Origin of the sequence: Streptomyces tritici (assembly GCF_048500665.1) — a bacterium.
Classification (GTDB): Bacteria; Actinomycetota; Actinomycetes; order Streptomycetales; family Streptomycetaceae; genus Streptomyces; species Streptomyces tritici.
This window is the reverse complement of the sequence record NZ_CP183183.1, coordinates 7,040,066-7,259,800: the sequence shown is the minus strand read 5'-3', so window position 1 is coordinate 7,259,800 and position 219,735 is coordinate 7,040,066. Positions and strand designations below refer to the sequence as shown.

Here is a 219,735-nt window from a genome sequence, read left to right as displayed (position 1 = left end):
CGTCCGGGCGGTACACCTTCACCGTGGTGTAGGAGGTGAATCCGGTGGAGGTCATGCCGAGCTGGAAGCGCTCGCCGGCCTGCCCGGTGAAACGCGCCAGGCCGTTCTGGCCCGCACGGGACAGATTCATCGTCACCGCCGGCCCGACCGGGTCCAGCGTGCCAGCGTCCAGATGGCGCGAGCCGGTCACCTTCACGGTGCCCGTGCCGGCGTCGACCGGGTCGATCCGCAGCGTGTACGTACCCGACTTCGCCAGCGCGTCGACGTCCACGTCAACCGTGCCGCCCGCGCTCGCGTACTGCGTGTCCACCTCGGCGCCATCCGGGCCGAACAGCCGCACGTTCGCCGACTTCGCCAGGGCAGCGGCGTCGACCGCCAGGCTCACCGCCTGGCCCAGCGACGCGTCGAACGTCAGCTTCCCGTCCTGACCCGCCCGAGACATCGCCACGTCCACGGCCGCCCCGGCCAGATCCAGCGCCGACGAAACCGGGTTCGACACGGTCACCGTCATCGCGCCGATGTTGCTGCTGCCCGGGTCCAGGATCAGCGAGTACCGGCCGCCCAGCGGCAGACCGTTCACCTCACCGTCCTCCGCGGCGTCCGTGATGTAGAACGAGCTGCCGACCTGGTTGCCCTCAGGGTCGTACAGCCGGCCCGTCACGCCGCTGTTGAACGTCGAACCGGTGAACCCGAAGTCGATGTCGTCGCCCTGGTTCGCGTCGAACAGCACCTGCGCCTTGTTGCCCGGCGTCGTCACCGACACCGACGGCGGGGTGGTGTCCGTCACCGAGGTCGTCTCGGAGGTCTCGATCTGCCCCTCACCAGACCCGTACAGCACCCGGTAGTTCACCGGCGACACCGCCCGGCCGTCCCGGGTCACCACCTCCACCTCGCCGTTGGACGCGCCCTGAGGCACCGTCACCGTCAACGACGAAGCGGTGACCGCCTTCACCTGGGCCACCAGCCCGCCGCCGAACCGCACGACATTGTCGGCGGCACCGGACGCGAAGCCCGAACCGGTCAGCACCACATCCGAACCGGCGTAGCCGGAGTCCGGCTCGATCTTCGTGATCACCGGGGCCGGCGCGGCCGGAGTGAACGTTTCCGCCGACTCGACAGTCGACGCCCCCACGGTCACCGACACCTTGCCCGCCGGAGCCCCCGCGGGGACCTTCACCACCAGGCGATGCGCGGTCGCCGAAACGACCTCGGCGGACACCGTGCCGAACTTCACCGAGTTCGACGCAGCAGTCGTGGAGAACCCGGTGCCCGACAGCGTCACCGTCGCACCCTCCGCCGCACGCACCGGCACCAGCGACAGCACCGACAACGACGACGACACGAACCGGTCGATCGCCAGCCGGTTCCCCGCCGCGTCATACCGGTAACGGGCCGTCTCACCATCAGGGTCGGTGACCCCCACCATGCGGCCGGCCGCGTCGTACGCGTACACCGCATCGTCGGTCGTCGGCGCAGCAGCAGCCTCGGCCGCCGTCTTGGCCAACTGCTTGCTTGGACCCGCCTTCGGCTTCGGCACAGCCGACGGCGACACCGACGGCGAGGGAGAAGACGACGAAGACGCAGACACCGACGGGCCAGGCGACGGCGAAGCCTCCGCCGACACCGTCCCCGCAGCCAACGCCACCGCCACCACGCCGACGGTCAACGACCGCCAACGCCTCGACACACGAAGACCCAACCGCTCGCCGTGCATACGCACTGCGCCCTCCCCAGAGCAGCAACATCAGGCCCGAACAGCCCACAGCCCGCACTCCCCGCACAGGCCGTCACAACCTACACACACACCGTCACTCGCTCACCCGAATCGAACACCCCACCCCCCACATCCGTCACATCCCAGCCACCCCACCACCCCACCTACACCCCACAACACCCCCCAAACCCCACCCACCACCCCGCCGCACACCCACCCCAACCACCCCACCCCCACACGACCAAAACCCACCCAACCCCCAACCCCACACCCAACAACACCAGCCCGACCCACACCCCCGAATCAGCCCGCACACCAAACCAGCCACCAGCTGGCCGGAACTGATGCGATGCCACATTGCGAGCCACTAGGACGCTCGAGCCGCCAAGCTCACGATCTAGAGTGACCGCGACTAGGCGCGCGGACTCGGCGGTCGCGCCTGCGTGCCCGGAACGGACCAGGAGGGGCTGTTGAGATCCGCATCAGAGGAATCCGACCAGCTGAGCACGTCTCGCTCCCGCCTGAGCCGCCGCTCGATGCTCGTCGCGGGCTCCGTCACCGCCGGCCTTGTCGCGGGATCGGCCGGAGCAGCCGCACTGATGCGGTCATCTGAGACCGACGAGCAGACGGATACGGGCTCTCAAGCCCCCGCGGTCCTCCTGGGCGCTGAGCCGCCCCGGCATGTGGCCCTCATCGCACTCGATGCGCCAGAAGGCTGGGAAAAGGGGCCGACCGCGGCCGTTGGAAACTTAACTGCCACCCTCCGCGATGTCAGCCCTGGTAAAGGCCATGCCACCCTCGCGCTGGGCCACCGCCTGTTCACAAGGTCGGGGAGCTCGGGAAGAACCCCCCGTCTACTCAAGCCCATGCCGTCCTTCCCCGGCGACGTCCTCGATCCGAGCCACTCGCACGGGGATGTTCTCGTCCAACTGGCAGCTGACTCGCGAGCTGCTGTCACCCGTGCGGAGCAGGACCTCACCACGCGCCTGGCCGGATGGACTCCACGCTGGCGGATCAGCGGATTCCGCGCGGACAGCCGTGCGCAGGACGGACGCGGACTGGCCAAGAACCCCTTCCACTTCACCGAAGGATTCGGCAACCCGGGCGACCAGCGCTCCGTCGACGAACGCGCCCTGGTCCGGCGGGACCAAGGCGAGCCAGCGTGGGCAGTCGGGGGCACCTACCAGGTTGTACGCATCATCCGCCTCGCCACCGAGCTGTGGGACAAGGACACCGTCGAGGAACAGGAACACATCATCGGACGGCGCCGCGACGGCCGCTGGCTCGACGGAACGCCCGTCCAGGAACGGGCAAACTTCGCCGCCGACCCGCGCGGCCGGCGCACCCCGCTCGACTCCCATGTCCGCCTCGCTGCCCCCGACCCGCGCAACCCGCCACCCCTCGTGCGTCGCAGCTATAGCTACGACCGCGGCGACGGCGATGTGGGCCTGGTGTTCTCGTGCTTTCAGCGGGACCTGGAAGCTGGCTTCGAGACGGTGCAGCGACGCCTGGCCGGGGAGTCGATGGCGAAGTACCTGCTCACGACCGGTGGTGGCTACTACTTCGTGCCGCCGCGCGGTGGCGAGTGGGTCAGGGCAGCGTTCTAACTGATCGTTTCAGAATGACGCGCTTGGTCAGACAGATATGCGCTGCGAAGATGCGACTTCGACCGGACGCTGGAGGACGGGGGCACCAGATGACGCAGTGGCGGCTCTTGCGAGGAGATGTCCTGGTCGGTGAGCTCCGTGAGTACGGCTGTGACCAGCCGTTCTTCCTGGCGCGTTTCACCCCAGGTCCGGGCTGGGAGGGCGTGAGGGCGTTGTTCGATGCCTGGGCGGCCTTCAGAGGCCCGGATCCGGATGGGGCCAGGTTTGTCGCCCTGGCCAAGCCGTTGCAGGACCTGGAGCTCACCCTGGCTCCGGTTGACGGTCGGCAACCTCCGTTGCAGCCCTTCAAAAACTGCATGGTGCGTATCAATGGGGCCGAGGCTCTCCTCCGTTACTGATCTCGCGTCTGGGTTCGCTGGAGCCGGCGGAGGCATATCAGGCTGCAGGCCAGTTCGAGCAGCCCGTGGTGGAGATCGGCGCGTCGTTCGTAGCGGGTGCGGAGTCGTTTGAACTGGTGCAGCCAGACGAAGGCGCGCCCGACCACCCAGCGCACCTTGCCCAGTCCGGAGCCGTGGGTGTCGGCGTTCGCGTGAATGTGCACACTCGTGCGGTGCAATGCAGAGTCCCAGTGGCCGTCCGACAGCTGAGTCATCCGCCTGCGGACGGCTTGCCGGCGGGCCGTAGACTCGCGCGCCATGGAAGAGACGTTCGAGCTGGGGGCCATCGTGTGCCCGTCCGGCACCTTGGTGCTCATTGACGGTGGTCACCTGGGGCTGTGGAGCGGGGACCGGTCGCCGGCGGACGTCGATCCGGCTTCCTTGGGTATCGAGGACGCTGCCATGGCCGCCGACGTCACGGGCGCCATTGACTTCGTGGTCACCGGGCCGGACGCTTCCGAAGCCGTCCGGACTTTTGGCCGGCAGCCGGGCTCCAGGCTCCATGACATCCCGGCTTCGAAGGCTGTCGAGTTCGAGGCGGCGTTCAACAGTCACCGCCGGTCTGCCGGCCTCGACGCACGGCTGGAGTCCCTGCCGGTTCGGGAGTCCCATGCCCAAAGGGCCCGACGGACGGGGGAAGAGGGCGGTGGCAGCTTCTTGATGTTCGGGGTTCCCGTCGTTGCCGTAGGCGGCGTACCCCGAGGCCGGCACCTGCCCGTGCTGGCTACACGGGTCGACCACGGCGACGGTGTCGGGGAACGCTGGTCCGAGATCTCGATCCGGATGGGTGAGGGCCGGGTGACGTCATCGGTCCCCCTGGTGACATCGGCGTGGACTGGGCCCGTGTGCTGTTCGGTGATGTCGACGCTTTGAACATCTGGCAGCACGATGAGCCGGTGGACGGCCTGGCCGATGTGGCGTTCTGGGGTGCCGCGGCAGACGAGGCGGCCGCGACGTTTGCCGCACCTGAACTGGGCGAGCCCGGCGAGGATGGTGTTCGCGGGTGGACGGGCCTGCCCGTCTCCGAGGCCATGGACAGAGCTCGCGCTCTATTGAGATGGAAGGACGAGACCGGACGGCGCATGGCGGTGGACTTCCGGCCGCACTCCCACCACTGGCAGATCATGCGCGAGGTACGCGCTTCGCACGTCGAGGCCGGATCCGTGGACCTCGGTGATGCCCGAGTACTGTGCGCGATGACGACCTGGGGCGACGGCTACTTCCCGGTGATCGCCGACCTGGATCCGTCGGGTGACCTCCTCGCAGTGCGCGTGCGATTCTCCGACGGGCCCTGAAGAGCCAGCCCGGAGTGCGCGGGATGGGTACGAAGCGCGGCTCTGTCGCTGATCTTGTGACGCTCCGGGTCCTACCTGGACCAGGTTCTAGTTCCGCGTGTGGGCACGCTGACCACCGTCCGCCTCTGACAGTACGCCGAGGCGGCTGGTGCTCAGTCGGTCTGCCCCTCGCGCAACAGTGAGCGAAGTAGGAACACCGCCTGGACGTCGTCTGCCATCCCGGCGAAGCGTTCGAGGAGAATCTCCAGCCGGGCGTCGTCGCCGTGGCGTACCGCCGCCACAATCTCGCCCATCACCTGTCGTAGCTCAAACGACACGCCCTGTTCGGAAATCTCCGCCACGCCCAGCTGCTACCCCGAACAAACATCGCGAGTCTCACACGATCGAGTGGCGTACCCCGGGCTGCTGCTTCGACTCGTCATGGGATACCTAAGGCCCGTCTTCGGGTCGCGTGCGCGGCGGTGATCGTGGCCAGGACGTCGGCGAGCTCGGGGCTCACGAGCAGGACGCGCTCGGCGTCGTTCTTGGAAGGGGCGATCTGCAGGAGGGGGACGATCTCGCCGGTGGTGGGCAGCCGGTACTGGATCACCGCGTGGTGGGTGATCTCCAGCATCTCCTCCACCCGGGCGCCGGTGGGGCGCAGGAACTCGACCGTCGCCCAGGGCCAGAACGCCCGGTGCTCCGCGCGATCAAGGTGCAGCAGGCGGCCGTCGGCGTCGCGGGCGGCGGCGCCGGCCGGGTTCGCGCCCCGGAAGCAGGGGGCGCCGTCGAGGTGAAGCGGGCGCCGGGCGGCGTGGCGCGAACGATCTCCAGGTGGGCCGTACGCAGGCGATGATGCTCGGCGACCTCCCGGGCGAACACCTCCAGTAGTGGCAGGCGTTCGGGGGTGCGCTGGTCCATGCGGGCCTTGGTCCGGGTGACGCGCTTGCTGTTGGCGGTCTCGGCGGCCTTGAACGGGTCGTCGGCGACGTCATGGTCATCGACACCATGCACTGGGACGACGAGATCCGCTCCCCCGAGGCCCTTCTCCCGCCGCCGGCGGACCTCACTGCGGAGGAGATCGACGGGGCGCTCCCCTGATGGAGACGATGAGCGCCGACAGCCTCGACCAGCTGGAGCTGGTCGACCACTACCGCGACGCGGTCGTGGAAATCATCGAGGCCAAGGCCGAGCACCACGAACCGCACGCCGTCACCGAGGAACCGGAGCCGGCCGGGCGCGTGCGTGGTCGACCTGATGGCAGCCCTGGAGCAGACCGTCCAGGCCGCATGGGAGCGCCGCGGCGAGACGGCCGGCAAGGCGACGGTGCACGAGATGCCCGCCCCGAAGACGCGGGCGAAGAAAACGGCCGCGAAAAAGGCCGCGGCCAAGAAGGCGACGACGAAGAAGTCAGCCCCGCGCCGTAAGAAGTCGGCCTAGCGCCCGGGGAATCAGGGCCGGTGCCGCCAGGGGTGCGCCCCGGCACCTGGTCATGGTGCCGGGGGCGCGGGGCTGCATGTGCTCAGGGCTGGCCGAAGATCAGGGATCCGGGGGCGGCGGGGTCGTTGGAGTAGACGGCTCTGGTGTTCCTCGGCCTCCTGCGCCTCCAGGTCCTGGATCGTCCGCTCAGCCACCCTCAGCATGTACCAGAGCCAGTCCCGTACGGCCCGATGCTTGGCGAGCCGCTCGGGTATCGGCTGCATCGACGCCATGCTCGCCCGCCTCCCTATCCGGTCGCAGTGGCGTCGCCGGCGACGACGTCGGGGTAGTACTGGAGCGCCACGTGCGCCGCTCTAACCGCGCTGCACAACGCGGGCCTGGTCGGCGCCCACCGCTCCAGCCGCTCCGTCCTCTACACCCGCACCACCACCGCCGAGCCTCCTTCGCACTGCCTCGCGTGAGGATCCGAGAGTCACCCCCCGAAGGACCTCCAGAACCGACCACTAAGGCAACTGCATTGGTCTGGTCCGGTCCCTCGCCCCCCCTTGGGCTGACGGGCCGTCGTGTCGATATCCGGCCAGGTGCCGCTGCGGGCCGTCGGCGTACAGGTCACTCCTCGCGTCCGGTCGGCGGCGCGTCGCCGATGACGGCGCACAGGCCCTGGCACGCATCTGAGAACGTCGATCACCGCCTCGGCCACGCCGCTGAAGACGGGTCTCTCCCTCACGTTGCGGGTGGGCGGGCCAGAGCAGGTAGGTGCAGCGAGCCGTGCACTAGGCCATATTGACTGCATGGTTCACGAGGTGGGCCGCCGGCTCGGGATGCAGAGCCTCCCCGGACTCACCGTGTGGGGTGTTCGGCCGGTCGCTCTGCCGAGTGGGGGTGACCGCGTGCCCGGACCGATGAATTGGGGGATTCATGGCTACGACTCCACCTGCACCGCGTCCGGCGCCCGGCTCGGAGGAACCAAACCGGGACGAGGCTGTTCCAGCGCCTGCCCAGGCATCGCCGGAACCGAGCGCGGCTGCTCCGGCATCAGCTCCGACGTCGTCACAGGAACCAGGCATGACTGCTCCTGTACGGGTCCCGACGTCTTCTCCGGTCCACAACGGCGCGCCTCGGCCTGCTCCGGAGACGTCCGACGTCCGCCTCAGACTGCGTGGGACGTTCTGGCTGACGAGCGCCTGCCAGGGTTTCGTCGGTTGTCTGCGAGGCATCGGGCGCTTTACATGGCGGGCGCGGTCGTAGTCGTCCTGGGCGGCCTTCTGTTCGCCTACTATGCGAACTACATCCTGGACCGAGCCACGGTGGACGACCGGGCGCGCGCAGACAGGAAGGCCGCCAGTACCGCTGACCGCGAACAGCCTGCCTTCGTCTCCGTTGTCACTCCCCGTGACATCGAGCAGGACCCGCCGGAGAACTTCATCGTCCTGCTGGACCGGAAGCTGACCGCGGGTGAACAGGCAGGGCTCACCGCCATCAAGGTCGAAGGTGACGGCCTGAATGTGTGGCGGTTCTTGACACCGCTTGGTGGACGGCTCGTGGAGTACGCGGCACCCGCGGCCTTCCCGAACGATGGTTTGGAGGATGGCCGTTACACAGCAGACTGGCGGTGGGCCCAGTCGTTCAACCTGAACCTCAACAGCGACCGCACCGCCGGACTCACGATCAACAGCATGACTGCTGTCAAAGACTCATGTCGACCGTCGACCGCACAGACCGTCGTCGACCTGCCGCCGGCCGGCGCTGAGGGCCGGCAGGGTCTGATGTGGGATCTGACCGGGGACACGAAGGAACGAACGCATGGGCCCTATGTCCTGGATGAGGGCGAGGACCAGGGACAGCTGTTCTTCCGCCACAACGTCATCGAGCTGGGCAACGGTCAATCGAACATGGCCATGCACATCCAGCCCCGTGTGTCCGACCGCATGTGCACATGGCATATCGACGCTTCGTACACGGACACCTCCGGCGCTCACACCCAACGCATCCCCAAGGGCACCGCAACTTTCACCACGGAGGCTGCACCGAAGAGGCCCGCTCAGTACTTCGCCCATGTCATCGGCGCAGGATGGGGTTGCACGGGCCAGGTGATCCGCAAGAACTGCCCGGCAGCCGAAACAGTCGAGCAGCTGCCTCCCGAGTGGTTCGGATAGGCACGTCAATGCCGGTGTCGCCGGCGCAGCAGCGGGGTGGCGTTAACGGTCTGAGTTGGCCCCACTTTTCCGGTCTGAACTGGCCCCGGTTTGCTGCGACGGACCCCTTGTGTTCCGGCCCGGAGTGGCCCCGCTTCCGGTCTGTAGTGGCCTTGCTTCGATGGGGGTGGTGTCAGTCGTCGCTGGGCGCCATGTCGTATTCGCCGACATCCAGATCTGCGCCGGTTGCGACGAGGAAGTCCACCACCGCGCGGTCCAGGCGCCAGCCGAAGAGGTTCGCGTCGTCCGGCGAGTCGGAGGTCTGCTCGTCATGCCGGCTGAAGTAGCGATGGACCTGCAGAATCGTGCCCCCGGGGCCTTCCTCGGTTGCAAGACGGATTGTCAAATTGGTGAGCGCCTCCATGCGGGGCCGGAGCCTGCCGATGACCTGGTCAATCTGCACGTCGACTGGCAGGCCGGGCTCGCGGCAGACAACCTTCCAGCAGTGACAGAACGGGATGGTGTGAGGTGAGGTTGTCAGGCTCCCCCGCACCGTGACCTCGTCCGGTTCCACGCCAAGCAGCTGGGTAATCTCGTCGGCAGTGGTGCCCACGCTGGAGATCGCAAAGTAGACGTACTGAGTCAACGACACCCGCGGAGACTACCGACGCGGCCGCACGGCCGCCTGACTATTTCCTCGCCTGCTGCTTGGCTTTGGTCTGGGCGAGCCGGTAGGACTCGGTGCCGGTCTCGATGATGGTGCCGTTGAAGGTGAGGCGGTCGACGATGGCCGCGCAGAGCCGGGGGTCGGTAAAGGTCTTGGTCCAGCCCCCAAACGATTCGTTCGATGCGATCGCGACCCTGTTCTTTTCCTCCCGCTCGGTCAGAACTTGGAACAGCATCTCGGCGCCACGCGGTCCAGTTCGAGGTTGCCAAGTTCATCAATGCAGAGGAGATCGACGCGGCCGTAGCGGGCGATGGTCTTGGTCAGCTGTTTCTCGTCTGCGGCTTCGACGAGCTTGTTGACCAGGCGGGCGGCAAGTGCGTAGCGGACCCGGAAGCCGGCCATTGGGGCGGCGGAGCCGAGGCCGATCAGCAGGTGGGTCTTGCCGGTGCCGGAGTCGCCGATCAGGCAGAGTGGCTCGCCTTTCTTGACCCATTCGCAGGTGGCGAGGTTGTTGACCAGGGCGGGTGTGACGTTGGGGTTGGCCGTGTAGTCGAAGTCGGACAGCCACTTCGAGCGCGGGAAGCCGGCCGCGCGGATGCGCCGTTCGGAGCGGCGGCGGTCGCGGTCCTCGCACTCGGCCATCAGCAGTTCGGCGAGGAAGCTGCGGTAGGAAAGGTGCTCGCGCTCGGCCCGGGTGACGGTGTCGGCGAACTGGGCCCGCATGGTCGGCAGCCGCAGGACTCGGCAGGCGGTGTCGATGGCGGCGTCGGAGGCGGGCTCGGTCAGGGTATGGTGCGGGCCGGTCATCGAGGGTCCCTTCCGGGTCGGTGGTGCAGGAGCTGGTCCCAGCGCTCAAGCGCTGGAAGGGGACGCTGGTCGGGTGGCAGGCGGGCGGTTCTTCGTTCGGTCAGGCTCGGCAGCGGCAACTCGGGTGGGGCGACAGGTTCGGGCGGCGGGACGGTGACCGTGACCGTCGGTGAGCGGCCCTCGGTCTCGGCGGCCTTGCGCGCCTCCAGCGCGACGACGTCGGCGGTGCAGGCCCCGGCCGCGAGGGCGGCCTGGATGCCGGCAACGACGTCGCGGTGTTGCAGGTGCCGGTGCAGCAGCAGGACATGGACCAGGGCTTTCGTGCCGTCGCTCTCGCCGAGGGCGTGCTTGGCCGCGGACCAGAACGCCTCGTGAGCGGGGGTGAAGGTGCCCGCGCGGCGGGCCTGGTCGAGTGCCTCGAAGCCGGCCAAGGCCCCCGGCTTGGCCAGCAGGACCTCCAAGAAGTGGTCCGGCGCGGGTGGCGAGCGATCTCAGTGTGGCCGTGAAAGACGACGACCTCGTTCGAGCGGAGCAGGACGTGCACTTGGCGGCCGACGTAGCGGACCGGGACCGAGTAGCGGCAGACGACGCGGACGGCGACCATGCCGTAGCGGTCGACGCGCGGGTCGAAGGCGAGCCCGGTCTCGAACTCCTCGCCGGGGAGGGGCAGCAGGAGCGGGGCCTCGTGGGCGAAGTCCTGGCCGATGGTCCTGATCCGCATCCCGATCCGCCGGTTTCTTCGGCCTGTTCGAACGCGGCGAAGGCGTCGTTGAGCTCGTCGAGGGAGTCGACTCGCGGAACTGGGGTGACGTAGTTCCGGCGCCAGTAGCCGACCTGGCCCTCAACCCCACCCTTCTCGTGGGCGCCGCGCAGTCCCGGCTCGCAATAGAAAGGGGTGATCGAGTAGTGCTGGCGGAAGTCGTGCCAGCGCGGATGCTCCTCGCGCGACCTGCTCTTGCGGATCACCCTGGACACGGCGGGTGAGAGGTTGTCATACCGTTCTGGCCTCCGGGTATGCCGCCCAGGGTGTGGAACGCGTGGACGTGACCGTCGAGGAAGGCCTCCTGCCGCAGGAGGCAGTGATCCGGTGGACGGCCTTGCCGGAGTAGCGAGCCGGAACGCGAACAGGTAGCACTTGGTGCGCTCGCCGGCCAGATCGACCCAGGCCTCGCCGAAGTCGACCTCCGCGTCCATGCCTGGCTGATTGTGCCGGATCACGAACCCCGCCGCGGGTGCCGCCCCGGCGGCCTCCGCGATCTCCTGCCGGCGCCGGTGGACGTAGTCCCACACGGTTGAGTAGGCAATCTCCGCCCCGAGCTCCTGCTGAAGCCTAGCCAGGATCCGCTTCACTGTGTGCCGCTGTTTCGGCGGAGCCTCCAGGTCGTCCAGCAGCCACTGGTCGATCGTCTTCTTGAAAGGCTCCAGCCTCGGGGAATGCCTCCTCGGTGTCCGCCGCGGCAGCGGCACCGCCGAACACAGGGCCTCGCGCACCAGCCGCCGGTGGACGCCGTACTTTCGCGCGAGGACGCGGACAGACAGCCCGTCCCGCCACGAGTCCCGGCGGATCAGCAGGAACAGCTCTTCCTTCGAGCACACCACCCGGCATCGCCCCCTCACGGAGACCTACACCGAGCGTCCCAACCCCACGCCGGGGGTGGGGCCAACTCAAGCCGGAACAACCCCCGAACGCTCCCGCGCGCCCCCCCTGGCGGGGCCAACTCGGGCCGGAAAGGTGGGGCCAACTCAGACCGTTAACGCCAGCGGGGCACGCGACATCGGCTACTGCCCGCCTGTAGATTCCCGGTGCGTTCCCGGGGCAGGTAGAGCCGGCCCTCACGACGTTCACGTAATTCGGCTCTGTCGGGGGATCTTGTGACGTTGAAATGGCCGAAGGCCTACTGTTTCGCTTCGACGTGAGCGGCGGCACCGGCTGCGCGGAGTTCGGCCATCATGGCGGTGGCGACTTCTTCCGGCACGTTCTCGAGGATGGTCGCAGGGGGTTCGCTGACGAGGGACTTGCAGTGCCGCAGACTCAGCCCGGTTCGCGTACGAAGTAGTTTCACGATTTCAATGGCCCGAGGGCCGCAGTCAGTCAGAACTACGGTGTGCGGCACGTCGTCGCAGACCAGCAAGAACGATTCGCTCACCGTGTCCGATCCCTCCATCAGCAAGCAGATGGCCCGCAGCATATGGCGAGATGCGGCGATCACGCCCTGAGCGAGCTGGACGAAGCGCTGGGACGAGGGCTGCACCAACGCCTGGAAGCTCTGGGAGGAGATCGTTCCCTTGAGCTGGCGAGGCAGCTGCGGCCGGGTCAGCGCCTACCTGCGACAGAAGCGGCAACGCACCACGGTCAGTCACCGAGCAACCCGAGGCATCCCGTGTGGTGACGAGATGGATCCTCAGCCGACCCGAGACGCTGACCGGGATCGAACAACTCCGGCTCAAGACCATCTGGCCACCTGCCCCGAACTCGAGGCCCTGAGACGAGCGGCGGCGCAACCGGCACCTCGAGGGCGTCGTCTCCGCGCTCCAAGGGGACGAGGTGGTGCACGGCGGCCATGCCCACCCAGGGCACGCTGCCACCGCCGATGCCCGCTGCCGGCCTCTCCGTGCACGGCGGCGTTCCTGGCGATGCCAAGGGCCGCAAGGAGGTCCCACTCGACGCCGGTGAGCTCGACCGGATTCGGCGGCCGGCCGCCCTTGCTCCCCTTGCCCGTCCCAGCGATGACCGAACGCCTCCACCTGCTCAAGGAGGAACACCGGGGTCGCCTTCAGCGTGGCGACGGCCGGCGGGAAGTCGTCGCTGAGCTGGCTCGCGCGCTGACGGATGACGCCGAACATCTCGGCGATCTGGCGGTGCCGACGAGGGCGGGGCCGGTCGGCTCGTCATTGCGGCGGTCGAGTTCGTCCTCCATCAGGACCTCGAAGCCGACGAGGGGCGCGGTGATCCCCTGAGCGGGGGCGGCGGCGGTCACGGCCTTCAGTGCGGCTTCGTCGGCCTGGCGGGCGGTTGCGGTGTCGACGAAGATCCAGACGCTGAAGTTGCCGTTCGGGGCGGTCCCGACGGCGGGGGACGCCTCGGCCAGGTTCTCGTGCAGCCCGTCCATCGCGTCGTCGGACACGTCGCGAGAGTCCAGTTCCACGTAGACGCTCCACGCCTGGGACATGAGGGCCAACGCTGCCCGGGAAGGTGCAGGTTGAGGAGCAGGCCGGGATTCACCCTGCAGCACGGAATCGACCCGAACGGCAGCGGCATGTACGACTTCGGCAAGGGCAGGAGCGAACTCGCCCCCAAGCTGCCCCAGGAAGCCACCGCCCCCGCCAGCTGCGGCACCATCGAACGCCATAGCGGCGGCTCCATGGGCAAGAACTACTAGCCCAGAGCAAGAAGGTGAGGCTTGCAAGCCATGAGGGCCGTAGCCGTTTCGCCCTCGTGCCGGCCTCGGCGACCACTCGATGCCGAGGCCGTCACCACGCTTCACCGAAGACTGCAACCGCACCCGGTCTGCGCACCGAATCGGTTGTCCGGGGACCCATGCGGCTTCTGTGGCAGTCGGGCATCCCACCCAGCGCACCCAGGAGAGTCCCATGCTTGTCTGTCGCCGCCCCCGTAGTCCGCACGTGGTCTTGACGTTCGCCGGGCTGTGCCTGCTGATCGCCCTCGCAGGCTGCTCATCCTCCGGCGGGCCCGCGCTCACCTCCCCGTCGCCCTCGACGCCGTCCTCCACGTCGGTCAACGGGGCGCGCATCGTCATCAAGGACTTCCGCTTCGAGCCGACCGACCTCACCGCCGCACCAGGAGCCAAGGTGTCCGTGGTCAACGAGGACTCCGCCCCCCACACCGTGACAGCCGAGGCCGCCAACGCCTTCGACACCAGCACCATCGAAGGCGGCAGGACAGCCACATTCATCGCACCGCCCACCGTTGGCACCTACCGCTACCTCTGTGACATCCACCCGTCCATGACCGGCACACTCACCGTCCGCTGACCCGCACAGGCCGCGCGGCGTCTCACCATGGGACCATCCCGTGCACCTCGATCCGATGCGGCCGGACAGCACACACCGGAAACTGCACACCGTCGCTCGTCTCCTAGCCGCGGTCCGTGTTGCAGCCGACGCCCACCACCACGCGCGTCTCGCCGAACGCCACGACGCCGTCAGCGCCACCCTCAGCCAGGGCACCCTCTTCAGGATCGAAGCCGCCACCGCCGCACTCGCGGCGCTGCTGGTCCTCGTCGTCTGGCGCCGCCCGCTGGCCGACACCTTGGCCTTGATCGTCGCCGCCGGCGGACTTGCGGCTCTACCGCTACGTCGTCGACGTCGGCGAACTCGGCCCCCTGCCCGACATGTAGGAACCGGCCTGGTTCACCGACAAGAATCTTGTCGTCATCGCCCAAGTGCTCTCACTGCTCGCCACCTCATTGCTCCTCGTCGCTCGCGGACGCCGGGGGCGGTGCCTGACGTCCTGCATACCAGCGTGGCGGGCCCAGAGGATCAGCGGGACCTGAAGGGGAAGCCTCGCGCAGGCGACGGCTCTCGCCGTCCTCGAACGGTGACGCCAGTCATAGGCCATCTTGACGTTCGCCGGGAACACTCCGGCGAAGAACAGGGCGGTTGCGTGGGCGCTCGCCTTTCGCGTCGCCGGTAGCGCGAGTCCGGCGGCCAAGGCCAGCTCGGCCACGCCGCTGGCCGTGGTCCAGGCCCGGGGGCTGCCTGGCAGAGAACGCGGCACGATGGAGTCGAACTGCCTGGGTGCGGCAAAGTGAGCGAAGCCCGCCGAGGCCATCAGCCCGGCGAGCAGAAGCGCGGAACGAGCAGGGGTCATAAGTTCCTTCGATCGAGAGGGCGCAGGGCCAAGTGTCCGGGAACGCATCAGTTGCGGCGGCGCGGGCGGATCGTTTGACGCTCACCGGCGGACGGGATGAACAGGGCGGCGTCCAGCGGCCCGGCCCCCCACATCGTCTCCGGGTTGGAGGCGCAAGGTGGGGATGGCAGGCCGAGGACTTCGGCTGTGCTGCGGGTGGCGAGGCTGTGCCAGAGGCGTGAGCGGCTGATCATGGTGTGGCGGCCGCCGGGCATGCGGATGCCTCGGACGCGGGCCCCGGCCGCCTCGGCGCGGTGGAGGTAGGCCCAGCTGTCGGTGGCGGCCGTGATCGGGTCGGCTGGGTCGTGGAGGGCGATAACGGTGCGCTGGGCGAGGTGGGTGACCGGCTCACCGGGAGGGCACCAGGGGGCGAGAGCGACGACGCCACGGACGTGCGGATCGTCGGCGGCGCGCAGCGCGGCCCGGGCGCCCATGGAGTGCCCGAGCAGCACCACGGGCAGAGGGCCGGCCACGTCCGCAAGTTCGGCCAGGGCACGGCGTGTGTCGTGGACGGGGTCGGCTCGCTCTCCGTTCCAGCCGCGCGTCCGGTAGCGCACGTAGCCGATGAGGACGTCGGCGTGGCGGGGGTCTTGGCCGAGCGCCCGGGCGAAAGCTCTCATCCTCAGGTCGGGCAGGTTGAGGGGTGGCGGGGGTGCGAGGGAGTCGGCACGTCCGCCGTGCAGCAGCAGTACCGCGCCGACCGCGGGCAGGAACCGGCGCTCGGGCATGTGGAGGTTGCGGAAGGCGCCGCTTCGCTCGGATCCGCTCATTTCGTGCTCTCCGGCTTGCCACGAGCGGTTCTACGGGGTGGCAGGGGAAGGAAGCCGCTGGTGCGGGCGGCGTAGGCGGCGTAGCCGGGGCGGTGGGCCATGTGCTTCTCCAGGAGGCGCTTGCCGCTGCCGGCGGTGAGGAGCAGGGTCATCAGGACCGGGGAGACGAGGACGGCGAGGGCCGGCTGCCAGGCGGTGCAGGCGAGCAGGTACAGGCCCCACCAGACGAGGCTGTCCCCGAAGTAGTCGGGGTGCCGGGTCCAGGCCCACAGGCCCCGGTCCATGATCCGTCCCTGGTTGGCGGGGCCCGCCTTGAAGCGGGCCAGTTGGTGGTCGCCGACGGCCTCGACGGCGAGACCGGTCGCCCACACCGCGAGCCCGGCGTACGCCAGGGCGTCCAGGGGCGCGGAGCTGTAGGAGGCGGCCTGGACGGGGAGGGAGATCAGCCAGACGAGGGCGGCCTGGCCGAGGTGGACGGTGCGGAGCGCGTAGAGGGTCCGGCTGCCGGGCGCCTTGTCGAGGAGGGCGATATAGCGAGGGTCTTCGCCGTGTCCGCGGGAGCGGTGGGCGATGTGGGCCGCCAGGCGCAGTCCCCAGACGGCGGTCGCAGCGGCGACGAGCAGGCGGCGGCCGTCGTCGCCGTGTCCGGCGGACAGCAGCCAGGTCACGGCGGCGACGGCGCCGAACGCGAGGCCCCAGGCGATGTCGACGATACGGTGCAGACCGCGGCGTAGGCCGACGGCGAAGGTGGCGAGCAGCACCGTCAGCGCCGCGCCCGCCGCGGCGGCGAGGTTGACGCCGAGGGCGCCCCAGTCGGTGGCGCTCACGCCGGGCTCGTGGGGGCGTACCAGGCGGCGGGGGTGGCGGGCATGTCCGACGCTCCTTCGCGGGTGGGCCGTACGGCGAGGATCTGGTCGACGCCCATGCGGCGTTCGGAGAAGGCGAGCGAGGCGCCGGCAAGGTACAGGCGCCACACCCGGGCGGTCGTCCTCCCGACGAGGGCCTCGATGTCGGGCAGGCGCTCCTCGAGGGTGGCGCGCCAGGCGTCGATGGTGGTGGCGTAGTGCTCGCGGAGGGATTCCACGGAACGCGTCTCCAGGCCCGCGTCCTCCAGCAGGTCCACGGTGCGGCCGACCGGGCGCATGTGCATGTCGGGGGCGATGTAGGTCTCGATGAACGCGCCTCCGCCGGGCGCGTGGGCGCCGCGGGACATCTGCTGGATCAGGAGGCGGCCCTCGGGGCCCAGCGTGTCGTGCAGCTTGGTGGCGAAGGCGGGGTATTCGGCGTCGCCAACGTGCTCGCCCATCTCGACGGCGGCCGCCGCGTCGTAGCCGCCGCCGTCGATGTCCCGCCAGTGCCGCAGCTGGACGTCCACGAGATCGGCCACCCCCTCACGGACGGCCCGCGCGGTGACGAATTCGTGCTGGGCGCGGGACAGGGTGACCGCGGTGACGCGGACCTTGTACGCGCGGGCCGCGTGGACGGTGAGGGAGCCCCAGCCGCAGCCGACGTCGAGCAGCCGGTCGCCGGGGCCGAGGCCCAGTTTGCGGCAGATCAGGTCGAGTTTGTCGCGCTGCGCGTCGGCCAGGGTGTAGGTCGGGTCGCCGGGCCGGGTCCAGTAGGCGCAGGAGTACGCCATCGTCTCGTCGAGGAGGAGGGAGTAGAAGTCGTTGGAGAGGTCGTAGTGGTGGCTGATGCCCACGCGGTCGCGCGCGACGCTGTGCAGGCCGCCGGTCAGGCGGGCCCGCCCGTCGGGGCGCTTCGGGGGCGGGCCGACGGCACCGAGGCGTACCGCGAGGGCGGTGGCCGCGGCCATGCCCGCCGGCCCGGGGCGTGCCGAGCGCCGGTCGCGGACGCTCCGGCCGGCGCGGGCAAGGGCGTCGGCGAGGTCGCCGTCGACGTCGAGGTCCCCGGTGACGTACGCCTCGGCGAGGCCGAGTTCGCCCGGCTGCCACAGCAGGCGGCGCAGGGCCACGGGCGAGCGGAGCACCACCAGGGGTGCGTCCGGGGGCCCCGCCTGACTGCCGTCCCACGCGCGGACGCGCACGGGAAGGGGGCCGGGGACGACGTGGCCGAGGAGCTGGGCGAGCCGGTCGGCGGCGGGCTTCATCGGTGGGTTCCTTCGATGAGGAGGAGCTGGCGGGCGTCGAGGTAGCGGGAGCGGAATCCGGCTTCCGAGTAGGCGAGGTAGAACTCCCACATGCGCTGGAAGACCGGGTCGAAACCGAGGCCGGTGACGACCGGGCGGTGGGCGGTGAACCGTTCGCGCCACAGGCGCAGCGTCTCGGCGTAGTGCTCGCCGAAGCCGTCGTCGGCGACCGTGCTCAGACCGGCTGCAGCGGAGTGTTCGGCGATGGCCTCGCGGGAGGGGATCAGGCCGCCGGGGAAGACGTACTTGCTGATGAAGGTGTGGGTGGCGGCGGTGTGGAGCATCTGCCTGTGGCCCATGGTGATGGCCTGGAGGGCGATCCTGCCGCCGGGGGCCAGCGCGCGGCGCAGGGCCGTGAAGTAGGCGGGCCAGTACTCGGCGCCGACAGCTTCGATCATCTCGACGCTGATCACGGCGTCGTACCTGCCTTCGACGTCGCGGTAGTCGCGCAGCTGGACGTCCACCCGGTCGGCGAGCCCGGCGGCCGCGATGCGCTCGCGGGCCAGGGCGGCCTGTTCGGTGGAGAGGGTCAGGGTGGTGACCTGGGCTCCGCGGGCGGCGGCCCGCAGGGCGAGTTCGCCCCAGCCGGTGCCGATCTCCAGCAGGCGTGTGCCTTCACCGACGGCGGCGAGGTCCAGGAGCCGGTCGATCTTGCGGTGCTGGGCGGCGGTGAGGGACTCGAAGCGGGCGGGGAATGCGGTGAAGAGGGCGGAGGAGTAGGTGAGGGTGGGGTCGAGGAACGTGGCGAAGAGGTCGTTGGACAGGTCGTAGTGACGCTGGATGTTGTCGCGGGCCCCGGCGCGGGTGTTGCGGTCGGCGACGGGGCGGGCGGACACCCACAGACCGCGCAGCCGGCGCAGCGGGGCGGGGACCAGCTCGTCGGCGTGGGCGGCGAGGACGGTCAGGACGCCGGCCAGGTCGTCACTGTCCCACTCGCCGGCCAGGTAGGACTCTCCGAAGCCGATCAGCCCGTCGCGGCCGATGCGGCGGTGGAAAGCATGGGGGTCGTGAACGGTCATCCGCGTGCCGGCCGTGTTCACCCGGGCGCCTCCGGTGGGCACGCTCAGGCTCAGCCGGTTCAGGGCGCGGCTCACCAGGTGCCTGGCGATGGCGGTACGGACGGGTGCCGCCGACGGCAGCCGGGCCACGTCGGGCCACCGGCCCGCGTCGACGTCCGCCCGCCTGACGGTCGGCGCGGCTGCGGGCCCGCTGCTCGGGATCGGCTGGGGAGGGATCCCGACGGTGCGGCCGGCGGGCTGGGAGCGGGCCTGCGAGGTGGGGGCGGAGCGGGTCACGGCAGCATGCCTTTCTGCGGGGCGGTACGGGGGCGTGGGTGCACGGGGAGTCCGCGCAGCAGCAGGTGGATGCCGTGGCGGCGGATTCCGGCCCAGACCGCGGCGGTGGACCAGGGCCTGCGCACGGCCGCGGACAGCAGGGCGGGCACGCTCGCGGGGCGACGGACGCCCCGGACCACGGCGGTGAACCCCCGGTCGCCGTCGTGCTCCAGGTGGACCGTCAGACCGAGCCGTTCGCCGGGCAGCGGCAAGCGCATCCGGTAGCGGCCCTCGACCGCGAAGAACGGCGAGACGTAGAACTCCTTGTCCACCTCCGCCTCAGCGGCCTCGTCGGTGCGCAGCAGGTAGCAGTGGCGCTGCCCGTACGTGTTGTGGACCTCCGCGACCACGCACACCAGGGAACCGGAGGAGTCGTGGCACCAGAACACGGTCAGCGGGTTGAAGACGAACCCGAACACCCGGGCGTGCGCCAGCATCACCACCCGCCCGCCCTCCAGGTCGATGCCGTGCGCGGCGAGGTAGGCGTCGAGTCCGGCGCGCAGGGACCCCGCAGTGCCGGCGAAGTGGTCCCGGGCGTCGAAGCGGGCCAGCGGGCGCAGCGGTCGGGGCAGCACCGGCAACCGGTCCAGATCCACGCACCACAGGTACGTGCGGTGCCGCAGAGTGTGGCGCAGGGGTACGCGACGCACGTGGGTGATCACGGACTCGTACAGCGCCGGCGTCCCGGCCGCCGTGGGCGCGGCGGTGGTGTCGGTCCGGGTCACCAGCTCACCCCCAACGAGCGGGCGGCCTCCACGCCGGAACGGCAGCCGTCCTCGTGAAAGCCCCAGCCGTGCCAGGCCCCGGCGTACGCGGTCATGCCCGTGTTGAGTCGGGGCAGCTCCCGCTGCGCGGCGACCGAGGTCGGGGTGTACACCGGGTGCTCGTACACCATCCGCTCCACCACCCGGTCCGCCGCGATGCCGTCCTCACCGCCGAGGGTGACGACGTAGTCGGCGCCGGCGGGCAGCTGCTGGAGCCGGCGCATGTCGTAGCTGACGCGGACGGGCTCGGTCGTGGGATCGCAGCCGGTCATGCGGTAGTTCCAGCAGGCGCGGGCGCGCGGCGATCGGGGCAGGACGGTGGTGTCGGTGTGCAGGACGGTGGGGTTGCGGGAGTAGGTGAAGGCGCCCAGAAGCCGTTTCTCGTCCGTGGTGGGGTCGGCGAGCATGCGCAGTGCCTGGTCGGGATGGGCGGCGATCACGACGGCGTCGTGGGCGTCGGTGGTTCCGTCCCCGGTGGTGATCAGGACACCTCGGCTGGTGCGCCGCACGGTGTTGACGGGACTGGAGGTCCGGACGCGCTGGATGTGTTTGGCGGCGGCGTCGACGTAGGCGGACGAGCCGCCGGTGACGGTCTTCCACTGCGGGGAGCCGGTGATGGAGAGCAGGCCGTGGTGGTCGAGGAAGGCGAAGAGATAGGCGGCGGGGTAGGACAGGGCGGTGTGTGCCGGGCAGGACCACACCGCGGAGACCAGCGGGAGGGCGAAGTGACTGACGAAGTAGGCGGAGAACCCGCCGTCGCGCCGGAAGTCCCCGAAGGTGACGCCCGAGTGTGCGGTGCGGGCCAGCAGGCGGCGGGCGGCGCGGTGGAAGACCGGAACCTCCGCCAGCAGTCGCAGGTAGCGGCCCCGCAAGGTGGGACGGGAGGCGAACAGCCCCGCCGGGCCGCGGGCGCCCGCATACTCGAGGCCGCAGCCGTCGCACCGCACCGACATGCTCATCTCGGCGTCCTGCGTACCGATCCCCAGCTCCCGGAGCAGACGGAGCAGTGTGGGGTAGGTGCGTTCGTTGTGGACGATGAAGCCGGAGTCCACGGCCACGGCCCTGCCACCAGCGGCTTCCAGTTCGCGGGTGTGGGCGTGGCCGCCGAGCCGTCCGTCCGCCTCGTACAGGGTGACCTCGGACGAAGACGCCAGGACATATGCGGCCGTCAGCCCCGCCACCCCGGAGCCCACTACCGCCACCTTCCGGTGCTTCACCACATCCGCTCCCGCCACTCGACACGCCGCTCGGCTGCTGCGTTTCACCTGTACTTCGCAGCAGCCGGGCCATCGGATTGGAAGCGATGTCCGACAGCGAGGTGGAACGACCGGACGAAGCGGCGTACCGGTTCAGCCGGCGAGACCGGCTTGCCATGAGGTGCCTCGATCGCTGATCGATGCGGAGCGCCGGTCAGGCAGGCAGGGCCATCAGAAGCAGGGGGGCGGTGGTGGGCCGGGACGATCCTCCTGTGGGTTCGAGGGTGAGGCCGACGGCGCCCGCGTCGGCGGGGTCGCCAGTGAGGATCACGGTGCCGTCGTGGTCGAGCAGTCCGGCCGGGCGCATGGTGCCGTCGTGGTCGAGCCACAACTGGTAGGTCTTGCCTCTTCCGGGTGCGGGCAGGTTGGCGGCGGTGAAGACGGCCTTGTTCTGCTGGTCGGAGGCGACGACGGTGGTCAGGGCTCCGTTGGCGGCCTTGCCGTGGACGGTGCGTGCGTCCGGCGCCGCCAGTACCGCGCTGACCGCGTCGAGCTGCTGCTGGGCCTGGCGCGCCTGCTGTTCGAGCTCCTGTCCGTTCTGCGTCTGCCACACCGCGACGCCGCCCAGTGCGGCCGCGGCCACACTGGCGGCAAGGGCCAGGGGAACGGCCCGGCGGCGCAGGATGCCGCCGAGTACGGGCGCCGCACTGGCGGCGGGGATGCGCGGGGGCAGCTGGCGCACGCCGTCGATGGCGGCCATGACCTGTGCCTTGGCTGCCGGAGGCGGCGGCTGGGCGACCGCTGCCGCCAGGCGTGCCGTGGTCGCCTGGAACTCGGCGGCTTCCTGCCGGCATGCCTCGCACGTCTGGAGGTGGGCGTCGAAGTCCTTGCGTTCGGCGTCGTCGAGGGCGCCCAGGGCGTAGGCGGCGACGAGGGTGTGGGCGTCGGTGGCGTGGTGTTTCATGCGGTCACCCCCATGCAGTCGCGGAGCCGGATGAGCCCGTCGCGCATGCGTGTCTTGATGGTGGGAAGAGGCGTGCGCAGGGCTTCGGCGACTTCACGGTAGGTCAGCCCCCGGTAGTAGGCCAGGGTCACGGCCTGGCGTTGCAGTTCCGTCAGGCCGCGCAGACAGCGGCGTACCTGCTCGGACTCCAGGCGGGTCTCGACCTGTTCGGTGACCTCGTCGAAGGCGGGGGTGTGCTCGCGGGCGGCCTGGGCCTGCTCGCGGTCGGTGGCGGCCTGCGCGGAGCGGACCCGGTCCACGGCACGCCGGTGGGCGATCGTCGCAGCCCATGCCGTCACCGCGCCGGTCTCGGGCCGGTAGCGCGCCGCCTGCCGCCACAGGTCGATCATGACCTCCTGGGTGACCTCCTCGGACTGCGCCCGGTCGCGCACCACTTTGACCACGATGCCGAAGACCAGGGGTGCCAGGGCGTCGTAGAGCTCGGAGAAGGCCCGCTTGTCGCCGCGCGCCACTTTGCCCATGATCTCGGTGAGGTCGGCGGCGGCGGGGCGGCCGTTGCGGCCGGCGCCGAAGGGAAGGGGCTGGTTCACCTGCGCAGCTCCGGTCGTGGTGAGAAGGCGAAGGGGCGGCCTGGGCCGGCCGTCGGGGGGCGGGGTGTCCATCGCATGCCGGTCCTCTGTCGTCGCTCGATCGGGCCGGACCGCCTGGGGCGCTCCGGTCACCGAAACCCGTGGGTGGGTCGTCCGTTCTTCGTAGCGGACGGGCGGCTGGATGGGTGGCGCTTCGTCACCCGCACCCTCCCTGAGTAATCCGTTCGAGGGAAGCCGGGCGCAGCGGCCAAGCCGGAGGGCGCACGACGGCGAAGACGGTGCGTGAGGGGAGCGGAGCGACGTTCCGCGCCTCCTTCACCGGCCGCGCGGGCTGCGCGGCCGAGGCACCCTCTGGGAGGTAGTTCACATGGTTCGTGTACGACACGGTCTGGCGGTGGCTCTGGCGGCCGGCGCGGTGGTCGGCGGCGCGTCGATGGCATCGGCCGATGCCGGTGCGCAGGGAGTGGGCGCGTACTCGCCGGGAGTGGGCTCGGGCAACGTCGTCCAGGTTCCCGTCCACATCCCGGTCAACGCGTGCGGCAACACCCTCAGCGTGATCGGGCTGCTGAACCCGTCCTTCGGCAACACCTGCGTCAACGCCTGATCGCGCACCGCTAAAAGGGCTCCGGTCCGCCGCCGACAAGGCGGGGTGGCGCGGACCCGGTGATCCGCCCGGAAGGCAGCGTGCTCCGGGCGGGTCGGCCGTGGGCGGCTGTCGTCACAGCCGCCCACGGCACCACGTCCTTTCCGCCTGGGCTACCAGGTGAGGACCACGATGACCTGCTTGCCCCAGCCGGAGGGGCTGACGAAGACGTCCGCCCCCAGCGCCCGGACGATCTTCAGTCCCCGGCCCCCGGACCTTGCGCTGTGCGTCGCCGAGCCTCCCGGACAGTTCCGTCGCTGACGGCGATACCCCCCGTCCCCGCTCCAGGCTCAAGGTGAGCGCGTAGGGACCGACCGCGTGGAGCACCGCGTTGCCGACCAGCTCAGACACGATCAGTACGAGATCCTCGGCAACCTCGCGGGGACAGGCGTCCGCCTCCTGGGCCAGGAGTCGTGCCGCAGTCTGACGAGCCTGGCGGGCCGCACGTTCGGCGCGCCAGCAGCAGGCCGCGCGTCAGGTGTTTCCTCTCCCGGGACCGCCGGGCCCTCACGGCGGTGGTCGCCGCCGAACCGGACGGCGGCTCCGCCCGCCTTGCCGCCGTCGCAAAGGCGGCGGCCTCGGTAGGCGGCACGAACGTGCACCTGGCAGAGCCCGCGGCCGCTCAAGCAGACCTTGATGCAGCCTTCTCGCACACCGACGGCGACCTTTTGGCCGTCGCCCTCAGCGGCGTCCTGCTGATCCTGCTGATCCTGCTGCCGGCCTCCCGCAGCGTGATCATGCCCCTGCTGGTGATCACGGGCTCGCTCCTGGCCCTCGCGGTGGCCTGCGCGGTCTTGTACGCACTGCCGCCGGCCTCATCCTGGCCGCCACCTTCGCCGCACTGACCGTGATGCCGTTGCTCTAGCTCGCCCAGATCGGCTGCATCGTCGCCCTCGGCGTCCTCATCGACACCCTTCTCGTACGCCTCTTCCTCATCCTTGACACCGGCCCCCGCACCTGGTGGCCCGCCCCCCTTCCCGGGCGACCGGTGCTCCGGCGCCGGCCCTGCTTCGCGCGCCGGTGCCCCTGAGCGCCCCACCGCCTCCACGCCTCATCGTGTAAGGCAACACCGGCGAGGGATTTCAGTCTTTCGGGGGTCGGACCAATCCGCCGGGCGGCGGCTGCCGAATGCCGGGTGTGAGCAGCTTCCGCAGCAAACTCGTCCGCGCCGCGATGGGCGCGCCGGCCGGACTCCTGGCCGCTTTCACGGCCCTGGCCGTGGCCGAGCTGGTGGCCGGACTGGTGCGGCCGGCGGCCGGGCCTGTGACCGTGGTGGGTGGAGCGGTGATCGACAGGACGCCTGCCGCGGTGAAGGACTTCGCGATCCGCACGTTCGGAGAGAACGACAAGATCGTTCTCCAGCTGGGGATCCTCGTGATTCTCGCCCTCATCGCCGTCGGTCTCGGCATCCTCGCCCTGTCCCATCGGCGCGCCGGTGCCGCGGGGGTGCTGCTCTTCGGGATCGTCGGCGCTGCCGCGGCCCTCAGCCGTCCTGACTCCACCGGCACCGGTGACGGACTGCCCTCGATCGCCGGGGCGGTCGCGGGAGCCCTCGCCCTGTACCTGCTGGCGGCCAGAGCCGCCCCCGTTCCAGGCCCGGAAGGTCAGGCAGGCGCTGGGGCGTGGAGCAGGCGCGGGTTCCTCAGCGCAGCCGGTGTCACCGCCGTCGCCGCGACCTCGGCCGGCGTACTGGGCCGGTACTTCACCGGCCGCCAAGGCCAGGGCGCCGTCGCCTCCCGGCAAACCCTGATGCTTCCCCAGCCCGCCTCCCCGGCGCCAGCGGTACCGGCCGGTGTCCAGCTGAAGGTACCCGGCATCACGGTCTTCACCACCCCCAACTCCGACTTCTACCGCGTCGACACCGCCTTGACCGTGCCCAAGGTCGACGCAGGCACCTGGCGGCTGCGCATCCACGGAAAGGGTGTCACCCGCCCCCGCACGTACACCCTCGACCAGCTCCTGGCCCGCCCGCTCATCGAACGTGACATCACCCTGACCTGCGTCTCGAACGAGGTCGGCGGCCCCTACATCGGCAACGCCCGCTGGCTCGGCGTACCCCTCGCCGACCTTCTGGAAGAAGCCGGCGTCCGGCCGCCTTCGAAGGGCGGGCGGGCGGATCAGCTGGTGGCCCGCTCCGTGGACGGCATGACGCTCGGCTCCCCCGTCGAGGACGTGATGGACGGCCGCGACGCCATCCTGGCGGTCGGCATGAACGGCGAGCCCCTCCCCTTCGAGCACGGCTTCCCCGTCCGCATGCTCGTCCCCGGCCTCTACGGCTACGTCTCGGCCTGCAAGTGGATCGAGGACATCGAACTCACCACCTTCGACGCCTACGACCCCTACTGGGTCAAGCGCAAGTGGGCACCCCGCGCGCCCATCAAGACCCAGTCCCGCATCGACACCCCCAAACCCTTCGCCCGCCCCGCCGTCGGCACCGTCACCGTCGCGGGCGTCGCCTGGGCCCAGCGCCGCGGCATCACCCGCGTTCAGATCCAGGTCGACGACGGGCCCTGGCAGGACGCCGACCTCGCCGCCCAGGCAGGCGTCGACACCTGGCGCCAGTGGTCCTACCGCTGGAACGCCACCCCGGGCGGACACAACATCACCGTCCGCGCCACCGACGGCACCGGCCAGGTGCAGACAGAAGAGCGCACCCGGACCATCCCCGACGGGGCGAGCGGCAGGCACAGCGTCTTCGTCACCGTCTCCTAGACCACCCGGACGGCCGCAAGGCCCGCACCGGGTAGCACAACCAACCACCTCAACACCCAGAGACACGTCACCGAGGAGCAACTGGTCATGAACAGCATGAAGATCCGCCGTACCGCGATCGCCGTCGCCGCAGCCGCTCTGCTGCCCTTCTCCCTGGCCGCGTGCTCCGACTCCGGCAGCGACACCAAGGCCACCCCGAGCACGGCCGCCGAGGACGCCGCGAAGACCGGCGAGAGCACCCCGGCGGGCGACACCACGACCGGCGACCAGCCGTTCGGCCCCGCCTGCGCCGGCGTGCCCGAGGAAGGCGCGGGCTCCTTCGACGGCATGGCCAAGGACCCGGTCGCCACCGCCGCGTCCAACAACCCCGCCCTGTCGACCCTCGTGACGGCGGTCAAGCAGGCCGGCCTGGTGGACACCCTGAACAACGCCAAGGACATCACCGTCTTCGCCCCGACGAACGACGCCTTCGCCAAGATCCCGAAGGCCGACCTCGACAAGGTCCTCGCCGACAAGGCCACCCTCACCAAGATCCTCACGTACCATGTCGTGGGTCAGAAGCTGACTCCGAAGCAGCTGGAGAGCGGCAGCTTCGAGACCCTGCAGAAGGGCATGGTCACCACGACCGGCTCGGGCGAGTCCTACAAGGTCAACGACACCGCCAACGTGGTCTGCGGCAACGTCAGGACCGCCAACGCCAACGTCTACATCATCGACACCGTCCTCATGCCCAAGTAGGGCTTGGCGCACGGTCCGCAAGCCACGGTGGCCCTGCACCCGTCCTCCTCGGAAGGGTGCAGGGCCACCGGCACGACCACGGCCCGTAGCCAGATCAGGGGACTGGGCGCAGCGGGGGTGCCGCGCCCGGGCCGGCCACGGACGGGCGGGGTCTACTTCTGGTTGACGGGCAGAGCCAGGTCGGTCACCTGGTACTTGGTCGGGTAGGTGCCCGTGCTGGTGGCCTTTCCGGTCAGCACGTCGACCGCGTAGAGGCGGTAAGACCCACCGTTGCCGATGGTTGCAAAGCCGTGGTTCGTGCCGGCGACCGGGTTGTAGTAGATGTCGAGGCCGGCGTCGAGAGCGGCGTCCACGCCGAGGTTGCCGGTGGGGGCCAGGGTGCCGGCGTTGGCGGGAGACTGCAGGGAGATGCGGTCGGCCATCGTGTCGAGGTCGAACAGCGTCGTCGCGGTGGCGGCGTTCAGGTCGTTGTTGGTGTAGGCGGCTCCGGTCACGCCCATCGCGGTCGACGGCGGCATGGTCGGGTTGGTCAGGGTTCCGTCGACGGTGGTGGTGAGAGGGGCGGCTGCGTCGTCGATGTTGTGGCGCAGGTTCTGTCCGGTGTTGGAGATGACCCGCAGCCGGTTGGCGGCGGGGTTGAAGTCCACGCCGAACGTGCTGCCGGCCAGGGCCACCGTCAGCTGGGAGACCTTCATGGCCATGGCGTTGGCGGTGTTCAGGGTGTAGATGCCGCCCCGGTCGCCGACGCCGTACAGCCTCTCGTTCTGGACGCGGAAGTCGATCCCGACCAGCTTGGTGTCCCCGGACAGACCCGAGATCTTGCCCAGCGACCAGGTCTTGGAGGGCTTGTGGACGTCGAACTCGACGAGACGCTGGTCGGCGGTCAGACCGATGGCGTGCAGGGCCTTGTGGTCGTGGGCGGGCACCGTCTTCGAGCCCAGGTCGGGCGCCGCCAGCGCGGGCGCCGCGCACAGGGCGGCCAAGACGAGCGCGGAAGCCGCTGTCACGGTCCGGTTGCGCATCATCACTCCTTCATCGAGGCCTGGGCCACGGTGGCCCAGGAGTCGTGGTGAATTCGTCACCGGCACCGAAGGGGATCGGTGCCCGGGGCGGATGCCACTCGCATGGCCCAAGAGCGCCGCCCCGGGCTGCGCCATCCAGGTCGGGCCCACCGCACGCCGCGAGTCTCGCGGCCAGCCCCAGGGGAAGGCCGGGACCAGGCTGCTGGCGCGTCGCTGCAGCGCCAGTCGAACAACAGTGGGCCCGTCGTCACTGCAGGCTGAGCACCTCGGCCACCGGGAACCGCAACGACTGCCTGGAGATCGCGCTGACTCCGCCACAATGCGGAATGCTCGGCGTGGGCCTGAAAGGTCGCTCAGGTCGGGAACGGCTCCCGGATGGGCCCCGGCCGTACTGCGTCCCGCCGTCACGCGGGGACCGGGGCCTCACCCGAGCACCCCATTCCGGCGCGGGCCGGGACGGAGCGTGGTCCGTCGGGCGCTGGGCGGGGGTCAGTTGTGGCAGTCGACGTCTTCGGGATGCGACCACCCCGCCCGCGATTCCTCGGCAAGTGCGGTCCAGCCGAGCCCACTCCTCGTCCGAAAGACCTCCCCGGACCATGCCCCACGGAACGAGTCCCCAGCGACAGAGTCACGCGACCCATCGGACACGACCCAAGGCTCCAACCGTGATCCGCCGTTCAGGATCTACCACTTGACCTGATGGAAGTCCATCGTGCCGAAGGTCGCGATGTCCATCGCGTAGCTCCACAATGCGTATAGCTGCTGATCGGCACGGCGATAGGTCTTGCCGAAACCGTTGTCGAGAATCTCGCTCCAGCCGTCGCCCTGTCCGTAGTGCGCGAACAGTCGGTCATTGCGCCGCGCCGCGTCCTCTCCGGACTCCGCCGGGATCTGGTAGATCACCTCATGCAGCCGGCCGCGCCAAAGAGTGAGAAGGAGCCGGCCGCCGTCGACCGCGTATGTGTCCACTACCGCGTCGGGAGCGTTCTCGTGAGGGAGCGACGACTCCAGTTCGCCAGGGACCCGCACTTCGTCAGCAGCGCACAGCAACTCCAGCAACGGCACGTCATCGGTGAGGCAGCTCATGGGCGCCCATCCTAGGCCTGCCCGAAGGATCAGAGCGGATCCGGTCGACGCCCTTTGTACGCCGCAGACGCGTGTACCGCGACCCGGCCAGATCCGCCGGACAGGCCCGGCCGTGCATCTGGCCGCACACGGCCAGTGTCCGGTGATGGTGGTGCGGGACCTGCCGGATGCCGACGGACGTATCGTGGTTGGGGTCGACGGCTCCAGGGGGTGTGAAGGCAGTCGACTTCGCATTCACCGAGGCCGCGCTGCGCGAGGTCAAAGTCGTCGCCCTCCACGCCTGGACCCATGGAACGCTCCGGCCCCTACGCCGCAGGACCCCGGGTTGCCGTATGCGAACCAGCCAGGTGAGCGCCTGCTGTCCGAAGCTCTCGCCGGCCGCCAGGAGAGGTACCCGGGCATCGCGGTCGAGCGCAGAGTGGTGCGCGGAGGTTCCCGCGAGGCCCTGATCGAGGCGAGCAGAACCGCCCAGCTCCTGGTCATCGGTGCCCGGGGCGCAGCGGCTTCGCCGGCCTGCTGCTCGGCTCGGCCAGCCAGGCCCTGCTGCACCACGCGCATTGCCCGGTCGCCGTGGTGCGGGGCCCCGGCGACCGTCGCTGACCCTCCCAGGGGTCGGTCCCGTTCGAGCGAGGGTCGTCTCCGCTACGGGCGCGGGCCTTCCCAGCCCCGGCGTCGCACCCGCGCCGCGCCGCCGGCGGAATGGGAGCGGTAGACGATGTAGGGCCGGAAGAGGTAGCCGACGGGCGCGGTGAAGGCGTGGACGAGCCGGGTGAACGGCCAGACGGCGAACAGCAGCATGCCGATGAGCGTGTGCAGCTGAAACGACAGCGGCGCTGCCGTCATGGCGTCGGTGTCCGGCTGCAGTGTGAAGACGGAGCGGAACCAGGGGGAGACCGTTTCCCGGTAGTTGTGCTCCTCTCCGACGACGCCCGCGCCCAGCAGGGTGGTGGCGAGCCCGGCGGCGATGGCCGCGACGAGGACGACGTACATCGTCTTGTCGTTGCGGGTGGTCGCCATGAATACCGGGCCGGTGGTGCGCCGGCGGTAGATGAGGATCGCCGCTCCGGCGAGCGTGGCGATGCCTGCGATGCTGCCGAGGACGAGTGCCTGCACGTGGTAGGCCGTCTCGGACACGCCGATCGCCGTGGTCCAGCTCTGCGGAATGAGCAGTCCGATCACGTGGCCGATGATCACGACGAGGATGCCGAAGTGGAAGAGCGGGCTGCCGATGCGCAGCAGCCGCGACTCGTACAGTTCGGAGGAGCGGGTGGTCCAGCCGAACTGGTCGTACCGGTAGCGCCACAGGGTGCCGCCGACAAGGACAACGATCGTGACGTACGGCAGGACGCCCCACAGGAGGACATCGAGAGCTCTCAACGCCGGGCACCTCCCGATTGCATCGGTCCGAAGGGCTCCAGGCCGACGGTCTCCTCGGGCGGTCCGGTCCGGGCCAGGCGCTGGGCTGCTGCCCGGTCCTGCGGTGAGGGGCCGGGCAGCAGTGTGCACACGGCTTCGATGACGGCGGTGTAGGGCGAGCCCGCGTCTTGCAGGGCCAGTCTCAGCAGCTCGATCCCGGCGCGGTGCTCCTGGAGGAGGGCTAGTCCGTCGGCCAGGCCGCCGGTCGCGGTGTACTCGAGGACGACCGGCAGGTAGTCGGGGAGCTCGTTGCCGCCGAGTTCGAGTCCGTGGCGGCGGTAGCGGCCCTTCAGGGCGGCCAGGGACTGGCCGCGGCGGCGGGTTTCGCCGTCGGTCCACCAGGTCAGGTAGAGGCAGCAGCGTCGTCGGCGGTCGAAGATGGCGACGTAGTGCTCGGCGAGATCGCGCGGCGGCGTGTCCTCGAGGTGGCGCAGGAAGTACGCAAGCGTGGATTGTGCGGTGCCGGGGGGCAGGTCAGCGATGGCCTCGGCGACCAGAGGAATCCGGTCGAGGACGGCTTCGTCGGGATACTGCAGCAGGACCGCGGCTGCCTGGCAGATCACTGCGGCGTCGCGCTGGGCAGTCACGGCTTCTCCTCCGGCTGCGGGTGCTCGGGTGGGAACAGGCCCTCGGGTCGTCCTTTGCCGTCCCAGTTCAGCAGGTTGATCCGGGCGCCCCGTTGCTCAGGATCAGCGATACCACCGGTGGTCTGCCGCTCCTTGAGAGCGTGGAACGTTTCGACAGACACGGGTACGGGCCGGCCGGAGGCTTCACCGAAGGGACCACTGTCGTACATCCCGGGGCCGCCCTCGAAGTCGAGACTGCAGGCGGTCTCCTCGAGCCGCCGGCCGTCCGCCTCGTACGCGGTGGGGATCACGTAGCGGTCGTGATACTTGGCGACGGCGAGCAGCCGGTAGAGCGAGGTCACTTCCTGCCCGGTCATTCCGGCCGCCGTGGCGATCCGCTCGTCAGGCGGGTCGCCGAGGTTGACGGCCCGCATGTAGGACCGCATGGCCGAGAGGCGTTCCAACACGCGGCGCACGGGTTCGCTGTCGCCTGCGGTGAACAGCTCGGCGAGGTACTCGATCGGGATCCGCAGGGTGTCGATGGCGCCGAAGAGGTTGTCGACGTCCTCGCCGTCGTGGCCCGTCTCGGTCAGCGCGTCGACGACCGGGGACAGCGGCGGCACGTACCAGACCATCGGCATCGTGCGGAACTCCGGGTGGAGGGGTAGCGCCACCCGGTAGTCCTTGGCCAGGGCGTAGACCGGGGAGCGGCAGGCGGCTTCCAGCCAGTCGTCGGGGATGCCGTCCCGGCGCGCCGCCGTGATCACCTGCGGGTCGGACGGGTCGAGCATGAGACCCAGTTGCGCCTCGTACAGGTCCTTCTCGTCAGCGACTGCTGCCGCCTCACCGACTCGGTCGGCGTCGTAGAGGATCAGGCCGATGTAGCGCAGGCGGCCGACGCAGGTCTCGGAGCACACGGTGGGCAGGCCGACCTCGACACGGGGGTAACAGAAGGTGCACTTCTCGGCCTTGCCCGTGCGGTGGTTGAAGTAGACCTTCTTGTACGGGCAGCCGGTCACGCACATCCGCCAACCTCGGCAGCGGTCCTGGTCGACGAGCACGATGCCGTCCTCGGACCGCTTGTACAGCGCCCCGGAGGGGCAGGAGGCGACGCACGAGGGGTTCAGGCAGTGCTCGCAGATCCGCGGCAGGTAGAACATGTACGCCTGCTCGTAGGCGAAGCGCACCTTCTCCTCGGCCTCGCGCCGGATGCGCTCGATGACCGGGTCGCGGTCGGCGATCTGGGCGCCGCCGCCGAGGCTGTCGTCCCAGTTGGCGCTCCACTCCACGCGCATCGGCTCGCCGGAGATCAGGGACTTGGGCTGTGCGACGGGGAAGTCGTCACCCAGCGGCGCGGTGGTGAGGTTCTCGTAGTCGTAGGTCCAGGGCTCGTAATAGTCGCGGATGTTGGGGAGAACCGGGTTGGCGAAGATGGTCAGCAGCTTGCGCAGGCGTCCGCCTGCTTTGAGCCTGAGGCGGCCGGAACGGGTGCGGACCCAGCCGCCCTGCCACCTGTCCTGGTCTTCGTAGCGCCGCGGGTAGCCTTGGCCGGGCCGGGTCTCGACGTTGTTGAACCAGACGTACTCGACGCCGCTGCGGTTGGTCCACGCCTGTTTGCAGGTGACCGAGCAGGTGTGGCAGCCGATGCACTTGTCGAGGTTCATCACCATCGCCAGCTGCGCCATCACCTTCATCAGTACGTCACCTCCTGAGCGCGGCGGCGGATGACGGTCACTTCGTCGCGCTGGTTGCCGGTCGGGCCGAGGTAGTTGAAGGCGAACGACAGCTGGGCGTAGCCGCCGATGAGGTGGGTGGGTTTGATGAGGATGCGGGTGAGGGAGTTGTGGATGCCGCCGCGCCGCCCGCTCGTCTCGGCGATGGGGACGTTGACCACGCGTTCTTGGGCGTGATGGACGTACACGGTGCCGGTCGGCATGCGGTGCGAGACGATCGCGCGCGCCACCATGACGCCGTTGCGGTTGACCGCCTCGACCCAGTCGTTGTCGCGCGCGCCGATCGCTTCGGCGTCGGCGGGGCTCATCCACACGGTGGGGCCGCCGCGGGAGAGGGAGAGCATGAAGAGGTTGTCCTGGTACTCGGAGTGGATCGACCACTTCGAGTGCGGGGTGAGATAGCGGACGACGACCTGTTTCTCGCCGTCCGGGCCGATCTCGGGCTCTCCGAAGAGCCGGTGCATGTCCAGCGGCGGCCGGTAGACCGGGAGTGTCTCGCCGAACTCGTGCATCCAGTCGTGGTCGAGGAGGAAGTGCATACGCCCGGTGAGGGTGTGCCAGGGTTTGAGTTCCTCGACGTTGGTGGTGAATGCGGCGTAGCGCCGGCCGCCGGTCTCGCTGCCCGACCACTCGGGGCTGGTGATGACGGGGACGGGCTGGGCCTGGGTGTCGGCGAAGGTGATCCGCCTCTCTTCGCTGCCTTCGGCGAGGTGGGCGAGCGGTCGCCCGACGCGCTGTTCGGCGGTGCGGAAGCCCTGGACGGCGAGCCGGCCGTTGGTGGTGCCTGACAGGGCGAGGATGGCCTCGGCCATCTTGGCGTCGGTGTCCAGGGCGGGACGGCCCTCGCCCGCGCCGCCGATCATCACGCCGTTGACGCGGGCGAGGTGCTGCACCTCTTCGTCGGGGCGAAGCGTGAGCCCTTTGACACTCACGCCCAGCTGTTCGGTGAGCGGGCCCAGCGCGGTGAGTTTGTCCGCGACCGCCCCGTAGTCCCGCTCCACCACGGTCAGGGCCGGCATCGTCCGGCCGGGGACGGGAGTGACGGCGCCGCCTCGCCAGTCGCGGACGTTGCCCATGGCCTGGGCGGTCTCGCCGGGGGTGTCGTGCTGCAGCGCGGTGGCGACGATGTCACGCCGCACGCCGAGGTGCTCGCGCGCCATCGCGCTGAAACCCCGGGCGATAGCGGTGAACGCGGCGAAGTCGGAGCGGGTCTCCCAGGGCGGGTCGATCGCCGGGGTGAAGGCGTGGACGAAGGGATGCATGTCCGTCGAGGACAGATCGTGCTTCTCGTACCAGGTCGCGGCGGGCAGCACGATGTCCGCGAGCAGCGTGGAGCTGGTCATCCTGAAGTCCAGCGCCAGCAGCAGGTCCAGCTTCCCTTGCGGTGCCTCGTTGCGCCAGGTGATGTCCCGGGGGCGGAGGTGGGCGGGTGTTTCCTGTGCGCGCAGGCTGGAATGCGTCCCCAGCAGGTGCTTGAGGAAGTACTCGTTGCCTTTGCCGGAGGAACCGAACAGGTTGGCCCGCCACAGGGTCAGGCACCGGGGCCAGTTCTCCTCGGCGTCCGGGTCCTCGCATGCCCACCCCAGCTCGCCCGAGGCCAGCTTGCGGGCGACATGCTCCGCGGGAGCCACGCCCGCTGCGGCGGCCTCGTCGGCCAGGTCGAGCGGATTGCGGTCGAACTGCGGGTAGGAGGGCATCCAGCCCAGCCGAGCGGACAGCGCGATGGTGTCCGCGGTGTGCATGCCGGCCAGGTCTCCGCGGGCCAGCGGTGAGGCGAGCGCGTCGGCCCGGTTGCCGTCGTAGCGCCACTGGTCGGTGTGGGTGTACCAGTACGCGGTGCCGATCATCTGCCGGGGCGGACGCTGCCAGTCCGTCGCCATCGCCAGCGTGGACCAGCCGGTGAACGGCCGGCACTTCTCCTGTCCGACGTAGTGGGCCCAGCCACCACCGTTGCGGCCCATCGCGCCGGTCAGCATCAGCAGCGCGAGGATCGCCCGATATGTGGCGTCCCCGTGGAACCACTGGCAGATCCCCGCCCCCATGATGATCATCGTGCGGCCGCCCGACCGCTCGGAACTGCGGGCCATCTCCCGGGCCACGCGGATCGCGGTCGCGGCCGGCACGGAGGTGTGCGCCTCCTGCCAGGCCGGCGTATACGGGTGGGCGGCGTCGCCGTAGCCCGCCGGCCAGTCGCCCGGCAGGCCGTCGCGCCGGACCCCGTACTGCGCGAGCATCAGGTCGAACACCGTCGTCACCAGCCGACCCTCGATACGCCGCGCCGGGACACCACGGCGCAGAACACTGCTGGTCGCCTCGGTCGTGTCGAAGCGTGGCAGCAGCACCTCGACGGGCTCTGCCCTCTCCCCCAGCAGCGTCAACTGCGGGCTGACATCGCCAAGGTCCAGATTCCAGCGCCCCACGCCGGATTCCGTCCACCGCTCGCCCAGCGTGCCGCCGGGCACGACCGGCTCACCCGTACGGCTGTCGACCAGGACGGTCTTCCACTCCGCTCCGTCGGACGTCTCGCCGAGGTCACACGCGCGCAGGAACTTCGCCGGTACGAGGGAACCCTCGCGCTCCTCCAGGGTCACCAGGAACGGCAGGTCGGTGTAGCGCCGCACGTAGTCGACGAAGAACGGCACCCGCCGCTCGACGAAACACTCCTTGAGGATCACGTGGCCCATGGCCATGGCCAGGGCGCCGTCCGTGCCTGGCTGGGCGTGAAGCCACTGGTCGGCGAACTTGGTGTTGTCGGCGTAGTCGGGCGAGACCACGACCACCTTCTGGCCGCGGTAGCGGGCCTCGGCCATCCAGTGCGCGTCCGGGGTCCGCGTGACGGGCACGTTCGAGCCCCACATGATCAAGTAGGCGGCGTTCCACCAGTCGCCGGACTCCGGGACATCGGTCTGGTCCCCGAACACCTGCGGGGAAGCCACCGGCAGGTCGGCGTACCAGTCGTAGAAGGAGGTCATGCAGCCGCCGATCAGCTCGATGAACCTCGCCCCGATCGCGTGCGAGACCATCGACATCGCCGGGATCGGCGAGAAGCCGGCGATGCGGTCCGGGCCCCATCGAACAATCGTGTGCACGTGAGCGGCGGCCACCATCTCGACCGCCTCGTCCCATGAGACCCGCACATGGCCGCCCTTGCCGCGGGCCTGCTGGTAGCGGCGGCGCCGTTCCGAGTCGCCCACGACGTCGGCCCACGCGAGCACCGGGTCACCCAGGCGCGCCTTGGCCTTGCGGTACATCTCGACCAGCACCCCGCGCGCGTAGGGAAAACGAACCCGCGTGGGCGAGTAGGTGTACCAGGAGAACGCCGCACCCCGAGGGCAGCCGCGCGGCTCGTACTCGGGGGAGTCCGGGCCGACCGAGGGGTAGTCGGTCTGCTGACTCTCCCAGGTGATGATCCCGTCCTTGACGTAGACCTTCCACGAGCACGAACCCGTGCAGTTCACCCCGTGCGTCGATCGCACGACCTTGTCGTGACTCCACCGGTCCCGGTAGAAGACATCGCCCTGCCGGCCGCCCTCCAGGAAGACCGCCCGCCGGTCGGAGGAGACCTCGCGCCGGGTGAAGAAGCGGCCGGCACGCAGCAGGGCGTCAGCAGCCGCGCCGTCGTAGGCATCCCCGTCACCGCCGTCGGGGACGCGAGAGGCACTGCTGTCCGCCACGATCGTCACCTCTCGCTTGGATGCGGGGCAGGAGACACCTGACACGACAACTTACCCACACATACCTGGGCATTCGCACCATTTGGGCTGAAAGGGGGCTTCGCATTCGTTTCCCCATCGATCCGCATTCCAGCTGGGCAGCGAGTTCGCGACAAGGGGCTGAACGGTCCACGTCTCACCCGCATGGTCCCTGCCGGTCCGCGAGTGTGCTGGGCAAGCATCACCGTGCGGCAACCGGCGTGGTGCGGACGCCCGGGCGGGTGCCGGCACGGTGTGCATGGAAACGGCGGGACATCCCGTCCTGGGCAAGGAGGAGTTCCCCCTTGAGTCGTGCTTCTTCTCCGCAGACAGACCGGGCGGCGCTCGCCGGGCAGCCGGCGCGGATGCTCGTCCTGGCAACGGCCGGATTCATGCTCTGCTTCTGGGCATGGGCCCTGCTGGCCCCTCTCGGCCCGAGCCTGCGCGACGATCTGGCCCTGACGTCGTTTCAGCAGTCTCTGGTCGTCGCGGTACCGGTGATCGTCGGCTCGCTCGGCCGGATCCCCGTGGGCGCTCTCACCGACCGCGTCGGCGCCCGCCGGATGTTCCCCCTCGTCGCCGCCCTCACCATCCTGCCGGTGCTCTACCTCGGCCATCTGGCCGACTCCCTTCCCGAGGTGCTCGTGGGCGGCTTCTTCCTCGGCCTGGGCGGCACGACGTTCGCCATCGGCGTGCCCTTCGTCAACGCCTGGTACCCGCCCGAACGGCGCGGACTGGCGCTGGGAATCTTCGGCATCGGCACGGGCGGTACCGCTTTGTCGTCCTTCACCACCGTGCAGCTGGGCGACGCCGCCGGGTACGCGTTTCCCTTCGACCTGGTCGCCGGCCTCTTGGCCGCATACGCCGTGGCGGCACACCTGCTGCTGCGCGACAAGCCCGGCCGAGCCGTAGCGGCCGGCTCGCTCCTGGCGCGCACCGCGACAACCCTGCGCCTGCCCGCCACCGTGCAGCTGGCCTTCCTCTACGCCGTGGCCTTCGGCGGATTCGTCGCCTTCAGCGTCTACCTGCCCACCTACCTCACCACCGCCTACGGCCTCGGACGCTCCGACGCCGCACTGCGCACCGCGGGCTTCGTCGTCCTCGCCGTCGCGATGCGACCGGTCGGCGGATGGCTCTCGGACCGGCTGCACCCCGTGCCCGTCCTCGTCGCCTCGTACACCGCCGTGGCTGCTCTTGCCCTCCTCGCCTCCTTCGAGCTGCCACTGATCCCGATCGGCACACTGGCCTTCCTCGGCATGGCGGCCGCCCTGGGCGCGGGATCGGGAGCCGTATTCGCGCTGGTCGCCCGCCTCGTGCCCCCGGAGCGGGTCGGCTCGGTCACCGGCGTCGTCGGCGCCGCCGGAGGACTGGGCGGATTCTTCCCGCCCCTGGTCATGGGCGCCATCTACGGAACCGCCGACGACTACACCTGGGGATACGTGCTGCTGGCGGCCACCGCAGGCGCCACCGCCGCGTTCACCGCCACCGCCGTACGACGTCAGGCACGGAAGGTGCCACGACCGGCATAGCCTCGTGCCCTCCCGGTCTCGCCCGCTCCGGCAGTGATCCGCAACCCTGAACAGCCCGGCCGGCGGCAGGCCACCGCACCGCCGAGCCCGACGCCCTTGCTGGCTGGGCTCGTCCCGGAATGAAGCCGGTGGTGGTTCGGCCGTCGATGGTGACCGTGCCGACGTCGGGGGTGATCAGTGTGGCGGCGGCCGCGAGGAGGCTGGACCTGCCGGAGCCGGAGGGCCCACCACGGCAATCAAGCTGCCCTGGGGGACCTCCAGGCTGACCTGGTCGAGGGCGGTCAGCGGGTGTCGCCGTCGGGGTAAGTGAGGGTGATGTCGGTCAGGGTCAGGCGCTCCCCAGGGCGGTCAGCGGGTCGACGGAGGTGATGCGGCGGATGGACAGGGCGGGACCGAGCGCGCCGAGGAGGGTGATCACGACGGCCGGGATCGGGAGGGTGGCGACTCGGCGGTCACCGCTGCCGCGGTGCGGTCAGCAGGCACCGGTCTGCGTCATCCCCGCGCGGCTCGGCCGCGCGAGCCATTCCGACGCCCGTGGGACCAGAACGGTCAGTCCTGCGTGACCGCTTCGAGGACCGTGACGTGGTGGTCGTCGGCGAGCGAGTCGGCGGGATCGGCGTGCGCAGCGCGGAACGCCTCCGACGAGGTGTAGGCGGTGAATGCGGGCGTCGTCCTCGAAGTCGAGGACGGCCAGATACCCGTGTGCGCCCTTGCGGGGACGCAGCAGCCGTGCGTTACGCAGCCCCCGGCACGTCGGTAAGGGTGGCTCGCATGCTGGCAGTGAAGCGGTGACGGCGATGATCATTCCTGTCTTCTCTCGGTTCTTGGTGTGATGTCGGTGGCTGTCCCGCCCGGCAGAGGCCCGCCACGGCAATGGCGATGATGTGCACCGCGTGTCCGATCGAGTCCCTCTGCGGGCTGCGGTTACAGGGCTGGAGTCGGGCTCGAGGCCACGGCCGTCCGAGGGCGCCTGCCTGTGCGGCGGGCCCAGATTTCGAACGCGACAGTCGTGAACGGGGGTACGGCGGCCAGCAGGGCGAAGATTGTGGATGATGAAGGCGGCACCGTGGAGGGTGCCGAAGATGCGCACGCCGAGTTCGTGGGTTCGGGGAACGTACTTGAGGTACATCCCGACCAGCAGACCTGTCCACGTGCACGCTTCGATGACCGCGATCCAGGTGAACGCGCGCAGCAGACGGCCGGAGCCGGTCCGGCAGCCCGTGCGGCCGGCACGTCGGCGGAAGGCAGTTCGGAGATGGGCCGGTTGCCACGCGAGCCGGGATCGCCCGCAACAGCATCTACCGCTACTTCAACTCCACCGACGACCTGCTCGAACTCGTCGTCACCCGCGAATTCGCCGCTTGGATCGACGCAGTGGAGCAGGCCATCGCGGCCGAGACCACGCCCGCCGCCCAGGCTGCTGCCTACGTCAGGGCCAACCTCCAACAGGCGGCTCGCGGCACCCACGGGTGGCGGGCCGCGCTCTCGCGCGACTCGCTCCCCGTCGGCGCGGGAGCGGGTGAAGAATCTGCACATCTCGCTACATGAGGCGCTCGCCCGGGTCGTGCGCGAACTGGGGCAGCCACAGCCCGAGCTGACCGTGGCGGTGATCCAGGCAGTTGTCGATGCATGCATCCGCAGAATCGACCAGGGTGACGATCTGACGACCGTGTCCGACTTCGCGGCGGGAGCGACGCGACGACTGCTCTCGGACGACGACTTGCCGCATCACCGTGACGCACCCCGCCCGGGCAGCTCGCAGGCCCGTCGAAGCGAAGCCCCGGAAGAACGGGCCTGATCTTGAGCCGCCCCGGACCGTGACGCAGACCGCTGACTGGCACCGACCCCGGCGTAAGTGGCCCGTGATCACTGGCCCTGTGGGTGGAGATGTCGGCGCCGTAGGCCGAGCTGAAGCCTCTGGCCTCGGCGTCCCACTTGTCGGCCGTCGACTGGCTGAAGCGCAGCCTGATTGCTGCGATGGAGGCTAGCGCCTGCGGCGCGCTGGACGTGTACGGGCTGGGCTCAGGAGCCCCCCTTTCCGCTGCTGATTTCGCTAGCAGTGAGCGCAACCGCCCATGCGGAGGTTGCACGGGTCACGATGGCGTTGATATTCGTTGAGAGCAAACTGCTGCTGGCCTCGGCGGAAAGGCCGTCGTATGCGCCTCTTTCTTCGGCCCAGTCAACGTACTCGTGTTGCATGGCCACGAAGGTGGTGGCGGCCCTGGCCCATCCGTGACGCCAGTCGAAAATGTTCCTCAGGCCTGTGATGACCACAACGGCGGCACCCATGATGCCAAGCACCGCAGCGGAGGCTCCGCCGGCCGTGGCAGCGGGAATCGATGCGAGGCCGTGAGCAGGAGGGCCTCGGCGCAGCGGTACTGGCGCCGGTCGATCAGCATCCGGGCGTAGTAGTAGTTAATGCACTCCCGGACGAGCGGCGGCGCGTTCTTTCCGTCCTTCTCCAGCCACTGGGGGACCCAGGCACTGTAGTCTTCCGGCTTCAGCCGAAGCGAGAAATGCGTGGGCCTTTTGCGTCGCACCGGCTCAGGTTGCGATTTGCTCATTCCTCATCATAGGAGGCGAGTTCGCAATCCTTGCTGATTGCACAGAAACCGACAGCGTGTTTCTGCCGACGTCGCACCCGACATCCGGTGCGCACCTCCACCGCTCCCGCGACGAGCCAGCCCCTCCTCTCGAACAGGGACCGCGACCAAGTGCAGGTCATCCGGGCCTGCCGCCGTCGGGACCTGAACTCCGCCCCGGCGACCAACTGCCGATCAACCTGTCCGCCGCCGCCGGCACCGCGCTCGCCGCGGGCAGCCACGGGAGCGGACCGCGCAGCACCTGGTCGAGGCGCGGCGGAACGGCTACTGGCCGAGCGGTTCTACTGTGCTGACCATGTGGTTGGCACAGCTCAGCTCTGTCGATCCGGATCGGAAGCCCTGACCTGCCCCATGGGGCCGTGTACGTTGCCCGAACGACAAGCGCACGGGGCAGACGTGACGGCTCGTGACACATAGAGCGGGCGGCCCCTCCCCCAGGATCGAGCCCGCACGGCGTCTCCGGCGTGCACCGCGTCGACGACGCCCGCGATGGCCTCGCGCGCCCCGGACGACAGCGGCTCCCCGCTCACGCCCTCGCGGCCGCCTCCGGCTCGGCAGGCTCGGCATCGGGGGTGTCCTCACGGTGAAGGAAGGCGCCCAGGAGGTCTCCGACGGGATGGTCAGCCTCGGCGGGGTGGCGCAGGGCGACGCTGTCGTCGATGGTGTAGCGGTTGCGCCGGCCCACTCGGGTCCTGGTCAGGTATCCGGCCGCTTCCAGGTCCGCGACGATGATCTGCACCGCCCTCTCCGTGATGCCGATCCCGGCGGCGATGTCACGCAGGCGCACCTCGGGGTCGCGGGCGATCCACAGCAGCACCCGTGCGTGATTGGTGAGGAACGTCCACTGGTCGCCGCGTGCCGATGAGCTAGCCATGCCCTCCATCATACGAATCCCGCTTCGCATATACACCCACTCACGCGAACCTGCATTAGCGAAAATATTTTCGCGTAACTGTTGACGGGTATCGGTGTCACGGGTGACGCTTGAGGGGATTCCTCCCGTTAAGGAAGGCGGTAAGTACCATGACCCGACTGCTCTCCCACCCCCACCGCGACGGTGCTCCCCGCCTCGCACGGGCGGGTCTGGTCCAGCCGGTGGCGGCGGTACTGACCGACCGCATCGACGATGTGGCGGTGGCCGAGGCGGCCGCCCGGATGGCCCTGGCCCGCCGTGTTCCGCTCCTGCTCATCGCCGTGATGCCCCCGCACGTACGCCGTTCCTCCCTCGGTCCGGCCTCCGCGGCGGTGCGGGCGGTACTGGCCCGGGTCATGCCCAAGGTCGGACCACACGCCACAGGCCACATACCCGAGGTCTTCCACCTGCCTCCGGGCAACGGCCCACGGCTGGCGGCGGCCAAGGAGCTGCTTGCCCTGACGACCCGGCACCGGGCCCCCGACGTGGTGGCCGCCCGCCGCGGCCCGCACGGGCTCGACGCGTTCGCCCTGATCGAGGCCTCGGCCCTGCGCGGCGGCCCGTACGTCCACGCGGTCGCCCCCACCTCCTGGGCGCCCCTGCGCTCGCCCGTGCCGCTCGCAGGTGACCTGCCGACCGGCTCTTGGAGAGGAGACGTTCAGCGATGAATGACCTGTCGTTCGCCGTCCCGCTGTGGGTGTGGGCCGCGGTCACGCTCGGCATCTGCGTGATGCTCGCCGTCGACCTGATCGCCCACCGCGACAACCACGTCATCGGCTTCAAGGAGGCCGCGATCTGGAGCGGTGTCTGGATCGCTATCGGCCTGGGCTTCGGCCTGATCCTGCTGGCGTGGCAGGGCGGGGAGGTGTCCTCCACGTACTATGCCGGCTACCTGATCGAGAAGGCTCTGTCGATCGACAACGTCTTCGTCTTCGCGCTGGTCTTCTCGTTCTTCGCGGTCCCCGACGCCTACCAGCACAAGGTCCTGTTCTGGGGCGTGCTCGGCGCCCTGGCCGCCCGGCTGGTGTTCATCTTCGTCGGCGCCGAGCTGCTGCAGGTGTTCTTCTGGACGGCGTACGTGTTCGGCGCGTTCCTGATCTGGACCGGCTGGAAGATGGCCGTCTCCAAGGACGAGGAGGTCCACCCCGACCGCAACCCCATCGTCCGCCTGGTCAAGAAGCTCATCCCCACCGACCCGAAGTTCCACGGCGACAAGTTCTTCATCCGCATCAGCGGCAAGCGGGTCGCGACGCTGCTGTTCGTGGTCCTGGTCGCCGTGGAAGCCACCGACCTGATCTTTGCGATCGACTCCGTCGCCGCCGTCCTGGCGATCACCACCAACACCTTCCTGGTGTGGACCGCCAACGCCTTCGCCGTCCTCGGACTTCGCAGCCTGTACTTCTGCCTGGCCGGACTGCTGCGCCGCTTCGCCTACCTCCACTACGGCCTGGCGGTCCTGCTGGCCTTCGCCGGCGTCAAGCTCATCCTCTCCGAGACCCCCGTCGGCAAGCTCCCCATCCCCCTCACCCTCGGCGTCATCACCGTCACCATCACCGTCTCCATCGCCTGGTCCCTCATTGCCACCCGCAACCAGTCCAAGAACCGCGACCAGCAGCCGGTCGGGTCCGGTGCAGGCAGCGGCAGCACCGAAGAAGCCGGCGGGCCGACCGCCGCTCCCGCACGCCAGCAGCCCGCTGCCAGCCGCCGCCCGCACACCAAGGACTCACCATGACCACGGCCCAGACACCCCGGCCGGCCGTCCCCCCGCTGGAGGCCCACGTTCACCCCTTCTCCCTGGACACCGGCGGCCACGTGCTGGCGCTGTTCACCGGCTCCCGCGCCGACCGGGCCGTGGCCGCCCCCTCGGCCGACCTCGCCGCCCGCACCGGACACCGCGTCATCGCCGCGGCCGTCGTACGCAGCACCGGCTCCAGCATCAACGCCCTGCTGCGCCACGCCCGCTCCCGCCGGATCCAGGCCGAGAACCACGCCATCCTCACGCACCTCATGCCGGCCATCACCCGCGCCGGCCCGTCCAGACCACCACCCTGGTCGTGCCCGCCCGCATCAACCCAACCCCTACCGGGCCCGGCCCGCCGAACGCATCCAGCGCCTCGCCGAACGCACCGGCACCACGACGGCCATCAGCCCGGTCCCCCTGACCGGACACACCTCACCCCTCCGACCCCTGCAGCGAACCGCCCCCGACCCGCTCACCACCCCGTACCGGCAGCCTCGGGGCCACCGCATCGCCCGGCCGGGCGACTCCGCACAACCGAGGAAGTCTTGATGACTGCCCGAGCCGTAGTCGGCATCGACGGGTCGGCGTCGAGTCTCACCGCGGTCGAGACCGCGGCACGAGAAGCCCAAGGGCGCGGCGCCGAGCTGCACCTGGTCCACGCCTTCATCTGACCGGCGATGCACGTGCCACTGGGACCGTCAGAACCGGGCCCGCCCGACGGCGGCCTGAGAAACATGGCCCAGCGCCTGGTGGCCGAGGCCGAGAAGCACGCCAGGACAGCGGCCCCCGACGTGACGGTCACCTCCGCGGTCGTCACGGGCGAGCCTTTGACGGTCCTTGAGGCACAGTCCCGCACCGCGCAGCTCATGGTGGTCGGCTCCCGGAACATGGGCGGCCTCGTCGGCCTGCTCGTGGGCTCGACCGCGGTACACCTGGCCGGCCGCGGCCACTGCCCGCCCTCGTGGTACGGGCCCCAGGGAACGCCGAGGGGCCCATCGTCCTCGGCGTCGACGGATCGCCGGCCGGGAAACGCGCGATCGAGTTCGCCTTCGCCGAAGCGGCGCTGCGCGGAGCCGACCTGCTCGCCCTGTACGCCTTCGCCCCCTTGAACACACAGCTGCCCGCACCGGCCGACCCGGCCCTGCCGTACGCGGGCTCGCCCGGTGCGCTGGCCGAACGCGAAGCGTCGTTGCCGTCCGCAGCCCTCGCAGGCCAACAGAAAAACCACCCGGACGTGCACATTGAACGCCGGACGGTGCGACAGGGCACCCGTGAGGCATTGATCGAAGCCAGTCGCACCGCCCAGCTGCTGGTGGTCGGCGCCCGTGGGCGCGGGCTTCACCGGCCTGCTGCTCGGTTCGGTGAGCCAGGCGGTGCTCAACCACGCCCTCTGCCCGTCGCCGTGGCCCCAGCAGCCAGCACGCTCTGGTGAACAACCGCCCCGGTACAGGCGCGTCGTACCTGCTCACCTCTTCTCGGCGACAGCATCGCGTACGGCCCGACGCGGCCGTTCCACATCAGCGGGCCCTCGTCGCGCTTCACCACGCACAGGGCTCCGATGACGCATCCCGATATGGCGATCATCAAGATCGACCAGACCGGGTGGCAGGGCAGGGACAGGAAGTTGGCGATGATGACGAGTGCGGCGATACCGACGCCGGCAACGCGTGCCCATGTGGCGGTGCGGTACAGCCCGAGACTCACAATGAGTGCGATGACGCCAAGGGCGAGGTGCATCCAGCCCCACGAAACCGGTGAGTCCGAGCATGACGGCGGCGAAGACGTCAGTCCACCGGCCCACGTCTGTCGGGTGGTACTGGTCGGCCGTGTGGTGGCCATCGAGATCCCTCGCTTCGCGGTCGGTCAGGAGGAAGGGTCGGCGACGGCGGTGCGGAGGGCCCGGAACTCGGGGCGGGCCGGGCGTCGGCCAGCACCAGTGCCTTGGCTCTGTCGAACTCCTCGGCGGTAATGTCCCCTCGCGAACGGAGTTCGGAAAGCCTGGCGAGTTCGTCGCGCTGCTGGGGCGGCGCGTGCCGCCGGCCGCGGTCTCGCGGATGTACGCGTCGAACTCCTTCTGCTGAGCCCGCGCCTGGGCGATCTCGCGCCGACCCATGTGCTTCCCCCGGGCGATCACGTAGACGAGGACGCCCAGGAATGGCAGCAGGATGACGAACACCAGCCAGCCTGCCTTGCCCCCTCCATTCAGATCGTAGTCGCGGAAGATGTCGGTGATGATCCGGAAGAGCAGGATGAACCACAGAATCCAGAGGAAGAACCAGAACATCGTCCAGAAGACGTGGAGCAGCGGGTAGTCGTAGGCGAGGTACATGACTGCTCCGGTGCAGGTGTTCAGCGGGCCGGACCGGACACGTTGGGGCCTGTGATGCTGGTCCTGCGCAAAGCGGACCGCCAGGCCAGGGCGGCCGCAGTCTCCGCCAGGCCAAGGAGGACGAGCCACAGGCCGAGCAACCTGGTCAGGGCCCGGGCCGACTCCGCCGGCAGGGCCAGGACGACGATGCCCGCGATGATGCCGAGAGTCGCCACGGCCATGACGATGCCGCGGTGTGGCATGTTCTTGGTCGCGACGGCCGTGTAGAGGGTGACGATGCCGGACACCAGCCACACGGCGCCGACGATCAGGGAGAGCGCGGTGATCGTCTGGAGTGGGTTCTTCAGGCACAGCACCCCGCCCAGGACGAACAGGACGGCCACGATCAGGCCGGGCATGCGGTCGCTGTCACGTCCGAACACGGACACGAACCGGAAGCCGCCGATCACCAGCAGGTACACCCCGATGAGCACTGCCAGGACGTGCAGGGTGGCATCCGGCCAGACAAGCATCAGAATGCCCGGGACGAGCGTGGCCATCGCGGCGCCGACCAGCCAGGCCCAGGACTGGCCGAGACGTGCCAGCTGGTCCGCCGGATCGATCGCAGGTGGCAGGGACGAGCCGGCAGCGTTGGTCTCCTGTCCGGCGAGGGGTTCGGAGCTGTGAGACATCGACATGTGTCCTCCTCCCGCTCGCGTCTGTGGATCGGATCGTCCCGGAACCTCACGGCTCGCGGCACGCCTTGACGGGGGCAAGTCGATGGCTGGAGGCGGCCCTCGGTTCGTGCACCCAGAGGGGCTGTGGCGGCATTCAGCTTTGCCGGCCGGTGCTCCGGTCGATTCCTCAAGGGCTCCAGTCGTGCAGCAGGCGCCTCTCGCAGGGCCAGTTCGTGGGGCACGCGGTGCTCCAGAACCAGTGTGCACCCATCACCGATTCGCCGCCTCCCCTCATGCGGGACAGAAGGGTCGGCACCGTGCGAGGGCGCAGACGCAGACCTGCGGCGCACGCGGGAGAGCCGCAATCGCTTCCTCCACTCAGTCGGCCGTTGGCGAGTCACCTTGGGGATGGATCTGCCAGACTCTGGGGGCTACCCACGCGGCACGGGCAGGAACACCGAGCTCCCCACCCGCTCGAGACGGGTGCGGGCCCGCCTGGTGCCCATCGCGGAAGAGCGGAAGGTCCAGGGAGAGCTGCTGCAGCCCGAGGTCGAAGTCGTCACCCGTGTGTGCACGAGCCCGCGGAGGTGCGAGGCGATCTGCTGTACGTGATCCTTTCCTTTGCCCCAGAGGGCGCGACTCGGTCCGGTCCGTTACACCTTCGAGGCACCGGCATGACGAGCAGCCCGGACGTTCGAAAAGCAGTGGTGGTCACCGATCAGCACCCGGTCCTCGACCCGGACTGACCGTGGCGTGGATCACCCACCGTGTGGAGGACGTGACCGGCTTCGTCCACTCCGCCCAGTCCCGCGTCGATCACGGCGGTTGGGTTCCCGGTCACCCGGTAGCGGCTTCGGGCAGCCCGACGGCCGTAACAGAGCGCGGCCCGGGCTCCCGCGACCTGTCGCCACCGCGTCGGTGGTCCGGCTCGGCATCATGGCCACGTGACAACCGTCGAAGAGTTCTTCGGAGGTACCGGCCTCGGACTGGCGGTTTTCGAGCGAGTGCGCTCCCTGCTCGACGAGCCGTTCGACGTCCGGGTCTCCAAGAGTCAGGTGTCCTTCCGCCGGCACCGCGGCTTCGCCTATCTCTGGACACCAAGCCGCTACCTTCACGCGCCGACCGCCGAGGTCGTGCTGTCCATCGCCCTCGACAGACACGACCCCTCACCCCGCTTCAAGCAGGTGTCCCACCCCGCACCCCGACACTGGATGCACCACCTGGAAGTGCAATCACTCGACGACCTGGACGACCAGGTCGCCGCATGGCTCATCGAGACCGCCGACCGCGCGACCTGATCACCTCGAGGAACGGAGTGCCCTCCGGCGTCCGCCCGGACGCGGCCCGCCTCTGCGGCTGGGAGTGGATGCGTACGAGGTCAGCTGTTGTCGGGGCTGGGGGTGATGCGGACGGCGAGGAGTGCGACATCGTCCTCGAAGGTGCCTGCGCGGGCTTCGACAAGGGCGTCGACGAGGTCCGGGAGAGGTTTGCCAGCGTAAGTGGCGGCAATGCCCGCCGCTTCCTCCATGCCGGCATCGAGGGATTCTCCGCGTTGTTCGACCAGGCCGTCGGTGTGCAGCAGGACGGTGCTTCCCGCCGGGACATGTTCTTCGTGGTCGGCGCGGGGGACGTCGGGGTCGACGCCCAGGGGCAGACCGGTGTCGGCGTGCAGATAGCGAGCCTCGTGGCCCGGGGTGACAAGAAGCGGGGGCAGGTGGCCGGCGCTGGCCCACTGCAGGCGGCGGCCGGTGCCTTCGGTCTCGAGGCGGGCGATGATGACAGTGGCCATGGGCGCGCCGTGCAGTTCGTGCAGGACGGCGTCCAGGCGGTGCAGGATCCGGCTGGGCGGTTCCTGCTCGTCGAACGCGATGACCCGGAGCATGTTGCTGATCTGACTCATCACAGCCGCCGCTGGGATGCCATGGCCCATAACATCGCCGAGCATCAGACACGGCACGTGGTCGGGCAGGCGGATGAAGTCGCACCAGTCCCCGCCGATCCGCGGCGCCTCGGTCGAGGGCTGGTAGTGCGCGTGCAGCTCCAGACCGTCCAGCTGCGGTATGTCGGGCAGCAGGCGCCGCTGGAACTCCTCCGTGGCCCGGCGCAGCTGCTCGTACAGGCGGGCGTTCTCGATCGCCACGCCCGCCGCGCTGGCCAGGGCGGTGACAACGGCTTCGTCGTCGTCCGTGAACGCCTCGCCTCCCTTCTTGTCCGCCAGGTACAGGTTCCCGTAGATCGTGCTGCGGACCCGGATCGGCACGCTGAGCAGGGTGCTCATCGGCGGATGGCCCTCGGGGAAGCCGGCAGCCTGGGGGTGGTGGGCCAGGTCCTCCACGCGCAGCGGCCGGGGATCGCGTACCAGAGCGCCGAGCAGGCCGGTGCCGTGCGGGAGGGTGCCGCCGAGCCGGGCGGTCAGGTCCGCGCCGAACCCGGAGGTGATCAGGTCGGTGAACCCCCCGTCCCGCCCGAGGACGCCCAGAGCGGCGTAGCGGGCGTCGACCAGCTGCCGAGCCGTATCGATGATCTTGTGGAGGACCAGATTGAGATCCAGCTCCCGGCTGATGATCAGGACGGCGTCCAGCAGGTCCTGCATCCGGCCGTGCGTACGGGCGATCTGCCGAAGCCCCTGCCCCAGCCGGTCCAGGTTCTGCGTGCCGAGACTCTTCGCCGGGATGCCGAAGTCGGCGTGCGGACCGTGATCGGACAGCCCCATCGGCGCCTTCCCGGGCCGGCCCGGACATGCCCGCGCGGCAGCCCCGTGCCGGATCGCCGCGGTAGCCCGTCTCACCCGGAATGTCCCTGTGACCGTGTGCCGGCGTCCCTCATGCGGCCGCACCGCTCGTCGCGAGAGGGCGACCGGGGGTCCCTGCCGCACCGACACGGCAAAGACGCCGCGCCGCCTTGCGCCCCCACGGGGGATGCGAGGGCACAACGCACCAACGAAGGTCCCTTACGCGTCACCTTGCCGCAAGCACCGAGCCCAAACACCTCGCAACTCGGGCCCTTCACGGGCCATGAAACGTTCAGGTCTTCCGGTGTCAGCTCACCTGAAGGGCAAGGCCCTCCGGCCAGCGGGCCTGGTCGAGGTGCCGGGTGAGGAGGTGCGGCCAGTCTTGCCCGGTCACACCCTGAATCCATGACCGACCGCAGCACCCCGTCAGGTCCGCCCCGGGGCCCGTACTCGGTGCCACCGGCCGGCCGGGCCGTAGCAGGTGAGCCGGGCGTCCCAGGTCGGGTCGGGCTGGCTGGCTGGCTGGCTGCGTATGGACGGGCCAACACCTGCTCTTGTCCCCGTCCTGGACGTCGCTGACGTCGGTCGGTGGGGCAGCACAGTCCTGCCCTTCCCGTGCCGACCGGGCACGCCTGCGCTCGCGGTCCAGTCCCCAAACCCTCATCGGACGCTCTTGTCGAACGTCCTGGCCGCCAGGCGGTGGGCCTGCCGCACGAGTGCGCTGAACACCAGAAACACAGGCAGGGCGACGCCCGTGCTCAGCGCTTCGCCCCGGAACTCCTCGTCCATGACGAACAGCCAGACACATACTGCGACCGGCATCAGCACCGACAGCGCGGTCCACATGATGTTCAGCAACCCCCAGCCGAACTGAGCCATATCCGCGTGAACCGGGTTCCCTCCGGGAGCAAGCTGCCTGAAACCGGCCGCCGCTGCCAGCGCGAGGACCGCGCTCAGCCCAGCAATCACAGCGAAAGCAGTTCTGAACGGCCCGCCCCACAGGACGCACACCATGCTCAGGCCGACGAAGCCCACACCGAGACCTGCGTAGGCCCGTGCCACCGATCGCCAGCCTTCCCTATCGAAGCCCCCCATACGGCCCCCTTCCCGCGCCCCGTGTGCCACGCTACGACCCACCTTGCGTCCTGACCAGGCTCCCGCTCCTGCTCAAAACTGGCCCGGGGAGCGTCGCCGCCCTCCTGCACATGCTGCTCAAGTAGCGTCACATGGCTGCGAAGAAGGCGACGTTGCCTGCCCAGCCGCCGGCGGCCAGGCAGGCCCTACGGCCCCCACAGAGCTGGCGTGTAGTGGACGACGGTGGTCTCGCACACCTCCGCGTACACGGTCAGCGCGTCGAGTTCGGCCCGGTCCGCCGACAGGCCCCAGCGGAGCTTGGTGCCGACCCGCTCAGAGACGTACCGGCAGTGCGCATCCGGGAGCGGCGGTATTTACTCGCGCGGGTCCTGGTCCGCCTTGCTGCGGTTCGACCGGGCCGTGACGGCGACGTGCTGGCGTCCTGGTCGTTCGCGTACGCCTCACGCCGCGCCGGCGTTTACGCCGAGGCTCCGGCTGGCAGGGGAGCGTCATTCCAACCGGGCGGTATTCCCCAGTGACGGGACTTCTGGGGCGCGGACGGTGGTGCCGAGGGCGATGAGCGCCGCGGTGGCTCCGAGGCCGGCGAGCAGGCCGAAGAGCTGGGGTGTGCCGCCAAGGGGCGGGGCGAGGAGGGCGGCGGCGAAGGGGGCGAGGGCGGACGCGGTCTGGGCGGGTGCGCTGAGGGTGCCGGAGAGGCGGCCGTAGTGGGTGGTGCCCCAGCGGTCGGTGATGGCGGTGGCCTGGAGGAGGGTGAGGTTGCCGCGGACCACACCAGCAAGAACCGCGACCACGATCAGCAGCCCGTATGGCCCGGGGACGACGGCGAACGCGGCGGTGGTCGCGGCGCCGAGGACGAGGAGGGCGACCGTGCGGGTGGTGACGTGGGTGTGGCGGGCGAGGGCGGCGTAGAGGGTGCGGCCGAGGGTCTGCCCGGCGCCGCCCAGGCCGAGGGCCCACGCGGCCTGGGTGGTGGTGTAGCCGCGTTCGAGCAGGAGCGGGACGAGGGTGACGACGACGGCGTACATGGCGAACGCCGAGAGCAGGAACGCCAGGGCCAGCAGCAGGAACGGGCGGCTGCGCACCACCTGGTACGGCGTCGAGGCCATGTCGGTCGGTGCGGGATGCGCCGGTGGCCAGGGGGCTCGCAGGGCGAGGGCATGGGCGGGGATGGTGACGGCGGCGAGGATCGCGGCGAGTACCAGGTAGGTGGTGCGCCAGGTGAAGTGGGTGACGAGGGCGGCGGTGAGGGGTGCGAAGACGGTGGAGGCCAGTCCGCCGGCGAGGGTGACGATCGTGAGGGCGCGGACGTGGTCGGGGGCGAAGTAGCGGGTGAGGGCGGCGAACGCGGGCTGGTAGAACGTGGCCGCCATGGCGAAGCCGGCCAGCAGCCAGCCGGTGAAGAAGACCGGCAGGTTCGGCGCTATCGCGACGACGACGAGACTCATTGCGCCCGCGACGGAGCCTGCGGTCATCACGGTGCGGGGCCCTCGGCGGTCGATGGCCTTGCCGACCTGGATTCCGGTGATGCCGGAGACGATCAGGGCGAGGGAGAACGCGGCCATCGTCATGGCGCTTGACCAGCCGGTGGCGGCGGTGATCTGGGGGTTCAGCACGGGAAAGGCGTAGTAGACGATGCCCCAGCTGGTGATCTGCGTGGCACAGAGTGCGGGCAGCACGGCGCGGGGCCGCGACCGGACCCCCGTCCCGGTCGCGACCCCGCTCGTGCGGGTATTCAGTTCGGTCACGAGCCGCAGGACGGTGCGGGGGCCGCGGTGCCGAGCTGGATCAGCGCGGGGGCCGGGGCACAGCAGCCTCCGCCACCGTCGGTCGCCTCGTCGGCCTGGGGCTGGTCGAACAGGCCGGCGCCGCCGCACACCCCGGTCTCGGGCAGGACGAGTTCGACGCGCTCGGCGGACTCGCGGTCGCCGGCGATCGCGGCGACGACGGAGCGGACCTGCTCGTAGCCGGTGAGGGCGAGGAAGGTCGGGGCGCGGCCGTAGGACTTCATGCCGACCAGGTAGACGCCCTGCTCCGGGTGGGACAGCTCCTTGACGCCGTGCGGGTAGACGGTTCCGCAGGAGTGCTGGTTGGGGTCGATCAGCGGGGCGAGCGCGAGCGGGGCCTGGAGGCGCTCGTCGAGGCCGAGGCGGAGCTCGTCGAGGAAGGAGAGGTCGGGGCGGAAGCCGGTGAGGACGATGGCTTCGTCGACCGGGTCGAGCCGTCGGCCGTCCTCGGCGACCAGGACCAGGCGGCCGTCGGCGGCGCGCTCGATGGCCTCGGTACGGAAGCCGGTGAGGGCGTCCGCGTGGCCTTCGTCGACGGCGGCCTTGGCTGCCAGGCCGAGGGCGCCGCGGGCGGGCAGCTGGTCGGCGGTACCGCCACCGAAGGTCGAACCGGAGATGCCCCGGCGCAGGATCCATACCGCCTTCGTCCCTTCGCCGTCCTCGCTCTTGGCCAGGTCGGCGAGCGAGGCGAGGGCGGTGAACGCGGAGGCTCCGGAGCCGATCACGGCGGTGCGCTTGCCCGCGTGCCGGGCCCGGACGGCCGGGTCCTGGATGTCGGGGACGCGGTAGGTGATGCGGTCGGCGGCGGCCTTCTCGCCGAGGGCCGGCAGGCCGGAGGCGCCGGCCGGGCTCGGGGTGGTCCAGGTGCCGGACGCGTCGATCACCGCGCGGGCGAACAGCCGCTCCTCGCGGCCGTCGGCGTAGGTGACGTGGACGACGAAGGGCTGGGTCTCGCGGTCGGCGTCGACGATCCGGTCCCGGCCCGCACGGGAGACGCCGGTGACCGTGACGCCGAGGCGGACCTGGTCGCCGAGGACGTCGGCGAGCGGCTTCAGGTACTTCTGCGCCCAGTCGCCGCCGGTCGGGTAGGTCTTCGCGTCGGGCTTCACCCAGCCGGTCGGGGCGAGGAGCTTCTCGGCAGCCGGGTCGGTGACCTCGCCCCAGGTCGAGAACAGCCGGACGTGCGCCCACTCGCGCACCGCCGCGCCCGCCTGCTCTCCGGCCTCCAGGACCAGCGGCTCCAGCCCACGGTCGACCAGGTGGGCGGCGGCGGCCAGACCGGCCGGGCCGGCTCCGATGACCACGACGGGCAGCTGCTCGGTGGCGGTGGCGTTCATGACGAGTCCCCTTGTGTTTCGACGTCTGTCGATCTCTTGCGTCTTCAGCATGGCACCAGATATCGATAGACGTCAACATAGACATTCATCGAAACGGAGGGGTGGTTCACATGGAACACGTCGACGTCGCCGTCATCGGAGGCGGCCAGTCCGGCCTCGCCGCGGCACACAGCCTGGCGCGCGAAGGGCTCCGGCCGGTGGTCCTGGAGGCGTCCGAACAGGCCGCCGGATCGTGGCCGCGGTACTACGACAGCCTCACCCTCTTCTCGCCCGCCCGGTACAGCGCGCTACCGGGGCTGCCGTTCGCGGGCGAGCCGGACCGCCACCCGCACCGGGACGAGGTGGTGGCCTGCCTGCTCCGGTACGCCGAGCACCTGAACGCCGACATCCGCACCCGCAGCAGGGTCACGGCCGTACGCACGGCAGGGAACGGCTTCGCGCTGGACCTCGAAGGCGGCCGACGGTTGGCGGCTCGGGCGGTGGTCACCGCCAGTGGCGGGCTTCGGCCGGCCGAACCGGCCCGCCCTGCCCGGGCTCGGCACCTTCACCGGCACGCTGCTGCACGTCTCGGAGTACCGTGCCCCGACCCCGTTCACGGGGCGGCGCGTCGTGGTCGTCGCGGGGAATTCGGCGGTGCGGGTCGCCGTCGAGCTCGCGGAGGCGGCGCGGGTCAGTCTGGCGTCCCGGGCGCCGGTGCGTTGATGCCCTCAGCGGCCCCTGGGACGGGACCTGCACTTCTGGCTGACGGTCACGGGCATGGATTTCTGGCTGACGGTCACGGGCCTGGCTTCCGCCCCGCTCGGCCGCTTCCAGCGGGGTCCGGCCACGATGGCGGTCATCGACGACGGCCGCTACCGCGCCGCCCTCGCCGCCGGCCGGCCGGACCGGCGCCCGATGTTCACCCGCGTCGACGGCCCCGTCGTCACGTGGGCCGACGGGACGACGGAGCAGGTGGACGCGATCATCCTGGCTACCGGATACCAGCCGGACCTCGGCTACCTCGCCCCACTGACCGGAGCCCTCGACGGTGCGGGCCGACCCCGGCATCGGGGCGGCGCCTCCCTCGCCCACCCGCGCCTCGCGCACGTCGGGCTGGAGTGGCAGCGCAGCCTGTCGTCCGCCTCCCTGCGCGGCGTCGGCCGTGACGCCGCGCGGGCGGCCCGCAGAATCGCTCGCCAACTGCGCCACTCGTAGCCCCTGCCCTCTTGGTTCGACATGTGTCAACATAGACGTATGTCGAATGCAAAGGTGTTGCCGCTGCTCCAGCCCCAGGTCGAGCCGTGCTGCCCGCCGCTGACCGAGCGCCCGCTGACCGCGGAGGAGGCCGAGCGGACCGCCATGATGTTCAAGGCGCTCGGCGACCCGGTCCGACTGCGGCTGTTCTCGGCGGTCGCCTCGCACGAGGGCGGCGAGGCGTGCGTCTGCGACATCTCCGACGTCGGCGTCTCCCAGCCCACGGTCTCCCACCACCTGAAGAAGCTGAAGGAGGCCGGGCTGCTGTCCTCCGAGCGGCGCGGCACCTGGGTCTACTACCGCGTCGAGCCCGCCGTTCTCGCCGCCATGGGGCAGCTGCTGACCAAGGCGGCCGCCGCGTGACCGCCTCCGCCCTGGTGGTGCCGCTCACAGCGGCGCATGCCGAAGAGGTGATCGCGATCTACCAGGCCGGCATCGACGAGGGCAACGCCACCTTCGAGACCACCGCCCCCACCTGGGAACAGTTCGACGCGGCCAAGCTGCCCGAGCACCGCTACGCTGCCGTCGACGAGACCGGCCGCGTCCTGGGCTGGGTCGCCGCGTCGAAGGTGTCCCACCGGTGCGCGTACGCCGGAGTCGTCGAGCACTCCGTCTACGTCCACCCCGACGCCCGGGGCCGGGGCGTCGCCTCCGCCCTGCTCAAGGCGCTCATCGACTCCACCGAGGCGGCCGGTATCTGGACCGTCCAGTCCGGCATCTTCCCGGAGAACCCCGCCAGTCTCACCGTCCACGAGCGGGCCGGCTTCCGGGTCATCGGCATCCGTGAGCGCATCGGGCTGCATCACGGCCGCTGGCGCGACACGGTCCTGGTCGAACGCCGCAGCCCTCACATCGACTGACAGGCCTCAACCGCCGGCATCGGGCATGAGCTGATCGCGGTGGAAGTCGAAGTGCTGCGTGGGGTACCGATAGAGGTCCGCCAGGGACATGAAGTCCTGGAAGAACGGGTCCCACCGCACCGGAAAGTGCATCCCGCGCGCCAGATCGTCCTCGGATTCCCTCGCGAGCCGCCTCTCCAGCGAACCGATGACCCGGTCGAACGCGACACCCACCCTTCGCGGCCCGAAGACCTTCAACGCGCCGCACGGCCCGAGGTAGTTGATCACGTCGAACGGTCGCGTCCCCGCGTCGAGCACGCGAGCGAACGCCTTGCTCACCCTCCGGGGCAGACGGCTGAAGCCGCGTGCGAGACCCAGCAGGACCCGGGTGACGAGGTAGCCGAAGAACATGTGCCACAACAGCTGACCGTTCGTCCATCGCGTGCCGCTCGTCGGGCGGGCGAGGAAGTCCGGCGTGGCATCGTCCAGGAGAGCGTGAAAGGTCCGTCGGGCCCGGTCGTACTCGTCGAGGACCGCCCGCCGGTCCAGCACAGGACGACCGTCCGCCATCACGCCGCCGCTCCCGTTCCCGGCCGTGGTCGCCGTGTGGGGATGATTCCCGCCCGAATACACCCTGGAACGCGGGACCTTCCACCCGTCTCACGGGGTCATGCGGCTCCGAGCCGTTCGCCGATCGCCCGCGCCGCTTCGCGGGCCGGGCGGCCGACCCCGATGAGGGTGGCGGAGGCGGGGCCGGTCCAGTCGCCGTAGCCGAGCAGGTGGAGGCGGGGCTCACCCAGGGCCTGGGTGCCTGCCGTGGGGATGCGGCCGCGGGCGCCGCGCAAGGCGAGCGGGGCCAGGTGGGCGAGGGCGGGGCGGAAGCCGGTGCACCAGATGATGACGTCGGCGTCGGCAGCCGTGCCGTCGGACCATTCGACGCCGCTCGCGCCGAGGCGGGTGAACATCGGCTGCGCCTTGAGCAGGCCGGCGTCGCGAGCTTCGCGGACGGTCGGGACGGCGACGATGTCGCCGAGGGAGGCGACGCCGCCGGTGTCGGCGCGGCCTTCGTCGAGGGCGCGGCGGCGGGCGGTGGCGTGGTCGAAGAGGACGCGGCCGTCGATGTCGTCGGCGAGGTAGCGGGGCTCGCGCAGCGTGACCCATGTCAGGTCGGTGTCGTGGGCGAGGTCGGCGGCGATCTGCGCGCCGGAGTTGCCGCCACCCACGACGATGACCCGCTGTCCGGCGAAGTCGCGCGGGCCGCGGTACTCGACCGTGTGCAGCTGGGCGCCCCGGAACTCCGCACGACCCGGCACGGCGGGCACGAAGGGACGCGACCAGGTGCCGGTGGCGCTGATGACCGCCCGCGCCCGCCAGGTGCCGGAGTCGGTCTCCACGCGCAGGAGTTCGCCGTCGCGGTGGACGCCGGCGACGCGCACGGGGCGGTGGACGGGAAGTTCGTAGCGCTGCTCGTAGTCGGTCAGGTACGAGACCACGTGGGCCGCGTCCGGGTAGGTCTCGCCCGGCTGCGGGGGCATGAGGCGGCCGGGCAGGGAGGAGTACGCGGCGGGCGAGAAGAGGTGCAGGGAGTCCCAGGTGTGCTGCCAGGCACCGCCCGGCGTGGGCTGGGCGTCGAGGATGGTGAAGTCCAGGCCGAGGCGGCGTAGGTGGTAGCCGGCCGCGAGTCCGGACTGGCCGCCGCCGATCACCACCACGTCCACGACCTGCGTCACGCGCTGGCCGCCCTGCCGCGCACGAAGATCACGGCGACCAGAACCAGGCCCACGGCCGCGCCGATCAGCTGCATGCCGATGAACGCGGGCACCGAGCCGGGAGCGATGCCGGCGAACGTGTCGGTGAAGGCGCGGCCGACCGTCACCGCCGGGTTGGCGAAGGACGTGGACGACGTGAACCAGTAGGCCGCGCCGATGTAGGAGGCGACCGCCACCGGCGCGAAGCGGAGCCGGTCGGTGCGGGCCAGACCGAAGATCAACAGGATCAGACCGGCCGTGGCCACCACCTCGCCGAGGAGGAGGTTCCCGGCCGAGCGGTCGTGCGTGGACCACTGCACCAGCGGTTCGCCGAACATCGCGTCCGCCAGGATCGCGCCGAGGATCGCTCCGGTGATCTGGGCGGGGACGTAGACGGCGAGCTCGCGGGCGTTCACGCCGGCACCGCCGCGGCGGGCGGTCCACCACTCGGCCAGGGTGACGGCTGGGTTGAAGTGCGCGCCGGAGACCGGTCCGAGCAGGGCGATGAGCACGCCGAGCCCGAAGACGGTGGCGGTGGAGTTGGCAAGGAGCTGCAGCGCGACGTCGTCGGTGAGCTGCGTGGCCTGGATGCCCGAGCCGACCACGATCGCGACCAGGGCGGCGGTGCCGACGAGTTCGGCGGCCGCCCGGGCGGTGAGCGGGGTGCGGGGTGGGGTGGCGCCGGGCGCGGGCTGCGGCGACGTGTCTGTGGCTATGGCGTCGCTCGCAGCGGGCTCGGTGGCGGTCACGGGCTGGTTCTCCTCGGCAGGTGAGGCGAGAGGCTACGGGCAGGCTCTCTTGGTGTCGGCGTTGGCGCGGGCGGCTGCGGCCAGGTCAGCGAACTGCCCGGCGAGCGTTTCGATGACGTCCGGCTTGAGCCGGTAGTAGGTGAACCGGCCGCACGGCTCCGTCTCGACGACCCCGGCCTCGCGCAGCACTCTCAGGTGGTTGGAGAGGTTGGTCTGCTTGGCACCGGTCTCCTCCACGAGGTGGGTGGTGCACAGCGTCTCGCGGGCGAGCAGGGTCACGATCTGGAGGCGCAGAGGGTCACCCAGCACCCGGATCAGATCAGTATCGACTGACGTCATCATGGGCTGATACTCTCACATCACCCGAGGCTGATGCCAGCCTGGGCTGATCTCCATGAGTGCGCAGTCGGCGTCTTTCGCCATGACCGCGCCGTCCCCCGAGGATGAACCGATGACTGCTCCGCTCGCTTCCGTGCTCTTCGTCTGCATCCACAACGCCGGCCGCTCCCAGATGGCCGCCGGCTTCCTGCGCCACCTCGCCGGCGACCGCGTCGAGGTCCGCTCCGCGGGCTCCCTCCCCGGCGACCGGATCAACCCCTCGGCTGTCGCCGCGATGGCCGAGCTGGGCATCGACATCTCCGACCAGAAGCCCAAGGTCCTCACCACCGAGGCCGCCCAGGCGTCCGACTACATCATCACCATGGGCTGCGGCGACGCCTGCCCGTACTTCCCCGGCAAGACCTACCTCGACTGGCAGCTCGAGGACCCCGCAGGCCAGGGCGTCGAGGCCGTGCGCCCCATCCGCGACGAGATCAAGACCCTCGTCGAGGGCCTCATCGCCGACATCGACGCCAAGAAGGCGTGAAGGGCGTGAGCGACATCCACCAGAGAGACGGCATACGCGACGTCGTCATCATCGGCTCCGGCCCCGCCGGATACACCGCAGCCCTCTACGCCGCCCGCGCCCAGCTGAGGCCCCTGCTCTTCGGCAGCTCGATCTTCGTCGGCGGCTCCCTCACCACGACCACCGAGGTCGAGAACTTCCCCGGCTTCCCCACCGGCGTCGACGGCCCGGACCTCATGGACAACATGCGGGCCCAGGCCGAACGCTTCGGCGCCGAGATGATCGACGACGACATCGTCGAGGTCGACCTCACCGGCGACATCAAGCTCCTGACCGACTCCGCCGGTACCGTCCACCGCGCGAGGACGGTGATCATCGCGACTGGCTCCGGCTACCGCAAGCTCGGTCTGCCGAACGAGGAGGAGCTGTCCGGCCGCGGAGTGTCCTGGTGCGCGACCTGCGACGGGTTCTTCTTCCGCGATCGCGACATCGTCGTGGTCGGCGGCGGCGACACCGCCATGGAGGAAGCCACTTTCCTCACCCGTTTCGCCCGCTCCGTGACCATCGTGCACCGGCGCTCCACACTGCGAGCTTCGAAGGTGATGCAGAACCGGGCGTTCGCCGACGACAAGATCACCTTCGCCTTCGACAGTGAGATCGCCGAGATCGAGTCCGACAACGGAATGCTGTCCGGCGTCGTGCTGCGAGACACCCTCACCGGCAAGACCCGCGACCTCGACGTCACCGGCCTGTTCATCGCGATCGGCCATGACCCGCGCACCGAACTCTTCACCGGGCAGGTCGACCTGGACGACGAGGGCCACATCAAGGCGGCCTCGCCCTCGACGCGCACGAACATCTCCGGCGTCTTCGCGGCCGGAGACGTCGTCGACCACACCTACCGCCAGGCCATCACCGCCGCCGGCACCGGCGCCGCAGCGGCCCTGGACGCCGAGCGGTACCTCGCCGCCCTGGCCGACCGGCACACGGCGGCAAGCGCTCCCGCCACAGCCTGAAGCGAGAACCGACGTCACCCACGTCGACGGCCCCGGCTCCCAGACTCCTCCCTGCCCGCCGAAACGGCGGGCAGGGAACCAGGCCAGGCCCGGCAGCGACTCGGCGGCGCCCTTGATCCGATGCCGTCACCGGGCCAGGCCAGGAAGTACGACAAATCCTCGAAGCCCTCGAAGCACCCGCCGAACACTGAGCGTGACCGCTTCACGGAAGGCGTGCAGAACCCGACATGAGCAGTAGTTGTTCAGCACTTCCGACAGCACCCCTTCGAGACCCCGAACTGGCCCCGTGGCTCAGCGATCGCGGCCAGTGTCCGCCCGGCCTGCGGCGAGCTCCGGCTTGGCCGTCACGCCCGCTCGCTCGGCACGCCGCCTCGACAGCCGGCGCCACGCCCCCGCACCGGCCAAGAGCGCCAGCCCGTCCACCACCGCCGCGGACAGCCCCATCGCCGCGACCGTCTGCCACGAGTGCTCGTCCAGCTCCCCACCCTCCGGAGACGCCCACAGCCGGATCCGGTGCCCGTCCGGGTGCACCTTGTCCGCCGGGCGCACCTCGTCGAAGGTGCGTCTGCCGACCGACCAGATGTACCGGCACTCGACCTCGTCCTCCGGCCCAGCGCCCTCGTCCCAGCGCTGGCCGGTCACCCGGCAACCGCTGAGCTCAACCGTTACCGGTTCCGTCGTCCGCCCCCGGAGCTGGACCTGCTCCACCGTGCCGACCGTGGTCACGGCCCCGGCCAGCACCAACACCGTCAGCCCGCCAGCGGCCAGAGCGTCGGCCCACCGGTCCAGACCCGGCCGGAGCCTGAGCCCGACCAGCGCCGCTACCAGGCCTGCCCCGAGCAGAACGAGCGGCCAGGCCGTCCACGGCGTCCCGTCCAACCAGTCCCACAGCATCATGGCCGCCCCGGCAGCCGCGGCCACCGACCCCCCGACCGCGACGTACCCGCCTATCTTCTGCGCCACTTCGCACCCCCTGTCCCACAGCTACCCGCCCGTTCGATCCCGCAACCACACCGCCACCGCCAGATGGTCGTCCGCCGCCAGCCCAATCCGGGCGGATGACTGCGATGTCTCGGAGTGCTGTCGGAAGTGCGGTTCTGACTCAGCTTCTGTGACGCGGCCACTCTGAGTGACATCCGAGCCCCTTGAGCTGTACGTGAAGTCGCCCGAAAAATGATCCCTGGGCAACGCGGTCGGTCTGACAGTTCGGGTTCATGGAAGCTCCCGTCGATCGCAGACGTCGCGGTGCTGTCGGTGGACGTCAACGCCGAGACACTGCGCGTTGATGCGCAATGCATCGCGGATGGCGCCGTGTGCCCCGTCTGCGGGGCCTGGTCGAACCGGATTCATGGTTCCTACCTGCAGTTTCCCGCTGATGTGCCGAGCGGTGGCCGAAGCGTTGTTCTCCAGCTGAAGGTCCGTCGGTTCGCCTGCGGGAACCCCGGCATCGAGTGCCGTCACCGCCGTAGACGCCTACGTCCGCCCCGTCGGCTCGCATCCACTCATTGCTCGGCTGCCTCCTCGGTCCAGACTCCGGTCGGGTGCTCGTCGACCGCAAGGCACAGACTGGGCTGCACGCGGCAGCCCGGGCTGGCCTGCTCGTCCGAGGGCCAGCGGTGATCCCGGTCGGGCCAGACGAGCTGGACGACGGGGACCGGGTCTGGCGGTAGAAGCCGACGGCCGTGCCCAGCAGAGGACGGTGCCAGCTGACGTCCACCGGTTGGACCTGGACCTCGTACCCCTCGATGACACCTGAGAGCAGCGTGCCGGGCTCTGCTGCAGCCCCATCACGCAGCTCGGCGGCCCTGGCATTGACCCAGTGCATCAGCCCTTGAAGCTCAAGACCGAACATGGCGACCTCTGGGATCCGATAGGAATGCCACAAGCCCACGGTGAAGGACCAGTCCGGGATGTCCCCACCTTCGACACCCACGACGTGCCAGCCATGCTCACGAACGTTCGCCATCTCTCGGGACCAGTACTTCTCCCGCTGTCGGCGTTCCCGGAGGGTCGCCGAGGCGGCGGGGTCGCACAGCACACAAAGGCACGACGAGGACACGGTTTGGTCAGTCGCATCCAAGCAGATCAGGATCGAGACCCCGCTGGTCGGCGTGTCACGTGGGCCACGGCTGAGGCAACGCATTGGCCTTCGCCGGCCCCCAGACCCCGCTCCCCCGGTGTCCTGCAGCGCGATCCGGTCTCGCCGTGGCGGAGCTCCGTGCGCGCTTGGGCGCTGTCCACGGAGGACGGCCGGCGGCAGGTCGCCGTGGCGAACAACCTGATGCAGTACCAGCGCTTTGAGGAGGACGGGAAGCCGAAGCCGGACCCGGTCACGGACGCGCTCGTGTCGTACATGGACAAGGCGCTGGGCGGGACGCCGGGCAAGGCGCGGAAGGGCGCGCCGAAGGCCCCGTTCGCGCACTCGCTCGCGTCGCCGGCCCAGATCGACGCCCTGGCCGCGACGGCCCGCTGAGCCCGACGGCGGCCCTCACCGTCCCCCATCCAGCGGGGCCGGCCGACCCGCGCCGCGCATCAGCGGCCAGGCGGCCGGCCCCGTTGCTCCGCGTCGCCGCGGCGCAGAGCGCCGAGGTAGACGCCGAGCAGGATCAGCGGGGTGCCGAGTAGCAGGGAGGCCGTCAGGGGCTCGTCGTCCAGCCGGGCCGACAGGAGGATGGTGACGACGGGGACGCAGACGAAGAGGTAGGCCGCGCGCGACGCGCCCCAGCGCTGGATCACCATGAGGTAGAGCACGAAGGTGAGCACCGACCCGGCGACGACCACATAGGCCAGCGCCCACCACGTGGCCGCGCGTTCGGGCAGCTTCCAGGTGTCCCCGGCGGCCGCGGAGCCGGCGAAGAGCAGCACGGCCGCGGCGGTCATCCCGATCGCGTTCATCGTCACGGGATGCACCTTGGGCAGCTTGCGGACGAGCACGATCGACTCGGCGAACGACACCACGCTGCCCAGCATCGCCAGCAGCGAGAGCGTCGGCACGGAGCCCTGGAACGGGGCACGGGACACCACCGCCACGCCTGCCGTCGCGCACAGCGTGCCGATGCCGGCGAGCAGCCGGAAGCGTTCCAGCCGCTGGGCGACGGCCAGCAGCAGCGTGGCGAGCGGGACGAGGGACAGCAGGGTCTGGCCGAGGCCGGCGTGGATGCGGACCAGCGCGTAGTAGGCGAGCGCGAAGGTGACCCCGAAGTTGAGCACGCCGAACAGGACGGCGCCGGCGAGCGCCCGGCCGCGCGGGAGTTCCCGCCGCTGGAGCGCCATAACGGCGAGCAGGACGAGCGAGGCCGCGCCGAAGCGCAGTGCCGCGCCCCACAGCGGGTCGAGCTCGCGGTTGCTGAAGCGGACGGCGACCGCATTGCCGCCGGCCAGCACCACGCAGGCGGCGAACAGGGCCAAGGCCCTCCTGTCGTGGACTTCCTGCACCCGGTCACCGTAACCGCGGCCGTCCGCCGCCCCGTCCCGGGACACGGCCGCCCGCTCCGGCTTGGACTGTTCAGGCTCCGGTGTGGACGCGGGCGGCCCAGCGGGTGGCCGTGGCGGGAGTCGATGGCCACGCACCGCTCCTGTCCCGTCGTCGGCCGGTATCTGCCATTCTCTGCCGTGACGACCGTGGACGGGAGGGCGCATGCACGACGGTGGCGGACCCGCTCGACCGGTTGTGCCGTCTGCTGGGCGGAGGTGAACTCGCCCGCCGGGCCTGGGAGTACGGGGTGGCGGAGCAGTTGGAGCGGGTGCTCAGGGCGGTGCGCGCCGGGACGGACCAGCGCCGCCCACCGTCGCGAGATCGGCCTCGGGGAACATCGGTACAGCCATTGGCGCTGAGATTGATCATGGCGTGAGCTGAGGGTTCTCTTCCGGGGACCGGGGCGCCCTCGGTTCAGTGGTAGTCGTAGATCATGCGCTGATGCTCCCCGCCATCTGACCCGGGATGCTCCCGGCGTTCTGAAGTGCGGCGAAGTCGGCGTGGGCCGCCGCGACCGCGTCCGGGTACGCCTGCCGCTTCTCGTGCCCGGCGAGGGCCCGGTAAATGCTGGACAGGCTCGGGTTCTGTCCCTTGCGGCGCCCGGTGGGGATGATCGAGGATGCGAGCAGCGCAGGTGGTGTGGCCACGGTGCGTGCCGACAGCGACGGCGCTGGTGCTGGCGGCAGTCATCGGCTTGACTTGGGCGGCGCCGGCCGCCGCGCTGCCAACGGCGACCACCGCACCGCGTATGCCCGCTACGAGCGGCGTATGTGCCCCTTCGTCGCCCTCAACGAAGCACTGGCCACCGAGAATCCCGGCGGACCCGCCTCGGAGGAATCCGTCACGCACGCCAACAGCGCACTCTCACTGGACGGCTGATCCCCTGCCCCGCCCTGGCGGTGCTCGCGACTGCCTCCCCACACCCCACAAAGGCGGCCGACTCGACCAGCCGGCGTCCGACTGGGACTGATCAGCAGAACTCGCCCCCGGTCAGTCGAGAAACGACCATGATGGTGTGACGACGGGTCGAACGTCTGGGCGGGGAAGCTGTGACGCTCGCGAAGGGGAAACAAATGGCCGTCGACAGCCGGTGGCACCGGCCAGTCGGGCGGGACCGGCAGGGGCGCCGGAGCCCGCCCCGAACGCGGCCGCCTCGTCGAACGCCCCCAGAGGACTCGCGCCATGACAGGCGCGCCGACCGCAGGTCTCCTCCCGCAGGCCGCTGATCCGGATTCAGGCGTAGCGGTCGAAAAGGGCCTGGAGGTATCCCTCCAGCCGGCTGGCCAGCATGGTGGGGGTCAGATCGGTACGGCCCAGCTCGCGCCAGGGGACGGCGACCTTCTCGGCGTCCGGAGCGAAGGCCAACGCGTCCAGCAGCCGCCAATAGAGATGAGCGGCGCGGTCTTCGGCCAGCGTCCCTCCCGCCGCACGGTAGTGGTCGGCGAAGCGCATGCCCGCGGGAACCCCATGCAGCAGGGCCAGGGCCGTCGAGCAGTGGGCCACGTCCAGGTCGGACGGCCCCCAGGAGGTCTCCACCCAGTCGACGATGCCGCTGATCCGCATACCGTCGCCGTCGCCCGTGAAGAGGACATTGCCGGGATGGAAGTCCCGGTGCAGGAAGCAGGCCCGGTAGTCCGGGGGCTCGCGGCGGATCACGTCCACGGCCCGTTGCCACAGCTCGGGCCGCTCGGTGTCTTCTGGCGGGCTCACCCGCTCGGGAGAGGTCCACGCCTGATAGGTGCGAGGCCGTGCCTCTGCAGTCACCGGCAGCCGGTGGATACGCAGCAACTGACGGGCCAACAGCTCCGCACGCCGATCGGCCCCTTCATCGCCCAGGCGCACGGTCCCGGGGAGCAGGGACATCAGCAGGGAGGGATGGTCGCAGTACTGCGCCGTTGGGTCCGCCGCCACAAGCGTGGCTGTGGGCACGTCCATGTCGCCGAGCAGGCGCAGAACGGCTGCCTCGCGGGTCAGCAGGCCCTCCGCGTGCCGAACGTAGAAGGGTTTGACAAAGGACCGCAGGACCAGTGAGCGGCGACCGTGCGGCCCGCAGATGCCCAGACGGCGCATCTCCGACGTCCAGCCGCCGCGCAACCGCATCACTTCTTCGATGCGCTCTGCCTCGGACAGCCCCTTCTCCACCCAGGCACGCGTCGCACCCCAGCCCTGGCCCTCAAGATCGGCACCCATGTGCTCGGGCCCCCCTTGCCCGTAACCATGACGGCAGGCTATCCACCTCACCGACGGCTCATCCCATGGTCGGGCACCTGATCCGTGGCCGGCAGGTGCACCGCCTTCTCAGCAGCTTGCAGGTATGTCTTCCGGATCGCATCAGTCATGCGGCCATGGTTCTCGACTCATCGTCACATCTGTCGACAGGCCCAGGTGGTGGACCGACCCGACCGCTCAGGCCACGGCCTCTTGGTGGACCTGGTGGGTCCGGGCGGCCAGATCCGCCGCCCGCCGGACCGAATCGACGGAGGCGGCCAGCAGCGGCAGCCGGACGGCCGGGCTGGGGATACGGCCCTGGGCGTGCAGCACCCCCTTGATCACGGTCGGGTTCGGCTCGGCGAAGAGTGCGGCGGACAACCGGGCCAGCTCGGCCCCCAGCCTGCGGGCCGGTTCGGTGGCGTCGCGCTGCCAGAGTGAGATCAGCTCGGCGAAGTCAGCGGTCCGGAGGTTGGCCGACGCCAGGATGCCGCCGTGGGCACCCGCCGCGAGGAGCGGCGAGATGACGGCGTCATCGCCGCCGAGCACTGTGAAGCCCGGGGCCGACGAGCCGAGCAGTTCCATCGCGGCCGCGTCGATCGCGCCGGTCGCGTACTTGATCCCGACGACCTCGGGCAGGTGCCCGAGCGCGTTCAGCGTGCTGGTGCTGAGAGACTGTCCGGTGCGGTACGGGATGTCGTAGACGACCAGCGGCAGGCCCCCGTATTCGGCGAGTGCCGTGAAGTGCGCCAGGGTTCCCGCCTCGCCGGGCCGAGTGTAAGGCGGAGCGGGAACCAGCGCCGCGGTGACGTCACCGCTCTGAGCGAGCTCCCGCAGTGTCGTGATGGCGGCGGCGGTGTCGTTGGTGCCAACGCCGACGATCAGCGGAGCACCGTGTGCCCGGCAGGCGGCCGCGCAGATGCGGACCACGGCCTGCTTCTCCTCGGTGGTCAGCGTGGCGGCCTCCCCGGTGGTGCCCAGGGCGACGAGTCCACGAGCGCCGGCCGACAGGGCCTCGTGGGCGAGGCAGGCGAGCGCGTCCGGGTCGAGGCGCAGGTCGTCGGTGAACGGAGTCACCAACGGGACGAACAGGCCGGTGAGGTTCGCTTCAGGCTTCATGCACCCAGCCTGACCGACCCGAACCCAGTAGATCCAGCTCATGTTTCTACGCTCATCCGTAAGATCAACTTATGCTCGATGTCCGACGTCTCCACCTGCTGCGCGAACTGGACCGACGCGGCACCATCGCGGCCGTGGCCGAGGCCCTGTCCTTCACCGCCTCGGCCGTCTCCCAGCAGCTGGGCGTGCTCGAGCGCGAGGCCGGCGTGCCCCTGCTGGAACGAAGCGGCAGATGGGTGGTGCTCACGCCCGCCGGCCGCACGCTCGTCACCCACGCCGACGCCGTCCTCGAACGTCTCGAACTGGCGGTTTCCCAGCTGGCCGGGGCGCGCGAGGGCGTCAGCGGGCCACTGCGGATCGGGACGTTTCCCTCTGGCGGCCCCGCGATCGTGCCTGCCACGCTGGCCGAACTGGCCCTGCAGCACCCCGCACTGGAACCGATGCTGCAGGAGATCGACTCGGCACGAGTCTCCGACGGTCTGCGCGCCGGCGAGCTCGACGTGGCTCTCGTCCACGACTACGACTTCGTGCCCGCCCCGCCGGACGCCACGATGGACCACGTGCCCCTCCTGGAGGAGCCGATGTACCTGGCCACCAGCGGCGCCGACACCGCTCCCGCCACCCGTCCCGTCAAAGGCGACACGCTGGCGGAGCTGCTCGGACCGTGGGCTGCGTCCCCCTGGATCACCGCCCGGAGGGGCACGACCGGTCACGCGATGGCCGTACGCGCCTGCCAGGCAGCCGGTTTCCAGCCGCGCATCCGCCACCAGGTCAACGACTTCCGTACGGTCCTGGCGCTGGCCGCCATCGGGCAGGGCGCCGGACTTGTACCGGAGATGGCCACCACACATGCCCCCGAGGGCGTGGTCCTGACCCGGCTGCCCCTCTTTCGCCGCTCGAAGATCGCCTTCCGCGCGGGCGGCGGCACCCACCCGGCGATCGCAGCCTTCGTAGCGGCGGCGCGAACGGCCATGAGCGCCACGGCCGGTGACTCCCCAGCCATATGAGGACCCGTACGGCACGCAGATGGCACGCCGGCTCCGAGAGGTCTAGGGCCTGTCCGGCGGATCTCGGTGACGTGCCCTGCCTCATGGCGCATCGTTCTGTTGGTGGGGCGGGGAGATCTGGCGGACGACGAGTGGGCTCGGTTGGTACGGCATCTGCTGAAGCCGGGTGGCAGGGGTGGGCGGTGGTGTGATCACCGGACGGTGATCAACGGGGTCTTGTTCCGGATCCGCACCGGCGTCCCTTGGTGGTATCTGCCGAAGGTGTTCGGCAGTTGGAAGAGCGTGTACGAGCGGCACCGCCGCTGGTCTGCGGACGGTACTTGGGAGCGGATTCTCCAGGCGGTCCTGGCGGATGCCGACGCCACCGGGAGGATCGACTGGAGCATGGTGAGCGTGGACTCCACCTCGTGCCGGGCCCATCAGCACGCAGCCGGGGCGCCGCACAGAACGCCACGGGTTCCCGGGCGGAGAGCGATGCCTCGCCGGCATCGGGCTGACGAGGGACTGGGCCGATCGCGGGGCGGTCTGACCTGCAAGACTCACCTGGCCGGGGAGGGCGGCTGCCGACCGCTGGCCGTATTGGTCACGCCGGGGCTGTGGGGCGACAGCCCACAGCTGATCCCATGATGGAAGGCAGCAAGGTCAAGCGTGCCAGGGGCGGACGTCCGCGTACCTGTCCCGACCACCTTGGCGGGGACAAGGCGTACAGCTCGCACCGTAACCGCCGCTATCTGCGTCGGCAGCAGATCAAGCACACGATCCCCGAGCGGAGGGACCAGCGCGACCACCGTCGGCGCCGCGGCAGTACGGGAGGCCGGCCGGTCGGCTTCGACCGGCAGCCGTACCGGCGTCGCAACGAGGTCGAGCGGACGATCAACTGCCTCAAGCACTCACGCGCTTTGGCCACGCGCTACGACACGCGCGCCCACGTCTTCCACGGCACGGTCGTCGTGGCTTCGACCCGCCTCTGGCTCAGGTCGTAATCAGCCGATGAGCAGGGCATCGCGTCCACTTGCCTGGGACGCATGCGGTCACCATCACTTGCTGTCATCGCGCTGCCCAACCGCAGCGCGGACCGGCGATCCCGGCAGAAAAGCAGTCGCCCTGCACGTGGTCCTCCTGCTTACGATCGGGACGTGACCACGCTGTTCCTGACGATCGGCCTGCCCGGCGCCGGCAAGACCACGAGGGCTCGGCAACTCGCCGAGGAGCACGGCGCCCTGCGGCTGACGCCGGATGAATGGATGATTCCGCTGTTCGGCGAGCCGGAGGCGGACGGGAAGCGCGACGTGCTGGAAGGCCGGCTGCTCTGGCTCGGTCTGGAGGCGCTCCGACTTGGAACCAACGTGGTCCTGGACTTCGGATGCTGGTCCCGTGACGAGAGATCCGCGATCCGCTGGTTGGTCGAGTCTGCGGGCGCAGACTGCCGCCTTGTGTACGTGCCGGTGGACCATGAGACCCAACGTGCTCGAATCGCTCATCGCCAGTCGGCTACCCCGGATCAGACCTTCCCGATGAGCGAAGCGGACCTCGTGCACTGGAGGACGCTGTTCGAGGAGCCCGACGCCGCCGAACTCGCAGGGCATGAAATCGGAGGTCCGCCTCCTGGATGGTCGGGGTGGCTGGAGTGGGCTACCGATCGGTGGCCGTCGCTCGCGTAAAACCCAACCATGACGCAGCCCGACGTCGGCAGCGGCAGCCTTGGGCGCACTCGGGGATCAGTCCGCGAAGTCGTGCCAGGCGTGCCGAGTCGAAGGATCCGCCGGACAGGCCCTAGTGACCTGAGTCAGAGATTCCCTCCCTGTTCCAGTAACAATGAACCCTATGGACCGTCTGCTGCACCTCGACCGCACGCTCAATGAGCTGGACCCGCCTCGCTGGGCGCCTGCTGGCTCTGATGCAACCCGTCTGGTGCGCAGGGTCCATGAGCTACGCCAGATTCCGCTGGGCGAACTTGAGCCGGCGGATCTACGCACGCTCATTTCCCAGCAGGTGGCACTGCCCTACGTTCTTCCCCTCGCAGTGCGCTGGCTGCTCGATGAGCCGATGCTTGACGCCTACTTCTACGAGGGAGACCTGTTGCTTGCCGCTGTGAACGTTCCGGCGTCGGCCTGGGCCTTGTTCCCTGACCTCGCGACACGGTTGCGCACCGTGATCATGGCCCTGCCGGAGGCCTCGGCGGCCAGCCTGCCTCGCGGCGCCGCCGAAGAGCTCGCCCGCTTCGTCGCCCGGACTGAATTGCTTCGCTGACCGGGGGAAGAGCCCGCAGTGAGCTAACGATCCGAACCAGAGATTCGGTGGCAGTAGGCCGCGACTTTGTCGAGGATCTCGTCTGCGCTCTTCGTCCAGACGAACGGTCTCGGGTGCTCGTTCCAGTCGGCCGGCCAGGTCCGGATGTCGCGTTCGAGGGCCTGGACAGAGCGGTGGACGCCGCGCTTGAGCGTTCTGCGTGAGTTCGGCGAACCAGGGCTCGACCAGGTTCAGTCAGGACGCGCTGGTCGGCGTGAAGTGCAGGTGAAATTGCGGGTGGCCCAGCAGCCACTTCTTGATGTCGGGCGTCTTGTGGGTCGCGTAGTTGTCCAGGATCAGATGAACCTGTTCGGCAGGGACCTCCTTGTCCAGCTTCGCGAGAAACCTTTCGAACTCCGCCGCCCGGTGGCGGCGATGGAGGGAACCGATGACCTTGCCGGTGGCGACTTCGAGGGCGGCGAAGAGAGTGGTGGTGCCGGCCCCGACGTAGTCATGGCTGCGGCGTTCGGGAACACCGGGCAGCACCGGCTGGGACCGGTCCAGGGCCTGGTCTGCGACTTCTAGTCCACGCAGAGCACCAGGGCCTTCTCCGGCGGGTGGAGATACAGACCGACGACGTCACGAACCTTGTCGATGAACAACGGATCAGCGGACAGCAGAGACGTCTGCGACCGGTGCGGCGCCAGCGCGAACGCCCGCCAGATCCGCGAGACCGTCGACTGCGACATCCCGTGGCCGCGGCCATCGACCTCGTCGACCAGTGGGTCGCGTTCTTCGGCCTCTCCTCGAGCGTCTTGACGATCACCCGCTCGACGTCAGCGTCCGCGGTGATCTTCCGTGGGACGCGGGCCTGGGGTCGTCGCACAGGCCGTCCAGGCCCCGTTCGATAAAGCGGCGCCGCCAGGTGCGGACCGTGTCCGGAGCGATCCACAGCCGCGGCGGCACCGTCGGCGCGGCGCGCGGACGAAGCCGGGCACAGGGAGACCTCCCTGGCCCCAGGGACTTTGGCGTCAGTCTCTCCTCGCCCCGGCGCCGCGCCGCCCGGCCGACGCCTAACGAGTCGCGGAGGGACGGGTTTTGGAGGCGGACTCGCGGTAACCCGAGGGGTATGACCTCCGGACGAAGTAACACCACGCAAGCGGCAAGGGTGATCGTCGTCCTCGCCGATGTCATGGCCGCGATCATCGGGCTCTGGATCCTGATGTACCTGCTGGGCGCCAACCGGGCCAACGAACTCGTGGAGTTCATCCAGACCGTGGCCCGCTGGCTGGCCGGCTGGTCGCACGACCTCTTCACGTTCGACGAGACATGGGCGCGGGTCGTCGCGGGCTACGGCCTCGCCGCCGTCGTCTACCTCGTCGTCGGGCACCTGGTGGCGGGGCGGCTGCTGCGCCGTCACTGACCCGGACTCGGGCTTCCCGCCTCCCGTGGGGCCCGGGCGCGCGCGGGTGCCCCAGCCGTGGGAGGGCCGCTGTTGGAACAGGCCGAGGGAGTCGCGGTCGCCGCCTTCGCCGGCGAGAGCTCCCTGGTCGACCCGAGGGAATGGATTGCCGAACGGCTCGCCGAGTGGCTCGCCGAATGGAGCAAGGGCCCAGTGACGGACCTCCTGGTCACGGCCCCGGACACGGCGACCCTGCGGGTGCTGGCGGAACTGGGCGCCTGACCGTTCCTCCGGTCTCCGGCAGGCGACTTCAGCCCCACGTCGGCTCGATCCGCCAAGAGCCGCGTGACCACACGGACAGCAGGCACTCCTTCTTCGGCGCGGTGACGGCGACGACGTCGATCGCCTTGGCCGTCGGCAGCGGCATCGGCATCGGCATCGCGGCATAGTTCTGGTCCATGATCGGGACTTCGGCGGCGGCCGACGCCGCGTGCACCGTGGCCGGTCGAACGGTGAGCGGGAGCTGGGTGAGGGAGAGCGCGGTCACCCGCGGCACAGGTTCTTGATCACGCCGAACAGAAACCGGCCGCCGAGGGTCGGCGTGGCGCAGATGGGTGCCAGGCTCTACCGGGTGGGTGAACGGGTTCACCGGAGAAACCTTCAGGCACCATCTGTTCTGCGGCCCCGACCAGCAGGGCCAGGGGCGCAGGGTGTTGTGCAGAAGTGCCGTCTACGGCTTACCGCATGTCATCACGGTGCGCAGTAGACGACGGCCTGGACACCTCCCGACCGCGGCCCGGGGGGCGGAGCCGCGGGCGTCCCACGTGTTGGCCGTCCCTGCGTCGGATGCGGTCACGAACGTCGAACCGTCGTTGAAGGTGACGAAGCCGCCAGAGATTGCCCGCCGGCCTTCCGGGCATGTCAACGGTGCTCGTTCTGGTCTGGCCTGCGGGGATCGTCACGAGCGGGTCCGGACACCCCCTGACCGCCATCTGCCTCACGCCGATAGACGGCTCCTGCTCACTGCCAGCAGGGGCCGCGACGAGGGCGACACCTGCGTCACCTATTCCGGCGGCGAGCAGACCGACAGCAAGAACCTGGACGAGCAGACCACCAGCAATTCGACCAGCTCGACCGTCTGCTACGTCATCGGAGGGCTCATCATCCTCGCCAGCACCGGCGGCATCATCGGGTCCATCGGCAGCATGAGCTCAAGGCTCGCTGACTGTCCCCTCACCTCAGCGCCTCGACGGTCACCGGGACCTCTCCGGGTACGCGTCCGGGGTGACCGGTCCGGCCGGGCGTAGCGCCTCGGGCTCGGCCGTCGGCCGCAGCGGCGGTGAACGCAATGCCGCTCAGGCCGCAGATGGCGTCCGGGCCGTCCACTTGCGGTCGACGATGTCCTGCAGGCCGAAGCTGGGTGCGACGGCGAGGACGCAGCGGGCGTCGGGGCGGGGCAGGGTTCCCGGCTTGTCCCTGAACGCCTGGATCATCGCCGGAAGTACTCCCTGAGCAGGGACCGCAGCTGATCGGCGACCTGCTGCCGGTTCCAGACCGCTTCCTGCTTGCGCCGCTGACCAGGGCCTCAGGCGGCGAACGGGTTGGTGTGGCCGGGCAACTGCTGTCCCGGGCGCAAAAATCGCTGGCCGCCCTGTTCGTCGCGCACCGCGACGAATCCGGCCTCCGTCAGCCGCCGTGCGATCTTCCCACGGCGGATCGCGCCCACCTGGAACGCCACGGTGAAGAGCAGCGCGACCGCCCCGCCGGAGGCGACCGCTTCGACCGGCGACCTGTCGATGAGCAGGAGTACGGTCAGGACCGCGCAGGCGAGGTAGCCCTTCACCTTCTGGCTCCGGTCGGCGACGTACTGGGCCATGACGTCGAAGGTGACGAGGTCCTTCAGCACCGCCACGGCACCGGCCGCTTCGGGGAGCGGTTTCAGCGAGCCCTGCTCCAGCCCCGGCACTGTCCCGCCGTTGCCCGCCTGCGGATAGGCGGTGATGGTGGCCGCCTCGCGGACGCGCGCTTCGGGTTGCGGGTCGCGGTACATCCGGACCTGGACGAGCGAGTTCTTGAACCCGGTCCTGTACGCCATGCCGTACGAGTAGCCGTACTGCTCCGCCACGTGCGCCAGGGCGGCCGCCTTCGGCGTGGAGCCCTGGGGGGCGATCTCGACGATGTCCTGCTGACGGGCGATCTGCTGGAGCATCCCCGCTATGTGATGTTCTACAGACATCCTGTTCCCCGCCCCCTTGGGACCCCCGCGTCTGGGTCGCCCGGCGCACAGCCTAGTAGCGCTGGTCATGTTCATCACGACCGGGCCTCGACGGAGACGACCGTCCAGTCCTCCAGCCGCTCCTGAGCCCTGGCCCGGTCGGTGGTCATCGGGCACAGCGTCCACGCCGCGGGCAGTGTTGGGTGGCGAAGATGACCTCCAGGTCTCGGCGGCGCTCCGCGCAGGGGAAGGGCCAGCAGCTCGAAGCCATGGATCTGCAGGGCGTCGAAGGCGATGAAGAACGCCGGGCGCTTCGCGGCGAGCGCGAGCGCGGTGCGGTCGCGGACGGCGGCTCGGCGCTGGAGCGCTTCGAAGGACCGGCCGGTGCAGGTCTCCCGAGTGACGAGCTCGCCGTCAAGGACCAGCCCTGGGCAACTGATCGGCGTCCAGGTCGGGGAATCGGTCCTGAACGAAGGAGCTGCGCCGGTTCGGCAGGAGCAGGCGACGTCGGCACGCCCGGCCCGGGGGAAGCGCCGTGGCGACACGCATCGCGTGCCCGGCGACAGCCTCACCCGCGCGCAGTTCAGCGTCGACTGCCTGGATCTTCTCGGACGACGCCCCCCTCCCCGTGCGGTGCAGCTTGCCCGCTTCGGCGCCAACGGCGACTTCGCCCACAACCTCTTGCAGCGCTTCGCCGCCGTGGTCGCGGACCCGCCCGATGTGATCACCGTGTTGATCGGGACCAACGACGCCCGAGCGAGCCTCGCCGGCTACTCCGTCGAGCAGGTCATGAAGCGCAAACAGCTCCCCGATCGCCCGTCTGCCGGCTGGTTCCGACAATGTCCGGGAGCCGTCGTCGCACGGCTGCGAGCGGAGACCGACGCGACGATCGGTCTGCTGTCGCGGTTCTACGACGGGGAGGCCTCGCCGGCCCGGGCGACGAGAACCGGACGGCCGACGTGAGGCGGAGGCGCACGCATGAGGCCCGGATCCACAGGATCCGGGCCTCATGGCACTTCAGTAGCGGGGACAGGATTTGAACCTGCGACCTCTGGGTTATGAGCCCAGCGAGCTACCGAGCTGCTCCACCCCGCGTCGGAAGGCCCAACTGTACGCCACCCACGGCACCACCGTTGGCCACGGCACCGTCGCGGATCTTCACATGGATCGCATCGATGAACACGACCGGACAGACAGGGTCGAGGGGGCGGCCACTCGGCCATTCCCTCCGGGACCTTGTCGGTGATCGTGGAGACCGTCCGGCAGGACACGTCGGCGCGATAGACCTCCCTGGCCGAGGCTCAGCTGGAGGGCCTGCCTGACCGCCCGGCCCGATCCGGTGGAGACCGCCGAGTGGCTCGTGAGCCACCTGCTGGACGACGCCAGCGACGCCACGGACGGACCTGTTCGACCACCGGTAGGTGCTGGGTGAGCCGGCCTCGCCCCGAACGGCGGTGTGTGCGTCGACCACAGCACCGAGTCGCCGTACCGGCCCTTCTGGGGCTGGTTGGCGGTCGGCGAGAGGCGGGCCCGTAGCAGGTCACGACGGACCGTGACCACGTCGGCCGGGTGGCCGGCCCGCGCGTAACGCTCGCCTACGCGGACACACCGGACTCGGCGCCTCCTCAACGGGCGCGGCGGACGCGGGCGAGGACCAGAACCGCGTCGTCGGCCGGCGGGGCGGGCAGCAGGCTCGCGAGGATGCCGTCCGCCATCGCTTCCAACGGGCCTTGGGCCCTGCCCAGTTCGGCGCGCAATGCCTTCAGACCGACCTCGAGGTCCGCGCCTCGTGTCTCGATGAGGCCGTCGGTGTACAGGGCGAGACTCGCGTTCCCGGGGAGTTCGATCTCGATCGTTTGGAAAGGCCAGCCGCCGACGCCGAGAGGGACTCCCAGGACGTCGTCGATGGTCTCCACTGTGCCGTCCGGCCGGAGCACCAGGGGCGGAGGGTGGCCGGCGCTGGCGATGCGGGCTCCTCCGCTCTTCGGGTCGTAGACGATGTACAGGCACGTCGCCAGCTCGATACCGGCCTCCTGGGCGCATGCGTCGAGCTCGGTGAGGAGGTCGTCGGGCTCGCTGTCGTGCCTGGCCAGAGCCTTGGCGGTGATACGAAGGCGGCCCATGGCGGCGGCGGCCGACACGCCGTGCCCCATCACGTCGCCCACCACCAGGGCGACTCGGCCGTCGGACAGGCTGATCACGTCGTACCAGTCTCCGCCGACCTCGGTGATCCGACTGCCGGGTACGTACCGGTGGGCCACGTCCACGTACGGGCTGGTCGCCAACGCGCTGGGCAACAACGCCCGCTGCAGGGTGAGGGCGATGTCCTGGACGCGGCTGTACAGACGGGCGTTGTCCAGGCAGATCGCGGCCCGTGAGGCGAGCTCACCGGCCAGGCTGACATCGTCCCGGGTGAAGGCCGGCCGGCCCGTGGACCGGCCGAACATGGCGATTCCCTGGACCGTACCCCTGGCGATGAGCGGGGCGACGAGGATGCAGGCCAATCCACTCTCGGCGAAGAGCCGCGCGCGTGACTCGATGAGGACGGTCCGGGCAAGGAACTCCTCGTTCACCACGGCGGAGACGGCGCGACCGGTCCTCAGCATGTCGTGGATGACGGAGCCGGGCGGATACCGCACCGTCTCCACCCCGCTCACGAGTTCGGTGGCCGGAGGGGGCAGGATCGTCCCGGAGGCGATTCTGCGGGTGAACAGCGGTCGCGCCGGGTCGAAGACCTCTGCCTCGTCCATCCACTCCACGACTTCGACCACGGCACCGTCGCAGAAGTCCGGCATCGAAGCGTCGACCAGCTCCTGGGCGGTGACATTCACGTCCAGGGTGGTCCCGATGCGAGTGGAGGCCCCGTCCAGCAGAGCCAGCCGTCGACGGCTGGCGGTGGCTTCCAGGATGGCCTGTTCCCGGTCGGTCACGTCCAGCATCAGCCCGCCCACTCCGGGGCGCGAGCCGACCGCCTGGCTCAGGGGGAAGAAACTCACCGATCGCACCTGGTCACGGTCCGGATGTCCCTTCGGACGCATGCCCACCAGGGTCCCCACGACCGGTGCTCCGCCCAGGGCGACGCCGCGGAGCATGCGCTGGTACTCACCGCCGTCGGACATGATCATGATCTCGTCCATGCGCCGCCCGAGGTGGGCCTCGATCGGCAGACCGTCCATGTCGGCGAGCGCCTGGTTGAGGTGGACGTACCGGAGGTCCTGGTCGAGCATGACCAGGCCGATGGGGCACGTCTCGAAGAGGGCGTCGAGGAAGGCGAGGTTGGTCTTGACCCGATCGAGCTCGTCACTGCGGCTCGCCAGGACCATCACCACCGAAGGTCCGCCGGATCCGGTCACGGAGAAGGCCCGGAAGCCGCAGTCGAAGACGGTGCTGTCACGATGCCGGGCCGGCAGCCGCCCCCTCCAGTAACCCTGGGTCCGGCCTCGCTCGGTCAGCCGGGCGCACGGATCAGGGGCGCCCGGAGGCCCGTCGGCGAAGAGAACGGCGCCGGGCCTCGACAGGACGGCGGTGGGGTCATATCCGAAGAGGTCCCGCGCACCGGGCCCCCAGTAACAGACGCGGTCCCCGTCATCGAGGCCGAATACGGCCACGGGCACGTGCTCGAGCAGCGTCCCCGGCTCGGACCAGAACGGGCCGTGGGTCTCCTCGCCCCCCGGCCGAGCCGATGGCACGAGATGTCCCCTTCCACTCGCCGTTCCATCCATTATCCGGACACCATGGGCATTCCGCGGCGCGAAGCGCGCCGTAGCGAGGACTGAGCCGAGAGAAACGCCTCCGGCCGCCGGCGGCTCGCTCAGCGCAGCAGGGCGACACGGCGGCCGGCACGTCGTCGAGCTCGTCCCGTCCACCCTCCGTTCTCCTGAACCAGCACGACTTCTTGCACGGTGTGTGCGCGTGGGATCCACATCGGCGGCGGCCCGGATCCCGCCCGCGCCCCCACGCGCCGCGCCACACCCTCGCTCTGTGGAGGGGACCCGGATCGCCGGCTCGGCGACCGTCGCTCCCCGCTGCCGTCGGTCCATAGAGGTCAGAAAATAAAGTATGAGCGACCTACTTGGACAAGTCCGACGTCGGCTGCTCGGCTCGACCACGAGTTCTTCCTCTCCCCCTCGGCGTCCCCGGTCAGGAAGCCGCCAGGAGCGTCAGGAGCACGACCAGCCCCCCGAGGGATGGGCGCGGCGGCCGCAGCGTCTGTCCTCCCTTCTGAGCGTGCGCAGCGTGGCCGGCGAGGTGTTCCTCCTGCAGCTGGCCGTCGTGATGCTGCTCGTCGCCGCCGCGGTGGTGGCCCTCGTGGTGCAAGCCCGTAGCGCCGGCATGGTGGACGCCCGGCACCGTACGCTCGCCGCCGCCGGAACGTTCGCGCAATCTCCGGGAATCGTCGCGGCCCTGCGCAGCCCCCATCCGAGCGCAGTGCTGCAGCCGAGCGCCGAGGCTGCCCGGAAGATCGCCGGGGTCGACGGCATCAACGTGTACTCACTCTCCGGAGTCACCCTCGCCCACAGCGACCCACGGCAGATCGGGAAGCACGTCGTCGGCCCCTTCTCCAAGGCGGCGGCCGGCCAGTCCTTCACCGAGACCTTCGAGGGGTCCCTGGGGCAGTCCGTGGTCTCGGTGGTCCCCGTCAAGGACTCCGACGGCCGCGTCATCGCCATCGTCTCCTCCCCGGTCACGGTCCAGAACGTGCAGAGCATGGTGAACCGGCAGCTGCCGGTCGTCCTCGGCAGTGCAGCCGCGGTGCTCGCCCTGTCCGCCGGCGGAACCGCTCTGGTGAGCCGCCGGCTGCTGCGCCGGACCCATGGCCTGGGACCGGTCGAGATGACGAGGATGTACGAGCACCACGACGCGGTGCTGCACGCGGTGCGAGAGGGCGTGCTGATCGTCGGCGGCGGCGGACGGCTGCTGCTGGCCAATGACGAGGCGCGGCGGCTGCTGCGTCTGCCCGTGGACGCGGAAGGTCTCCCCGTCACGGACCTGGGTCTGGAGGAGGGGATCGCCGAACCGATCGCCTCGGGCCGTTCCGCGACCGACGAGCTGCACGTGGCGGCCGATCGGCTGCTGTCGGTGAACATCCGGCCCACCGCCCCCTACGGGCAGGCCGGGACCGTCGTCACGCTGCGGGACACCACCGAGCTGCGGGCACTCTCCGGCAGGGCCGAGGTGGCCCGCGAGCGGCTGAAGCTGCTCTACGACGCGGGGTTGCGGGTGGGAACGACGCTGAACGTCGAGCGCACTGCGGAGGAACTGGCGGAGGTGGCGGTCCCACGGCTCGCCGACGTGGTCACGGTCGACCTGCTGGACCCGGTGCTGCGCGGCGAGGAGCCGACCGAAGCGAGCACCGAGATGCGCCGCACCGCCGCCGCCGGCCTTCAGGGCGACCACCCGCTCTACCCCGTCGGCGAGCTGATCCGGTTCGTTCCCACCGACCCCATGGCGGCTGGGCTGGCCGACGGCCGTGCGGTCCTGGAGGCGGACCTGCGCGCCACCCATCGCTGGCGGACCCGGGACCCGGCCAACGCCCTGCAGATCCTGGACCGCGGCATCCACTCCTTGATCGCCGTGCCCCTGCGGGCCCGGGGCGTGGTGCTGGGGATGGCCGGCTACTGGCGGGGGCAGGACTCCCCGCCGTTCGACGAGGAGGACGTGTCCTTCGCCGAGGAGCTGACCGCCCGGGCGGCACTGGCCGTCGACAATGCCCGCCGCTACACCCGCGAGCACACCATGGCCGTCACCCTGCAGCGCAGCCTGCTGCCCCGGGGCGTACCGGAGCAGTCCGCCGTCGAGGTCGCGCACCGCTATCTGGCTGCCCAGGCCGGTGTGGGTGGTGACTGGTTCGATGTGATCCCGCTGCCCGGCACCCGCGTGGCCCTGGTGGTCGGCGACGTCGTCGGCCACGGTCTCCACGCAGCCGCCACCATGGGCCGCCTGCGCACCGCCGTGTACAACTTCTCCACCCTCGACCTGCCCCCGGACGAACTCCTGAGCCACCTGGACGAGCTGGTCGCCCACATCGACACCGACGAGCAGGAGTGGCAGGGGATCACTGGAGCCACGTGCCTGTGCGCCATCTACGATCCCGTCTCGGGGCAGGTGACGGCCGCCACCGCCGGGCATCCGGGCCCCGCTCTGGTCCACCCCGACGGAACCGTGTCCTTCCCCGAGGTGCCGGTCTCCCCGCCGCTGGGCCTGGGCGAGGGCCTGCCCATGGAGACCATGACGATCACCCTGCCCGAAGGCTCCCGGCTGGCACTCTTCACCGACGGGCTGGTCGAGAGCCGCGACCGCGATCCGGACGCGGGCCTGGCAGCGCTGCGCGCCGCCCTGGCCGGGCCCGCCCGTACCCCGGAGGAAACCTGCACCGCGGTGATCGACGCGATGCTGCCCACCAGGCCCAGCGACGACGTCGCGCTGCTGGTCGCCCGCACCCGCCGACTGGACCCCGCGCGGATCGCCGAGTGGGACGTGCGCCCCGACCCTGCGGCGGTGTCCCCGGTGCGCAACGCCTGCGCCCGCCGACTGGCGGACTGGGGCCTGGAGGACATCGCCTTCACCACGGAACTCATCCTCAGCGAGCTGATAACCAACGCAATCCGCTACGGCACCGAGCCCATCCGGGTGAGGCTGCTGTACGACCGCAGCCTGACCTGCGAGGTCTCCGACGGGTCCAGCACCTCCCCGCACCTGCGCCGGGCCGAGGCCACCGACGAGGGCGGTCGCGGCCTGTTCCTCGTCGCGCAGTTCGCCGAGCGCTGGGGCACCCGCTACACCGCCCGCGGCAAGATCATCTGGAGCGAGCAGGCCCTCCACGACGGGGCCGCACCGCCCGCTATGGATCTCGGGGAGGCGCTCCTGGCCGGGTGGGACGACGAGGGGTTCTGAGAATCCCCCGGTACGGCAGCCGCAGGGAAGACAGTGGACACCACCGTCTGGGACTGCGCCGCCGAGGCCGCCGAACGTACGCTGGCCTCGATCAGTACGCGACCGCCCGTTATGGAGCCTTTGTGCCCGCACCTCGTCTCCGCACAGCCTCCGCCGCCGCCTGCCTGGTCCTCGCGGCGCCCCTCGGCGCATGCGGAGACAAGCCCAGCACCGCGCCCAGAGCGCCCGCGGTGGCCACCTCCGCCGCGGACGCCGGCGGCATGGCAGCACTGACCACAGCGGCGAAGAAAGAGGGCTCGCTCAACACGATCGCGCTCCCGAGCGACTGGGCCAACTACGGCGCACTGATCGACGGCTTCCAGAAGAAGTACGGGATCAAGGTCATCGTGGAGAACCCGGAAGGCACCAGCCAGGACGAGATCAACGCCATGAAGAAGCACAGGGGCGGAGGCCGCGCCCCCGATGTGATCGACGTGGGGGGCTCGTTCGCGCAGTCCGCGGCACGGCAGGGCCTGCTCGCTCCGTACAAGGTCGCCGCGTACGACGAGATCCCCAAGGAACAGAAGGACGACCGGGCCCGCTGGTACAACAACTACGGCGGTTACATCTCGATCGGCTGTGACGCCAAGCGCGTCAAGACCTGCCCCGCGACCTTCGCCGACCTGCGCAAGCCCGAGTACAAGGGCATGGTCGCGCTCAACGGCAACCCCACCAGGTCCGGCTCCGCCTTCGCCGGGGTCTACGCGGCGGCCCTGGCGAACGGGGGCTCCTTCGACGACATCCAGCCCGGGATCGACTTCTTCGCCGAGCTCAGCAAGAACGGCAACTTCATCCCGGTCGAATCCACCCCGGCCACGATCGCGAAGGGCCAGACCCCGATCAGCATCGACTGGGACTTCCTCAACCTCGGATACGCCGACGAGTTCCGCGAGAATGGCACCGGCGTCGACTGGCGGACCGCCATCCCCTTCGACGGCAGCTTCGCTCAGTACTACGCGAACGGGGTGAACAAGCACGCTCCGCACCCCGCGGCGGCACGTCTCTGGCAGGAGTACGTCTTCAGCCCGGAGGGCCAGAACCTCCGGCTCGGCGCCTATGCACGCCCCGTCCTCATGGACGCCATGGAGAAGGACGGCACCCTCGACGAGGCCGCCGCGGAGAAACTGCCGACGGTCGAGGGCACGCCGACGTTTCCGACGGAGGCGCAGAGGGAGAAGGCAAGAGAGACCGTCAATCGCGGCTGGGCCGAGGCCGTCTCGAGCTGAGGGCCAAGGGCTCTCCTGGCCAGGCATGCACCCGCCCGATCTCCGAGGCGGTCAAGACATAGGAGTCGGGCGTCGAGGTGCTGGCCCCGGAGGACTTCGCGGATTTCCTGACGGAGGCCGCGCCAGAGGCGTGACCTGCGGCGCAGGGGCCCTGGGAACTCACCGGCCCCAGGGGGCATCTCCACTGAGAGAGTGCGGACGACCAGGGAGGGGCCGTGACGGAGACGAAGACGAGATGCGAGAACGGCGAATTGGTCTACAGCCTTCTGACGCTGCTGGTGATGGCTGGGGCGATCTTCGCGATAGCGGTGGGCGTCCCCCTTGTCTTCGCCGTCTTCGACGAGGACCGCCTGCGCATGACCGACGACTTCGCCGCGATGACGTCCGCGGCCATCGCGCTCATCCTCCCGCTCGGCTTCGTCGAGATGAACAGGCTGCTGAAGCGAGCACGGGACCGTGCGACGGCGGAAGTCGAGGCGCTGCGGCAGGAACTGGCGGCGCGTCAGGCCGGTGCCGAGCCGCCGCCGGAGCCGTGTCAGCGAGGTGACCGTTCGGGTCTCGCCGCGTCTCTGGTGTCGCGGAGGCGCGCGGTCTCGACGTGGGTCGTGACCTCGATCGTGCTCTGCACGGCGCTGACGCTCAACTTCCTCTGGGCCGCGATCGACGGCCACGGCCCCGCCCGCTGGCTCGCCTGGGCGGTCTGGTGCTCGACGTCCTGGGGTCTCAGCCTGGTTCTGGCGGGCGCGCTCGGGCACGTGCTCAAGGAGAGCTCGGCGATCCTCGATCTCTGGTGGGAGGCCGACCGGACCGGAGCCGCCATCGACGCGTCTCAGGTCGACCGGCGGGACGGAGCGCACTGAACGGCCGGGGCTTCTGTGTCGAACCAGCCGCGGAAGGCCTCGTCCTCACTCGGAGCCGACCGCTTCTCGGCTCGTTCCCGGGCCTTCTCGGCCGCCGCCCGCCAAGTCGCCGCGTCCTCGCGGGGCAGAGGCGCGAACGGCCCGCGCTTGGGGCCTCGGCGGCAGCGCCGAAGAAGTCGCCGCCCTTGCGCCGGACGTCGTCCGTCCCCCACGAGCGGCCCGCGCCGAGCGGGGGCGCCTTCTGCAGATGGGGGATGTGCTTGGCGCAGTGAATGTACGCCTCCTCCACGTCGCTGCCCATCGGACGCGTCGGCGCGACGGGGCGGCTCGGCACGCGGCCGCGGGTGTTCCCGGCCTGGGTGGCCCAGCCCCCTCGGGGCCGTCCTGGTGAGGAGCTCCCCCGCGCCGTGTGAGGTCTGGCCGCGCGCCCACGCGGCTCCCCGCGCCACGGTTTCCGTGGCCGGCGGCCATTCGGGCATTTCCGCCGGATGACCGCAACCGCGGTAGGGAGGCGCGCGTCTACGGCGGTATCGACTGTGCACGCAGCACGGCGAGGGTCCGAGGGGGAGCTGCGATGAACACGAGCGGGACCTGGCGGAGACGGGGTGCCTGGCTGGTCGCGGCCGTCGCCATGGCGACGGCTGTCACGGGGTGCCGGGACGCGGGGAGCGGTGGGGAGACCCCGGGGGCGAAGCCCCCGCGGCCGGCCACACCGGCGAAGCCTTCTCCCGGCGCTCCGAAGAAGCCGGGCGGCGGACCCGCGAAAGCGCTGACCTGCGGTCAGCTGCGGAACGCGGAGCTGCAGAACTCCTCGCTGGACCTGCCCGACGGCCCCGACGGCGGGATCACCCTCACGGACGGCCGCTGGGAGGGGGACGGCGTCGTGATCGAGCTGCAACCGCCGTGCGGAATCGGTGATGTGACGGGTGATCCGGCGGCGGACGCCGTCGGCGCGATCAAGGTCACCACCGGCGGGACGGGCAAGTTCTACGGCCTGGTCACCTGGCGCAACGAGGGCGGCACCCCCGTGCCGGCCGCCGCGGCCTCGCTCGGCGACCGCACCCCGGTCGAGTCGATCAACGTTCCCGCGACGCCCGCGAGGCGGGCGACCGTCGTCTACCTCACGCGCGGCGACTCCGAGCCGGCGGCCGTGGTGACGATCCGGCGTACCGCCGTCTTCCGTGTCACCGAGCCGACGATGGTGGAGGTCAGCCACACCGACGCCGCGTACACCCCCTGAACGACGGGCGTCGGCCCCGGCCACGAGCGTCGGAAGGACGCCGGGCCGGGGTCGCGACTCCATGTCCGACGCGGGACGTCCTCACTCGAAACGTGACGGGTCCCCTGCGCCCTTGCGTACGATCTCGGGCTCGCCGCTGGAGAAGTCGACGACCGTGGTCGGCTCCGTGCCGCAGTCGCCCGAGTCCACCACCGCGTCCAGCACGTGGTCCAGCCGGTCCTTGATTTCCCAGCCCTGCGTCAACGGCTCCGGCTCGCCGGGCAGGAGCAGCGTGCTGGACACGAGGGGTTCCCCGAGCTCGGCGAGGAGCGCCTGGGTGACGGCGTGCTCGGGGATCCTGACCCCGACCGTCTTCTTCTTGGGGTGCATGAGGCGACGCGGGACCTCCTTGGTGGCGGGGAGGATGAAGGTGAAGCTCCCCGGCGTCGCCGCCTTGACGGCGCGGAAGACGTCGTTGTCGACGTGGACGAACTGCCCCAGCTGCGCGAAATCCTTGCAGACGAGGGTGAAGTGGTGTCGGTCGTCGAGGCTGCGGATCGACCTGATCCGCTCCAGGGCGTCGTGGTTGCCGAGCCGGCAGCCCAGCGCGAAGCAGGAGTCCGTCGGATACGCGATGAGCGCACCGGCCCGGAGGCTGTCGGCCACGGTGCCGATGATGCGCGGCTGGGGGGTCTGCGGGTGGACATCGAAGTACTTCGCCATCCGGCGACCCTAAGGGATCGGCCTCCCGCTGGGGAGGCCGACGGCGATCGGGATACCCGATCGAATGGTTCGTCGCCCGAGTTCGCACCAAGGGCGGCTCTGGTCTGCGAGCCGCCCCTCGTGTGCACGACACGATCAGAAGACGCTCACGCCGTACGCGCGCTCAGCGCCTGCGTCACCGTCTGGAAGAACGTGGTGCCGCCGGAGGAGCAGTTGCCGCCGCCGCGCGAGGTGCGGCCGAGCGCCGTGTGCCCGAGAAGAGGGGCGCCGCCGCTGTCGCCGGGCTCGGCGCTGACGTTGGTCTGGATGAGGCCGTACCCGATGTCGCCGTTGCTGTAGGGGTGATCAGCCGGACTCCGGTGTCCGGATAGGTCATGCACCACGAGCGGGTGCGTGACGCGTTGCTGCGGCGCCGGGAGAAGGACCTGGGTCCGGTGGCGCTCCCCCGCGTTCCGGCGTCCTGCAGCCCTTCACGGTGGCGGAGTGCCTCCCCACGGCTGGGATCACGCCGTTCAACGACCCACGCCGGCATGCGGTGTCGCTCGCGTATGTCGTGCCGGTGACCGGGGACTGTCGTCCGCGGCAGGACGCCCGGGACCCGGTCTGCTTCAGCCCGCGGGAAACGGCCTCGCCGGCCGTCACAGCGAGATGCCGGGCGGGCAGGGCGTGCTGCTGAAGCAGGCGCTCGCTCATGTGGGACTCACCTACTGAGACCGCGTACGGCACCTGACGGCTTTCGGTCTTCAGGTGCCGTTCTCATCCAAGAACGGTCAAAGACGAACTGTGTGTTCGGTAATCCGGTCCGGTGGCACGGTGGCGACCTTTTACGTTTCGTCACATGGCTCACTCTTCTGAACCGCTCTTTCCGACGTCCCGGCGCGGCCTCCTGCGCGCCGCCGTGGCCGGCACCGCTGTCGGCGCGAGCGCCTGGGCGCTCGACATCCCCAGCGCTGCGGCCTCGCCGTCCGTCGCCGCCGGAGTCGCCGAACCTCGCCCCACCACTCCGCAGGCTGCCCTGCGCCGGCTGGACGCGGGCAACCGCCGCTGGCGCACCTTCCGCGAGCGGCACCCCCACGAGACGCGCGCGGTCCGGCGCGAGCTGGTCTCGGGCCAGCACCCCTTCGCCGTGATACTCGGCTGCATCGACTCGCGCGTGCCTCCGGAACTGGTCTTCGACCAGGGTCTCGGCGACCTGATGACCGTCCGGTCCGCGGGCGAGGTCCTGGACGAGGCGGTCCTGGGCAGCGTGGCGTACGGGGTGCTGGAGCTGGACATACCGCTCGTCATGGTGCTCGGGCATCAGTCGTGCGGCGCCGTCGCCGCCGCCGTGCACGCGGAGGAGACCGGCGAGGAGCTGCCCGCGCACATCCAGTACCTCGCCGACCAGATCAAGCCCGCGATCGACCACTCGGTGGAGGGTCCGGCGCGCGTCGACGCGACGGTTTCGGCGCAGGTGCGGCTCGTACGGTCACGGCTCGCGGCGGAGAGCGACCTCGCCGCCAAGGTCGAGGCGGGACGTCTCGCGATAGTCGGCGCCCGCTACGAACTGACCAGCCAACTCGTCCACCGCGTGGCCTGACGGCCGCGGCACCACATCCTCACCCGTGACGCGGGAGACCTCGACCGAAGCACCTGCCCAACCGCCAACCCGTGCGGCATAAGGGCCATTTCGGGAGGCGCCAGGGGTAGCTCTTCCAGATCAGGAGTGATCACAATGTAAAGGAAGTGTGCCGGAATCCGGAGAGGTTGTGCGTACTGCGGGCCGGTGCACCGCCGTCGTGTACCCGAGCAGTCTGGAGTCAGCGTGACGTCCGACCTTCCCACCCCGCAGCCGGATCCGGTCGAGGCCCGCCGAGCCGGCGGTCCCTTCGCCGAAGCGCCGTCGCTGGACGGCGAGTTGCGCTTCGACGAGGTCGCCCTCGACGCGGCGGCCACCGACTTCGGCGGTCTGGTCAGCAGACGGCCCGCCGCGGTGCTCAGACCGGGCTCCGCGAAGGACGTCGCCGCCATGGTCCGCTACTGCCGGGAGCGCGGACTCAAGGTCGCCGGGCGGGGCCAGGGACACTCCACCCACGGACAGGCCCAGGTGCCGGACGGGCTCGTCGTCGAACTCAGCGCCCTGGACTCGATCGAGATCCTCGACGACACCGCCGTAGTGGGGAGCGGCGTGGTGTGGAGCGACCTGCTCCGCGCCACGCTGGAGCGGGGGCTCACCCCGCCCGCCTTCACCGACTACCTGGAACTGTCCGTGGGCGGCACGCTGTCGGCCGGTGGGCTCGGAGGCCAGATCGGCCGCTACGGCACCCAGGTCGACAACGTGCGCGAACTCGAGGTGGTGACCGGCAAGGGCAAGCTCACGACCTGCTCGCCGACCGTCCGCCCGGACCTCTTCCGCGCCGCCCTCGGCGGCCTCGGACAGTGCGGGATCATCACGCGCGCCACGATCTCCCTGGTCCCCGCGCCCCGCTCCGTACGGCACTACGTCCTGACCTACCCGACCGTCGAGGCGATCACCGCCCAGCAGACGAAACTGATCCAGGAGGCGCGGTTCGACTACCTCGTCGGCCAGGCCCTCCCCGGTCCCGACGGCTGGACCTACATGATCGAGGCCGGTACCTACGACGGCACCGCCGACGACGACGAGCGCCTCACTTCCGACCTGGGCCACACCGCCGCGCAGATCCAGGACGTGCCGTACTTCGACTTCGTGAACCGGCTCGCGCCGGCGGTGGAGGCGTTCAAGGCCATGGGCGAATGGCAGCGCCCCCACCCCTGGTACGACAGCTTCCTCCCCGCCTCCACGGTGAACACCGTCGTCACGGACACCCTCTCGGGCCTCAAGGGCAACGCGATCGGCGTGACCGCGGTCATCCTGCTCTACCCGATCCTGACCGCGAAGTGCGCGACGCCGCTGCCGATCATGCCGGACGAGGAGCTCGTCTACCTCTTCTCACTCCTCAAGACCGCGTCCCCCGGCGCGGATTCCGCCGAGGAGATGGTCGCCGCCAACCGCGCCCAGTACGACGTCACGCGCGCCGCGGGCGGCTGCTGGTACCCGATCGGGTCCGTGCCGCTGACCAAGGAGGACTGGGTGCGCCACTTCGGCCCCTTCTGGGCGGAGTTCGATGCCGCTCGCCGCCGCTACGACCCCGACGGCGTCCTCACCCCCGGTCAGCGCATCTTCTGATCACGCTCCGGACCCGCCCCGCCGGGCGGGTCCTCGGCATGCCCCGGGGACGCCACTCAGGAGAGCGGGCTCGGGCTGAGCCCCTCCCGGTCCCGTCCAGGCCGCATCAGCGGGCAGGCGCTCGGCGCAGCCGGGATCGGACTCGGCGCGCAGGTGGACGCTTTCGCGAAGCCGCGGTCCACATGGGCCGGGTCTGGGCCCTCCTCAGCTACCGCCGTCGTGGGGCCCCCGGCCGCCGCGTGCCAGAGCCACGTTCGCGTGTACGCCGACACCTGGGTCCACCTCGACGAAGACCACGGCGGGCGCGCCCCCAACGCGCCTCCAACGCCACCTTCGGATGGGGGGACGGGCTTTGATCATCCACACCCACCAGCCAGAAAGGACTCAGCTACCTGAGCGACCAGACTCGCGGGCGCTCTTCCGTTGCATGCTTCGTCTCGTACCGCCCGAGACGGTAATGCACCGCAGGTCCGGTTCCAACGGTCGGGCTGAGGTCGCGACCGCCCTGCCGTGGGCGGCTGTGCGACCGTCCACGGCAGGGGTGCGGTCCGCGCGTTCAGCGGTAGCGGCGGTGGAGGTGCAGGGTGGTGAAGACCGCCACCCCGAGGGTGATGTGCATGAGGGCCAGGGCCGCAATGGTGCCGCCGTCGGCGTCGGACGACAGGGGGCCCGCAACCGACAACAGCGCCAGACCGCTGCCCGCGTACTGCGCCACCCGCAGGAAGACCGGCTTCCACAGGCTCAGCAGCAGAGCGGCACCCGTCCCGACGACCAGCGGAACGACGGAGGCCCCGATGACGCCCCCGACCGTGATGGCGTGCTCCTCACCGGCGTCCACGACGACGAGCAAGGCACCAGACAGCTTGGCGACGGCGAAGACGACCAGATTGACCATGGCTGCACCGACCGCGCCGGTGACCAGCACCATCCACCAGCCGAAGGTGGGCCGGCGGGCCAGCAGTACGGAGTCGGCCGCGGAAGAGCCAGTGTTGCGAAGTGTATTGCCCGACATGAGAGTCCCCCAATGTAAAAGAGCGCCCGGCACGGTTCGGCCTTCGGCATGCACAGAAGCCTCCAACCTGAACCTGACTTGAGGTCAAGCCTTTTCTCCCGAGGGGCAGCCCAACCGAATTGGGGACCTGGGCTCACCCCTGGGTGGCTACGCGCGCCAAGATCAAGGGGGTGAACTCGCCCTGGAACCCGTGGCCAACCCGAACGGCATGGGCACCCTTCCTGACGTCTACCGCCTCGTCTGGAGCACACGTTCCGCCTGCTCAAGCAGACCCTCGGCTGGCCCCGGCACCGCCTGCGCGACTCGGCGGCAGCCGACCGCTGGAGCTGGCTGGTCATCGCCGCCCACACCCAGCTCCGCCTCGCCCGCCCGCTCGTAGCCGACCTCCGCCCCCTGCCTCGCGGCGACAGGGCCTGCAGCAACGGGCCGTGCCTGCGGCGCCGGGGCATCCGGCACACCATCCGGGAGAAGATCGGCAGCCGGGCCGCCCGCCTGCGCGAAGGCTCACGCGGCGGACGGCCACCGGGCTTCGACGAAGAGCGGTACAAGACGCGCAACACCGTCGAACGGGCCATCAAAAGCCTCAAGCACGCCCGAGCTGTGGCCACCCGCTACGACAAGCGCGGCTACATCTCCCTCGGGGCCGCGACTGCCGCGGCCCTCATCATCTGGCTCCGCGCCTGATCGGCCGGACACGTCCTAGCCGGCCCGTCACTTCCCGGGCCCGCCGTCGCCCGGATCCGCCGGCTGTCCTGTGGGGCCAGTTCCCTTGGCGGCCGCGCGGATCCGGTCGAGATCCAGACCCGCCTGCTCGCAGAGGGTGGCGAGGTCGAAGTAGACCGACTCCCCCGCCATCAGGCCCTCTCTGAACGGCACCACGTTGGTGAAGGGCACGGTGAAGGGACGGCCGCTCGGTGGTACACCGAGCCATGCGCCGCGGCTGGTACCACGGAGCGTCCCCCACACAACCACGACGTCGTCCCCGTACGCCATAGCCTTGTCGTCGGGCGTGAGGTCGGGGAACGCCGTGAAAATGCCCTCGTACGCGGCCCGCGTGGCAGCCCGGCCCCGACTGCGCCGCCCGAGCGGCACGGTCTCGAAGAAGCAGTCGTCGGCGAACGTGCGGAGGATACCGTCGTAATCGCGCGCGGCCTCGGCGGCGCGGTGAGCCTCGCAGAGGCGGGTCATCTCGTCGCGGTCCATGTCTGTCTCCAGGGCGGGTACCGGCCCGCCACACGCGGGTCGCCTCACGCTAGTCGGCGCCGCGCCACCGCTGAGCCCCTGACATCCCGACGGAGGGGATCGCCGTGGGACGTCACCTGATCGCGCGACACTCGGCCGCTGCGATTGGGCGGATCAGCTGCGCGCGTCCGCGGGCTGGTCGAGGCATCGGGCCGCGGCGGTCGGTCTTCGTCTCGCCGAGGGTGTCCGCGTGCCGCTGGGCGGCGTCGCCCCGGCGCCGCGAGGCCGGGGCATGGCCAGTGCCCTCGCAGCAGGCGGGCCAGCTCGTCGTCCATGTCGACCTTGCCGGTGTCGACGGCGTTCTCGATCCAGTCCAGCGTGGCCTGCACCTCGGCGATGTTCTGGTGCACGACCGCCCGTTCGCGGACAACTGCCGGTCCCGCAGGTGGGGAACGGCTCGCTCGTCCGGCCGCGGCGACGAACGAGTGGCAGGCGGTGACCAGGTCGAAGAACTCGACCGTGCGATTGATCTGCCTGACGGCCGGGGTGACAGGGCTTGTCCGTTCGAAGTTCTCGCGGGCCTGGTGGCCGCGTCCGGCCTGGGCGTGGTTGACCTGGTGGCGGGCGCTGTCGTCGGACATGGCTCGGAAGGAGGCGTCCGGGCGGCGCAGTAGGCCGGTCGTCGCGACGGTCTGATCACACGTGAGTTCCTCGACAACGCGCACCTTGTCCACGACGGCGACCTTCGCCGAGACCGTGGGCCGGCGCAACAGGTCGGCGGTGACGGCCGCGGCGGCACGGTGTTCCCGTCGGGGCTGGCGCATCTCCACCTGGGTCTTCGGGGCGATGCCGGCCGCTGCCGGGAACCACTGTGTGCTGCAGGTACGGCTTGGCGCTTCGGGCGTGCAGCTCGCACTCGGCGACCGTGATGGCGCCGCTCTGGGTGCTGGTGGGGTAGTCCAGTTGGATGGCGGCGGTCTTCGGGTCGAGGTCGGGCTGGGCTTCGAGGAGATCGACGATCCGCCGACGGCGCAGGGCGGCGAGGCCGGACTTGGCGGTGGAGAACCTGGTGATGGCAGGGTGGGCGTCCAGGAGTTGCGATGCGCGGGAGGACCTGGTCGCCGGGGAATGTCGCCGCTGCCTTCGCCGCGGCCGGGTCGCTTGTTCTTGTACGCGAGGATTAGAGCCCGGCTCCTGGAAGTGAGGTCCCGCAGGGTGCTGCAGGCTGGATCGACAACCTGTGTCGGCGTCGGCGACGTGGTGCGAAACTTCGGGCCATGACCTCACCTGAGCTCAGTGACCTGAACTATCTCGGGGAGATCGAGCGCCTCGCTCACCGCGTCAGTGTGGAGGCGTCCAACGAGGATGGCTCTCCCTCCAGGCGGACCCGGATGAGGCGACACCTCTCCAGCGCAGTGTGAATGCGCTTGCTCGGGCACTGCGCCATCACCACTTCGAGGGCGACGGCTGCTTGGAGGAGGACCGGCCTCTGGTCCGCCTCGTCGGGGCCTCCGTGCTGAAGCCCGGGGCCATGCCGGCCGGGGTGGAGGAGGCGTACGAGGAGGTGTGCATGCGGATTGGCGTCGTCCCCAGGCCGGAGGGCTGGGCGCTGTGGAACACCTGGAGCGACGGGGACCTGAAGGTGACCATGGTGGTCGCCGCGGTCGAGACGACCGAGGGGCTGTTTCAGAACTGGGCTCGCGGGAGGGCACTCGACCCGGTGCCGCCGCTGCCCTCTCAGATCGCCCTCCTTCGCCAGAGATGGATAGGGCCGATGACGTTCTCACCTCGTGGCGTCAGACGGACCGGTCTTGGTGGTCGGCCGCTGTCCTAGGCTCTGGCCGCGGCACGGATACCTCGTGAGGGGCGACTTCGGGGTGCGTGAACCGCACGGGCTTGCCCAGCGACCGGGCGTAGGCGATTTCAGCTCGGGTGCTGTCTCCGATGTAGTCGCCGACTACGAGCACCTCATCAGCGAGCCGGATCTTCGCTCGGTGCAGATCGTCGAGTCGTACTTTCAGCGCCTCGGCCTCGACCGGGTCGGACCAGAGTTCGTGGGGCGACTTCATGTCACAGCCCGGTTTGACGACAATCTTTCCGGCTTTGGTCTCCCGCAGATCAGCCTCGGCCATCTCGGTCATGAAGCGAGTGGAGCCGCAGATCACGATGATACGCGGGAGGCTCAGCTGCTTCTTCGCGTCGGCGAGCCTCTCCTCGGGGGTGAGCGGGTATGACATGGGTCCTCCTGGTGGGTTGGCCCAAAGGGTGCTCTGAGACAAGAACGAGGGTGTCCAAGATAGGCCGACGAACGCGAGACCCTCGTCAACCTCCTGACCCCGGAATACGAGCTCCTGCGCGCAACAGCTGCTCATCTCCATGCCTCCGACTAGCCTTTCAGCGACCACCTACAACGCGGTTCGGGCGGCCGGCGCCAAGTGCAAGGCGTTCCCGGCGAGCAGGCGGCCGCCCGGGCCTCGCTGGTGTACGCGATGATGCGTAGCGCGTGCTCGCTCCACACCGGCAGACCACCTCAGCGCGCCTCGGGAGCGGTGGGCAAGCCGCCGTTCGGGGACGGCGTGTCCAGGTTCCCCCTTAGCTATCCCGCGGCTACCGGCGTCGTCCGATCCGGAACCCGCCGCCGCGGTTGGCCGCCGCCTCCGGTTCGGCCGCCGCGCGGGCCGCGGCCTCTTCCGCCTAACGGCGGACGAGGCGTTCGCCCTCGGCCCAGGCGCTCGCGGAGTCCCCGCAACTCCGGCACAGTCCGTCGCTGTCGCTGCCCCAGGACGCACCCCACCCTCGCACCGCTTCCCAGCGGTCCTCGGTGAACTTCACCCCGCGGTTGGTGCACACCGGCCGCCGCACCTCCCGCTCGGCGGCCTCCCGCTCCGCCTTCAGTCGCCGGGCCTGCTCCCACTGCACCGCGTACAGCCGGTCGCCGTCGGGATTGTCCAGCGCCTCGCCCAGAGTCTGCGCCTCTCCCCGCCCGCGCCTGCGCCTGCGCCCCACCATCCCCGCGGCACCGGCCGGGTCGGCGGTGATCCGCTCCAACTCGTTCGTCATGATCGAGCTCATGCACCGCAGACTCGCGAGAGAATCCACTCCGAATTGCGAGTACACACTCCGAATTGCGAGTACACATAGCCCCGCCGGAGACCCTTCGGACTTCTATATGGTGGCGTGCATGGTCGATGTCATCCCCACGAATCCTCAGGAAGAAGCCGCTCAAGGTCGCATAGCCCTCTGGCTCACAGTCGAGGACCTTGGGTGGCTGGCACGGCACTGCTGCTGCCCAGAAGATGCATCGTCCGATGAAAAGGACCGGTGCGGCCGGCTCCGATTCCGAGCGAGCGCCGCCCTGCACAAGCACAGCCAGACCGACTGACGCTGCTTGCTCGTCGGCATCATGACGCCCTCGGCCCGACGGCTTCTCACACTGTCGAGGCGGGGCAATTCGCTGTTTCTCTCAGCCCTCCGGCCAGTCCGGCTTGCTCGGCATGGAGCTGTGGTGCTCCACCGGAGCGTCGGTGCCCCAGTGCGCCCACAACCAGAAGGCCAGCCCGCCGACGCCGAGCAGTCCCATAGGAATGACGACGGCGACGATGGAGTCGAGCACAGCGCCTCCCCCCGGTGCGGCTGCTCAGTACTCGGACCGTTCCCACCCGACAAAGCGGCTACACGCTGCCGAGCGGGCAGCGCCGGGGCCTGCGGATGCTCCGTGGGACTGCGGTCCACTGTCGGCGTCGCCGGTGACCGTGCCTGGGTCGCCACGGGTGTCGGCGTCGTTTCGTGCAGCGGTTTTCGGGGCTACGCGGTCGGGGGTTCCTAGCGGGAGACGAGGAAGTGGACTTCGCGGGGGCGGATTTCGAGGTCGCTCAGGCCCTCGGGGGTGGCGTCCATCTCGCGGCCGATGGCCGACGCCGCCAGGAATGCCTCTTCGGACTCGAACGCTCCGGTGGTGACGACGGCGCTCCCGTCCGGGGTGACCCAGACGGCAACCGACTCGAAGCCGGGCTGCCGCCGGGCGGCCTCGGCGACCTTGTGGCATTCCTGGACGAACTCGTCGAGGTGCTCCGGCGCGGGGTAGTGGAAGGCGACGAAACCGAATGACATGAGCTGCCCCCTCTCAGGTTATACGATGCCGTACAACGCGAGACTAGACCTGTTATACGGCTCCGTACAAGCAAGTTCAGAGAGGAAGGCGGGCCACGGATGGGCGCGTTGCGCACGCCGCGTGAGAAGTGGATCGAAGCGGGACTGCAGGCGTTGGCCACTGGCGGCGTGGACACGGTGAGGATCGAGACACTCGCCAAGACGCTGGGGGTGACCAAGGGCGGTTTCTATGGATACTTCGCCGACCGCGACGCGCTGTTGGCTGACATGCTCGATACCTGGGAGCGCGAGAGCACCGACGACGTCATCGCCCAGGTCGAACGGCAAGGCGGCGACGCCCGGGACAAAGTCCGCCTCGCCGGGCGGCTGACCTTCTCCAGCGACCGCCTGCTCCCCATCGACCTGGCCGTCCGTGAATGGGCCCGTCGCGACCCGGCCGTAGCCGAACGGCTGCGCCGCGTGGACAACAAGCGCATGCGGCTTGCACGCGAGGCGATCGGCACGTTCTGTACCGATCCCGATGAGATCGAGGCCCGTGCCCTGCTCGCCTTCTGTACCGCCATCGGCAGCCACTTCCTCGCCGCCGACCACCCCGGGCACACTCCCCGCGCCCTCGTCATCGCCCGCGCCGCCGACATCATCCTCGACATCTCGCCGGGCCGGACCACGGGATGATGCCCGCCCGGTCAGGGTCTTCCGGCACGCTCGTCGCGGGCGGCATGGCAGAGCGGGATCAACTGGGCCTCGTGGCACCGGACCAGACGCCGAACCACTGCTCGGCGCCGAACTCCTCGAACCGCTCCACCTCGGTGAACCCGAGCTTCGCCGCAAGGCGCAACGCGCGGTCGTTGGCGGTCTGGGTGCAGACGACCACCCGCTCGCCGGGAAGCGTGTCGGCGAACCAGTCGAGGGCGGCTGCACACGCCTCTGCGGCGTACCCGTGCCCCCAGGCCTCCGGCAGGAGCATGTAGCCGAGTGCGGTCTCCCCCGCTTCGGGCCGGACGTGGCCGGGGCGGTCGGAACCGTGAGGATCGAGCGTGACCATGCCGATCATCGCTCCGTCGAGGTCGATCACGAAGAAGCCGGGACGCCGCCCTGGCACCTCGGGCATCGCCCGGTCGAGCTCCTCTCGCGGTCGGGCCCCGCCGACGTATGTGCCGACTTCCGGGGAGGAGAACAGCTCGATGAACGCCGGCCGGTCCTCGGCCTCCGACTCGCGGAGCACGAGTCGCTCGGTCTTGATCGGGGCGGGCGGCCAGGTGTCAGGTCCCAGTTCAGTCATGACGGGCAACTTATCGCGGGCGCGGCGGACTTGCGCCTGACGGAATCGGTCAACGGCTGCCTGAGGCCGAGTAGTTGATGTTGGGGGGCGAGGGGTTCGTGGGAGGGTCACGAGAGGCCTGCGCCGGTCGCCGCGAGTCATGTGTGGAGGCGTCGCCGCGTGCCAGTACCGCAGAGCGGCGAAGCGGCCCCGCGGGCTTCCCCGGGGGCGGCGGCCGTCCGGCGCTGCTGACCGGCGCGGCGTCCACGGTGCGCGGTTCCAGTTCGTCGAGCACCGCGCCCCGGCAGTTTTAGCCGCTACCTCGCGGTCGAGGTTGGGTTCGCCCGGGCGTAGGCGAGGTCCTTGATCCAGAGCTCTTGATCGTCTTCACGTCGGCGGCGTCGATGGTCCGGGTCAGCCTCTGTCCGCGGGCCGCTCGCCGCTTGCCCGGAGCACCTTAGATCTCGGAGCGGCCGGGCGGTGGCACGTGCTCCCAGGGCCGGACCGCTTGCGTGTGTCTGCCTCGTAGGCGGTCATGGCCTCGAGAATGTGCGCCGGATCCGCGCTGCTAGATTCGGCCGCCATGCAATCACGTGAGTACGATCTCGACTTTCGCGCGCGGGCCGGTCGCATACGGGCCTGGGGCATCGGGATGCTGTCCTTGGCGGCGCTGCTGTGGACATGGTGCCTCCTGCTGCTTCTGACCCCTTACGAGGTCGACAGGAAGCCCGGTGATCGGTACCCCGAGAAGTGCGAGTCGCGGCTGTTCACCGAGCGCGGCACGGCCAACGAGGGGCTGTACAGGAACGACTGGTGCCAGAACGAACGGGACTGGCCCGAGGCACTGGCCGTCCTCGCGCTCTCCGTACCGGCGACAGCCGCCGGCGTGGCGCTGTTCACGATCGGAAGCGTCACGCGCAGCATGAGTGCCCACGCCGAGGCGCTGCGCGAGCTGGACAAGTTCGCCGGCGAGACGAAGGCGTAGTAGTGGGGTAACGGGGCGGTGCGGGCGCCGTTCGGTTCGGTCGCGTGGATACGTTCCGTACGGCGTGTGGGCCCCGGCTAGTTTTGCGATGTGGCCGGGGCTTCCTAAGCCTGAGCGTCGGTGTGTCGTGCGGGCGGCGCGGCCTGTCCCTCCCCCAAGCGCATCCCAGACCGGAATCCGCGTCGGCCGTGAATCCGCCGGCGAAGGCCGGCCGGCCATGGGCGTCCGGACGAGTCCGCCGTGCGGAAATCGGTGGAAGCGCCTTGGTGTCCGCCGTTACCTTGCTGACTGACCGAGTCGTCTAGTCGAGGGCGGGCCGTTGTACACCCTGTGAGACCTCCCGAGCGCTGATCTGTCGCGCGTCGCGCCTTTGCGCCGCGCCCCTTTCTGCTGCGGATTTCTCACTGAAACCGGTGTACTTCTGTGCTCAATACCTGGGTGGTCATGCCCACCTTCCTTCCTCTCGTTCGCCGTCGTTGCCACAGATGCGCGTCCGAGCGCTTCCAGGCCAACGGAAAGTTCCGCGTCAATGCGAACCACAAGCTCCTCGACGCCTGGCTCCTCGTGCTCTGCGCGTCCTGCGGGGACACGGCGAAGCTCTCGGTGCTGGAGCGGATGAACGTCCGTTCCGTGCGGCCCGAGATGCTGGACCGGCTGCATGACAACGACCTCGCGCTGGCAGCCGAGTTGCTTCAGGATCCGGTCGTACAGCGGCGCAATCGCATCGCCCTCGACTGGGAGGGTGCATGGCGCCTCGACACCGGCGGACCGGCTGCTTGGGACGGCGAGGTGATCGACGTGGCCGTTCGCTTCGCGGCGCGGATTCCCGTCCGGCCCGTACGGCTGGTCGCCGAAGGCTGCGGTCTTTCGCGGGCGGAGGTCGAGCGGCTCATCGTGGAAGGGAAGCTCGTCTCCGCCGTGCGGCTGGACGGCAGGCTCTCGGACGACTTCACCTTCACGCTCAAGCGCTGAGCCCCTGCCGTTCAGGGCCTGGGCCGGTCCGGCGTTCCGCCGGGCAGGCCCTGCGTTGGGGAGCGGGCCGCGCCACGAGATCCCGGTCTCGTGGCGTTCCGTCGGGGGCGAAAAGGGAGGCGGGCTTGCGGCGGCGGACTCTAAGGTCATGGACCGTGACCATGTTCCTCCGCCCCCCTGCCCTTACCGCCGACGAAGTCTTCCTTCAGCTGCAGGCGTCGCACCCCGACGCCCAGGTCGCGCGGGCCGTCACCGCCGTAGGGGTCGACATCGTGGGCGTGTGCGTGCCGCGCGACCGAGTCCGGAGGGTGTGGGAGACGTGGCGCTGCCGGCACGGTGAGACCGGCTGGTGGCCGTACGTGACGTCCTCCTCGCCCGAGGGAGAGGCCGGCCACCACGATGGCCGGGGACATGACGCCGCCGAGTGGGAGAGGTCGGTCGAGGAGCTCGTCCGCCAGGACCACGATGCCCGGGCCGCGTCCCTCGTGATCTCCAGCTTCCGGTGGTCCGTGCAGGGCCTGGTCCACGGCGATGAGGAGTTCGAGGAGTGGCGGGACGACTACGATCACGCGCGTCTGGCACCCCTGCTCGGCCCCGCGGTCGCGAGGCCGTTGCCGGGAGTGTCACGCTGGGCCACCGAATCCGGCGCCCTGTTCGGGAGGGGCATGCGGTGGATCAACTTCGTGGCGGCGCGCGGTGGCTACGAGGTGCCCGTACTCCTCCCCCATCTGTACGGCACCGGCAACTGGTTCGGCTACGGCTGCCTCACCCCGCTCGACGACGCGGCGGTGCTGCGGCGGTGGCAGGAGAAGTGGGGCGCCCAGCTCTTCTTCGCCGCCGGTCCTTACCTGGAGCTCGTGGTCGACCGGCCGCCCCTCGACCCGCACGGCGCCGCACAGGCGGCCACCGAGCTGCACGCCTACTGCAGTGACACCGTCCAGGACCTGACGAAGACCGGCGACGGCATGGCCCGCTCGTCGATGTGGTCTCTCTGGTGGGACTGATCCGCGCAGTGCGCTCAGTACGGCACGGGCTCGGAGGGGAAGCAGACGGCACGATCGCTGCTGCAGATCTCCGACTCCTGGTCGAGGCTCCCCTGGGCGGTGAGGTCGAAGGTCAGGAAGGTGACCATCCGGCCTGACGGAAACTGCGCGACGGCCTGGTGTACCGGTCCCGCGCCCTGACGGCGCTAGACGTGGTCGAAGTTGCGGGAGCCTCCCTCGGACATCGCGAAGCTCAGCAGCCGGAGCTGGTCCTTCTCCTCCTCACTCGTCACGCGGTCATGGTCGAGCGGGATCGTGAAGAGCAGCCCGGGCGCCGGAGGTTCCTCGGGCACGCGGCCGCAGGTGAGCGGCCTGCAGTCCTTGCGGACCATGGCGTAGCAGAAGGTGCGGCCGTCGGGCATCCAGGCCAACTCGCCGGTGGTGGCGTCGAGGCGACGGATGACGACCACCTCGTCGAGTTCAAAGGTCTCGTAGCCCTTCGGCACCCCGGAAGCCCAAGGCCGCGCGCAGCAAGGCGTGGTCGCGGCCGGGCGCCGCCGCCTTGCCCAGCGGCCGCGCCGGCTCCGTGTCGTACGGCGGTGGCGAGGCCATCGGTCGTGGCGCGGCCGACGGCTTCGCGGTGCCGGGCTTCGCGGACTGCGGCAGCCGCCCGGGACCGGACGCGCATCCGGGTCAACGCCAGCAGCAGCACGTCTACTGCGCCTCTCGAACCCCCTCGCCCCGACATCATTCTCCCCTGCGATGCGGTTCTCTCGTCCGACGACGATAGGCCCAGGAGCAGCACTGCGACCTGCTGTTCTCTGCCATCGAACCTCAACTTGGTGGATCTTGGTCGGCGCCCGCGCATCTAAGCTGAGGCGGATCGAGCCGGCGAGGAAGGACACTGTGACTCCGCACTCTCTCGCGTTCTACTTGGACGTGATCACCTCCGGGACGGTGCTCGGCGCCCGGCCGACTGACAGCCCTGAGCAGGTCACCGCGATCCTGGGTTCCGGCTTTGCCGAGAACTCCTTCGACGACCAGAGCATGTGGCGCGACTACGGGATGGTCGAGTTCTTCTGGTGCCGGGAATCGCGCGACGATCCGTGGGTGGGGCACCACTTCACCGTGCAGGTGCATCGGCTGTCGTCCCTCGGGGGCGGCATGGTCAATGAAGCGATGCGCGAACGGTACGGCCGCTTCGGCCGCCACCTCCGCTTCGACAAGCTGGAGCGGCTGCTGGCCAGGCGTGGTGTGCACCTGGAGGACGTCCCCGACCCCAATGCTCCGGCCTACAGCCTCCATTGGCAGCCCGTCTCCGAAGTGTCCGTACTGACCTACCGGGCCCATGAGCGGAGTCCGGCTCGGCGTGGTGGCGGCCGCCTCGGTGATGTGTACGCCGTCTCGTCGTCGATGAGCGCCGAGCAAGTGGCCTGGTACCGGGAGCGGTACGGGCCTCGGAGCGGGTGAGAGCTGTCGTCCCGACGCGTGCTCAGGATGTGCAGATGTCGGCCGGCGCCTTCGCCTTGACCTCGACTGAACTTGAGGTTCTACGGTCGTCGCGCTGTGTTGATCACGAGCAGGAGGGTGCGTGAACGTGACGCTCAAGGAGTACTCGCCGGAAAAGTTGGCCGCTCAGCCCATCGGCGCCTGGACCGGCATGGCGTGCCGGCTGGTGGTGGGGGCCCTGCGTGAGCAGTTGGCGGTGGAGAAGCTCACCCAGCCGCACTGGTGGACGCTCAACCACGTCGCCGGCAGTCCGGGCAGGTGGACCCGCGCCACACTGATCGAGCGGCTGGCGAAGTGGGACGACTCGGGCACCGACTTCCATGAGGTCTTCGACGACCTCGTCGCCCGGGGCTGGCTGACGGAGGACGACGGACTCATGACGTTGACCGAGGCGGGCGAGGCCGGGCGCGTTCGGGCCAAGGAGCGCAACCTGCGCGTGCATCAGCAGGTGCACGAGGGCGTGGACACCGCCGACTTCGTGACCACGATCAACGTCCTGCGCCGCATGGTCGCCAACATGGGCGGCGACGGCAATCTGCCCGAGTGACGGGCGCTGCCGTCGGCACACCGCCACTCCGCCGTGCTGTCCTACGAGGGTGGCTCTCGTGTCGTGGCGTCGGCCGGCGGGCGGCCTGGGGGCGTTTCGTCGGGCCGGGCGGACATTCCTTGCCCGGCGCCTCGACCGTCGCGGAGCGCGCGGGAGGGAATCCTGTGGTGCGGCCCCGGCTCGCTCGTCGACAATCGGCGTGTGCATGAAGTGAAGTTGTCCGACGGGGTCGTCACGCTGTCGCCGCTGCACCTGGCCGATGCGGAGGCGCATCTGAGCGGGGAGGACGAGCCGCTGGTTCGCTGGTTGAACGGCGGTCCCGGCACGCGCAAGGGCGTCGAGGCGTACATCCGGCACTGTCAGGAGCAGTGGGCCGCCGCCGGGCCGCTGCGCGCTTTCGGGATCCGGGTGGGTGCCGTCGAGGCCCTCGCCGGGACGGTCGACTTGCGCTTCGCGCCTGAGGGCCTGGCGCCCGGTCAGGTGAACGTCTCCTACGGCCTCTACCCGTCGTGGACGGGCCGCGGGCTGGCCACCCGGGCCGTGGTCCTGGCGTCCCGGTATGCCGCCGCGGACGGCGGACAGGAGGCGGTCATCCAGGTGGACCCGGAGATCCGGGCCTCCGTCGCCGTCGCGGGGCGGGCGGGGTTCGTTCCGGCCGCGCCGCCGGCGGGCGGAAAGGACGTGACATTCGCGTGGTACGTCCGGGACCTGCGGGCTCTTCTTCGCGGTGACGGCTGACCGTTGCCGTCGTCGGCCCCTCTCGGGCTCACCGCGTGGGGGCGGGACGTCCCAAGCGGACCGCCTCGCGGAGGACGTCGCGGCAAGCCAGGATCGCGGGGTGCCGGCTGCGGCCCTGGCGTACCACGGTGACGACGCGGCGGGCGCGCCGGCCGCGCGGCAACTGTCGCAGGGCAACCGTCGGAGGTCGGCCGTTCCAGACCAGGTCGGGCAGGAACGCGGCGGCGTGGCCCTGCTCGACGAGACGCAGGTGAAGCAGGAGGTCGGTGGTGTCGAAGCGTACGTCCGGCTCGAAGCCGGCGTTGCGGCACATCGTCATGGCCCACTGACGCGCGGGTGTCCCCTCGGGCTCCATGACCCACGGATGGTCGGCGAGACAGCGCAAAGCCGCCGTAGGGCCGCTGGCCTCCGGGACGTCGACGCCTGCCGGGAGGGCCAGGTGGAGCGGGTCGTCGAGCAGGTCCTCCTGCTCCAGCACGGCGGACCGCGGGTAGGGGTTCCCGGGGTACTCCTCCGCGACCACCAGGTCGAAGTCGCGGGCCTGGAGGGCCGGCAGGGAGCCTTCCGGCTCCATCTGGCGGACGTGGACGCGCAGGCGGGGATGCTGTGCGCGCAGGAGGCCGAGGGCGGTCGGGATCAGGGCCAGGGCGGCGGTTTGGAACGTGGCGACGCGCAGAGTGCCGGTGAGGTCGGTCAGGGAGGTGGCGATGTCCGCCTCCGCGCGTTCCAGGCGTTCCAGGACCGCTTCGGTGTGGGCGACGAGGATCTCGGCCTGTGCAGTCAGCCGTACCCGACGCCCGACCGGTTCCAGGAGCGGCACGCCGACCTCGGCCTCCAGTTGCGCGAGTTGCTGGGAGACGGAGGAAGGCGCGTAGGACAGCGCGGTCGCGACAGCGGCGAGAGTACCGCGGTGCTTGAGCTCGCGCAGCAGGCGCAGTCGGTGCAGGTCGAACATCGGCGGCGTCCTTCCTTCCGCGTCGCGTCGGGTCGGGTCGGGTCGGGTCGGGTCGGGTCGGGTCGGGGGATGGGAAGAGTTGGGTTGGGCGAGGCAATGCTCGGGTTTTCCGATGAATATAGGTGAAAAACATTCGCTGGACCGATCGCGCAGACGCAGCGCACGCTAGGCAGGTGTCCGACAACGATTCCTCTCTCCCTGCGCTGCCGTGGTTCGCCCGATCCGGTGCCCGCACGTGGCGGTGTGAGCCCGTTCCCGCCGACGTACGGGACTTCCATCGCACGCTGCCCGGCTACTCGCCCACCCCGCTGAGAGAGCTCCCCGAGCTCGCGGAGGAGCTCGGCGTCGGGCGCGTCTTCGTCAAGGACGAGTCGAGCCGTCTGGGACTGCCGGCGTTCAAGGCGCTGGGCGCGTCGTGGGCGGTGCACCGCACCCTGGCCGAGCGGGCAGCGCGTACCGGGGAACGGGTGCCGGTCACTCTCGTGACCGCCACCGACGGGAACCACGGGCGTGCGGTGGCCCGCACGGCTCGCCTGCTCGGGCAGCACGCGCATGTCTTCGTCCCCCGCGGCGTCCACCCCGAGGCCGTGGCCGCCATCGCCGGCGAGGGGGCGGAGGTGAGCCGGGTCGAGGGGCCGTACGACGAGGCCGTCCGGCGGGCTGCCGCGGCCGCGGAGCGACCGGACGCCGTCCTGGTCCAGGACACCGCCTGGCCGGGCTACGAGCGCATCCCCGGGTGGATCGTCGAGGGGTACTCCACCCTGTGCGCCGAGGTCGACGAGCAGTTGGCGGCGGCGGGAGCGGTCGAGGGGCCCACTCTCGTGGCGGTGCCCGTCGGCGTGGGGTCGCTGGCCCAGGCGGTCGTCACGCACTACCGGAGCCGCTCCGCCGATCAGGGTCCGGCGCTGCTGGCCGTGGAGCCCGAGGTCGCGGCGTGTGTCCTCCAGAGCCTTGCCGCCGGTGAACCCGTCAGCGTCGCCACCGGTGACACCACCATGGCCGGGCTGAACTGCGGTACACCGTCGAGCATCGCCTGGCCCTACCTGTACGGCGGGCTGGACGCCGCCATCGCCGTCTCCGACGCGGCCGGCGCCCGCGCCGCCGCCGACCTCGCCGCGCTCGGAGTCTCGTCCGGCCCGTGCGGCGCCGCCTCGCTCGCCGGACTCCGCGCCGCGCTCACCGGAGTCGGCGCCGACGAGCGCCGTACGGCGCTGGGGCTCGAAACGTCGTCGGTCGTCGTGCTGCTGAGCACCGAGGGAACGGCCGCGAACCCGCACGCCGTTGATTGAGACCGCCGGACCGCCACGACTGAAAGGTGCTGCTCAAGTGCCAGGTCGCCTCTTCGTCAGCATCGCCTGGCCGACGATCCTTTCGGACCCGTTTGCGAGCGGGAGGCGGGTGGCGTGCTGACCCACCTCGCGACGGCGCTCGCCGTCCTCGGACTGCTGACTGTCATGCCTGGGCCGGACATGGCCGTGGTGACGCGTCGCGCCCTCGTTGCCGGGCGCGGGGACGCGCTGCGCACCGTGGGCGGGATCGCCTCCGGGCTGCTGCTGTGGGGTGCGCTGACCGCCGCGGGGCTCGCGGCTGTGCTGGCCGCGTCGCCGGCGGCGTACGTGATCGTCAAGCTGCTGGGCGCCGGCTATCTGGTGTTCCTCGGCGCGCAGGCCCTGTGGCAGCACCGGCGCGCCGGGGCCGGCGCAGAGACGGGTGTTGCCGGCACGGCCGGAAGTCCGTGGCGCACGGGGCTGGTCAGCAACGTCCTCAATCCGAAGATCGCCGTCGTCTACACCGGGCTGCTCCCGACCCTTGCCCCGCCGGGCCTGCCGGCCGCCTGGGCCATGGCGCTCCTGGTCCTCCTCCACGTCCTCCTGACCCTCGCTTGGCTGAGCGGTTACGTGCTCCTGCTGGCGAAGGCCGGGACGGTTCTCGAGAAGCCGCGGATCCGACGGGCTCTGGGGCGCAGCACAGGCGTTGCGCTGATCGGCTTCGGGGTCGCGGTGGCCGCCTCTTCCGGATGAGCGGGGCCCCGGGTGAGTTGCGGCATCCTCTGCGAGAGCATGACTCGTAGGGCGGATACGCCGGGTCAGGGACTCGGGTGGGGCAGGGGGCGGGTGGTGCCGGGCAGGCAGGTGACCGCAGGGTTGTACGTGGTGAACTTCCCCTCGGGGTTCTTCTTCCAGAGCCACAGGTGCAAGGCGTAGTGGACGGGCTGGCCGGGGAAGTTGCCCCGGTTGGGTCCCTTGAAGGGCACGCCGAACATGCTCGGGCGGTCGTCGTCCGTGGTCGGGTCCTGGTCGCGGTCGTAGACCAGCCATTCGACGGCCACGAGGCGCTTACGGCCCCCGCGGTCGTCCTCGTAGAACAGCGCGGTGGGCTTGGCGGGGTCCGTCGAGTTGTCGTAGGCGTGATTGAAGTGCGGGTAGCCGAGTGCTCCCGTGCCGCCCACGCGGTCGAAGACGCAGTAGCGGTCGGGCTTGTACCCCGCGCGTACGCCGTTGGCGTGCTGCTGGAACGGCGCCGTCGCCCGGTAGGTGACGGCCATGTCGGCCGCCGCCCTGCCGGGTTGCGGGCCCGTCGCCGCGACGCTGGGGGGCACGGTGAGCGCGGCGGCGGTGGTCAGGGCCAGGGCGAAGGTGCGGGCCATACGCGGACTCCTCGGGGCGGCGGACTGATGCGGCCCTAGCCTTTCCCCGCCGGCTGGCTCGCCTGTCCTGTGGGCCGACCGGACGGATGACCGCCGCTCGGGTGACATGGGGAGGCGGGCGGGCTCCCGTTGCCCTTGGAGCGCAGCTGACGATACGGATCGTGGCTCTACTCCTTCCTCCTGTTCCGTGGCAGGCGTGGGGTCGGCCAGGTCGGATCCCAGCGCCAGGCCGCCCATCGGTCGGCGTCCGCGAAGATGCCGGTGCGGTTCTCGACCATCGCGAGGGCCTGGTCGCGGGCGGTGTCCACCGCCCGGTGCTCGGTGTCGCCGACGATGCCGAGCCGTCGGGCATGGGCGTACTCGTCCTCGTCCTTCCATGTCCATGTGGTGAGGTCCGGGGCGACCACCAGGTCCACGGTGAGGTCGAAGGTGTCGAAGCCGTTCGGTGTGCGGCGGGTGGGGCGCTCGAAGTTCACGTACCAGTTCCTCAGGCCGGCCGCTTCGTAGAAGGCGTTGACGCTGAACCAGGCCGTCGGCGGTCTCCACAGGAGCAGCTCTGTCTGCTGCCATGCGGCGGCCGTGAGTTCCCACTTTCCGCTCGCCATCGCGTCGAACGCTTCCGTACGCACCGTTCGGTCGCCGTCGGCGCGGGCTTTCGCGTACAGGGCGGGCCATCGGGCCTCCGCGCCGGGCGCGCAGGCGGTCAGCAGTCCCTCGCTGCCGTCGGCGACGACGCGCAGGGCCTGCTCGCTCCACACCTGGCCGCCGGGGTGTACGTCGCGCCGCACCACCGTCGCGCCCGCCTTGAAGTGCGTCACCCTTGCCCTCCTCCGTGTTGGCGCTGCCTGCCGGAATTCCAGCCGCAGGGCTTCGTTCCCACCTCAGCGCGGGGCAGCGGGGGCGGGCAAGGGGGCGTAGGGGGCTCGCGAGGGGGTGAGGGGGAGCGGTCAGGCGTGCGCGTCGGGGTCGAAGCCCTCGGGGGCCTGGTCGAGGAAGACGGTGACGGAGCTGATGCGGCCGTTCTCGTCGAGGTGCAGGATGTCGGTTCCGGTGGCGAACGTCGAACCGTCGCCGGTCAGGATCTCCCAGGGGAGCCGGGCACGGCTGTGGTGTGCCTGGGGGTGCTCGCGCAGCCGGAACTCCACGGTTCCCATGTGGCCCGTGAACTGCTGGTGGAAGTCGATCAGTGCCTGCGGGCCGGTGAGCACTCCGATGTGCGCGCGGTACTCGACCTCGTCGGTGAAGATCGCCGCGGCGTGCTCGTGCTGGTCGTGCTGCTGGTACTGGGCGGGCTGGGGGTGCTGGTCGTCCTTGGGGTCGGTGTTCCAGAAGCTCACGTACTGCTCGACAAGCTGCGCGAAGTCCTGGTTCCGGACGGTCGTCTCGGTCATGGTCGGTGTTCCCTCGTCTCGTCGAACGCCCGCCGTGCGGCGGTCGTGCTGTCCGGTGCACGACTGTGCGGGGCGCCGGCGGGGCTGTCGATGACCTGCGAGGTCATTGCCGTCGCGTGTGCCGGGCGGGCAGCCTGAGGTCATGACGACCACCACCGAACCGGTCGGAGTGCTGTTGCGCCGCTGGCGCGAGCGCCGCCGCCGCTCCCAGCTCGATGTGTCGCTCGCGGCGGAGGTCTCCACCCGGCACCTGAGCTGCGTCGAGACGGGGCGTGCGGCCCCCAGCCGGGACATGATCCGGCGGCTGTGCGACGAGTTGGACGTGCCGCTGCGGGAGCGCAACGCGTTGTACCTGGCCGGCGGTTTCGCGCCCGTGCACGCCGAACGGTCCTTCACCGACCTGGGCGTGGCGCGCGCCGCCGTGGAGGCCGTACTGACGGGGCACGAGCCGAATCCGGCGCTCGCGGTGAACGTGCGGTGGGAGCTGGTCGCCGCGAATCGTGCCGTGGCGCCTTTCTTCGGGGACGTGGACTTCGGTACGGAACAGCCGTTCAACGTCCTGAAGGCGACCCTGCACCCGGACGGTCTCGCCGGTCGGATCATCAACCTCGCGCAGTGGCGGGCCCACGTGCTGCGCCGGGTCCGCCGGCAGCTGGAACGCACTGCCGACGCCGGCCTGGCCGAGCTGCTCGCGGAGCTGAACAGCTACCCCTCCCCTGCCTCTGCCGCGGGCGGCAGCGCAGCGGCCGTCGACGACGCGGCGCACGACCTCGTCGTCCCTCTCAGGCTGGCGACCGATTACGGCGAACTCGCCCTGCTCTACACGACGACGGTGTTCGGTTCGCCGCGGGACGTCACGCTCGACGAGATCGCCGTCGAGACGTTCTTCCCGGCGAATCCGGGCACGGCGGCACTGTTGCGGGCGGCTGTATCCAGGTAGTCAAGCGGTCGACGACGTCATCCGGCACGGCGTCGTCACCGAGGGCGGGCGACAGAAGGAGTAGTAGTCGGGCGCGGGGGTCGATTGTCCTGCCGCCCGGCGGAGATCAGCACCAGATGGACAACCTCGTCTGGGCCAATTACCGCCTCGCACCGCTGCCCGATCGACTCGGCTGAGTGTTCCGAGCGGTCCTCGGGGACGGTTGCGGGCTCCTCCGGCCGGACCGGTGGTCGCCGACCCGGCATGATCGACAGCGGCCGCTCCGCGCTGGCAGGCTGGCTCGATGCGGATTCCCAGACGAGCGGCCCGAGTTGCGCTTCTCGACCCGGCAGGGTCGGTCTTCATGTTCCGGTACGACAACGAGGAAGTCGGCGTCCACTGGGCCATGCCCGGCGGCGGGCTGGACGCGGGCGAGACGCCGCTGGAGGCGGCGCGACGCGAGGTGCGCGAGGAGACCGGCTGGACGGACATCGCGCCCGACGGCACCCTGCTCTGCCAGTGGGAGCACGACTTCACCAGGGCCGGGGTGCCCGTCCGCCAGCACGAGCACATCTTCCTCGCGGCGGCGCCCCGTCGGGATCCGGTCGGCGACCTGGCCGGCCCGCATGCCGCGGACGGGATTCTCCGGTGGCGTTGGTGGTCGCCGGAGGACATGTCCGGCGACCACGAGCCCTTGTGGCCGCCACAGTTGCCGCGGCTGCTCGCCGATGTCCAGCGACATGGTGCGCCGGCACGGCCGGTCGACCTTGGTCATGTGCGGAACGACGCGCGCGGGAGCGGATGATCCGAGGCTTCTGTGTGCCGCTCTGGTTCGTTACTCCTCGCGCGGCAGGGCGAGCCAGCGGTCGTCCTCGAACTCGGCGGGGGACCTCGTTCTCCCACGGGTCGATCCCACGGCGCTCCAGTTCCTCGAACCAGCGGTCCCGCTGCGACTCCGGGAGGCGCACTCCGCACCAGGATCAGGATCGGGGACCGGGGGATGCCTGGCAGATCGCGACGCTGCATGCCGAGAGTTGGCGGACGGCCTACGCGGGGATCACGCCGGACGGTTTTCTCGAAGGTCCCCTCTTGGAGGATCGCTTGGAGTTGTGGCGTGGGCGGCTTCTCCAGCCCTGCTCCGGAGCGGTGCTGTTCGTGGCGGGGAGCGACGGCGAAGTGGCCGGTTTTGCCTACGTGATGCCGCGCTCCGCCGGGCGGTTCCTGCGGGACAACCTGCATGCGAGGCCGGGACGGACCGGCTCCGGGATCGGGGGGCGGCTCCTGCGCCACGTGCTCGCGTGGGCTGCTCACGAGCGTCCCGGCAGAGCCGTCTGCCTGGAGGTACTGCGTGCCCACACCCGCGCCGTCGTTCTACGAGCGACACGGTGCTGTCCGTACCGACGAACGCGTCTGCCGTTTCGAGCGGGGCTTCGAACTGCCCGAGTTCGAGTACACCTGGCCGGTCGCCTCGCCCTCGTAGGCGCGCGGCATTCGGGTCCCGAGGGGTGCGACGACGAGGTCGTGCCACCTCAGCCTCGGCCGCGCGCGGCGAGGCGGCCGGCCCGGCAAGGTTCAGCGGCGCATCGCCGCGGCGCCCTTGTGGTGGTCCTGCGGCTTCGTCCGCTTGGCGGCGCGGCCTCGGGCGTTGTCGAACGCGGCGACCGGGTCGTCGGACTCGGTCCAGGGGAACGCCCCGCACCAGCGGCCGATCAGCCGGAACTGCTCCAGGGCCGCCTCGTGGCGGCGCGCCTGCAGCAGGTAGTACGCCAGCAAGTGGCGCAGCTGAGGGAGGTTTTCGTCGTCCGGGTCGACCTGGGCCAGCGACTGGGTGATCCGGGCCAGCGTCCGCCGGGACTTCCGGGCCTGTTCGCGGCCGGTTCCGCCGCGCGTGTCCAGTTCCTGCAAGGCGTGGAGGAACATTCCGGCCAGCGGGCTTCCGGCGGGTGCGTTGCCGACGGCTCGGCGGGCGAAGGCCAGCATCCGCCGGTCCGAGCCGTGCCATTTGCCGCACCAGTACTGCAGGGCCTGACAGTGGCCCATGTAGTGGTGCGGGGCGCGGGCGGTCAGGCCCTCCCAGAGGCCGCGGAACTGCTTGTGCGAGTACGACATCGCGCGCGCCGCGGTGATCATGACGACCCAGGGGCCGGGGTTGCGCGGGTCGAGCTCCGCGGCTGCGTGGGCGGCGTTCATCGCCTGCGGCAGCAGTGCCTGGAACTGCTGCATCCGCTCGGCGGGCACCATGGGGGCGTACTCGACGCCCCGGATCTCCCAGGCGCGGTGCAGGAGCAGGCCGGCGTGGACCGTGGCGGCGTCGCAGTTGTCCGGCTGCTCGGACCTCCACGCCTCGAGCCAGGCGTCGTCCTCGTCCGCGATCTGCTGGAGCACTTCGGTGCGGGACCAGCGGGAGTCCCAGTCGTCCCCGGCGGCGGCGACGTAGGCCGCGGCCGGCCGCCAGTCGCCGGCCCACGCGGCTTGGGCGACGGCCTGCATCTCCTTCAGGCGGTACGGGGGCGCCGGTGGTCCCGCCCGGCTGGCGTCCAGGGCCTCCCTCGGCACGAGCCCGTACGCGACGGGGACGAACTTCTCGCGAACCCACTTGTCCGCAGGGGGATGCAGGGGTCTTCGGGAGCGGTACTCGGTGATGAGGAAGCCTATGAGCCCGGCGAGCAGGGCAGGCAGGATGGCAGACACGCCCGGGATCTTCGCCGATGCGCGGCGGTGGGAGCAAGAAGAATTCTGGTGACGCCCGGGGGCTGGGCGGGGCGAAAGTTGCTGGTCGGGGCCCGTTGACCGGCGTCGAGGCCGATTGTCAGTGGTGGGTGAGACGGTAGGGGTACCGAGTCGGAAACGAGGGGGAGTTTGCCATGCCGGGTACCCAGAACTACATCAATCACGTCGCGCTCGTGCTGGATGCCAGCTCGTCCATGTCGCACCTGAGCCGCAAGGTCGTCGAGGTCGCGGACCAGCAGATCGCCTACCTCGCCCGCCGGTCGCGGGAGCTGGACCAGGAGACGCGCGTCACCGTGTACGTGTTCGCGGACAAGGTGGAGTGCGTCATCTACGACAAGGACGTGCTGCGCATGCCGTCCCTGAAGCAGCTGTACCGCGTCGGGGGCATGACGGCCCTGCTGGCGGCCACGCTGAAGTCGCAGCGGGAGCTGGCCCAGACGGCCCAGCTGTACGGCGACCACAGCTTCCTGACGTTCGTGCTGACCGACGGGCAGGAGAACGCGAGTCACCGCTGCCCCGACGCGCCGGCCCGGAGCCAGCGTGAACTGATCGCGGCGGTCGCCGACCTGATCGCGACGCAGGAGGACAACTGGACGCTGGCCGTTCTCGTGCCGGACCAGATGGGCAAGCGCGAGGCCATGCAGTGCGGCTTCCCGAACGACAACATCGCCATCTGGGACGCCACGAGCACCCAGGGCCTGGAGGAGGCCGGCCAGGTCATCCAGGAGGCCACGGAGAAGTTCATGGTGGGGCGTACGAAGGGGATCCGCGGGTCGCGGGCGGTGTTCTCCACCGGCGCCCAGGCCGTCAACAAGGACACCATCAAGGCCGCCGGCCTCACTCCGGTGAAGTCCTCGGACTACCGGCTCGTCCCGGTGACGCGTGACGCGGCGATCCGTGACTGGGTCGTGGAGAGCGGGCTCACGTACCGCACCGGTGGTGCGTTCTACCAGCTCAGCAAGTCCGAGAAGATCCAGGCGCGGAAGCAGATAGCCGTGCTGGAGAAGAAGTCCGACAAGGTGTACACCGGGCCGGAGGCGCGGGCGCTGCTCGGTCTGCCCGACCAGGAGGTCCGCGTCAAGCCGGACCACAACGACGACTTCACGATCTTCGTCCAGAGCACCAGCGTGAACCGGAAGCTCGTGCCGAACACGCGGCTGCTGGTGATGGTCTGAGGGAGCGGACCCGGGGACGTACGCGGGCGGGCCTGCGGACCGACGGGTCGTCAGTCGGACGGCTCGTCGGTGCGGGTGAAGGTGCCGAGGCCCTCGGCGTTCAGGTACTCGACGGTGAAGGACGTGCCGTCCGGGGTGAACGTGACTCCGGTGGGACCGACGGCGTTCTCGCCCGCGGTTTCGAAGCTGAACGTGTCGCCGTCGTAGTGGGTCAGGCGGTAGTTCTGCGGCTTCGGTCCCAGACGGAGCGTCAAAGCGCCGTCCTCGCCGGCGACGACCTCCGCCCGTCCGTAATAGGGGCTGTCGTACCGGCCCACGTAGGTGTCGGCGGGCTTCCCGGGGGTGGCGTCCGACGGCGGGTGGGCGTAGTCGGTCTTCGACCGGCCGGCGTCCTCCTGCTGCTGGTAGAGCGCGTCGACGAGGGGGATCCAGTCCCTGCTGGGCTCGCCGTACTGCGCGATGTCGAAGAAGTCCAGGGCGACGACGTCGGCGACGCCGACCGGGGAGGTGTTGGTGAGGACGACGATACCGAGCTGCTCGCCGGGCAGCATCGTCACGTTGGTGTGGGCGCCCTGGGCGAAGGCTCCGGTGTGCGAGAGCCTGAGCCGGCCCTCGTCGTCGTAACTGACGTTCCAGCCGAGGCCGTAGAAGGCGGTACGGCCGGCCGGGGCGCCGGGCGGGCCGGAGACGGATTCGGGCCAGTGGGTGCGTTCCAGGGCCTCGGCGTCGATGATCTGCTTGCCGTCGAGCTTTCCGTCGGCGAGCTGCAGCTGTAGCCACCTGGCCATGTCGCGGGCGGTGGAGCTGACGCCGCCGGCCGGGGACTGGGCGTCCGGGTCCCGGACGAACCGCGCCTTCCAGGCGCCGTCGACCTTGACGTGACCGTAGGCGCGGTCGGCGGCCTTCACGTAGTCCTCGAAGCGCGAACTGGTGGAGTTCATGCCGGCCGGTTTGTAGAGGACGTCGTCGGCGAGCTTCTCCCAGGGGACGCCCTCCCGGTCGGCGACCGCCTGGGCCGCCGCGGTGAGGCCGAAGTTGGTGTAGGCGTAGCTCGCCCGGAACGGGGTGAGCGGCTCGTAGCGGAGGTGGGACAGGATGTACTCGCGGTCGTAGCCGAGGTCCTCGAGGTGGTCGCCGGCGTGGTCCGGCAGGCCGCTGCGGTGCGCGAAGAGGTCGGCGACCGTCACGTGCGAGGTGACCCACGGGTCCTTCAGCCGGAAGCCGGGCACGTTCGGGGCGACGGGCTTGTTCCAGCCCTCGACGCCCACGGCACCGGAGACGATCGTGGAGGCGACCGGTTTCGAGACGGACGCGAGCTGGAAGACGGTGTCGGCGTCGACGCCGGCGTCCTCGCCGGCCTTCCGCACGCCGTATCCCTTGAGGTGGATCACCTTGCCGTCGTGGACGACGGCGACCGCCACGCCGGGCACTCCCGTGCGTTTCATGGCGGCTCCGACCACCTCGTCGAGCCGGTCGACGGCGCGGTTCACGTCTGCGTCGTCGAGCTGGGGCGGAGGCTGAGGCGGGGGCGGCGACGGACCGGGGGCGGTCGCTCCCAGCAATGCCGTCAGCCCCGCCGCGGCAAGCCATCGGACGATGCTCACCTCTCCATTCAAAGCCCTGCGACGCCGTCTGTCGCGCGCTGCCGCGGAGAGAGCGGGGCGGGCGTCGTGGGGGCGGGTGGTGGTGGCGTGCCGACGGGTGGGTAACGGTGGGCAGGTGTCTGGGACGCGGAGCCGTTCCGATGGCCGTGGGCTCCGGCTCGTCGATCCGTTGCAGGCAACTACGGCCTTCCGCGTGGGTGGTTGTGACGTTCGGCGCCGCGCTGGACGACGGCTCCGGCCGCCATGCGTGAGCTGCGGCGATGGCCGCTCTGCGCCGCGCTGAGGCGGTGCGGCAGGGGACGTAGACTCAGGGAGTGAACGAGAACCTCCCCCCTTGTCCTGAGTGCTCCAGCGCCTACACCTACGAAATGGGTGCGTTGCTGGTGTGCCCCGAATGCGGGCACGAGTGGTCGCACTCCCCCGCCGCCGAGGACGGTGGCGGCGAGAAGGTGATCAAGGACTCCGTCGGCAACGTGCTGGCCGACGGCGACACCGTCACCGTCGTGAAGACGCTGAAGGTCAAGGGCAGCCCCACCGGGATCAAGGCCGGTACGAAGGTACGGAACATCCGCCTCGTGGACGGCGTCGACGGGCACGACATCGACTGCAAGATCGACGGATTCGGCCCCATGCAGCTCAAGTCCAGCGTGGTGAAGAAGGCCTGACGCCGGAGGCCGGCTTCCGGCTCCGGTCCCGGCCTCCTCTCACTGCCTGTGGACGATCTTCTCTTCTCTCATCAGGCGGTCCAACTCTTCGTCCGACGGCGCGTGCAGCGTGTCCAGGAGGTGGCGGAGTCCGGTTTCGTCGAGGCTCTGGCTGGAGACCTCGACCTCCGTGTCGTGGTGCCGGCGGACGAGGGTGATGTGGCGGACGCCGTCGGGGAGGGTGCGGACGGTGATCAGCTCGCCTCGCGCGTTCCTGGTGCACGTCTCGCCCTTTCCCACGGGCGGCAGGCACTGGGCCGGCTCCATGCGCGGCGATCGGACGACGAGGCCCACGTACCCCATCCCGCTCCCGTCCTGGACGGGCCGGTAGTCGACGGTGAACGCGGCCGGGCCGAGTTCGGCGCGAGAGATGTGCATGCCCGGCGGCGGGGAGGCCAGGTACAGCATCTCCGATTGCGCCCGGTACCGGGCGAGCTCCGCCTCGTACCGGCGCTTCTCCGCCTGGTCCGGGCCGACGAAGCCGCCATAGGCCACGCCGGTCGCCAGTACGGCCAGCGCTCCCAGTCGTACCCACCGGTTCGGTACGAAGAACGCGGCGGCCACGGTGTAGGGCAGCCCGACCAGCGCGATCCGGACACCGGCGCTGCCCAGGTCGACGTCCTCGCCGTACGCGGCGACGCCCGCCAGGACGCCGAGCGTGCCCAGGACGAAGACCAGCGCCGCCCAGCCCAGGCGCCGCGGCACCGTGTCGCACAGCGGCACAGACGCCTTCACGGGTAACGCCGCCGTCGCCAGCAGGCCCAGCGTCAGTGGCAGGCCCAGAGCGAGCACCAGCAGCGAGGCCCCCGCACCGCCGGACCAGGCCGCCGCGAACAGCGCGAGCCCGAGCAGCGTCGCCGCGCCCGTCGCCACCGCCCACACCAGGGCGAGATGGAGGGCCGTGAGTGATCCATTGCGACGTGTCATGGCGGGGAGACTGCCAGTTGGCAGGGGGATGTACATGAGTACGGGTACTCAGTCCCCGGCCGTCGAGCGCGGGTGCGAGGCGCTCGGTGCGCGCGCCATGCGTCGCCTCGTCGCCCCGCCGCCCGGGCGGGGCCCGGCGTATCGTCGGGGTATGAGGCACGGGTGTGGCCTGCCCAGTGGCGCGGCTGTGCGCAGCCGGCGCCACGGTCGTGTGCGAACGGTGGCCGCCGGTGGTCGTCGCCCGTCCGTACGAAGGGCCGGGTGCGGTGTCCGGCCACGGTGAGCGGCCCGACGGCGACCGGCTGCTGGACGAGACGCTGGCGGACATCGTGCGCCGCACCGGCGCGTCCGCGGGCGCGGTCTACCTGTGGGACGAGGCGGCGGGGGTGCTGGGCCTCGTGGTGATCTGCGGCGTTCCGCTGGAGGTGGCCTGGCCGTGGCGGCGGGTGCCGCTGAGCGCGCCCGTCCCTGTGTGCGACGCGGTCCGGGAGGACCGGCTGGTGTGGGTGGGTTCGCAGGAGGAGATGGTCCGCGCGTACCCGCGTGCCGCGGCGAGCCTGCCCTACCGGATCGCGCTCGCGGCGGCGCCGCTGCCGGGCGGGTGCCGGGGCGCGCTGTTGCTGATGTGGCCCGCCGACCGCCCGCTCGGGGCCGACCACCCCGTCGGCGCCACCCCCCGCCAGCAGGGCAATATCAGCTCCGCGGCCCGGCGCGTCGCCCGCGTCCTGGCCGATTCCGCCGTACCGCCCGCCGTGCCCGAGCAGCCCCGCCTCGTCGCGGTCGGCTCGGCGCCTCGCGCTCCGAACGGACCGTCGCCGCAGGCCGCGGCGGACTACGTCGAGCGCCTGCCCGAAGGGGCACTCGGCCTGGACCTGCAGGGCCGCATCACCTTCGTGTCCGACTCGGCCGCCACGCTCCTCGGCAGCGACGCAGCGCGGCTGCTGGGCACCCGCCCGTGGCTGTCCCTGCCGTGGCTGGACGACTCGGTGGTCGAGGAGCAGTACCGCGCCGCCGTCATCAGCCGCGACCCGGTCGCCTTCACCGCCGTGCGCCCGCCGGACACCTGGCTGGAGTTCCAGCTGTACCCGGACGCCAGCGGCATCAGCGTGCGTATCTCCCGCGCCCCGGCGACCGACCCCGGCCGACCGGAGTCCGGCAGCGTGCCGAGGCCCGTGGGCGTGCCGACGCCCGGCGGCATGCCGACGCGGTCCGCCGGTTCCGCGCCCGCCGGCAGCCGGGAGACCGGGCGGCTGTACCAGCTGGTGCACCTGGCGGCCGCGCTGACCGAGACGGTGGCCGTGCGGGACGTGGTCGAGCTCATCGCCGACCAGGTGCTCCCCGCCTTCGGGGCCGACGGCCTCGTCCTGTCGGCCGCCGAGGCGGGCCGCCTGAAGATCACCGGCTACCACGGCTACGACCGCGAGACGATCGACCGGCTCGACGGCCTGCCCCTGGACACCCGCGTCACCCCCGCCGGAAAGGCGCTCGACGACGGCATCCCGTCCTTCTTCGCCAGCCCCGGCGAGATGGCCCGCCGCTACCCGCGAGCGCCCCAGATCAGCGGCAAGCAGGCCTGGGCGTTCCTGCCGCTGGTCGTCTCCGGCCGCCCCGTGGGCTGCTGCATCCTCTCGTACGACCGGCCCCGCTCCTTCAGCGCGGACGAGCGTGCCGTGCTGACCTCCCTCGCCGGACTGATCGCCCAGGCCCTCGACCGTGCCCGGCTCTACGACGCCACCCGCGACCTCGCCCACGGCCTCCAGCAGGCACTCCTGCCGCACAGCCTGCCGGCCCTGCCGGGCCTCGAGACCGCGGCGCGGTACCTGCCGGCCAGCCGGGGCATGGACATCGGGGGCGACTTCTACGACCTGATCCGCATCGACGCCGGCACCGTCGCGGCCGTCATCGGCGACGTGCAGGGGCACAACGTGCCGGCCGCCGCGCTCATGGGACAGGTCCGCACTGCCATCCACGCCACCGCGGGCGCGCCGCCCGACCAGGTTCTCGCCCGTACCAACCGGGTCCTCGCCGACTTGGAGACCGATCTGCTGGTCTCCTGCCTGTACGCGCACATCGACCTCGTGCGCCGCGAGGCCGTTCTGGCCAGTGCGGGACACCCGCCGCCGCTGCTGCACCGGCCCGACCGGCCGCCGTCCGTCGTGCGGCTCGACCCAGGCCCTCTGCTCGGTGTCGACCCGGGCGTCTCGTATCCCCTTACTCCGTTGTCCCTCCCACCCGGTACGACGCTCGCGTTCTACACCGACGGTCTCGTCGAAGCCCCGGGGAGCGATCCCGAGCACGCGGCCGAGGCGTTGGCGCGGGAACTGGCGCGGTACGGCGGCCAGGAGTTGGAGCCGCTCCTCGACATACTCCTGCGCCATGCCCGGCCCAGCGCGCACTACACGGACGACATCGCGCTGCTCCTCCTGCGTACCGGCGCAGCGCCGGAGGCGGGGCGCGGGCCGGGACCGGAACGGCCTTGACCTCAAGCTTGCTTGAGGTGCAAGTGTTGTGTCATGACTTACGACGACACGACGATTCTTCTGTTCCGGAACACGATGCGCATCACCGACGGCCACCTGGAGGACTTCCGCGAGGCCATCGCGCGGGCCGTGGCGTTCGCGCAGGAGCACGGGCCTCAGCTGATGGTGCAGACCTTCGTGGACGAGGAGCGGATGCTCGCCCACAGCTTCCAGCTGTACCGGGACTCCGACGCCGTGCGCACGCATTGGCGGTTGGCGGACCCGTACATCCAAGAGGTGATGAAGCACTGCGAGGTCGAGCGCTTCGAGGTCTTCGGCGAACCCGACGCCGACGTGGCTGCGGGTGTCCGCTCGGCTCTCGGGGAAGGGGAGGCGGTCACGTTCCACCCGCGCCTGGCGGGCTTCGTCCGGTTCGCTCCGGGGGGCGAGTAGGCGCTGCCGGGCCGGAGTTGACGGGGACGCCGAACGCCGGTTCGGCCTGAGAGGATGTGCGCCATGGATTCCGAGCCGGACAGTGGGCCCACCCGCCACTTCGACGCAGGCGAGCCGTTGGCCCGGTTCGCGGGCCGGATGCTCGTGGTCTGCCCGCGGTGCGGTGGCCGTGCCCTGGTCGTTCCGCTACCGGGCCTGCCGCCGCTGAAGTACTACACCGAGTTCTTGTTCCGGCCGCGCCGACTGGCCTGCGGCGGCTGCGGCGCCCTCGCGGAATGGGAGTCCGAGGTGCGGGGCGCGGGCCTGGTTGGCGTCACGCTGGGCGGCAGTGAGGACCCGTTCTTCCGGCGGCCCTTGTGGCTGCAGACCCGATGCGCCGGCCGGATCCTGTGGGCGTACAACGAGGAGCACGTCGACGCGCTGTCCTCGTACGTCGGCGCGCGACTGCGCGAGCGGGCCGGGTGGCGGCCGACGACGGCCATGTTCGCGCGGCTGCCGTCGTGGATGAAGAACTCGGCCAACCGCTCCGAGGTCCTGGCCGGCCTGGAGTCACTGCGCGCCCTCGCCGAACGGTCGGACCCCGCCGACCGCTCCGACGCCGCACACGAACGCGGCGACCGCCCTCGACCGCACGGAAGCCTGTACTTCCGAGGCGGCCCCTATCGGACGATGCCCTGAACAGGGTGGTGCAGCAAAGGTGTCGGCCTCGGAGCGACCGGGGCGAGCGGCATGCATGACGGACTCAGGTAGCGGCGTACTCGACGACAACCGCAACCACCGAATGCCCGCTGCCCCCGGTACGGCTACAGCAGCTGGCCCTGCGAGGTGACCGTGAACGTGCGACCGCGGACGGCAAGGCCCGCGGTGTCGCCGGCCGCCCCGCCCTCGTCGGCCCAGGCCAGGAACGTCGTGTCGCCCTCCCCGCCCTCGAAGACCGCTCCGGCCGACAGGTTGCGGCGCTCGGTACTTCCCGTTCAACAGGGTGGCCAGGGCCGCGACGGGCAGGCTGATCGGCGCGGTGAGCCCCGGTCAGGCGGCCTGGCTCGTCGTTGGCCTCGACGAGCTGATCGGCCGGGGGCACTTTCGCGTCGCTTCGTTGGCCCCTGAAGCGAGGCGGGCAGGTGGGGAAATGCCTAGTCGATCTTGATCGACTGTGGAAAGGTTTCGGGCGTGACTCGTGACTCGCGGATGGACCGGATCGGGGCTGCTTTGCGGGGCGAGAACCCGACCGTGCTGCGGCGGCTTGAGTCGGGATTGGCAGTGACCGGCGACGTTCAGTTCTTGCCGGGCTACTCGGTTCTCCTGGTGGATGAACCGAATGTCCAACGGTTGTCCGACCTGCCGAGGGCCAAGCGGCTGGCGTTTCTGTGCGATATGGACCGGCTCGGAGAAGCGGTTGAGCGGGCCTGTCGGCAGATGGACCACGACTTCCGCCGGGTCAACCTGGAGATCCTGGGCAACACCGATCCGTTCCTGCACGCCCATGTCTGGCCGCGGTTCGAATGGGAGCCGGCCGACCTGGTGGGCAAGCCGGTCTGGCTTTATCCGCGGGAGCGGTGGCGTGACGAGCGGTTCGGACTCGGTCCGCAGCATGATGCGCTGCGGGATGCCATCGGCAGCGAACTCGACCGGCTGCGTTCGACGGTCTGACAGCGGCCTCGCCCACCGCCAGACCGCCTGGCCGCCCGGCCCGGATCAGGGCCTTGGCGTGGCCCGGCTGCCTTGCGAGGTCGTCGGTGTCCGTGCGGGCCCCGCTGTGCGGTCGGCTCGGATGTTCAGTGGGTGGTGCGGGGTTCGCCGGTGTGTCGGTCCAGGCCCGCCTTCCAGCGGCGTTGCTCTTCGAGCCAGTGGACGTAGCGCGGTGAGGTGTTGCGGAGGTCGACGCTGAGGGGGTACGGGGCGAACTCGTTCCGGAGCAGCTTGTGGAGGAAGTCGACCATGCCGCAGGGGTACAGCGTGAAGTCGTCCGGGGTGTGGCGACCGCAGACGAGGACGGGCCATCGGTCCGGGTCGGGGTCGGTCGTCAGCCAGCAGAGGATGTCGGCGCCGGAGGTGACGCCCCAAGCGAGGATGTGAGCGGGGTCGATGTCGAGGCCCTCCTGGCCCTCCAGCATCTCCCAGGTGTAGCGGGCGTTCTCGGTCTCCTCCTCGAAGGTGCCGGGATCCCACTGGATGTACTCCTTCGGCAGAGGCATGAGCACGCTGACGCCCTCGAAGGAGCCCGCGCCCCACAGGGACATGAAGGCCATGTAGTCCTGTGGGAACCGGGTGCCCCACCGCGCTTCCGCGGCCTTCCAATCGATCTCCTCGTCTGCGCCGAGGTCGGGCGGGAGGATCTCGGCCAGCGCCGCGATGTCCATCGGGTGTTCCATGGCAATCCCTTCGATCGGATTGCCGAGCCTACGAGCGCCCACTGACAGCGGCGCGGCGCGGTGCTCGGTCCAGGCGGACTCGCATGGCGCTGCACCGTGGGATGTCAGTGGCGTCGGCGACGATCTCCGGTATGACTTCGACTGCTGCCGATTACCTCTGGTTCGAGGAGCGCTTCCCCGAGCTCGCGGAGGCGTACTGCTTCACGCTGGTGCACCGACTGACGCCTTCCGAGCTTCTCCGCCGACTGGAGGGACGGGAGGAGTCTGCGCGGACCGGGGTGGAACAGGTGGTGGAGGCAGCGTTCGACCTCCTGGAGTCCGACGATTCCCTGCAGTTCCTCGCCATGACGCCCCTCGGGGACTGGACGCTGCTGATCGAGCCGAATGGCTATCTCGGCGTCACGGAGGAGAGGGCGTTGCCGACGTCTGCCGGCACGCGTTGGGTCTCACACTTCGTGAACATCAACGGCGTCGATCTGTTTCTCTGGGCGGAGGACACGGCGAACCGCCTGTCCTTCGAGCCCGGGTTCCCTGACAGCCGGTGGGGAACGGCGCCCGACGAACTCCTGACGGTCATGCAGGACATCGGCTTCCAGTTCTGGGAGGAGACGTCCGACACCGCGCGGGACATGTCCGCGTCGGCCGCGTTCGCGCTGGCCGAGCATCTGACCGGCGTCCGCATCACTCCCGAACTCCTTCGAGAGACGACGTTCACTTGCGGCAGCGCGAGGATCAGGTGACCGAGTGGCGTCGGGGCTTCTTCGCCTGAGAACTCCTCACAAATGATCTCCGACGTGGTTGGACCACTGCGAAGCCGACGATCCGGGGTGAGGAATGACTCGTCCGATGCCGTGGGAAGTCGACGACGAGCTGTAAGCAGTGATCGAGTCGCCTGAGGCCCGCTGGCCTCGTATCTGTACGCCACAGGTGATTCCTCAGGTGCGCCTGACGGCTCCCCTCCCCTTGTGCTCTCGTGATCATGGGCTGCTCCTGTTCCGGGCGCCGGCGCCTTGGGGCGTCGGTGCTGTGGGTGAAGGCTCCGGCGGTGAGGACGGGGACGGTCGTGCTGGTGTCGCGGTCGGTGGCGAGCGCCGCGTCGTCGGCGAAACCGGTCCGGATGAGTTCCCTGCCCGAGGAGCAGGTGACCACGGTGCCGGCGATGTCGTCGGTGTCGACGAAGCATGCGCGTGCGGCGGTTGCCTCGGGGGACAGCGGGCCGGCGCCCTGGGAGTCCAGTTCGGCGATGATCGCACCGGCGCCCAGCAGGTCCTCCAGCGCGGGTCGCAGGGTTCCGTCCGGCCATCGCTCACCCGCGGCGATCACTGCGACGGGACGTGCTGAGGTCCCGTAGCCGTGGCGGGCCGGCCATCGTCCTACGGCGGTGGCGTTGCGCAGACAGCCCGCCACTACGGGCGTCGCCTCACCGGCTGCTGCGGCGATGGCGGATCCGTTGGGCGAGGGCAGCACGAGTCGGGGGGTGAAGGGGGCCTGCCGGAGTGCTGCCGGAGACAGCGACCACGGTGAGGTCGGGGTGGCGGCGCGCCGCCCCACGGCCAGGGCCGCCGAGTTCATCCGGGCGAACGCGGTCGCCGTCTCGTCGCGCCACGCGTAGGGGAAGACCCGGGTCCCCGCTTCGACGGCGACGGTCACCGATGTCGTGAACGACAGGACGTCGACCACCACCAGGCAGGCAGCGTCCTGCGCCAACTGCCGGGCGCCGGTGGGGCCCCACTCGAATCGGACGCCGTGCTCTCGCTGCAGGAACCAGTCGGTCATGGGGGCGAGTCCCGCACCGGTTGATCCACGAGAACTGCTGCGGTCAGGCCGCAGTCTTCGCGTAATCCCCCCGCCTGGGCCATTTGCCGTCGTCGTGCATGGGGTTGGACGCGTTGGCTGTGGTCATCCTGGTTCTCCTTGTGGCGGTCTGGGTGTCGGGTTTCAGCGGCTGATGCGGCGCGGGGCCGTCACCGCGAGGAGTTTGTCGGGGTTGCGGACGGCGTAGAAGTGGGTGATCTTGCCGTCGACGACCTCGATCAGGAAGACGCCCTGCACCTGGTCGCCGATGTGGACGACCAGCGCGGGCGTGCTGTTGCAGTTCGCGAGTTCGATCCGCATGTCGCGTGCCCGCGAGCCGTCGCCGAAGAGGTCGGCGAGGAGTGTGGTCACCTTCTCCACGCCCACCACCGGCCGGCGCGCCGCGACGGCCTTGCCGCCGCTGTCGGCCGTCCAGGTGACGTCCGGGGCGAGCAGTTCGAGCACGCCCTCCAGGTCGCCCGTGTTCGCCGCGGCCATGAACCGCTCCGTGACCAGCACGGTCGTCGCCGCGTCGGCAGGCGCGAAGCGCTTGCGTCGCGCGCTCACGTGGGCCCGGGCCCGGCGGGCCATCTGGCGCACCGTCGCCACGGGCCTGCCCACCGCCGCGGCGATCTCCGCGTGGTCGAAGTCGAACACCTCGCGCAGCACGAACACCGCGCGTTCGTCGGGAGTGAGCGTTTCGAGCAGGACCAGCATCGCCATCGACACCGACTCGGCGAGGACCACGTCCGCCGACGCGTCGTTCTCCTCCAGCAGCAGCGGCTCGGGCAGCCACGGGCCGACGTAGTCCTCGCGGCGGCGCGCGCCGGCCCGCAGGGCGTTCAGCGCCTGCCGGGTCACCAGTCTGGCCAGGTACGACCTGGTGTCCCGTACTGTCGCGAGGTCGACGTCGGCCCAGCGCAGGTAGCTGTCCTGCAGCACGTCGTCGGACTCGGTCGCGGAGCCGAGGATCTCGTAGACGATCGTGAACAGCAGCGGCCGCAACAGGGTGAACCGTTCGGCGTGTTCGTCGGTGTTCACCCGCGTCCCGCCCCCGTGCGCGAGGGTCGGGCCGCCGACGCCGCGGGCGAGGTGGGGTGTGCTGTTGTCCGTCACACCTTTACGACACCGTAGGGTGCCGAAATGTGACAGGTCGGCGAGTGATGTGGGTCACTGGGGGCCGTCAGAGGCTGTCAAGGCCGTCTTCTCGCACGCGCTGGGCCAGGTCGATCTTGGTGTAGGCGGGCCTTCCGGCCAGCAGGTACTTGGACTTGGCGCGCTTGAGGTAGTCCTTGGCCGTGTGGGGTGAGACGCCGGCCCGGCGCGCCGCCGAGGCGAGGGTCATGCCGGAGGCGTAGTCGAGGAGGATCCGCAGTTCCATCGGGGAGAGGTGCGGAACCGCTCGGGCGGGCGTCTCCCCCGGCGACCGGCCGCCGTCGGTGATCCGGCCGAGCCACCAGGGCAGTGCGGAGGCCGTGAAGTCGTTGCTGTAGACCTCCGGCGGGCGGCCGCAGCGGTAGACGTCGTCCCTGATGCCGCCGTGCACGCGGAAGCCCAGGCCGCGCACCAGCGCCTGGTAGTCGGGGCTGGCGGTGGAGACGATCAGGCGCTCGCCGTCGACGGCCTGCCGCAGGACGTACCGCAGCAGTCGGGCCCGCACGGCAGGGGCCGGGCAATGGGCGGCGCCCAGGAACAGTCCGCCTCCGGCGAGGGTTCCGCTGTGCTGCTGCACCAGCGGCTCCATGCCGTCGACCGTCCGCTCCCCGATCGGGATGAGGCTGGCCAGGCCGATCGCGCGGCCGTCGCGGTCACGGGCGATGTGGAAGGCGGAGATGTCGTCGGCGGCCCAGCGCTCGGTGAGGCGGTCGCAGCGACGCGGGTCGAAGCCGCTGCGCAGGGCCCAACCGCGCATCAGCCGCCCGATGTCGCCGGCGTCGTCGTCGCGGGCGGTGCCGACGCGCACCGACGGCTCGGCCGCCGGGAACAGTTCGGTGCGCAGCAGGGGGTCGCCGCTGAGGAAGAGGCCCTGTTCGGCGAGGGCGGCGCGTTCCTCCCGGTCCTCGCGGTCCGCGCGGCCGCGCAGGCGGGTGCGCTCGCGGTTCCGGTCGAGGAGGGCGAGCCGGTAGCCGAGCGCCCGCGTGCGGACGGTTCTGTGCGCCTCCGGCTTCCGCCAGCGGTAGGCGAGTTCGAGGACCGTACGGTACGGCTCGACGATGCGCAGGCCGAGCGCGTCGCGGTCGACGATGCTCAGGGCGGCGAGCGAGGCGTACCGGTCCGGGCCGCCGGGCAGCAGCTGCTCGTCGCCGGACCACACGGTGGCCAGCAGGCGTAACGCGTGTTTGCCGCGTCGGCCCGGGAGTTCGCGGCCGAGCCGGTCGAGGATCTCCCCGGCGACGGCGTCGGCGACGGCCCCGGGAGACGACGCCGGGACGCCGGAGGCGAGGGCCCGGCGGACGGCGGCCGCGAGCAGCGGGATGCCGCCGGAGAACCTGGCGGTCACCGCGCGACCCTCGGGGTCGTCGAGGCCCTCCGTCTGGAGAGCCATCCGGCCGTCGCAGGCGGGTCTCACCGTCACGGCGACGGCGCCGGAGTCCGCCCAGCGGGCGTCCGCGAGGATCGGGCGGCGGCTCACGACCACCACGCTCCCACGGCCCTGCGCGGCGGCCCCGGCCTGCCACGCCCCGGGCCGCGCGGCAGCCAGCCCGGCATCCTGGAGCGCCGCCAGCACGGCGTCCCGCCGCAATGCGCCGTCGACGCTGTCGATCACGAGCGTGCGCCGCGGTACGGCCTCCGCCTCGTTCAGGTCCGCCCCATCCGTGCAGTCCGCCGGCTCCGTGCAGTCCGCCGGATCCGCGGAGTCCGCCGGCTCCATCAGCGACGTAAGCGACGTCAGCGCCTTCAGCGCCGGTCCCAGCGCGGCGAGTCCGTCCGGCCCGTCCACGTCCACTCGTGCCGCATCCGTGAGGCCCGAGGCGAGCCACGTCTTTCCGACTCCGAGCGGTCCGGTGAGATTCACCAGCCGATGGGTCTCGACCGCCGCGCGCAACGCGTTCAGGACCATGCCCCCCCCGTGAAGTCCCCACAAAGCACGCCTTGTCGGGTCGGGCCCCCTTGCCCGGCGCAGGACTGTACTCAGATCAGCACCTGCGGCACAGACCTGATACAGCCTCACTTTTCAGCCGTTTCTTCGAGGCTTCGAGCAGACGCCGCACCCGGACACAAGCCCCCCGAAAGGGGGACTTCGTCGGCTCCTCGCGAGCTGGTTGGCTGCGTGTCCTGCGACCGGGGGCTGCCTCCCCGGAAGGACCGGGATCCGTGAAGGAGTGACGGTGCTCGACTTCTGGCTGACCATGGCGGACAAGGAGTTCTACGTTCCGCTGGAGCGCGCGTCCCACGTGGGCGAGAGGTACGCACCGTCCGAGGTCCCCGACGGCTGGACCGGCAAGGCCGACGGCGTCTGGACGCACTGGCGGCCGGCGGAGCCGGTGATCGCCGAGCAGGGGTGGAAGGTCCATGTCTCCACCGTCCCGTCGCGGCTGCGCTTCACCCTCGACACGGTGGCCGGCATCTGCTTCGAGGAGGGGCTGGCCTTCAAGCACCTCTCCGCCCAGCTCTTCTTCGAGGCGTTCCACCACAAGCACGCCGCCCGCTCCCAGGCCGGCAAGTTCTGTGCGATCTACCCGCCCGACACCGAGACCGCCCGGCGGCTGATGGACCGGCTGTCCACGGAACTGAAGGACGAGGTCGGGCCGTACGTCCTCACCGACCGGCGCTACGGGGAGCGGGGCGTCGTGCACTACCGGTACGGGGCCTACCTCACGCGGACGTCCGTGCGGCTCGACGGCACCACCGTCCACCTGGTCCGCGACGGCCAGGGGCGGGACGTGCCCGACGTGCGCTCGGCCCAGTTCGTCCCGCCGCCCGGCATCGAGGACCCGTTCGCTCCGCCGGCCGAGCCGCACACGGGGCCGATCCTGCTGAACGACCGGTTCGAGGTCACCGGCGTCATCCGCCACAGCAACGGCGGAGGCACGTACCGGGCCACGGACACGGCCACCGGACGGACGGTCTTCGTGAAGGAGGCCCGCGCGCACAACGGGATCATCGGCAACGGCACCGACTCCCGCGACCGCCTCCGTCACGAGCACGCGATGCTGGAGCGCGTCCACGCGCAGGCTCCGGGGCTCTGCCCCGAGCCGATCGACTACTTCACCGAGTGGGAACACGACTTCCTGGTCACCGAGTTCGTGGAGGGCACGGGCTTCCTGCAGTGGGTCGCCACGCACACGGTGATGGGGCGGCTCGGCGTCGCACCGGAGCGGCACGCCGCGTACCTCGCCGACGTGCGGCGCATCCTCGCCGAGCTGCGCGCCGCCATCGACCGGCTGCACGGCATCGGCCTGCGGTTCGGGGATCTGAGCCACGGCAACGTCGTGGTCGGCGACGATCTGGGCGTCCGTCTGATCGACTTCGAGACGGCCAACCCGCTGACGGAGAAGCCGTCCCCGCTGGGCACTCCCGGCTACAAGCCGCCCCGCGCCCTCGCCGAGGCCGGCGTGGAGGACGACGAGTACGGGTACGCCGGACTGGCCCTGTGCGCGCTGTTCCCGCTGAGCCAGCCCCTGGAACGCGATCCGCGCGGCCGCGCCGAGCTGTACCGCAGGGACCTCGAACAGGGCGTCCCCATCCCCGAGGAGCTGTGGCGCACCGCGACCCGCTATCACGGGACGGCCGTCGTCGAGGCCGCTCCCCCGCCGTACGAACTGCCCACGGCGGCCGAACTGGACGAACGCCCCGAGGAGTCGCTCGCCCGCCTGCGCACGGGCATCGCCGCGGGCCTGCTGGCGATGGCCAGGCCGGACGGCCAGGACTGGGTGTTCCCGCCTTCGCCGCGGGGGTACGGGGTGAACACGCACTGCCTGGAGCACGGCACCGCCGGAGTCCTGCACGCGTTGCTCAGGTCCGGTGTCGAGGTCCCCGACGAGCTCGTCGCACGGTTCCGCGACGACGCGCTCGCGCACGCCGGGTCCCTGGCGCCCGGGCTGCAGAACGGCACCGCCGGCCTCGCCTGGGTGCTGGCCGAGCTGGGCCTGCACGCCGAGGCCGAGGAACTGCTCGACGCCTCGCTGCGGCACCCGCTCAGCCTCTCCTCGGCGCACCTCGGCCACGGAGCCGCCGGCATCGGGCTGGCCCATCTGGACCTGTACGCCAGGCTCGGCGGCGACCGGCGGCTGACCGTGGCCGCCAAGCTCGGCGACACGTTCATCGGCGAGAACCGGGAGCACGTCCTGTCGGACGCGGGCACACCCGGACTCGCGTCGGGTCTGTCGGGCACGGCCCTGTTCCTCCTGGCGCTCGGCGAGCGCACCGGCGAACGCCGGTATCTGCGGGGAGCGGTCGGTCTGATGCACGCCGAACTCGACCGGGGCGTCGAGGGCGGCGAGGACGGGCTGCTGTTCCGGGACGACAGCCGGACGCGGATCCTGCCGTACCTGTCGCTCGGCTCGGCCGGCGTGGCGACGGCGCTGACGCGGGTCGTCGCCGCCACCGGCGACGAACGCTGCGCCCTGGCGCTGCCCCGCGTCCTGACGATGTGCCGGCTCACCTGCGCGGCGGAGCCCGGCCTGTACACGGGCGTCGCCGGCTGGGCGTACACCCTGGCCGAGCACGCCCGGTGCGCGGGCGGGCCCGGGGAGCTGCGGACCGCCGTGCGCATCGCCACGGGCCTGGCCAAGTACGCCATCCGGCACCCCACGGGTCTGCGCGTCCTCGGCGGCGGCGAGGAACGCTTCCACGCCGACCTGGGAGGCGGCAGCGCCGGAGTGCTGCTGGCCCTCGCCCGGGTCCTGGACGGACCCGGTGTGCCCCTGCTCCCCTCCGAGCCGGAGCCGGAGCGCACCCCCTGAACTCCGGGGCCCGGCCGGCCGTACGAGCCGGTCGCGGACCCCGGCGGCGGCAGCACGCCACCCGGCGGGCGCCGTACCACCACCAGGAGCACCACACGAGAGGAAGGAAGCCACCATGAACGCGGTACTCGCGCTGCAGGCCCTGGAGTCGTCCGACGAGGTCTTCGAGGCTCCGGCCATCACCGGCCAGGGCAGCATGGTCAGCTACTACAGCTCCTGCTCCACCACCTGCGACCCGTGCTGATTCCGGGCTGACCGCGCGGGCTGCCGGGATCACCCCGGCAGCCCGCGCCGGGCCCGGACGGCCGAGGATCCACGACAGAGGCAACGGAGAAGGGAGCACCATGAACGCGGTACTCGCCCTGCAGGCGCTGGAGGAGACGGTCCGGCAGCGCCTCGACGAGACCCCCGGATACACCGGGGTCGGCAGCATGATCAGCGTCTTCAGCAGCTGCTCCAGCATCGTGTGCGCGGCTCAGTGATCCGGTCCTGTACGACTCGGGCGGCGCGCGGGTTCCCGGCGGAGGCCGGAACCGCGCGCCGCCCGCGGCATGAGGGGGAGGCATCCGCCCATGGTTGACACGGCACCGCGTCCGGCGGACCGCGGGGACTCGGCAGGACGGACGGGCTCGCCTGCGGTCCCGGGCCCCATGGCAGCCGCGGGGGCAACGGCGGCCCCGGGGGCACCTGCGGCCTCGGGCCGGCCGCCGCGCCGTCCGGCCGATTCCCGTGCCTCCGCCTCTCCCGCCGGGATCCCGACGCTCTCCCTCTCCGAAGCCCTGGCCGGGCTGCGCGCGTACGTCGCCCCCGAGCGCCGTCGTGTGCTCACGGCGAGCCTGCTGCTCCTGCTCGCGGGGGCGATCGGGCTGCTCCAGCCGCTCGTCGTCCAGCGGGTGTTGGGCGGCGCCGACCCGATGCGCGGGGCCGGCGTGTTCGTCGCGCTGCTGATGGGTCTGGTGATCCTGGGTGCGGGCGTGTCCGCGTACGGCAACTATCAGTTGACCGCTGCCGCCGAGGGCGCGGTGCTGACGGCGCGGCGGCGGCTGACGGGACACATCCTGCGGCTGCCCATGGCGGACTTCCGCCGCCGTACGCCCGGCGATCTGATGGCCCGGGTCACCGGCGACACGACCCTTCTGCGGCAGGTCGTGCTGCAGACGCTGGTGCAGGCGGCGACGTCGGTGGTGACCGCGATCGGCGCGCTCGTGCTGATGGCCTGTCTGGACCTCGTCCTGCTCGGGGCCAGCGTCCTGGCGATCCTGCTTCTGCTCGGCCTGGTCGGCCTGGTGATGCCCCGGATCCGCGACGCGTCGCTCGGGGCGCAGAACGCCATCGGCGAGATGGGCAGTGTCCTGGACCGGGCCTTGTCGGCGTTCACCACGGTCAAGGCCTGCGGCACCGAGCAGTTCGAGGCGGAGCGCGTGGGCGCCGCGGCCGAAGACGCCTACCGGCACGGCGTGAACCGGGCTCGGTGGGACTCCGTCGCCACCGCCACCGCGGCGCTCGCCGTGCACCTCGTGTTCCTCGTCGTGCTGGGCGTCGGCGGGCTGAGGGTCGCCGACGGGACGATCTCCGTGGCCACGCTGGTCGCGTTCCTGCTGTACGTGCTGTTCCTGGCCCAGCCCGTGATGGCGCTGGTGGCCGTCGGGGCGTCATTCCAGACCGGGCGGGCCGCGATGCAGCGCATCGGCGACGTCCTGCGGCTGCCGATCGAGCCGCCCCGCGCGACGGACGCGTCACGTGAGATGCCCGCCGCGGGCCCGGCGGCGGTGGATACGGAGGAACTCCGCTTCGACCGGGTCTCCTTCACCTATCCCGGCGCTCCCGCACCGGCCCTGCGGTCTTTCACGCTCACGGTCCCCGCCGTCGGCCTCACGGCCCTGGTGGGGACGTCCGGTGCGGGCAAGAGCACCGCCCTCGGCCTCATCGAGCGCTTCCACGACCCGGACGCCGGCGCGATCCGCCTCGACGGCGTCGATCTGCGCTGCTGGGACCTGCACGAGCTGCGCGCCGCGATCGGCTACGTCGAGCAGGACGCCCCCGTCATGGCCGGCTCGCTGCGCGAGAACCTGGTCTACGCGGCCGAGGGCGACGTGACGGACGCCGAGCTGCGCCGGGCCCTTGAGGCCACCCGCCTCCAGCCGCTGTTGCACCGCCTCGGCGACGACCTCGACGCGCCGATCCAGTACCGGGGCGTCTCCCTGTCCGGAGGCGAACGCCAGCGCGTCGCGATCGCCCGCGCCCTGCTGCGCCGGCCACGCCTCCTGCTGCTCGACGAGGCGACCTCGCAGCTCGACGCCGTCAACGAAGCGGCTCTGCGGGACGTGATCCACGAGCTCTCGGGCCGTACAGCGGTGCTGGCGGTTGCTCACCGGCTGTCCACCGTCCGGCGCGCCGACCGCATCGCCGTCGTGCACGCGGGCACGGTCCAGGCGATCGGCACCCATGAGGAGCTGCTGCGCGGCGATCCGTTGTACGCCCGCCTCGCGGCCCATCAGTTGCTGCCGGACGAGGGGGGCTCCGCCCGCCGCGGCTGACGGGGGCGCGGGTGCGGAATGGGAACATTCGGTCGGCCGCTTCCCCAGCGGGGGCCGCCGGCGCCGCTGACCTGCGCGGAGCCCGCCGACGGGGGCGGGAGTCCCACTCGGGTGGCCGACAGGGGAGCCTGCGCGAGGGGGCGGCGCGGAAAGTATCATCAAGTGATGTCTGACATGACTGAGACCACGCCCGGGTGGCTGACCACCGACGAGCTGGACGCGGCACGGGCCCGGATGCCGATCCTGTACGTCGAGGCCGTGCCCGTGCGGGTGGACGAGAGCGGCGAAGTCAGTAGTATCGGCCTGCTCCTGAGGATCGGCGCGGACGGGGCGATCAGCCGCACGCTGGTGTCCGGTCGGGTGATGCACCACGAGCGGGTGCGTGACGCGCTGCTGCGTCACCTGGAGAAGGACCTCGGGCCCGTCGCCCTCCCCCGGGTGCCGGCGTCGCTGCAGCCGTTCACCGTCGCCGAGTACTTCCCTACGGCGGGGATCACCCCGTTCCACGATCCGCGCCAGCATGCCGTCTCGCTCGCGTACATCGTGCCGGTGACCGGGGACTGCCGGCCTCGGCAGGATGCCCTGGACCTGGTCTGGTTCAGTCCGCAGGAGGCGGCCTCGCCCGCCGTGCAGAGCGAGATGCCGGGCGGTCAGGGCGTCCTGCTGAAGCAGGCGCTCGCCCACGTGGGTCTCACGTACTGACGCACCGTGCCCTTTCCGCCCGCCTCGGCACCTGACGGCTCCGTACCGCGGGTGCCGGGTCAGCGTCGGTCGTGCGGACGAGGCGTGAGCCAGCCGGGGTCGGCCCACGTGACGTCGGCGGGGAGGCGTGTCGCGTAGGCGGGGTCGGCCTCGGTGCGCAGGCGGACGCTCTCGTGGACGTGCGCAGCGGCGGGCACGCGGCGGCGCCGGTAGGTGAGGAGGGCCCATACGCGGCCCATGCGGTGGACGGTGCCGTGCGCGTGGTCGGGGGTGAGCGCGAGGTGTTTGACGTACGCGCCGGGTTTCAGGAGGAGGCCGGACTCCAAGGCGCCGTCGACCATCCACTTGAGCGCGACGGCGGGGAGCCGGGGGTCGTCCTCGAAGGTGCCGCCCACGTCGGAGTGGACTCCGGCGAACCAGACCTCCTCGATGACCGGGCCGCGGCCGGGGGCCTCGGGCGGCAGGACGAGGTACTCCTCGTACGGGCGGCGTTTCTCGTCGATCGACACGGCGTGGCGGACGCGCGCCACGTTGGGGATGCGGCGGGTGTAGAGCCAGCGCAGGTTCCAGCGCAGGACGCCGGCGGCCTTGACCGAGTCCCAGATGCCCATGAACGCCACGGGGATTCCGGTGCGTTCGTCGACCTTGCGGCTGAACGCGTCGGCGAACTGGTGGAGTTGCTTCCAGTCGTCGTCCGTCCAGGTGTGGTTCTTGGCGTAGACGGCGACGGCGTAGGGGACGAGGTTCTCGGAGCCGGGGCGGAGCAGACCGACCGATTTCAGCAGTCCGGCGAGGGCCCTGGCGGTGTACGCGCCGCGGCTGAAGCCGAAGAGGTGGATCCGGTCGCCGGGCTCGTAGTGCTGCATCAGGTACGTGTACGCCTCGGCGAGGTTCTGCTTGAGGCCGGAGCCGAAGGCGAGGCCGAGGAGCCGGGAGAGCTTGCGGGAGGGGGCGGTCCACGCGCCCGCCGCGGAGAAGGTGCCGACGCCGGGGTCGTAATAGGCGATCTGCGCGGCGGGGTCGTGGAGGTCGAGCATCTCGTAGAGCTTGACGACGTTCGTGTTGCCGCTGGCCTTGAGCTGATTGCCCGTCCCGTCCAGGCAGACCACGATGTTCTTCCCCATCACCGCCTCCGGGGGATCGCGGACTCCGGGGGCGCTGAGTGCGCTCCCAGGGGGCACATAGTGCGGTCATTCCTATAATAGAAGTGAAGCATTCTCCTGGCCTGCCCGTACCGTCACGCGGAGGTCCGGTTCCATGGCCCGCTTCATCGTGCACCTGGACGAGCACGCGGGGCCGTCCTCCACACACGCCCTCGTCATCGGTGTGGGCGCGTACGCGCACCTGGCCGGCGGGGCGGATCCCACGAACCACCCCGGTGCCACCGGAATGCGCCAGCTGTCCTCCCCGCCGCTCTCCGCGCGGGCCTTCGCCCGCTGGATGATCGAGCAGTACCACGACGAGCAACGGCCGTTGGGCAGTGTCGCGCTGCTGCTGAGCGAGGCGGACCCGACCCCGTTCGTCCATCCCGGCTCCGGTGCGCAGCACGAGGTGGAGGCCGCGACCATCGACAACATCGTCGCCGCCGTCACCGAGTGGAAGGACCGCGGGGACCACGACCAGGCGCGGCTGGTGTTCTACTTCTGCGGGCACGGCGTCTCGCTGGGCTTCGACACCTCCCTCCTCGCCGCGGACATGTTCGCCGACCGGAACAGTCCGCTGAACGGCGCGCTGCACTTCGAGGCGCTGGCGCGCGGGCTCAACAGCTGCCGCGCCGGGCAGCAGGTGTTCTTCGTGGACGCCTGCCGGGCCGGCTCCGACGCGCTCGTCCGGCTGGTGGGCCGGGACACCCTCGGGAGGGTGCCGGTCGCCGGGAACCTGCGGCCCGACGGGTTCGTGGCGCGGGAACACGCCGTCTACTTCGCGACCCTGCACGGCGAGGAGTCCTTCGCCCGCGCAGGCAGCGTCAGCTTGTTCACCGACGCCCTGCTGCGCAGCTTCGACGGCGCGGGCAGCGAGAACACGGAGGGCCGCGTGTGGCGGGTGACGACCGGCACCCTCATGCACGCGATCAGCCGCTTCATGCGCGAGCCGCCGTTCGCGGGCGTGCTCGCCGGGGGCGCGGTGCCGGTGAGTCCGGAGTCGTTCGACTTCGACTTCCACCAGTTGCGGGGCGAGCCGGTCGTCCCGGTGTACATCGGCTGCCGGCCGCGGGAGGACAACGCGTTCGCGGAGTTCGTGTGCCGGCGTGCCGGGCAGCCGGAGGCCGGTGCCGCGGGCGACGGGCAGGCCGAGCACCGGCGTCCGCCGCTTCCGCCCGGGCCCGGCGACGAGCCCGACCTGCAGGAATGGGCGCTGTTCCTGCCCTTCGGGCGTTACGAGGTCGAGGCCGTCCTCGGCCCGGAGGACGTCCGCCGGCAGGAGCTCGATGCCCGTCCGCCCCTGTTCCGCGTGGGATTGGCACGGCCATGAGCAGCACCGCACTCGCCGTACGGCTCTTCCTCTCCTCCGCCGGGGAGAGCAACGACGCCGTGATCGTCGGCGACATCCGCTCGGCCGACCTCACCGGCGACACCCGGCGCAGCATCCTGATCCCCTGCGGCACGGACCCGCGGCCCACGTCGTACGAGGTGGCCCCGGGGCGCTACGTCGTCTCGGCCACGCTGCCGTCGGGGCTGGTGCTGACGGAGGACGCGGTGGCGGAGGCGGGCCGGGAGACGGTCGTGGACTTCGTCATGACGGACTCGCCGTACGAGACGCACTCCTGGCAGTACCTCATGGGCAACATCGAGCCGGAGAGCGTGTACCGGAGCGCCGCGTCGGTGCCGCTCGCCGAGTCCGTGGCCTCCCGCTCCATGGTCGCGCCCGTGGCCGGGCCGGACGGCGCGCTGCCCGAGACGCCGTTCCCGGACACCACCCCGCTCGCCACCTGGATCGGCGACGCCCCGCCGCCGCACCGGTCCTTCGCCTCGATGCTGGCGCTGGACAACGACGCCGTCGCGCTGGGCCGGTTCGTCGCGGCGGGGCAGCCGCGGGTGCTGGCGGCGCCGGACGTGGCCGGGGAGTCGGTGACGCCGCTGTACCGGTTCGGCCCGGACGGGCCCGTCGGGGCTCCGGGGCCGCCGCCCGGGCAGCGCCAGTTCCTGGTCGTGGAGGCCGGCGAGGCCGCCCGTCTGGTGACGCTGCCGCTGCCGTGGGGCCCGTACGAGGTCGAGGTGCTGGTGAACCTGCGGCAGAGCCCCACTGGCAGCGCCGTCGCCGTGACCGTCCGCGACCCGGTGTGCGGCGCGGGGCTGGCGTACATGGCGCAGGGCGCGCTGGACACCGCGGCGCGGCTGTTCACGGACGTCGAGGGGATGCTGTACTCCAAGGCCCAGAACCCGCTCGCGGCGGCGGCCGGGGCGTACGTCCTCATCGGCACCGATCATTCCGGGGCGCAGACGTACTGGGATCCGTGGCTGGAGCGGCTCGCCGACGGGTTCCCGTGGCTTGCGGACGGGGCGATCCTGCGGGCGGTGCGGCTGCTGCGGAGGGTGTCGGGCGGCGGGCGGCAGGGGGCATCGGCCTCCCCGGCCGCGGCCCGGGAGCGGGGGCGGGAGCTCGCGCGGGCGGCGCTGATCGAGGCGTTCGACCGCGGCGTCCCGTACTACACGCTCGGGCTCGCCTGGCTCGTCGAGGGACTGTCCGCGTTCCCCGACGATCCCGAGTGCGCGCGCCGGCTCGACGAGGTGCGCCGGCTGTCCTGGCTGGCCGACATGCGTGAGCCGTTCCTGATCCTCGACCTGCGGCAAAGGAGTGCGTGATGCTCCGGCTCACGATGCTGCCCGCGGAGGACGGCGACTGCCTCCTCCTCGAATACGGCAACGACGACTTCACCCGGCGCGTCCTGGTCGACGGCGGCCGGCGCGGTACCTACCGGCGGATCCGGCCGCTGCTCGCAGGTCTGGACGGGCCGATCGACGTGCTGGTGGTGACCCATGTCGACCAGGACCACATCCTCGGTGTCCTGGCGCTGCTAAACGACCCGGAGCGGCCGGTGGACATCGGGGACGTCTGGTTCAACGGGTTCGACCATCTGCACGACCGGGAGATCTTCGGCGCGGTGGACGGGGAGCTGCTCACCACGGCCTTGATGACGCAGGGCATCCCCTGGAACCAGGCGTTCGACGGGCGCAGCGTCGAGTTCGGGCATCCGCCGAGCTGGTTCGACGACGGCTCGACGATGGAGGTGCTGGCGCCGGACCGCCGCCTGCTGGAGTCCCTGATCGGGCAGTGGCGGACGAAGTGCGAGCAGGCCGGCCTGATCCCGGGCGTGGACCCGCTGGAGCGGGAGGCCGTGCCCGGGATCGAGCGCTTCGGCGCGATCGACGTCGACGCGCTGGCCGCGGCACCGTTCAAGAGGGACGGCTCCCCCACGAACCCGACCAGCATCGGGCTGCTCTTCGAGTTCGAGGGCACCCGGATCGTCCTGACCGGCGACGCGGACGACCCTCGTCTCGTCGCCTCCCTCCGGCCGCGCGCCGAGGCCGAGGGCGGGCGGCTGCGCGTCGACGCGCTGAAGGTCGCCCACCACGGCAGCGCCAAGAACCTCTCGAACGACCTCCTCGGCCTGCTCGACTGCGGCAGATATCTGATCTCCACCAACGGCAGGGTGCACGGCCATCCGGACGACATCGCCATGGCGCGGATCCTCAAGAACGGCGGCGAGTCGAAGGAACTGGTCTTCAACTACCGCGACCGGGCCGCGGCCTGGGACGTGGCCGACCTGCGGGAGCGGTTCGGCTACCGCGTCTCGGCGCCCGAGGCGGACGCCGAGGACGGGTTCGTCACCGTGGAGTTCTGACCCCGGTGCGGTGCCGGGGCCGGTTGGGGCCGGTTGGGGTCCGTCGGGTCCGTCGGGGTCAGGACACGACGGGCTCGGCCTCCACTTCGGTCAGTTTGACGGTGCACAGCCCGCCGCGCTCGGCCGTCACGTCCGTCACCTCGAGCTGGGTGCCGGGCGCGAGGATGTATTCCTCCTCCCCGGTGAAGGCGGAGAAGCTGCGGATGCCGACGGCCTTGGCCGGGGTGACCTCGAAGAGGGTCCGCCGGCCCCGGCTGCCCAGGAACGCGCGGGCCACGCTCAGTTCGGACGTGCACGAGGACACGCCCCACCAGGTGACCGTCCGGCCGACCGGGTACTGCTTGCGCAGGTCCAGGGAGACTCCGCGCCACAGCGGCCGGGTGTGGGCGGGCAGGCCCGAGACGGCGGAGAACAGCAGCCGGAGGTACGGGAGGTAGGGCACGACCTTGCTGCGGTCCGGGGAGCGCAGGACGGCGTTGATGTCGCGGTAGAAGCCGGATTCGCAGGTGTAGAGGTAGAGCGCGGCGATCGCGTCGGCGGAGAGTCCGACGGCCGACTCGTCGGCCCGTCGCTTGCCGAACTCGCGGGACCGGTCGATGTGCCGGCCGAGCCCGTTCAGTACCTCGGTGACGGGGGCGACGGCGTCCTCGAAGCCCATCAGCGGCGTGTCGAACACGCCGGTGATCGCGGGCAGGACGTGGCCCTCGTCCTTGACGCTGGTCAGCCGCTCCAGGTACAGCTGGTGCAGTTCCATGGTGGAGGCGATGAAGGCGCCCATGCGTGCGGCGACGTCGCCGTCCCCACCGCCGGTTCCGGTGCCGTCGGCGCCGGCCGGGGCGTCGTTCCAGCCCTTGCTGGGGAGCCAGTCGACCGGGTCGGCGCCGAGCGAGGCGAGGGCGTCGTTCACCGTGGCGAAGTGGTCGCCCTCGCAGAAGACGTCTCCCTGGGCGGCCGGGTTGACGTGGTCGAGGTGCCGGACCTCGACGCCCGGGTACTTCTTCTCGAGCCGCTGGACGATCTTCTTGAGGCTGCGCGCGTGCGCGCCCCACCAGGCGAAGACGACCCCGCGGTCCTCCTCGTCGGCGTCCTGCTTGGCCTTGAGGATCTCCTCGACGATCCGTTCGGCGACGGGCCGCCAGAACTGGGTGTGCCGGTCGGTGCCCATCGCGCCGTCGCCGCTGGCGGTGAGCGAGGCGTTCAGGAGCAGCACGCCCTGGGTCAGCATCGCCTGGAACCACTCCGGCGGCTGGACCGTCTCGCGCTCCTTCAGCAGGGCGCGGACGTCGGCGATGGGCGTCTTCTTGACGATGCCGTACTTCCACATCGCCGCGGCCTTGATGATGCAGCGGATGCTGACGACCCTGCCGAACTGGCTGTCCTTCCAGTCGTTGAAGGTGTTGTCGAACATCGCGATGCCGGTGGCGCTCTCCGGCCGCGGGTAGGGGTTCTGGCCGAAGACGACGACCTTCCACTTGTGCGGCGGATGGGGCTTGAGCGCCTGGAAGGTCAGCTCCCGGACCGGGACGACCTCGGGGCTGCGGCCGGGTCCGATGAACTGGGCGGCGTCCGGCTGGTTCTCGATGACGGGCTTCAGGAGCGGGAGCCAGGGCTCGCCGCCGCCGTTGAAGAGCTCGGTGAGGGCGAGCGGGTCGTTCGCGTCGGGCTGCTGGGCCGGGGTGGTGGCGTCGCTCATGGGGGAAGGGCTCCCGGTGGTCGTGCTTGCGGGCTGGTCGTGGCCGGATCCCGGGGCTGCGGGCTGTCCGGCGGCGGAGGCGGGGGCGGAGGCTGAGGCCGGGGCAGGGTCAGCGACGAAAGGAATGCCCTTTCGGCGGCATGATGCGCACCCGCTTCTCGACCGGCTCGTGCTCGATCCCGGCGAGCTGGGAGACGATCGTCGTGCGCAGCTCGTCGTCGTCCTCGAACCAGTGGTCGTGGAACAGCGTGTAGCCGGTCCACATGAGGTTGGCGCACACCCGGGCCGGCACCCGGCCGGTCTGCGCGCCCAGGCCGACGAGCGCCACGGAGCGGATGCTGCCCGGCGCGCTCCGGTTCTGCCGGTGGACGGCCTGGAAGGCGGCGGCGCAGGCCAGGGCCACGTTGAGCGTGGCGCTCACGTTCTGCGAGGACTGCACCATCGTCGGCGTCGATATGACGAAACGGGGGACGGTCGCACCGGACGGGACGCAGACCGCGCTGCCCACGGGCAGGGTGCCGCCGAAGCGGTCGCGGATCGCCCGCTGCACGCGCAGCTGGATGCCCGCGCCGAGGTGCCGCTTGATGACGCCGTCGAGCCCGCCGTCCATCCGGCCCTTGGAATTCGTCGGGCTGACCCAGGCGTCGACGTCCTCGTCGAGGATCGAGCCCCGCCGGATCTCGATCCCCGGCGTGTCGGCGAACGCCGCCCGCCACGCCTCCACGACGCCCTCGTTGACATCGGTCAGCATCACCCGGAGCGCGCTCTGCGCACGGCCTTCGGTCATCGTCCACTCCTGTCGGGAAACGGCCCTTCCAACACCCCCGACGCTATCGGCCACCACTGACAACGCCGGTTCGGAGCAGGGACGATGACCGCCCGTCACCCGGTACAGCCCGGGCGTTGGCTACTCTTCCCGGGCGGCGGTGCCGATCACCTTGGTCGGAGTGATCCGCACGACCACCCGCACGGTCTCGGGCGGCAGTTCCAGATACTCCTGACCCGCGCCCCGGCCTTCGTAGCTCTCCGCGAGGGCGACGGCCAGGGCGCGGCCGACGTCCTCGGAAACGGCCCCGGATCTCGGCGTAGCGCAGCGGCTCGTGGCGGTCGTACACGAGGAGGCTGACCCAGGGGTCGGCCTCCATGTTCTTGATCTTGCGGCGTCCCGCCTGGCTGGAGACCAGCAGCTCGTCCCCGTCCCGGCTCACCCACACCACGGAGGTCTGCGGCGAACCGTCGGGCTGGCGGGTGGCGAGCACCGCCGGATTGACGTCGTCGAGGAGCGCACGGACCGGATCGTTGAGTCGTATCGTCACCGGGTGACGCTAGGGTCGGCGACCGGCCCCTGCCAAGCCGATTGTTGCGTCGGCGGCCGACAGGACGGTCAGGGGTGCCCTTGAACGTGCTGCCTAGACTTCCCGTATGCATCGTGATCACGCTCCCGCTCCGGATCTCGTCTCCGACCTGGCGCCCACCGGCGTCCTGCGCGCCTCCGTCAATCTCGGCAACCCCGTGCTCGCGCAGGGCACGCCGGAGGCGCCGTCGGGCGTCACCGTCGATCTGGCGCGCGAGTTCGGGGCGCGGCTCGGGGTGCCGGTGGAGCTGCTCTGCTTCGACGCGGCACGCAAGTCGTACGAGGCGATGGCGAGCGGGCGCGCCGATGTGTGCTTCCTCGCCGTCGACCCGGCGCGGGAGGCGGAGGTGGCGTTCACGGAGCCGTACGTCGTCATCGAGGGCGTGTACGCCGTGCCGCGCGACTCCGCGCTGCGGAGCCCGCAGGACGTCGACGCGCCCGGCGTGCGCGTCGGCGTGAAGGCGGGCTCCGCGTACGACCTGTTCCTCACCCGCACTCTGCGCCACGCGACGCTCGTGCGGGGCGAGGAAGGCGTCGACACGTTCGCCGCGCAGGGCCTGGAGGCGGGCGCGGGCATCCGGCAGCCGATGACCGCCTACGCCGCCGCGCATCCGGAGGTCCGCCTCATCGGCGAGCGTTTCATGCAGATCCGCCAGGCGGTCGGCACGCCCGTGAGCCGGTCTGCGGCGACCGTCGCCTTCCTGCGCTCGACGGTGGAGGAGCTGAAGGCGAACGGCTTCGTGGCCGCGTCCCTCCGTCGTTCGGGACAGGACGTGAGCCTGCTGGCTCCGCCGGCGGCCTCCTGAAGGCACCGGGCGCGACCGGTCAGGACGGCGCCGCGTAGCAGTGGACGGACACCCGTTGCGACGGGCTCCAGTCCTGCTCGACCATGGCCATGCGCCGCCAGCCGAGCCGTTCGTACGTGGGAGAGGCTGACGTGACCGGCGAGGCGGCCCGCGCGTTCGGCCACCCAGGCGTCCAGCCGGGAGGGCTGCGTCAGCCAGGCGTCGGGGTGCTCGGGCCAGTTCACGGGATAGCCGTCGCGGCGGTGGACCTCGGCGAGTGCGCGCACGCACGGCTCGACGTCGTCGTCGGTCCTCCGCCGGACGCGGAGGCCCGGGCTTTGCTCATGCACTCCTCGCTCGCTCACTCCGGGAGTGAGCCACGGCCGGCGGGCTCGCCGTCCGCGTCGTGCCGCTCGCACTGCTGCCGCCAGCGGCGCAGGCCGTCCACGATGTCCTCGTGGGAGTGGTACCACTCCCCCTCCCCCGAGGTGCCGTGCCACACCGCGGAGGGGCGGGCCGGGTCCCGGCAGAGGTCGAAGCCGTGGAGGTAGGTGAGGGCGGTGGTCACCGGCCCGTCGAGGTCGGTGAACGCGCCCTCGCCCTCGACCCAGTGCACCGTCCACGCGTGCACCGCCTCGCGGGAGAGCTCCCCGTCGGCCAGTGCCTGCCAGCGGGTGGCGACGTCCTCGCGGGTGGGCGGGGCCGGGGGCGCGTCCTTCGGCTCCTCGTCCGTGGCCAGCCGCGCGTGGCGTTCGACGTCGTAGCGGCGGCCGTCGTACTCCAGCTTCCGGCGTTCGACGCCCTCGGCGCTGAAGCCCGCCGCGCGGGCGACCTTGCAGGACGCGGGGTTGTCGAGCCGGTGGCCCAGTTCGAGCCGGTACAGGCCGAGGTCGTCGAAGCACCAGCGGGCCAGCGTCCGGCACGCCCGGGACGCGACGCCGCGGCCCCGGGCCGCGGGCGTCGTCCAGTACGACACCCAGCCGGTCCGGTGGCGGCGGTTCACGGCGCCGACGGCGACGTTGCCCAGGGCGGTCCCCGCGGCGTCGACCACGGCGAAGGCGTACGCGGTGCCCGCCGTCCACTGCTCCTCCCTGGCGGTGATCCAGCGGCCGGCGTCGGCGAGGGACGTGAGGGGCACGTCGGACTGCCGGCTCATCAGCGGCCCCTCGAACGCCTCCAGCACGGCGCCGGCGTCCTCGGGCGTCCAGCGGCGCAACCACAGGTCTTCTGACACTTCGCAGCGTTCACGCATGCCCGCGAGTCTCCCCCGGGCCCTCCCCTCGCCGCGAACGGTTTCCGGCGTGCCGACCGGCTCACGCCCGGGCCCGCGGGAAGAATGTGACGGCGCCGATCGTCCCGAGCATCCAGGAGAGCACCATGGGCAAGGTCATCACCGGCGCGACGATGTCGCTCGACGGGTTCATCGCCGGCCCCGAGGAGAGCGGCTTCGACCTGCTGTTCCAGTGGCACGGGAACGGGGACGTGGAGATCCCGTTGGCCGGAGCCGACCTGCCGCCGCTGCGGATCTCGGCCGCGAGCGCCGAGCTGATCAGGCACGAGTGGGAGGGCATCGGCGCGCTGGTGGTCGGCCGGTACCTGTACGACCTGACGAGCGCCTGGGGCGGGCGGCATCCGCTGGACGTGCCCACGGTCGTGCTCACCCACAACCGCCCGGCGGACCGGCCCGAGGACGACGAGAACTTCGTGTTCGTCACCGACGGCATCGAGGCCGCCGTCGCCAAGGCGAAGGAGCTCGCCGGGGACCGGAACGTCGTGGTGAACGGCGGGCAGATGGCGCGGCAGTGCCTGGAGGCCGGGCTGCTGGACGAGGTGGGCGTCGAACTGGTGCCGGTGGTGCTGGGCGGCGGGAAGACGCTGTTCGGCGAACTCGCCGGCGCACCGGTGCAGTTCGACGGGCCCGTCACCGTCGTCCAGGGATCGGGGGTCACCCACCTGCGCTACCGCGTACGGAAGTAGCGCCCGGGCCAGGCCCCTACACGTAGCAGTCCAGGACCAGCGGCAGGTCCTCCATCCACTCCCGCAGCTTGGACCGCCTGCGGGCGGGGAGCACGATCTGGTGGACGGCGCCGTTGTGGAGGCGGACGGTGACGCCGAGGTCCTTGGGGCCGACGGCGGCGTACTCGACGGCCGCGACGGCCTGCCAGGGGAACTCCAGGTCGCCGGTCTCCGTTCCCAGTGCGACGCCCGAGGCGTCGATCAGGACGGAGCGGTGGGCGGTGACCGCCAGGAAGGACACGTCGTCGTCGAGGGGCGCGGCGGCGGTCGGGGCCTGGTGGAGCGGAACCGCGCCTGCGGGACCGTAGGAACCGGCACCGATCGGACCGTGGGCGCCGGCGACGGCCGGTCCGTAGGCACCGTCGCCGGCGGCCCCGTGGACGGGTGGCCCGAAGGCGCCGGCGGCGGGTCCGTACGCGGGCGGGTACGAGGGCGCGTACGCGGGCGGCGGGGGCGTGACGACAGCGGGGGCGGCGGGAACCACCGGGGCGGCGGGCACGGTCGGGGTCTGCGGCGGTGCCGTGTCCGGGACGAACAGGTCCAGGAGCTGGGCCGGAGTGGGCCGCTCGGCGGGGTCCTTGGCGAGGCAGGACGCGAGGACCGGCCGGAGGCCGTCGGGGACGGCGGTCAGGTCGGGCGCCTCGTGGACCGACCGGTACATCAGGCCCATCGGCGTACCGCCGCCGAAGGCGCTGCCGCCGGACGCCGCGACGAGGACGGCGCCCAGGGCGAAGACGTCGGCGGCGCCGCCGACCTCCTGGCCGAGCGCCTGCTCCGGGGCGAGGAAGCCCGGCGTGCCGAAGGCCACGCCGGTGGCCGTCAGGCGTGTCGACTCCAGGGCCCGCGCGATGCCGAAGTCCAGGACCCGCGGGCCGTCCGGAGCCATGATGATGTTGCCGGGCTTCAGGTCGCGGTGGACCAGCCCGCAGCGGTGGATGGCGTCCAGTGCCTCGGCGAGCGCGGCGCCGAGCCCGCGCAGCCCCGCCTCGTCCCTCGGCCCCTCGGTCTCCAGCAGGCGGGCGAGCGTCGGCCCGGGGATGTACGCCGTGGCGAGCCAGGGCGCCGGGGCCTCGGGGTCGGCGTCGACGACCGGGGCGGTGTGGAAGCCGCCCACGCTGCGGGCGGCGGCGACCTCGGCCCGGAAGCGCTCGCGGAAGTGCGCGTCGCCGGCGAGTTCCGGGCGGGCCACCTTCACGGCCACCGCGCGTCCGCCGCGCGAGCGCGCGAGGTAGACGGTGCCCATGCCGCCGGCGCCGAGCTCGCGCTCCACGGCGTACGCCCCGATGCGCGCGGGCAGTCCCGCACGGTCCGGACCGCCGGTCCCGTCCCCTGCGTCCGCCCCGTCCGGCCCGTGCATCATGTACTGTCCGCCTCCCCCTGTGTTCCGGCGCGCATCAGTATGACGCAGGTCGGAGGGGTCTTCTGCCGCCGTGTCAGCTCTGCGGGCCGCGTTCGCCGGCGGCGACTATCGTGCCCTGGGCCACGGCGACCAGGCGCTCCTCGCCGTCGGCCGACACGGTGTGGAGGGTGCACTGGCAGACCGCCTGGCGGCGGGTGGTGACGAGCGCCCTGGCGCGGGCGACGACGGTCTCGCCGGTGGCCGGCTTCGCGTAGTTGATCTTGTATTCCGCGGTCAGCGCGTCACCGCCGAGGGCGAGACCGCCGGCGAACGTCAGCGCGTTGTCGGCGAGGTAGCTCAGGACGCCGCCGTGCACGAAGCCGTGCTGCTGCAGCAGTTCGGGCCGCACCTGGACGCGGATCTCCGCGAAGTCCGGGCCCACGTCGCCCAGTTCGGCGCCCAGGAACTTGCTGAACGGCTGGGCGTCGAAGACGGCGTGTGCGAAGGCGGTGAGTTCGTTCGTCATGGCGCTGTCCCCCCGGAAAACAGAAACGGCAAGGAGTCACATACTCCTCGCCATGCTCAACTTATAGCGCACGGGGGGCCTTGCCGCAAGGCCCCGGTGGTCCTGCAGAATCGCCGACCTCAGCAAAGTTTCAGGGGGAATGAATGAGTGACGTCATCGTCGTCGGCGGCGGTCCGACCGGTCTGATGCTCGCGAGCGAGCTGCGGCTGCAGGGCGTGGACGTGGTGGTGCTGGAGAAGGCGGCACGACCGGCGGACGAGGTCCGCGCGCTGGGGCTGCACGCCCGCAGCGTCGAGATCATGGATCAGCGAGGGCTGCTGGACCGGTTCCTCGCGCACGGGCAGCAGTTCCGGGTGGGGGGGTTCTTCGCGGGGCTCGGCACGTCGTGGCCGAGCCGGCTGGACACGGCCCATTCGTACGTCCTCGGCATCCCTCAGAACGTGACGGAGCGGCTGTTGACCGAGCACGCGACGGAGCTGGGCGCCGAGATCCGGCGCGGCACCGAACTGGTCGGACTGAGGCAGGACGAGGACGGGGTGACCGCCGAGCTGGCCGACGGCACGCGGCTGCGCTCGCGCTACCTGGTGGGCTGCGACGGCGGCCGGAGCACGGTGCGCAGGCTGATCGGCGTCGGGTTCCCGGGCGAGCCCGCGCGGGTGGAGACGCTGCTGGCCGAGGTGCGGGTGGACGTGCCGCCGGAGACGCTGATGGCCAGGATCGCCGAGGTCCGCAGGACCGTGATCCGGTTCGGCGCCGTGCCGCTCGGCGACGGCCTGTACCGCCTGGTGGTGCCGGCGGAGGGGCTGACGGAGGACCGTACCGCTCCGCAGAGCTTCGAGGAGTTCAAGGAACGGCTGCGGGCGGTCGCCGGGACCGACTTCGGCGCGCACTCGCCCCGCTGGCTCTCGCGTTTCGGTGACGCGACGCGTCAGGCGGAGCGGTACCGGGTCGGCCGGGTGCTTCTGGCGGGCGACGCCGCGCACATCCACCCGCCCACCGGCGGCCAGGGCCTCAACCTCGGCGTGCAGGACGCGTTCAACCTCGGCTGGAAGCTGGCCGCGGCCGTCGCCGGCTGGGCGCCGGAAGGGCTGCTCGACAGTTACGAGAGCGAGCGGCACCCGGTGGCCGCGGCCGTGCTCGACAACACGCGGGCGCAGATGGAGCTGATGTCGCTGGAGCCCGGTCCGCAGGCGGTGCGCCGGCTGCTGGCGGAGCTGATGGAGATCGAGGAGGTGAACACGTACCTGATCGGGAAGGTCGCCGGGGTCTCGGTCCGGTACGACTTCGGCGAGGGTCACGAGCTTCTCGGGCGGCGGCTGCGGGACGTGGCGCTGAAGGACGGACGCCTGTACGGGCTGATGCACCGCGGTCGCGGGCTGCTCCTCGACGGGACCGGGCGGCTCTCGGTCGCGGGCTGGGAGGACCGGGTGGACCACGTCGTCGACGTCAGCGCGGAGCTGGACGTTCCGGCGGTGCTGCTGCGGCCGGACGGGCACGTGGCCTGGGTGGGCGAGGACCAGCGGGGGCTGACCGACAGCCTGCCCACCTGGTTCGGCGCGGCCGACCTGGGCTGAGCCGGTCGGCCCGGGCGGCGGGCGGCCCAGGCGGCTCGGCGGAGGGCGGAGGGCGGCGGGCGGCGGGCGGCGGGCGGCGGGCGGCGGGCGGCGGGCGGCGGGCGGCGGGTCGAACCGGTCGTCCGCCGCCCGGTACAGCAGCAGCCGCCAACAGCCGTTCGCTGCAGGGCCATTGACTTCCTACTGGCCGGTATCGATGATCGCGGGCATGGCTGACACCCCCGACCGTCTTCCCGAGTTCCCGCGTGACTTCCTGTGGGGCGTCTCGACGTCCGCCCACCAGATCGAGGGCGCTGTCGACGGGCGCGGGCCGTCCGTGTGGGACCTGTTCACGGCGGAGCCGGGGAACGTCCGGGACGGGTCGACGGCCGTGGTGGCGTGCGACCACGTCGCGCGCTATCGCGAGGACGTGGCGCTCCTCGCGGATCTGGGTGTGGACGCGTACCGCTTCTCGGTGTCCTGGACGCGCGTCCTGTCGCCGGGCGGGCTGGACTTCTACGACCGGCTGGTGGACGAGCTGTGCGCGCGGGGTGTGCGGCCGGTGCCGACGCTGTTCCACTGGGATCTGCCGGCGGGCCTGGACTGGCTGGAGCGGGACACCGCGTTCCGCTTCGCCGAGTACGCGGCCCTCGTCGTCGCGCGCCTGGGCGACCGGGTGACGAAGTGGATCACGCTCAACGAGCCCGCCGAACACACCCTGCTGGGTCATGCGCTCGGCACGCATGCGCCGGGGAAGAAGCTGCTGTTCGACGCCCTGCCGGTGGCGCACCACCAGCTCCTGGCGCACGGACTGGCGGCGCGGGCGCTGCGGGCGGCGGGGGTGCGGGACATCGGCATCGCGAACTCGCACGGCCCGACCTGGCCGGCCTCGGCGGATCCGGCCGACACGGAGGCCGCCGAGTTCTACGACGTGATCCTGAACCGGTTGTTCTCGGACCCGCTGCTGCTCGGCGCGTACCCGGCGGGGCTGGGCGAGTTGATGCCGGGGGACGTCGCGGCGGATCTGGAGGTCATCTCCCGGGACACGCTCGACTGGTACGGCATCAACTACTACCAGCCCACGAAGGTGGGCGCGCCCGGCGGTCCGGACGACGGCGCCACCGAGTTCTCCGGGATCTCCCTGCCGCCCGGACTCCCCTTCTCCGTCCGGGAGATCGACGGCCGTCCGGTCACGGACTTCGGCTGGCCGGTCGTGCCGGAGGCGCTGACCGAGCTGCTCGTGGGCTTCCGCGACCGGTACGGGGACCGGCTGCCTCCGGTGGTGATCACGGAGAACGGCTGCGCGTACGAGGGGATCGACGACCAGGAGCGGATCGCGTACCTGGACGGCCATCTGCGGGCGCTGCACGGGGCGATGACGGCGGGCGTGGACGTGCGCGGCTACTTCGTGTGGTCGCTGATGGACAACTTCGAGTGGGCGGAGGGGTACACGAAGCGCTTCGGTCTCGTGCACGTCGACTACGGCACCCAGGTCCGTACGCCGAAGTCCTCGTACCACTGGCTGCGCGACGCGCTGCGGGCGCAGCGCGCATGACCGCGGCCGCCGCGGCGTTCGCGGAGCCGGCCGGCCGGGTGGGCCGGGGATGGACGGCGGCGCTGTCGCTCGCCAACGGGGCGATCTGGGTGGGCTGGTACGGGCCGCTGCAGATCCTGCTGGCCCGGCAGGCCGAGCTGTTCGCGCCGGCCTCCGGGCTGTCCAAGGAGTCCCTGCTCGCGTGGGTGACCGGGGTGGGCGCGGTGGTGTCGCTGGTGGCCAATCCGCTGTTCGGCGCGGTGTCGGACCGTACGGTGTCGCGGCACGGGCGCCGGACGCCGTGGATCGTCGCCGGTACGGGCGGCGGCGCGCTGTCGCTGCTGCTGCTCGCGGGCGCGGAGGGACCGGCGGAGCTGTTCGTGGGCTGGGGGCTGGTGCAGCTCACGCTCAACGCGGCGTTCGCCGCCGTGACGGCTGCCGTGCCGGACCGGGTGCCGCGGGCGCAGCGCGGGGCCGTGGGCGGCTGGCTGGGCGCGGCACAGCTCCTCGGTGTGGTCGTCGGTACGGGCCTGGCGACGGTGGTGGGCGGGGTCGGCGGCGGGTACGCGGCCTGCGCGGTGTTCACGCTGGTCGGGGTCGCGCCGTACGTGCTGAGGTACCCCGACCTGCGGCTGGCCGCGGCGGAGCGGCCGGTGTGGTCGTGGCGGGGGTTCCTGGCGGGGTTCTGGCTGAGCCCGCGGCGGTATCCGGACTTCGGCTGGGCCTGGCTGACCCGGTTTTTGATCAACCTGGGCAACTCCCTGGTGCTGCTGTACCTCTTCTACTACCTGCGCGACGGGTTGCGGTACGAGGATCCCGGCTTCGGCGTGCTCGTGCTCACCGCGGTCAACGGCGCCACGCTGCTCGCCACGGTCGTCGTCGGCGGTGTCTGGTCGGACCGGGTGGGGCGGCGCAAGCCGTTCGTGTTCTGGTCGGGTGTGCTGACGGCCGCCGCCACGGGGATGCTGGCGGTCTGGCAGACCTGGCCGGGCGCGGTGGTCGCGGCGGCGCTCCTCGGGATCGGCTTCGGCGTCTTCACGTCCGTCGACTTCGCCCTGATGACCGACGTCCTGCCGGAGGCGCGGGACCGGGGCAAGGACCTCGGCGTCGTCAACGTCGCCAACTCCCTGCCCCAGGTGGCCGCCCCCGCCCTGGCCGCGCCGCTCGTCAACCACCTCGGCGGCTATCCGGCCCTGTTCCTGACGGCGGCCGGGGCGGGACTCGCGGGCGCCCTGCTCGTGCGGCGGATCCGCGGGGTCGCCTGAGTCCCCCGGGTCAGGCCGGGGCGCCCAGTTCGGGGTGGGCGTCGAGGAGTCGGGCCGGGGCGGCCTGTCTCCAGGAGTCCACGACGATGGCGCGCAGTTCGTCCGCGTCGTCGAGGGCCGCGAGACGGACCCGCACCCAGGCGAACGCCGCCTCGTGGTCGGCGACCCAGAACTTCTCCGGCTCGGCCAGGACCAGTTCGTCGCGCTCCAGTTTCGGGCAGCGCACGGCCATCGACGTCTCGTCCTCGGGCAGGGTGAGGAACATCTTCCCGGCGACCCGGAAGGTGGGCATGGACCATGCCTCCTTCTCCGTCGTCCCCGGCAGGGAGAGGGCGAGTGCGCGGACTTCGTCGGAAGTGCTCATGGACCGACCGTACGCCGCGCCACTGACATCGGTCCCAACGGCCGGGGGCGGCACGCCCCGAGGGGAACGGCCGGCCCGGGACGGGCGCGCCGGCGGGGCGTAGGCTTCTTCCTGCACGGACGACGCTGGGGGGCGGGAGCTCATGACGGCTGGGGCGGTTGACGCGTGGGAGTCGGGTCTCGACGCGGTGGTGGTGTACGCGCAGGGCGCGCTCTGCCGTCGTGTCGCGCGCGGCACGGTGCCGCAGGGCGGCCGGGTACGGGTGACGGGGCTGCCGCGCTCGCTGGACCCCGGCTCGCTGCGGGCCCGGGTCGTGGACGGGGTCGGGGTGCGGGTCACCGAGGCGCGGGTGGAGGTCGAGGCCGGTCCGCGCGCCGACGAGGACGCCGACGAGCTGCGGCGCGAGGCCGAGCGGCTGCGTGACGAGCACGCGGCGACGCAGGCCCGCCGCGACCGGCAGCTGGCCCGGATCAAGGAGATCGCCGCGCTGCAGCCGGTGCCGCCGGGCCGCAAGCGCGAGGATCCGCCGCGTGCCACGCCGGTCGAGGCGTGGCTCGAACTGGCCGATTTCGTCGACGAGCGGCTGGCCGTACTGCACGCCGGTCTCGCCGAGCTGGAGACGACGCTGCGCGACCTGGAGCACGCGCTGGACGTCGCCGAGGACCGGCTCGCCCGGGCGTCCGGCAATGCGCCCTCGGCGCACGTGGAGACCGCGGTCCGCGCGGTCGTGGCCCTCGACGGCCCGGCCGGCGCGGAGGTCGCGCTGGAGCTGGAGTACGGGGTGCCGGGCGCCGTGTGGGTGCCCGCGTACCGGCTCACGTACCGTCAGGGCGACGGCGCCGGGCGGCTCGTGCTGCGCGCCTCGGTCGCCCAGCGGACCGGCGAGGACTGGACCGGCGTGCGGCTGGCCCTGGCCACCGCGGACCTGCGCCGGCGCACCGACCTGCCGCGGCTGCGCTCCGTCCGGATCGGGCGGCGCCAGCCGGCGCCCGCGCCCTCGGGGTGGCGGGAGCCGCCTGCCGGGCTCGCCGATCTCTTCGCCGGGTACGAGGCGGCCGGGCCGGCTCCGGCAGGCCCGTACGTCGGCGGCGCGTACGGGGGCGGCGTGGCCTCCGTGGGGCTCGCCGACACGACGGAGCTGGTGGGCGGGGCCGCGGACGTCCCGATGCCTCCGCCGCCGATGCCTGTAGCCGCTCCACCGGCCGCGCCGGCGTACGGCGCGCCGCTCCCCGTGCCCGGCGCCGCCTACGGCGGCCCGCCCCCGCCGGCGCCCGCGGCCGCCGCTCCGCCGGCGGTCCGCGCACGCCCCGCCGGCGGTGGGCGGCCGGGGGGCCGAACCCGGTCCGCCGAGCCGCAGGCGCCCGCCGGCCCGGCCGCTCCGGGCATGGCCGCGCCGTCCCCGCCTCCTGAGCCCGTCCTCGGTCCGCCGCGGCCGAGCGGCGACGAACTGGACTACGCCGCCTTGGTGCTGGGCGGTCCCAACGAAGGGGCGGGCCGCCGCGGCCTGCTGTTCCCCGACGCCCCGTTCGACCCGGTGTCCGCGGAGCACCGCCGGCGCGCCGAGGCGGTGGCCGGACTGGCGCTGCCGGGGCACGCGGTGCGGCCGCGGACGTCGGCGGGTTCGTTCGACCACCGCTACGACGCCGCCGCGCGCGTCGACATCCCGTCGGACGGCGTGTGGCACACCGTCACGGTCGGCGAGATCCCGATCGGGCTGCGCACCGAGTACCTGTGCGTGCCGTCGGTGGAGCCGACGGTGTACGCGACGCTGGTGCTCTCCAACGCCACCGACCAGGCGCTGCTCGCGGGTCCGGTGGAGGTCTCCCTCGACGGCGACTTCCTGCTGACCGCCGCCCTGCCGACGCTGGCGCCCGGCGGGGTGCGCCGGGTGGGTCTCGGGCCCGCCGAGGGCATCCGCGTGACCCGGCGCACGCATCTCAACGAGTCGACCGCGGGGCTGCGCAACAACGTCACCGTGCTCGACCACCAGGTGCATGTGGAGCTGGCCAACGGCCTGGCCCGGCCGGTCACGGTCGAGGTCCGTGAGCGGGTGCCCGTCACCTCGGAGGCGGACGTCCGGATCGAGGAGCGCGCCGACTGGACGAAGCCCCGGGACGACAGTTCCGCGGAGCACGCGCCCGAGCACCACTCCCCCGGCACCCGCCTGTGGCGGGTCGAACTGCCCGCCGGCGGCACCGCCGCGCTCGACGGCGGCTACGAGATCCGCATCCCGGCCGGCAAGGCCCTCGTCGGCGGCAACCGCAGGAGCTGAGGCACATCATGACCGTCATCACCACGTCCGCCGCCTCCGCGTCCGCGACCGCGATCCCCCTGCCCGTCACCGCCGTGACGTGCCTGGAGGACCGGGCGCACGTCGAGCGCGGCGTCCGGCTCGACCTGGCGGCCGGGGTGCAGCGGCTGCGGCTCGGTCCGGTCAGCGCCCTGGCCGTCGACCGCACGCTGCACGCCGAGCTGACCGGCCCCCACACGGCGACCGTGCTCGACGCGCGCCTGGTGCGCACGTGGACGCCGCAGGGGCCGCGGCCGTCCGACGACGACTCGGCGCTGCGGCACCGGGTGCACGAACTGGAGGAGGAGCGGACGGCGCTGGACCGCGAGTGCGACCGGCTGCGCGGCCGGCTCGACCTCCTCGGCCGGCTCGCCGCCGACCTGTTGCGCGAGTGCGGCGAGGCCGCGGGCGCCGGGACGACCGACCGGGAACGCTGGACCCGTGAGCTGGACCGCGTGGACGGCGAGCGGGACGCGTACGGGGAGCGCCTGCGCTCCGCCGAGGCCCGCCTCGCCGCCCTGCGCGGCGAGCTGGTGCAGGCACAGCGGGCGCTGGACGCGTCCGAGGAGCGGCCCGCGGAACTGGTCGCGCACGTGGAACTGACGGTGGACGCCGCCGCGGCCGGTCCGGCGGAGCTGCGCGTCGGGCACCTCACCCCGTGCGCGCTGTGGCGGCCCGCGTACCGGGCGGTGCTCGACGGGGACGCGCTGACGCTGGAGACCGAGGCGGTGGTCTGGCAGCGCACCGGCGAGGACTGGTCGGACGTGCGGCTGACCCTGTCGACGGCCCGGTCCACCCTGGCCTCCGACCCGCCGCGGCTCGGCGAGGACCGGCTGACGCTGAAGGACCGCACGGCGGCGGAGCGCCGCACCGTCGACGTCGAGCTCCGCGAGGAGGAGATCGCGGACCTCGGCCCGGTCCCGGTGCAGGGTCTGCCGGGCGTGGACGACGGTGGGCAGACGCGGGTGCTCGCCGCTCCCGCGTCGGTCTCGGTGCCGTCCGACGGCCGGGCCCACCGGGTACCGCTGTCGGAGTTCACGACCGCCGCGCGCAACGAGTACGCCTGCGCGCCCGAGCTGTCGCCGCTGGTCACGCGGGTCGTGCGGTGCGACAACCGGTCCGGGCACGCACTGCTCGCGGGCCCGGTGGACCTGGTCCGCGACAGCGGGTTCGCCGGCCGCGGCACGCTGGACTTCACGGCGCCGGGCGCGCCCGTCGAGCTGGCCTTCGGGAGCTGTGACGACCACCGTGTGGTCCGGGAGACGGAGGAGTCGCGGGACACCGGCGGGCTGATGCAGCACACGGTGGTGACGCGTACGGTCCGGCTGCACTTGTCCCGGTTCTCCGCCCCCGGCGAGCAGGGCGAGCGGACGGTCGTGGTCCGGGAGCGGATCCCGGTGTCCGAGGTGTCGGCGGTGGAGGTGCGCCTGCGCAAGGAGTCGTGCTCCCCGGCCCCCGACGCGGTCGACGCGGAGGGCATCGTCCGCTGGGACGTGCCGCTCGCGCCCGGCGGCCGTCGTACGGTCACGCTGGTGTACGAGCTGTCGGCGAGCGCCAAGGTCGCCGGACTCTGACGACGGCGACGGCGACGGCAACGGGAGGGCCGGCCGGGATCGGTCCTCCGCCGCCATCGCCTCTCCGTCGCCTTCGCCCCCCTACGCCCTCGCCCTCCGCCGCCCCACTCCTTCCGGTTCGCCCCGCGTGTTCCCGCTGCGGTCCGCGCTGCCCTGCGCGACGATACGAAGCGGACAAAGCAGGCAGTGTCCAGCACGGCAGCCGCCGCGGTGAGCACCGAGACAGGAAGAAGGTCGGACGTGTCCGGCAGCGAGAGCGAGAACCCGGCAATCCCTTCCCCCAGCCCCACCCCGACGCGTCGCCCCAGGTCGAACCGGGACTGGTGGCCGAACCAACTGGACCTCCAGGTCCTCCATCAGCACTCGCCCCACGCGGATCCCATGGACGAGGGCTTCGACTACGCGGCGGAGTTCGCGACGCTCGACGTCGAGGCGCTGAAGCGGGACGTCATGGAGGTGATGACGGCCTCCCAGGAGTGGTGGCCGGCCGACTACGGCCACTACGGGCCGCTGTTCATCCGGATGAGCTGGCACGCGGCGGGCACGTACCGCATCGCCGACGGCCGGGGCGGCGGCGGCAGCGGTGCGCAGCGCTTCGCACCGCTCAACAGCTGGCCGGACAACGCGAGCCTCGACAAGGCGCGCCGGCTGCTGTGGCCGGTGAAGCAGAAGTACGGCCGGAAGATCTCGTGGGCGGACCTGCTGGTGTTCGCGGGCAACTGCGCGATGGAGTCGATGGGGTTCAGGACCTTCGGGTTCGGTTTCGGCCGCGAGGACATCTGGGAGCCGGAGGAGATCTTCTGGGGTCCGGAGGACACCTGGCTCGGGGACGAGCGCTACGCGGGCGACCGTGAGCTGCAGGGTCCGTTCGGGGCCGTGCAGATGGGCCTGATCTACGTCAACCCGGAGGGCCCGAACGGCAATCCGGACCCGCTGGCGGCGGCGCGGGACATCCGGGAGACGTTCGGCCGGATGGCGATGAACGACGAGGAGACCGTGGCGCTGATCGTCGGCGGTCACACCTTCGGCAAGTGCCACGGCGCGGTGGACCCCTCGTACGTCGGTCCGGAGCCGGAGGCGGCTCCGATCGAGCAGCAGGGCATCGGCTGGCGGAACACCCAGGGCACCGGCGTCGGCCCGTACGCGCTGACCAGCGGGCTCGAGGGCGCGTGGACGAACGAGCCGACGAGGTGGGACAACGGCTATCTCGACAACCTGTTCCGCTACGACTGGGAGCTGACGACGAGCCCGGCGGGGGCGAAGCAGTGGACGCCGACGGACCCGGCCGCGCAGGGCACCGTGCCCGACGCCCACGACCCGTCGAAGCGGCACGCCCCGATGATGCTGACGACGGACCTGGCGCTGAAGCTGGATCCGGTCTACGGGCCGATCTCGAAGCGCTTCCACGAGAACCCGGACGAGCTGGCGACCGCGTTCGCCAAGGCCTGGTACAAGCTGCTGCACCGCGACATGGGTCCGCTGTCGCGGTACCTCGGGCCGTGGGTGGCGGAGCCGCAGCTGTGGCAGGACCCCGTGCCGCCGGTCTCCCACCCGCTGGTCGGGGACGCGGAGGTCGCCGAGCTCAAGGAGACGGTGCTCGGATCCGGCCTGTCGCCGGCCCAGCTGGTCACCACGGCGTGGGCGGCGGCGGCGAGCTTCCGCGGCACCGACAAGCGCGGCGGCGCCAACGGCGCCCGGCTGCGGCTGGCGCCGCAGAAGGACTGGGAGGTCAACGACCTGCCCGAGGTGAAGGAGACGGTGGCGGCGCTGGAGCGGATCCAGCAGGAGTTCAACCGTGCGCACGACGGCGGGGTGCAGATCTCGCTGGCCGACCTGATCGTGCTGGCCGGCTGCGCGGCGGTGGAGCGGGCGGCGAGGAACGCCGGCCACGACATCACCGTGCCGTTCGCTCCGGGGCGCACGGACGCCTCGCAGGAGGACACGGACGTCGAGGCGTTCGCCGTCCTGGAGCCCCGGGCGGACGGGTTCCGCAACTACGTGCAGGCGGACGAGAAGCTGTCGCCGGAGACGCTGCTGCTGGACCGCGCGAACCTGCTGAACCTGTCGGCGCCGGAGATGACGGCCCTCATCGGCGGGATGCGGGCCCTGGACACCGGGTACAAGGGCGCGCGGCACGGCGTGTTCACCGACCGCCCCGGGACACTGACGAACGACTTCTTCGTCAACCTGCTCGACATGGGCACGGAGTGGAAGACGTCGACGGACGACGAGAACGTCTACGAGGGACGGGACCGCGTCACGGGCGAGGTCAAGTGGACGGCCACGCCGGTGGACCTGGTGTTCGGCTCGCACTCGCAGCTCCGTGCGCTGTCCGAGGTGTACGCCTCCTCGGACGGGGACGAGAAGTTCGTGCGGGACTTCGTGGCCGCGTGGGACAAGGTGATGAACCTGGACCGGTTCGACCTGCGTCGCTGACCCGACCGGACCGCCCCCGGCCGGCCGTGCACCGGCCGGGGGCGGTCCCCACGTACGGCAGAGGGTCCCACGTACGGCAGGGGGCGCCCACGTACGGCAGGGGCCGGTCAGGCGGGGAGGGCGTCGGCGGGGTAGCGCACGCCGATCCGCTCACGCACCGCGTCGAGCGTGCGCATGACGGCGAGCGTGCCGTCCAGCGGGACCAGCAGCGATTCCGTCTCGCCGGCCCGGAGGCAGCGCATCACCTCGGCGGCCTCGTGCTGGAGGCTGTCGCGGCGGCCGGCGACCGTGAACTCCTCGGGCTCGCGTCCGAAGCGGTGCAGGACGAAGCCCTCCGGGTAGAAGAAGCCGCGCGGGAACTCGATCCGCCCCGCCGTGCCGGACACGGACGCCGTCATGGGGGTGTCGGCGGTGAGGGAGCAGGACAGCAGGGCCGTGGCGCCGGAGTCCCAGCCGAGGAGCATCCCCGTGTTCAGGTCGACGCCCTCCGGGGAGAGCAGCGCGTCCGCCTGGATCCGGTCGGGCTCGCCGAGCAGCAGGTGGGCGAACGACACGGGGTAGACGCCCAGGTCGAGCAGGGCGCCGCCGCCGAGGGCCGGGTCGCGCAGCCGGTGCGCCGGTTCGAACGGCCCCGCGAGCCCGAAGTCGGCGTGCACGGAACGCACCTCGCCGACCGCGCCGTCCGCGACGAGCTCGGTGAGGCGGCGGATGACCGGGCTGCAGTACATCCACATCGCCTCCATGAGGAACAGCCCCCGGGCGCGGGCGAGTTCCACCAGTTCCCCGGCCTCGCGGGCGTTGAGCGTGAACGCCTTCTCGCACAGGACCGGCTTGCCCGCCTCCAGACACAGCCCCGCGGCGGCGCGGTGCGCGGAGTGCGGGGTCGCCACGTAGACCACGTCCACGTCCGGATCGGCCGCGAGCCCCGCCCAGTCGCCGTACGCCCGCGGGATCCCGAAGCGCTCGGCGAACTCCTTCGCCGAGGCGGCGCTGCGCGAGGCGACGGCCGTGACCTCGGCGTCGGGGAGTTGCAGGAGGTCGGTGGTGAACGAGGCCGCGATGCCTCCGGTCGCGAGTATCCCCCACCGCACGGTCCTGCTCATGGCTGCTCCTCTGCCTCCGGGTGGCCCCATGATCCCGGCGAACGCGCCGGAGGAAAAGGCCCCGGTCCGTTCACCTCGGCTCGGGCAGGGCGCCGAGGTGCGCGCCGACCCGCTCGCGCAGCAGCAGGTACTCCTCCCAGCGGCGGGGCGCGGGTCCCGGCGGGCGCACCACGACGCGTGCCCCCTCGACGGTCTGGCCGCGCCGGAACTGTTCGCGGGTCAGGTCGAGTTCGACCCCGCTGGGCAGCCGGTTCCACCAGTGGAAGCCGTGCTGCTCCCCGTCGAGCCGCACCTCCCCGACGACGAGGTCGCCGCCGAAGACGTCCTGGACGATCAGGGCGGTGATGTCGCAGTGCCCCCAGGCCGGATTGTCGGGCCGCCACTCGGGCCGGTCGTCGGGGGAACAGGTGTCATCCTGCCAGCTCTTGCGCAGGGCCCGGTCGAGGTCGAGGAGGTTCCAGGGAGTCATCCGGCCAGCATCGCATCGCCGGTGACGCTCTAGAGATCGAACTCGATGTGTTCCAGGTCGGTGTACTGGACGGTCAGGCCGTGGGCGCGGCGGCCGTTGTCGCGGAAGTAGACCTCGCCCAGGGCCTCGGCGGTGATCTCGCGCAACTCGTGTTCGCCCGCTCCCCGTTCCTGAGCGTCGAAGAGGCGGGCGGCGTAGTGGGGCGGGAGGGCGACGGTGAGGTGGCGCAGGCGGGCGTCGTCCGTGGTGCCGGGGGCGGCGGTGTAGCCGAAGCGGGCGCGGGTGTCGATCATGATGCCGTCGGTGGTGGCCGCGGACTTCTTCGCCTTGGCCCGCACCTGCGGCTGCCAGCGCTTGCGCACCTCGCGCTCCATCGCGGCGGCCAGCTGCGGCCGGGGCCTGCGGATCTCGTCCTTCACGTACCGTTCGACGGTGCGCTGACTGATGCCGAGCAGCTCGGCCACGGCCCTGGTGCCCTTGTGCTGCTTGACCAGGTACCGCATCTGCGCGCCCGCGCTCTTCGGGATCGGGCGCGTGAACGTCCGCTCCAGGGCCTTGTCGAGGCCCTCGCCGAACGACACCATCTCCGCTCCTCTCCCCTGTGCCCGCCGTCTATTGTCCGTCGTCGTGGGCGGTGACCTCGCCGGTCCTGATGTGCCGGGCGAGGTTGAGCTCGGGGGCCTCCAGCTGCTCCCGGACGCCTTCCGCCCACAGCACGGTCTGGCTGCCCTCGTGCTTGACCATGCCCGGAGAGACGCCGATCCGGAAGGAGCCGGGCACCGTCCTGCCGTCGGGCCCGTACGGCAGGACGTCCAGGACGCTGGGCCCGTCGGCCGCGTACACGGCACAGTCGGACAGGACCGCGACCGGATAGCGGCCGGTCGCCGCCGCGAGCGCGACCATCTTGCGGTGCATGCCGACGCGGGCGCGGGAGATGACCACGGCCCGGATGTCGGGACGCCACGTGGGGCGCTGGAGGGCGGGCCAGGGCCGGCCGGGGCGCCAGCCGCCGCCGCGGGGACGTTCGCGGAGCTTGCCGATGCCGCCCTTGACGGTGGCCTTGACGGCCGCGACGACGACGGCCAGTTCGGGGTCGTGCTGCTTGTATCCGTCCATGGCGGCGAGGAACTGAGCCGGCGTCAGGTCTTCGGTGACGCCGAGGTCGGCCATCGTCGTGACGTAGGCGTCGCGGAGCCGCTTGTACCAGGGGTCCAGGTACCGGCCGGACTCCGGGCGCACCCACGCCTCCGTCGGCGCGACGTCGTAACCGAGTTCCTGGGCGTACGCGACGGTGGGGGTGGCGTACCAGGCGGGGCCCTCGGGGCGTTCGCCGGTGGGTGTGAAGGGGCTCGGCAGGAGGCTCCCCTCCAGCCGTGTCCACTGCTTGCCGGCCTTCACGTGGGAGAGGTCGACGTGCGACAGGTCGACCAGCCACGAGCCGGGCAGCTTCGGGTCGAAGACCGGGTCGGTGACGTGGACGGGGGGCTGGGCCAGGCCGACGAGCGCGCCGTTGGCGGCGGCGGCGAAGGCCATGTTGACGTCGAGTCCGACGACATGGCTGCGCATGCACTCGTCGTCGGTGAGCGGACGGGCCCAGTCGTACGCCTCCTCCAGCAGCATCTCGGCGGGCCCGCGCTGGTGGAAGCGGGGCAGGTCGGCGAGGAGGGGGTGGCCGTCGGGCGCTTCGCAGGGCGCGCAGTCGATCGGGTCCTTGCCCAGGCTGCCGGGGTTGTGTTCGCTGTGCCGGGCGCCGTGCGCGTCGGGCGCGGAGGCGCGGGTCGGCGGGCGCAGGGCTGTCATCAGCTCCAGGCCGGTGACCGCCGTGGAACCGCGCGGGGTCGTGACGCGGGTGGCGTACGTGCCGAGGAGGCGCGCCAGTTCGGCGGCGGGGAGAGCGGCGGCGTCGCCCCAGTGGCGGGCGTCGAGGGCGTGCCAGCCGGGGACGCACAGCTGGACGCACTGGCGGCGGCCGCCCTGCGCGGGACGGTAGATGCGCGCCCAGGGGCCGAGTCCGCGCTGGGTGAGCCGCCAGCCGGCCTGTTCGACGGCCTGGGCGGCCGGGTGGTCCTCGGGGAGGCGGCCGGCGTGCCGCTCCTCGTCGGAGAGGTGCGCGGGCAGGCCGTAGCGTGCGCAGGCGGATGCGGTGAGCACGAGCAGCGGGTCGGCGTCGCGGCCGTTGCCGTCGAGGCGGGGGGCGCCGAGCCGGGCCTCGGCGAGGGTCCACTCGACGAGCGCGGGGAGGGTCGTGGCGGGTACGTCGAGGACGAGGCCGCCGACGCAGTACGCGGCGACGCGTCCGTCGGCGTCCGCGTCGAGGACGGCGAGGGGGCCGTGGGCGTAGCGGTCGTCGGGAGCCGTGGCGGTGGTCGCGGGGCGGGCCGCGGCCGGGGTGCGCACAGGAGCGGGGGTGCGCGCCGGAGCCGGGGTGCGCGCGGCGGGGCGGTGGGCCGCCGGGGCGGGGCGCCGGGGTTCCGGGGCGGAGGCCGGGCCGGCGGGCGGTGCGGTCTCCGGGGGCGCGGCCGGGTAGCGGCGGGCCAGTCCTTCGAGGAGCCTGCGGTACGCGTCGAGGCGCTCGCCCCGCGGCTCGGCGCGGCCGTCCTCCCACGCCTCGATGCTCGGCACGCGGACGCCGAGGGCCTGGGCGACGGCGGCGCGGGTGAGTCCGGCGGCCTCGCGGAGGCGGACGCGCTCGGCGGGGACGGGCAGGACGCTGCCGTCGTCGACGGCGGCGAGGAGGGCGTCGACGGCGGCGAAGGACTCCGGCGGCTGGTTGCTCACGATGCTCTCTTTCTACCGGACGCCCTGGCGGATCCCTTCGAGGCGCGTCACCGGGCGCCGGGGGCGCGGTGACGTGGCCCGGGGCCTCGTTCACGACCTGATCACCCTACTCCAGGCGGCGCAGCGGGCGGCGGCGCGCGGGGCGGACGCTTCCGGTTGTCATGCAAGTCGCTACTTGCCTATCGTGGGGTCGTGACGGACGATGTCTTCAAGGCCCTGGCCGACCCCACCCGCCGCACGATCCTCGACGAGCTGGCGGAGCGGGACGGGCAGTCCCTGTTCGAGATATGCGCGCGACTGACGAACCGGCACGGCCTCGGTCTGTCCCGGCAGGCGATCAGTCAGCACCTCGCCGTGCTCGAGAACGCGGGGCTGGTCCGCACCCGGCGGCAGGGCCGCTACAAGTTCCACGATCTGAACACCGAACCGCTCGAGCGCATCGTGACGCGATGGCTCAGGCCCGATTCCCCGGAGCACACCCCATGAAGATCAATCTGGCCAGCGTCTTCGTCGACGACCAGGACAAGGCCCTGCGCTTCTACACCGAGGTCCTCGGCTTCGTGAAGAAGCACGAGGTCCCGATGGGCGAGCACAAGTGGGTCACCGTCGTCTCGCCGGAGGAGCCGCAGGGCACCGAGCTGGTGCTGGAGCCCGACGTGCACCCGGTGGTGAAGCCGTACCAGACGGGTCTCGTCGCGGACGGCATCCCGCACACCTCCTTCGCGGTGGACGACGTGCACGCCGAGTTCGAGCGGCTGCGCGGCCTCGGCGTGGAGTTCACGCAGGAGCCGCTGGACCTCGGCCCGGTGATCACCGCCATCCTCGACGACACCTGCGGCAACCTGATCCAGATCGCGCAGTACAAGTAACCCCGGCACGTCCCGCCGCACCCCCTCGGTGCCGGTGCGCCGGCCCGGATGGGAGGATCTTCGCCTGCCCGTTCCGCACGAGGAGGCGCACCGTGGACGACGGCACCGTGGACGACGGCACCGTGGACGACGGCACCGTGGACGACCGCCCCGTGGGCGACACGACGCACGACCACTCCGACTGGGAGGCGGCCGTGCGCGCCGCGCACGAGCGGGCCGGGGCACGGCAGGCCCGGATGGTCGAGGACCACGGACTGTCGGGCGACGTGCAGTACCACTGGTCGCTGGACGACGCGCGGATCACCTGGTCCCGCGCGGGGCGGGTGTTCCTCACCGGCCGGCTCACGCTGATCGGCACGGTGAGCCTGACGCAGCAGACCTGGCTGTGGGCCTGGGCCAACGACGCGCTGCCGCCGGCCGTCGTGGGCGACATCGCCCGCGTCCGCGCCTACGGCGAGGCGCACGACTTCCCCGTCCTGCCGTGGGCCGGCTTCCGGTACGACCCCGAACTCGTCGCCGAGGCACGACTGGTCGCCGCCTCGGTGCTCGACGCCGAGGGATTGTGGGCCGACACCTCGGACGACGTCCAGCTCCATTTCCTGGTGCACGACCTGACACCGGTCCCGCAGGGCTGAGGGCGGCGGTCGGTCATGGGCACGGACATCCACGGCTTCGTGGAGTGCCGCATCTGGGGTCCGGGGCTCGCTCCCGACGAGACCGCCTGGCAGGCGGCCGTCGAGCTGTCCCTGCTCGGGATGACGCGGGACTACGAGGGCTTCGCCTGCCTCTTCGGCGTACGGGACTTCGGCGGGCGCTGGCGGCCGGTCGCCGCGGGCCGGGGGCTGCCCGCCGACGTGTCGCCGACCGCGCGCGCCGAGCACGCCTCGTGGGGCGCGGCGGCGTTCGGGGCCACGTGGCTGGGCTGGGACGAGGTGGTCGAAGTCGACTGGGACGAGCCCGCGCTCCCCCGGGCGACCCACATATCCCGGTACCGCCGCCGCGCGGACGGCGGTCTCGACCTGCTGCACCGGCACGACTGGAGCCGGGGGTTCGCCCGGGCCAGCGGCGTCGACACTCTGACCGTCGAGCCGGACCGCGTCGCGGAGCTGTGGGAGGAGGGCACGGAGTGGGACGTCGGGACGACCGTCTTCCGCGCCGAGCGCGAACGGCGCCGCGACGCCGTCCCGGCAGACGGCCCGTGGGAGCCGGTGTGGACCGTCATGCGCGCCCTCGCGGGTGTGCACGGCGGGGGCGGTGTGCGGCTGGTGGTGTGGTTCGAGGAGTGACGCCTGGTCCGGTCGGCGGAGTGACGCCGAGGAACGTCAGGGGCTCGTAATCAGGCGGCTGAGCTGCGTCGCGCGCCACGGGCGGCGGCCGCCGGCGCGCATCCGGCCGGCGGCGATCGCCCGCCACAGCGGGAGGCGCCGGAAGGAGACCAGCAGGAACGCGGTCGGTTCGGCCGTGATCCGGCAGTCGTAGCGGCGGGGCGGGGCGTCGCGGGTGACGGTGGCCGTGCCGTCGTCGACGACGACGGCGAGCCGCGGGCCGCCCTCGACCGCCAGGTCGAACGCGAGGCGTACGCCCCGGGCTTCGGCCCGGTCCAGGGCCAGCGGCATCGTCGTCGGCATCGACTGGCCGATGACCAGGCGCGCCTCGTCGGGGCCGACCGGCCAGGGCAGCCGGGAGCCCCGCGCGATGTCCAGGCCGTGGACGAGGCATTCGCCGAGCAGGATGCCGGTCGCCGCGGCCAGCGGCACGCTCACGTCCGGTCCGAGCCAGGGAGCCGGGACCGGGGTGTCCGGCGCGAGGCCCTCGGTGGCGCGCAGGAACGTCTCGCCGCGCTCGGCGACGACCTCTCCCAGGCGGGCCCGTTCCTCGGCGCCGACGAGGGTGACGGACAACGCGTTCACCGCCGCGACGCGTTCTCCCAGCGGGACGTCGCCGGCCGGGACGATGCCGTCCCAGTCCACGGGTTCGTCCGTGAAGGTCGCGCCGTACGCGAGGTACGCGGCGGCGAGGTGGGCGCCGACGTCGCCGACGCTCCATCCGGGCACGCCGGCGGGCGCGTCCAGGTCGGGGACCTCGCCCAGCATGCGGGCCAGCCGGCGCAGTCCGGTGCTCAGCGCGGCGCGGGTCCTGTGGTGCTCGGTGACGGGATCGAACGACGTGACGGTGCCCATACCACTCCCCCATGCCGTGGACGGGCCCGAACATTACCGCCGGGTAAGGATTTCCGACAGGGCCCTTGCCGTCCCGTGCGGCGGGGCCCTCGTCACGCGAGGACGTGCAGGGCGCCCGGCTGGACCCGGACGGTGACCGGCAGGGTCGCGTCGACCTCTCCGTCCGCGCCGTACGGGACGGGCCGGTCGGCCTCGATGCGGATCTCCTTGCCGCGCAGGATCTCCACCTGAGGCCGCTTCACATGGTCGCCGGTCTTCAGCTCGTTCATGGTGGCGAAGAAGAGGCGCTTGGGGGCGTCGCCGATGACGACGACGTCCAGGATGCCGTCGTCGAGGCGGGCGCCGGGGGCGATGTTGCGGCCGAAGCCGTAGTAGCCGGAGTTCGCGGCGACGACGGTGTAGCCGCGGCGCTCGTGCTCGACGCCGTCGACGGTGATCCGGTACGCGGCGGGCCGCCAGGCGACGACGGCCCGCAGGCCGCCCGCGTAGTAGGAGGCCGCGCCGCGCAGCAGGCGGGACTGGTTGGCGTGGCGGTTGGCAACCGCGTCGACTCCCGCGTACACGCTGCCGAGGACGGAGATCCGCGGATGCACGGCGGACTCCACCTCGATGGTGTCGACGGCGCGGGGCTCCGCTTCGAGCAGGACCTTCGCGAGCGCGGCGGCGTCGGTGGGCAGGCCGAGCGCCCGGGCGAAGTCGTTGCCGCGCCCGGCGGGCACGAGCCCGAAGACCGTGTCGGTTCCGCTGAGCGCCCCGCCGATGCAGCCGGCCATCCCGTCGCCGCCGACGGCGAGCACGACGTGCCCCTGCGCGCCCGCCCGGTGGGCGAGTTCCTGTGCGTGCTCCAGGTTCCGGCTGTAGACGGTGTCGAGCCGGGCGCCGGCCTCGCGCAGCAGCTTGGCCAGCGGGAGCAGGCCCGCCGCGCCGCTGGACCCCCCTGCGGTGGGGTTGACGACGGCGGTGAACTGTCGCATGGATCGGGCCTCCGGACGGGCAGAAAGGGTACGGCGGACAAGGACGGGTTTCGGCGGGCCGGGCCGGCCGGACCGGCAGTCGACCCACCTCAGCGGACCGGCAGTCGACCGCCTCGGCGGACCGGCAACGGCCCGCCTCAGCGGACGGGGATCAGCACGCCCGGGCTGAGGACGCCCGAGGGGTCGATCTCGGCCTTGACGGCCTGCAGCATGCGGATCCCGAGCGGGCCGATCTCCCGTGCGTACCAGTCCCGGTGGTCGGTGCCAACCCCGTGGTGGTGGCTGATCGTGCCGCCGGCCGCGAGGATCGCGTCGTTCGCGGCGGCCTTGACCGGCTCCCAGTGCGCGACGGCGTCCTCGCCCTGGGCGGAGACGACGGTGAAGTACAGCGAGGCGCCGTTCTCGTAGGTGTGCGAGATGTGGCACATGACGAGCGGCGGGGTGCCGGCCTCGGTGAGCTTGGCGGTCAGGGCGTCGCGCACCGCCGTGTACAGCTCCGGCAGCGCGGACCAGAAGCCCGCGGTCTCGAGCGTCTCGGCGAACGCGCCGGCGTCGAGCAGCGCGTCGCGCAGGTACGGGGCGTTGTAGCGGCCGTGCTCCCACTTGTCGCCGGGCTCCTCGCCGAGGTACTCGCCGCCGCAGGCGAGCAGGATCTCGCGGGCGGCGGCGCGCCGGGCGGCGGTGTCCTCCTCGGTGCCCTCGTAGCCGGCGACGGCCATGCAGCCGGAGGGCTGCGGCGCGTCGGCGGAGCCGATGGCGTCGGGCTGGGCGAGGCCGATGAAGGTCTCGGTCTCGTCGGACAGGCGCAGCACGGTGGGCCGCGGGCCGTCCTGGGCGAGGCGGCGCAGCGCGGCCGCGCCGGCCTGGAAGTCGGCGAAGCGCCAGCCCTCGTAGACCCGCTTCTGCGGCAGGGGCCGGATGCGGACGGTCACGGCGGTGATCACGCCGAGCGCGCCCTCGGAGCCGAGGATGAGCTGGCGCAGGTCGGGGCCGGCGGCGGAGCGCGGGGCGCGGCCGGTTTCGAGGGTGCCTTCGGGGGTGGCGACGGTGAGGGCGAGGACCATCTCGTCGAAACGGCCGTATCCGGCGGAGGCCTGGCCGCTGGAGCGGGCGGCGGCGAAGCCGCCGACGGAGGCCCACTCGAAGGACTGCGGGAAATGGCCGAGGGTCCAGCCCTGCGCGTTGAGGAGGGCCTCGCACTGGGGGCCGCGCAGTCCGGGCTGGAGGGTGGCGGTGCGGGACACCTCGTCGACGGCCAGCAGCTGGTCGAGGCGGCGCAGGTCGAGGGCGACGAACGGCCGCGCGGTCTCGGGCCGCAGGCCGCCGACGACGGAGGTGCCGCCGCCGAACGGCACGGCGGACAGACCGTGGTCGGCGCAGGCCCGCAGGACCGCGAGGACCTCGTCGTGGTCGGCCGGCAGGAGCACGGCGGCGGGGATGTCCTCGACCTCGCCGGCGCGGATGCGCAGCAGGTCGGGGGTGGACTTGCCGCGCGTGTGCCGGATGCGGCTCTCGGCGTCGTCGCGGTAGCCCTCCGCGTCGGCGACGGCGGCGCGCAGGGCCTTGCGGGCCTCGTCGGTCAACGCCGGGGCGGGGACCTCGATGTCCGCGAGGGTGGCGGGGCCGGTCTCGCGGGGGGTGACGCCGAGCAGGTCGCGCAGCAGTCCGGTCACCGCGTCGGGCAGCGGGGCCGCCTTGGCCGGGTCGCCCCAGCCGCTCCACAACATGTCCACTTCGAACGTCCTCACGGTCTTGTTCACGGTCTGTTCCACGGCCTGTCGCGCCGCCGGCGCTGCCACTCGGCCCGCTCTGGCATTACACTGTGACAGATGACGCCCATTCGTCACAACCACTCGGACGCAGATCCCGTGCTCGACGCCGCACGCGACTGCGTGCTCGCCGTCGGCGTACGGCGCACGACCCTGACCGACGTCGCCCGCCGAGCGGGCGTCTCCCGGATGACCATCTACCGGCGCTGGCCGGACGTGCGCAGCCTCGTCGGCGATCTGATGACCCGTGAATGGGTCGCGGTCGCCGAGGGCGCGATGCCTCCGGCCGACGACCCCAGGCCGGTGCGGGAGCGGCTGGTGGACGGGCTCGTCGCGGGAGCGGCGGCGTTCCGCGCCCATCCGCTGTTCCACAAGATCCTCGACGTGGACCCCGAACTGCTGCTGCCGTACGTGCTCGACCGCCGCGGCGCCAGCCAGGAGGCCCTGCTGGAGCTCCTCGCCGCGGCGCTCGACCTGGGGCACACGGACGGCTCGGTACGCCCCGGACACCTCCAGCGGCAGGCCCGGTCGCTGCTGCTGGTCGTCCAGTCCTTCACGCTCTCGCTGCGCACCATGACCGACGAGACCGATCCCGAACTGAGCGAAGCCGCCTTCCTCGACGAGCTGCGCACCCTGCTGGAGAGGACCCTCAGCCCATGAACCCCACGAGCAGCCCCGCCCTGCGCGGGTCCTCCCTCGACGCCGGCCGCCGCGGCCGCGAACTGGCCGAACTCGCCGCCGGCGCCGAGCTCGACGTGCTGGTCGTCGGCCTCGGCGCGACCGGCGCCGGCGCCGCGCTCGACGCGGCCACCCGCGGGCTCCGCGTCGCCGCGATCGACGCCCACGACCTCGCGTTCGGCACGTCCCGGTGGAGCTCGAAGCTGATCCACGGGGGCCTGCGGTACCTCGCGGCGGGGCAGCTCGACGTCGCGCACGAGAGCGCCGTCGAACGCGGGATCCTCATGGCGCGCACCGCCCCGCACCTGGTCCGCGCCCAGCCGTTCGTCCTCCCCCTCACCCCCCTCGTCGGCCGCGGCCAGGCCGCGCTGGCCCGCGCCGGATTCCTGGCGGGCGACATGCTGCGGGCCGCCGCCCGCACCTCGCGCGCCACGCTGCCCGCCCCGCGCACCCTGTCCGCGGTCGAGACCCGGCACCTCGCCCCGGCCCTGCGCCCCACGGGGCTGCGCGGCGGCCTGCTGTCCTGGGACGGGCAGCTCACCGACGACGCCCGCCTGGTGACCGCGATCGCGCGCACCGCCGCCGCGCACGGCGCGCGCGTCCTCACCCGCGTCCGCGCCCTCGAACTCGGCGGCGGCGAGGCGCTGGTGCGCGACGAGACCACCGGCGAGGAGCTGCGCGTGCGCGCCCGTACGGTGGTGAACGCGGCCGGCGTGTGGGCGGGCGGACTCGTCGACGACGTGCGCCTGCGCCCCTCCCGCGGCACGCACCTGGTGCTGCGGTCGGAGGACCTGGGGCGGCTCTCGGCCGGTCTGCACATCCCGATCCCGGGCGAGACCAACCGCTTCGTCCTCGTCCTGCCGCAGGGCGACGGCCGGGTGTACGTGGGTCTCACCGACGAACCCGTCGACGGAGCGCTGCCCGACGTGCCCGAGGTCCCGGAGACCGACATCGGCTTCCTCCTCGACGTCCTCGGCTCCGCGCTCGACGTCACCGTGCGGCGCACGGACGTGGTGGGGGCGTTCGCCGGACTGCGCCCGCTGCTCGACACGCGGAACTCCGACGGACGCACCGCCGACATCTCCCGCAAGCACGCCGTGCTGACCTCGCCCGACGGGGTCGTCACGGTCGTGGGCGGCAAGCTGACCACGTACCGGCGGATGGCGCAGGACGCCGTCGACGCCGCCGTGGCGGCGGGCGGACTGGGCGCCGGACCCTGCCGCACCGCGTCGGTGCCGCTGGTCGGCGCCGCCCACCCGCGCCGGCTCGCCGGGCTCGACGTGCCGGCCAGGCTCGTGCGCCGCTACGGCACGGAGGCCACGGCGGTGCACGCGCTGGGCGTGGCGGATCCGGAGCTCGCCCGTCCGGTCGTCCCGGGCCATCCGGTCACCGGGGCCGAACTGCTGTGGGCGGTACGGCACGAGGGGGCGCTCGACGAGGGCGACGTCCTGGACCGGCGCACCCGTATCGGGCTCGTGCCCGAGGACCGCGGAACGGCGGAGGCGGCAGCCCGGGAGGCGCTCGCCAGGGCGGCCGTCTGACGGCCTCCCCCGCGCGGTCGTCCACAGGAGCCGATGCGCGCGGCTCGTCCGTTTTCCACAGGGGCTGCGGGAACCGGGCGTGGCTGGAATTCTGTCCTCGTCGGCGGGGGCCGGCAGGGCGCGAGGCCGAGGGGGACGGAATGACCGGATGGACGGTCCCGGGCTACACGGAGCACCGGGAGCTGGGCGCGGGGGCGAGCGGCCGTGTCGTGCTCGCCGTGCACGACACGACCGGGACACCGGTGGCCGTGAAGTACCTGAGCGAGGAACTGCGCGCGAACGAGGCGTTCGTGCGCGGCTTCCGCTCCGAGGCGCGGCTGCTCGGGGCCCTGCACAGCCCGTACGTCGTGGGCTTCTACGAGTACGTCGAGGCGCCCGGCGGCGCGGCGATCGTCATGGAGCTGGTCGACGGCGTCCCGCTGCGCGCGCTGATCGCGCAGGAGGGAGCGACGGGCCCCGAGGCGGCGCTCGTGGTGCTCAAGGGCTCCCTGCTGGGGCTTGCCGACGCCCACCGGGCGGGCGTCGTGCACCGCGACTACAAGCCGGCGAACGTGCTGGTCGCGGCCGACGGCCACTCCAAGCTGGTGGACTTCGGGATCGCGACGGACCACGGCAGCACGCCGGGGGCCGCCGGTACCCCGGCCTACATGGCGCCGGAGCAGTGGCGCGGGGCCCCCGCCTCGCCGGCCGCCGACGTGTACGCGGCGACCGCGACGTTCTTCGAGTGCCTGACCGGCCGGAAGCCGTACCCGGGGGCCAGTCTCGCGGAGCTGGCGGTGCAGCACGTGGAGGCGCCCGTGCCGGACGGTGAAGTGCCGGAGCCGCTGCGTCCGTTGATCCGGCGGGGGCTCGCCAAGGCCCCGCAGCAGCGTCCGCAGCACGCGTCGGAGTTCGTCGCGGAGCTGGAGGCGGTGGCCACGGCCGCGTACGGCGCGGACTGGGAGGAGCGGGGGCGGGGCCGGCTCGCGGCGCTCGCCGCCCTGCTGCCGTTGCTCTTCCCCCTGTCGGCCGGTGCGTCGGAGGGGACGACGGCGCTGGCCACGACGACGCTGCCGCGCCCGTGGTGGCGGGTGCCGTACGGCCTCCCGGCGGGTGTCGCCGCACTGGTCCTGGCGGTGCTTCTGGCCCTCGCCGCGCGTGCGGGTCTGGCGGGGCCCGACGTCGAGGAGACCGCCGCCCGGGCGCTCGCGACGACGAGCGCCGTACCGGGCGAGACCCTGCCCACGACGGGCACGGCGACGCCCACGGACACAGCGTCGCCGAGTCCCGGGCCGTCGGCCTCGGTGACGAGCGCCGGACCGGGTCCGAGCGCGTCCCCCTCGGGGGAGCCGACGACCTCGGCTCCGCCGACGCCTTCCGAGCCCGGCACCACATCGCCCTCCGCGCCGACGAGTCCGCCGCCGACCACGTCGGAAGCGCCGGAGCCCGGCGTCTCGGTGAGTGCCGTGTCGGTCACGAGCCTGCGTCAGATAGGCCCGACCTCCGCCGAGGCCGTCGTCGAGGTCACGACGGACGGGCCGGGGCCGGTGACGGTGGTCGTGGAGTGGTTCACCGGAGACGAGAAGGGCGCGGCGGGCACGCCGGACGGCTCGGAGACCTTCCGCCGGGAGGGGGCGACCAGCTACTCGCTGACGATCCCCCACACCGTCCGGGGCAACGGCTGCTACTGGGGTGTGCGCGCGACCACCGACCCGGCCGCGGCGAACGGCGGCAGCTTCCAGCAGGTCTTCATCCGGCGGTGCACGATCCAATGAACGACGAGTCGTACAGCGCCACCGAACTCGGCAGCCACTGGGTCGAACACCCCCGGCACCCCGAGCACGCACCGTCCGGCACGCCGGCGCCCGACCGGGTCGAGGGAGAGGTCCTGCGCTTCGGGCCCGGCGTGACCGCGGCGGCCGTGCACCGCGCGCAGAACACGCCCACGGCCGCGCAGATATGGCACGGCACCATACCCGGCGGTACCCCGCTGCCGGGCCCGGTGCCGCGGCGGCGGGCGCGCCGGTACGCGCTCGCCGGGGTGGTGTTCCTCGCGGTCCTGGCCGTGCTCGCCTGGTGGCTGTTCGCGCCGGGTGTGGCGGTGCGGTCGGTGAGCGTGAGCGCCCCGCAGCAGGAGGTGGGCTGCGACGGCACGGCGGACGTCGTGGGCGTGGTCCGCACCGACGGGCGCAGGGGCGTGCTCAGGTACCGCTGGGAGCGCAGCGACGGCACCGTGTCGGCCCCGCTGACCGAGCGGCTGGCGCGCGGTCAGCGGGAGGCGAGACTGCGTCTGCTGTGGACGTTCCACGGGCCGGGCGTCCATCGGGCGACGGCACGCCTGGTGCTGGTCGAACCCACGGTCCACCGGGCCATGGCGACGTTCACGTACCGGTGCGGCTGAGCGGGGAGGACCGGCCGGAGGGCTACTGCTCGCCGGTCCCGCCCTCGCCCGTGCCGCCCTGGCCGGTCCCGCCTTCGCCGTACCGGCGCTCGAACTTGGCGATGCGGCCCTCGGTGTCCACGGTCCGGGCCTTGCCGGTGTAGAAGGGGTGGCTCTCCGAGGAGATCTCGACGTCGACGACGGGGTAGGTGTGGCCGTCGTCCCACTCGATGGTGGTGTCGCTGTCGGCCGTCGAGCGGGTCAGGAAGGCGAACCCGGCGGCGCGGTCCCGGAAGACCACGGGGCGGTACTCGGGCTGCTTGTCCTTCTGCACGTCTCCTCCTCCGGCTGCCTGCGGGGTACCCGACCAGCCTGGCCGCCGCGGCGGCGGGCGACCAGCGCCGCCGGGCCGACCGGGTGACGGCGCCGGGCTCAGTCCGCCGTCGTGGGGAGTTCGCCGCGCAGGCGCTGGGCGCGGAGCACGAGGAGCAGTTCGAAGCGGCGGTCGGGGTCGTCCAGCGTCTCGCCCCACAGTTCGCGGATCTGGCGGATCCGGTAGCGGGCGGTCTGGGGGTGGATGCCGAGGCGGTGGGCGACCTCCGGGGCGCCGCCGGAGGTCTCGAGCCAGGCGAGCAGGGTGGCGGCGAGGCGGCGCGCCTGGGTCGGGCCGACGCCCTGGAGGGGGGTGAGGCAGCGGGGCGCGGCGGCGTCGATGAGTTCGCGGGAGGGCAGCAGGACGAGTTCCTCGGTGCGCTCGGCGCAGTGCTGGACCTCGCCGCGGGGCAGCAGTCCGTCCTCGACGAGCCGTACGGCGGTCTCCGCCCAGCGCAGCGAGGCCGGGGCCTCGCCGAGCGGGACGGACGGGCCGATCGCGCCGGACCAGCCGGTGGTGGCGCGGCGCACCAGGTCGGCGCGCCCGGCGGTGTCCGGTTCGGGGATGACCATGCGGGGCTGCTCGCACTCCATGTCGAGCAGGATCCCTCCGCCGACGGCGGGCGCGACCGCCTCCCGGGCGGGGCGGATCAGCACGCCCACGGCGACGGTGGCGGGCAGCTCCCAGCCGACGCGTGCGGCGTGCTCGCCGAGGGCGCGGGCGGGATCGGTGTGCGGGGTGGAGAGCATCCGGTCGATCAACTGGCGTTGCAGGCGCAGCCGTTCGCTCTCCTGGCGGGCGGCGGCCTCGGCGTAGCCGCGGACGGACTGCTCGACGAGCCCGTCGAGGTACTCGAAGCCGGACTCGGCGAGTTCGTACATGGCGGGGGCGGCGATGTCGACCTGCTGGCCGATCTCGGCGAACCTGCGCCAGGCGAGGCGGACGCCGAGCCGGTACACGGCCTGGAGGGAGTCCAGGCTGCGCCCGTTCAGCCCCTCACCCTTGCCGAACTCCTGGAACACCTCGGGCGGCATGCGCGGATCGGCCGCCCCGGCCGCCAGGTGCTGGACGAACGCCTCGATGGCGCGGCGGATGCCGACGAGCGCCTTGGGCTCGCCGGACTCGTCCTCCATGAGCCGCAGGTGGGGGAACTCGCTGCGGATCTCGCCGAGGATCGCCTGCGCCAGGTCTCCTGACTCGGCGAGGGCGACGGCGGCGAACCGCTCGACCTTGGACCGGGGCACCTCGCTCCACGCGGTACGGCTCGTCAACGCGGTGCGGCCGTCTCGTAGGTGATCAGGGGCACGTTGGGCTGCTCGGGAGGCGCTTCGAGCAGGGCCACGATCCCGAAGGCGGTCCCGGCGGCCAGAGCCGCGGCGATCACCGCGGTCGTCAGTGCGGCGAGCAGTCTGCGCATGTTCGGGTCAGCTCCTCGTTGGAGACGATCCCTCCCCGGCCGGCCCCCACCGGCTGAGCGCCCAGTCTTGACGGGACATTGACAATCCGTCAAGTGCGGTCCTACGGTCTCCAGCCACGAGGGCTCGACCGGCCCTGGGGTCCGTGCGTCTCCGTGCGAGTTTCTCGAACCAGGAGTGCCCGGATGCGCCGTACCGCCTCACCACTCTCCCTGACGCTGCTGGGCGTGGGGGTGTTCCTGCTGGTCCTGGCCCCGTTGCTGGTCCGGTACGTCCAGCCGCACGCGAAGCGCACCCCGATCGACGTGGACACCACGACGGTGTTCACCGGCACCGGAAGCTACTTCGACGTCGGACGCCTCAAGACGGTGGACGGGGAGCGGATCACCGTCACGCGCCGGGTCCGCGGCGACGTCGCCGACAGTCTGGACAGCGGCAACGCCGTCTGGGACGTGTCCACCTCGGTCGACACCGACGCCACCCTGCCGGCCTCCGACACCCGCGACTCCCTGCAGTGGACCCTCGAGCGCTGGGTCACCGACCGGCGCACCAACGAGCCGGTGCACTGCTGCCGCGAATCGCCCGCCTTCGACGGCGAGGCGTACCTGAAGTTCCCCTTCGACGTCGAGGAACGCGACTACCGCTGGTGGGACGGCACGCTCGGCGGGGTCGTACGGCTCCGGTACGAGGGTCCGGGCACCGTCCAGGGCTACCGCGGCCTGCGTTTCACGGGGAGTGTGCCGCCCACCCGGACCGGCGTGCGGCAGGTGCCCGGCCGGCTCGTGGGCCTGCCCAGGTCCCCGCAGGTGCTGGCGGAGGAGTGGTACGCCAACAGCCGCATCGAACTGGTCGCGGACCGGCGCACCGGACGCATCGTCCACGCGGCCATCGGCCCCCGGAAGACGCTGCGCGCGCCGGGCTCGGCCAAGGACGCGGTCGTGCTCCTGGAGAGCGAGGAGCTCGCCTTCACCGAGCGGACGCAGCGGCAGCAGGTGGAACTGGCGGCGGCGGACAGCCGGAAGCTGGAGCTGCTCGGCCGCACGGCGCCCCGGTCCGCCGCGGTGCTCGGTTCGGTGCTCGCGCTGGTCGGCGCCGTGCTGGTGGCCCGGGGGCGGCGGAGCGGGACCGGAACGCCGGACACTCACCCGATGACGAATCGGCCCGGGTGAGACCCGCGCAAGTTGTCATACCGGTGAGTAGCCGCGCATCGAACACGTACCGAAGACTGTGGTTCCCCAACACGCACGGCCCCACCCGGTCACCCCCACCCACCCGGCACCAACCCACCTGGCATCACACAGAGACCACCCCCCACACCCGCTCTCCCTCCCCTCCGCCGTCCCCACGGCAGGCCCCACCCCGTCCCCCCACCCCCCGCACCCCGACACGAGTTGGAGCACCCATGCCCCAGCACGTCCCTCCCCCACGGTTCCGCGACGCCGGACCGCCGCCGACTCCGTCGCAGCCGCAGCCGCAGCCGCAGCCGCAGCCGCTCGACGCTCCCCGGCGGATCGCGTTCCTCGCCCATCGCGACCTCGGCAACCCGGCCGCCGGCGGCTCCGAGCTGCTCGTCGACCGGCTCGCCTCCGGCCTGACCGAACTGGGCCACGACGTCACCCTGCTGTGCGGCGGTCCGGCGGCCCGGCGGCCGTACCGCGTCGTGTCGGCGGGCGGCGCGCTCGGGCACTTCGTCGGCGCCAGGTCCACGTTCGCCCGTGAAGTGGGCTCCTGCGATCTGCTCGTCGAGGTGTGCAACGGCATGCCGTACCTGTCCCCGCTGTGGCACCGCGGCCCCACGGTGTGCCTGGTGAACCACGTGCACACCGAGCTGTGGGGCATGCGCTTCCCCGGGCCCGTCGCCCGCGCGGGCCGGTTCCTGGAGCACTGGGCGCTGGCCCGGGCGCACCAGGGCAACCTGCTGGTGGCGGTGTCGCCGTCGACCGCGGCGGCGCTGCGCGCGCTCGGCGTGCCGCCGGAGCAGATCCGCGTGGTGCACAACGGCGTCCACGAGCCCGGTCCCCGGGCGCCCCGGTCGGCCTCGCCGCTGTTCGTGGCGCTCGGCCGGCTCGTCGACTACAAGCGGATCGATCTGCTGCTGCGGCTGTGGGAGCGGGTCCGGCCCGTCACCGGCGGCCGGCTCGTGATCGTCGGTGACGGTCCCGAGCGGGAGGCGCTGGAGCGGCTGGCCGGTCCGGGCGTGGAGTTCCGGGGCCACGTGTCGGAGGAGGAGAAGCACCGGCTGCTGTGCGAGGCGTGGCTGCTGCTGCACCCGGCGGCCGTCGAGGGCTGGGGGCTGGTCGTGACCGAGGCGGCGGCCAGGGGCACGCCGACGCTCGCGTTCGACGTCCCCGGGCTGCGCGACTCCGTCCAGGACGGCGTCACCGGGCTCCTGGCGCGCGGGGAGTCGTCGTTCGCCGCCGCCTGGTGCACGCTCGCCCTCGACGACACTCGCCGGGAGTCCCTGGGCAAGGCGGCCGCGGAGGCGGCCGTCGCCTACCGGTGGAGCGGCACGGTGCGGCGCTTCCGCGCCGTCGCCGCGGAGGCCGTGCGGCGGGCGGACGCGTCGGGCGGGGAGCCCCGGAGCCAGGGGCAGGTCCTCCCTGCGCGAATCGCCGCACCCGGGCCCGGCCCTCAGGCGGAGGGCGTGCGGCCGTGAAGGACCCTTCGTTCCGCCGCTCCCTGACCCTCTTCCGGGCGTTCCTGCGCGAGCAGGACGACCCCCGCACGGCGTACGAGCTGCTGGCCCGCGACGCGGCCGACCAGGTCGAGCGGCACGTCCGGCTCGACGGCCGGGTCGTGGCCGACGTCGGCGGCGGACGCGGCTACTTCACCCGGGAATTCCGCCGCCGCGGCGCGCACAGCGTCCTGTTCGAACCGGACGCCGCCGAACTCGGCGCCGAGCCCGAGGCCGGGACGGTCGTCGCGGACGGGTACCTGCTGCCGCTGGCCGACGGCGCGGCGGACGTCTGCTTCTCGTCCAACGTCCTGGAGCACGTGCGCGACCCCGCCACCTTCCTCAGCGAGATGGTGCGGGTCACCCGTCCCGGCGGGCTGATCTATGTGTCCTTCACCAACTGGCTCTCGCCCTGGGGCGGTCACGAGTGGGCGCCCTGGCACTACCTCGGCGCCGAGCGGGCCCGCGCGCGGTACGAGCGGCGTACGGGCCGGGCCGCCAAGCACCGGCTCGGCGAGAACCTGTTCGCGATCGGCGTCGCACCGACGCTGCGGCACGTCCGGGGCCGTGACGACGTGGAGCTCGTCTCCGCCCGTTCCCGCTACTGGCCGGTGTTCCCGGAGCTGGTGTGCCGGCTGCCGGTCGTGCGGGAGTTCGCGACGTGGAACCTCCTCCTCATTCTCCGGCGGTGTTCATGACCAGCGCTGTCCACGCCCGTCCGCCGGCCTCTCCGGCCGCGCCCGGTCCCGTGCCGGGCGCGCCGGACGGGCCTCCGCCGGAGCGCCGCTCGCGGCGCTGGCTGCTCGGTTTCTGGGCGGCTGTGTTCGCGGCGTTCCTGGCGGTGTCGCCGGGGCGGATGACGTTCGAGACGAAGCTCGGGGTGGTCGCCGACCCGTGGCAGTTCCTGCGGGACCTGGGGCAGTTGTGGCACGACCGGGCCGGATTCGGCGGGATCGCGGACCAGTACGTCGGCTACGCGATCCCCATGCTGCCGTTCCACGCGGCCGCCGACCTGGCGCGGCTGCCGGTCTGGCTGGCCGAGCGGCTGTGGCTCTCGCTCGTCGTGACCACGGCTTTCTGGGGCGCGCTGCGGCTCGCGGAGCGCTTCGGCGCCGGTTCGCCGGCGTCGCGGCTCGTCGGCGCGGCGGCGTACGCGCTGTGGCCGACGTACACGATCGTCGTCGGCTCGACGTCGGCCGCCGCGCTGCCGGGCGCGATGCTGCCGTGGGTGCTGCTGCCGCTGACGGACCCGCGGACGGGCCCCCGGCTCGCCGCGGCCCGTTCGGCGCTGCTCATCCCGCTGATGGGCGGGGTGAACGCCGCCTCGACACTGGCCTCGCTGCTGCCCGTCGGCCTGTACCTGCTGTCCCGGCCGGGCGGGCGGCGCAAGCGCGCCCTGATCGCGTGGTGGACGCCGTGCGTGCTGCTCGCGACGGCCTGGTGGGTGGTGCCGCTGCTGCTTCTGGGCACGTACGGCGAGAACTTCATGCCGTACGTGGAGTCGTCGCAGACGACCACGGCGACGATGTCGGCGGCCGAGGTGCTGCGCGGCGCCGGGAACTGGGTGGCGTATCTGCACTTCGGCGAGGCGTGGCTGCCGGCCGGCTGGGCCGTCGCCACCTCGGCCGTCGTGATCGCCGGTTCGGTGCTCGCGGCGGCGCTCGGGCTGGCCGGGCTCGCCCGGCGGGACCTGCCCGAGCGGCGCTGGCTCGTGCTGACGGCGGCGGTCACGGCCCTGGTCACGCTCGCCGGGTACGGTGGCGCGCTCGGCGGGCCGTTCCACGCGACGGTGCAGGACTGGCTGAACGGGCCGCTGGTGCCGTTCCGGAACATCTACAAGTTCCAGACCGGGCTCGCCCTCGCGCTGGTCCTCGGCCTGGTGCACCTGACGGGCACGGTGCTGCCGCGGGCCCTGCGGCGGGCGTCCGCGCCGGTCCGCGTCCGCCGTCTCGTGCCCGTCGTGGCGGCGGCGCTCGTGCTGCCGGGCCTGGCGTGGCCGTACGTCAACGGTGCGATCCTGCAGCCCGGTTCGTTCCGGCAGCTGCCGGGGTACTGGTCGGCCACCGCGGACTGGCTCGCGGAGAACGCGCCGGACGACCGGGCCCTGGTCGTCCCGGCGACCGCGCACGGCCTGTACACGTGGGGCTCTCCCATCGACCAGCCGCTCGACGTGCTGGCCCGCTCTCCGTGGGCGCAGCGCGACTACGTGCCGTTCGGCACGCCCGGCAACCGGCGGGCGCTGGACGCGGTGGAGCAGGCGCTGACGTCGGGCGGGCAGGTGCCCGGGCTCGCGCGGTACCTGGCGCGGGCGGGGCTGTACCACGTCGTGGTGCGCAACGATCTCGACCCGGACCAGATCGAGCACGTGCCGACCGCGACGGTGAAGCGGACCCTGGAGGCGTCCGGGTACCGGCGCGTGACCGGCTTCGGTCCGCTGCTGACCGACGGGCGGATCGCCGACGACACGCCGGTCCAGGTGGAGGGCCTGTTCCCGCGGCAGCGGGCGGTCGAGATCTACGAGCCGCCGTCCGGCACGCCGCGTCCCGGCCGGGTCCGCACGACGCCCGTCTCGCAGACGGCGGTGGTCAGCGGCGGTCCGGAGTCGCTGCTGCCGCTCTCCGCGTCGGGCGTCCTGGACGGGCGGCCGACGGTGCTCGCCGGGGACGCCCACCCGGGCGTCGACCGGCCCGCGCTGTACGCGGCCGGCGACGGGCTGCGGCGCGCCGACACGCGGTTCGGGCTCGTACGGTCGGGGACCTCGTACACGTACACCCGCGACGAGCGCAACGCGGAGCGGGCCGTGCAGGACCCGGGCGAGGACCCGAAGCAGATCCTTCCGCTCGACGGCGTCCGGCACCAGACGACGGCGGTGCTGCGCGGTGCGGCGTCGGTGACCGCGTCCTCGGTCGGGAACTGGCTGTTCCACCTTCCCCAGTACGACCCCGTGAACGCCTTCGACGGCAATCCGGACACCGGCTGGGCCGAGGGCTCGCCGGGCTCCCCCGCCGGCGAGTGGCTGCGCATCGCCTTCGACGGACCGACCCGCGTCCCCGGGACGCTCGACGTGACGCCGCTGCCGAGCGGCAACGTGCGCGCCGCACCCACGGTCGTGCGGGTGGAGACGGACCGCGGCAGCCGGGTCGCCCCGCTGCGCCCGGACGGCAGCAGGCAGCAGGTCGCCGCGCCGGAGGGCGAGGCGACCTGGCTGAAAGTGACGATCCTCCAGTCGCAGCAGGGCCGTCCGGGGCTGACCGGCGCCGGATTCAGCGAGATCTCCGTGCCCGGCGTGCAGGTGACCCGGCTGCTGCAGCTGCCGGCCGACGCTCCGCGCGAGGTCTCCGGTCCCGTGGTGTACACGCTCTCGCGCGGCAGCGACCCCGGCGGGCTGTCGGCGGTCTCCGCCGAAGTCGGGCTGCACCGGCGGTTCGAGGCGGTCCGGGCCGGCGACCACACCGTGCGGGCGAGCGCCCTGCCCGTACCGGGCAAGGAACTCGACGACCTGCTGTTCGAACTCACCGGCCGGCGGGACAAGCTCGTCGTCACCGCCGACTCGACCGCCCGCCTCGGCACGAACCTGAGCCCGCGCAACCTCACGGACGGCGACCTGACCACCGCGTGGATCGCCGGCGAGCGGCCCGTCCTGCGGCTGCGGTGGCCGGAACGGACGGCGGTCGGCGAGATCGTCCTCGCCGCCGCGGGCGGCCTGTCGACGCGCCCGGAGCAGGTGCAGATCAGTTCGCCCGACGGGACCGCGATCGCGGCGGTGGACGAGAACGGCCTCGCACGGTTCGCGCCCATCACGACCGACCGCATGGACATCACGATCTCGAGGGTCGCCCCGCTGACCATGCACAACCCGGTGGCGGACGAGTCGCTGCAACTGCCGGTCGGACTGAGCGAGCTGCACATACCGGCACTGGCGAAGCACCGCGCGCCGCAGCCGGACCCGGCGAAGCGGTTCGCGCTGCCGTGCGGCCGGGGGCCGATCGTGTCCGTCGACGGACGGTTCCTGGCGACCCGCGCCGAGGGCCGCGTCCGGGACCTGACCGAGCGCCGGCCGATCACGGTCACCCTGTGCACGGAGGGCGGCCGGGTCTTCCTCGACCGCCGCACGCACACCGTGGAGGCCGGCGACACCGGCCCACTGGCGGTCACCCGGATCGACCTCGCCACCGGCACGGGCCGGGCCGTGACGTCCGCGCCGCGCGAGGTCGGGTCCGTGTCCGGAGGCGGCGACCGGCGCACCCTGCGCGTCGGCCCGGGAGAAGCCTCGTACCTGCAGCTCCACGAGAACCACAACGCGGGCTGGAGGGCCACGCTGGACGGCGAGGAGCTGCGGCCGCTGCGCGTGGACGGCTGGCAGCAGGCGTGGCTGGTCCCCGAGGGACGGGGCGGCACGGTGACGCTCGTGTACGAGCCGTCGCGCGTGTACGGCGCGGGGCTCGTGGGCGCCGCCGCCCTGCTGGTGGTCCTGGCGGGGCTCGCGGTGGCGGGGCGGTCGTCCGGTCGCCGGCGCGCGGTCGCCGGCGCGGACGCCGCACCGCGCGGGCCGGGGCTGCTCCTGGGGACGGTGGTCCTGACGCTGGTCGGCGCGGTGATCGCGGGGCCCGTGGCGGCGGTCGTGCCGGTGCTCGCGGTGGTCGCGTGGCTGCGGCCGGGGTGGCTCGGCCCGCTGGCGTTCGCCGCGATGGCCGGCGCGGGTGTCGCCGTGCTGACCGGCAGCGGCGAGGCCGCGGAGGTGGGCCGGGGCGCGTACGGGCCGGTGGCCCAACTCCTCGCGCTGACCGCGCTGTTCGCGGCGCTGGTGACGGTGGGCGACGGTCGTGAGCGGCGCGGGGACGCCGAGGGAGGGGACGCCTGATGGCGGTCACGAGACCGAGGGTGCCGGAGCGGGTCCCTTTCGCGGTGGTCGACGAGATCGCGCGTCACTGCGCGGACGCGCGCGAGCCGAACACGGTGCACATCGAGATCCACCTGCCCGGCCGGCTCCACGAGGACCGGCTGCGGGAGGCGTTCGCCCGGGCGCTCGCCCGGCACCCGCGGGTGCTGATGCGGGAACGGGTGCGGGGGCCGCTGGCCCTGCGCTACGAGTGGGAGCTGGTCGACGGGCCGGCCGCCGGAGCGGTGTCGTTCCCGGCGTGCGCGCCGGGTGCCCTGGAGCGGGCCCGGCGGCGGGCGTTGACCGAGCCCCCGTCGCTCCTCGTCGCGCCGCCGCTGCGTCTTGAGGTGGTGGAGGAGCCGGGCAGGGACGGCAGCGTGCTGCTGTTCACGGTCCACCACACGGCCCTCGACGGGCCGGCGTGCCTGCGGATCGCGGCGACGGCGGCGGAGCTGTACAGCGGCCGGGCGGCGAACCCGGTTCCGGCCCCGGTGCGTCCCCCGGCCGCCCCGGCACTGGGGCGGGAGGGCGGCGCGCCGGCGGTGGCGCGGCCCGCGCGGGTGGCGGCGGGCCGGCCCGCGGACGGGCCCGGCAACGGGATGCTGGTGACCGAACTCCCCGTGCCGCGAAGGGAGCCGGGGGCCGCGTACACCGTGAACGACCAGTTGATGGTCGCGACCGCGCTGACCGTGGCCGACTGGAACCGGGAGCAGGGCGCCCCCGACGGGCCGCTGCGCATCACCATGCCCGTGGACGACCGCCCGCGCGGTCCCGCCATGCCGATCGGCAACGGGACGCGGCTCGTCGAGGTCGGGTTCACCGCGGCCGAGACCGCCGCCGACGCGGACGTGGGCGCGCTGCTGCGCCGTACCGCGGAGCGCACCCGCGCGCTGAAGGCCCGGCCGCGTCCGCAACTCGGCCGGGGAGCGGAGGTGTTGACGGCGCCGGTGCTGCCGGTCGCCGCGCGGGCCGCGGTGACGCGCGGGGTACGGCGGCTGGCCGCGCCGTGGACGTCGACGACGCTGCTCAGCAACATCGGCCGGATCCCGTACCCGCTGGACTTCGGCGAGGCGGGCCGGGCCCGCGCGGTCTGGTTCTCCGCGCCCGCGGGCATGCCGCGCGGGCTGACGTTCACGACGGCGTCGACCGGGGGCCGCCTCCATCTGGTGCTGCGCTGGTCCCAAACGCTGCTGGGCGACGAGGACGGCGCCCGGCTGCGGGACCTGTTCGCGTGCAGGCTGGCGGCGACGGAACGGGAGAGGCTGTGAGCGAGAGGACGAGGGGGCGGGAGAGGTCGTGGGCCACGGGACGACGGAGCGGGAGGGACTGTGAGCCAGGGCACGACGGCGGGAGGGGCCGTGAGTCACGGGACAGCGGAACGGGAGAGGCTGTGAGCCACGGGACGACGGAGCGTGCGGGGACGGTTCCCGGCCTGCGGGACTTCTACGAGGACCCGGCCGTGCCGGTCGCGTCGGGCGACGCCCGCAGCCGCCGCCAGGCGCGGCTGCTGGCGGCGGCCCTGGCCGGGACGCCGGGCGCCCTGGTGCTGGACGTCGGCTGCGGGGACGGCTCCGCGGCGGCGGTGGCGGCGCCGGTCCTGGCTGGTCACCGGCTCGTGGGCGTGGACTGGTCGCAGGACGCGCTGCGCAGGGCGCGGCCGCGGATCGGGCACGTCGTGCGCGGCGAACTCGACGGCGGCGGGCTGCCGTTCGCGGACGGCTGTGCGGACGCGGTGCTGTTCAGCGAGGTCGTCGAGCATCTCGTGGACCCCGACCGGGCGTTGGACGAACTGCGGCGCATCCTGCGACCGGGCGGCCACCTGATGCTGTCCACCCCGAACCTGGCCGCCTGGTACAACCGCGGGCTGCTGCTGGCCGGCTGGCAGCCGGTGTTCTCGGAGGTGAGCCTGCGCGGCGTCCACGGCCGTCCGGGGACCGAGGTCGTGGGCCATCTGCGGCTGTTCACGGCGCGGGCGCTGCGCTCGTTCCTGCTGGCGGCCGGCTTCGCGGACGTACGGATCACGGGGGCGCCGTTCCACGGGGTGCCGCGCGGGCTGCGCCTGATCGACCGGGCGGCGTGCGCCGTGCCGTCGGCGGCGTCGATCCTGCTGGCGCACGCCCGGCGGAGGTAGCGGCATGTGGTGGGGCGTGGGCGCGGCCCTGACCGCGAACCTCCTGTACAGCGTCGGCTTCGTCCTGGAGAAGCGCGCGCTGGGCGGTCTGCCGGCCCTGTCGGCGGGCCGGCCGCTGAGGGTGGTCGGCGTGCTGCTCACCAGCCCGCTGTGGCTGGCCGGTTCGGTGGCCCTGGCGGCGGGTTTCGCCGCCCAGCTCGTCGTCTACCGGGCGCTGCCGATCGCCGCCGCGCAGGGCCTGTTCGTCTCCGGACTCGTGCTCCTGCTGCTCCTGTCGTCGGCGGTGCTCGGCGAGCGCCCGTCGGGCCGCGAGCGCCAGGCGCTGGGGATGGTGCTGGTGGCGCTGCTGATGGTGGTGGCGTCGCTGCGCGAGGACAGCGAGGAGGTGAGCACGGGCGCGCCGTGGACGCTGGTCCTTCTGGTGTCGGTGCCGACGCTGGCGGCGGGCGTGCTGCTGTACGAGCGGGTGGAGCGCCGCGCCCGCCGCCGCCACCGGGCACCGACGAACGGCATCGGCTACGGCGTGGCCGTGGGCCTGCTGTACGGCGTCAGCTCCCTGGCGATCAAGGGCGCCTCGGGCCGGCTGGACGGCACGGGCGTGGCCGCGTCGGCGCGGGCGCTGCTCGGTTCGCCGTACCCGTACCTGCTGCTGTTCACGGCGGGCGCGGGCCTGGTGATGTCCCAGGCGGCCCTGCAGCGCTGCCGCGCCTCGCTGATCGTGCCGGTCTGCACGACGGTGACCTGTCTGTTCACGGCGGTCGTCGGAACGCTGACGTTCGGCGAGCGCCTCCCCGAGGATCCGTGGCTGCTGACGCTGCGCGTGGCGGGGACGGGGCTGGCCCTGTCGGTCCTGCTCGTCATGCCGCGCCACGACGAACCACGACCGGTGTGACCCCCACCCCACGAGCGAACGAGGACGACATGACCCCCGACGACACCCTGCTCGACATCCTGGCCTGCCCCCTGGACAAGGGCCCGCTGACCCTGACCCCCGCCCAGGAAGCGCTCTACAACCCGCGCCTGCAGTTGCGCTACCCCATCGTGGACGGCATCCCGCAACTGCTCCCCTCCTCCGGCATCCGGGTGACCCCGGAGGAACACGAGCGGTACACCGAGGACGGGGACGCCTCCTAGAGCCTGTCCGGCCGTCCACGTGCGGAGCCGCCCGCCGGCCCGCCGTGATGATCACGGGCAGAGGGCGGTCAAGTTCCAGCTGAGTGCGGAGGGGCACACGGTGAAATGGACTGCGACGTTTCGTGGACGTAGAGGCATCCCTTGTCTGCGTGCAGTTTCGCGGGCCGTCGCCGGCGAGGTGGGCGGCGAGAACGGATGGGATTCCGCACGCCCGGCCCCAGGCCGAGGCTGTCGTGCCTGGCGCCCGGGGCAGCCAGCGCGAGAGGCAAAACGTTCCGGTCGGTCCGCTGCGGGGCGGTAGACGATCGTCGGGAAGGGGAGGGAACACACGGTCGAAGTACCATCCCTGCAAGCTTCTTCGGCCGGTACCTCTCAACCTCCGCAGTGGCGTGGTCGGACGGAGACATCCCTGGAGAGAGGGCAGAGGGCGATGAGTGAGGCTGAGAGTTGGTCGCGTGTGATGAGTCTTCTTCGGGAGCACGCGCCGGCCGATCACGCGGATCTGCCGGGGCCCGCTACGGAGCAGATGCTCGCGGCAGCCGAAGAGCGGATGGGGATCTCCCTGCATGGGGACCTGCGGACGTGGCTGTTCCAGAACAATCTGGATCTGCCGGAGGAAGATTTCGACGACGACGTGATGTGCTGCGGCTTCGATGGGTTCCCCGACGAGGGAAGCTTCTTTCTGGGTGTCCGGGCGATGGAGAGGCTTTACGCGAACCGCTCCACGTCCTGCGGATTCGACCCTCCGGACCAGCCGGACAATCCGTTCTGGCGTAACGAGTGGATCCCGTTCCTGTCGGACCGGGACGGCTGGACGGGAAAGTTCATCGATGTGCGGGACGGGCGCGTCGGCAGGTGGTTCGTGGGTGAGATCACGGTCACGGGCGAGTACGAGTCGATGGCCCGTTATTTCGACTCCGTGGCGGAGACGTTGACGAGGATCGCCGATGGAAGCTCCCCGGTCTGTCGGTTCACCGAAGGTCGACTTGTCTGGTCGTGAGACGGTTCTCAAGCGGCAGGACGGGGAACCAACGAGTCCCTATGCTGATGAATCGAGACGTTCAGCACATCTCTCAACGGCACGGGAGCCTCGCGAATTGCGGGGCGCTGGCCTGCCACCCGATCAGTGGCCACTCCGCAAGAGCTCAGTGTCCCCTGCAGGACCAGGCCAGGCCACTCGCGAGGCATACGGCCCGGCCCGCGGAATGTGACTCCCTCACCAACTGAGACACCTCTCAGGCGGACTCCAACTCCCCCAGGCGGGCCAGGTCGTCCGCCACGGTGGTGCGTTCGTCGGGGGCGAGGTGCGCGGCGGCGGCTCGGGCTCTGGGGAGCACGGATGTCGCGGTGGCGTCGTCGCCGAGCCGATGGGCGAGGTCCGCCCGCAGGACGAGGAGGCGCAGGAGCTGCGGGGCGGTGGGCCGGGTGTCGCGGCGCGTCAGGGCGCGGTCGACGATTCTCACGGCTCCTTCGAGATCCTCCCGGGAGTCCGCGAGCAGGACGGCGTGGTGGAGGGCCTCGTCGAAGGCGTCCTTCGGCGCCGGCCGGTGGTGCAGGTCCGGACTCGTCGGCTGTCCGATCCGCAGACAGTTCCCGCCCGGGTCGGTCACGAGGAACTGCCGTACGCCGTGCGAGGTGTCCTTCAGCGGCCCGATCCGCGGCAGCCCGCGGGTCGGAACGCGCCCGTACGCCGCCTTCAGTCCGCTGCGGAAGGCGAGGTACAGCCCGTCGACGTCGTCGGTCCGGACGACGCAGGTGCTGTAGGAGGCGGCCGGCTCGTACTGCTTCATGCCGAAGAAGTGCAGCTGGATGCCGCCGCGCTCGACGACGGCGTAAGGGTTGGGGCTTGTCTGCTGGAAGGTCACGTCGAAGCCGAGCGCGACGTAGAAGTCGAGAACGGGTCGAAGGGTCCGGCACGGCAGGATCGGAACGGTCGTCTCAGCCATGGCGGCCACATTAGTCAAACTTGAATAGCTGGCGCAACGACCGGCTGCGGAGCCGGACCCCGGCCGGTGCCGCGGGGGAAATTCGGGCGACAGGCGACGATCCCCCGTCTAGCGTCGCGCCGTCGGAACATCGTGGGATCGGGCGGAATCGGTGGGGGTCATGAGCGACATGTGGACCGGCGCGCGGATACGACTGCGGGGCGTCGAGGCGGAGGACTGGCGGGGTTTCCGGGACTTGGCCCGGAACACCGTCGACGCCCGGAACGCCGACATGGTCGAGACGCCCGCGTCGGACGAGCACTGGCGCGCCTGGACGGCCGAGCGCGCCGGCCGGGCGCCGGGCAGCGAATCGTTCCGCCTGGTGATCGAGGTCCTGGACGACGGCGCCTTCGCCGGGGCCGTCTCGGTCGGGGAGACGGACCGACGCGCCGGACGGTTCAAGACGGGCATCGAGATCGCCCGGGACCACCGCCGCCGAGGTTACGCGGCCGAGGCCACGGAACTGGTCCTCACGTACATGTTCGCCGAACAGCGCCACCACAAGTGCGCGGTGGAGGTCTACGCCTTCAACGAAGGGTCCCTGGCCCTCTACCGCAGCATGGGCTTCGTCGAGGAGGGCCGCCTGCGCGAGCACGAGTTCTTCGGCGGCGCGTACCACGACCTCGTCCTCTTCGGCCTCACCGCCGACGAGTTCTGGGCCACCCACGAGCGCCCGTCGGTGCGGTGAGCGGCGCGGGCCGCCGATCCGGCGTTGTCAGAGGGCCCTGTCACCATCGGAGGCATGGAGTACTGGCCCTATCCGCCGGATGAGGCGGACCGCATCGACCCCTTCGACGGCGAGCGCACCGAGACGCAGTACCTGCTCCTCGGCGGCGCCCGCGCCACCTCGGCGTTCCTCGATCGCGGGATGTTCGACCACCCCGAGCTGGACCGGTGGATACCGATGGGCTACAAGATCCTGCAGAAGGCCCAGAAGGTGGCCGTCCATCGTGACGGCGACCTGATACGCGCCTGGCCGGTGCGGTATCGGGACCCGCGCGTCGACCCGGTGGACCCGCCGGCGGGCGAGACGCTGTACCTCGACAACTGGCGGCGACGCGTCTGCGGCTACCGGATCCTGACCTCGCCGACCACGGTGACCGCGCCCGAGGACGCGTACGACCACGCCGCCGCGATCGAGACGGCCCGCGCGGCCTCCCTGACCGAGGGGCGCGCCGTGCTGGTGTACATCTACGACGCCGAGAACTGGCACTGACGGCCCCGTCGGGGCCCCGTCGGGGCCGAACCCGGGTCAGCCGAGGCCGCGATGGGCGGCCCACAGCGCCCCGGCCCGGCTGGCCGCTTCGGAGACCATGGCCGCCAGTTCGGGGTCGTCAGGAACGGGGAACGAGACGTACGCGCCCCGGCCGCCGGCAACGGGCCGGCCGTACGCCTTCACGGCGAGGTGCCCGTCGGGCAGGAGCCGGACGTTGAGCGTGGTGAGCGTGAACGCCTCACCGCGTCGCGTGTCCGTCCAGCGCAGCGCCTCGGGGATCGTCACGTTGATGGCCAGCGCACTCACTTCCAGGTTGCTGCTCATCACGCCATGATCCCACGCGCGTCAGCACGACCAGGGGCGACTGTCGACACCCGCGATGCCCAACTGGCCCTTCTCCGACGTCAGTAGACTCCCCGTCATGGCGGATGACGGCGAGGCGCTGCTCGGTGGGATGGCGAACGCGGGGGCGGTCTTCCGTCGGGGGGAGCTCGTCGAGCGCCCGGCGCCCCGCCACGCGCCCGCCCTGCACGCCCATCTCCGCGCGCTGAGGGAGCACGGCTTCGACGCGGCTCCGGCTCCGGCCGGTCTGACCGAGGACGGCCGTGAACGGCTGACGTTCATGCCTGGCGACGTCGCCCTGCCGCCGTTCCCGGACTGGGCGATGACGCGGACCGCGCTGGCATCGGTGGGCGGGCTGTTGCGACGTCTGCACGAGGCCGGCGCGACCGTCGCCGTGGACCCTGAGGCCGACTGGCCCCAGGACCTGGCCGATCCGGAGGGCGGAACGCTGCTGTGTCACAACGACGTGTGCCCCGAGAACGTCGTCTTCCGTGACGGACGCGCCGTCGCGCTGATCGACTTCGACCTGGCGGCCCCGGGCCGTCCCGTCTGGGACGTCGCCATGACCGCCCGCTACTGGGTTCCGCTGACCGATCCCGTGTCCGCCGCCGCGTCGTATCCCGCCGGCCTGGACGCGCCGTCCCGCCTGCGGGCCCTTGCCGACGGATACGGGCTCTCGCCGGAGGACCGCACCGCGCTGCCCGACGTGGTCGAGCAGGCGGCGGAGGTGTGCCGGGCGTTCGTGGCCCGCCGCGTGAGCGACGGCGACCCGGCCTACGTCCAGGGGCTCGCCGACCGCGGCGGATGGGAACGCTGGGACCGCATGCAGACCTGGCTGGCGGACCACCGCGCCGCCTTCCGCGCCGCACTCCTCTCCTGACCCGCCTCCCGCCGAACCACCGACAGCGCCGCCGCGTAGGCTGTGCCGCCACGGCGGTGCGGGGAGGGTGGGCGGTGACGACGCGGAGGGCTTCCCTGGACGAGGCTGCGGGGCTGCTGAGGGCGGCGCGAGGGACGACGGCCGGGCTCGGCGCGGTGGACGCCTGGCACGCCTTCCTCCGTTTCGGCGCGAGGCCCTTCGACCTCCCCGACTCCGACCCCGACTCTCCCGATCCTTCCGACGTCGACGGGCTTCTCTTCCAGTACGGGACGTACTCCTTCGGCGGCCCGCCGGCGTTCATCCTCGACTTCACGCGCCAGTTCGCGAGCGTCGACGGCCACGGAGACCACGACCACTACGTGCAGGTGCACTGCGAGCTGCGCTACGCGCCCGTTCCCGCCTTGACGGCCCTGGGGAGCTTCCACTCGTGGTTCTTCCCCGCGCCGGGCGCCGGCCTGCGGGCGTGGGCGGACGGGCTCACCGCGCGGGCGGCCTGGAGGACGATCGCCGCGATCGAGCCGGCCGGGATCGAGGTCTTCCAGGAGCGGGTGTAGTGCCTCGGGGGCCGGGCGGGCTCAGTCGGCGTCCCACTGGGCGCGGATCCAGGCCAGTTGTTCGTCGCTGAGCCGGGGCTCGAAGCCCTCGGGGAACAGCATCATCTTCCCCTGCGGCCACATGTTCTCGAGGCCGTGATCCCTGCAGTGCAGGGCCAGGAGGTGGGATTCCGGCCCGCAGGACTCGTATGCGTAGGTGCGGTCGTGCGTCTGGCAGAAGTACGAGAAGACGGTGCAGTCGTCCTCGTCCGTCGGGTCGTAGAAGCCGGGGTCGCACACGATCAGCGTCCGCGGCTCCTGCCGGTTCAGGCGGGGAATCGGCCGGGGATCGCACCAGAGGAGTCGAGGAGGCAGCACCCGGCCATTCTGCCCTCCGCCGGGCAGCCGCCCGCGGCGGGCCTGCCGCAGCGGACCCGGCCGCAGCGGACCCGCACCCGGCGGGTCCTACTCCCCGACGTCCCGGCGCAGGACGAGGTCCAGGAGCCCCGGGAAGCGGGCGTCGAACTCGGGACGGCGCAGGCGGTTGACGCGCTTCGGCCCCTGGTCGCGCTGCTCGACGAGCCCGGCCGCGCGCAGGACGGCGAAGTGGTGGCTCAGGGCCGCCTTGCCGACGGGGACGTCGAAGCTGCCGCAGGCGCGTGACCACTCCTCGGAGTCCGCGAGTTCGCGGACGAGCGTGAGGCGCACCGGGTCGGCGAGCGCGGCCAGGGCGGTGAGCACGGGGACGTCGTCGGGGTGGGTGTGCTCGGGGGCTGCGCGATGACTGGCTGCGGCGGCCACGTGTCCTCCCGGTCGGCTGTGGGACTTGCCCAGTGTTCGATCCAGATCATACAGTCGTGAGTGTTCGCTTTTCATTGAACAGTCGAGCCGGAGGTGTGGCATGCGCGCGATCGAACTGGTGGAGAACGGTGGTCCCGAGGTCCTGAAGGCGGTGGAGACGGAGGTCCCCCAGCCCGGCGCGGGGCAGGTGAGCATCGACGTGGCGTACGCCGGCGTGAACTTCGCCGACGTGCTCGCCCGCGCCGACGGCTACCGCGTCGAGGCGTTCCCGTACCGCCCCGGTCTGGAGGTCTCCGGCCGGGTACGGGCCCTCGGCCCCGGTGTCACCGGCCTCGCCGTCGGCCAGGAGGTGACCGCCCTGACGGGCGCCGGCGCCTACGCCGAGGTGGCCGTGGCGGAGGCGGCGACGGTGTTCCCGCTGCCGCCGGGCGTCGACCTGCGGACCGCCGCCACCCTCCCGACCGTGCTGCCCACGGCGTACGCGCTCGTGCACGCGGTCGGACGGCTCCAGCCCGGCGAGACGGTCCTCGTGCACGCCGCCGCGGGCGGAGTCGGCACCGCGGTCGGCCAGTTGGCGAAGGCAGCGGGCGCGGCGGCGGTGTACGGGGCGGTGTCCTCGCCCGCGAAGGCCGCGTACGCCCGCTCGTACGGGTACGACGAGGTCCTCGTCGGCGACTTCCGGCACGACGCCGCCGCGCTGGAGAAGGCCGTTCGCGAGGCCACCGGCGGGCGCGGTGTCGATCTGGCCCTGGACCCGGTCGGCGGCGAGAGCCTCCGGGGGTCGCTGGCGTCGCTCGCCGTCTTCGGCCGCCTCGTCTCGTACGGCAATGCCGGCGGCGCCGAGCCGTGGCGCGTCGGGCAGCCGGACCTCGCCCCGACAGGCAGGACGGTCGCCGCGTTCTCGGTGCTCACGCTCGCCCGCACCGCGCCCGACGCCCTGCGGGCCCTGGCCGAGCAGGCGTTCGCGAAGGTCGCGGACGGGACGGTCACGCTGCCCGTCACCGCCGAGTTCGATCTCGCGGACGCCGCGGAGGCGCACCGGCTGATGAGCGCACGGACGAGCACCGGGAAGCTGCTGCTCAGGGTTGCGTGAGCCGGGGCCCGCGGCCGGGGATCCGGGTCCGGGCCCGGGACCGGGAACGGTTCCCCGGCCTCGCGGGGCATCAGCCGGTGTGCAGGACCCGGAAGCGGTCGGGGGCCGCCGGGTCGCGGTCGACGACCTGCACGGGCGGCCACTCCCACTGCCACACGCTGATGCCCGGGGTGCGCGAGAACCGGATCTTCCCCCGTGTGCCCTCGACCCCCACGCCCGCCCATGCCTCGGCCATGGCGGCACGGTCGGTACCGTGCGTACGCAGGACTTCGGCGAGGACGGCGACCGTGTCGTAGCCCTCGTGGGCGACGAAGGACGGGGGTTCGGCCAGTCGCTCGCGCAGGGCCGTCGCGACCCGCGCGCCGAGCGGGCCGAGGCGCTCGGGCAGATACCGCAGGAACGGGATCGCGGCGCCGTCCGCCCCCAGCAGCGCCGCCCATTCGGCGAACTCCGGCTGTCCGGCCGGGGCGCCCATCGTGATGCCGGCGAGGCGCGGGTCGCGGCGGACGGCCCGGACGATCTCCACCGCGGGGTCCGGGTGGCCGGTGAGCAGGAGCAGGGCGGTCGCCCCGCTCGCGACGAGCCGCTCGCACAGGTCCTCGGGCGCGAGCGCGCCCAGCTCCACGACCGCGCCGCCGCGCGGAGCTAGGTGATCGCGCAGGATGGCGGTGCCGGACGCCCAGTAGACGCTCGGCTGGGCCGCCACGGCGATGCGGCGGTGACCGGCACCGAGGAGGAAGTCGCCGTAGATGCGCCAGCCGTGGGACTGCGCGGGCGCGATGCGGGCGATGCCCCGCACGGGCCGGTCGGTGAGCGCGTCGAGCACCGCCGAGGAGCAGAGGAACGGCATGCCGAGGGCGTCGGCCCGTGCGGCGGCGGCGCGAGCGACGACGCTGTGGTACTCCCCCGCCACCGCGGCGACGCCCAGGCGGGCCAGTTCGTCCACGGCCGCCGCGGCCTTCTCCGGGTCGGCCGCGGTGTCCCGGACCACCAGCTCCAGCGGTCTGTCGTCGATCCCGCCGGCCTCGTTGACGTCGCGCACGCCCAGCTCCAGCCCGGCGAGCAGATGCCGGCCGGCCTCGGTCCAGCCGGGCCGCGTCAGTGGGACGAGCGCCCCGATCCGGACCGAAGGTCCGCCGGTGCGCTCCGCGCCCGGCGGCGGCGCGGAGGGCGATGACGGGGATGACGGCGATGGCGGCGTTGACGGCGTTGACGGCGTCTTCATGCGTGGGCCTCTCTCCTGTGCCGGTTCCTCGGACATGTGCACCCGCTCGCGTCGATGCGGCTCAGACGACGCGGGCGGCGATGAGGCGGGCGCACTCCAGCGACTCGGCGTGCGTCGTGTCCACCTCGAAGTCGTACGTCACGCCCTCGTGCACCAGCTCCGCCTGCAGGGCGGCCATCCCTGGAGTCCGGTCGCCGCGCGCGAGTTCGCGGCCGGCGGCGACCGCGGCGTCGCACCGGACGCCCACCCACAGCACGGGCAGGTCGCCCAACGCCTTCTGCCAGCGCTGCTGCGAGGCCGCTCCGCCGAGGAAGACGTCGTCGACGACGATCCTCGCTCCCGCGCGGGCCATCGTCACGATGCCCTCGGTCCACGCGGCCTCCAGCTCGCGGAACTCCGCTCCGATGCTGACGCCGCCGTTCGGGTCGAAGACGATCCCGTCGTCGTCCTCGGCCCGGAGCCGGGCGGGCAGGGCGTCGACGAACGAGTCGCAGCCGAAGGCGAGCCAGGGGTCGGGCAGTTCGGCCTGCAGGCAGCGTACGATCCCGGACTTCCCGGAGCTGGAGCCGCCGTTGAGGATGATCATCCGCGTCGTCATCGTGACACTGTACGACGTGCTCATGTCGACCGGTCGGGGGCCGGAACCGGCAGGGGGCCGGACGGAACCGGTCCGGGACACGACGGAACCGGTCCGACGGGGCCCGCGTCACTCCAGGAGTCCACAAGATCGACTCCGACGGGGGACTCCACATGACCGGTACCGCGGCCCGCTACCTCTACCTCACCCGGCACGGCGAGGCCTCGGCGGACGAGAGCGAGTTGACGGAGGCCGGCCGCCGCCAGGCCGCGCTGCTCGGGGAACGGCTCCGTGGCGTGCCGCTGGCGGCGATCCACCACGGGCCGCTCGCCCGCGCCACGGAGACCGCGCGGCTGGTCGGGGAACAGCTCGACGGCGTCCCTCTGCGCCGCTCGGCCGCGGCCGGCGACTACATCCCGTACCTGCCGACGCGCGAGGAACTGCCGTCGGGGACGGCCGACGCCATGCTCGGCTTCCTGAACCGGTTCCCGGCCGAGGAGCGCGAGCAGGGCCCCGGGCTGGCGGCCGCGGCACTCGCGGAGTTCACCGGCCCCGTCGACGGTGACGAGCCGCGCCACGAACTCGTCGTCACGCACAACTTCCTCGTGGGTTGGCTCGTCCGCGCCGCGTTCGGCGCGCCGGAGTGGCGCTGGATGGGCGTCAACCATGCCAACGCGGCCCTGACCGTCATCCGTTACGCCCCCGGCCGTCCTCCGTCAGTGCTCCTCTTCAACGACACCGGCCACCTGCCCGCCGAACTCCGCTGGACCGGCTTCCCTCCGGAGCTCCACGTCTGAGACCCGTCGGGGGCCTGGGTGGGTGGGCGCTCTCCCTGGCCACGGCCGGTGCCCCGGTCAAAGACCTCTCGGGCCGGTGTCCCCCTCGCGACGCTGTCCGCGGTGCGGGCCAGGGTGCAACAGCTCGATTGTGAGCGGCGACTCGACTCAAGGACCGGTCCTCCTGCCGGACCCGCCCGTAGGGAGTCACCGAGGGGCGTCCGGCCTCCGGCATCCGGGCCCCTGATCCCGGAACGGGCGGACCGGACCGGGGGACCTAGGTCACCGGCCGGGGGCTCCTACGCCCCTGCCTACGTCCGTGGCCCGTTCCGCCGCTCCCGCCTCCGGCCTACGGTCGCTCTCATGGACATGGACAGGAGTGCAGGGCGCAGGCCCGGACCCGCGGACACGGGTACGGGTCCGGGCACGAGTACGGGAACAGGAACGGGAACGGGTACGAGTACGGGAACGGCCGGGAAGCCTGACCCCACCGGCACATTGGACGAGGCGCTGGAGCGACTGCACGGCTTCGGGCCGGAGCGGCTCGGGCGGCTGACGAACCACGCGCCGATGGCCGTGGAGGCCCTGACCGTCCGGGGCCAGGCGCGCGGCGTGCACCGCTGGCTCGACCTGTACAGCGCCAAGCTCGAGGACTTCCCGTCCCGGGTGGAACCGGTCACCGCCGCCGGGTGGCGGGCGGCGCTCGGGAATCCGCGGCGCGCGGCCGACTGGATCGACCACTTCGCCGGCGAACTGGCCGAGCGCCCCTGGCGCGAGGTGCTGGCCGAGTGGTGGCCCCGGCTAGCGCCCGGGATGTACGGCGGCTCGACGCATCCGGTGATCCGCGTCGGCCACGCCGTACGCACCCTCCTCTCGGGTGAGCCGACCGAGCCGCGCCTGAGGGAGCTGGCGCACGGGCTCGGCTACTGGGCCGCCCGCCACCGCCCGGTCTCGGTACGGCGCTTCGCCCTGCCGCCCGGCGCCACCGCGGGCGCGGCCCTCGACGCGGTCGCGCCCCTCGCGGAGCGGGACGGCGGGTTCCCCGCCCGGCTGGAGCGCGTCACGGAGCTGCCGGTGTGGGCGGACGGCCCCGCCGACCCCGAGACCGTACGCGCCCGCCTGGCCGAACTCGTCCGCGCGGCCACGCACCGGTACGCCACGCACGGCCACGGCGAGGAGACGATGCTGGTCCACGCGGCGACCGCGCCGAACGCCGTGCTCCGCGCCCTGCCCGCACTCCCCCACGACCTGTGGGCGCCGAGCCTGCGGGCCGCGTGGACGGCGTCCGCGGCGGTCACGGCGATGTACGCGCCCGACGAGCCGGTGCCGTACGTGCCGCCCGGCGCGATCACGCCCGAGGAGGTGGCCGAGCGGGCGCTGGCACACGGCGACGAGCACGTCGTCAAACTGACCGACACCGCGCTGGACTTCGCCGACGAACCCGCCCTGGCGGCCGCACTCCGCGCGATCGAACTGAGCGCTCCCCTGCGCTAGGCCGCGCGGGTCGCCCGGACGCCCCCTGCCGGCTCGTTGCGGGAGGCGGCCCCGCCCCGGTGGCCGGCCACGCGAATCGTCCACACCCTGGAGGAGCACCCCGAGGCGGCCGGTCCGCCTCGCCGCCCCCGCTCCGAAGGAGAACGCCCGCCATGACGATCGACGAGACCGCGGAACGCGTGATCCCGCTGCCGCCGGAGCGGGTGGCGGCGTACGCCATGGACTGGCGCAACGACGCCGAGTGGACGCAAGGGATCCGCCGGGCGGAACTGACCCGCGAGGCGGAGGGGGGCGGCTTCGGCGTAGGCGCCGAGGTGACCCGTACCGCGTACTTCCTCGGCAAGCGGATCGACTACGTGCTGCGGGTCGCGGCCCACGAGTTCCCACGACTGCTGGACATGGTGTCCGTGGCCGGCCCCATGCCGATGCACGTCACGTACTCGTTCGACGCGCACCCGCGGGGCACGCTGGCCCGGATCCGCGTACGGGGCGGCACGGACGGCTTCTACCGACTGGCCGCACCCGTGATGGCCCGCAAGGTCCGCTCGTCGATCACGAAGGACCTCCACGACCTGGAACGCAAGTGCGCCGGCGAGCCGGCCGGCTGAGGGCCGGGAGGCCGATCGATCCCGCACCCCGTCCTGCCCGCTCGGTCACGCAGCGGAGAGTTCCGCGTTCGCGCGGTCGGTGAGGAGGCCCAGGACACGGGCGGCGACGGCGAGGTCGTCCTGCGGGATGTCGGCGTACAGGCGGGCGGAGATCCGGGCGGTCTCGGTGGTCGTGGTCTCGTGGAGTTCACGGCCCGCGTCGGTGAGGCGCAGGAGGGACGCGTCCTGTTCCAGGAGCTTCGCGGAGGTCAGTTCGTCGATGACGGCGTGCATCTCCGTGGGGGCGGCCTTCAGCGAGCCGGTCACGTCGCGGACGAGGTCGTCCCGGCCGAGGGTTCCGCCCGCGGCCACGACGGCCCGGAGCGTCACGCTCTGCTGGAACGTGGCGCCGTGGCGGTGGAGCACGCCCTCCAGGAGGGCGCGGCTCGCGTAGTGGGCCAGGGCGATGACCCGGCCGTTGAGGGTGGATGCGGGGGTGGTCATGACGGCTCCTTGTCGTTCGCGGTGTGCGGATCGAGAGGTGCGTCGAGCAGGATCGCCAGCTCGCGGGTGAACTCCCGGGTGCGCGGGCTGTCCTGTCCGCCGAGCGGTTCCAGCAGCTGGTCCAGAAGCCCCTGGACCACCGTGATGGCGCGGCGCGTGACGTCGCGGCCCTGCTCGGTGAGCGACAACTGCATCGCCCGCGGGTCGTTCGGGTCCCGGGTGCGGGCGACCAGCCCGGAGGACTCCAGGGCGCGGGCGAGCTTGGACACGTACAGCGGTTCCAGGCCCGTACGGTCGGCCAGCTCGCGCTGGCTGGGCCGCAGCCCGGACCGCCCGATGCCGTGCAGCGAGGCCATCAGGGCGTACTGGGCGTGGGTCAGGCCCAGCGGTGCGACCGCCCGGTCGACGGCCACCCGCCACTTCATCGACAGCCGCCAGACCAGAAATCCCGCCGTGGCGCGCTCAGTTGCTGAACTCACGAGAAGTACAGTACATGGCTACTATGTACATGGCTACTAAATTCGGAGTTCCCCGCGCCCCGCATTGAACGCAGCGCTCCCCGTCACCCCTCCCGCCCCGCACACCTCACGCGTTTCAGCATGTGGACTAGACCAATCTTCTTCCGGAATGCCGACGGGTCGCCGTGCGACATCCGTCACCTGCGGAGGTGCCGGCGGAGCGGACGGCAACCACCGACTTCCTCCCCGGAGTTGGTCTAGACGTTTCGCGAAGGGCGTCATTACGTTGACCCGCGAACGATCAAGGGAGCTCCCGGTCCCATCTGTCGTCCTCACTCCTTGTATCCGGAGGAATGTCATGGTCAAGGCTCTGTCCGACCTCGCCGGTCGCGCGCTCGCACGGGTTCTGCCGCAGAACGACGCCGCCGCGGCGTGCGCCTGTCCGGCCGGCACCAAGAGCTGGTGCTCCGGCGGCAACCTGTACACCCGTACCTGCTGCTCCTGGAACTGCGCCGCCGCGCCGACCTGCACCACCTACGTCATCGTCGGCGCCTGCTGACGTCCGGCCGCACCCCGCGGGGTCCCGTCGGCGGTCCCTGCCGCCGACGGGACCCCCGTCCGCCGCCCCAGGAGGAGGCATGGAGTACCTGCTCTTCGCCGCGCGCTGCGCCCTCGCCGTCACTCTGGCCGCGTCCGCGCTCGGCAAGCTGCGCGCTCCCGGCGAGTTCCGGGAGACCGTACGCGACCTCGGCTTCGTGCCCGAGCGCCTCACCGCCGCCGTGACCGGTGCCGTCATCGCCGCCGAGGCGGCCCTCGCGGCCCTCGTCTGGCTGCCGGGCCCGGCAGGCGCGGCGGCGTTCGTCGCCGCGGGGCTGCTCCTCGTCGCGTTCACGGGCGTGCTGGTCGTCCTGATCCGCCGCGGCGCCGACACGTCCTGCGCGTGCTTCGGCAGCTCGCGCACCCGCGTGGGCCCCGCCCATCTCGTCCGCAACGGCGTGCTCGTGACGATCGCCGTGCTCGGGGCCGTCGCGGCCTCCGTGGCGTCCGGCGGCACGCTGCCGCCGGCCTTCCCCGCGGCCTTCGCCGCCGCGCTCGCGGCCGTCGTGGTCAGCGCCCTGGTGATCTCCACCGACACCCTGGTCAGCCTGTTCTCGCGCCCGGCGTGAGCCACCGTCCCACCGCACCGAAGTGAGGCCCCCTTGTCCGCCGTCACCACCGTCGTCACCTGTCTCAACGCCGTCATCGGCGTCCTGAACCTGTTCCTCCTCCTCGCGCTCGCCCGCCGCGTCGCCGCCGGCGACCACGCCGGCCACGGACACGACGGCAACGGCGAGGCCGCGGTGGAGATCCCCGAGAACCGGCTCCCGGACGGCTCCCCCGTCCCCGACTTCCGGGTCGTCACCCGGCAGGACGGCACGCTGACGGCCGCCGACCTCACCGGCGCCACGGCCGTGGGCTTCTTCTCCACCACCTGCCGCCCCTGCCGCGAGCAGGCCCCCGGCTTCGCCCGGATCGCCGCCTCGCTGCCCGGCGGCCGCGACCGGGTCCTCGCCGTCGTCAAGGGCTCCGGCAAGGTCGCCGAGGACCTCGTCGCGCTGCTCTCCCCCGTCGCGCGCGTCGTCGTCGAGTCCGACGACGCCAACGATCCCACTCTGCGGCCCGAGATCGGCCTCGCCTCCGACGCCTTCGGCATCGTCCGCTGGCCGAGCTACGTCGAGATCGGCGCCGACGGCCGGATCGCCCACCGCGAGGCGGCGTCCGAACTGTTCGCGGACGTCGCGCCGCAGGTCGCCTGAGGCCTGCGCACGATGTTCGAGGACTTCGGAGGCGACGCGGAACCCCGCCGCTACCGCGAGGCCCTGCGCTCCGCGGCGGCCGCCGTCGCACTGGCCTGGCGCTCGGCCCCGGGGACCGTCACGGCGTACATGGCGGTGAGCGTCGCGGCCGGCCTGCTGCCGACCGCCGCGGCGCTCCTCGTCAGCCGTCTCCTGGACGGTCTGACCCGGCCGGGGTACGACGGGCTCACCACGGTCGCCGTCCTGCTGATCGCCGCCACCCTCGGCGGCGCGCTGACCATTCCGCTCGCCGACTTCCTGCGCGGCCAGAGCACCAGGGCGCTGCGCCTGCGCGTCCAGGACGAACTGTTCGACGGCGTCAACCGGCTCCCCGGGCTGCGGCACTTCGAGGACCCGTCGTTCCAGGACCGGCTGCGGCTCGCCCAGCAGGCGGCGGGCACCGCGCCCGACCTGCTCGTCGGCTCCCTCGTGACCGCGGTGCAGGCGGCCGTGATGCTGGCGGGCTTCCTCGTCACCGTCTTCGTCATCAACCCGGTCCTCGGCGTCGTCACGCTGCTGCTCGCCCTGCCCGCCCTGCGCACCCAGCTCACCGCGGGCCGCCGACGGGCGGAGCTGCTGCGCGACACGATGAACAACAGCCGCCGCGAGATGTTCTACGGAAGTCTGCTCACCGACACGGACACCGTGAAGGAGATCCGGCTCTACGGCCTGCAGCGCTTCTTCACCGACCGGGCGGGCGCGGAGCTGCGGACCGTCGTCGCCGCGGAACGCGGCACCGAACTGCGCAACCTCCGCGCGCGCACGCCCGACCTGCTGCTGGGCGTGGCGGTGTTCGGGGCGGGACTGCTGTGGGCGGTGCGGGCCGCCCGGCAGGGCGAGCTGAGCATCGGCGACGTGTCGGTGTTCATCGCGGCCACCGCCGGCATCCAGCGCGGCGTCGAGCAACTCGCGAGCACGGCCTCGACCGCGTACCAGGCGGCGCTGACCTTCACCGCCTTCCGGACGCTGGGCGAGGTGCCGGTCGACCTGCCCCTGCCGGCCGCGCCCCGGCCCGTACCGCCGCTGGCCGACACCCTCGAACTCCAGGACGTGTGGTTCCGGTACACCGCCGAGTCTCCGTGGATCCTGCGCGGGGTCGATCTGACGCTCACGGCGGGTTCGGTCACCGCGCTGGTCGGGGTCAACGGCACCGGCAAGAGCACGCTGGTGAAGCTGCTGTGCCGGATGTACGACCCGACGCGCGGGCGGATCCTCTGGAACGGCGTCGACATCCGGGAGTTCGAGCCGGACGCGCTGAGGGAGCGGGTCGCGGCGGTGTTCCAGGACTACGGACGGTACGACCTGACGGCGGGCGAGAACATCGGCCTCGGGCGCGTCGCCCGGCTCGACCGCGAGGACCTGGTCGCGGAGGCGGCCACGGCCGCCGGCATCCACGCACGGCTGTCCCGGCTCGGCCACGGCTACCGCACGCTGCTCAGCCGGATCTTCGCCGCGACCGGCGCGGCCGGGGCGGCGGAGGGCGAGCTGCTGTCCGGCGGCGAGTGGCAACGGGTCGCCGTGGCCCGGGCGTTCATGCGCCGCGACGCGGACATGATGATCCTGGACGAGCCGAGCTCGGGCCTGGACGCCGCCGCGGAGCGGGAGATCCACGACAGTCTGCGCGAGCTGCGGGCGGGGGCGACCGTCCTCGTCATCTCGCACCGGCTCAGCACCCTGCGCGACGCCGACCGGATCGCCGTCCTCGGGCACGGGCGCGTGGCGGAGTGCGGCACGCACGACCAACTGCTCGACGCGGACGGGGAGTACGCCCGACTGTGGCGGCTCCAGGCGGCGGGGTACGAGCCGGGGCACGTCGGCGTGGCCGATGCGCCGGCGGCGGTCGCGGCGGAGGGGGCGGTCGCGGGTCCGGGAGCGTGAACCGCCTCGGTCCCGGGGCGGCGGACCGCCCCTGTGCCTGAGCAACCCCGGCACCACAAGCAACCCCGTTCCCCCACGAAGGAGTCCGACCTCCGATGGCCACCCTCACCGCCTTCGTCCTGCTGCCGTTCGCCGCGCTCGCCGTCCTGCTCGTGGCGGCCCGGCGGGTGCTGCTCGTCGTCACGGTGCGCGGCGCGAGCATGACGCCGGCGCTCCTGCCGGGCGACCGGATCCTCGTCCTGCGGCGTTCGGCGCGCCGGCTGCGGGACGGGGGCATCGTCGTCCTGCGTTCCGACCGCATTCCCGCAGCCGGGCGCGACGACCTGGTCGTCAAACGGGTGGCGGCGCTGGCGGGCGGGCGCGTGCCGCCGTCGGCGGGCGGCGGGCGCGTGCCCGAGGGCCGGCTCGTCGTCCTCGGCGACAACCCGGACGTGAGCACCGATTCCCGGGTGTGGGGGCCGGTACCGGCGGAGAGCGTGGTGGGCGTGATGGTCGGCCGAATGGGGCGCGTCGCGGACGCCGTACGGGGATGACGGCAGGGAGGGTCAGACCGGGCGTCGCAGCCACGCGTCCAGCACGGCGTAGTCGGCGTCGGTGAGCCCGCGCCGGGCGTCGACGCGGTGGAGCAGCGCGGGCCCGGGGTGGTGGGCGGCGACCCAGGCGCGGTCGGCGGCGGAGATCTCGTCGTCCACCCAGGCGAAGGCGCGGCCCGCCGCCCGGGCGACGAGGGCGCGGGTCTTCCAGTGCAGCCCCCCTGCGCTCGTCCTCGGCGTCGAGGTCCGAGGGCTCCGGCCACGGCAGGAGGGGCAGGTCGGGCAGCCCGAGGCGCGGGGCGACGCTCCCGTTCGCCTCCGCCATCCAGGTCGTCGCCCAGACGAGCTCGCACGGAAGGGCCGCCAGGCGGCGGCCGTGCCGGGGGTCGAGCCGGGCCAGCAGTGGGTTCGCCCGCGGGTCGGTGCGCGTCGGGTCCGGCTCGTGGGCCGGGTACGTGCCCGGCTCCGCGCCGAACGGGATGAGGGGACCGTCGACGTCGAGGAAGAGCAGCGGAGGCTGCTGCGCGGAGCCGGTCACAGCCGCACCCTAGCCATGGGGCCGTGTGCCGCACGAGGGTGGGCCACCCGTTACAGCGGCGGCTCGTCGTGGGCCCAGGGCCGCTCGCTCTCCAGCTGCGCCGCCAGGGCCAGCAGCGTCCCCTCGCCCCCGAGCGGACCCACGAACTGGACGCCCAGAGGCAGCCCTTCGGGCGTGCGGTAGCCGGGGACGGACATGGCGGGGCGGCCGGTGATGTTGGCGAGCTGGGTGAAGGGGACGGTGGACAGGTTGGCGAGGATGACCTGCTTCCACAGGCTCGTACGGGCGAGCCCGCCGATGAGTCCGAGCCGCATCACCGCCTGGCCGGCCGCCTTCACGACCGCCGGGGTCTCCAGTGCCCCGATGCGGACCGGGGGTTCGGCGAGCGTGGGCGTCAGCAGCAGGTCGTGGCTCCGGTGGAAGGCGGCGAGCGCGCGGGCGTGCTCGTTGCGGCGCTGGATCGCCAGGTGGTAGCGCGGCGCCGGCATGGCGCGCCCGACGGCGGCGAGGAGGAGGGTGTCGGTCTCGAAGTCCCGGTCCCGGGCGCCGGTGGTCCGGCGCAGCTCGGCGACGGTGGACGCGGTGCCGGCGTACCAGGCGGTCATGAAGTCGACCGCCAGGGCCTGCCCGTCGACGTCCGGCTCGGCCGGTTCGACGTCGTGGCCCAGCTTCGTCAGCAGCGCGACCATGTCCTCGACGGCGGCCACGGCCTCGGCGGAGACGGGCGTGCCGATCGGCGACGCGGTGGTGTAGCCGATGCGCAGCCGGCCCGGCGCGCGCCGGGCGAGTTCCGCGTACGGGGTCTCGGGGCGGGCGGGCAGGTAGGGGCCGCCGGGGTCGTGGCCCGCGGTGAGGACGTCCAGCATCGCGGCGGTGTCCCGTACGGTGCGGGAGAGCACGCCGTCGGTGGCGAGGCCCTGCTCGTACTCGGCGTGGGCGGGCCCGGCGGGGACGAGGCCGCGGCCCGGCTTGAGGCCGAACAGGTGGCAGCAGGCGGCGGGGATGCGGATCGAGCCGCCGCCGTCGTTGCCGCCGGCCACGGGGACGATGCCGGCCGCCACGGCGGCGCCCGAGCCGCCGGAGGAACCGCCCGGGGTGTGGTCGGGGTTCCAGGGGTTGCGGGCGGGGCCGTCGACGGTCGGCTCGGTGATGGACTTCAGGCCGAACTCGGGGGTGTTGGTCTTGCCGAAGACGACGAGGCCCGCGTCCAGCCAGCGGCGTACCGCCTCGCTGTGCCGATCCGGGACGTGCCGGCGGGCGGCGCGGGAGCCGCTGCCGGTGGGCAGTCCGGCGTAGTCCTGCAGCAAGTCCTTGATCAGGAACGGGACACCGGCGAAGGGTCCGGCGAGCGGGCCGGCGGCGCGTTCGCGGGCGAGGTCGTGCATGGGCCGCACGATGGCGTTGACGCGCCCGTTGACCGCCTCGGCGCGCTCGACGGCGACGTCGAGCAGCTCGTCGGCCGACACCTCCCGCCGGGCGACGAGTTCGGCGAGGCCGACCGCGTCGAAGCGCCGGTATTCGTCGTACCGCATCGGCATTCCCCACCCGTAAAACTAGAGTCCGTAGTTTTGCGTAGGCTAGCGAGGGCCCGAGGGACGGGACAAGAGCGCGACGAGAAAAGGCAGCAGGCATCCGGTGGCACGCCCCAGTACCAGACTGATCACGCGCGAGCGCATCATGACCACGGCGCTCCGGCTCGTGGACGAGCACGGCCCCGAGGCGCTGTCGGTGAGCCGGGTCGCGGCGGAGCTGGGCGTCAAGGGCCCCTCGCTGTACAACCACATCTCGGGCAGGGCCGAACTGGTCGAGGGCCTGCGGGAGCTGCTGACCGAGCAGATCGGCACGGGCGCGGCGGAGCTGCGGCCGTGGACGGTCGCGGCGCGGCACTGGGCACAGGCGTACCGCAGGGTGTTCGCCGCCCACCCGCGTGTTGTGCCGCTGCTCACCGCGCAGCCGATCGGCTCGGCGGCGACGCTGGACGCGTACGAGCGGGCGTACGCGGTCCTGCGCGAGGCCGGCTGGCCGGAGGCCGAGGTCGCGGCGGTCGTCCGGGCCGTCGAGTACTTCGTCGTCGGCTCGGCGCTCGACCTGATCACGCTCGATCCCGACGAGGCGGAGCTCGGCTTCGAGATCGGGCTCGGCTCGCTGATCGCGGGCCTGGAGGAACGGCTGCGCGGGCACCGGGCGGCGGCCGGGGATTAACGGCTTGGGGACGACGATCCGGTCCTGAGATCATCGCCGGCATGGCGAACTGGGCGATGTATGTGGTGATCCCCGAGGACGGCGGCGCGCACGAGACGTACGCGCCCCGGTTCGGTGCGGTGGGGATCGACCTCGACCTGCTCGCCGGGCCGGACGTCTCCTGCCGCTCGTCCGCGCCCGCGAGCAGCTGAGCGGCCCGTGGATCGACGAGGGCATGTGCGAGGCGGGCGCGCTGATCGACCTGCGGCGCAGGACGCTGCTGCTCTTCGCCGCGGAGGGCCCGATCACCCGGCTGCGGCACCGCGCCGCCACGTGGGAGGCCCTGGCCGCGGCCTGGCCGGGCTGGGAACTGCGCTGGACGTACGACGGACCTGCGGAACTGCGGGAGTACCTGGGCCTGGACCCCGAGGACGTCCGCCGGCACAGCGGTGCGCCGTACCCGGAGTTCGCGATGGAGCGCGACGACGAGGAACTGAGCGACCCCGGCGGGCAGCAGCAGGAGCAGCCGGGTGTCGGGGTCGGTGGTCGTTCCGCCGGGCAGTGCGTTGTCGGCCGCTGCGGTCAGCTCGGGCCATGACAGCCCTGGGCCTCGCCAGTGCCCGGCATCGCGGGCCATGACCTCGGCCTCCTCCCATGCGGGGTGGTGGGCCACGTATTCCACGCTCGCGTCCTCGCCGGCGTTCTCGTAGACGACGTGCAGGCGCACGCCGCCGGACACGGGCACGGTGAACGCGGGCCGGTCGCTCCCCTTCCACAGGCGGCGGTTGAAGCCCCGGTAGGCGGCCGGATCGTGCGGCCAGAGCCAGGATCCGGGTGCCCCGTCCCGCAGGAAGGTGCTCAGATGTCCCAGCCAGAACAGCTCCTCCTCGAGCAGCCGCGGACGGTGGGCGTACGCACCGGGCTCATGGAGGGAGAGACGGACCGGATGCAGTTCAGGAGGCAGTGGCACCCGGCCATGATCGCCGACAGTGCTGACAACGCCGACAACGCCTACAACGGGAGCGGACGGGCCAGTTGCTGAACGCAGCTGCAGTCTTGCCGCGCTCCAGGTCGAGCTGAGCCGATCCGGGGCGTCAGGTCAGGGTGTGGAGCACTGCCCATGCCAGGGCTGTGCCGGACGCTGCGCCCGAGGTGAGAGCGGCGATGGCTGCCGCGCGGCCGACGCCCTGGTCGAAGGGGATGTTCGGCACCAGCTTGTGCAGCAACGGGGCCACCAGCGCGATGAGGCCGAAGCCGACGCCGAGGCGCCAGGAGATCTCGGCCGAGCACGACTCCTGGAAACGGCCTCCGCAGCCGCTCGGTTCCACGGCGAAGCCCGCGACGATGAGGAACAGGGCGCTCCCGTACACCGCGCCGAACAGCGTCGTCACGGCGAAGTCGACGCGCCGCAATCGGCGGGAAGTGCTGCCGTCCACCACCACGTCGCCCCCCAGCGGCACAGGATCAAGAGCGTGGAGTCTACTGCGTCGGTGCCGCGCCCCTCCCCGGGCACCCGGTACGGGGCGTCAGTCGGCGTTCTTCAGTTTGCTGAGGGCCTGTTCTGCGCGGTCGGCGGTGCGGCGGGCCTTCCGGGCGGCCTCTTCGGCCTCGCGCAGGGCGGCGGTGGCGTGCTCGGCCTCCGTGCGGGCGTGGCGCTCGGCGTCGCGGGCCTCGCGGAGTTCGGCGTCCAGGCCGGCGAGGCGCTCGGCGGCCTCGGCGGCGTGGGTTTCGGCGGCGTCGCGCCGGGTGCGCGCGGCGTCGGCCTCCGCCTCCAGGCCGCGCGCTTCGGCGAGGGCTTCCTCGGCCTCGGCGCGAGCGGTGCCGAGCCGGGGGTCCTCTCGTGGGCGCGGTGGCGGTTTCGGCGCCTTACGGGGGCTGCGCGCCGGGACCCGGTCCGGGGTGATGGCGGAGGGGAAGCCGACCGTCGCCTCCGGCGGCTTCACGAGCCGGCCCGCGACCCACTCCTCCGCGAGGTCCGGATCGGCGAGGACGCTCCGCAGGATCTGCCCGAGTTCGTCGAGCGCGCCCCCGCCCACGGGCTGACCGGCCCGCCGGGCCAGGTCGGCGGCGTCCTGGACGAGCGTCGCGACGAGGCGGTGCTGCTGCGGGCTGAGGAGGCGGAGCTGCTCGGGGTCGAGGGTACGGTGCGCCTCGCGCAGGGCCTCGCCGAGGCCGAGCAGCTGCTGGGCCTCGGCGGGGCGCGTCCGGACGAGCAGGTTCGAGGTCCAGGCGGCCAGGGTCGGCCGGCGCAGGGCGGCGATCCGCTTCGCGGCGGCCGCGTCCTTCGCCTTGCGGGCCTGCGCCACGTACGCGTCGCGGGCGGCGGTGAACTCCGCCGGCTTCAGCCCGTACAGCTCGTCGATGACCTCGTCGACATCCACTCCCCCACTGTCGCGGCCCCGGCGGCGCGCCGCATGCCGCGCGCCGGACGCGGCCGGGCCCGCCGCAACGCGTGCGACGGGCCCGGCCGTGCAGTGGCCGAGGCAGGATTCGAACCCGCGACCTTTGGGTTATGAGCCCAACGAGCTACCTAGCTGCTCCACTCGGCGGCCTCCAATGTAGGGCGCGCACCGCCCCGGACGCCAAGGATTTTCCGCCGGGCGCCCTTCCGCGTCGCACCGCTGCTCCAGCCGACGGAACACCCGTGTGCCTCGACTGGCGGACCGTCAGGAGTCTGGTGCGAACAGTGCTGCCGTGACCGCGCTCCCCGGCCGAAAGGTGCTGCTCATATGCTCCGAACCAACCCGAGTGTGTCCTCGCCCGGGACACGCCCGTCCCGTAGGCCGCGACTGGGACGGCGGCTCGCCTGCGCCCTCGCCGGCGGTCCCGGCGACGACTTCCTCAACGGGGACAGCGGCCGGGACACCCTCGACGGCGGTTCCGGCGCGAACACCAACAACGGTGGCGCGGGGAACGACCTGTGCACCAACCCCAGCGCGGGCAGCAGCTGCAACCCGTAGGGACGGCAGGCAAAGGCGGAGGAGAGGGGCGCCCGGACAGGCCCGGGCGGCCCTTCGACGCGCCGGCGCAGGTGCTGCCGGTGTGGGTCGCTGGACTGATCGGCGGCCTCCTCGCAGGACTCACCTGGTGACCTGGACACGGTGAAGCAACAGGTCAGGCACCACTTGGGCCTACCCGAGCCGAACCTCGTGCAACACCCCCTAGAGCAGGACGAGGAGGTCGCCGACGCTCACCCGCCCCGGTTCCGCGATCGTCGCCAGGGCGTCCAGGCGGGTGTCGTGGGCGTCGGCGAGGGCGCGGAGGACCTGGGACGCATGAGGGAGGTCCTGCTGGGCCTCGTTGGTCATGACGCAGCGCTCGCTGGAGCGCACGAACGCGACGCACAGGTCGTCGCCGATGCGTGCCTTGCTCCCGAACCACTCGTCCTCGACGAAGGGAGGCGTGTCGGGCGGGGTGCGGACCAGGAGGTTCGGGCGGAAGCGCCGTTCGTCGACGGGGACGCCGGGGACCGCCGAGCGCACCCAGTCGAGCGTGGCGGTGGTCAGGACGCTCAGCGGGAGCTGGTCGAAGTGCGGGACGGCGTCCTCCCGGGCCACGTCGACGTCGTCGCGGCCGAGGTAACCCCGCAGGTACGCCGTGGGGTCCGGGACGGCGACGCCGTGCGGGTCGAGCAGTTCCGGCCGGTCGGACCCGTCGACGCAGCGGGACCGCAGGTGCAGCAGGCCGGGCATCCTGCGGAAACGGCGGGTGTTCTTGCCCGAGCCCAGCCTGCCCTCGGCGTCCCGCACCGCGAAGAGCCGGTCACCGACCAGCCCCCGCGTGTCGACGTCCACGCTCGGCAGCGACTCCCCGCCCGTCGACTTGATGGGGTACCGCCAGATGCGCTCGATCACTCCCACGACGCTCGTCACCCGGCAGACGCTACCCGACCCCCGCCGGGCGCCCCGTGAGGGCGAGCCCGGCCGCCGGGCCTCGCCAGCTCCCGCCTCGGACGGGCAGGTTGCGCCACGGGGGTCTGCAGCCCTGTTCCGTCGGAGCCGAGAACCAGGTTGTCGCGTCGTCCATCGTGCGGAGCCCTTGAGCGGTCTCGTTGACGACCCGTTCGGCCTCACGTCGGAGGTCTCGTTCCGCCTCCCACCGTGCGGCTTCGGCGTCCTCGCCGCCGGTGTCCCGTTCGGTCATGTGCCCGGCCTCCCCTCGCTCCGGCCGTCGCGGTAACGGTCCCGTACCTCCGGGAGGCGGTGGAAGCCGGCCGAGGCGTAGGTGGTGACGGCGGCGGTGTTGGCGGTGGGGGTGCAGACGAGGGCGGTCGACGAGCCCAGGGCGCGGAGGGCGGCCGCCGCGGCGAGGGTGATCGCCCTGCCGTGGCCCCGGCGGCGGTGGTCGCGGTGGACGCCCATGGGTTCGAGCAGGCCGGGCCTGCCCGGGCCGGCGGACCACACCGTGACCGCCGCGACCGCCTCGTCGCGGTCGTCGTACGCGAGCAGGGACCGGGCCTCGGTGAACGGCAGACCCGTCGCCATGGCGTGCCAGCGGTCGTCCGTGAAGCGGGAGCCGTCGAACGCGGAGCGGTGCACGGCGGTGAACTCCCGTGCCCGCTCCGGCCCGACGACCTCGAACCGCAGGCCCGGGTCCGGCACCGGTCCGGTCAGGTCGCGGCGCAGCGGGGTCCAGGGCTCGTCGGTGCGCCAGCCGTCCTCGTGGAGCAGGTCGTGGAGGCGGGCGCCGTGCGGCGCCTCGACGTTCGCCCTGCCCTCGGGCAGCACCCCGCGCTCCGGGCGGGTCACGTCGTCCCGCAGCCGCCGCGCCAGTTCCTCGTCCCGCAGGGCGTCCGGCGCCGTCGTCAGCCGCAGCAGGCCGGGGCCGTCCAGCAGCCCGACGGCGAGCACGCGTCCGTCCCGGCTCCAGGTCCTGACCGCCGCGGCGGTCGCCGCCGCGCCCGACCGCCAGAACCACCCCAGGTCCCCGGGGTGAAGCTGCATCGGCGCCTCGTCGTCCTGCCAGTCCCGCAGCGCGCCGACGGCCTCCTTCAGGCCGTCGGCCCCGGGTGTGCGCAGCTCGATCGTCATCCCTTGTCCTCCCCTTCTAGGAGGCGCCGGTCGCCGCCGTCCGCGTGGTGCGGTACAGGTCGCGGAGGAGGGCGATCTCGGCGCCGTGGTGGAGGAGTTCCTGGTTGACCCACCAGACGATGTCGATGAACGGGTTCTCCGGGTCGCTGCCGTGGGGGTACGTGCAGTACCCCACGGTGTCCAGGGCCGTGTCGTCCAGGCCGGTCAGGGCCTTGCGCCAGGCCGTGGCGCCCGCGGTGAGCTCGGCGATCGCGCCGGCGGCGTCCCCGCTGGTGCGGTAGTCGTCACGGGTGAGGCTGCGGGTGCCCCCGGTGTGGTCGGCGCGGAGGGTGAGCAGTTCGCTGAGGTGGCTCAGGCGCCAGGCGATGGTGGTGAACGGCGGGGGCACCGGGTGCGGCGGCGCGGCCGTGTCGCGTCCCCAGTCGCCTGCGCCGATCAGCAGCGTCGCCCGCGGCCCGGGGCCGTCGGTGCGCCGGCGCACCGACCAGCAGTCGGGGACCGGCTCCCAGAGGTACTCCTCGTCGGTCATCGGCGTCACGTCGACGAGCGTGCCGTTGCCGCTGTCCATGTGCGGGCCGGCCAGCCGCCCCACGAGGCGCTCGTACGCGAAGTCGAACTGCTCCAGCAACGGGACGAGGCGGTGCGGTGTGCTCATCGAACGCTCCTGCGGCGGCTGTCGGGCGGACCCCGGCTCCAAGAATTCCGAACGCGCCACCCTGGCACAGCCCTTGGCCTTCGCGCGCCCGAATTTCCGGCGGTGGAAAACGCCTGGTCGCAGGCCCCGCTCCTCGGTAGCGTCCCTGCTCCCGGCCCCGTGTCACCCTGACACCTCGATCCGAGGGGCCCGTACGCAGAGCGAGGCACGATGTCCAGCCGCACCACGGCCCCGACCACGACCCTGTGGCGCCCCACCGGGCCCGAGGAGCTGGAGCTCGTGCGCCGGTCGGACTGGCGGGCCTGGCCGCCGCGGCTGCCGGAGCAGCCGATCTTCTACCCGGTGCTCGACGAGGACTACGCGATCCGCATCGCGCGGGACTGGAACGTGAAGCACAGCGGCGCCGGGTTCGTGACGCGGTTCGAGGTGGAGACCGCGTTCCTGAGCCGGTATCCGGTCCGGCAGGCCGGCGGGCGTACGATCCTGGAGCTGTGGGTGCCGGCCGAGGAGCTGGACCTGTTCAACGCCCACATCGTCGGAAAGATCGAGGTCGTCCATGAATTCCGTTGAAGTCGACGAGGACATCTGGCTGGCCCGGTACGGCCTGCACCCCCGGGGCCGGGACCTCGATGCCGTACGGGAGCTGCTGGCCGAGCAGACGCGGCGGGAGCGGAAGTCGCAAGGGCACGGGGACACGATCCTGATGAAGCTCTGCGTCGTCCAGCTGTTCACCGCCGCAGCCGCAGGAGCCACCGGTCCCACCGACGACGTCCTGCTCATCTGGCGGGCCAAGAGGGCGAGCTTCGACGCCGGGTGTTCCATCGACGTCCAGCTGCTCTGCGGCGGTGGGCTCGACGCGACGAAGGCGTACCTGGCCGGTCTGGGGACCGAGGAAGGCGAGGCCGCCCTCCGGTGGATCACCCACTGTGAGGAGAGCGAGGACTTCGAGGAGTTCACGCCCGCCGGCTGGGCCGCCTACTACGCCGAGTACTACGCGCAGGAGGGGTGACGGCGAGGGCGCCCGCCGCGCGGGCGCGCCCTGCCGCCGTGCCGTCTTCACGGGTCTTCCCCTTTCGGCCCATGGTCCGGCGTCCGGTCATGGTTCATGCTGAGGTCAGCCCGAGGGGAGCGAGGGATTCCTCTTGTGTCGGTCCGGCACGGGGGGCCGGGCCGGCGCAAGGGGACTCAGGGCGCCCAGGCGCGGGCGAGGGCCACCCGGTTCGGGCAGCCGGACTTGCGCCGGGCGGCGGCCAGGTGCTTCTTCACGGTGCCGATGTCGACGACCATCCGGCGGGCGATCTGCTCGTCGGTGAGCCCTTCCGCCAGCAGGCCGACCGCCTCGGTCTCGCGGGGCGTGAGCAGGTCCGCCCAGGGGGGCCGGGCAGCCTGCAGGCCCGCCGCGATGCGGGCGATCGCGGGGCCGAGCACCCCGAGCAGGGCGACCTCGCGGGGGCCGAAGGCCCGCTCGTACGGGTCGAACAGGGCGATCCCGAGCTGCGGGCCGGGTTCCGGCGACCGCCACGACTTCGCCATCACCGCGCCGATGCCGTGGGGCCGCAGGAAGTCGTCCACGAAGGGGCGCCGTTCGCCTTCGGCGAGGTGGGCGACGTCGAGCAGCGTCAGCGGCGGCGCGGGCTCGCCGCGCAGGGCCGCGTCCGCGGCCGCCGCGGCGATCGGGTCCAGCCGGTGGAAGTGCTCGCGGTACGCGCCCATGGCCGGGGCGACGATCCCGGACGCCTGGGCCGTGGAGTCCTGGAAGAGGCGGGGCCGGGTGTCGCCGGTGAGGACCGCGACGCTCCGGAAACCGAGGCGGGCGGCCAGGGACTCGGTGAGCAGCCCGCCGAGCTCCGGCAGCGTCCGTGCGGCGTGGCAGTCGGCGACCACGGCGAGCAGGCGCTCGACGTCCTCCATGGGCAGCTGATCCACACGAACCTCCGGGTGCCGGCCTGCGAGGCCCTCCGCGCGTGATCGTACGGCGAGCCGCCCGCCCGCGCCCCCGCGCCCGCCCGGAACTGGCCGGGCGGCGCCGGCTCACCACGCGCCGACGTACAGGTTGACGACCTTCCTCGGGATCACCGGCCGGAGCAGCGGGACGGACTCGGTCGCCGACTCCAGTTCGTGCACGCAGCGCAGGAAGGCGCGGAAGTCGGTGTCGCGCAGGCGGTCGAGCCCGCGGACGGTCAGGACGAGCGGGGCGTCGTCGGCCTCGAACACGTCCGCGTAGCAGTCGAGGAAGGCGGCCCAGTTCTCGCCGTAGTACTCGGGGAAGGCGTGGACCTCGCCGAGGAGGACGAGGAACTCGTGCTCCGTGGTGACCGCGCTGGCGTCCGCCTGCAGGAACGTGACCCCTGATTCCGCGAACGCCTCGCGGATGCGCCGGTGTTCCTCCTCCGAGACGAGGTACGGGCGTTCGCCGGCCCCGAGTCGCGCGGCGTCGAGGTCCTCCCAGCGGGCGAGCCTGCGCCGGGCCGCGATCACGTAGGGGTCGTCCGTGTCGGCGGGCGCGGCTCGCAGCAGCGCCCGTCCGTTCTTCGATGCCATGAGACGCCGACCCTAGCCGCTCAGGTGGACGCGCGGACAGTCATTTCCGTGGGCAGGACCCGCCGGTGCGGGGCCTGGGCGGTCTCGGCCAGTTCCTGGAGGAGCATGCGGGCCATCGTGCGGCCCATCTCCTCGATGGGCTGGCGCACGCTGGTGAGCGGCGGGTCCATGAGGCGCGCGACCGTCGAGTCGTCGACGCCGACGAGGGCGACGTCGTCGGGGACGCGGCGGCCGGCCTCGCGCAGGGCGGCGCGGGCGCCGGCGGCCATGACGTCCGAGGCGGCGAAGACGGCGTCGAGGCCGGGCCGGCGGGCGAGGAGTTCGCGCATGGCGCGGTGGCCGCCCTCCTCCGTGAAGTCGCCCGTGGCCACCAGGGCCTCGTCGGCGGCCAGGCCGGCCGCGGCGAGGCCCGCGCGGTAGCCGTCGAGGCGGGCCCGGGCCACGTACATGTCGAGCGGACCGGTGATGGTGGCGATGGCCCGGCGGCCGCGGGCGGCCAGGTGGTCGACGGCGGCGCGGCCGGCGCCTGCGTTGTCGGAGTCGACGTACGGGACGGGCTCGTCCTCCGAGCGGCGGCCGTTGAGCACGACGGGCAGGCCCAGTTCCCTGACGAGTTCGGGCAGCGGGTCGTCGGCGTGCACGGACGCGATCAGGACGCCGTCGACGCGCTGCGCGGCCACGTACTGCTCGAAGCGGCGCCGTTCCCGATCGGAGCGGACGAGGGTGAGGAGCAGTTGCTTGTCGGCTTCGGCGAGCTCGGCGCCGACGCCGCGGATGAGGTCGAGGAAGTACGGCTCCGCGAAGAGCCGCGCCTCGGTCTCGGGGATGACCAGCGCGATCGCGTCGGTACGGCTGCCGGCGAGGGCGCGGGCCGCCTGGTTGGGGACGTAGCCGAGTTCGGCGATGGCGCGGTCGACCGCCGCCTTGGCCTGTTCGCTGACCCGCGGCGAACCGTTGATCACCCGGGACACGGTGCCCCGGCCCACGCCGGCCCGGGCCGCGACCTCTTCCAGGGTGGGCCTGCCGCTCTGCCGTCCGCTCAAGGCGCGTACTCCCCTCAGTCCGTGTCGCGCTCCGCGCCGATCAGGAAACCATAGAGGCCGACCGGATGTGGGAGCGCTCCCACACGTTCGCCACCTTACCCGAGGGCGCCCAAAGGCGAATCCGGGCAGACCTCTTGACACCCCCGTGGGATGCGCAGGACGCTTCCGGGCAACGGCGTGGGAGCGCTCCCATCATCACCTGTCGGCGCACCCCGGCGCCACCTGTCGGCGCGCCCGGCATCACCCGCGCGATCCCCTGGACGAGGAGACTGGCATGCGCACATACAGCACCGCCCGCAGACCCTTCCGCACCGCAGCGGCGACAAGGACCACCGGCACCCGGGCCATCGCCGCCCTCGCCGCCCTCACGGCCGGAGCGGTCCTGCTCACCGGCTGCGGCGGCGACGACGGCACGGCGGGCGCGGACGGGAAGATCACCCTGCGGATCGGCACCTTCGGTTCGTTCGGGTACGACGACAAGACCGGCGCGAAGCTCTACGCCGAGTACGAGAAGCTGCACCCGAACATCAAGATCGTCGAGTCGAACGTGGCCGACGGCCAGAAGTACTGGGACACCCTCAAGCTGCGGCTCTCCCGCAACAGCGGCCTGGCCGACATCCAGGCCCTGGAGGTGGGCTACATCGCCGAGGCCACCGGCCCCGCCATGGCCGCCAAGTGGGCCGACCTCGGCAAGACCGGCGGCGCGGACCTCGACGCCTTCCTGGACTGGAAGGTCAAGCAGGCCACCACCGCGGACGGCAAGGTCATCGGGCTCGGCACCGACATCGGCCCCATGGCGATCTGCTACAACAAGGAGCTCTTCGGCAAGGCCGGGCTGCCCACCGACCGCACCGAGGTGGCCAAGCTCTGGGCCGGCGACTGGGCCAAGTTCGTGGAGACGGGCCGTACGTACGCGAAGAAGGCCCCGGCCGGCACCGCCTTCCACGACTCCGCCAGCGGCCTGTTCAACGCGGTGCTCTCCAGCAGCCCCGTCCAGTACGCCGACGCGAGCGGGCAGCTCGACTGGGAGAACAGCCCCGGCGTGAAGCAGGCGTGGAACACCGCCGTCGACGCCGCGCGGGGCGGACTCACGGCGAAGCTGCGCCAGTTCGACGAGAAGGGCACCTGGAACGCCGCGTTCAAGAACGCGCGCTTCGCCACCGTCGCCTGCCCGAGCTGGATGACCGGCATCATCAAGGACCAGGCCGGACCCGACAACCAGGGCAAGTGGGACATCGCCGCGCCGCCCGTGGCCGGCAACTGGGGCGGTTCGTTCCTCGCCGTCCCGAAGTCCGGCAAGCACGTCGAGGAAGCCGCGAAGCTGGCCGCCTGGCTGACCGCACCCGAGCAGCACGCCAAGGTCTTCGGCGTGAACGGCAACATCCCCTCGACGAAGGACACGCTCTCGTCCCCGGCCGTGCAGGGGGCGAAGCTGCCCTACTTCGGCGACACGCCCGTCGGGCAGATCTACTCGGCCGCCGCGGCCGGCATCCGCCCGGCGCCGATCAGCCGCTGGGACGGCCAGGTGAAGACCTTCCTCACCGACAACGGCATCCTCGACATCGAGCAGCGGGGCACCGACCCGGCCAAGGCGTGGGAGAACGTCAAGAAGCTCGTCGACGACAAGATCGACCAGTGAGCGCCGGCACGACCGTCTGGCGCAGCCGGATCTACCGCTGGGACCTGAAGGCGACCCCGTACGCCTTCGTGGCCCCGTTCTTCCTCACCTTCGCCGCCTTCGGGCTCTTCCCGCTGATCTACACGGGCTGGCTCTCCCTGCACCGGGTGGAGCTCGGCGGCGAGGCGCAGTGGAAGGGCCTGGAGAACTACACCGACCTCGCGGGGAGCACCTTCTTCTGGAACGCGCTCGGCAACACGTTCACCCTCGGGGTCCTGTCGACGGTGCCCCAGCTCCTCATGGCGCTGGGCCTGGCCCATCTGCTCAACTACCGGCTGCGCGGGCGGGGGTTCTTCCGCGTGGCCGTGCTCGCCCCGTACGCCACGTCCATCGCCGCGGCGACGCTCGTCTTCGCCCAGCTCTTCAACCCCGACTACGGGATGATCAACACCTTCCTGGAGTGGGCCGGTGTGGGGCGGGTGGACTGGGAGGCGTCGAAGTGGCCCGCGCAGCTCGCCATCTCGACGATCGTCACCTGGCGCTGGACGGGCTACAACGCCCTGATCTACCTGGCCGCGATGCAGGCCGTGCCGCGCGACCTGTACGAGGCGGCGGCCCTGGACGGGGCGTCGCGCTGGCGGCAGTTCGTGAGCGTGACGATCCCGTCCATCCGGCCGACGATCCTGTTCACGATCGTCGTCTCCACGATCGGCGCGACGCAGCTCTTCGGTGAACCGATGCTGTACGGCGGGAGCGTGGGCATCAGCGGCGGGAGCGGCAACCAGTACCAGACGCTGAGCCTGCTGATGTACGAGAAGGGCTGGATCACCGGCGCGCTGGGGCAGGCGTCGGCCGTCGCATGGGTCATGCTGCTGCTCCTGCTGCTGATCGGCGCGGTCCGGATCCTCGTCACCCGTACGCACCGCAAGAAGCCGGGGGGCCGAGCATGACGCACACCTTCACCCGGGACGGCAGGCGGGGCGCCGGCCGCCAGCACCACGCGGGGCCGCTCGCGTACGTGCTCCTCGGTCTGGCCGCGCTGGTCTCGCTGTTCCCGTTGTACTGGAACCTCGTCGCCGCCTCGCACACCGGCGAGCGCGTGGTGGAGGCCCCGGCCCCGCTGCTTCCGGGGCCGCGGCTGCTGGACAACCTGTCGTTCGCGTGGAATCAGGTCGACATGGGCGAGGCACTGGTGAACACGACCGTGGTGGCGGGCCTCGTCGCCCTGTCCACGGTCCTGTTCTCCACGCTGGCCGGTTTCGCCTTCGCCAAGCTGCCGTTCCGCGGGCGGAACGCGCTGCTCGCGCTGGTGGTGGCGACGATGACCGTTCCGCCGCAGCTCAGCGTCATCCCGCTGTACCAGATCATCACGGACCTGGGCTGGGTGGACCAGCTGCAGGCGGTGGTGCTGCCGTCGCTGGTCGCCGCCTTCGGGGTGTTCTTCATGCGGCAGTTCCTCGTCGAGGCGCTGCCCGTGGAGCTGGTGGAGGCCGCCCGGATGGACGGGGCGCACAGCCTGCGCGTCGTCTGGCACGTGGTGTTCCCGGTGGCGCGGCCGGCCATGGCCGTGCTGGGGATGCTGGTGTTCGTGCAGGCGTGGAACGACTTCTTCTGGCCCTTCATCGCGCTGACCCCGGACGGGAATCCGACGCTGCAGGTCGCGCTGGCCGGCCTCGGCTCGGGGAACCACAGTGTCGACCAGGCCATCGTGCTCACGGGCGCGCTGATATCCACGCTGCCGCTGCTGCTGGTGTTCGCCGTGCTCGGCAAGCACATCGTCGGCGGCATCACGGCCGGCGCTGTGAAGAGCTGACACCCCTTCCGATACGAACCCCCTCCCCCGTCTTCCCTTTCTCATCGCCTCGTTGGGAGCGCTCCTCCATGACCGCGTCCGAGACCCGGCCGCTCACGGCCACCGCACCGTCCCCGCTGTCCTTTCCGCCCGGCTTCCTGTGGGGGGCCGCGACCGCCGCGTACCAGATCGAGGGGGCGGCCCGTGCCGACGGGCGTACGCCGTCGATCTGGGACACGTTCGCCCACACGCCCGGCAAGGTCTTCGAGGGCCACACCGGCGACGTGGCCGTGGACCACTACCACCGCTACCGGGACGACGTCCGGCTCATGGCCGGCCTCGGCCTCAACGCGTACCGCTTCTCCGTGTCCTGGTCGCGGGTCCAGCCGACCGGCCGGGGGCCGGCCGTCCAACAGGGCCTCGACTTCTACCGGCGGCTCGTCGACGAACTGCTCGCCGCCGGCATCGAGCCCGCGCTGACGCTGTACCACTGGGACCTGCCGCAGGAGCTGGAGGACGCGGGCGGCTGGCCGGAGCGGTCGACCGCGGAGCGCTTCGCGGAGTACGCGGCGCTGCTCGCGGACGCGCTCGGGGACCGGGTCGAGCGCTGGACGACGCTCAACGAGCCCTGGTGCAGCGCCTTCCTGGGGTACGGCTCCGGCGTCCACGCGCCGGGCCGGACCGACCCGGTGGACGCGCTGCGCGCCGCCCACCACCTGAACCTGGGGCACGGGCTGGCCGTGCAGGCGCTGCGGGCGGGGCTTCCGTCGGGCGGCCGGCTCGCGGTCTCGCTGAACCTGCACGAGGTGCGCCCGCTGACCTCCTCGGCCGCGGACCGCGAGGCGGCGCGGCGGATCGACGCGGTCGGCAACCGCGTCTGGCTCGGCCCGATGCTGGACGGCGGGTACCCGGAGGACCTGCTGGCGGACACGGCCCACCTCACGGACTGGTCGTTCGTGCGGGACGGCGACGTGGCGGCGATCGGGCAGCCGCTCGACTGGCTGGGCGTCAACTACTACACGCCGACGGTCGTCTCGGCGGTCGGCGAGGGCGAGGAGAAGCCGCAGGACGACGGGCACGGGGACAGCGAGCACTCCCCCTGGCCCGGCGCGGACGCGGTGGCGTTCCACCGGGCGCCCGGGGAGCGCACGGCGATGGGCTGGGCGGTCGATCCGAGCGGCCTGTACGCGCTGCTGACCGGGCTGTCCGCCCGTCACCCCGGACTGCCGCTGGTGGTGAGCGAGAACGGGGCGGCGTACGAGGACGTGGTCGGCCCGGACGGCTCGGTCGACGACCCGGAGCGGATCGCGTACGTGCGCGCCCATCTGGAGGCGGTGCACCGGGCGATCACGGACGGCGCGGACGTGCGGGGCTACTTCCTGTGGTCGCTGCTGGACAACTTCGAGTGGGCGTACGGGTACGCGAAGCGGTTCGGGGCGGTCCGGGTGGACTACGAGACGCTGGAGCGGACGCCGAAGGCGAGCGCGCGGTGGTACGCCCGGGTGGCGCGGACGGGTGAGCTGCCCGCGCACGACGAGGGCTGACCTCGCCGGAGGCGCCGGGTGCCCGCCGGTCGGTGCGGGATCGGGGCGGGATGCGCGACGGGCGGCGGCTGATCCGGGGCGTCGGCGCGCGGAGCATGGCTGTCGTCCCACCCGTTCCGTCTTGGAAGGACGGCCGTCTTGAAGATCCGACTGGCGTTGTGCGGAAGTGTGGTCGCGCTGAGCGTGTGCGCGGGCACGGTGGCGGCGGTGCCCGCGCCGCCCGGAGGCGCGGGGACCGTCCGCGCCTCCGGCGCGGCTTCGGCCGCCGGCATCGACGCGGAGGACCTCCGGTCCGCCATGGACGCGGTGCACCGCGCGGGCATGCCCGGCGTGTTCGGGGAGGTGCGCGACCGCGGGCAGGTGTGGCGTGGCGCCTCCGGCGTCGCCGACCTGGGCACCGGCCGGCCCGTCCGCCCGGAGATGCGGCAGCGCGTCGGGAGCGTCACCAAGACGTTCACCGCCGTCGCGGTGATGCGGGAGGTGGAGCGGGGCCGGGTCCGGCTCGACGCGCCGATCGGCGAGTATCTGCCGGACCTCGTCCCGGGCGAGCGGGGGCGGAGGATCACGGTGCGGATGCTGCTCAATCACACCAGCGGGCTCCCGGACTTCATCCCGTACGCCTTCCCGTCCCTGCAGGGCTTCCCGAACCTGTCGGAGGTCTCGGCGAAGAGCCTGGACGAGAACCGCTTCCGGACGTTCCGGCCGGCCGAGCTGATCGCCCTGGGGCTCGCCGCCCCGCCGGCCGGGGAGCCCGGCGGCCCGGTGGGGGTGTACTCGAACACCAACTACCTGCTGCTGGGGCAGCTCCTGGAGCGGGTGTCCGGGCTCACCGCCGAGCGGCACATCGCCCGGAACGTCATCGAGCCTGCCGGGCTGCGGCACACCTGGTTCCCGACGGGGACGCGGATCGAGGGGCCGCACCCGCGGATGTACGAGGCGCTGTGGGGCGTGCTCGACCCGCCGCGCGACTACAGCGTCTACGACATGTCGTGGGTGGGCACGGGCGCGGCGCTGGTGTCGACCATGGAGGATCTCAACCGCTTCTACGCGCGGCTGCTGGACGGCCGGATCGTGGGCCGTGCGTCGCTGGCGCAGATGCGGCAGGCGATCCCGGTCCGTCACCTGGACGGCTCGATGATCGAGTACGGTCTCGGGCTGCACCGGGTGGAGCTGCCGGGCTGCGGCACGTTCTGGGGGCACGACGGCACGGTGTGGGGCGCGGGGACGATGACGCTGACCCGGGACGACGGCGAGCGGCAGATGTCGATCGCCGTGAACCTGATGCGGTGGGCCCCGCCCGGCTCCGGGGACGAGCCGCCGCACCCGATCGACGAGGCCCTGTCGGCGCTGTACGGCACGGCGCTGTGCGGGGACGCCGAGGTGCGGGAGGGACTCAGTCCTGCCGGGTCCACACGCTGAGGTCGCTGCTCGTCGCGACGGCGAGGGTGCGGCCGGACGGGGAGAAGCCGGCGGCGCGGAACTCCGAGTGGCGGGCGTGGAGGACGTGCCACCACGTCTCGCCGTAGGGGTCCTTGTGGGGCCGCCCGCCGGCGGCGGCGAGCAGGACGCGGTGGTGCGGCCAGTCGGGGCTCACGACCTGGACGTACCAGCCTGCGGCGGTGGTGTGCAGACCGCCGCCGTAGAGGCCCGCGATGTGCACTCTGGTGCCGGCGGCCGGCCCGAGCCCGGGGCAGGTCAGGTCGGGGGACTCGTCCGGCGTGGTGTCCTCGTCGCGGTCGCGGGCGAGCCTGTCGCCGGTGACGGCGTCGAACAGCCCGTGGCCGCCGGTCGAGACGGCCATCACGAGGTCGTGGCCGGTGTCGGGATGCGTGGCGAAGCCGATGCCGAGCATTCCGCCGACGGGCGCGTCGACGACCCGGCGCCAGGGCGGGGGCGCCGGCAGGACCGGGGTGTCCAGCATCCGGTCGCGCAGGGCCGTCTGGTACGGGGTCAGGGCGGGGCTGTTCGAGGACGTCACCCGCCCATCGTGCCTGAGCCGCCCTTCGCCGACTCCGGCGCCCTCTGCTCCCGGCAGCAGGCGACGAAGTCCCGCACGACGGGGTCGGCGTCGGCGGCCGGCGGCCAGGCGACGCCGACGCTGGTGGGGGCGACGCCGGTGACGGGGCGGTGGACGAGGCCGGGGCGCGGGTAGTAGCGGGCCGCCGAGGCGGGGGCGAGGGCGATGCCGTCGCCGTTGGCGATGGCGGTCAGCCAGTCGTCGGGGTGTTCGGTGACGGCGCCGATGCGGACGGGGTGTCCCTCGCGGGCGTCGACGGCGAGCCAGTAGTCCTGCCAGGCGCCGGTCTCGCCGGGCGCGGCGACGAACGGTTCGTCCCACAGTTCGCGGAAGACGATCTCGGTCCGCTCGGCCAGCGGGTGGCCGCTGGGCAGCACGACCCAGCGGGGCTCGGTGAGCAGGACGTCGGTGCGCATCCGGTCCTGCCCGGGGAAGGGCAGCCGGAGCAGGGCGGCGTCGACGTCGCCGGCCGCGAGCCCGGCGGTCGGGTCGGACCAGGGGGCCTGGCGCATCTCGACGCGCCAGTCGGGCCGGCGCTCGCGGAAGGCCGCGGTGATGCGGGGGGTGAGTTCGTTGGCCGCGCTGGCGAGGAAGCCGATCCGCAGGACGCGGGCGGCGCGGGAGGCCGCGTTCCGGGTCTCGCGCCGGAGGCGTTCCCAGTCGTCGAGCAGGGCGGGCACGCCGGCGGCGAGGGCGCGGCCGGGTTCGGTGAGGGTCATGCCGGACCGGGAGCGGGTGAACAGGCGGACGTCGAGGAGCGTTTCGAGCTGCCGGATCTGTTTGGTCAGCGCCGGCTGGGTGATGTACAGGCGCTGCGCGGCGCGGGTGAGGTTGCCCTCCTGGGCGACGGCGGCGAAGTAGCGGAGCAGCCGGGTGTCGACATCCATGCCGTCAGGTTATGGAGAGGGGCATTGGACCTCCAGCGGGGGACGCGGCGAGGGTGGTGGAGAGGGTTCGGGCAGGAGGCTGCCGCCCTCGTTCCGCCGTCCGTTCGTGGAGGTTCCCGTGTTCGCCCTGTACGCCGTCGTCACCGTTCTGACCGCCGCCGCTCTCGCGTGCGGCGCGTACCTGGATCTGGTCGGGCACGAGTCGATCGGCGTGCTGGCCGACCGGATCGACGTGCCCCGTTCGTGGATGGCGCCTCTCGGCGTGTGCCTGGGGGCGGGCGCTCTGGGCCTCCTGGCCGGATTCGCCGTCCCAGTGCTGGGGACGGCGGCGGGGGTGGGGCTGATCCTGTACTTCCTGGCGGCGATCGGCGCGCATCTGCGCGTCGGGGACCCCAGGGTGGGCGGGGCGGTCGGCGGCCTGGCGCTGTCGGCGGCGGCGTTCGTGCTCGGCGTGGCGGTGCACGGGGTGGTGTGAGGTGGTGTGAGGTCCCGTCGGTGTCCGGAGCCGGTACGGCCCCGTCCCGTCCCCCGGGGGAGGACGGGACGGGGCCGATGTCATGGGCCGGTGGGCCTACGGGACCCAGTGGTTGCCGGTGACCGTGATCATCGACTGGAGCTGGATGCTCGCCCCGAAGTAGCTGTCGGTCTGGATCGGGGTGGCCAGCATCTTGTTCCACAGCGCGTCCAGCCAGGCTTGGCTGCCCGCGTCCGTCATCGCCGCGACGGCGAAGGGGGCGACGTACGCGGCGTCGCTGCCGGAGGACAGTTGCGTGCCGTTGAGCGCGTAGCCGATGCCGATCCTGTTCGGGTCGCCGCCGGTCTTGGCCTTGATCCAGGAGTTGAGCTTGCGCGCCGCCGCGAGGGACTTGGTGTCGCCGCTGGTCACGGCGTCGTCACCGATGCGCCAGGGGGTACGGCAGGCGTTCCACCAGTATTTCCCGTCGTTGGCGCTCTCCAGGACCTGGCCGGGGGCGGGCCGGGGCGCGGTGTCGGTGTCGACGACGAAGTCCGGCAGCAGGCCGGTGCTCGGCGCGTACGTGGACTGGAGGCGGGCGATCTGGCTCTGGTGGGCGCTGCGGACGGCGTCCCAGGTGGTGTCGCCGGTGGCCTTCCGGAAGGCGCGGAAGTGGTCGACCATCCAGTCGGAGGTGCGGCTGATGTAGTAGTACTGGTCGCCGGCGCTGCTCCAGTCGCCGAGCTTCAGCAGCCGCGTGGTCGGGTTGAGTTCGTCCTTCTTGATGGCGTTGATGTGCTTGATCGCCAGGTCCTTGTAGTTGTACGTGCCGCTGCTGCCCCACTGGCGGTCGGCGAGCAGCAGCCCGTACGCGACGTCCATGTCGCCGTCGGTGGCGCCGTCGCCGCCGTTGACGCTGCGGCAGGAGGCGTCCTGTTCGGCGGCGAGCAGGTCCGGGTTGATCGAGGACGGGTGGTCGAGCTTCCACTTCACCAGGCCGTCGAAGATCTTCTTGGCCTCGGGGTCGGCGCCGGCCATGGTGGCGGTGATGACCATGCCGTAGCCCTGCGCCTCGGCGACGTAGGGGTGGTCGGCGTCCGGGGAGATCACCTGGTACCAGCCGTTGCCGCAGTTCTGGCGGACGAAGGCGGACTTCCAGTTGTTGTAGTACGCGACGACCTTCTGGTCGAGGCCGGCCTGGGAGCCGGAGGGCCGGAGCATGCCGGCGGCGTAGGGCTGGCTGTGGCTGCCGAACGGGACGGCCGGGCCGCCCCCGCCGGTGCCGGCGGGGCTGCCGTAGACCTCGAACTCCCAGAGGGAGTAGCCGTACGGGGTGCCGCGGGTGGTGCCGTACATGCGGACGTAGCGGCCGGTGCCGGAGACGGTGAGGTCGTCGATCGCGCCGTCGCCGCTGGTGGTCGTGTAGACGTCGGTCCAGGCGGTGCCGTCGGTGGAGGTCTGGATCCGGTACGCCTTGCCGTACGCGGCCTCCCAGTTGAGCTTCACGCGGGAGATCGTGTGGTTCGAGCCGAGGTCGATGCGGACCCATTGCGGGTCGACGCCCTCCGCGCTGGCCCATCGCGTGGAGGTGTTCGCGTCGACGGCGAGGGCGGCGCCGAAGCCGCTGCCCTCGACGGAGGAGGCGGTGGCGGGCCGGCCGGTGGAGACCAGGCTGTCCGCCGCGTCCGCTTGGTGGGGCAGGGCGGTGAGCGGGAGCGCGAGCAGGCCCGCGAGGGCCAGGAGTCCTATCCCGTGACGTCGCATCACAACTCCTTGCATGGGGGTTCGGAAGAGTGAGGGGCGGGGAGCACGATGGTCAGGAAACCTTCCTAACCATTGCCGGGGAGAGTAGAGACGGACGTGCGCGGTGCGCAAGGGCCCGGACGGGAGCGGTTGTCGAGGGGGTGCGGTGGAGGGGGCCGGGCTCTCGCTACCGCGCGCTCAGGAAACGGCTCACGGCCTCGGTCTCC

216 protein-coding genes, 2 tRNA genes and 24 pseudogenes (2 of these 242 only partly in view) are annotated in these 219,735 nt (G+C 71.9%); 122 read left to right on the top strand and 120 right to left on the bottom strand.

The window, feature by feature from the left end; genetic code table 11:
* A protein-coding gene (locus ACNJ93_RS33715; RefSeq protein ID WP_418961257.1) for an IPT/TIG domain-containing protein crosses the window boundary here: on the bottom strand, window positions 1-1,504 show its start. The gene continues 4,697 nt to the left of window position 1, outside the view; 1,504 of the gene's 6,201 nt are visible here — the first part of the coding sequence; it begins with the start codon at window positions 1,502-1,504; the stop codon falls past the left edge of the window.
* A 746-nt stretch (window positions 1,505-2,250) separates the two neighbouring features.
* Here ACNJ93_RS33715 and ACNJ93_RS33710 point away from each other — a divergent pair.
* Window positions 2,251-3,321 (top strand): Dyp-type peroxidase, encoded by a 1,071-nt coding sequence (locus ACNJ93_RS33710; protein WP_418961256.1) that lies wholly within the window; start codon window positions 2,251-2,253, stop codon window positions 3,319-3,321.
* 391 nt (window positions 3,322-3,712) lie between these two features.
* Here the strand turns inward: ACNJ93_RS33710 and ACNJ93_RS33705 are convergent.
* Window positions 3,713-3,898, bottom strand: a pseudogene (locus ACNJ93_RS33705) (IS5/IS1182 family transposase); the annotation flags it as partial.
* Between the two features lie 118 nt (window positions 3,899-4,016).
* On the opposite strand from ACNJ93_RS33705, the gene ACNJ93_RS33700 reads away from it, so the two are divergent.
* Together ACNJ93_RS33700 and ACNJ93_RS33695 are read left to right on the top strand one after the other, a co-directional pair.
* The gene (locus tag ACNJ93_RS33700) at window positions 4,017-4,631 is read left to right on the top strand and encodes a hypothetical protein (protein WP_418961255.1); all 615 of its coding nucleotides are present in this window, start codon (window positions 4,017-4,019) and stop codon (window positions 4,629-4,631) included.
* Complete coding sequence (locus ACNJ93_RS33695; protein ID WP_418961254.1) at window positions 4,589-5,053, top strand: hypothetical protein; 465 nt, start codon at window positions 4,589-4,591, stop codon at window positions 5,051-5,053. Before ACNJ93_RS33700 ends, ACNJ93_RS33695 begins: the two co-directional genes overlap by 43 nt.
* Before the next feature lie 152 nt (window positions 5,054-5,205).
* Here ACNJ93_RS33695 and ACNJ93_RS33690 read toward each other — a convergent pair whose 3' ends face one another.
* Together ACNJ93_RS33690 and ACNJ93_RS33685 are read right to left on the bottom strand one after the other, a co-directional pair.
* Window positions 5,206-5,394 (bottom strand): hypothetical protein, encoded by a 189-nt coding sequence (locus ACNJ93_RS33690; protein WP_418961253.1) that lies wholly within the window; start codon window positions 5,392-5,394, stop codon window positions 5,206-5,208.
* A 77-nt stretch (window positions 5,395-5,471) separates the two neighbouring features.
* A complete protein-coding gene (locus ACNJ93_RS33685) occupies window positions 5,472-5,666 on the bottom strand; it encodes a hypothetical protein (RefSeq protein WP_418961252.1) in 195 nt (64 codons plus the stop codon).
* A 466-nt stretch (window positions 5,667-6,132) separates the two neighbouring features.
* Between ACNJ93_RS33685 and ACNJ93_RS33680 the strand changes: the two genes are divergently transcribed.
* Both ACNJ93_RS33680 and ACNJ93_RS33675 read left to right on the top strand, forming a co-directional pair.
* A complete protein-coding gene (locus ACNJ93_RS33680; protein ID WP_418961251.1) occupies window positions 6,133-6,459 on the top strand; it encodes a hypothetical protein in 327 nt (108 codons plus the stop codon).
* Window positions 6,460-7,701: 1,242 nt separating this feature from the next.
* Window positions 7,702-8,628 (top strand): hypothetical protein, encoded by a 927-nt coding sequence (locus ACNJ93_RS33675; protein WP_418961250.1) that lies wholly within the window; start codon window positions 7,702-7,704, stop codon window positions 8,626-8,628.
* Window positions 8,629-8,800: 172 nt separating this feature from the next.
* Here the strand turns inward: ACNJ93_RS33675 and ACNJ93_RS33670 are convergent, their stop codons facing one another.
* The 5 genes and pseudogenes from ACNJ93_RS33670 to ACNJ93_RS33650 all read right to left on the bottom strand — a co-directional run bounded on the left by ACNJ93_RS33670 (window position 8,801) and on the right by ACNJ93_RS33650 (window position 13,227).
* Window positions 8,801-9,259, bottom strand: coding sequence for a DUF4279 domain-containing protein (locus ACNJ93_RS33670; protein ID WP_418961249.1), 459 nt, complete (start codon window positions 9,257-9,259; stop codon window positions 8,801-8,803).
* 37 nt (window positions 9,260-9,296) lie between these two features.
* Window positions 9,297-10,081 (bottom strand): annotated as a pseudogene (istB, locus tag ACNJ93_RS33665) (IS21-like element helper ATPase IstB).
* Window positions 10,078-11,677, bottom strand: a pseudogene (istA, locus tag ACNJ93_RS33660) (IS21 family transposase). Before istA ends, istB begins: the two co-directional pseudogenes overlap by 4 nt.
* A gap of 299 nt (window positions 11,678-11,976) precedes the next feature.
* Window positions 11,977-12,333, bottom strand: coding sequence for a ribosomal protein L7/L12 (locus ACNJ93_RS33655; protein WP_418961616.1), 357 nt, complete (start codon window positions 12,331-12,333; stop codon window positions 11,977-11,979).
* A gap of 522 nt (window positions 12,334-12,855) precedes the next feature.
* Window positions 12,856-13,227, bottom strand: a complete 372-nt coding sequence (locus tag ACNJ93_RS33650) for a hypothetical protein (RefSeq protein WP_418961248.1) — start codon at window positions 13,225-13,227, stop codon at window positions 12,856-12,858.
* A 54-nt stretch (window positions 13,228-13,281) separates the two neighbouring features.
* Here ACNJ93_RS33650 and ACNJ93_RS33645 point away from each other — a divergent pair, with 54 nt between their 5' ends.
* Both ACNJ93_RS33645 and ACNJ93_RS33640 read left to right on the top strand, forming a co-directional pair.
* Window positions 13,282-13,461: a hypothetical protein gene (locus ACNJ93_RS33645; RefSeq protein ID WP_418961627.1), complete on the top strand. Its 180-nt coding sequence runs from the start codon at window positions 13,282-13,284 to the stop codon at window positions 13,459-13,461.
* A gap of 244 nt (window positions 13,462-13,705) precedes the next feature.
* Window positions 13,706-14,074 carry a cupredoxin domain-containing protein gene (locus ACNJ93_RS33640; RefSeq protein WP_418961247.1) on the top strand — a complete coding sequence of 123 codons (369 nt, stop codon included), beginning with the start codon at window positions 13,706-13,708 and terminating at the stop codon, window positions 14,072-14,074.
* Window positions 14,075-14,567: 493 nt separating this feature from the next.
* On the opposite strand, the pseudogene ACNJ93_RS33635 reads toward ACNJ93_RS33640, so the two are convergent.
* From ACNJ93_RS33635 to sigK, 9 genes and pseudogenes are all read right to left on the bottom strand, one after another.
* Window positions 14,568-14,912, bottom strand: a pseudogene (locus ACNJ93_RS33635) (DoxX family protein); the annotation flags it as partial.
* A gap of 47 nt (window positions 14,913-14,959) precedes the next feature.
* Complete coding sequence (locus ACNJ93_RS33630) at window positions 14,960-15,721, bottom strand: alpha/beta fold hydrolase (protein WP_418961246.1); 762 nt, start codon at window positions 15,719-15,721, stop codon at window positions 14,960-14,962.
* Window positions 15,718-16,548: a DUF1295 domain-containing protein gene (locus ACNJ93_RS33625; protein WP_418961245.1), complete on the bottom strand. Its 831-nt coding sequence runs from the start codon at window positions 16,546-16,548 to the stop codon at window positions 15,718-15,720. The genes ACNJ93_RS33630 and ACNJ93_RS33625 overlap by 4 nt, the downstream gene beginning before the upstream one ends.
* On the bottom strand, window positions 16,545-17,831 hold the full coding sequence (locus ACNJ93_RS33620) for a class I SAM-dependent methyltransferase (RefSeq protein WP_418961244.1): 1,287 nt from the start codon (window positions 17,829-17,831) through the stop codon (window positions 16,545-16,547). Before ACNJ93_RS33620 ends, ACNJ93_RS33625 begins: the two co-directional genes overlap by 4 nt.
* On the bottom strand, window positions 17,828-19,165 hold the full coding sequence (locus ACNJ93_RS33615; RefSeq protein WP_418961243.1) for a class I SAM-dependent methyltransferase: 1,338 nt from the start codon (window positions 19,163-19,165) through the stop codon (window positions 17,828-17,830). Before ACNJ93_RS33615 ends, ACNJ93_RS33620 begins: the two co-directional genes overlap by 4 nt.
* Window positions 19,162-19,929 (bottom strand): DUF1365 domain-containing protein, encoded by a 768-nt coding sequence (locus ACNJ93_RS33610; RefSeq protein WP_418961242.1) that lies wholly within the window; start codon window positions 19,927-19,929, stop codon window positions 19,162-19,164. The genes ACNJ93_RS33615 and ACNJ93_RS33610 overlap by 4 nt, the downstream gene beginning before the upstream one ends.
* Complete coding sequence (locus ACNJ93_RS33605; RefSeq protein ID WP_418961241.1) at window positions 19,926-21,185, bottom strand: NAD(P)/FAD-dependent oxidoreductase; 1,260 nt, start codon at window positions 21,183-21,185, stop codon at window positions 19,926-19,928. Before ACNJ93_RS33605 ends, ACNJ93_RS33610 begins: the two co-directional genes overlap by 4 nt.
* A gap of 193 nt (window positions 21,186-21,378) precedes the next feature.
* Complete coding sequence (locus ACNJ93_RS33600; protein ID WP_418961240.1) at window positions 21,379-22,128, bottom strand: anti-sigma factor; 750 nt, start codon at window positions 22,126-22,128, stop codon at window positions 21,379-21,381.
* Window positions 22,125-22,718, bottom strand: coding sequence for an ECF RNA polymerase sigma factor SigK (gene sigK / locus ACNJ93_RS33595; RefSeq protein ID WP_418961239.1), 594 nt, complete (start codon window positions 22,716-22,718; stop codon window positions 22,125-22,127). Before sigK ends, ACNJ93_RS33600 begins: the two co-directional genes overlap by 4 nt.
* 367 nt (window positions 22,719-23,085) lie before the next feature.
* Here sigK and ACNJ93_RS33590 point away from each other — a divergent pair, with 367 nt between their 5' ends.
* From ACNJ93_RS33590 to ACNJ93_RS33575, 4 genes are all read left to right on the top strand, one after another.
* Entirely contained in the window at window positions 23,086-23,322 is a 237-nt protein-coding gene (locus ACNJ93_RS33590) for a chaplin (RefSeq protein WP_418961238.1), read from the top strand.
* Between the two features lie 554 nt (window positions 23,323-23,876).
* Window positions 23,877-24,206 carry an MMPL family transporter gene (locus tag ACNJ93_RS33585; protein ID WP_418961237.1) on the top strand — a complete coding sequence of 110 codons (330 nt, stop codon included), beginning with the start codon at window positions 23,877-23,879 and terminating at the stop codon, window positions 24,204-24,206.
* 283 nt (window positions 24,207-24,489) lie between these two features.
* Window positions 24,490-26,073 carry a sulfite oxidase gene (locus ACNJ93_RS33580; RefSeq protein ID WP_418961236.1) on the top strand — a complete coding sequence of 528 codons (1,584 nt, stop codon included), beginning with the start codon at window positions 24,490-24,492 and terminating at the stop codon, window positions 26,071-26,073.
* Between the two features lie 87 nt (window positions 26,074-26,160).
* On the top strand, window positions 26,161-26,811 hold the full coding sequence (locus ACNJ93_RS33575; protein WP_418961235.1) for a fasciclin domain-containing protein: 651 nt from the start codon (window positions 26,161-26,163) through the stop codon (window positions 26,809-26,811).
* 152 nt (window positions 26,812-26,963) lie between these two features.
* On the opposite strand, the gene ACNJ93_RS33570 is transcribed toward ACNJ93_RS33575, so the two are convergent.
* On the bottom strand, window positions 26,964-27,836 hold the full coding sequence (locus ACNJ93_RS33570; RefSeq protein ID WP_418961234.1) for a DUF4394 domain-containing protein: 873 nt from the start codon (window positions 27,834-27,836) through the stop codon (window positions 26,964-26,966).
* A gap of 681 nt (window positions 27,837-28,517) precedes the next feature.
* A complete protein-coding gene (locus ACNJ93_RS33565) occupies window positions 28,518-28,919 on the bottom strand; it encodes a hypothetical protein (RefSeq protein ID WP_418961233.1) in 402 nt (133 codons plus the stop codon).
* A gap of 109 nt (window positions 28,920-29,028) precedes the next feature.
* On the opposite strand from ACNJ93_RS33565, the pseudogene ACNJ93_RS33560 reads away from it, so the two are divergent.
* Window positions 29,029-29,519: pseudogene (locus tag ACNJ93_RS33560) on the top strand (universal stress protein); the annotation flags it as partial.
* A 42-nt stretch (window positions 29,520-29,561) separates the two neighbouring features.
* On the opposite strand, the gene narI reads toward ACNJ93_RS33560, so the two are convergent.
* From narI to ACNJ93_RS33540, 4 genes are read right to left on the bottom strand one after another with little or no spacing between them, the layout of a single operon-like run.
* Entirely contained in the window at window positions 29,562-30,296 is a 735-nt protein-coding gene (gene narI / locus ACNJ93_RS33555) for a respiratory nitrate reductase subunit gamma (protein WP_418961232.1), read from the bottom strand.
* Entirely contained in the window at window positions 30,293-30,922 is a 630-nt protein-coding gene (gene narJ, locus ACNJ93_RS33550) for a nitrate reductase molybdenum cofactor assembly chaperone (protein WP_418961231.1), read from the bottom strand. Before narJ ends, narI begins: the two co-directional genes overlap by 4 nt.
* Complete coding sequence (gene narH, locus ACNJ93_RS33545) at window positions 30,919-32,595, bottom strand: nitrate reductase subunit beta (protein ID WP_418961230.1); 1,677 nt, start codon at window positions 32,593-32,595, stop codon at window positions 30,919-30,921. Before narH ends, narJ begins: the two co-directional genes overlap by 4 nt.
* Window positions 32,595-36,233, bottom strand: a complete 3,639-nt coding sequence (locus ACNJ93_RS33540; protein WP_418961615.1) for a nitrate reductase subunit alpha — start codon at window positions 36,231-36,233, stop codon at window positions 32,595-32,597. Before ACNJ93_RS33540 ends, narH begins: the two co-directional genes overlap by 1 nt.
* 458 nt (window positions 36,234-36,691) lie before the next feature.
* On the opposite strand from ACNJ93_RS33540, the gene ACNJ93_RS33535 reads away from it, so the two are divergent.
* A complete protein-coding gene (locus tag ACNJ93_RS33535; RefSeq protein WP_418961614.1) occupies window positions 36,692-37,855 on the top strand; it encodes an MFS transporter in 1,164 nt (387 codons plus the stop codon).
* Between the two features lie 97 nt (window positions 37,856-37,952).
* Here ACNJ93_RS33535 and ACNJ93_RS33530 read toward each other — a convergent pair.
* The 3 genes and pseudogenes from ACNJ93_RS33530 to ACNJ93_RS33520 form a co-directional block, all read right to left on the bottom strand.
* Window positions 37,953-38,187 (bottom strand): annotated as a pseudogene (locus ACNJ93_RS33530) (ATP-binding cassette domain-containing protein); the annotation flags it as partial.
* Window positions 38,184-38,297, bottom strand: a pseudogene (locus ACNJ93_RS33525) (ABC transporter permease); the annotation flags it as partial. The pseudogenes ACNJ93_RS33525 and ACNJ93_RS33530, both read right to left, overlap by 4 nt.
* Window positions 38,298-38,327: 30 nt before the next feature.
* Window positions 38,328-38,993, bottom strand: a complete 666-nt coding sequence (locus tag ACNJ93_RS33520) for a hypothetical protein (RefSeq protein WP_418961613.1) — start codon at window positions 38,991-38,993, stop codon at window positions 38,328-38,330.
* 143 nt (window positions 38,994-39,136) lie between these two features.
* Between ACNJ93_RS33520 and ACNJ93_RS33515 the strand changes: the two genes are divergently transcribed.
* Together ACNJ93_RS33515 and ACNJ93_RS33510 are read left to right on the top strand one after the other, a co-directional pair.
* A complete protein-coding gene (locus ACNJ93_RS33515) occupies window positions 39,137-39,403 on the top strand; it encodes a hypothetical protein (RefSeq protein ID WP_418961612.1) in 267 nt (88 codons plus the stop codon).
* A complete protein-coding gene (locus tag ACNJ93_RS33510; protein ID WP_418961229.1) occupies window positions 39,375-39,653 on the top strand; it encodes a hypothetical protein in 279 nt (92 codons plus the stop codon). The genes ACNJ93_RS33515 and ACNJ93_RS33510 overlap by 29 nt, the downstream gene beginning before the upstream one ends.
* Window positions 39,654-39,877: 224 nt before the next feature.
* Here the strand turns inward: ACNJ93_RS33510 and ACNJ93_RS33505 are convergent, their stop codons facing one another.
* On the bottom strand, window positions 39,878-40,156 hold the full coding sequence (locus tag ACNJ93_RS33505; RefSeq protein ID WP_418961228.1) for a hypothetical protein: 279 nt from the start codon (window positions 40,154-40,156) through the stop codon (window positions 39,878-39,880).
* An 828-nt stretch (window positions 40,157-40,984) separates the two neighbouring features.
* On the bottom strand, window positions 40,985-41,332 hold the full coding sequence (locus tag ACNJ93_RS33500; RefSeq protein WP_418961227.1) for a helix-turn-helix transcriptional regulator: 348 nt from the start codon (window positions 41,330-41,332) through the stop codon (window positions 40,985-40,987).
* Between the two features lie 149 nt (window positions 41,333-41,481).
* Between ACNJ93_RS33500 and ACNJ93_RS33495 the strand changes: the two genes are divergently transcribed.
* Both ACNJ93_RS33495 and ACNJ93_RS33490 read left to right on the top strand, forming a co-directional pair.
* Complete coding sequence (locus ACNJ93_RS33495) at window positions 41,482-42,039, top strand: universal stress protein (protein ID WP_418961226.1); 558 nt, start codon at window positions 41,482-41,484, stop codon at window positions 42,037-42,039.
* On the top strand, window positions 42,036-43,103 hold the full coding sequence (locus ACNJ93_RS33490) for a TerC family protein (RefSeq protein WP_418961225.1): 1,068 nt from the start codon (window positions 42,036-42,038) through the stop codon (window positions 43,101-43,103). Before ACNJ93_RS33495 ends, ACNJ93_RS33490 begins: the two co-directional genes overlap by 4 nt.
* A gap of 49 nt (window positions 43,104-43,152) precedes the next feature.
* Here ACNJ93_RS33490 and ACNJ93_RS33485 read toward each other — a convergent pair whose 3' ends face one another.
* Entirely contained in the window at window positions 43,153-43,365 is a 213-nt protein-coding gene (locus ACNJ93_RS33485; protein WP_418961224.1) for a hypothetical protein, read from the bottom strand.
* Window positions 43,366-43,660: 295 nt separating this feature from the next.
* On the opposite strand from ACNJ93_RS33485, the pseudogene ACNJ93_RS33480 reads away from it, so the two are divergent.
* A pseudogene (locus tag ACNJ93_RS33480) lies at window positions 43,661-44,509 on the top strand (universal stress protein); the annotation flags it as partial.
* Between the two features lie 133 nt (window positions 44,510-44,642).
* Here the strand turns inward: ACNJ93_RS33480 and ACNJ93_RS33475 are convergent.
* From ACNJ93_RS33475 to ACNJ93_RS33465, 3 genes and pseudogenes are all read right to left on the bottom strand, one after another.
* Window positions 44,643-44,861, bottom strand: a pseudogene (locus ACNJ93_RS33475) (DUF7144 family membrane protein); the annotation flags it as partial.
* Between the two features lie 35 nt (window positions 44,862-44,896).
* Window positions 44,897-45,441 (bottom strand): annotated as a pseudogene (locus ACNJ93_RS33470) (SHOCT domain-containing protein).
* Between the two features lie 20 nt (window positions 45,442-45,461).
* On the bottom strand, window positions 45,462-46,118 hold the full coding sequence (locus ACNJ93_RS33465; RefSeq protein WP_418961223.1) for an HdeD family acid-resistance protein: 657 nt from the start codon (window positions 46,116-46,118) through the stop codon (window positions 45,462-45,464).
* Window positions 46,119-47,041: 923 nt separating this feature from the next.
* Here ACNJ93_RS33465 and ACNJ93_RS33460 point away from each other — a divergent pair.
* Complete coding sequence (locus ACNJ93_RS33460) at window positions 47,042-47,395, top strand: DUF5655 domain-containing protein (RefSeq protein ID WP_418961222.1); 354 nt, start codon at window positions 47,042-47,044, stop codon at window positions 47,393-47,395.
* Window positions 47,396-47,475: 80 nt separating this feature from the next.
* Here the strand turns inward: ACNJ93_RS33460 and ACNJ93_RS33455 are convergent, their stop codons facing one another.
* The 5 genes and pseudogenes from ACNJ93_RS33455 to ACNJ93_RS33435 form a co-directional block, all read right to left on the bottom strand.
* Entirely contained in the window at window positions 47,476-48,810 is a 1,335-nt protein-coding gene (locus ACNJ93_RS33455; protein ID WP_418961221.1) for a PP2C family protein-serine/threonine phosphatase, read from the bottom strand.
* Between the two features lie 678 nt (window positions 48,811-49,488).
* Entirely contained in the window at window positions 49,489-49,923 is a 435-nt protein-coding gene (locus ACNJ93_RS33450; RefSeq protein ID WP_418961220.1) for a hypothetical protein, read from the bottom strand.
* Between the two features lie 185 nt (window positions 49,924-50,108).
* Window positions 50,109-50,380: pseudogene (locus ACNJ93_RS33445) on the bottom strand (HNH endonuclease); the annotation flags it as partial.
* A 31-nt stretch (window positions 50,381-50,411) separates the two neighbouring features.
* Window positions 50,412-51,668 carry an MFS transporter gene (locus ACNJ93_RS33440; protein ID WP_418961219.1) on the bottom strand — a complete coding sequence of 419 codons (1,257 nt, stop codon included), beginning with the start codon at window positions 51,666-51,668 and terminating at the stop codon, window positions 50,412-50,414.
* A complete protein-coding gene (locus ACNJ93_RS33435; RefSeq protein ID WP_418961218.1) occupies window positions 51,665-53,044 on the bottom strand; it encodes an NAD(P)-binding domain-containing protein in 1,380 nt (459 codons plus the stop codon). Before ACNJ93_RS33435 ends, ACNJ93_RS33440 begins: the two co-directional genes overlap by 4 nt.
* 110 nt (window positions 53,045-53,154) lie before the next feature.
* On the opposite strand from ACNJ93_RS33435, the pseudogene ACNJ93_RS33430 reads away from it, so the two are divergent.
* The 5 genes and pseudogenes from ACNJ93_RS33430 to ACNJ93_RS33410 all read left to right on the top strand — a co-directional run.
* Window positions 53,155-53,520: pseudogene (locus ACNJ93_RS33430) on the top strand (FAD-dependent oxidoreductase); the annotation flags it as partial.
* A gap of 16 nt (window positions 53,521-53,536) precedes the next feature.
* Complete coding sequence (locus ACNJ93_RS33425; protein WP_418961217.1) at window positions 53,537-53,746, top strand: hypothetical protein; 210 nt, start codon at window positions 53,537-53,539, stop codon at window positions 53,744-53,746.
* A 54-nt stretch (window positions 53,747-53,800) separates the two neighbouring features.
* Window positions 53,801-54,238, top strand: coding sequence for a hypothetical protein (locus ACNJ93_RS33420; protein WP_418961216.1), 438 nt, complete (start codon window positions 53,801-53,803; stop codon window positions 54,236-54,238).
* A 39-nt stretch (window positions 54,239-54,277) separates the two neighbouring features.
* Entirely contained in the window at window positions 54,278-54,640 is a 363-nt protein-coding gene (locus ACNJ93_RS33415) for an ArsR/SmtB family transcription factor (protein ID WP_418961215.1), read from the top strand.
* A complete protein-coding gene (locus ACNJ93_RS33410; RefSeq protein ID WP_418961214.1) occupies window positions 54,637-55,137 on the top strand; it encodes an N-acetyltransferase family protein in 501 nt (166 codons plus the stop codon). The genes ACNJ93_RS33415 and ACNJ93_RS33410 overlap by 4 nt, the downstream gene beginning before the upstream one ends.
* A 6-nt stretch (window positions 55,138-55,143) precedes the next feature.
* Here the strand turns inward: ACNJ93_RS33410 and ACNJ93_RS33405 are convergent, their stop codons facing one another.
* From ACNJ93_RS33405 to ACNJ93_RS33390, 4 genes are all read right to left on the bottom strand, one after another.
* On the bottom strand, window positions 55,144-55,668 hold the full coding sequence (locus tag ACNJ93_RS33405; RefSeq protein WP_418961213.1) for a DinB family protein: 525 nt from the start codon (window positions 55,666-55,668) through the stop codon (window positions 55,144-55,146).
* A 116-nt stretch (window positions 55,669-55,784) separates the two neighbouring features.
* Window positions 55,785-56,846: an ArsO family NAD(P)H-dependent flavin-containing monooxygenase gene (locus ACNJ93_RS33400; RefSeq protein ID WP_418961212.1), complete on the bottom strand. Its 1,062-nt coding sequence runs from the start codon at window positions 56,844-56,846 to the stop codon at window positions 55,785-55,787.
* Window positions 56,843-57,613, bottom strand: a complete 771-nt coding sequence (locus ACNJ93_RS33395) for an aquaporin (protein ID WP_418961211.1) — start codon at window positions 57,611-57,613, stop codon at window positions 56,843-56,845. Before ACNJ93_RS33395 ends, ACNJ93_RS33400 begins: the two co-directional genes overlap by 4 nt.
* 33 nt (window positions 57,614-57,646) lie before the next feature.
* Complete coding sequence (locus tag ACNJ93_RS33390; RefSeq protein WP_418961210.1) at window positions 57,647-57,955, bottom strand: ArsR/SmtB family transcription factor; 309 nt, start codon at window positions 57,953-57,955, stop codon at window positions 57,647-57,649.
* A gap of 109 nt (window positions 57,956-58,064) precedes the next feature.
* Between ACNJ93_RS33390 and ACNJ93_RS33385 the strand changes: the two genes are divergently transcribed.
* Together ACNJ93_RS33385 and trxB are read left to right on the top strand one after the other, a co-directional pair.
* On the top strand, window positions 58,065-58,478 hold the full coding sequence (locus ACNJ93_RS33385; RefSeq protein WP_418961209.1) for an arsenate reductase ArsC: 414 nt from the start codon (window positions 58,065-58,067) through the stop codon (window positions 58,476-58,478).
* 14 nt (window positions 58,479-58,492) lie between these two features.
* A complete protein-coding gene (gene trxB / locus ACNJ93_RS33380; protein ID WP_418961611.1) occupies window positions 58,493-59,473 on the top strand; it encodes a thioredoxin-disulfide reductase in 981 nt (326 codons plus the stop codon).
* Between the two features lie 291 nt (window positions 59,474-59,764).
* On the opposite strand, the gene ACNJ93_RS33375 is transcribed toward trxB, so the two are convergent.
* Window positions 59,765-60,436, bottom strand: coding sequence for a hypothetical protein (locus tag ACNJ93_RS33375; RefSeq protein ID WP_418961208.1), 672 nt, complete (start codon window positions 60,434-60,436; stop codon window positions 59,765-59,767).
* Between the two features lie 210 nt (window positions 60,437-60,646).
* Here ACNJ93_RS33375 and ACNJ93_RS33370 point away from each other — a divergent pair, with 210 nt between their 5' ends.
* Window positions 60,647-61,093: a transposase family protein gene (locus tag ACNJ93_RS33370; RefSeq protein ID WP_418961207.1), complete on the top strand. Its 447-nt coding sequence runs from the start codon at window positions 60,647-60,649 to the stop codon at window positions 61,091-61,093.
* A gap of 46 nt (window positions 61,094-61,139) precedes the next feature.
* Here the strand turns inward: ACNJ93_RS33370 and ACNJ93_RS33365 are convergent.
* Window positions 61,140-61,439, bottom strand: a pseudogene (locus ACNJ93_RS33365) (DUF4262 domain-containing protein); the annotation flags it as partial.
* Window positions 61,440-61,691: 252 nt separating this feature from the next.
* Between ACNJ93_RS33365 and ACNJ93_RS33360 the strand changes: the two are divergent.
* Window positions 61,692-61,946 (top strand): hypothetical protein, encoded by a 255-nt coding sequence (locus ACNJ93_RS33360; RefSeq protein ID WP_418961206.1) that lies wholly within the window; start codon window positions 61,692-61,694, stop codon window positions 61,944-61,946.
* 59 nt (window positions 61,947-62,005) lie between these two features.
* On the opposite strand, the gene ACNJ93_RS33355 is transcribed toward ACNJ93_RS33360, so the two are convergent.
* Window positions 62,006-62,881, bottom strand: a complete 876-nt coding sequence (locus tag ACNJ93_RS33355; RefSeq protein WP_418961205.1) for a DMT family transporter — start codon at window positions 62,879-62,881, stop codon at window positions 62,006-62,008.
* A gap of 631 nt (window positions 62,882-63,512) precedes the next feature.
* Here ACNJ93_RS33355 and ACNJ93_RS33350 point away from each other — a divergent pair.
* Window positions 63,513-63,827, top strand: coding sequence for a hypothetical protein (locus ACNJ93_RS33350; RefSeq protein WP_418961204.1), 315 nt, complete (start codon window positions 63,513-63,515; stop codon window positions 63,825-63,827).
* Between the two features lie 354 nt (window positions 63,828-64,181).
* Here the strand turns inward: ACNJ93_RS33350 and ACNJ93_RS33345 are convergent, their stop codons facing one another.
* Window positions 64,182-65,138: a phosphotransferase family protein gene (locus ACNJ93_RS33345; protein WP_418961203.1), complete on the bottom strand. Its 957-nt coding sequence runs from the start codon at window positions 65,136-65,138 to the stop codon at window positions 64,182-64,184.
* Window positions 65,139-65,354: 216 nt separating this feature from the next.
* Window positions 65,355-66,275: a 4-hydroxy-tetrahydrodipicolinate synthase gene (gene dapA / locus ACNJ93_RS33340; protein ID WP_418961202.1), complete on the bottom strand. Its 921-nt coding sequence runs from the start codon at window positions 66,273-66,275 to the stop codon at window positions 65,355-65,357.
* 71 nt (window positions 66,276-66,346) lie between these two features.
* On the opposite strand from dapA, the gene ACNJ93_RS33335 reads away from it, so the two are divergent.
* The 4 genes from ACNJ93_RS33335 to ACNJ93_RS33320 all read left to right on the top strand — a co-directional run bounded on the left by ACNJ93_RS33335 (window position 66,347) and on the right by ACNJ93_RS33320 (window position 69,532).
* Window positions 66,347-67,282 carry a LysR substrate-binding domain-containing protein gene (locus ACNJ93_RS33335; RefSeq protein ID WP_418961201.1) on the top strand — a complete coding sequence of 312 codons (936 nt, stop codon included), beginning with the start codon at window positions 66,347-66,349 and terminating at the stop codon, window positions 67,280-67,282.
* Window positions 67,283-67,384: 102 nt separating this feature from the next.
* Window positions 67,385-68,265, top strand: a protein-coding gene (locus ACNJ93_RS33330) for an IS5 family transposase (RefSeq protein WP_418961200.1) whose coding sequence is annotated in 2 segments (ribosomal slippage) — window positions 67,385-67,904 and window positions 67,904-68,265 — 882 coding nt in all. Because the reading frame shifts where the segments join, the coding sequence is not laid out codon by codon here.
* 153 nt (window positions 68,266-68,418) lie between these two features.
* Window positions 68,419-68,943, top strand: a complete 525-nt coding sequence (locus tag ACNJ93_RS33325) for an AAA family ATPase (RefSeq protein ID WP_418961199.1) — start codon at window positions 68,419-68,421, stop codon at window positions 68,941-68,943.
* Window positions 68,944-69,106: 163 nt separating this feature from the next.
* Window positions 69,107-69,532 carry a contact-dependent growth inhibition system immunity protein gene (locus tag ACNJ93_RS33320; RefSeq protein WP_418961198.1) on the top strand — a complete coding sequence of 142 codons (426 nt, stop codon included), beginning with the start codon at window positions 69,107-69,109 and terminating at the stop codon, window positions 69,530-69,532.
* Window positions 69,533-69,555: 23 nt separating this feature from the next.
* On the opposite strand, the pseudogene ACNJ93_RS33315 reads toward ACNJ93_RS33320, so the two are convergent.
* Window positions 69,556-70,666 (bottom strand): annotated as a pseudogene (locus ACNJ93_RS33315) (IS630 family transposase).
* On the opposite strand from ACNJ93_RS33315, the gene ACNJ93_RS33310 reads away from it, so the two are divergent.
* Window positions 70,641-70,934 (top strand): hypothetical protein, encoded by a 294-nt coding sequence (locus tag ACNJ93_RS33310; RefSeq protein ID WP_418961197.1) that lies wholly within the window; start codon window positions 70,641-70,643, stop codon window positions 70,932-70,934. The pseudogene ACNJ93_RS33315 and the gene ACNJ93_RS33310 overlap by 26 nt on opposite strands.
* Window positions 70,935-71,033: 99 nt before the next feature.
* A pseudogene (locus ACNJ93_RS33305) lies at window positions 71,034-71,195 on the top strand (LLM class F420-dependent oxidoreductase); the annotation flags it as partial.
* Between the two features lie 28 nt (window positions 71,196-71,223).
* On the opposite strand, the gene ACNJ93_RS33300 reads toward ACNJ93_RS33305, so the two are convergent.
* From ACNJ93_RS33300 to ACNJ93_RS33285, 4 genes and pseudogenes are all read right to left on the bottom strand, one after another.
* Complete coding sequence (locus ACNJ93_RS33300) at window positions 71,224-71,460, bottom strand: hypothetical protein (protein WP_418961196.1); 237 nt, start codon at window positions 71,458-71,460, stop codon at window positions 71,224-71,226.
* 868 nt (window positions 71,461-72,328) lie between these two features.
* Window positions 72,329-72,486 (bottom strand): annotated as a pseudogene (locus ACNJ93_RS33295) (IS110 family transposase); the annotation flags it as partial.
* A 12-nt stretch (window positions 72,487-72,498) separates the two neighbouring features.
* Window positions 72,499-73,122, bottom strand: coding sequence for a hypothetical protein (locus ACNJ93_RS33290; protein ID WP_418961195.1), 624 nt, complete (start codon window positions 73,120-73,122; stop codon window positions 72,499-72,501).
* Between the two features lie 101 nt (window positions 73,123-73,223).
* Window positions 73,224-73,673 carry a hypothetical protein gene (locus ACNJ93_RS33285; RefSeq protein ID WP_418961194.1) on the bottom strand — a complete coding sequence of 150 codons (450 nt, stop codon included), beginning with the start codon at window positions 73,671-73,673 and terminating at the stop codon, window positions 73,224-73,226.
* On the opposite strand from ACNJ93_RS33285, the pseudogene ACNJ93_RS33280 reads away from it, so the two are divergent.
* Window positions 73,664-74,031 (top strand): annotated as a pseudogene (locus ACNJ93_RS33280) (SGNH/GDSL hydrolase family protein); the annotation flags it as partial. The gene ACNJ93_RS33285 and the pseudogene ACNJ93_RS33280 sit on opposite strands and share 10 nt — an antisense overlap.
* A gap of 118 nt (window positions 74,032-74,149) precedes the next feature.
* Here the strand turns inward: ACNJ93_RS33280 and ACNJ93_RS33275 are convergent.
* The 3 genes and pseudogenes from ACNJ93_RS33275 to ACNJ93_RS33265 all read right to left on the bottom strand — a co-directional run bounded on the left by ACNJ93_RS33275 (window position 74,150) and on the right by ACNJ93_RS33265 (window position 76,817).
* Window positions 74,150-74,223: transfer RNA gene (locus ACNJ93_RS33275), tRNA-Met, on the bottom strand.
* 37 nt (window positions 74,224-74,260) lie between these two features.
* A pseudogene (locus ACNJ93_RS33270) lies at window positions 74,261-74,429 on the bottom strand (transposase); the annotation flags it as partial.
* A gap of 324 nt (window positions 74,430-74,753) precedes the next feature.
* A complete protein-coding gene (locus tag ACNJ93_RS33265; RefSeq protein ID WP_418961193.1) occupies window positions 74,754-76,817 on the bottom strand; it encodes a SpoIIE family protein phosphatase in 2,064 nt (687 codons plus the stop codon).
* Between the two features lie 538 nt (window positions 76,818-77,355).
* Here ACNJ93_RS33265 and ACNJ93_RS33260 point away from each other — a divergent pair.
* The 4 genes from ACNJ93_RS33260 to ACNJ93_RS33245 all read left to right on the top strand — a co-directional run bounded on the left by ACNJ93_RS33260 (window position 77,356) and on the right by ACNJ93_RS33245 (window position 83,387).
* On the top strand, window positions 77,356-80,022 hold the full coding sequence (locus ACNJ93_RS33260; protein WP_418961192.1) for a SpoIIE family protein phosphatase: 2,667 nt from the start codon (window positions 77,356-77,358) through the stop codon (window positions 80,020-80,022).
* 260 nt (window positions 80,023-80,282) lie between these two features.
* Window positions 80,283-81,287: an ABC transporter substrate-binding protein gene (locus tag ACNJ93_RS33255; protein ID WP_418961191.1), complete on the top strand. Its 1,005-nt coding sequence runs from the start codon at window positions 80,283-80,285 to the stop codon at window positions 81,285-81,287.
* Between the two features lie 215 nt (window positions 81,288-81,502).
* Window positions 81,503-82,147, top strand: a complete 645-nt coding sequence (locus tag ACNJ93_RS33250; RefSeq protein WP_418961190.1) for a hypothetical protein — start codon at window positions 81,503-81,505, stop codon at window positions 82,145-82,147.
* 574 nt (window positions 82,148-82,721) lie between these two features.
* Complete coding sequence (locus ACNJ93_RS33245; protein ID WP_418961189.1) at window positions 82,722-83,387, top strand: hypothetical protein; 666 nt, start codon at window positions 82,722-82,724, stop codon at window positions 83,385-83,387.
* Between the two features lie 81 nt (window positions 83,388-83,468).
* On the opposite strand, the gene ACNJ93_RS33240 is transcribed toward ACNJ93_RS33245, so the two are convergent.
* Both ACNJ93_RS33240 and ACNJ93_RS33235 read right to left on the bottom strand, forming a co-directional pair.
* Complete coding sequence (locus tag ACNJ93_RS33240; RefSeq protein WP_418961188.1) at window positions 83,469-84,089, bottom strand: L-threonylcarbamoyladenylate synthase; 621 nt, start codon at window positions 84,087-84,089, stop codon at window positions 83,469-83,471.
* A 146-nt stretch (window positions 84,090-84,235) separates the two neighbouring features.
* A pseudogene (locus ACNJ93_RS33235) lies at window positions 84,236-84,445 on the bottom strand (trypsin-like serine protease); the annotation flags it as partial.
* Here ACNJ93_RS33235 and ACNJ93_RS33230 point away from each other — a divergent pair.
* The 3 genes and pseudogenes from ACNJ93_RS33230 to ACNJ93_RS33220 all read left to right on the top strand — a co-directional run.
* Window positions 84,428-84,800, top strand: a pseudogene (locus ACNJ93_RS33230) (DUF4916 domain-containing protein); the annotation flags it as partial. The pseudogenes ACNJ93_RS33235 and ACNJ93_RS33230 sit on opposite strands and share 18 nt — an antisense overlap.
* Window positions 84,801-84,927: 127 nt before the next feature.
* Window positions 84,928-85,668: a carbonic anhydrase gene (locus ACNJ93_RS33225; RefSeq protein ID WP_418961187.1), complete on the top strand. Its 741-nt coding sequence runs from the start codon at window positions 84,928-84,930 to the stop codon at window positions 85,666-85,668.
* Window positions 85,669-85,893: 225 nt separating this feature from the next.
* The gene (locus tag ACNJ93_RS33220; RefSeq protein ID WP_418961186.1) at window positions 85,894-87,276 is read left to right on the top strand and encodes an FAD-binding protein; all 1,383 of its coding nucleotides are present in this window, start codon (window positions 85,894-85,896) and stop codon (window positions 87,274-87,276) included.
* A gap of 556 nt (window positions 87,277-87,832) precedes the next feature.
* Here ACNJ93_RS33220 and ACNJ93_RS33215 read toward each other — a convergent pair.
* From ACNJ93_RS33215 to ACNJ93_RS33180, 8 genes are all read right to left on the bottom strand, one after another.
* The gene (locus tag ACNJ93_RS33215; RefSeq protein ID WP_418961185.1) at window positions 87,833-88,288 is read right to left on the bottom strand and encodes a DUF6069 family protein; all 456 of its coding nucleotides are present in this window, start codon (window positions 88,286-88,288) and stop codon (window positions 87,833-87,835) included.
* A 711-nt stretch (window positions 88,289-88,999) separates the two neighbouring features.
* Complete coding sequence (locus tag ACNJ93_RS33210; protein WP_418961184.1) at window positions 89,000-89,491, bottom strand: ester cyclase; 492 nt, start codon at window positions 89,489-89,491, stop codon at window positions 89,000-89,002.
* A gap of 44 nt (window positions 89,492-89,535) precedes the next feature.
* Window positions 89,536-90,294: a DUF6192 family protein gene (locus tag ACNJ93_RS33205; protein WP_418961610.1), complete on the bottom strand. Its 759-nt coding sequence runs from the start codon at window positions 90,292-90,294 to the stop codon at window positions 89,536-89,538.
* A 622-nt stretch (window positions 90,295-90,916) separates the two neighbouring features.
* Window positions 90,917-91,120: a hypothetical protein gene (locus ACNJ93_RS33200; protein ID WP_418961183.1), complete on the bottom strand. Its 204-nt coding sequence runs from the start codon at window positions 91,118-91,120 to the stop codon at window positions 90,917-90,919.
* Window positions 91,121-91,266: 146 nt separating this feature from the next.
* A complete protein-coding gene (locus ACNJ93_RS33195) occupies window positions 91,267-91,707 on the bottom strand; it encodes a hypothetical protein (protein ID WP_418961182.1) in 441 nt (146 codons plus the stop codon).
* Between the two features lie 457 nt (window positions 91,708-92,164).
* Complete coding sequence (locus ACNJ93_RS33190; RefSeq protein ID WP_418961181.1) at window positions 92,165-92,542, bottom strand: hypothetical protein; 378 nt, start codon at window positions 92,540-92,542, stop codon at window positions 92,165-92,167.
* 391 nt (window positions 92,543-92,933) lie between these two features.
* Window positions 92,934-93,083 carry a hypothetical protein gene (locus tag ACNJ93_RS33185; RefSeq protein ID WP_418961180.1) on the bottom strand — a complete coding sequence of 50 codons (150 nt, stop codon included), beginning with the start codon at window positions 93,081-93,083 and terminating at the stop codon, window positions 92,934-92,936.
* 209 nt (window positions 93,084-93,292) lie between these two features.
* On the bottom strand, window positions 93,293-93,580 hold the full coding sequence (locus ACNJ93_RS33180; RefSeq protein WP_418961179.1) for a putative quinol monooxygenase: 288 nt from the start codon (window positions 93,578-93,580) through the stop codon (window positions 93,293-93,295).
* Between the two features lie 99 nt (window positions 93,581-93,679).
* Between ACNJ93_RS33180 and ACNJ93_RS33175 the strand changes: the two genes are divergently transcribed.
* A complete protein-coding gene (locus ACNJ93_RS33175) occupies window positions 93,680-94,255 on the top strand; it encodes a TetR/AcrR family transcriptional regulator (RefSeq protein WP_418961178.1) in 576 nt (191 codons plus the stop codon).
* A gap of 58 nt (window positions 94,256-94,313) precedes the next feature.
* On the opposite strand, the gene ACNJ93_RS33170 is transcribed toward ACNJ93_RS33175, so the two are convergent.
* On the bottom strand, window positions 94,314-94,862 hold the full coding sequence (locus tag ACNJ93_RS33170; RefSeq protein WP_418961177.1) for a GNAT family N-acetyltransferase: 549 nt from the start codon (window positions 94,860-94,862) through the stop codon (window positions 94,314-94,316).
* 562 nt (window positions 94,863-95,424) lie between these two features.
* Here ACNJ93_RS33170 and ACNJ93_RS33165 point away from each other — a divergent pair.
* From ACNJ93_RS33165 to ACNJ93_RS33155, 3 genes are all read left to right on the top strand, one after another.
* A complete protein-coding gene (locus ACNJ93_RS33165) occupies window positions 95,425-95,826 on the top strand; it encodes a hypothetical protein (RefSeq protein ID WP_418961176.1) in 402 nt (133 codons plus the stop codon).
* Window positions 95,827-96,270: 444 nt separating this feature from the next.
* Window positions 96,271-96,798: a DUF1062 domain-containing protein gene (locus tag ACNJ93_RS33160; protein ID WP_418961175.1), complete on the top strand. Its 528-nt coding sequence runs from the start codon at window positions 96,271-96,273 to the stop codon at window positions 96,796-96,798.
* A 161-nt stretch (window positions 96,799-96,959) separates the two neighbouring features.
* A complete protein-coding gene (locus ACNJ93_RS33155; RefSeq protein ID WP_418961609.1) occupies window positions 96,960-97,802 on the top strand; it encodes a DUF4253 domain-containing protein in 843 nt (280 codons plus the stop codon).
* Between the two features lie 185 nt (window positions 97,803-97,987).
* On the opposite strand, the gene ACNJ93_RS33150 is transcribed toward ACNJ93_RS33155, so the two are convergent.
* Window positions 97,988-98,287, bottom strand: a complete 300-nt coding sequence (locus ACNJ93_RS33150) for a hypothetical protein (RefSeq protein WP_418961174.1) — start codon at window positions 98,285-98,287, stop codon at window positions 97,988-97,990.
* A gap of 400 nt (window positions 98,288-98,687) precedes the next feature.
* Between ACNJ93_RS33150 and ACNJ93_RS33145 the strand changes: the two genes are divergently transcribed.
* The 3 genes from ACNJ93_RS33145 (at window position 98,688) to ACNJ93_RS33135 (ending at window position 100,575) form a co-directional block, all read left to right on the top strand.
* Window positions 98,688-99,251, top strand: a complete 564-nt coding sequence (locus ACNJ93_RS33145; protein ID WP_418961173.1) for a hypothetical protein — start codon at window positions 98,688-98,690, stop codon at window positions 99,249-99,251.
* A 121-nt stretch (window positions 99,252-99,372) separates the two neighbouring features.
* Window positions 99,373-99,837 carry a MarR family transcriptional regulator gene (locus ACNJ93_RS33140; protein ID WP_418961172.1) on the top strand — a complete coding sequence of 155 codons (465 nt, stop codon included), beginning with the start codon at window positions 99,373-99,375 and terminating at the stop codon, window positions 99,835-99,837.
* 201 nt (window positions 99,838-100,038) lie between these two features.
* A complete protein-coding gene (locus tag ACNJ93_RS33135; protein WP_418961171.1) occupies window positions 100,039-100,575 on the top strand; it encodes a GNAT family N-acetyltransferase in 537 nt (178 codons plus the stop codon).
* Window positions 100,576-100,603: 28 nt separating this feature from the next.
* On the opposite strand, the gene ACNJ93_RS33130 is transcribed toward ACNJ93_RS33135, so the two are convergent.
* Complete coding sequence (locus ACNJ93_RS33130; RefSeq protein ID WP_418961170.1) at window positions 100,604-101,530, bottom strand: LysR substrate-binding domain-containing protein; 927 nt, start codon at window positions 101,528-101,530, stop codon at window positions 100,604-100,606.
* Window positions 101,531-101,703: 173 nt separating this feature from the next.
* Here ACNJ93_RS33130 and ACNJ93_RS33125 point away from each other — a divergent pair, with 173 nt between their 5' ends.
* Together ACNJ93_RS33125 and ACNJ93_RS33120 are read left to right on the top strand one after the other, a co-directional pair.
* The gene (locus ACNJ93_RS33125) at window positions 101,704-102,819 is read left to right on the top strand and encodes a diaminopropionate ammonia-lyase (protein ID WP_418961169.1); all 1,116 of its coding nucleotides are present in this window, start codon (window positions 101,704-101,706) and stop codon (window positions 102,817-102,819) included.
* A 114-nt stretch (window positions 102,820-102,933) separates the two neighbouring features.
* On the top strand, window positions 102,934-103,551 hold the full coding sequence (locus tag ACNJ93_RS33120; protein WP_418961168.1) for a LysE family translocator: 618 nt from the start codon (window positions 102,934-102,936) through the stop codon (window positions 103,549-103,551).
* Between the two features lie 65 nt (window positions 103,552-103,616).
* Here the strand turns inward: ACNJ93_RS33120 and ACNJ93_RS33115 are convergent, their stop codons facing one another.
* From ACNJ93_RS33115 to ACNJ93_RS33105, 3 genes are all read right to left on the bottom strand, one after another.
* On the bottom strand, window positions 103,617-104,177 hold the full coding sequence (locus tag ACNJ93_RS33115) for a hypothetical protein (protein ID WP_418961167.1): 561 nt from the start codon (window positions 104,175-104,177) through the stop codon (window positions 103,617-103,619).
* Window positions 104,178-104,344: 167 nt separating this feature from the next.
* A complete protein-coding gene (locus ACNJ93_RS33110) occupies window positions 104,345-104,995 on the bottom strand; it encodes a DUF402 domain-containing protein (protein WP_418961166.1) in 651 nt (216 codons plus the stop codon).
* Between the two features lie 129 nt (window positions 104,996-105,124).
* A complete protein-coding gene (locus tag ACNJ93_RS33105; protein WP_418961165.1) occupies window positions 105,125-105,568 on the bottom strand; it encodes a nuclear transport factor 2 family protein in 444 nt (147 codons plus the stop codon).
* A 142-nt stretch (window positions 105,569-105,710) separates the two neighbouring features.
* Here ACNJ93_RS33105 and ACNJ93_RS33100 point away from each other — a divergent pair, with 142 nt between their 5' ends.
* Together ACNJ93_RS33100 and ACNJ93_RS33095 are read left to right on the top strand one after the other, a co-directional pair.
* On the top strand, window positions 105,711-106,508 hold the full coding sequence (locus ACNJ93_RS33100) for a helix-turn-helix domain-containing protein (RefSeq protein ID WP_418961164.1): 798 nt from the start codon (window positions 105,711-105,713) through the stop codon (window positions 106,506-106,508).
* A gap of 283 nt (window positions 106,509-106,791) precedes the next feature.
* Window positions 106,792-107,292 carry an NUDIX hydrolase gene (locus ACNJ93_RS33095; protein WP_418961163.1) on the top strand — a complete coding sequence of 167 codons (501 nt, stop codon included), beginning with the start codon at window positions 106,792-106,794 and terminating at the stop codon, window positions 107,290-107,292.
* Between the two features lie 118 nt (window positions 107,293-107,410).
* On the opposite strand, the pseudogene ACNJ93_RS33090 reads toward ACNJ93_RS33095, so the two are convergent.
* Window positions 107,411-107,455, bottom strand: a pseudogene (locus ACNJ93_RS33090) (hypothetical protein); the annotation flags it as partial.
* A gap of 178 nt (window positions 107,456-107,633) precedes the next feature.
* Between ACNJ93_RS33090 and ACNJ93_RS33085 the strand changes: the two are divergent.
* Both ACNJ93_RS33085 and ACNJ93_RS33080 read left to right on the top strand, forming a co-directional pair.
* A pseudogene (locus ACNJ93_RS33085) lies at window positions 107,634-107,792 on the top strand (N-acetyltransferase family protein); the annotation flags it as partial.
* Between the two features lie 43 nt (window positions 107,793-107,835).
* Window positions 107,836-107,967, top strand: a complete 132-nt coding sequence (locus ACNJ93_RS33080) for a hypothetical protein (protein WP_418961162.1) — start codon at window positions 107,836-107,838, stop codon at window positions 107,965-107,967.
* A gap of 92 nt (window positions 107,968-108,059) precedes the next feature.
* Here ACNJ93_RS33080 and ACNJ93_RS33075 read toward each other — a convergent pair whose 3' ends face one another.
* Window positions 108,060-109,178: a hypothetical protein gene (locus ACNJ93_RS33075; RefSeq protein WP_418961161.1), complete on the bottom strand. Its 1,119-nt coding sequence runs from the start codon at window positions 109,176-109,178 to the stop codon at window positions 108,060-108,062.
* 173 nt (window positions 109,179-109,351) lie between these two features.
* On the opposite strand from ACNJ93_RS33075, the gene ACNJ93_RS33070 reads away from it, so the two are divergent.
* Window positions 109,352-110,392 (top strand): vWA domain-containing protein, encoded by a 1,041-nt coding sequence (locus ACNJ93_RS33070; protein ID WP_418961160.1) that lies wholly within the window; start codon window positions 109,352-109,354, stop codon window positions 110,390-110,392.
* Between the two features lie 50 nt (window positions 110,393-110,442).
* Here ACNJ93_RS33070 and ACNJ93_RS33065 read toward each other — a convergent pair whose 3' ends face one another.
* Window positions 110,443-111,996 carry a serine hydrolase gene (locus ACNJ93_RS33065; RefSeq protein WP_418961159.1) on the bottom strand — a complete coding sequence of 518 codons (1,554 nt, stop codon included), beginning with the start codon at window positions 111,994-111,996 and terminating at the stop codon, window positions 110,443-110,445.
* 314 nt (window positions 111,997-112,310) lie between these two features.
* Between ACNJ93_RS33065 and ACNJ93_RS33060 the strand changes: the two genes are divergently transcribed.
* On the top strand, window positions 112,311-112,661 hold the full coding sequence (locus tag ACNJ93_RS33060; protein ID WP_418961158.1) for a zinc ribbon domain-containing protein YjdM: 351 nt from the start codon (window positions 112,311-112,313) through the stop codon (window positions 112,659-112,661).
* A gap of 39 nt (window positions 112,662-112,700) precedes the next feature.
* Here ACNJ93_RS33060 and ACNJ93_RS33055 read toward each other — a convergent pair whose 3' ends face one another.
* Window positions 112,701-113,627 (bottom strand): hypothetical protein, encoded by a 927-nt coding sequence (locus ACNJ93_RS33055; protein WP_418961157.1) that lies wholly within the window; start codon window positions 113,625-113,627, stop codon window positions 112,701-112,703.
* A 266-nt stretch (window positions 113,628-113,893) separates the two neighbouring features.
* Here ACNJ93_RS33055 and ACNJ93_RS33050 point away from each other — a divergent pair, with 266 nt between their 5' ends.
* The 4 genes from ACNJ93_RS33050 (at window position 113,894) to ACNJ93_RS33035 (ending at window position 118,189) form a co-directional block, all read left to right on the top strand.
* On the top strand, window positions 113,894-116,107 hold the full coding sequence (locus ACNJ93_RS33050; RefSeq protein ID WP_418961156.1) for a SpoIIE family protein phosphatase: 2,214 nt from the start codon (window positions 113,894-113,896) through the stop codon (window positions 116,105-116,107).
* A 33-nt stretch (window positions 116,108-116,140) separates the two neighbouring features.
* Window positions 116,141-116,539 (top strand): hypothetical protein, encoded by a 399-nt coding sequence (locus ACNJ93_RS33045; RefSeq protein WP_418961155.1) that lies wholly within the window; start codon window positions 116,141-116,143, stop codon window positions 116,537-116,539.
* Window positions 116,540-116,602: 63 nt separating this feature from the next.
* Window positions 116,603-117,217 (top strand): hypothetical protein, encoded by a 615-nt coding sequence (locus tag ACNJ93_RS33040; RefSeq protein WP_418961154.1) that lies wholly within the window; start codon window positions 116,603-116,605, stop codon window positions 117,215-117,217.
* A gap of 492 nt (window positions 117,218-117,709) precedes the next feature.
* A complete protein-coding gene (locus ACNJ93_RS33035) occupies window positions 117,710-118,189 on the top strand; it encodes an HIT family protein (RefSeq protein WP_418961153.1) in 480 nt (159 codons plus the stop codon).
* Between the two features lie 125 nt (window positions 118,190-118,314).
* Here the strand turns inward: ACNJ93_RS33035 and ACNJ93_RS33030 are convergent, their stop codons facing one another.
* Window positions 118,315-118,911 (bottom strand): SMI1/KNR4 family protein, encoded by a 597-nt coding sequence (locus tag ACNJ93_RS33030; protein ID WP_418961152.1) that lies wholly within the window; start codon window positions 118,909-118,911, stop codon window positions 118,315-118,317.
* A 131-nt stretch (window positions 118,912-119,042) separates the two neighbouring features.
* Between ACNJ93_RS33030 and ACNJ93_RS33025 the strand changes: the two genes are divergently transcribed.
* Window positions 119,043-119,651, top strand: coding sequence for a DUF6461 domain-containing protein (locus ACNJ93_RS33025; protein WP_418961151.1), 609 nt, complete (start codon window positions 119,043-119,045; stop codon window positions 119,649-119,651).
* Here the strand turns inward: ACNJ93_RS33025 and ACNJ93_RS33020 are convergent.
* From ACNJ93_RS33020 to ACNJ93_RS33010, 3 genes are all read right to left on the bottom strand, one after another.
* Entirely contained in the window at window positions 119,644-120,687 is a 1,044-nt protein-coding gene (locus ACNJ93_RS33020) for a 2-phosphosulfolactate phosphatase (protein WP_418961150.1), read from the bottom strand. The genes ACNJ93_RS33025 and ACNJ93_RS33020 overlap by 8 nt on opposite strands.
* 162 nt (window positions 120,688-120,849) lie before the next feature.
* Window positions 120,850-121,821, bottom strand: coding sequence for an RNA polymerase sigma factor SigJ (gene sigJ / locus ACNJ93_RS33015; RefSeq protein WP_418961149.1), 972 nt, complete (start codon window positions 121,819-121,821; stop codon window positions 120,850-120,852).
* Between the two features lie 67 nt (window positions 121,822-121,888).
* On the bottom strand, window positions 121,889-123,766 hold the full coding sequence (locus ACNJ93_RS33010; RefSeq protein ID WP_418961148.1) for a hypothetical protein: 1,878 nt from the start codon (window positions 123,764-123,766) through the stop codon (window positions 121,889-121,891).
* Between the two features lie 268 nt (window positions 123,767-124,034).
* On the opposite strand from ACNJ93_RS33010, the gene lanKC reads away from it, so the two are divergent.
* The 5 genes from lanKC (at window position 124,035) to ACNJ93_RS32985 (ending at window position 129,850) form a co-directional block, all read left to right on the top strand.
* Window positions 124,035-126,611, top strand: coding sequence for a class III lanthionine synthetase LanKC (gene lanKC / locus ACNJ93_RS33005; RefSeq protein WP_418961147.1), 2,577 nt, complete (start codon window positions 124,035-124,037; stop codon window positions 126,609-126,611).
* A 115-nt stretch (window positions 126,612-126,726) separates the two neighbouring features.
* Complete coding sequence (locus ACNJ93_RS33000; protein WP_418961146.1) at window positions 126,727-126,855, top strand: class III lanthipeptide; 129 nt, start codon at window positions 126,727-126,729, stop codon at window positions 126,853-126,855.
* 100 nt (window positions 126,856-126,955) lie between these two features.
* Entirely contained in the window at window positions 126,956-127,093 is a 138-nt protein-coding gene (locus ACNJ93_RS32995) for a hypothetical protein (protein ID WP_418961145.1), read from the top strand.
* A gap of 168 nt (window positions 127,094-127,261) precedes the next feature.
* Window positions 127,262-129,148: an ABC transporter ATP-binding protein gene (locus tag ACNJ93_RS32990; protein WP_418961144.1), complete on the top strand. Its 1,887-nt coding sequence runs from the start codon at window positions 127,262-127,264 to the stop codon at window positions 129,146-129,148.
* A gap of 174 nt (window positions 129,149-129,322) precedes the next feature.
* Window positions 129,323-129,850: an NUDIX hydrolase family protein gene (locus ACNJ93_RS32985; protein ID WP_418961608.1), complete on the top strand. Its 528-nt coding sequence runs from the start codon at window positions 129,323-129,325 to the stop codon at window positions 129,848-129,850.
* A 59-nt stretch (window positions 129,851-129,909) separates the two neighbouring features.
* On the opposite strand, the gene ACNJ93_RS32980 is transcribed toward ACNJ93_RS32985, so the two are convergent.
* On the bottom strand, window positions 129,910-130,974 hold the full coding sequence (locus ACNJ93_RS32980) for a DUF2235 domain-containing protein (protein ID WP_418961143.1): 1,065 nt from the start codon (window positions 130,972-130,974) through the stop codon (window positions 129,910-129,912).
* Between the two features lie 133 nt (window positions 130,975-131,107).
* Here ACNJ93_RS32980 and ACNJ93_RS32975 point away from each other — a divergent pair, with 133 nt between their 5' ends.
* From ACNJ93_RS32975 to ACNJ93_RS32965, 3 genes are read left to right on the top strand one after another with little or no spacing between them, the layout of a single operon-like run.
* Window positions 131,108-132,322: a caspase family protein gene (locus tag ACNJ93_RS32975; protein ID WP_418961142.1), complete on the top strand. Its 1,215-nt coding sequence runs from the start codon at window positions 131,108-131,110 to the stop codon at window positions 132,320-132,322.
* Window positions 132,319-133,653 (top strand): hypothetical protein, encoded by a 1,335-nt coding sequence (locus ACNJ93_RS32970; protein WP_418961141.1) that lies wholly within the window; start codon window positions 132,319-132,321, stop codon window positions 133,651-133,653. Before ACNJ93_RS32975 ends, ACNJ93_RS32970 begins: the two co-directional genes overlap by 4 nt.
* On the top strand, window positions 133,653-134,693 hold the full coding sequence (locus ACNJ93_RS32965; protein WP_418961140.1) for a ComEC/Rec2 family competence protein: 1,041 nt from the start codon (window positions 133,653-133,655) through the stop codon (window positions 134,691-134,693). The genes ACNJ93_RS32970 and ACNJ93_RS32965 overlap by 1 nt, the downstream gene beginning before the upstream one ends.
* 58 nt (window positions 134,694-134,751) lie before the next feature.
* On the opposite strand, the gene ACNJ93_RS32960 is transcribed toward ACNJ93_RS32965, so the two are convergent.
* From ACNJ93_RS32960 to ACNJ93_RS32950, 3 genes are all read right to left on the bottom strand, one after another.
* A complete protein-coding gene (locus tag ACNJ93_RS32960; RefSeq protein ID WP_418961139.1) occupies window positions 134,752-136,386 on the bottom strand; it encodes an ADP-ribosyltransferase domain-containing protein in 1,635 nt (544 codons plus the stop codon).
* A 109-nt stretch (window positions 136,387-136,495) separates the two neighbouring features.
* Window positions 136,496-137,173, bottom strand: coding sequence for a macro domain-containing protein (locus ACNJ93_RS32955; protein WP_418961138.1), 678 nt, complete (start codon window positions 137,171-137,173; stop codon window positions 136,496-136,498).
* A 43-nt stretch (window positions 137,174-137,216) separates the two neighbouring features.
* Complete coding sequence (locus ACNJ93_RS32950; RefSeq protein WP_418961607.1) at window positions 137,217-137,645, bottom strand: pyridoxamine 5'-phosphate oxidase family protein; 429 nt, start codon at window positions 137,643-137,645, stop codon at window positions 137,217-137,219.
* Between the two features lie 163 nt (window positions 137,646-137,808).
* On the opposite strand from ACNJ93_RS32950, the gene ACNJ93_RS32945 reads away from it, so the two are divergent.
* A complete protein-coding gene (locus ACNJ93_RS32945; RefSeq protein ID WP_418961137.1) occupies window positions 137,809-138,546 on the top strand; it encodes a transporter substrate-binding domain-containing protein in 738 nt (245 codons plus the stop codon).
* A gap of 706 nt (window positions 138,547-139,252) precedes the next feature.
* Here the strand turns inward: ACNJ93_RS32945 and ACNJ93_RS32940 are convergent.
* Window positions 139,253-139,777 (bottom strand): annotated as a pseudogene (locus ACNJ93_RS32940) (GNAT family N-acetyltransferase); the annotation flags it as partial.
* 125 nt (window positions 139,778-139,902) lie between these two features.
* On the opposite strand from ACNJ93_RS32940, the gene ACNJ93_RS32935 reads away from it, so the two are divergent.
* Window positions 139,903-140,502, top strand: a complete 600-nt coding sequence (locus ACNJ93_RS32935; RefSeq protein ID WP_418961136.1) for a dihydrofolate reductase family protein — start codon at window positions 139,903-139,905, stop codon at window positions 140,500-140,502.
* A gap of 16 nt (window positions 140,503-140,518) precedes the next feature.
* On the opposite strand, the gene ACNJ93_RS32930 is transcribed toward ACNJ93_RS32935, so the two are convergent.
* Together ACNJ93_RS32930 and ACNJ93_RS32925 are read right to left on the bottom strand one after the other, a co-directional pair.
* Window positions 140,519-141,898 (bottom strand): serine/threonine-protein kinase, encoded by a 1,380-nt coding sequence (locus ACNJ93_RS32930; protein ID WP_418961606.1) that lies wholly within the window; start codon window positions 141,896-141,898, stop codon window positions 140,519-140,521.
* A gap of 76 nt (window positions 141,899-141,974) precedes the next feature.
* A complete protein-coding gene (locus ACNJ93_RS32925) occupies window positions 141,975-142,406 on the bottom strand; it encodes a PaaI family thioesterase (RefSeq protein ID WP_418961135.1) in 432 nt (143 codons plus the stop codon).
* Window positions 142,407-142,549: 143 nt separating this feature from the next.
* Between ACNJ93_RS32925 and rox the strand changes: the two genes are divergently transcribed.
* From rox to ACNJ93_RS32910, 3 genes are all read left to right on the top strand, one after another.
* Window positions 142,550-143,980 (top strand): rifampin monooxygenase, encoded by a 1,431-nt coding sequence (gene rox / locus ACNJ93_RS32920; protein ID WP_418961134.1) that lies wholly within the window; start codon window positions 142,550-142,552, stop codon window positions 143,978-143,980.
* Window positions 143,981-144,176: 196 nt separating this feature from the next.
* Entirely contained in the window at window positions 144,177-145,514 is a 1,338-nt protein-coding gene (locus tag ACNJ93_RS32915; RefSeq protein WP_418961605.1) for a GH1 family beta-glucosidase, read from the top strand.
* The gene (locus ACNJ93_RS32910) at window positions 145,511-146,758 is read left to right on the top strand and encodes an MFS transporter (RefSeq protein WP_418961133.1); all 1,248 of its coding nucleotides are present in this window, start codon (window positions 145,511-145,513) and stop codon (window positions 146,756-146,758) included. The genes ACNJ93_RS32915 and ACNJ93_RS32910 overlap by 4 nt, the downstream gene beginning before the upstream one ends.
* A gap of 10 nt (window positions 146,759-146,768) precedes the next feature.
* Here ACNJ93_RS32910 and ACNJ93_RS32905 read toward each other — a convergent pair whose 3' ends face one another.
* The gene (locus tag ACNJ93_RS32905; protein WP_418961132.1) at window positions 146,769-147,122 is read right to left on the bottom strand and encodes an MmcQ/YjbR family DNA-binding protein; all 354 of its coding nucleotides are present in this window, start codon (window positions 147,120-147,122) and stop codon (window positions 146,769-146,771) included.
* A 142-nt stretch (window positions 147,123-147,264) separates the two neighbouring features.
* On the opposite strand from ACNJ93_RS32905, the gene ACNJ93_RS32900 reads away from it, so the two are divergent.
* The 3 genes from ACNJ93_RS32900 to katG all read left to right on the top strand — a co-directional run bounded on the left by ACNJ93_RS32900 (window position 147,265) and on the right by katG (window position 153,422).
* Window positions 147,265-149,394, top strand: coding sequence for a DUF4139 domain-containing protein (locus ACNJ93_RS32900; protein WP_418961131.1), 2,130 nt, complete (start codon window positions 147,265-147,267; stop codon window positions 149,392-149,394).
* Between the two features lie 8 nt (window positions 149,395-149,402).
* Complete coding sequence (locus ACNJ93_RS32895) at window positions 149,403-150,986, top strand: mucoidy inhibitor MuiA family protein (protein WP_418961130.1); 1,584 nt, start codon at window positions 149,403-149,405, stop codon at window positions 150,984-150,986.
* A 240-nt stretch (window positions 150,987-151,226) separates the two neighbouring features.
* Entirely contained in the window at window positions 151,227-153,422 is a 2,196-nt protein-coding gene (gene katG, locus ACNJ93_RS32890; RefSeq protein WP_418961129.1) for a catalase/peroxidase HPI, read from the top strand.
* Window positions 153,423-153,529: 107 nt separating this feature from the next.
* Here the strand turns inward: katG and ACNJ93_RS32885 are convergent, their stop codons facing one another.
* The 4 genes from ACNJ93_RS32885 to tap form a co-directional block, all read right to left on the bottom strand.
* A complete protein-coding gene (locus tag ACNJ93_RS32885; protein ID WP_418961128.1) occupies window positions 153,530-154,525 on the bottom strand; it encodes a Gfo/Idh/MocA family protein in 996 nt (331 codons plus the stop codon).
* A 70-nt stretch (window positions 154,526-154,595) separates the two neighbouring features.
* A complete protein-coding gene (locus ACNJ93_RS32880) occupies window positions 154,596-154,994 on the bottom strand; it encodes a YunG family protein (protein ID WP_418961127.1) in 399 nt (132 codons plus the stop codon).
* Window positions 154,995-155,023: 29 nt separating this feature from the next.
* Window positions 155,024-155,578, bottom strand: coding sequence for a telomere-protecting terminal protein Tpg (tpg, locus tag ACNJ93_RS32875; RefSeq protein WP_418961126.1), 555 nt, complete (start codon window positions 155,576-155,578; stop codon window positions 155,024-155,026).
* A 28-nt stretch (window positions 155,579-155,606) separates the two neighbouring features.
* On the bottom strand, window positions 155,607-157,772 hold the full coding sequence (gene tap, locus ACNJ93_RS32870; RefSeq protein WP_418961125.1) for a telomere-associated protein Tap: 2,166 nt from the start codon (window positions 157,770-157,772) through the stop codon (window positions 155,607-155,609).
* 192 nt (window positions 157,773-157,964) lie between these two features.
* Here tap and ACNJ93_RS32865 point away from each other — a divergent pair, with 192 nt between their 5' ends.
* The 4 genes from ACNJ93_RS32865 (at window position 157,965) to ACNJ93_RS32850 (ending at window position 159,927) form a co-directional block, all read left to right on the top strand.
* Entirely contained in the window at window positions 157,965-158,258 is a 294-nt protein-coding gene (locus ACNJ93_RS32865; protein WP_418961124.1) for an ArsR/SmtB family transcription factor, read from the top strand.
* Window positions 158,255-158,641: a VOC family protein gene (locus ACNJ93_RS32860; protein ID WP_418961123.1), complete on the top strand. Its 387-nt coding sequence runs from the start codon at window positions 158,255-158,257 to the stop codon at window positions 158,639-158,641. The genes ACNJ93_RS32865 and ACNJ93_RS32860 overlap by 4 nt, the downstream gene beginning before the upstream one ends.
* A gap of 92 nt (window positions 158,642-158,733) precedes the next feature.
* Window positions 158,734-159,276: a DUF6882 domain-containing protein gene (locus ACNJ93_RS32855; RefSeq protein ID WP_418961122.1), complete on the top strand. Its 543-nt coding sequence runs from the start codon at window positions 158,734-158,736 to the stop codon at window positions 159,274-159,276.
* Window positions 159,277-159,291: 15 nt separating this feature from the next.
* Entirely contained in the window at window positions 159,292-159,927 is a 636-nt protein-coding gene (locus ACNJ93_RS32850; protein WP_418961121.1) for a hypothetical protein, read from the top strand.
* Between the two features lie 36 nt (window positions 159,928-159,963).
* Here the strand turns inward: ACNJ93_RS32850 and ACNJ93_RS32845 are convergent, their stop codons facing one another.
* The 3 genes from ACNJ93_RS32845 to ACNJ93_RS32835 all read right to left on the bottom strand — a co-directional run bounded on the left by ACNJ93_RS32845 (window position 159,964) and on the right by ACNJ93_RS32835 (window position 163,528).
* The gene (locus ACNJ93_RS32845) at window positions 159,964-160,821 is read right to left on the bottom strand and encodes a maleylpyruvate isomerase N-terminal domain-containing protein (protein ID WP_418961120.1); all 858 of its coding nucleotides are present in this window, start codon (window positions 160,819-160,821) and stop codon (window positions 159,964-159,966) included.
* A gap of 92 nt (window positions 160,822-160,913) precedes the next feature.
* On the bottom strand, window positions 160,914-161,795 hold the full coding sequence (locus ACNJ93_RS32840; protein ID WP_418961119.1) for a diacylglycerol/lipid kinase family protein: 882 nt from the start codon (window positions 161,793-161,795) through the stop codon (window positions 160,914-160,916).
* A gap of 137 nt (window positions 161,796-161,932) precedes the next feature.
* Window positions 161,933-163,528: an FAD-binding oxidoreductase gene (locus ACNJ93_RS32835; RefSeq protein ID WP_418961604.1), complete on the bottom strand. Its 1,596-nt coding sequence runs from the start codon at window positions 163,526-163,528 to the stop codon at window positions 161,933-161,935.
* A gap of 96 nt (window positions 163,529-163,624) precedes the next feature.
* Between ACNJ93_RS32835 and ACNJ93_RS32830 the strand changes: the two genes are divergently transcribed.
* The 4 genes from ACNJ93_RS32830 (at window position 163,625) to ACNJ93_RS32815 (ending at window position 168,163) form a co-directional block, all read left to right on the top strand.
* On the top strand, window positions 163,625-164,224 hold the full coding sequence (locus tag ACNJ93_RS32830) for a TetR/AcrR family transcriptional regulator (protein ID WP_418961118.1): 600 nt from the start codon (window positions 163,625-163,627) through the stop codon (window positions 164,222-164,224).
* Window positions 164,221-165,783: a glycerol-3-phosphate dehydrogenase/oxidase gene (locus ACNJ93_RS32825; RefSeq protein WP_418961117.1), complete on the top strand. Its 1,563-nt coding sequence runs from the start codon at window positions 164,221-164,223 to the stop codon at window positions 165,781-165,783. Before ACNJ93_RS32830 ends, ACNJ93_RS32825 begins: the two co-directional genes overlap by 4 nt.
* Before the next feature lie 140 nt (window positions 165,784-165,923).
* A complete protein-coding gene (locus ACNJ93_RS32820; protein ID WP_418961116.1) occupies window positions 165,924-167,537 on the top strand; it encodes a serine/threonine-protein kinase in 1,614 nt (537 codons plus the stop codon).
* Complete coding sequence (locus tag ACNJ93_RS32815; protein ID WP_418961115.1) at window positions 167,534-168,163, top strand: hypothetical protein; 630 nt, start codon at window positions 167,534-167,536, stop codon at window positions 168,161-168,163. The genes ACNJ93_RS32820 and ACNJ93_RS32815 overlap by 4 nt, the downstream gene beginning before the upstream one ends.
* A gap of 22 nt (window positions 168,164-168,185) precedes the next feature.
* On the opposite strand, the gene ACNJ93_RS32810 is transcribed toward ACNJ93_RS32815, so the two are convergent.
* The 3 genes from ACNJ93_RS32810 to ACNJ93_RS32800 form a co-directional block, all read right to left on the bottom strand.
* Window positions 168,186-168,476: a type B 50S ribosomal protein L31 gene (locus ACNJ93_RS32810; protein WP_418961114.1), complete on the bottom strand. Its 291-nt coding sequence runs from the start codon at window positions 168,474-168,476 to the stop codon at window positions 168,186-168,188.
* A gap of 98 nt (window positions 168,477-168,574) precedes the next feature.
* Window positions 168,575-169,759, bottom strand: coding sequence for a helix-turn-helix domain-containing protein (locus tag ACNJ93_RS32805; RefSeq protein ID WP_418961113.1), 1,185 nt, complete (start codon window positions 169,757-169,759; stop codon window positions 168,575-168,577).
* A gap of 23 nt (window positions 169,760-169,782) precedes the next feature.
* Window positions 169,783-169,932 carry a hypothetical protein gene (locus ACNJ93_RS32800; RefSeq protein ID WP_418961112.1) on the bottom strand — a complete coding sequence of 50 codons (150 nt, stop codon included), beginning with the start codon at window positions 169,930-169,932 and terminating at the stop codon, window positions 169,783-169,785.
* Window positions 169,933-170,115: 183 nt separating this feature from the next.
* Here ACNJ93_RS32800 and ACNJ93_RS32795 point away from each other — a divergent pair, with 183 nt between their 5' ends.
* The 9 genes from ACNJ93_RS32795 to ACNJ93_RS32755 all read left to right on the top strand — a co-directional run bounded on the left by ACNJ93_RS32795 (window position 170,116) and on the right by ACNJ93_RS32755 (window position 181,748).
* Window positions 170,116-171,099, top strand: a complete 984-nt coding sequence (locus ACNJ93_RS32795) for a DUF3068 domain-containing protein (RefSeq protein WP_418961111.1) — start codon at window positions 170,116-170,118, stop codon at window positions 171,097-171,099.
* Between the two features lie 233 nt (window positions 171,100-171,332).
* Window positions 171,333-172,586 (top strand): glycosyltransferase family 4 protein, encoded by a 1,254-nt coding sequence (locus ACNJ93_RS32790; protein WP_418961110.1) that lies wholly within the window; start codon window positions 171,333-171,335, stop codon window positions 172,584-172,586.
* Entirely contained in the window at window positions 172,583-173,302 is a 720-nt protein-coding gene (locus ACNJ93_RS32785) for a class I SAM-dependent methyltransferase (protein ID WP_418961109.1), read from the top strand. The genes ACNJ93_RS32790 and ACNJ93_RS32785 overlap by 4 nt, the downstream gene beginning before the upstream one ends.
* Window positions 173,299-177,465 (top strand): alpha-(1->3)-arabinofuranosyltransferase domain-containing protein, encoded by a 4,167-nt coding sequence (locus ACNJ93_RS32780; protein ID WP_418961108.1) that lies wholly within the window; start codon window positions 173,299-173,301, stop codon window positions 177,463-177,465. The genes ACNJ93_RS32785 and ACNJ93_RS32780 overlap by 4 nt, the downstream gene beginning before the upstream one ends.
* Window positions 177,465-178,751 (top strand): condensation protein, encoded by a 1,287-nt coding sequence (locus ACNJ93_RS32775; protein WP_418961107.1) that lies wholly within the window; start codon window positions 177,465-177,467, stop codon window positions 178,749-178,751. The genes ACNJ93_RS32780 and ACNJ93_RS32775 overlap by 1 nt, the downstream gene beginning before the upstream one ends.
* Window positions 178,752-178,873: 122 nt before the next feature.
* Window positions 178,874-179,614, top strand: coding sequence for a class I SAM-dependent methyltransferase (locus ACNJ93_RS32770; RefSeq protein ID WP_418961106.1), 741 nt, complete (start codon window positions 178,874-178,876; stop codon window positions 179,612-179,614).
* A 4-nt stretch (window positions 179,615-179,618) separates the two neighbouring features.
* Window positions 179,619-180,506 carry a hypothetical protein gene (locus ACNJ93_RS32765; RefSeq protein WP_418961105.1) on the top strand — a complete coding sequence of 296 codons (888 nt, stop codon included), beginning with the start codon at window positions 179,619-179,621 and terminating at the stop codon, window positions 180,504-180,506.
* 29 nt (window positions 180,507-180,535) lie between these two features.
* Window positions 180,536-180,748, top strand: a complete 213-nt coding sequence (locus tag ACNJ93_RS32760) for a Trm112 family protein (protein WP_418961104.1) — start codon at window positions 180,536-180,538, stop codon at window positions 180,746-180,748.
* A gap of 430 nt (window positions 180,749-181,178) precedes the next feature.
* On the top strand, window positions 181,179-181,748 hold the full coding sequence (locus ACNJ93_RS32755; protein WP_418961103.1) for an SMI1/KNR4 family protein: 570 nt from the start codon (window positions 181,179-181,181) through the stop codon (window positions 181,746-181,748).
* 235 nt (window positions 181,749-181,983) lie between these two features.
* Here the strand turns inward: ACNJ93_RS32755 and ACNJ93_RS32750 are convergent, their stop codons facing one another.
* Window positions 181,984-182,694 (bottom strand): bleomycin resistance protein, encoded by a 711-nt coding sequence (locus ACNJ93_RS32750; protein WP_418961102.1) that lies wholly within the window; start codon window positions 182,692-182,694, stop codon window positions 181,984-181,986.
* 160 nt (window positions 182,695-182,854) lie between these two features.
* Between ACNJ93_RS32750 and ACNJ93_RS32745 the strand changes: the two genes are divergently transcribed.
* Both ACNJ93_RS32745 and ACNJ93_RS32740 read left to right on the top strand, forming a co-directional pair.
* Window positions 182,855-183,421, top strand: a complete 567-nt coding sequence (locus ACNJ93_RS32745) for a GNAT family N-acetyltransferase (RefSeq protein ID WP_418961101.1) — start codon at window positions 182,855-182,857, stop codon at window positions 183,419-183,421.
* A gap of 54 nt (window positions 183,422-183,475) precedes the next feature.
* Window positions 183,476-183,949: a hypothetical protein gene (locus tag ACNJ93_RS32740; RefSeq protein WP_418961100.1), complete on the top strand. Its 474-nt coding sequence runs from the start codon at window positions 183,476-183,478 to the stop codon at window positions 183,947-183,949.
* 36 nt (window positions 183,950-183,985) lie between these two features.
* On the opposite strand, the gene ACNJ93_RS32735 is transcribed toward ACNJ93_RS32740, so the two are convergent.
* Window positions 183,986-184,273 carry a hypothetical protein gene (locus tag ACNJ93_RS32735; RefSeq protein WP_418961099.1) on the bottom strand — a complete coding sequence of 96 codons (288 nt, stop codon included), beginning with the start codon at window positions 184,271-184,273 and terminating at the stop codon, window positions 183,986-183,988.
* A gap of 97 nt (window positions 184,274-184,370) precedes the next feature.
* On the opposite strand from ACNJ93_RS32735, the gene ACNJ93_RS32730 reads away from it, so the two are divergent.
* Complete coding sequence (locus tag ACNJ93_RS32730) at window positions 184,371-185,171, top strand: phosphotransferase (RefSeq protein WP_418961098.1); 801 nt, start codon at window positions 184,371-184,373, stop codon at window positions 185,169-185,171.
* Window positions 185,172-185,245: 74 nt separating this feature from the next.
* Window positions 185,246-185,725 carry a hypothetical protein gene (locus ACNJ93_RS32725; protein WP_418961097.1) on the top strand — a complete coding sequence of 160 codons (480 nt, stop codon included), beginning with the start codon at window positions 185,246-185,248 and terminating at the stop codon, window positions 185,723-185,725.
* Window positions 185,726-185,746: 21 nt separating this feature from the next.
* Here ACNJ93_RS32725 and ACNJ93_RS32720 read toward each other — a convergent pair whose 3' ends face one another.
* Window positions 185,747-186,082 carry a hypothetical protein gene (locus ACNJ93_RS32720; protein WP_418961096.1) on the bottom strand — a complete coding sequence of 112 codons (336 nt, stop codon included), beginning with the start codon at window positions 186,080-186,082 and terminating at the stop codon, window positions 185,747-185,749.
* Window positions 186,083-186,169: 87 nt separating this feature from the next.
* Window positions 186,170-186,505, bottom strand: coding sequence for an ArsR/SmtB family transcription factor (locus tag ACNJ93_RS32715; RefSeq protein WP_418961095.1), 336 nt, complete (start codon window positions 186,503-186,505; stop codon window positions 186,170-186,172).
* A 100-nt stretch (window positions 186,506-186,605) separates the two neighbouring features.
* Between ACNJ93_RS32715 and ACNJ93_RS32710 the strand changes: the two genes are divergently transcribed.
* Window positions 186,606-187,598 (top strand): quinone oxidoreductase family protein, encoded by a 993-nt coding sequence (locus tag ACNJ93_RS32710; RefSeq protein WP_418961094.1) that lies wholly within the window; start codon window positions 186,606-186,608, stop codon window positions 187,596-187,598.
* A 70-nt stretch (window positions 187,599-187,668) separates the two neighbouring features.
* Here ACNJ93_RS32710 and ACNJ93_RS32705 read toward each other — a convergent pair whose 3' ends face one another.
* Together ACNJ93_RS32705 and cpt are read right to left on the bottom strand one after the other, a co-directional pair.
* The gene (locus tag ACNJ93_RS32705; protein WP_418961093.1) at window positions 187,669-188,823 is read right to left on the bottom strand and encodes an ABC transporter substrate-binding protein; all 1,155 of its coding nucleotides are present in this window, start codon (window positions 188,821-188,823) and stop codon (window positions 187,669-187,671) included.
* 61 nt (window positions 188,824-188,884) lie between these two features.
* Complete coding sequence (cpt, locus tag ACNJ93_RS32700) at window positions 188,885-189,421, bottom strand: chloramphenicol phosphotransferase CPT (protein ID WP_418961092.1); 537 nt, start codon at window positions 189,419-189,421, stop codon at window positions 188,885-188,887.
* A gap of 152 nt (window positions 189,422-189,573) precedes the next feature.
* Here cpt and ACNJ93_RS32695 point away from each other — a divergent pair, with 152 nt between their 5' ends.
* The 3 genes from ACNJ93_RS32695 to ACNJ93_RS32685 all read left to right on the top strand — a co-directional run bounded on the left by ACNJ93_RS32695 (window position 189,574) and on the right by ACNJ93_RS32685 (window position 192,278).
* A complete protein-coding gene (locus ACNJ93_RS32695) occupies window positions 189,574-190,197 on the top strand; it encodes a histidine phosphatase family protein (RefSeq protein ID WP_418961091.1) in 624 nt (207 codons plus the stop codon).
* Window positions 190,198-190,674: 477 nt separating this feature from the next.
* Window positions 190,675-191,670 (top strand): questin oxidase family protein, encoded by a 996-nt coding sequence (locus ACNJ93_RS32690; protein WP_418961090.1) that lies wholly within the window; start codon window positions 190,675-190,677, stop codon window positions 191,668-191,670.
* 152 nt (window positions 191,671-191,822) lie between these two features.
* Window positions 191,823-192,278, top strand: coding sequence for an SRPBCC family protein (locus ACNJ93_RS32685; protein WP_418961089.1), 456 nt, complete (start codon window positions 191,823-191,825; stop codon window positions 192,276-192,278).
* Between the two features lie 45 nt (window positions 192,279-192,323).
* Here ACNJ93_RS32685 and ACNJ93_RS32680 read toward each other — a convergent pair whose 3' ends face one another.
* Window positions 192,324-192,761, bottom strand: a complete 438-nt coding sequence (locus tag ACNJ93_RS32680) for a MarR family transcriptional regulator (protein ID WP_418961088.1) — start codon at window positions 192,759-192,761, stop codon at window positions 192,324-192,326.
* The gene (locus tag ACNJ93_RS32675; protein ID WP_418961087.1) at window positions 192,758-193,240 is read right to left on the bottom strand and encodes a MarR family winged helix-turn-helix transcriptional regulator; all 483 of its coding nucleotides are present in this window, start codon (window positions 193,238-193,240) and stop codon (window positions 192,758-192,760) included. The genes ACNJ93_RS32680 and ACNJ93_RS32675 overlap by 4 nt, the downstream gene beginning before the upstream one ends.
* A 337-nt stretch (window positions 193,241-193,577) precedes the next feature.
* Here ACNJ93_RS32675 and ACNJ93_RS32670 point away from each other — a divergent pair, with 337 nt between their 5' ends.
* From ACNJ93_RS32670 to ACNJ93_RS32650, 5 genes are all read left to right on the top strand, one after another.
* Window positions 193,578-193,778 (top strand): hypothetical protein, encoded by a 201-nt coding sequence (locus ACNJ93_RS32670; RefSeq protein WP_418961086.1) that lies wholly within the window; start codon window positions 193,578-193,580, stop codon window positions 193,776-193,778.
* Between the two features lie 79 nt (window positions 193,779-193,857).
* Window positions 193,858-194,385, top strand: a complete 528-nt coding sequence (locus tag ACNJ93_RS32665) for a MauE/DoxX family redox-associated membrane protein (protein ID WP_418961085.1) — start codon at window positions 193,858-193,860, stop codon at window positions 194,383-194,385.
* A gap of 33 nt (window positions 194,386-194,418) precedes the next feature.
* The gene (locus tag ACNJ93_RS32660) at window positions 194,419-195,015 is read left to right on the top strand and encodes a TlpA family protein disulfide reductase (RefSeq protein ID WP_418961084.1); all 597 of its coding nucleotides are present in this window, start codon (window positions 194,419-194,421) and stop codon (window positions 195,013-195,015) included.
* 12 nt (window positions 195,016-195,027) lie between these two features.
* Window positions 195,028-196,932, top strand: coding sequence for an ABC transporter ATP-binding protein (locus tag ACNJ93_RS32655; protein WP_418961083.1), 1,905 nt, complete (start codon window positions 195,028-195,030; stop codon window positions 196,930-196,932).
* Between the two features lie 95 nt (window positions 196,933-197,027).
* Window positions 197,028-197,465: a S26 family signal peptidase gene (locus ACNJ93_RS32650; protein WP_418961082.1), complete on the top strand. Its 438-nt coding sequence runs from the start codon at window positions 197,028-197,030 to the stop codon at window positions 197,463-197,465.
* A gap of 12 nt (window positions 197,466-197,477) precedes the next feature.
* On the opposite strand, the pseudogene ACNJ93_RS32645 reads toward ACNJ93_RS32650, so the two are convergent.
* A pseudogene (locus ACNJ93_RS32645) lies at window positions 197,478-198,003 on the bottom strand (HAD domain-containing protein).
* Between the two features lie 50 nt (window positions 198,004-198,053).
* Entirely contained in the window at window positions 198,054-199,535 is a 1,482-nt protein-coding gene (locus tag ACNJ93_RS32640) for an amidase (RefSeq protein WP_418961081.1), read from the bottom strand.
* Between the two features lie 145 nt (window positions 199,536-199,680).
* Between ACNJ93_RS32640 and ACNJ93_RS32635 the strand changes: the two genes are divergently transcribed.
* The 4 genes from ACNJ93_RS32635 to ACNJ93_RS32620 all read left to right on the top strand — a co-directional run bounded on the left by ACNJ93_RS32635 (window position 199,681) and on the right by ACNJ93_RS32620 (window position 201,226).
* Complete coding sequence (locus ACNJ93_RS32635) at window positions 199,681-200,205, top strand: TetR/AcrR family transcriptional regulator (RefSeq protein ID WP_418961080.1); 525 nt, start codon at window positions 199,681-199,683, stop codon at window positions 200,203-200,205.
* Window positions 200,206-200,246: 41 nt separating this feature from the next.
* Window positions 200,247-200,396, top strand: coding sequence for a hypothetical protein (locus ACNJ93_RS32630; RefSeq protein WP_418961079.1), 150 nt, complete (start codon window positions 200,247-200,249; stop codon window positions 200,394-200,396).
* A gap of 23 nt (window positions 200,397-200,419) precedes the next feature.
* Window positions 200,420-200,782, top strand: a complete 363-nt coding sequence (locus tag ACNJ93_RS32625) for a hypothetical protein (protein ID WP_418961078.1) — start codon at window positions 200,420-200,422, stop codon at window positions 200,780-200,782.
* A gap of 264 nt (window positions 200,783-201,046) precedes the next feature.
* Window positions 201,047-201,226, top strand: a complete 180-nt coding sequence (locus ACNJ93_RS32620) for a hypothetical protein (protein WP_418961077.1) — start codon at window positions 201,047-201,049, stop codon at window positions 201,224-201,226.
* 52 nt (window positions 201,227-201,278) lie between these two features.
* Here ACNJ93_RS32620 and ACNJ93_RS32615 read toward each other — a convergent pair whose 3' ends face one another.
* The 3 genes from ACNJ93_RS32615 to ACNJ93_RS32605 all read right to left on the bottom strand — a co-directional run bounded on the left by ACNJ93_RS32615 (window position 201,279) and on the right by ACNJ93_RS32605 (window position 202,733).
* A complete protein-coding gene (locus tag ACNJ93_RS32615) occupies window positions 201,279-201,620 on the bottom strand; it encodes a hypothetical protein (RefSeq protein ID WP_418961076.1) in 342 nt (113 codons plus the stop codon).
* A 90-nt stretch (window positions 201,621-201,710) separates the two neighbouring features.
* Complete coding sequence (locus ACNJ93_RS32610; RefSeq protein ID WP_418961075.1) at window positions 201,711-202,565, bottom strand: hypothetical protein; 855 nt, start codon at window positions 202,563-202,565, stop codon at window positions 201,711-201,713.
* 94 nt (window positions 202,566-202,659) lie between these two features.
* A tRNA-Met gene (locus ACNJ93_RS32605) sits at window positions 202,660-202,733 on the bottom strand.
* A gap of 180 nt (window positions 202,734-202,913) precedes the next feature.
* Here ACNJ93_RS32605 and ACNJ93_RS32600 point away from each other — a divergent pair.
* Window positions 202,914-203,144, top strand: coding sequence for a hypothetical protein (locus ACNJ93_RS32600; RefSeq protein WP_418961074.1), 231 nt, complete (start codon window positions 202,914-202,916; stop codon window positions 203,142-203,144).
* Window positions 203,145-203,345: 201 nt separating this feature from the next.
* Here the strand turns inward: ACNJ93_RS32600 and ACNJ93_RS32595 are convergent, their stop codons facing one another.
* The 3 genes from ACNJ93_RS32595 to ACNJ93_RS32585 all read right to left on the bottom strand — a co-directional run bounded on the left by ACNJ93_RS32595 (window position 203,346) and on the right by ACNJ93_RS32585 (window position 205,869).
* Complete coding sequence (locus tag ACNJ93_RS32595; protein ID WP_418961073.1) at window positions 203,346-204,056, bottom strand: MOSC domain-containing protein; 711 nt, start codon at window positions 204,054-204,056, stop codon at window positions 203,346-203,348.
* Between the two features lie 267 nt (window positions 204,057-204,323).
* The gene (locus tag ACNJ93_RS32590) at window positions 204,324-205,214 is read right to left on the bottom strand and encodes a GNAT family N-acetyltransferase (RefSeq protein WP_418961072.1); all 891 of its coding nucleotides are present in this window, start codon (window positions 205,212-205,214) and stop codon (window positions 204,324-204,326) included.
* Between the two features lie 16 nt (window positions 205,215-205,230).
* Window positions 205,231-205,869 carry a DinB family protein gene (locus ACNJ93_RS32585; RefSeq protein ID WP_418961071.1) on the bottom strand — a complete coding sequence of 213 codons (639 nt, stop codon included), beginning with the start codon at window positions 205,867-205,869 and terminating at the stop codon, window positions 205,231-205,233.
* 210 nt (window positions 205,870-206,079) lie between these two features.
* On the opposite strand from ACNJ93_RS32585, the gene ACNJ93_RS32580 reads away from it, so the two are divergent.
* Both ACNJ93_RS32580 and ACNJ93_RS32575 read left to right on the top strand, forming a co-directional pair.
* Window positions 206,080-206,439, top strand: a complete 360-nt coding sequence (locus ACNJ93_RS32580) for a hypothetical protein (protein ID WP_418961070.1) — start codon at window positions 206,080-206,082, stop codon at window positions 206,437-206,439.
* The gene (locus ACNJ93_RS32575) at window positions 206,426-206,878 is read left to right on the top strand and encodes a hypothetical protein (protein WP_418961069.1); all 453 of its coding nucleotides are present in this window, start codon (window positions 206,426-206,428) and stop codon (window positions 206,876-206,878) included. The genes ACNJ93_RS32580 and ACNJ93_RS32575 overlap by 14 nt, the downstream gene beginning before the upstream one ends.
* Window positions 206,879-207,054: 176 nt before the next feature.
* Here the strand turns inward: ACNJ93_RS32575 and ACNJ93_RS32570 are convergent, their stop codons facing one another.
* From ACNJ93_RS32570 to ACNJ93_RS32560, 3 genes are all read right to left on the bottom strand, one after another.
* The gene (locus ACNJ93_RS32570; protein WP_418961068.1) at window positions 207,055-207,795 is read right to left on the bottom strand and encodes a response regulator transcription factor; all 741 of its coding nucleotides are present in this window, start codon (window positions 207,793-207,795) and stop codon (window positions 207,055-207,057) included.
* Between the two features lie 105 nt (window positions 207,796-207,900).
* Complete coding sequence (locus ACNJ93_RS32565; protein ID WP_418961067.1) at window positions 207,901-208,410, bottom strand: barstar family protein; 510 nt, start codon at window positions 208,408-208,410, stop codon at window positions 207,901-207,903.
* A gap of 20 nt (window positions 208,411-208,430) precedes the next feature.
* Complete coding sequence (locus ACNJ93_RS32560) at window positions 208,431-209,453, bottom strand: LacI family DNA-binding transcriptional regulator (protein ID WP_418961066.1); 1,023 nt, start codon at window positions 209,451-209,453, stop codon at window positions 208,431-208,433.
* A gap of 274 nt (window positions 209,454-209,727) precedes the next feature.
* On the opposite strand from ACNJ93_RS32560, the gene ACNJ93_RS32555 reads away from it, so the two are divergent.
* From ACNJ93_RS32555 to ACNJ93_RS32535, 5 genes are all read left to right on the top strand, one after another.
* On the top strand, window positions 209,728-211,092 hold the full coding sequence (locus tag ACNJ93_RS32555) for an ABC transporter substrate-binding protein (protein ID WP_418961065.1): 1,365 nt from the start codon (window positions 209,728-209,730) through the stop codon (window positions 211,090-211,092).
* Window positions 211,089-212,021: a carbohydrate ABC transporter permease gene (locus tag ACNJ93_RS32550; RefSeq protein ID WP_418961064.1), complete on the top strand. Its 933-nt coding sequence runs from the start codon at window positions 211,089-211,091 to the stop codon at window positions 212,019-212,021. The genes ACNJ93_RS32555 and ACNJ93_RS32550 overlap by 4 nt, the downstream gene beginning before the upstream one ends.
* Complete coding sequence (locus ACNJ93_RS32545) at window positions 212,018-212,884, top strand: carbohydrate ABC transporter permease (RefSeq protein ID WP_418961063.1); 867 nt, start codon at window positions 212,018-212,020, stop codon at window positions 212,882-212,884. Before ACNJ93_RS32550 ends, ACNJ93_RS32545 begins: the two co-directional genes overlap by 4 nt.
* Before the next feature lie 68 nt (window positions 212,885-212,952).
* Window positions 212,953-214,407, top strand: a complete 1,455-nt coding sequence (locus ACNJ93_RS32540) for a GH1 family beta-glucosidase (protein ID WP_418961062.1) — start codon at window positions 212,953-212,955, stop codon at window positions 214,405-214,407.
* A 297-nt stretch (window positions 214,408-214,704) separates the two neighbouring features.
* The gene (locus tag ACNJ93_RS32535) at window positions 214,705-215,826 is read left to right on the top strand and encodes a serine hydrolase domain-containing protein (RefSeq protein ID WP_418961603.1); all 1,122 of its coding nucleotides are present in this window, start codon (window positions 214,705-214,707) and stop codon (window positions 215,824-215,826) included.
* Here the strand turns inward: ACNJ93_RS32535 and ACNJ93_RS32530 are convergent.
* Together ACNJ93_RS32530 and ACNJ93_RS32525 are read right to left on the bottom strand one after the other, a co-directional pair.
* On the bottom strand, window positions 215,801-216,328 hold the full coding sequence (locus ACNJ93_RS32530) for a hypothetical protein (RefSeq protein ID WP_418961602.1): 528 nt from the start codon (window positions 216,326-216,328) through the stop codon (window positions 215,801-215,803). The genes ACNJ93_RS32535 and ACNJ93_RS32530 overlap by 26 nt on opposite strands.
* A 53-nt stretch (window positions 216,329-216,381) precedes the next feature.
* On the bottom strand, window positions 216,382-217,311 hold the full coding sequence (locus ACNJ93_RS32525) for a LysR family transcriptional regulator (protein WP_418961061.1): 930 nt from the start codon (window positions 217,309-217,311) through the stop codon (window positions 216,382-216,384).
* Between the two features lie 118 nt (window positions 217,312-217,429).
* On the opposite strand from ACNJ93_RS32525, the gene ACNJ93_RS32520 reads away from it, so the two are divergent.
* On the top strand, window positions 217,430-217,786 hold the full coding sequence (locus tag ACNJ93_RS32520; RefSeq protein ID WP_418961060.1) for a DoxX family protein: 357 nt from the start codon (window positions 217,430-217,432) through the stop codon (window positions 217,784-217,786).
* Between the two features lie 96 nt (window positions 217,787-217,882).
* On the opposite strand, the gene ACNJ93_RS32515 is transcribed toward ACNJ93_RS32520, so the two are convergent.
* Window positions 217,883-219,529, bottom strand: coding sequence for a glycosyl hydrolase family 8 (locus ACNJ93_RS32515; RefSeq protein WP_418961059.1), 1,647 nt, complete (start codon window positions 219,527-219,529; stop codon window positions 217,883-217,885).
* 166 nt (window positions 219,530-219,695) lie between these two features.
* A protein-coding gene (locus ACNJ93_RS32510; RefSeq protein ID WP_418961058.1) for a winged helix DNA-binding domain-containing protein crosses the window boundary here: on the bottom strand, window positions 219,696-219,735 show its end. 1,052 nt of this gene lie beyond the right edge of the window; 40 of the gene's 1,092 nt are visible here — the last part of the coding sequence; its start codon lies off the right edge, out of view; its stop codon occupies window positions 219,696-219,698.

What these genes read in the sequence shown, in the direction of transcription:
- ACNJ93_RS32555 (WP_418961065.1), top strand. Translation starts at nt 209,728, where the DNA reads ATGCGCACATACAGCACCGCCCGCAGACCCTTCCGCACCGCAGCGGCG.
- ACNJ93_RS32935 (WP_418961136.1), top strand. Translation starts at nt 139,903, where the DNA reads ATGGGCAAGGTCATCACCGGCGCGACGATGTCGCTCGACGGGTTCATC.
- ACNJ93_RS33350 (WP_418961204.1), top strand. Translation starts at nt 63,513, where the DNA reads ATGCTGGACAGGCTCGGGTTCTGTCCCTTGCGGCGCCCGGTGGGGATG.
- ACNJ93_RS32955 (WP_418961138.1), bottom strand. Translation starts at nt 137,173, where the DNA reads ATGACCGAAGGCCGTGCGCAGAGCGCGCTCCGGGTGATGCTGACCGAT.
- ACNJ93_RS32670 (WP_418961086.1), top strand. Translation starts at nt 193,578, where the DNA reads ATGGTCAAGGCTCTGTCCGACCTCGCCGGTCGCGCGCTCGCACGGGTT.
- ACNJ93_RS32580 (WP_418961070.1), top strand. Translation starts at nt 206,080, where the DNA reads ATGTCCAGCCGCACCACGGCCCCGACCACGACCCTGTGGCGCCCCACC.
- ACNJ93_RS32990 (WP_418961144.1), top strand. Translation starts at nt 127,262, where the DNA reads ATGGCAGCCGCGGGGGCAACGGCGGCCCCGGGGGCACCTGCGGCCTCG.
- ACNJ93_RS32680 (WP_418961088.1), bottom strand. Translation starts at nt 192,761, where the DNA reads ATGACCACCCCCGCATCCACCCTCAACGGCCGGGTCATCGCCCTGGCC.
- ACNJ93_RS33095 (WP_418961163.1), top strand. Translation starts at nt 106,792, where the DNA reads ATGCGGATTCCCAGACGAGCGGCCCGAGTTGCGCTTCTCGACCCGGCA.
- ACNJ93_RS33675 (WP_418961250.1), top strand. Translation starts at nt 7,702, where the DNA reads ATGGCGGGCGCGGTCGTAGTCGTCCTGGGCGGCCTTCTGTTCGCCTAC.
- ACNJ93_RS33255 (WP_418961191.1), top strand. Translation starts at nt 80,283, where the DNA reads ATGGCAGCACTGACCACAGCGGCGAAGAAAGAGGGCTCGCTCAACACG.
- ACNJ93_RS33535 (WP_418961614.1), top strand. Translation starts at nt 36,692, where the DNA reads ATGCTCGTCCTGGCAACGGCCGGATTCATGCTCTGCTTCTGGGCATGG.
- ACNJ93_RS33335 (WP_418961201.1), top strand. Translation starts at nt 66,347, where the DNA reads ATGCTCGATGTCCGACGTCTCCACCTGCTGCGCGAACTGGACCGACGC.
- ACNJ93_RS32620 (WP_418961077.1), top strand. Translation starts at nt 201,047, where the DNA reads ATGTCCCAGCCAGAACAGCTCCTCCTCGAGCAGCCGCGGACGGTGGGC.
- ACNJ93_RS32565 (WP_418961067.1), bottom strand. Translation starts at nt 208,410, where the DNA reads ATGGCATCGAAGAACGGACGGGCGCTGCTGCGAGCCGCGCCCGCCGAC.
- ACNJ93_RS32965 (WP_418961140.1), top strand. Translation starts at nt 133,653, where the DNA reads ATGCTCCGGCTCACGATGCTGCCCGCGGAGGACGGCGACTGCCTCCTC.
- ACNJ93_RS32755 (WP_418961103.1), top strand. Translation starts at nt 181,179, where the DNA reads ATGAGTGAGGCTGAGAGTTGGTCGCGTGTGATGAGTCTTCTTCGGGAG.
- ACNJ93_RS32530 (WP_418961602.1), bottom strand. Translation starts at nt 216,328, where the DNA reads ATGCTGGACACCCCGGTCCTGCCGGCGCCCCCGCCCTGGCGCCGGGTC.
- ACNJ93_RS33040 (WP_418961154.1), top strand. Translation starts at nt 116,603, where the DNA reads ATGGATTCCGAGCCGGACAGTGGGCCCACCCGCCACTTCGACGCAGGC.
- rox (WP_418961134.1), top strand. Translation starts at nt 142,550, where the DNA reads ATGAGTGACGTCATCGTCGTCGGCGGCGGTCCGACCGGTCTGATGCTC.
- ACNJ93_RS33210 (WP_418961184.1), bottom strand. Translation starts at nt 89,491, where the DNA reads ATGGACCGCGACGAGATGACCCGCCTCTGCGAGGCTCACCGCGCCGCC.
- ACNJ93_RS33490 (WP_418961225.1), top strand. Translation starts at nt 42,036, where the DNA reads ATGAATGACCTGTCGTTCGCCGTCCCGCTGTGGGTGTGGGCCGCGGTC.
- ACNJ93_RS33100 (WP_418961164.1), top strand. Translation starts at nt 105,711, where the DNA reads ATGACGACCACCACCGAACCGGTCGGAGTGCTGTTGCGCCGCTGGCGC.
- ACNJ93_RS33030 (WP_418961152.1), bottom strand. Translation starts at nt 118,911, where the DNA reads ATGGAACACCCGATGGACATCGCGGCGCTGGCCGAGATCCTCCCGCCC.
- ACNJ93_RS32665 (WP_418961085.1), top strand. Translation starts at nt 193,858, where the DNA reads ATGGAGTACCTGCTCTTCGCCGCGCGCTGCGCCCTCGCCGTCACTCTG.
- ACNJ93_RS33165 (WP_418961176.1), top strand. Translation starts at nt 95,425, where the DNA reads ATGCAATCACGTGAGTACGATCTCGACTTTCGCGCGCGGGCCGGTCGC.
- ACNJ93_RS33415 (WP_418961215.1), top strand. Translation starts at nt 54,278, where the DNA reads ATGTCGAATGCAAAGGTGTTGCCGCTGCTCCAGCCCCAGGTCGAGCCG.
- ACNJ93_RS32825 (WP_418961117.1), top strand. Translation starts at nt 164,221, where the DNA reads ATGAACCCCACGAGCAGCCCCGCCCTGCGCGGGTCCTCCCTCGACGCC.
- ACNJ93_RS32885 (WP_418961128.1), bottom strand. Translation starts at nt 154,525, where the DNA reads ATGAGCAGGACCGTGCGGTGGGGGATACTCGCGACCGGAGGCATCGCG.
- ACNJ93_RS33390 (WP_418961210.1), bottom strand. Translation starts at nt 57,955, where the DNA reads ATGATGACGTCAGTCGATACTGATCTGATCCGGGTGCTGGGTGACCCT.
- ACNJ93_RS33495 (WP_418961226.1), top strand. Translation starts at nt 41,482, where the DNA reads ATGACCCGACTGCTCTCCCACCCCCACCGCGACGGTGCTCCCCGCCTC.
- ACNJ93_RS32980 (WP_418961143.1), bottom strand. Translation starts at nt 130,974, where the DNA reads ATGGGGAAGAACATCGTGGTCTGCCTGGACGGGACGGGCAATCAGCTC.
- ACNJ93_RS32880 (WP_418961127.1), bottom strand. Translation starts at nt 154,994, where the DNA reads ATGACTCCCTGGAACCTCCTCGACCTCGACCGGGCCCTGCGCAAGAGC.
- ACNJ93_RS33600 (WP_418961240.1), bottom strand. Translation starts at nt 22,128, where the DNA reads ATGAAACACCACGCCACCGACGCCCACACCCTCGTCGCCGCCTACGCC.
- ACNJ93_RS32630 (WP_418961079.1), top strand. Translation starts at nt 200,247, where the DNA reads ATGGCGAACTGGGCGATGTATGTGGTGATCCCCGAGGACGGCGGCGCG.
- ACNJ93_RS33620 (WP_418961244.1), bottom strand. Translation starts at nt 17,831, where the DNA reads ATGAAGCCCGCCGCCGACCGGCTCGCCCAGCTCCTCGGCCACGTCGTC.
- ACNJ93_RS32590 (WP_418961072.1), bottom strand. Translation starts at nt 205,214, where the DNA reads ATGACGATCGAGCTGCGCACACCCGGGGCCGACGGCCTGAAGGAGGCC.
- ACNJ93_RS33580 (WP_418961236.1), top strand. Translation starts at nt 24,490, where the DNA reads ATGCCGGGTGTGAGCAGCTTCCGCAGCAAACTCGTCCGCGCCGCGATG.
- ACNJ93_RS32800 (WP_418961112.1), bottom strand. Translation starts at nt 169,932, where the DNA reads ATGCGCAGACTGCTCGCCGCACTGACGACCGCGGTGATCGCCGCGGCT.
- ACNJ93_RS33630 (WP_418961246.1), bottom strand. Translation starts at nt 15,721, where the DNA reads ATGAGCGGATCCGAGCGAAGCGGCGCCTTCCGCAACCTCCACATGCCC.
- ACNJ93_RS32975 (WP_418961142.1), top strand. Translation starts at nt 131,108, where the DNA reads ATGGCCCGCTTCATCGTGCACCTGGACGAGCACGCGGGGCCGTCCTCC.
- ACNJ93_RS32795 (WP_418961111.1), top strand. Translation starts at nt 170,116, where the DNA reads ATGCGCCGTACCGCCTCACCACTCTCCCTGACGCTGCTGGGCGTGGGG.
- ACNJ93_RS33170 (WP_418961177.1), bottom strand. Translation starts at nt 94,862, where the DNA reads ATGACTGAACTGGGACCTGACACCTGGCCGCCCGCCCCGATCAAGACC.
- ACNJ93_RS33450 (WP_418961220.1), bottom strand. Translation starts at nt 49,923, where the DNA reads ATGGGGGGCTTCGATAGGGAAGGCTGGCGATCGGTGGCACGGGCCTAC.
- ACNJ93_RS33190 (WP_418961181.1), bottom strand. Translation starts at nt 92,542, where the DNA reads ATGAGCTCGATCATGACGAACGAGTTGGAGCGGATCACCGCCGACCCG.
- ACNJ93_RS32760 (WP_418961104.1), top strand. Translation starts at nt 180,536, where the DNA reads ATGACCCCCGACGACACCCTGCTCGACATCCTGGCCTGCCCCCTGGAC.
- ACNJ93_RS33020 (WP_418961150.1), bottom strand. Translation starts at nt 120,687, where the DNA reads ATGACCGACTGGTTCCTGCAGCGAGAGCACGGCGTCCGATTCGAGTGG.
- ACNJ93_RS32585 (WP_418961071.1), bottom strand. Translation starts at nt 205,869, where the DNA reads ATGAGCACACCGCACCGCCTCGTCCCGTTGCTGGAGCAGTTCGACTTC.
- ACNJ93_RS32535 (WP_418961603.1), top strand. Translation starts at nt 214,705, where the DNA reads ATGGACGCGGTGCACCGCGCGGGCATGCCCGGCGTGTTCGGGGAGGTG.
- ACNJ93_RS32830 (WP_418961118.1), top strand. Translation starts at nt 163,625, where the DNA reads ATGACGCCCATTCGTCACAACCACTCGGACGCAGATCCCGTGCTCGAC.
- ACNJ93_RS32540 (WP_418961062.1), top strand. Translation starts at nt 212,953, where the DNA reads ATGACCGCGTCCGAGACCCGGCCGCTCACGGCCACCGCACCGTCCCCG.
- ACNJ93_RS33215 (WP_418961185.1), bottom strand. Translation starts at nt 88,288, where the DNA reads ATGTCGGGCAATACACTTCGCAACACTGGCTCTTCCGCGGCCGACTCC.
- ACNJ93_RS32840 (WP_418961119.1), bottom strand. Translation starts at nt 161,795, where the DNA reads ATGCGACAGTTCACCGCCGTCGTCAACCCCACCGCAGGGGGGTCCAGC.
- ACNJ93_RS33160 (WP_418961175.1), top strand. Translation starts at nt 96,271, where the DNA reads ATGCCCACCTTCCTTCCTCTCGTTCGCCGTCGTTGCCACAGATGCGCG.
- ACNJ93_RS32525 (WP_418961061.1), bottom strand. Translation starts at nt 217,311, where the DNA reads ATGGATGTCGACACCCGGCTGCTCCGCTACTTCGCCGCCGTCGCCCAG.
- ACNJ93_RS32900 (WP_418961131.1), top strand. Translation starts at nt 147,265, where the DNA reads ATGACGGCTGGGGCGGTTGACGCGTGGGAGTCGGGTCTCGACGCGGTG.
- ACNJ93_RS32895 (WP_418961130.1), top strand. Translation starts at nt 149,403, where the DNA reads ATGACCGTCATCACCACGTCCGCCGCCTCCGCGTCCGCGACCGCGATC.
- ACNJ93_RS33180 (WP_418961179.1), bottom strand. Translation starts at nt 93,580, where the DNA reads ATGTCATTCGGTTTCGTCGCCTTCCACTACCCCGCGCCGGAGCACCTC.
- ACNJ93_RS33155 (WP_418961609.1), top strand. Translation starts at nt 96,960, where the DNA reads ATGTTCCTCCGCCCCCCTGCCCTTACCGCCGACGAAGTCTTCCTTCAG.
- ACNJ93_RS32860 (WP_418961123.1), top strand. Translation starts at nt 158,255, where the DNA reads ATGAAGATCAATCTGGCCAGCGTCTTCGTCGACGACCAGGACAAGGCC.
- ACNJ93_RS32960 (WP_418961139.1), bottom strand. Translation starts at nt 136,386, where the DNA reads ATGAGCGACGCCACCACCCCGGCCCAGCAGCCCGACGCGAACGACCCG.
- ACNJ93_RS33195 (WP_418961182.1), bottom strand. Translation starts at nt 91,707, where the DNA reads ATGTCATACCCGCTCACCCCCGAGGAGAGGCTCGCCGACGCGAAGAAG.
- ACNJ93_RS32905 (WP_418961132.1), bottom strand. Translation starts at nt 147,122, where the DNA reads ATGAGCACTTCCGACGAAGTCCGCGCACTCGCCCTCTCCCTGCCGGGG.
- ACNJ93_RS32740 (WP_418961100.1), top strand. Translation starts at nt 183,476, where the DNA reads ATGGAGTACTGGCCCTATCCGCCGGATGAGGCGGACCGCATCGACCCC.
- ACNJ93_RS33570 (WP_418961234.1), bottom strand. Translation starts at nt 27,836, where the DNA reads ATGATGCGCAACCGGACCGTGACAGCGGCTTCCGCGCTCGTCTTGGCC.
- ACNJ93_RS32925 (WP_418961135.1), bottom strand. Translation starts at nt 142,406, where the DNA reads ATGACGAACGAACTCACCGCCTTCGCACACGCCGTCTTCGACGCCCAG.
- ACNJ93_RS33485 (WP_418961224.1), bottom strand. Translation starts at nt 43,365, where the DNA reads ATGGCGTGGTTCTCGGCCTGGATCCGGCGGGAGCGGGCGTGGCGCAGC.
- ACNJ93_RS33700 (WP_418961255.1), top strand. Translation starts at nt 4,017, where the DNA reads ATGGAAGAGACGTTCGAGCTGGGGGCCATCGTGTGCCCGTCCGGCACC.
- ACNJ93_RS33710 (WP_418961256.1), top strand. Translation starts at nt 2,251, where the DNA reads ATGCTCGTCGCGGGCTCCGTCACCGCCGGCCTTGTCGCGGGATCGGCC.
- ACNJ93_RS33565 (WP_418961233.1), bottom strand. Translation starts at nt 28,919, where the DNA reads ATGAGCTGCCTCACCGATGACGTGCCGTTGCTGGAGTTGCTGTGCGCT.
- ACNJ93_RS33590 (WP_418961238.1), top strand. Translation starts at nt 23,086, where the DNA reads ATGGTTCGTGTACGACACGGTCTGGCGGTGGCTCTGGCGGCCGGCGCG.
- ACNJ93_RS33290 (WP_418961195.1), bottom strand. Translation starts at nt 73,122, where the DNA reads ATGCTCCAGCAGATCGCCCGTCAGCAGGACATCGTCGAGATCGCCCCC.
- ACNJ93_RS32640 (WP_418961081.1), bottom strand. Translation starts at nt 199,535, where the DNA reads ATGCGGTACGACGAATACCGGCGCTTCGACGCGGTCGGCCTCGCCGAA.
- ACNJ93_RS32945 (WP_418961137.1), top strand. Translation starts at nt 137,809, where the DNA reads ATGCATCGTGATCACGCTCCCGCTCCGGATCTCGTCTCCGACCTGGCG.
- ACNJ93_RS32985 (WP_418961608.1), top strand. Translation starts at nt 129,323, where the DNA reads ATGACTGAGACCACGCCCGGGTGGCTGACCACCGACGAGCTGGACGCG.
- ACNJ93_RS33115 (WP_418961167.1), bottom strand. Translation starts at nt 104,177, where the DNA reads ATGGCCCGCACCTTCGCCCTGGCCCTGACCACCGCCGCCGCGCTCACC.
- ACNJ93_RS33310 (WP_418961197.1), top strand. Translation starts at nt 70,641, where the DNA reads ATGACCTCCGGACGAAGTAACACCACGCAAGCGGCAAGGGTGATCGTC.
- ACNJ93_RS32695 (WP_418961091.1), top strand. Translation starts at nt 189,574, where the DNA reads ATGACCGGTACCGCGGCCCGCTACCTCTACCTCACCCGGCACGGCGAG.
- ACNJ93_RS33000 (WP_418961146.1), top strand. Translation starts at nt 126,727, where the DNA reads ATGAACGCGGTACTCGCGCTGCAGGCCCTGGAGTCGTCCGACGAGGTC.
- ACNJ93_RS33345 (WP_418961203.1), bottom strand. Translation starts at nt 65,138, where the DNA reads ATGGGTGCCGATCTTGAGGGCCAGGGCTGGGGTGCGACGCGTGCCTGG.
- ACNJ93_RS32515 (WP_418961059.1), bottom strand. Translation starts at nt 219,529, where the DNA reads ATGCGACGTCACGGGATAGGACTCCTGGCCCTCGCGGGCCTGCTCGCG.
- ACNJ93_RS32710 (WP_418961094.1), top strand. Translation starts at nt 186,606, where the DNA reads ATGCGCGCGATCGAACTGGTGGAGAACGGTGGTCCCGAGGTCCTGAAG.
- ACNJ93_RS33385 (WP_418961209.1), top strand. Translation starts at nt 58,065, where the DNA reads ATGACTGCTCCGCTCGCTTCCGTGCTCTTCGTCTGCATCCACAACGCC.
- ACNJ93_RS32650 (WP_418961082.1), top strand. Translation starts at nt 197,028, where the DNA reads ATGGCCACCCTCACCGCCTTCGTCCTGCTGCCGTTCGCCGCGCTCGCC.
- ACNJ93_RS32915 (WP_418961605.1), top strand. Translation starts at nt 144,177, where the DNA reads ATGATCGCGGGCATGGCTGACACCCCCGACCGTCTTCCCGAGTTCCCG.
- ACNJ93_RS32970 (WP_418961141.1), top strand. Translation starts at nt 132,319, where the DNA reads ATGAGCAGCACCGCACTCGCCGTACGGCTCTTCCTCTCCTCCGCCGGG.
- ACNJ93_RS32815 (WP_418961115.1), top strand. Translation starts at nt 167,534, where the DNA reads ATGAACGACGAGTCGTACAGCGCCACCGAACTCGGCAGCCACTGGGTC.
- ACNJ93_RS33070 (WP_418961160.1), top strand. Translation starts at nt 109,352, where the DNA reads ATGCCGGGTACCCAGAACTACATCAATCACGTCGCGCTCGTGCTGGAT.
- ACNJ93_RS33130 (WP_418961170.1), bottom strand. Translation starts at nt 101,530, where the DNA reads ATGTTCGACCTGCACCGACTGCGCCTGCTGCGCGAGCTCAAGCACCGC.
- ACNJ93_RS32575 (WP_418961069.1), top strand. Translation starts at nt 206,426, where the DNA reads ATGAATTCCGTTGAAGTCGACGAGGACATCTGGCTGGCCCGGTACGGC.
- ACNJ93_RS32655 (WP_418961083.1), top strand. Translation starts at nt 195,028, where the DNA reads ATGTTCGAGGACTTCGGAGGCGACGCGGAACCCCGCCGCTACCGCGAG.
- ACNJ93_RS33105 (WP_418961165.1), bottom strand. Translation starts at nt 105,568, where the DNA reads ATGACCGAGACGACCGTCCGGAACCAGGACTTCGCGCAGCTTGTCGAG.
- ACNJ93_RS32705 (WP_418961093.1), bottom strand. Translation starts at nt 188,823, where the DNA reads ATGAAGACGCCGTCAACGCCGTCAACGCCGCCATCGCCGTCATCCCCG.
- ACNJ93_RS32600 (WP_418961074.1), top strand. Translation starts at nt 202,914, where the DNA reads ATGCTCCGAACCAACCCGAGTGTGTCCTCGCCCGGGACACGCCCGTCC.
- ACNJ93_RS32820 (WP_418961116.1), top strand. Translation starts at nt 165,924, where the DNA reads ATGACCGGATGGACGGTCCCGGGCTACACGGAGCACCGGGAGCTGGGC.
- ACNJ93_RS33245 (WP_418961189.1), top strand. Translation starts at nt 82,722, where the DNA reads ATGAACACGAGCGGGACCTGGCGGAGACGGGGTGCCTGGCTGGTCGCG.
- ACNJ93_RS32790 (WP_418961110.1), top strand. Translation starts at nt 171,333, where the DNA reads ATGCCCCAGCACGTCCCTCCCCCACGGTTCCGCGACGCCGGACCGCCG.
- tpg (WP_418961126.1), bottom strand. Translation starts at nt 155,578, where the DNA reads ATGGTGTCGTTCGGCGAGGGCCTCGACAAGGCCCTGGAGCGGACGTTC.
- ACNJ93_RS33320 (WP_418961198.1), top strand. Translation starts at nt 69,107, where the DNA reads ATGGACCGTCTGCTGCACCTCGACCGCACGCTCAATGAGCTGGACCCG.
- ACNJ93_RS33500 (WP_418961227.1), bottom strand. Translation starts at nt 41,332, where the DNA reads ATGGCTAGCTCATCGGCACGCGGCGACCAGTGGACGTTCCTCACCAAT.
- ACNJ93_RS33680 (WP_418961251.1), top strand. Translation starts at nt 6,133, where the DNA reads ATGGAGACGATGAGCGCCGACAGCCTCGACCAGCTGGAGCTGGTCGAC.
- dapA (WP_418961202.1), bottom strand. Translation starts at nt 66,275, where the DNA reads ATGAAGCCTGAAGCGAACCTCACCGGCCTGTTCGTCCCGTTGGTGACT.
- ACNJ93_RS32850 (WP_418961121.1), top strand. Translation starts at nt 159,292, where the DNA reads ATGGGCACGGACATCCACGGCTTCGTGGAGTGCCGCATCTGGGGTCCG.
- ACNJ93_RS33205 (WP_418961610.1), bottom strand. Translation starts at nt 90,294, where the DNA reads ATGCGCCAGCCCCGACGGGAACACCGTGCCGCCGCGGCCGTCACCGCC.
- ACNJ93_RS33010 (WP_418961148.1), bottom strand. Translation starts at nt 123,766, where the DNA reads ATGGTCCTGAACGCGTTGCGCGCGGCGGTCGAGACCCATCGGCTGGTG.
- narH (WP_418961230.1), bottom strand. Translation starts at nt 32,595, where the DNA reads ATGAAGGTGATGGCGCAGCTGGCGATGGTGATGAACCTCGACAAGTGC.
- ACNJ93_RS32685 (WP_418961089.1), top strand. Translation starts at nt 191,823, where the DNA reads ATGACGATCGACGAGACCGCGGAACGCGTGATCCCGCTGCCGCCGGAG.
- ACNJ93_RS32930 (WP_418961606.1), bottom strand. Translation starts at nt 141,898, where the DNA reads ATGCACGGGCCGGACGGGGCGGACGCAGGGGACGGGACCGGCGGTCCG.
- ACNJ93_RS33420 (WP_418961216.1), top strand. Translation starts at nt 53,801, where the DNA reads ATGGATTTCTGGCTGACGGTCACGGGCCTGGCTTCCGCCCCGCTCGGC.
- ACNJ93_RS32730 (WP_418961098.1), top strand. Translation starts at nt 184,371, where the DNA reads ATGGCGGATGACGGCGAGGCGCTGCTCGGTGGGATGGCGAACGCGGGG.
- ACNJ93_RS32745 (WP_418961101.1), top strand. Translation starts at nt 182,855, where the DNA reads ATGAGCGACATGTGGACCGGCGCGCGGATACGACTGCGGGGCGTCGAG.
- ACNJ93_RS33225 (WP_418961187.1), top strand. Translation starts at nt 84,928, where the DNA reads ATGGCTCACTCTTCTGAACCGCTCTTTCCGACGTCCCGGCGCGGCCTC.
- ACNJ93_RS33240 (WP_418961188.1), bottom strand. Translation starts at nt 84,089, where the DNA reads ATGGCGAAGTACTTCGATGTCCACCCGCAGACCCCCCAGCCGCGCATC.
- ACNJ93_RS32545 (WP_418961063.1), top strand. Translation starts at nt 212,018, where the DNA reads ATGACGCACACCTTCACCCGGGACGGCAGGCGGGGCGCCGGCCGCCAG.
- ACNJ93_RS32845 (WP_418961120.1), bottom strand. Translation starts at nt 160,821, where the DNA reads ATGGGCACCGTCACGTCGTTCGATCCCGTCACCGAGCACCACAGGACC.
- ACNJ93_RS33465 (WP_418961223.1), bottom strand. Translation starts at nt 46,118, where the DNA reads ATGTCGATGTCTCACAGCTCCGAACCCCTCGCCGGACAGGAGACCAAC.
- ACNJ93_RS32765 (WP_418961105.1), top strand. Translation starts at nt 179,619, where the DNA reads ATGTGGTGGGGCGTGGGCGCGGCCCTGACCGCGAACCTCCTGTACAGC.
- ACNJ93_RS32780 (WP_418961108.1), top strand. Translation starts at nt 173,299, where the DNA reads ATGACCAGCGCTGTCCACGCCCGTCCGCCGGCCTCTCCGGCCGCGCCC.
- ACNJ93_RS33455 (WP_418961221.1), bottom strand. Translation starts at nt 48,810, where the DNA reads ATGGGGCTGTCCGATCACGGTCCGCACGCCGACTTCGGCATCCCGGCG.
- ACNJ93_RS32735 (WP_418961099.1), bottom strand. Translation starts at nt 184,273, where the DNA reads ATGAGCAGCAACCTGGAAGTGAGTGCGCTGGCCATCAACGTGACGATC.
- ACNJ93_RS32750 (WP_418961102.1), bottom strand. Translation starts at nt 182,694, where the DNA reads ATGGCTGAGACGACCGTTCCGATCCTGCCGTGCCGGACCCTTCGACCC.
- ACNJ93_RS33370 (WP_418961207.1), top strand. Translation starts at nt 60,647, where the DNA reads ATGATCCCTGGGCAACGCGGTCGGTCTGACAGTTCGGGTTCATGGAAG.
- ACNJ93_RS33685 (WP_418961252.1), bottom strand. Translation starts at nt 5,666, where the DNA reads ATGCTGGAGATCACCCACCACGCGGTGATCCAGTACCGGCTGCCCACC.
- ACNJ93_RS32995 (WP_418961145.1), top strand. Translation starts at nt 126,956, where the DNA reads ATGAACGCGGTACTCGCCCTGCAGGCGCTGGAGGAGACGGTCCGGCAG.
- ACNJ93_RS33055 (WP_418961157.1), bottom strand. Translation starts at nt 113,627, where the DNA reads ATGACACGTCGCAATGGATCACTCACGGCCCTCCATCTCGCCCTGGTG.
- ACNJ93_RS32635 (WP_418961080.1), top strand. Translation starts at nt 199,681, where the DNA reads ATGACCACGGCGCTCCGGCTCGTGGACGAGCACGGCCCCGAGGCGCTG.
- ACNJ93_RS33435 (WP_418961218.1), bottom strand. Translation starts at nt 53,044, where the DNA reads ATGAACGCCACCGCCACCGAGCAGCTGCCCGTCGTGGTCATCGGAGCC.
- ACNJ93_RS32775 (WP_418961107.1), top strand. Translation starts at nt 177,465, where the DNA reads ATGGCGGTCACGAGACCGAGGGTGCCGGAGCGGGTCCCTTTCGCGGTG.
- ACNJ93_RS33200 (WP_418961183.1), bottom strand. Translation starts at nt 91,120, where the DNA reads ATGGTCACCTTCAGGTCCCCGTCGCTCCAGGTGTTCCACAGCGCCCAG.
- ACNJ93_RS33025 (WP_418961151.1), top strand. Translation starts at nt 119,043, where the DNA reads ATGACTTCGACTGCTGCCGATTACCTCTGGTTCGAGGAGCGCTTCCCC.
- ACNJ93_RS33575 (WP_418961235.1), top strand. Translation starts at nt 26,161, where the DNA reads ATGAACAGCATGAAGATCCGCCGTACCGCGATCGCCGTCGCCGCAGCC.
- ACNJ93_RS33175 (WP_418961178.1), top strand. Translation starts at nt 93,680, where the DNA reads ATGGGCGCGTTGCGCACGCCGCGTGAGAAGTGGATCGAAGCGGGACTG.
- ACNJ93_RS32910 (WP_418961133.1), top strand. Translation starts at nt 145,511, where the DNA reads ATGACCGCGGCCGCCGCGGCGTTCGCGGAGCCGGCCGGCCGGGTGGGC.
- ACNJ93_RS33045 (WP_418961155.1), top strand. Translation starts at nt 116,141, where the DNA reads ATGACTTACGACGACACGACGATTCTTCTGTTCCGGAACACGATGCGC.
- ACNJ93_RS32625 (WP_418961078.1), top strand. Translation starts at nt 200,420, where the DNA reads ATGTGCGAGGCGGGCGCGCTGATCGACCTGCGGCGCAGGACGCTGCTG.
- cpt (WP_418961092.1), bottom strand. Translation starts at nt 189,421, where the DNA reads ATGACGACGCGGATGATCATCCTCAACGGCGGCTCCAGCTCCGGGAAG.